Here is a 227,674-nt window from a genome sequence, read left to right as displayed (position 1 = left end):
GGACAACTTCGGTGGACAACTCAGGCGCCCCAAGGGTTCTGGGCTGATAAATCGCCTATCTGTTCGTATATCGGGGCGTGCGGGCGCCCCTTCTCCGTCCTAGCGTGGTGACATGGCCGTACGTACTGAGGGCACCCCCTGCTGGGTGGACGCACAGCTTCCCGACCTCGAAGCGGGCAAGCGCTTCTACGGCGAGCTGTTCGGCTGGACCTTCGACCCCGACCGCGACGAGGCCCTCCTCGACGGGCGACGCGTCGCCGGGCTCCTCCCCAAGCGCGACGGCCGCATGCCCACCACCTGGACCCTCTACCTCGCCACCCGCGATGCGGGCAGCCTCGCCGCCCGGATCAAGGCCGCGGGCGGGCAGATGATCATGGAGCCGTACCCCGTCGGACCCTTCGGCGTCCTGGCGCTGGCCGCGGACCCCGGCGGCGCCGTGATCGGGCTCCGCCAGGCGGGCGACGACGACGGCTTCGAGGTCACGAACGAACCGGGCTCCTTCTGCTGGATGGAGGTGTACACGCGCCGGCCGGAGGCCACCGACACCTTCTACGCCCGCGTCTTCCACTACCTCGGCCGCCAGGTGGACGCCGGGGAGGAGGGCAGGGAAGCCGGCTTCGACTACCGCGTCTGGTCACCGCCCGGCTCCCGCACCGGCGACGACAGCGCCTTCGGCGGGCGCGCCGTCATCACCGACGACTTCCCCGCCGAGATGCCCGGCCACGTCCTCGTCTACTTCGCCGTCCGCGACTGCGACCAGGCCTGCGCGACCACCGTCCGCCTCGGCGGCCGTGTCGCCACCCCCGCCTTCAGTACCCCGCACGGCCGTATCGCCGTCCTCCACGACAACCAGGGCGCCCGCTTCGCCGTCCTCGCCGAACCGACGACGGAACCGACGACGGAACCGACGGTGGAAGCGGTGGCGGAACCGGCCGCAGTACCGGCCGCGGAACCGAAACCGGCCGGTACGGCCTGAGACGTCCCCACCTGTACGGGCCCGGCGCACCCCGCACCGGGCCACCCCGTTATCGCCCGTGACACCCCGATCCGCCCCCGGGTTCGCAACCGGGCCCTCGGACAGGAAGAATCAGGGCCACGGGGCCGTACCCTCATGGCCCGTACGGGGAGGTGGCAGGCAAGTGGAACAGCTGACGCAGCACGACCCGAGACGTATCGGGCCCTTCGAGGTGCTGGGCCGGCTCGGCGCGGGCGGAATGGGCCTGGTCTATCTCGCGCGCTCGGCCTCGGGCCGGCGCGTGGCGATCAAGACCGTGCGCACGGAGCTCGCGGAGGACCAGCTGTTCCGGGTCAGGTTCACCCGGGAGGTGGAGGCCGCGCGGGCGGTCTCCGGCTTCTACACGGCCGCCGTCGTGGACGCCGACCCCCGGGCAGCCGTGCCGTGGCTGGCGACCGCCTACGTCCCCGCGCCCTCGCTCGAAGAGATAGTGAACGAGTGCGGACCGCTCCCGGCCCAGGCCGTGCGCTGGCTGGCCGCCGGTGTCGCCGAGGCCCTGCAGTCCATCCACGGTGCGGGCCTGGTCCACCGTGACCTCAAGCCCTCCAACGTCCTCGTCGTCGAGGACGGCCCCCGGGTGATCGACTTCGGCATCGCGTCGGGCGTGTCCAACACGCGCCTGACCATGACCAATGTCGCCGTCGGCACCCCGGCCTACATGTCGCCCGAGCAGGCCCGCGACTCGCGCAGCGTCACCGGCGCGAGCGACGTCTTCTCGCTGGGCTCCATGCTGGTCTTCGCCGCCACCGGCCACGCGCCCTACCACGGTGCCAACCCGGTCGAGACGGTCTTCATGCTGCTCCGCGAGGGCCCCGACCTGGAGGGGCTGCCCGAGGAGCTGCGCCCGCTCATCGAGTCCTGCATGCAGACGGACGTCAGCCGCCGGCCCTCCCCGGCCGATCTCCAGGCGCAGCTCGCCCCCCATCTCTTCGGCCCCGGCAGCGACGACAGCGGTACGGCCTCGGCCTGGCTGCCGGAGAGCGCCACCGCCATGATCGAGACCCGCCGCGGCGGCCGTCCGGCTCCGGCGCCGACCGCGCCGCCGATGCCGCCGCGCCCGCCCCGGCAGCCCGCCGAGCACGGCGGCGACCCGCGCTTCCCGGAACCCGCGCCCGTCGGTGGCGGGGGCGGCCGGCATGCCGATCCCGCGCCCGTCGGCGGTGGCCGGCACGCCGGGCCCGCCGAGAGCGCGGGCGGGCCCGTACGCCTCGGCGGCGCGACCGTGCCGATCGGGCCCGGCCCCCGGGTCGCCGACACCCGTGCCGCGCTCGCCGTCGGCCGGAGCCCCGACGCAGGCCCGGCGACCGGCTGGATCCGCCCGCCCGGCGGCGGTCCGCACGGCGCCGAGCCCGGACCGTTGCCCGGTGCGCGTCCGGTGAGCGTTCCCTCGCAGGGTTCCGAACCGGCCCCGCCGCCGGAGGCCGGTCCCTGGCGGCCGTGGCGGTTCCGCATGTCGAACGACGTGTGGGGCACCCCGGTCGTGGACGGCGACCTGCTGTACGTCACCTCGTTCGAGGTGCACGCCCTGGACACCGGCAGTGGCCGGCGCCAGTTCAAGACCCGGGACGTGGCCTGGTCCATGGCCGTCGCCTCGGGCCGTATCCACGCCTCCGACGGGCCGACCCTCTACGCCCTCGACGCGACCGACGGCAGCGAGCGCTGGCGGCTGCGGACGGACGCCTGGGTGTACTCCCTCCAGGTGGACCGGGGCACGGTCGTCACCGGTACGCGCGGTGGCGGGGTGCAGGGCTGGGAGGCCTCCAACGGCGCCAAGCTGTGGGAGATCACCGGCGCCCAGACGGACTTCGAGACCCCGGAGGCGGGGCCCGCCGTGCACGGGGACACCGTGTACGTGTGGCGGGACGCCCGGCTCCAGGCCCTCGACGCCCGTACGGGCACCGAGCGCTGGTCGTACCCGGTCGGCGACGCCGCCTCCTGCGCCGGTGTGCCGGTCCGGGTCGCCCCGGCCGAGGACGGCTGCGTGTACGTCTCCGCCGGGACCCGGGTGCTGTCGATCGACATCGCCGCCGGGCACGTCCGCTGGCACTTCGAGGCGCCTGCCGTCTTCCTCTCCCCGCCCGCGTTCGCGCCGGGCCCGGCGGTGACGGGCGGCGGGGTGTACCTCTCGGACCACCTCGGCACGGTGTACGCGATCGACGCGACCACCGGGCAGGACCGCTGGCGTATCGCGACCGAGCCGCGCCAGTCGACCGAGCCGGTGCTCGTCGCCGACGGCAACGTGCACGTCGGCAGCGGCAGCGCGCTCTACACGCTCGACGCGGTCACCGGCACCCCCAGGTGGCGGTTCGCGGCTGGCGGCGAACTGGTCGGCTCGCCGGTCGTCGCCGACGGCCGGGTGCACTTCGGTTCGGCCGACCACGTCCTGTACACCCTTGACGCGACCGGCGGTCAGCTGCGCTGGAAGCTCGCTACCGGCGGCGAGATCACCGGCTCGCCGGTGGCCAAGGGCGGGGTCGTGTACGCGTGCAGCAAGGACCGGTGCGTGTACGCGCTCGACGCGGTCAAGGGCACGGCCACCGGGCGGGGTTCGGGCGGACGGTAGGCAGCCGCGCCGGGAGCCCTGCCCACTGCTTCGGCGGCCTACTGCTTCGGCGGCGGCGGGTTCTCCCGGTCCGGGTCCCAGGTCGGCACGTGGAACGTCCGCGTCGCCGCGTACGGCGCAGAGGCCTGCGGGTGCTGGTCAGGCCCGTGGGTGGTGTCGTCCGGCGGCGGGCCGTCGAGCGTGGGATGGGTGGGCCGGGGTTCCCCGTCCACCCGGTGCCTGCGGGTCCTGCCGGACATGACGAGCGCGCCGAGCAGCAGCAGGACCCCGCCGCCGAGGGCGTTCGCGACCCCGTCGCCGAGCCCGGCGCCGTCGCCGCCGACCGTGAGGCTGCCCTCGGCCTGCCCGACCCGCACCATCCACAGGATCGTGAAGCCGAGGACGACGAGCCCGGCGAGGGCGACGAGCAGCCGGGAGCGGAACACCACCCCGAGGACGGTCAGGAGCGCGGCGAAGAGGAAGGGCGCGAGGATCGAGCCGAGTACGTCCGCCTTGGCGTCGGTGATACCGGTGAACAGCTCGTCGATCGCGTAGTCGCGCCCGTGACGGCCGTCGTACCAGGCACGGAAGGGGCTCCAGACGGCGGCCGTCGCTCCGGCGAGAGCCAAAACCGAGCCGACGATGTTGCGAATCATCGATACGGCCTCCCAACGGTTCCGGCTCTCTCGCTCCCGACGCTACGCCGGGTGAGGGGGGCCCGCCACGCGGCACAGGACGCCCCCTAGAGTGGCGCGGACACGACAGGGAGAACGGGGAACGGCGATGGTACGCACACGCCTGAAGCTCGCGGCGACGCTCACGGTGGTGGTGCTCGCGCTGACCGGTTTCCACACCGGCCACGGCAGCAGCAGCGGCGGCAGCGGCGGCGGCAGCGGGAAGAGCAAGAGCGGCAAGAGCCGCTCGGACGACTCCGGCGGCGGCTGCTCCAGCGACGAGAAGAGCAACGACGACTACAGCGGCTCGGGCAGCGGCTCGGACAGCTCGGGCGGCTCCGGTGGCCAGACCACGTACGCCCCGACGCCGACCGCCACCTCGACGGCGGACGTCCACGTCTCCGTCGTCGACTGCGTGGATCCCGCGCGGAAGAAGCGCAAGGGCAAGCCCGCCCGCAAGGCGGACCTCACGGCGACGGTGAAGGTCACCTCGAACGCCGACACGGAGAAGACGTTCCGGATCGTCGTGGTGTTCAAGGGGGCGAGCGGCGGCGCGGTGGACCAGGTCAGCACCGACGTCACGGTCGAGCGCCGGGGCACGAGGACCGTCGAGGTCGAGATGGCGCGCCCGGAGAACGTCGGCCAGGTGAAGGAGTGCTGGGCGTACGACATGGGTGTGGAACCGGGAGCCACCGCCTCCACCGCGACGCCCTCGCCCACCTCGTCCTGAGCCCCGGGTTCACGTCCTGAACCCCGGGCCTACGTCCTGAGCCCCGGGCCTACCTCGTCCTGAACCCCGCGCCCCGCCGGGTGAACAGCTCCGCCTGCCGGTCGCCCGGCAGGTTGCCCAGCGCGACCAGGTGCGGCGCGTGGGCCAGCGCCTGGGCCCGGGCCGTCTCCTTCACCGACCAGAGCGCCCGGACCGTCCCCTGCACCGCCTCCGTCGGGTACGAGGCGATGACGGCGGCGGCCCCGCGGGCGGCGGCCAGCGCCCCGCCGGGCTCCGTCACCTCGCTGACGAGCCCCGTCTCGTACGCCCGCCGGGCCGAGATCCGTTCCGCGCCGCCCATCAGCGCCATCCGGGCGACCTCCCCGTGGGGCATCCGCTGCGCCATGTGGACGGTCTCGAAGGCGCTGACCATCCCGTAGGTGGTGTGCGGGTCGAAGAAGGTGGCGCCCTCGCCGGCGATCAGGAACTCGGACTCGCCGAGCAGGTAGAAGGCCCCGCCGCAGGCCATGCCCTCGACGGCGGCGATCACCGGTTTCCACAGGTCGTTCGCCTTGGGGCCGATCGTGAGGAGGGGGTCGTCGATCGTGTACGGGGAGGAGGGCTGGGGGACGTTCCCGGCGGCCTCCCGGTCGATCCCGGTGCAGAAGGCCCGCCCCCCGGCCCCGGTGACGACGATCGCGCGGACGTCGTCCTCGTACCGGAACCCCTTCCACACGCCGCCGAGTCCGCGGGCCATGTCCAGGGTGATCGCGTTGTGCTTCTCCGCCCGGTCGAGGGTGACGACCGCGACCCCGGTCTCCCTGTCGCGGTCGACCGTGACGCCGGGGGTGCTCACCCGCGCTCCAGGAGCCAGCGGGGGACGGTGACGCCGTCGACCTCGGTGAAGGCCACCTTCACCGGGGCGCCGATGCGCAGCCGGGCCGGGTCGACCGAGTTCAGGGGGGCGTCGGGGGCCGTGACGACGTTGCCCGCGAGGCGGATGCGGGGGGCGTCGGCGAGCTCGACGAGGACCGCGTTGTAGCCGGGCTGGGCGGCGTAGTCGGGCAGGAGGGGCGGGTGGGGCAGGACGTACGACCAGATCCGGCCGCGTCCGCTCATGAGCCGCCAGGCGCTCGCGAAGGACTGGCAGTGCGGGCAGCAGGGGCGGGGCGGGAAGCGGAGTTCGCCGCAGTCGGCGCAGCTCTGGACGCGCAGTTCGCCCTGGGCGGCGTACTCCCAGAAGGGGGCGCCGTCCTCGTCGGGCACGGGGGTCAGCATGGCGGATCAGCTCCTCAGGCGCGCAGCAGGACGGCCGACGTGGGGACGCCCTCGCCGGCCGTGACGAGGCAGGTGGCGGCGTCGGGGACTTGGGCGGTGGAGGTGCCGCGGAGTTGCTTCACGCCCTCGGTGATGAGGTTGAAGCCGTGGACGTACGCCTCCGAGAGGCCGCCTCCGCCGGTGTTGAGGGGCAGCCGGCCGCCGATCTCCAGGGCCCCGCCCTCGGTGAAGGCGGCGCCCTCGCCGCGCCCGCAGAAGCCGTAGCCCTCCAGGGAGAGCGGGACGAGCGGGGTGAAGGCGTCGTAGATCTGGGCTACGTCGACGTCCTGGGGGCCGAAGTCGGCGTGCTTCCAGAGGTGGCGGGCGGCGGTCCAGGCGGGTCCGGACAGCGGGTCGTCGTTCCAGTAGTTGACCATGCCGTGGTGCTGGGCGGGCAGGCCCTGGGCGGCGGCGTGCACGTACACCGGCTTCCGCCGGCAGTCGCGGGCCCGTTCGGCGGAGACGATCACGCAGGCGAGGGCGCCGTCGGTCTCCAGGCAGTTGTCGAAGAGGCAGAGGGGTTCGCTGATCCAGCGGGAGGTCATGTACATCTCGCGGGTCAGCGGGCGCTCGTACATGATCGCGGCTGGGTTCTGGTTGGCGCGGTTGCGGCAGGCGAGGGCGACGTTGAAGAGGTGGTCGCGGGTGGCGCCGTACTCGTGCATGTAGCGGCGGGCGAGCATGCCGATCTCGTCGGCGGGGCGGAGCAGCCCGAAGGGGCGGGTCCACTGTCCTGGGGTGGGCAGCTGGACGGCGGTGTTCTTCCAGGGGCGGGGTCCGCTGCCCCGCTTCCTGGACCGCCAGGCGACGCCGACGCTCGCCTGGCCGGTGGCGACGGCGGCGGCGAGGTGTCCGACGGTGGCGCAGGAGCCGCCGCCGCCGTAGCCGATCTTGGAGAAGAAGGTGACGTCCCCGGCGCCGATTGCCTTGGCCACCTCGACCTCGTCGGTCTCCTCCATGGTGTACGAGGCGAAGGCGTCGACCTCGGAGGGGGCGATCCCGGCGTCGTCGAGGGCGGCGAGGATCGCCCGGCAGGCGAGGGCCTTCTCGGTCTCGGGGAGCTGTTTCGCGAAGGCGGTCTGGCCTATGCCGACGATGGCGGTGGCGTCCTTGAGCACGGAACCTCCCGATGCGGCAGCGGTGCTGACAGCGCGTCAGGTTACAACTAATCTGACGGATAGTCAGCTACTGGAGGTGGGGTATGCGCGGAGACCTGGAATGGGGCACGATCCCCGGTCTCGTACGGGCGGCGGCCGAGCGGTACGGCGCACGGGAGGCCGTAGCCGACGGCCGTACCCGCGTCGGCTACGCCGAACTCGGCGAGCGCGTCGAACGGGCCGCCGCCGCCTGCCTCGCCACCGGGATACGGGCCGGCGACCGGGTGGCGATCTGGGCCCCCAACACCCTCGACTGGATCGTCGCCGCCCTCGGCGCCGTCACCGCCGGCGCCGTCCTCGTCCCCCTGAACACCCGATTCAAGGGCCCCGAGGCCGCCGACGTCCTCCAGCGCTCCCGGGCCAGGCTGCTCTTCGTCACCGGCACCTTCCTCGGCACCTCGTACGTGGCCTCCCTGCGTCGCTCCCGCGTCGAACTCCCGCACCTGGAGCGGGTCGTGGTCCTCGGCGACACGGCACCCGACGACGCGGCCTGGACCACCTGGAAGGCGTTCCTCGCGGAGGGCGACACCGTCCCGGCCGCCCGCGTCCGCGCCCGGGCCGACGGGATCGACCCCGCCGCCCCCTCCGACATCATCTACACCTCCGGTACCACCGGCCGCCCCAAGGGCGCCGTCATCAGCCACGCCCAGAGCCTGCGCTGCTACGCCATCTGGTCCGAGCTCGCCGGTCTCCGCGAGGGCGACCGCTACCTCGTGGTCAACCCCTTCTTCCACACCTTCGGCTACAAGGCCGGGATCCTGGCCTGCCTGATGCGGGGCGCGGTGATCGTCCCCCAGTCCGTCTTCACCGTCGACACGGTCCTCGCGAACATCGCCGCGGAGCGCGTCACCGTCCTCCCCGGCCCGCCCACCCTCCACCAGTCGCTCCTCGACCACCCCGCCCGCCCGGCCCACGACCTCACGTCCCTCCGCCTCGTCGTGACGGGCGCGGCCGTGGTCCCCCTCCGCCTCGTCGAGCGCCTGCGCACCGAACTCGGCGTCGGCACGGTCCTCACCGCGTACGGCCTCTCCGAGGCGAGCGGCATCGTCACCATGTGCCGGCGCGACGACCCGGACGAGACCGTCGCCACGACGTCGGGCCGCCCGATCCCCGGCACGGAGGTCCGCCTCTCGCCGACCGGGGAGGTCCTGGTCCGGGGCCATCACGTGATGAGCGGCTACTTCGAGGACGAGCGGGCGACGGCGGAGGCGATCGACGCGGACGGCTGGCTCCGCACCGGCGACATCGGCGTCCTGGACGCGGCGGGCAACCTGCGGATCACCGACCGCCTCAAGGACATGTTCATCGTGGGCGGCTTCAACGCCTACCCGGCCGAGATCGAGCAGCTCATCGGCCTCCACCCGGACATCGCGGACGTCGCCGTCATCGGCGTCCCCGACCCGCGCCTCGGCGAGGTCGGCAAGGCGTTCGCGGTACGGAGGGCGGGGGCGCGGGTCACGGCGGACGACCTGATCGCCTGGTCGAGGCGCGAGATGGCGAACTACAAGGTGCCGAGGCAGGTCGAGTTCGTGGAGGAGCTGCCGAGGAACGCGAGCGGGAAGGTGGTGAAGGGGCAGCTGCGGGCGCGGGCGGACGGCTGACGGGCAGGGGGCGGAGAGGCCCGGTGGGACGCCACCGAAGGCCGGCCGCGTCGCAACCAACTCCCCTCGTGTACACGTCATATGGGCAGTCCTTCACCTCCCCCTCTCCAGGAGCAGCCGGTGTCGACGCAAGAGATCCCCCTCACCCTCACCCCGCAGCAGGCAGCCCAGGGCGTGATCATCACCGTCCAGCTGCCGACCGGCCCCGCCCACCTCACCGTCCGCCCCTGCCGCCACGGCGAACTCGTCGCGGCCCGGCTCGGCGACGGCACGGTCCACCTGCGGATCACGGTCGCCGGAGCGCAGCAGGGCAAGAAGTCGGGCGTCCTCGGCTGCCTGATCCCCCTCTTCGTGATCGGCGCGATCATCGGCGGCGTGTCCCTCCTGGCGGAGGACGGGGACGACAACGCCGGCTCCAGGGGCCCGGGCCCGGTCCCGACCTTCTCGTACGAGCCCCCGCCGAGCTTCGACCTCGACCCGGCCCCCACGGCGACGGCCACGGCCACTCCCACGGAGGAGGAGCCCGACCCGTACGAGAAGGGCACCTGCCTCAACGGCGACCTCCCGAACTCGGAGACACCGCAGAGCGTCAGCGGCGTCGACGAGGTCCCCTGCTCGGCGTCCGACGCCCACTACAAGGTGATCCAGACGTTCCCCTTCACCTCGGACATGAACAGGTGCAACGCCAACCCGAAGACCGAGTACGCCTTCTCCCACCGCTACACGATGAACGGCACCACGATCAACGAGTACGTGTACTGCCTGGTGGGCCTGGGCTCCTACGCCCGCTGACCCGGACGTACGAGGACGACGGCCGGGCGCTCGCCCGGCCGGGTGACGTCGGGCGTATCCCCGCCGCCTCGCCCCGGACCCGGCGATACGCTCCGGAACCCGGCCCCCGGATCGCGCGAGGAGCACCCCATGAGGGCGACGGGCCCCGTCACGGTCGCCACCGTTCTGGCCGCCGCCCTTCTGCTCAGCCCGCACGCGGCGGCGGCCCCGGTCGCGCCCGCGCCCTGCGTGCGCGGCGAGTCCGAGGCCCGTGGCGACTCCAGCGTGGACGGCAAGGAGCTGCGCTGGGAGGACGACAGCAAGTACAACGACCCCCTGAAGTGGGCCCACGAGGTCTGGTCCCTCGGCCTGGTGAAGATCGCCCCGGACGGCGCGGGCAGCGTCAACGACCTGGAGTGGCGGGACTACTCCAAGGCCGACGGCCACGCGGGCTACTGGCAGGGCAAACCGGGCGTCGACTACATCTACCTGAACTCCTACTACCTCGACGGCCGCTACAAGGACCGCGCCTCCCGGCGGCACGTCGCCGTCCACGAGCTCGGGCACGCCCTCGGGCTGTGCCACAAGCCGGACACCTGGGCCTCCGTCATGTGGACGAAGGTCGTCGACAACCCGCCGACCGAGCCGACGCACCGCGACGAGGCGAACTACCGGAAGCTGTGGAAATGACCAGGAAGCCCAGGAATCCCAGGAAGCCGATGCGGATCGCCGGTCTCGCCGTCGCCGGCACGCTCGTCCTCGGAGCCGTCGGCTGGGCCGCGACGGACGCCTTCACCACCCGCCGGGCGCCCGTGCACGCCCTCTGTCTCCCGGACCTCTCCCGCGACGAGTACGTCCCGGCCGCCATGAGCCGCCTCGCCTACGCCACCGTCGAGGAGACCGTCGGCTACGACACCGACACCGACGGCGACACCGGCGGCATCCAGCGGGTCCGCCTCCGCGTCCTGCGGCCGCTGAAGGGCGAGGGCCCCACGACCGTCACCCTCGGCCAGGGTGTGGGCAAGGACCCCGAGGGCCACTACACGAGCCACGACCCGCAGTATCCGGTGCTCCGCCCCGGCCACACGTACGTCGTCGGCTACACCCCCGACCCCGCGTACGGCGACGGCTACACCCGCTACGCCAAGGAGGAACCGGACTCCGCCCTCGTCCGCTGGACGAACCACGTGGCCCGCGGCCTGGTGGGCCCGGCGGACCCGGCCTGCGCCGAGGGCGCGTGAGCGCCGGTCGGGCGCGCGCACGAGAGAGGGGCCGGGCAGATGCCCGGCCCCTCCTGTTCGGTGGTCCGATCGCGTCGCGCACGGGCCCTGCCCGGACGGATCCCCCCTGGTTCCGCCGGGCGTCCCCCGAGCCCGTGTGCTCCCCCGTCGACCGGACCTCCCTGGTGGGCCCCGGCGGCTCCCCCGAAGTCGCCGCCGCGGCCGCTCCCCGTCGGGAGTGGTCTACTTGGCCGGCTCCGTCGTCACGTGGAGGTTCTCGGTCGAGGCTCCGCCGCCGAGTACCTTGTCCGCGATGGCGTCGGCCGGCTCTGTGGTGACGTGCAGGTTCTTGGTGCCGATCTGGTCGGTCTCCGTGCCGGTGACGTGCAGGTTCTCCGGCTTGATGATCGGATCCGTGGCGTCGATGTCGCCCATGGTGACCCCTCCTGGTGGATGGCTTCGCGTGCTGGTGGTGGAGCCCGTCCGGCTGTTCCCCCGAGGACGGCCGGACGGGCTCCGCTGGGCCGTTCACCCTAGTGCGCCCGGGTGATGACCTCACCGGCGACCCGTCTGCCCCCCGACGCGACGGATCGATGAGATGAAGTCTGCCGGGGGGCGATAAACGAATGATGAACGCCGGCGGCGACTGCCGGGTCAGGCCGCCGCGAGCGGCGCGAGCAGACCCCTGACTTCGCTCGCCTCCGGAGCGGACAACTCCTCGTAGATGTCCAGCGCTTCCTGCCAGCAGACCTGGGCGCGGCCCGTCTGCCCGATGGCGTGGAGGGCCCGGCCGAGGACGGTGAGGACGTTGCCCCGCCGCCAGTCGCCCCCGATCCCCCGGAGCACGGTCAGCGCCTTCTCGGCGCCCGCCGCCGCCGCCCCGTACCGCTGTGCTCTGATGTCGACCTCCGCGAGGCGGAAGAGGGTCATCCCCTCCCACAGCCGCTGCCGGCTGTCCACGAAGACGTCCAGCGCCTCCCGGAGCCGCTCGGCGGCCGCCATGAGCTGCCCGCTCTCGGTGAGCGCGAGGCCGAGCGCGTACCGGCCGTTGGCGCCCTTGAGCGCGTGCCCCATGTCGTCGTACATGTCGGCGCCCTGCTGGGCCATGCGGACGGCGTCGTCCTGGCGGCCCGCGGCGAGCCGCAGCCGGGACAGGTTGCACAGGGCGGACGCCTCGCCCGCCCGGTCGCCGGCCGCCCTGAACTCGGCGATGGCGAGGGTGAAGTGCCTGTCCCCGTCCTCGTGCCTTCCCTGGTACAGCGCGATGGCGCCCATGGCGTTCATCGCCCAGCAGACGGGCAGCGGATCGTCGACGGACCGCGCCATCCGGGCGACCTCCTCGGCCTCGCGGCCGGCCTGGTCGAAGCGGCCCTGGTAGTGGTGGACGTACGCCAGCGTGTTGGCCGCCCGGCCCTCCGCCCGTACGTCGCCGGCCGCGCCCGCCGCCCCCCGCAGCACCGTCGCCACCGCCTCGTACTCCTTCGAGTTCGCGCCCGACTCCGCCAGGTCCAGGGACGCCCACAGGAGGTCCACCGCCCGGCGGAGGGTGGTGGGGGACGCGGCGGACTGGCGGACCGTGGCCAGGAGGCAGTTGGCCTCGGCGTACAGCCAGTCCTGGGCCTCGTGGCGGTCCGTGAAGGTCAGGCCCTCGTAGCGGGTGGGTTCCAGGTGGTCGACGAGGCGGTCGCCGGGGCGTTCGATCGCGTACACCCGCGCCGCCGTCGACAGGTAGAAGTCCAGGAGGCGGGACATCGCCGACTCCTTCTCCGACGGCGGCTGTTCGTCGCGGTCCGCGCACGCACGCGCGTAGAGCCTGACCAGGTCGTGGTACCGGTAGCGGCCGGGCGCCGCCGACTCCAGGAGGGACGTGTCGACCAGGGCCTCCAGGAGGTCCTCCGTGTCCCAGAGGGGCAGGTCGAGGACCGCCGACGCCGCCGCGAGGGAGATGTCCGGACCGTCTGCCAGGCCCAGGAGGCGGAAGGCGCGGGCCTGGGCCGGTTCCAGCTGGCCGTAGCCGAGTTCGAAGGTGGCCTTGACCGCGAGGTCGCCCGCCTGGAGTTCGTCGAGGCGCCGGCGCTCGTCCGCCAGCTTGGCCGCGAGGACGGAGACCGTCCACGTGCGGCGGGCCGCCAGGCGGGACGCGGCGATGCGGATCGCCAGGGGAAGGAAGCCGCAGGCCGCGACCACGTCCAGGGCCGCTTCCCGTTCCGCCTGGACCCGCTCCTGCCCCACGATCCGCGTGAAGAGCTGCAGGGCCTCGTCCGGGGACATCACGTCCAGGTCCACCAGGTGCGCGCCCGCCAGGTCGACCATGCGGATGCGGCTGGTGACCAGGGCCGCGCAGCCCGCCGTGCCGGGCAGCAGGGGGCGGATCTGGGCGGCGTCCCGCGCGTTGTCCAGGAGGACCAGGACCCGGCGGCCGTCCAGCGTCGAGCGGTAGAGCGCCGCCCGGTCGTCGAGCGAGTCCGGGATCGCCGAGTCGGGCGTGCCGAGGGCCCGCAGGAACGAGCCGAGGACCGTCTCCGGTGCGGCGGCGCGGTTGCCCGCGCCCTGGAGGTCCACGTACAGCTGCCCGTCCGGGAAGTGCGGCCGTGCCTCGTGGGCCACGTGCACGGCGAGCGTCGTCTTTCCCACGCCTCCGATGCCCGCGAGCGCCGATACGGCCATGACGTGGCCCTCGGCCGTCGACAGGCGGGCGCCGAGTTCCCGTACGAACGCGGCCCTGCCCGTGAAGTCCGGTACCGTCGCCGGGAGTTGGGCCGGGCGGGCGATCGGTGCGGCGGCCGGGACCGCCTCCTCCACCGGGCGGGCGAGTTCGGTGTCGCCCTGGAGGATGCGCTGCTGGAGCCGGGACAGTTCGGGTGTCGGGTCGACGCCCAGCTCGTCGGCGAGGAGCCGGCGCGTGTCCGCGTACACCGCGAGCGCCTCGGCCTGCCGCCCGCTGCGGTACAGCGCGAGCATGAGCAGCTCGCGGAGCCGCTCGCGCAGCGGATGCGCGGCGGTGAGCGCGGTCAGCTCGGACACGGCCTCCGCGTGCGCGCCGACCTCCAGGTCGATGTCCAGGCGGGTTTCGAGGAGCGTGAGCCGCCACTCCTCCAGGCGGGCCCGCTGGGTCTCGGCGTACGGGCCGGGTACGGACGCCAGGACCTCGCCGTCCCACAGGTCGAGCGCCTCCGCGAGCCGCGCGCGGGCGGCCGTACGGTCACCGCCCGCCCGCAGCTTCTCCGCCTCGGCGGCCAGCTCCTGCGCGGCGGCCACGTCGAGCGCGTCGGGGGTCGTCCGGAGCGCGTAGCCGCCGGACTCGCTGACCAGGACCTTCGGGTCGAGGGCCTTGCGGAGCCGGGAGGCGTACGTACGGACCGCGGCGAGCGCCTGCGAGGGCGACTCCTCGCCCCAGAGCGCGTCGATCAGCTCGTGCGCGGTGGCGGTACGCCCGCCGCGCAGGAGCAGGGCGGCGAGCAGGGCCCGCTGCTGGGGCGATCCGGTGGGCACGGGTTCGCCGTCGCGCCAGGCCCGTACGGGTCCGAGCACGGCGAAGCGCAGCGAGGCGGCGGCGCGGGGGGATGTGGTGCCGCTTCCGGGTTCCGTGGTGGCGTTTCCGGTGTCCGTGGTGGCGGCCGCGCTGTCGGAGCCCGCGCCCGCGCTGTCGGAGCCCGCGCCCGCGCCCGAGCCCGCGCTCACGCCGAAGCCGGAGCTGGAGCCCCCGCCCGTACCGGACCCGGCACCCTTGCCCACGCCGGAGCCGGCACCCGCGCCCGTCCTCGGAGCCCGCTGTACCGGAACTCGCGCTCCGTCCTCACGGTCCATAGCTCCCCCTGCCCGTACCGCTGGTTTCGCCCAGGACAGTCTGCCTTGTCCGGAGGGAGTCCGTCAGCATCGGGTCGGCCGCAGTGCGACCGGTCGTGAGGCCGTCACAGGGCCTTCACACCGTCGCCCACACCCTCACGCGTACCGCCGATCTGACGCAGAGGAGCTGACGGACCGTCAGATCGGCGCTACCGTGAAAGCCATGGAGAGTGAAGAGATCACGGAGACCTTCCCGAAGATCATCTCGGTGGACGACCACACCGTGGAGCCCCCGCACGTCTGGCAGGACCGGCTCCCGGCCCGGTACCACGGCACCGGCCCCCGGATCGTCCGTGCCCCGCTCAAGGAGATGACCTTCCTCGGCGGGAAGTTCGCCCCGGTCATGGGCGCCAAGGGCGACGACGGGCCCGTGGGTGACTGGTGGGTGTACGAGGACCTGCACCGGCCCCTCACCCGGCTCGACACCGCCGTCGGCTACGACCGGGACGAGATACGGCTCGAGGTCATCACCTTCGAGCAGATGCGCCCGGGGTCCCACTCGGTCCCCGACCGCCTCGCCGACATGGACGTCAACCACGTCCAGTCCGCGCTCTGCTTCCCCACCTTCCCCCGCTTCTGCGGGCAGACCTTCACCGAGGCGAGCGACCGCGAGCTGGGGCTGCTCTGCGTCCGCGCGTACAACGACTGGATGGTCGAGGAGTGGTGCGGGCCCGAGGCGCACGGCCGGCTGATCCCGCTCACCCTGATCCCGCTCTGGGACCCGGAGCTGGCCGCCGCCGAGGTCCGGCGGAACGCCGCGCGCGGGGTCCGGGCCGTCGCCTTCTCCGAGATCCCGCCGCACCTCGGGCTCCCCTCGGTCCACACGGACCACTGGGACCCCTTCTTCCGCGCCTGCGACGAGACGGGCACGGTCATCGCCATGCACATCGGCTCGTCCAGCCGGATGCCGTCCACGTCCGCCGACGCCCCGCCGGCCGTCGGCTCCACCATCACCTTCGCCAACTGCTGCTTCTCGATGGTCGACTGGCTGATGAGCGGCAAGTTCGAGCGCTTCCCGAACCTGAGGATCATGTACGCGGAGGGGCAGATCGGCTGGATCCCGTACATCCTGGAGCGCGCCGACGTCGTGTGGGAGGAGAACCGCGGCTGGGGCGGCGTCGCCGAGAAGGTCTTGCGCCCCCCGTCGGAGCTGTTCGCCGGGCACGTCTTCGGCTGCTTCTTCGACGACGCCTTCGGGCTGCGCAACCTGGACGCCATCGGGGCAGGGAACGTCCTGTACGAGACCGACTACCCGCACTCGGACTCCACCTGGCCCAAGTCGCGGGAGGTCGGCGAGGCGCAGATGGGGCACCTGCCCCCGGACGTCGTCGAGCGGATCGTGCGCGGCAACGCCATCGACCTCCTCGGCCTGACCCCGGACGGCCTCTGGCACCCGTAGGGCGGAGTGCCCGCCCCCGGCCCCGGGTGCGTGCGTCAGGCGTGCGTGTCGGGCGGGCGCGTCAGGCCGGTGCGATGCGGGCGCGCAGGAGGCAGAACTCGTTGCCCTCCGGGTCCGCCAGGACGTGCCAGCTCTCCGTGCCGGTCTGGCCGACGTCGGCCGGTACGGCGCCGAGGGCGAGCAGGCGTTCCAGCTCGGCGGCCTGGTCGCGGTCGGTGGCGCTGACGTCGAGGTGGAGCGGGAGCTTCCCGGCTCGGGGAGCGCTGCTGGGGCTGAGGACGAGGGTGGGCTGCGGGCCTCCGAAGCCGACGCCGGGCGGCCCGATCGCGATGCTTCCGTCTTCCTCGCGCTCGATCTCGACGTATCCGAGGACCTCGCTCCAGAACGCGGCGAGCCGTTCGGGGTCGGCGCAGTCGAGGACGAGCTCGCTGATGCGGCATGCCATGCCCGCGAGTCTACGGATCCGACTCCCGAGGGGAGCGGTCGTGACACCGCCCTGGCCCGGCCCTTGTTTGATTGACCGTCAGGGACGAGCATGGGCCGCTGTCCGTACAGTTGACGGAGCGTCAGATCCGGGAGGATTCCCATGGTCGTCTACGGGATGCAGCTGCCCGTCCAGTCCCAGAGCGTGATCTACGCCGAGCCCTGGGAGGCCGGCGCCGGGCCCGGGGACCTGCTCGCCGTCGCACGTGCCGCCGACGCCCACGGCTTCGACTACATCGCCGGCTGCGACCACGTCGCCATCCCGCGCCGCCTCGCCGGGCCGATGAGCACCGTCTGGTACGACCCGGTCGCCACGCTCTCCTTTCTCGCCGCCGCCACCGAGCGCGTCCGGCTCCTCTCGCACGTCGCCGTCGTCGGGCTGCGGCACCCGCTCGTCACGGCGAAGGCGTACGCCACGCTCGACCACCTCTCCGGCGGCCGGCTGGTCCTCGGCGTCGGCGCCGGGCACGTACGGGAGGAGTTCGAGGCGGTCGGCGCCGACTTCGAGCGGCGCGGCGCCGTGCTCGACGAGACCCTCGACGCGCTGCGGGCCGCCCTCGGGACCGAGGAGTACCCGGAGCACGTGGGGGAACGGTTCGCCTTCAAGGACCTCGGACAGCGGCCCCGGCCCGCACAGGAGCGGGTCCCGCTCTGGGTGGGCGGCTCCTCGCCCGCGGCCGTCCGGCGGGCCGCGCTCAAGGGGGACGGCTGGCTGCCGCAGGGCGACCCGCGCGAGAAGCTGCCCGAGCAGATCCACAGGCTGCTCCGGCTCCGCGCCGAGGCCGGGATCGGGGAGCCGCTGACCGTGGGCGCGATCGTCGAGCCGCTGTACGTCGGATCGCCCGGCTGGGACGTGGGCCGCCGCACCCTGAGCGGCCCGCCCGAGGAGCTCGCCGCCTCCCTGCGCGCGTACGGGGAGATGGGCGTCCATCAGATCCAGGTGCGGTTCCGGTCCCGGAGCCGTACCGAACTCGTCGACCAGATGGCGGCCTTCGGGTCGGAGGTCGCCCCCCATCTGTAGGGATACCGGCCAAGGAGTGCGGACATGGGCAAGCTGGACGGGCGGGTCGTCCTGATCACCGGGGCGGCGCGCGGGCAGGGCGGGCAGGAGGCCCGGCTGTTCGCCGGGGAAGGGGCCCGGGTCGTCCTCGCGGACGTGCTCGACGGCCCCGGCGAGGCGCTCGCGAAGGAGCTGCGGGAGGAGCTCGGCGAGGGGCGGGCCGCGTACGTCCACCTGGACGTGACCAGGGAGGAGGACTGGGCGGCCGCCGTGGCAGCGGCCACGGAACGGTTCGGGAGGATCGACGGCCTCGTCAACAACGCCGGCATCCTCCGCTTCAACGAGCTGCTCTCCACACCCCTGGAGGAGTTCCAGGCGATCGTCTCCGTCAACCAGACCGGCTGCTTCCTCGGCATCAAGGCGGTCGCGCCCGAGATCGCGGCGGCAGGCGGCGGCACGATCGTCAACACCGCCTCGTACACCGGCCTGACGGGCATGGCCGGGGTCGGCGCCTACGCGGCCTCCAAGCACGCCGTCCTCGGACTCACCCGGGTCGCCGCCCTGGAGCTGGCGGCGAAGGGGATCCGGGTGAACGCGGTCTGCCCGGGGGCGATCGACACGCCCATGAGCAACCCGGAGGGGGTGGACCCGGCGGCCACCGGCGCGCTGTACCGCACGCTCGTCCCGCTCGGCCGGATCGGGCGGCCCGAGGAGGTGGCGGCCCTCGCGCTCTTCCTGACCTCGGACGACTCCTCGTACGTCACCGGGCAGCCGTTCGTGGTCGACGGCGGCTGGCTGGCGGGTGTGAGCCTGTTCTGACGGTACGTCAGTTAGTGGTATTGACGCCCCTGCCCCGCGGTGCGAGAGTCGGGCACATCAAGAGATCTGACGATCCGTCAGAAACAGTTGAGGACGGTGAACTCCCTTGGAATTCGGGATCTTCGTACAGGGATACGTCGGCAAGCGCGCCGAGACCGATCCCGAAGCCGAGCACAAGGCCCTCATGGAGGAGACCGAGTACGTCATCCAGGCGGACAGGTCCGGCTTCAAGTACGCCTGGGCCTCCGAGCACCACTTCCTGGAGGAGTACTCGCACCTCTCCGCCAACGACGTCTACCTCGGCTACCTCGCCCACGCCACCGACCGGATCCACCTCGGCTCCGGCATCTTCAACCCCCTCGCCCCCGTGAACCACCCGGTGAAGGTCGCCGAGAAGGTCGCCATGCTCGACCACCTCTCCGCCGGGCGCTTCGAGTTCGGCTCCGGGCGCGGGGCGGGCACCCACGAGATCCTCGGGTTCATGCCGGGCATCACCGACATGTACCACACCAGGGAGATCTGGGAGGAGACGATCGCCGAGTTCCCCAAGATGTGGCTCCAGGACGAGTACGTCGGCTTCCAGGGCAAGCACTGGTCCCTGCCGCCCCGCAAGGTCCTCCCCAAGCCGTACGGGAAGTCCCACCCCGCCATGTGGTACGCGGCCGGGTCCCCCTCCTCGTACGCCATGGCCGGGAAGATGGGCCTCGGCGTCCTCGGCTTCAGCGTCCAGAAGGTCTCCGACATGGAGTGGGTCGTCGAGTCCTACAAGAACGCGGTCAAGGAGGCCAAGGCGGTCGGCGACTTCGTCAACGACAACGTCATGGTGACGTCGACGGCGATCTGCGCCGAGACGCACGAGAAGGCGGTGGAGATCGCGGTCGGCGGGGGCCTGAACTACCTGCAGTCGCTGCTCTTCCGCTACCACGACACGTTCCCAAGGCCCGAGGGCATTCCGGAGTGGCCCGAGCTGCTCCCCGAGTACTCCGCCGAGATCATCGAACTCCTCATCCAGGAGGAGCTGATGATCTGCGGCGACCCCTCGGAGGTCCTCGCCCAGTGCAAGCGGTGGGAGCAGGCCGGAGCGGACCAGCTGTCGTTCGGGCTGCCGATCGGGATCTCGTACGAGGACACGATGAACTCGATCAAGCTGATCGGCGAGCACGTGATCCCGGAGATCGACACGGACCCGGTCCACCGCACGACCCGCTTCCGCCAGGGCGCCGGTTCCTGACGCGGACGCCGGGCCGGGCCGGCCCGTCCCGGCCGTCACGAGAAAGCGCGGGGTGGCGTCTTCCCGGACCGTCGCCCCGTATCCGCCCCGGCCGGAGGCCCCCCGCGGCGGCCCCCGGTCCGGGGCACACCCGTGTCCGCTTACAGACCCGTGTCCGCGTACAGAGCCGTGTCGGCGTACAGACCCGTGTCCGCGTACAGAAAGGGACCGTCATGCTCGACCACCTGATCACGGGCGCCACCGTCGTGGACGGCACCGGCGCCCCCGCCTTCACCGCCGACGTCGGCATACGCGACGGGCGGATCGCCGTCGTCGCCGAGCCCGGCACGACGACCGAGCCCGCCCGCACCACCCAGGACGCCACCGGCCTCGTCCTCGCCCCCGGCTTCGTCGACCCGCACACCCACTACGACGCCCAGCTGTTCTGGGACCCGTACGCCACCCCCTCCATGAACCACGGCGTCACCACCGTCGCCGGCGGCAACTGCGGCTTCACCCTCGCCCCGCTCCACCCGGACCGGCCCGAGGACGCCGACTACACCCGCCGCATGATGTCCAAGGTGGAGGGCATGGCCCTCAAGGCCCTGGAGGAGGGCGTCGAATGGAGCTGGTCGTCCTTCGCCGAATACCTCGACGCCCTCGAAGGACGGATCGCCGTCAACGCCGGGTTCATGGTCGGGCACTGCGCCCTGCGCCGGTACGTGATGGGCGCCGACGCCGTCGGCGGACAGCCGACACCCGAGCAGCTGGCACGGATGGTCGCCCTGCTCAAGGAGGCCATGGAGGCCGGCGCCTGGGGGCTCTCCACCACCCAGTCGTCCACCCACTCCGACGGCGACGGCGCGCCCGTCGCCTCCCGGCACGCGGGACCCGACGAGCTCATCGCCCTCTCCCGGGCCGTCGGCGAGCACGAGGGCACCCAGATCGAGGCGATCCTCGCCGGCTGTCTCGACCAGTTCTCCGACGACGAGATCGAGCTGTTCGTCGAGATGACCGCCGCCGCCGGGCGGCCCCTCAACTGGAACGTCCTCACCATCGACGCCTCCGTCCCCGAGCGCGTCCCGCGCCAGCTCACCGCCTCCGAGCGGGCCCGCAAGTCCGGCGGCAGGATCGTCGCCCTCACCATGCCGATCCTCACCCCGATGAACATGTCCCTCGGCACGTTCTGCGCCCTCAACCTCATCCCCGGCTGGGGCGAGATCCTCGCCCTCCCCGTCCCCGAGCGGATCGCGAAGCTCCGCGACCCGGACGTCAGGGCCGGGATGCTGCGGCGCGCCGACTCCCGGGAGGCCGGGGTCTTCCGGCGCCTCGCCCACTTCGGGCGGTACGTCATCGGCGACACGTACAGCCGGGAGAACGAGGGGCTCACCGGGCGCGTCGTCGGCGACATCGCCGCCGAACGCGGCCAGGACCCCTTCCAGTGCCTCGTCGAGATCTGCGCCAACGACGACCTCAGGACGGTCCTGTGGCCGATGCCCAGCGACAACGACCCGGCCTCCTGGGCGCTGCGCCGCGAGACCTGGGACCACGAGGACGTCCTGCTCGGCGGCTCCGACGCGGGCGCCCACCTGGACCGGATGTGCGGAGCCCCGTACACGACCCGCTTCCTCGGCGACTGTCTGCGCGGCCGGAAGCTGGTGCCCCTGGAGCGGGCCGTGAAGATGCTGACCGACGACCCGGCCCGGCTCTTCGGGCTCCGCGAGCGCGGCAGGATCACCGAGGGCTTCCACGCCGACCTGGTCCTCTTCGACCCGGAGCGGATCGACGCGGGCCCGGCGACCCTCGTGCACGACCTGCCGGGGGACAGCCCGCGCCTGGACTCGCGGGCGGTCGGGATCGTGTCGGTGCGGGTCAACGGGGTCGAGACCGTGCGGGACGACCGGGTGACCGGCGCGATCCCCGGGCGCGTGCTGCGCTCGGGCCGTGACACGAGGACGGTGAGCACGCGATGAGGACCGGGAAGACGAGGACCGAGCGGCAGAGGGCCGAGCGGCAGACGACCGAGCGGCTTTTCATCGGCGGTGAGTGGGTCGAGCCCGACGGCGGCCACTACCCCGTCATCGACCCGGCCACCGAAGAGGTCGTCGGGCTGGCGCCGGAGGCCTCGCGCGCCCAGGTCCACGAGGCCGCCGCCGCGGCCCGCGAGGCCTTCGGCTCCTGGTCCCGTACGAGGCCGGAGGAGCGGGCGGCGATCCTGGACCGGGCCGCGGACCTGATGGCCAGGGACGCCGACGCGAACACGCTGCTCGCCCGCGCCGAGACCGGCGCCACCACCGGCACCGCGCGCGGGATGCAGGTCGCGGTCGGCGCGGCCCGTTTCCGGCGGTACGCGCGCGGTGCCATGGAGCCGGTCGAGCAGGCGCTGCCCCCGCAGATCAACGAGGCGGGCCCGATGGGGAAGGCCGGGGTGTTCGGCGCGGTGGCGGTACGGCGCCCGGTCGGCGTCGTCACCTGCATCACCTCGTACAACAACCCCTGGGCCAATCCGGCGGGCAAGGTCGCCCCGGCCCTCGCCATGGGCAACACGGTCCTCGTGAAGCCGGCCCCGCAGGACCCGCTCTCCGTGTACGCGATGACCCGGGCCCTCGAGGAGGCCGGGGTCCCGGCGGGGGTCGTCAACGTGGTCACCGGCTCGGCGCGGGCGGTCGGCGAGGCGGCCGTGGACTCCCCGGACGTCGACATGGTGTCGTTCACCGGTTCCACGGCGGTCGGCCAGGCGATCGGCGAGGTCTGCGGCCGCTCGCTCAAGCGGCAGCTGATGGAGCTGGGCGGCAAGGGCGCCGCGCTCGTCTTCGACGACGCGGACCTGGACTCCGCCGTCATGGGCATCGGGACGACGTTCGCCTTCTACAGCGGACAGATCTGCACCGCTCCGACCCGGGTGCTCGCGCAGCGCGGGATCTACGAGCGGCTGATCGAGAAGCTGACCGGCTATCTGGCCTTCATGAAGGTGGGGGACCCGGCGGAGCGGGGCACGGTCGTCGGCCCGGTGATCTCGGCGGCGCACCGCGACCGGGTGGAGTCGTACGTGGACCTCGGCCGCAAGGAGGGGGCGCGGGTCGTGGCGGGCGGCGAGCGCCCGGACCTGGCGAAGGGCTTCTACGTGGCGCCGACGCTGCTCGCCGACTGCACCAACGAGATGCGGGTGGTGCGGGAGGAGATCTTCGGTCCGGTCGTCGTGGTCGTTCCCTTCGACGACGAGGAGGAGGGGATCGCCCTCGCGAACGACAGCGACTACGGGCTCATCGACTACGTGTGGTCCGGCGACGTGGCCCGTGCCTTCCGGATCGCGGCCCGGCTGCGGGCCGGCGGGGTGGGGGTGAACACGATCGGCCGCAACATGGAGGCGCCGTTCGGCGGATTCAAGAAGAGCGGGGTCGGACGGGACGTCGGCTCGTACGCGCTGCACGCGTACAGCGAGCTGCAGGCCGTTGTCTGGCCGGGGTGAGCGGGTGGCCGAAAATTTCCTTCGGAAAATTTGAAACCGGACATTTGGGGCGCGGCTGCGGTTCCCGCATATCGGACGGGGCTCGACCGACCTGTCAGTTGGTCGGGCTGTTCAGGTCGTCGATCTTTCAATCATTGGCGGGTGTCCGCTTCGACCCCCGCAAAGTAAGGCAGTGATCGATCAGATCTGCGGAGTTCGATCTTCCGGATGTGGAAACCGCAGCATTTAACGTCCTGTTCATGACTCAGGTGGACGCACGGCCCCAGGCCGGAGACACGGTAAGGGGCGTCAACGCCCCCGGCGACGCCAACGGCGTGCGCAAGAAGGGCCTCGGCGGGAACTCCGTCGGGCTGATGGGCAGTGCCGTCATCGGCATCTCGACCGTCGCCCCCGTCTACTGTCTGACCTCCACGCTCGGCTCCACGGCCGGCGAGGTCGGTCTGCAGATGCCCGCGATCTTCCTCGCCGGCTTCCTCCCGATGCTCCTCGTCGCCTTCGCGTACCGGGAACTCAACAAGGTCATGCCGGACTGCGGCACCTCCTTCACCTGGACCGTGAAGGCCTTCGGCCCCCGGATCGGCTGGATGTGCGGCTGGGGCCTCGTCATCGCGACGATCATCGTGCTCTCCAACCTCGCCGGCGTCGCGACCTCCTACTTCTGGCTCCTCGCGGGCGAGCTCACCGGCAGCGACTCCATCGCCGCCCTGGACGACGACAAGGCCGTCCACATCCTCACCTGCCTCACGCTCATCGCCGTCGCCACCGCGATCAGCTACCGCGGCATGACCGCCACCAAGGGCCTCCAGTACGCCCTCGTCGGCCTCCAGCTCGTCGTCCTCGTCGCCTTCGTGGCGATGGCGCTGTCGAAGGCCGGCGACTTCGAGACCTCGGTCTCCTTCTCCTGGTCCTGGATGAACCCCTTCGCGGTCCAGTCCTTCGCCGCCTTCACCGCCGGCCTCTCGCTCTCGATCTTCATGTACTGGGGCTGGGACGCCTGCATGGCGACCAACGAGGAGACCACCGGCAGCGCGAAGACCCCCGGCCGCGCCGCGCTCATCGCGATGGTCGTGCTCGTCGCCTCGTACCTCGCCACCGGCATCGCCGCGCAGATGGCCGTCGGCTCCGGCGAGGAGGGCCTCGGCCTCGCCAACCCGGAGACCTCCGACAACGTCTTCGCCGCCCTCGCGGGACCCGTCATGGGCCCGACCCTGGGCATCCTGCTCTTCCTCGCCGTCCTCGCCTCCGCCGCCGCCAGCCTCCAGACGACCTTCATCCCGGTGGCCCGCACCGTCCTCGCGATGTCCACGTACGAGGCGCTGCCGAAGTCCTTCACCAAGGTCCACCCGGTCTTCAAGACCCCCGGCAAGGCCACCGTCGTGGCCGGCGTCGCCACCGGCGTCTTCTACACCGTGATGACCCTGGTCAGCGAGAACGTGCTGATCGACACGATCTACGCGCTCGGCCTGATGATCTGCTTCTACTACGCGCTCACGGCCTTCGCCTGCGTCTGGTACTTCCGCGCCGAGCTGTTCCGCTCCGGCCGCGACTTCGCCTACAAGGGCCTCATGCCGCTCCTCGGCGGCCTCATGCTCACGGCCGTCTTCGGCAAGACGCTGTACGACATGTGGGACCCGGCGTACGGTTCCGGCTCCGCCGTTCTCGGAGTCGGCTCGGTCTTCGTGATCGGCGTCGGCCTGCTGCTCCTCGGCGTGGTGATCATGCTGGTCATGCAGCGCAGGAGCCCGGCGTTCTTCCGTGGTGAGGTCCTCACCAAGGAGACCCCGTCGCTGGTGGTCGCCGACTGACCGGTAGCCGTGGCTGAACCCTGAGTCATCCGAAGAACGCGAAAGCGGCGGGCCCGTGGGGGGTCCCGCCGCTTTCGTCTTTCCCGTCGTACGCGTTTCCCGCCGTACGCGCTCAGCGACCGGGCAGCAGGCGCTCCACCGCCGCGTTGGCCGGCGGCAGGTCCGGCGCGGTGGCCGGCTTGGCCTTGGGGGTCAGGACGCCGCTGAGCGGCACGACCGAGGGCAGGTTCACGCCGCCGGTGTCGGCTGCGGCGGTCCCGGCGGTGGCGCCCGCGAGGCCCGCGGCGGCGAAGGCGGTCAGGGCGGCTGCGGTGAGCATCTTCTTCATGCCCGCTCCAACGCGGACCGGGACGATCCGGTTACGAGGCGCTCCGGAGCCGTCCCTAGGATGCGTCCATGTACGGGGAGACGAAGCACGGGAACTGGTCACTGCGCCCCGGCGCCGCCGACGACGTGGAGCCCGCCGCGGAGCTGAGGGCGGCCGTCATGCGCGACGACCTGGTGCGCCTCGGCCGGTACGACGAGCACCGGGTGCGACAGCGGCTGCGGGAGGGCTTCTCGCCCGCGCACACGTCGGTCATCGAGGTCGACGGCGCCTTCGCGGGCTGCGTCACCCTGCGCCCGGCCGGGAACGGCGAGGGGCTCCACCTGGAGCACTTCTACCTGGACCCGGCGGCCCAGGGGCGGGGCCTCGGGACGGCGGTGCTGCGCGGGCTCCTCGCCCGGGCGGACGAGGCCTCGCTCCCGGTCCGCCTCCAGGTGCTCCAGGGCAGCGCGGCCCGCCGCCTCTACGAGCGGGCGGGCTTCACGGTCGAGCACGAGGACCCGGTCGACGTGATGATGGTGCGGGAGGCCCCCGGCGCGGGCTGACGCCCCGCGCACGAGGGCGGTACGCCTACGCCTCCGCGATCAGCGCCGTGGCGACGGTCCGGAAGCCGAGCCGGCCGTACAGCCGGGCCACGTCCGCGTCCGACGCCGACAGGAACACGAGCTCCGCCCCGTGGGCCCGGGCGTCCGCGACCAAGGCGGCGGTCACCGCGAGCCCGAGGCCGCGGCGCCTCGCCGCCGGGACGGTGCCGACGCCGACGACCTCGGAGACGGGCCCGACGGGCTGGTGCTGGCCGGCCGTGAGAGCGTCGCCCGTCCCGTCGAAGGCCGCGGCGAGCCGGGTGAGACCTGCCTCGATCCGGCCGCCGATCCGCTCCGCGGTCCCCGGCTCCGGCGCCATGCCGAACGCGGCGTACGGGGCGGCGACGGCGCTGCCCAGGCCCGGGTCGTCCGCGCCGACCATCCGTACGGTGACGCCCTCGGGCTCCGGTACGGCGAGCCCGTCGCCCTCCAGGACCATCAGCGGATGCTCGTGCACGGTGAGGCCGCTCGCCTCCACGGCCGCCCGCAGCCCCGGGGTGGTCTCCGCGACCCACTCGAAGGCCTCGGGCACGCCGAGCTCGCGCTGCCGGGCCCGTACCTTCTCCACGTCCTCGACCGGGATCTCACCGGTGGCCCCGAGGGCCGGGCGGGCGTAGAACGGCCAGCCCTGCCCCTCCTGCACGAACAGGGTCAGCGGCCCGAACTCCTCCGCGCGGGCGGAGGAACGGGGGACGGCGTCGTAGTACTTCTCGATTCGGTTCAGCACGGGGGCCACGGTAGGCGCGGGGAGCGAGCGGCGCAGGCGGATTTCCGCCCCGCCGGGAACCGCACGTGGCATGATCCCGTCACCCTGTGCAGGACGGGGGACCAGGGGGGAACCATGAGCCGGACGACGCACAGCTGCCCGGGCTGCGACCGGGAGGACCGCGTGCAGGCCGTGCCCGCCGTGTACCTCGCGGGGCGGGACACGGTCAGCAGCCGGGAGCGGGACCGGGACGGCGACCTGCGGACCGTGACCCGGGCGGTGACCACGGGGCTCTCCGGCGCGCTCGCGCCGGTGCCCGAGCCGCCCACGAACACGATCGGCTGCCTCGGTGTCCTCGCCGCCGTCGTCTCCGTCGGCACCTTCCTGGGCGGAGCCCTCGCGGGGAAGTGGTTCGCGGACGCGCCCGTGCACGAGCCGCCGGAGCTCGGCGGCTGGCACATGCCGGCGCAGGACGTGCCCGCCGGCGAGCCGCCGGCCTACGAGTTCCTGGGCTGGATCTCCGCGCTCGCGCTGGTCGCCGCTGTCGCGGTGCTCGCCGTGGTGCTCAGACGCCGGACCACCTTCGCCCGGCTCACTCGGGGCCGCCACCGCGCCGAGGAACTGTGGTCCCACGGCTGGTACTGCCACCGCTGCGGCACCGTCCACTTCGAGGGCGTCCCCGGCGAGGACCGGACCCCGCTAACCCTCCAGCGCTTCCGCGAGAAGGTCTGGGAGCACGGCGGGTACGGGGATCTGGCGGCGGAGCAGCGGGCGGTGGACGCGGCCCGCTCCTGAGGCGGCCCGTTCCCGACGCAGGCGCCCGTGTCGCACCCCTCGGAAATCCGGGCCCCACCCCCTACCGTGCCGCTATGCGGATCTCGACCACGATCTTCCTGACCGACGAGACCATCACGCCCGTGCGGCTCGCGCGCGAACTCGAAGCGCGCGGCTTCGCCGGGCTCTACCTCCCCGAGCACACCCACATCCCCGTCGAACGGGCCACGCCCTACCCGGCGGGCGGCGAGCTGCCCCGGGAGTACGGGCGGACCCTGGACCCCTTCGTGGCGCTCGGCCAGGCCGCCGCCGTCACCGAACGGCTCGGGCTCGGCACCGGCATCACGCTGGTCGCCCAGCACGACCCGATCGCCCTCGCCAAGCAGATCGCGACCCTCGACCACCTCTCCGGGGGCCGCTTCACCCTCGGTGTCGGCTACGGCTGGAACCGCGAGGAGGCCGCCGACCACGGCGTCGACTGGCCGGCCCGCCGTGAGCTCACGTCCGACCGGCTCGACCTGATGCGGGCGCTGTGGGCGCCGGAGCCCACGGCGTACGCGGGGAGGTCGGGCGCCTCGGTGCGCGCCTCGGAAGCCTGGCCCAAGCCCGCCGGCGGGGCGCCTCGCACCCTCCTGGGCGGCGCGGCGGGACCGAAGCTCTTCGCGGAGATCGCGGCGCGGACGGACGGCTGGATGCCGATCGGCGGCCGGGGCCTGACGGAGTCCCTCCCGGTCCTGCGGGAGGTCTGGGAGCAGGCGGGCCGTGACCCGAAGGCCCTCCAGATCGTCCCGTACGCGGTCCTCCCGAACCCCGGCAAGCTCGCCCGCTACGCGGACCTGGGCTGCGAGGAGGTCGTCCTCCAGCTGCCGCCGGGGGGTGAGCGGGAGGTGCTGGGGGTCCTGGGCGCGTACGCCCAGTACCTCTGAGTGTGGTGTACGCCGCGCCCCGGCACCCCGAAGACACAGACTGACCCAGCCAACCTGCGAAGGGCCCGGTCCGCGTGTCCGTAGCCGCTCGTATGCTCGGTCCATGACGGATCACCAGGAAGCCCGGCCCACCGCGAACGCCATGCGCCGCGCCCTCAGGCGGGCCAGGGACGGGGTCGCGCTCGACGTCGCCGAGGCCGCCGTGCTGCTGGCGGCGCGGGGGGACGACCTGACGGACCTGGTCGCCTCCGCCGGGCGGGTGCGGGACGCCGGGCTCGACGCCGCCGGGCGGCCCGGAGTCATCACGTACTCCAAGAGCGTGTTCATACCGCTCACCCGGCTCTGCCGCGACAAGTGCCACTACTGCACCTTCGTCACCGTCCCCGGCAAGCTGCGCAAGGACGGCCACGGGATGTTCATGTCCCCGGACGAGGTGCTGGACATCGCCCGGCGCGGGGCCGAGATGGGCTGCAAGGAGGCCCTGATCACCCTGGGCGACAAGCCCGAGGACCGGTGGCCGGAGGCCCGCGAGTGGCTCGACGCGCACGGGTACGACGACACCATCGCGTACGTACGGGCCATGGCGATCCGCATCCTGGAGGAGACCGGGCTCCTCCCGCACCTCAACCCCGGCGTGCTGTCGTGGACCGACTTCCAGCGCCTCAAGCCGGTCGCCCCCTCCATGGGCATGATGCTGGAGACGACCGCGACCCGGCTCTGGTCCGAGCCCGGCGGCCCCCACTACGGGTCCCCCGACAAGGAACCGGCCGTCCGGCTCAGGGTCCTGGAGGACGCCGGACGCTCCTCCGTCCCCTTCACCTCGGGGCTGCTGCTCGGCATCGGGGAGACCCTGGAGGAGCGGGCCGAGTCCCTCTTCGCGCTGCGGCGCGTGGCGCGCGCGTACCACTCCGTCCAGGAACTGATCATCCAGAACTTCCGCGCCAAGCCGGACACGGCCATGCGCGGCATGCCCGACGCCGAGCTCGACGACCTGGTCGCCACCGTCGCCGTCGCCCGCCTCATCATGGGCCCCTCCGCCTGCCTCCAGGCCCCGCCCAACCTCGTCGACTCCGAGTACGAGCGGCTCATCGCCGCCGGCATCGACGACTGGGGCGGCGTCTCCCCGCTCACCATCGACCACGTCAACCCCGAGCGGCCCTGGCCCCGGATCGAGGAGCTCGCCGAGCGGTCCGCCGCCGCCGGCTTCGAGCTGCGCGAACGGCTCTGCGTCTACCCCGAGTTCGTCCAGCGCGGCGAACCCTGGCTCGACCCCCGGCTCCTCCCGCACGTCCGCGCCCTCGCCGACCCCGAGACCGGCCTCGCGAACCCCGACGCGCCGGTCGTCGGCCTGCCCTGGCAGGAGCCCGACGAGGCGTTCACCGCCGCCGGCCGCACCGACCTGCACCGCACCATCGACACCACGGGCCGCACGCACGACCGGCGCGACGACTTCGACGAGGTGTACGGCGACTGGGAGGCTCTGCGCGAGGCCGCCGCGCCCGGCATGGTCCCGGAGCGGGTCGACGCCGACGTCCGCGAGGCCCTCGCCGTCGCCGCCGACGACCCGACGCGGCTCACCGACGCCCAGGCCCTCGCGCTGCTGCACGCCGACGGCCCGGCGCTCGACGCGCTCACCCGGATCGCCGACGACGTCCGCAAGGCGGTGTCCGGCGACGACGTCACGTACGTCGTCACGCGGAACATCAACTTCACCAACGTCTGCTACACGGGCTGCCGTTTCTGCGCCTTCGCCCAGCGCCGTACCGACGCCGACGCGTACACCCTCTCCCTCGACCAGGTCGCGGACCGCGCCGAGCAGGCCTGGGACGTCGGCGCCGTCGAGGTCTGCATGCAGGGCGGCATCCACCCCGACCTGCCCGGCACCGCCTACTTCGACATCGCGCGCGCGGTGAAGAAGCGCGTTCCCGGCATGCACGTGCACGCCTTCTCGCCGATGGAGGTCGTCAACGGCGCGACCAGGACCGGGCTCTCGATCCGCGAGTGGCTGACGGCCGCGAAGGAGGCCGGGCTCGACTCGATCCCCGGCACGGCCGCCGAGATCCTGGACGACGAGGTCCGCTGGGTCCTCACCAAGGGCAAGCTGCCGACGGCGACGTGGATCGAGGTGATCACCACGGCGCACGACCTCGGCATCCGCTCGTCGTCCACGATGATGTACGGGCACGTGGACCAGCCCCGGCACTGGCTCGGCCACTTCCGGACCCTCTCCCGCATCCAGCAGGAGACCGGTGGTTTTACCGAGTTCGTGACCCTGCCCTTCATCCACACCAACGCACCGGTCTACCTCGCCGGCATCGCCCGCCCCGGCCCGACCGTCCGCGACAACCGCGCGGTCATCGCCATGGCCCGGCTCCTCCTCCACCCCCACATCCCGAACATCCAGACCAGCTGGGTGAAGCTGGGCACGGAGGGCGCCGCCGAGATGCTCCGCTCGGGCGCGAACGACCTGGGCGGCACGCTGATGGAGGAGACCATCTCCCGGATGGCCGGGTCGAGTTACGGCTCGTACCGCTCGATCCGCGACCTGGAGGCCATCGCGGAGGCGGCGGGCCGCCCGGCGAAGCCCCGGACGACCCTGTACGGCGAGGTCCCGGAGGAGCGGCAGCGCACGGCCCGCGCCTCGGACGGCCACCTCCCCGAACTCCTGCCGCTCGTCCAGGAGTGAGGTGCATGATGCGTCCATGACGCAGATCATCAAGGGGGGAAACCTCCCGCTCAGCGGCGAGCCGATGCGGGTCGCCGTCGTACGCCGGTCCGACGGGCCGGGAGCGCCGGAGGTGGACGCGGCGGCGCTGCTCGTCGGCGTGGACGGCAAGGTCAGGGGCCGCGAGGACCTGGTCTTCTACAACCAGTCCGCGCACGCCGGCAGCGGCGTGCGCCTGACGGGGAACGTCCTGGGCGAGGGCGGGGCGGTCGCGGACTGGCTGGAGATCGACCCCGGCCGTGTGGAGCCGGCCGTGGAGCGGATCGTGGTCGCGGCGTCCTGTGACGACGCGACGTTCGGTGAGGTCGAGGACCTGTACCTGCGGGCGGTGAGCGCGATCACCGGGGAGCAGCTGGCGCTGTACGCGGTCGAGGACGCGACGACGGAGACGGCGATCCTGCTGGGCGAGTTCTACCGCAGGGCCGGCGGGTGGAAGTTCCGCGCGGTGGGGCAGGGGTACGACTCCGGGCTGCCGGGCCTGGCCGAGGACTTCGGGTTCGCGGTGCCGGACGCGGCAGTGGAGGCGGCCGAGGAGGCGGAGGCCGAGGAGGCGGAGGTGCCGGAGCGGCCGGAGGTCCCGGCGCAGGTATCTGCTCCCGCGCCGGCGCCTGCTCCCGCGCCGGCCCCCGTGCCCCTCGCCGTCGGGGTCGTCGGCAAGGAGTACGGGCACGGGCCCGCGCCGCTCACCACGCCGCCCCTCGGTGTGCCCCTGGCGCGGTGCAACGACCTGCCCGAGGAGGTGGGCCCGGAGTTCCCGGCCGTCGAGTTCTCCGGGCGCGGGAAGGAGGACGTCGCCCCCGGCCTCACGCTCCCGAAGGGTTTCGTCGTCGTCGACGTCCTGAGGAAGGGCGACGGGTACATCGAGGTCATCACGCTGACCGTGCGCGGCCGCCGATGGCGGGAGGTCCTGGGCAGCGCCCTCCCGGACCTGCGGGGGGTGGGCGTCTTCCACCACGACGGCCGGACGCCGCTGCGGCTGCGGGTCGACGCGCCGGGCATGGCCGCGTGGACGATCCGGCTCCGGCCGGTGTCGACCCTGCGTACCTTCGACGGTCCCGTGGAGGGCCACGGGCCGGACGTCCTGGCCCACACCGGCGACGAGACCGACGTCCGGTTCCGGTTCCGGGGCGACGAGGACAAGGAGGGGTACTTCGGTGTGAACGTCCACCGGCGCGGCGGACACTGGCAGCACTCGTTCAGCAGGCGGGACCGGGGGCGCGGCGGCGGTTCGATCCCCCGGGGCCCTCGCCTGCTGGTGGTCGAGGCCGACGGCGCCTGGTCCATGGAGCCCGGAGCGTCGAGGCTCACGAGCTTCTGGACCCGCCGCTAGGGGGTGTCCGGCGGATCAGGGTCGGACAGGACCTGGAGGGCGTCTCGCGCTACCCGACCAGCAGGTCCTTCCTCAGCTCCTTGAGCTCCCGCTCGTCGACGCCGAGGCCCTTCCGCAGGTACGCGCGGAAGGAGCCGTACTCCTCCGTGACCTCGGCGAAGCTCGCGTCGAGGTACGAGGAGCGGACGTCGAGCAGCGGCTTGTAGACGGCCGCCTGCTGAGCCGGGAGGTGGGAGAGGATCGCCTCGTTGGCGGCGGCGCGGTAGGTGTTGCTGGCGAGGTAGTCCGCCCTGACCGTCTCCTCGGGGACCCCGAGGGCGGTCAGCAGGGCCGCGCTCGACCAGCCGGTGCGGTCCTTGCCCGCGGTGCAGTGGAAGAGGACGCCCCGGCGGTCGTCGTCGGCGATGCCGTCGAGGACGGCGGTGTAGGCGGTACGGGCGGTGGAGCCGCTCACCATGAAGCGGTTGCCTTCGACCATCATCGCCTCGGCCTCGGCGGGGGTCTTCGGCATCGCGGTGAAGGTGCCGCTGCCCGCGAGGACGTCGGCGACGACGTACGAGGCGCCGGCCGGGACGCGGTCGGGGGCGGTGCTCCGCTCGGACTCCATGCGCAGGTCGAAGACGGTCCGGACACCGAGGCGCCGCAGCTTGGCCAGATCGGCGTCGGTGAGCTTCTCCAGGGAGTCGGAGCGGTAGACCTCGCCCATCTTGACCCACCGGCCGTCGCGCGTCCGGTAGCCGCCCGCGTCGCGGAAGTTGACGGTGCCCTCCAGGCGTATCAGCCGGTCCGCGAGGCGCAGCGGCGCGCCCCGGTCGGGGACGAGGTCGAACCAGCGCCGGTCTGCGGTGGCGAGGCCGGAGACGGTGACCGAGCCGGTGGCACCGCCGCGGGCGACGGTACGGCCGTCGGTGCGGACCGTGACGCCGTGGGCGCCGGGGGCGGACCACGTGACGGTGTACGTGCCGTCGGCGTTCTCGGTGACGGTCGCGGCGGTGAAGGGGATCCGCTGCTGGACCTGCGACGCCTGCCCGTGGTGGTGCGGGGCGGGGTGCGCGGTGGCGGCGGGGGCGGTGAGGCCGAGGAGCAGCGAGGCGGCGAGGACCGCGGTGGAGACGGCCTTGACTCGTGTCACGGGGTTCATGCCGAGGATCGTTCGATTCTCAACCGAACCTGGGGTGAACTGCGGTCAAAAGCGGCCTGAAGGGCGTCGGATCACATAACGTTCCGGCCCCCGAACGGACGTACCCGGTCCATTACAGTGCTGCGCAGACCGGTCTACGGGGGGAGGGCACGACGTGGCCACGACAGCCGCGGCCGTGTGGGGCCGTGCCGAACAACAGGACTTCCGCGCCCGCGTACGAGGCTGTCTGCTCGGCGGCGCCCTCGGCGACGCGCTGGGCGCCGGCGCCGACGGACTCAGCCTCGGCGCGATCCGGGACGCCCACGGACCTGACGGGCTCACCGAGCCCGCCCCCGCGTTCGGCCGCCGGGGCGCCGTCACCGCCGCCACCCAGATGAGCCTGTTCACGGTCGACGGCCTGATCCGCGCCCAGATCCGCCGCGACACCGGCGTCTGGCACCCGCCCACCGACGTCCACCGGGCCCATCTGCGCTGGGCCGCCACCCAGCACGACTGGGGCCCCGACGAACGGCGCAAGGACAACGGCTGGCTCGCCCGTGAGGAGTGGCTCTACGCCCGCCGCAACCCGCCCCGCGCCTGCCTCACCGGCCTCGGCGACGACCGCCTCGGCACCCTCGACAAGCCCAAGAACCCCACCGCGGCCGACTCCGGCGCCCTCGTCCGCTCCGCCCCCTTCGGGCTGCTCGTCGGCTGGGAGCCGCAGCTCGTCTGCCAGCTCGCCGTCGAGTGCGCGGCACAGACCCACGGCGCCCCCGCCGCCGGCCTCGCGGCGGGCGCCCTCGCCGTCACCGTCCACGGCCTCGCCCGCGGCGGCTCCCCCGAGGCGGCCGTCGACCGGGCCCTGGAGCAGCTGGCGGCGCGCCCCGGCCACGAGCCGGTCACCGAGGCACTCGGCCGGGCACTCGGAGCCGTACGGGAAGGGGCACCCGACCCGGAGCGGGTGGCCGCCCTCGGCGCGGGCGAGGACCTGGCCGAGGGGCAGCTGGCGGCGGCCGTCTACTGCGCCCTGGTCGGCGAGGACGTACGGCACGGGCTGCGGCTCGCGGTGAACCACGACGGGCCCTCGTCCGTCACCGGTGCGCTCACCGGGGCCCTCCTCGGGGCCCTGCACGGCGAGACGGCCCTCCCGCCGGCCTGGCTGGCCGAACTGGAGGGCCGTGCGACGGTCCTGGAACTCGCGGACGACTTCTCGATGGAGATGACCCAGGGGGCCGCCCTGCACGGCCCCGCCGAGTCCTCGCCGGGCTGGCTTGCCCGCTATCCGAGGGGCTGATCCGAGCGGTCGCCGCCGGAGCGCGGGGTCTGCGCGGGGATCGAGGCCGCCGCTCCGGCCGGGCTGCCGTCGTCCGAGTGCAGCTTGTCGAGGAGCGCGTCCCGGTCCGGGGTGTCCTCGGGCCTGATGAAGCCGATCAGGACGTACAGGACCAGGGAGGTGGCGAGCGGCGAGACGATCTGGATCTGCAGCTCGATGCCGTCGAGGCCGTAGTTGGTCAGCCAGAAGACGAACAGGCCGGACGCCCACGAGACCAGCGCCGCCGTCGGCCCGGACTTCCGGAAGGTCCGCAGCAGGCCGAGCATGAACGGGATCGCGATCGGACCCATCAGACCGGCCACCCACTTGATGACGATGGTGATGATGTCCTTGAAGGCGGGGGAGTTGACCTGGGTGGCGACCGCCATCGACAGGGCCAGGAAGGCGACCGTCGACCAGCGCGCCGCGATCAGTCCGGCCTGCTGCGTCCAGGTCCGCGCCGCCTTGCTCATGACGGGCGCGATGTCCCGGGTGAAGACGGCCGCGATGGCGTTGGCGTCCGAGGAGCACATGGCCATGGTGTGCGAGAAGAAGCCGACGATGACGAGTCCGAGCAGTCCGTGCGGCAGCAGCTGCTCGGTCATCAGGGCGTAGGAGTCGGAGGCGTCGGGCTTCTCGGGGTCGACGAGCAGCGGCGCGACCCACATGGGGAAGAAGAGGACCAGCGGCCAGACGAACCACAGGACGGCGGAGAGACGGCCGGAGCGGGTGGCCTCACGGGCGGTGGGGGTGGCCATGTAGCGCTGGGCCTGGTTCCACATGCCGCCGCTGTACTCGAAGGTCTTGATGAAGAGATACGCGAGCAGGAACGTCATCGTGTACGGGCCGGCGGTCGGCGCGGTGTGACCCTGCAGCTCGGGCCGGTCCCAGACGTCCCACAGGGCGCTGATCCCGCCGAGCTTGGCGAGGACGGCGACGAGCATCGCGATGCCGGCGAAGAACTGGATGATGAACTGCCCCAGCTCGGTGAGCGCGTCGGCCCACAGGCCGCCGACCGTGCAGTAGATGCCCGTGATGACACCGGTGATGAGGATGCCCTGGTTGAGGGAGATGCCGGTGAAGACGGACAGCAGGGTGGCGATGGCGGCCCACTTGGCGCCCACGTCGACGATCTTCAGCAGGACGCCGGACCAGGCGAGGGCCTGCTGGGTGGGCAGGTTGTAGCGGTCCTTGAGGTATTCGAGCGGGGACGCCACCCGGAGGCGGGAGCGCAGCCGGTTCAGGCGGGGCGCGAAGAGGTGGGCGCCGATCGCGATGCCGATGGCGATCGGGAACGACCAGGTGACGTAGGACGTGACGCCGTAGGTGTAGGCGATGCCCGCGTACCCGGTGAACATCACGGCGCTGTAGCCCGACATGTGGTGGGAGATGCCGGAGAGCCACCAGGGCATCCGGCCGCCGGCGGTGAAGAAGTCGGAGACGTCGTCCACGCGCTTGTGGGACCAGACGCCGATCGCGACCATCACGCCGAAATAGCCGATGAGTACGGCCCAGTCGAGACTGTTCATTGCGCCCCTCCATGAGATCCGGTCCGTCTTGTGAACGCGGTTCATGGTGTGGGGAGTTACAGGGCAGGGACAATGCAAGGGAGGGTCAAGGGACAGTAAAATCGTTCTGTTTACTGACCCTGGTTCATGTCTGTGAACTTGTGGTGGGTGGCGCGGGGAGCGGTCAGCGCATCAGCTCACCCGCGTTGACGAGCAGCGACTGCCCCGTGATCGCCCGCGCCCGGTCCGAGGCGAGGAAGGCCGCCGCCTCCGCCACGTCCCGGTCCGTCGCCAGCTCCGGCAGCGCCATCCGCTCGGTGAGCCGGGCCAGCGCCTCCGCCTCCGGCACCCCCTCGCCGTCCGCGGCGAACCGGACGTACGCCTGCACCGGCGGCCCCCACATCCACCCCGGCAGCACGGTGTTGACCCGGATCCGGTGCGGCCCCAGCTCGTGCGCGAGCGAGTACATCGCCGAGGTCAGCGCCCCCTTCGAGGCCGCGTACGCCGCCTGTCGCACCTGCGTGGGCGCGGCGATCGCCGACTGCGTACCGATGAACACCACCGAGCCCCCGCGCTCCTTGAGCGACGGCAGGCAGGCCCGGGTCATCCGCAGCGTGCCGAGCAGATTGACGTCGAGGACGGCCTGCCAGGTCGCGAAGTCGGCGTCCTGGAGGCCGCCGAAGGAGGAGTCCCAGGCGGCCACGTGGACCACCGCGTCGATCCCGCCGAAGCGCTCGACGGCGAGCGCGGCGAGGGCCTCGCACTGCTCCTCGTCGGTGATGTCCGTGGCCCGGTACGCGGTACGGCGCCCCTCCGGGTCGATCCCGGTGGCGGCCTTGGCGAGGTTCGCCTCCGTGCGCGCGCCGAGCACCGCGTTCCCCCCGTCCCGCACCACCGTCTCGGCGACGCGGTGCCCGAGCCCGGCACCGACGCCCGACACGACGACCGTCTTCCCCTGGAGCAGCATCCGGACCCCTCTCGACCCTGGTCAAGTATCTGACGGTCCGTCAGAGTAGGGAGGTCCCGTCGACTTGGGAAGGGGTACGGAAGTGAGCGAGGAGACCCGCCGCACCGCAGGCGCGACGAGCGAGACGTGCAGCGCGACGAGCGAGACGTCCAGCGCGACGAGCGAGACGTACGGCGAGAGGTACGCGGAACTGGCGTCAATCGGCCCGTACGGCGTCCGGCCCGGCCACGCCCTGATCACCATGGTGGAGCCTCACCCGGGCCACGAGTACGCGTACAACCGCTGGTACGAGGACGACCACTACTACGCGGGCGCCATGGCGATGCCCTGGATGTACGCGGGCCGGCGCTGGGTCGCCACCCGGGAGCTCCAGGAACTGCGCCGCCCGGAGAAGTCCGCCGTCGCCCAGCCCGTCACCGCGGGCTGCTACCTCTCCACGTACTGGGTCACCGAAGGCCGCTACGACGAGCACATGAAGTGGACCGTCGGCATCAACAAGCGGCTCAACCGCGACGGTCGCGTCCACCAGGAGCGGACGCACGTCTTCACCTCGTTCCAGGACCACGAGGCGACCGTCTACCGCGACGGCGCGGCCGGCCCGCGCGACTTCCACGCCCTCGACCACCCCTACGCCGGGCTGATCCTCCAGGTCGTCGACGCCGAAGGCCCCGAGGAGCGGGCGGCCCTGCTCGAACGGCTGCGGACCCGGGAGCTGCCCCGGCGGCTCGCCGGCTCACCGGCGGCGATGGTCACCGTCTTCCGGCCGACCCCGCTGCCCGGCGACCGCATGACGTACGTGAAGCAGGTCGAGGGCGTCGACACCCGGCTGACCCTGCTCTGGTTCCTGGAGCGGGACCCCCGGGAGTGCTGGACGGAGCACTTCTCCGACCTGGAGTCGGTGGGGGCCGGAGGGGGGCGGGTGGAGCTGGTGGCGCCGTTCGTCCCGACGGTGCCGGGGACGGACCGGTACGTGGACGAACTGCGCTGAAGAGGAGCGGGAGGAGGGAGCGGGAGAAGGGCGCGGGAGAAAGGAAGCGGGAAAGGGCCGAGCCCCCTCGGCCAGGACGGCGGACCGGACGAGAGGGCTCTTCGGGTACTGCGGGTACCGCGGGTGACGACGGGTGCGCACCGGGGCTCAGAGGGCCCCGTTGCTCACCTCGCCGACGAACGCGTTCCACGAACCCGGTCCGAAGGAGAGGGACGGGCCTTCGGGGGCCTTGGAGTCCCGCACCGCGATCGCGGCGACGACAGGGGACTTCACTTCGACGCAGGCGCCGTTCCCGCCGGAGTACGAAGACTTGGTCCACGCGTCCGTTGCACCCTGAATGATCGCCATTACACTCAACTCCGGTTCTGCCAGTGGGGTGTGTCGCACCGACCTTCTTGGCGGCGTGATCGACGCTACTGGTCGGCACCCTCCGACGGGACCGGCGTTCACACGTCCGAGTGGCATATTCCAACTCGGCTTCCGTGGGAGCGATCATCCGGTGTACCGTGCCTGCCCCGGCCCGGCGGGAGCCTTGGCGTGGCCGGATCTGAGCGCCGGCGGAGCGAGGACGAAGCCCTGGCGCGGGCGGGCCGGAGTCAGCCCTTGGCGTGCTTCTTCGCCATCTCCGCGATGAACTCGCGGGTCTGCTCGACGTTCAGCGCCTGCGCCCTGAGGTGCTCGTACATGACGCTGTACTTGCCGACGTCCTGCGCCTTCTCCAGGTACAGGTCGCTCGTCACGCCCTCGATGTAGACGACGCTGGAGTCCGACGTGTCCGGGAACTCCAGGATCGAGTACTGGCCGCTGATCCCCGGATGCGCGCCCATCTCGAAGGGGATCACCTGCACGGTGACGTGGGGCAGATGGGACTGCTCGAGGAGATGCTCGAGCTGCTCCACCATGAGCTGTCTGCTGCCGACGATCCGGTGCAGCGCGCCCTCGTCGATGACCGCCCACAGCCGCAGCGGACGCTCCTCGTCCCGGATCCGCTCCTGGCGGCGGGTGCGGACCGTGACCCGCTTGTCGATGTCCGCCGGCGTCGACTCCGGCATCGCGCCGGAGATCACCGCCTCCGCGTACGCGGGGGTCTGGAGCAGTCCGGGGATGATCTGCGACTCGTACATCCGCAGGCTCTCGGCGTCCGTCTCCAGGCCGATGTAGACGCTGTACGGGATGTCGCCGAAGGCGTGCCACCAGCCCTGCTGGCGCGAGTCCTTGGCCATCTGCATGAGCGAGTCGACCATCCGGTCGTCCTCGACCTCGTACACGCCGCAGAGGTCGCGGACATCGCGCTGACTGATGGAGCGACGGCCGTTCTCCAGCCGGCTGATCTTGGACTGGGAGACGAGAAGACGCTCGGCGACCTGCTCGGCCGTCATGTTCTTCGCCTCCCGGAGCTTGCGCAGCTCCTGGCCCAATCGGCGTCGCCTGACGGTGGGGTTGACGTTGGACGCCACGGAAACTGCACCTCCGGCTGTCTGCTGCGTAGCTGTGAGTATCTACCGCTTGGCAGACTGCCACCAAAGGCCAGGTGTGCGCTGGAAAATGACCACAACGTATGCGCGGGCCGACGGGTGCGCTATGTGTGGTGCGCCATGTGTGGTGCCCTACGTGTGGGGGTGCGGGCCGACCGCTTGGCAACGCCCGTTCGCGGGCCGACCGCTTGGCGACCGGGTGGGGACGCGCGTGTGCGGGGCGGCCGTCCTGACCGCCCCGCACACCTGTGCGGCTCCCGGGCTGGCTCCTCGGGGTCGTCCTAGTGCGCCGCCGCGCGGGCCATGCTGCCGCGAGGCTGCGCCGGGACACCCGCGGCGCTCCGGCGCGGCTGTGCCGCCGCACCGTTCTGGACGTCCATCACGGCGTGTGCCACGAGTCCGCCCATGGGGTCGTGCCGGATCAGATCGCGCAGCCGGGACCGCGACGACCGTCCTTCGTTGCCGGGGTAGAGGTGCTTCCCGAGACCGACCGCGTGGGCCAGCGCGGCAAGCGCCGCGGTCCGCGGGTCCGGCGGTACGCCGGTGCGGATCGCACTGTCCAGCCGGGAACGGATCTCCCGACTGATCGCCGTCTCCGTCGCCTGGTAGCGCGTCGTCGGCAACACCCCGCACATCTGGGTCTCCACGGCATGCACCATGCCGCATCGCTCCAGATGCGAGAGATACGTCTGGCGGAGCCCCAGTCGGGGCCCGCCGATCCAATGGACGGCCCGAACCGGACTGCCACGCCTGCGCAGCAGTTCCAGTGCGGAGTCCAAGGTCGGATCTCCGGTCGGCCGTGGCATCACCACGGCGATACGATCCCCGTCAGGGGCTATCCGGCCTGCCAATGCCAGCTCCACTAGCTGTGCACCGGCCAGGCCGAGGTCGAGCGACTGCGGCTGCGCTGTGGTACCCGTGGTCGGGTCCAGAGCGAGCAGCAAAAGCTCCTCCGGAATGGTTCTGCGGCTCCTGCCCATCCATGCCTCCCCGCGTGGATGAATGACAGGGTGACCCCTCTCACATTCATCTGTCGAGAGCGCCTGGGTGGTTCATCCGGGAACCAGTAGGTATGTCGTTCTCGTCTAGCACGGGAGCCAAGGGGTTCACACAGGACACTGGTACACGGACCGGTACACAGGTCCGTACGTACGCATGACCATGGAGGAGGCACGGTGGCGGGCGAGTCCCCCGACAGGGCGGAGCAGCAGGGGTCGTCTCAGGAGACGACGCCCCCGGGCGGCGGAAGCCGGGATCCCCGGATCTCCGTGCTCCGTGAGTCAGACGCTCCGTCGTCCTCGTCGGTTCAGGTCGACCAGCCGACGGCCGTCTTCAAGACCCTGGCGCCGCGGACCCCGGAGGACGACGCGCCGGCGGCCAAGCCGGCGGCCACGCCGGAGCCGGAGGAGTCGGAGGACACCGAAGCCGCGACCGAGGCCGAGGCAGCCTCTGAGGCCGCGTCAGAGCCCGCGACGGAGCCGGCGGCCCAGGAGCCGGAGAGCGCGCGCCTGAAGGCGGCTGTGGCGGCGTGGGTGGCGACGGCGGACGAGCCCGAGGGCGCCGTGGCGGCCGAGGAGCCCGAAGAGGCCGTCAGGGCCGAGTCGGACGAACCCGGGGACGAGCCGGAGGACGACGAGCCGGAGGACGACGGGCCGGAGGACGCGGCGTCCGAGGGCGCCGCGTCCGCCGCCGACAGGTCCGAGTCCGGCCCCGAGGCCGGCGCCGACCCCGACCCCGAGCCCGACCCTGAGGCCGATTCCGAGGCCGACGAGGAGACGGGCGAGGCGAAGGCCGAGGCGCCGGCGGTGGCGGCGAAGGCTCCCGTCGACTCCTGGTTCGCCGCGCGGAAGGCGGCGGAGCCCGCCGACTCCGCGCCCGCCGACTCCCCGGACGGGGTCGACGACGCCGAGGACCCGGAACTCGACCCGGAACCTGACCCGGAGCCGGTCGACCAGCCGACGACCATGTTCAAGGCGGTCCGCCTGCCGGCGGCGCCTCCCGTGGACCAGCCCACGACCGCGCTGAAGCTCCCGCCCGGTCTCGGCGCGGACTCCGACAGCGAGCGCCCCAGCACCTTCGTACCGCTGCGTGCGGACATCCCGGCCGAGCAGAAGGTCGAGAGGGCGCGGCAGGCCGCCCAGGCCCCCAAGGCGCCCGCGTCTACGCCCACGCCCGCGTCTACGCCCACGCCCGCGTCTACGCCCACGCCCGCGTCCAGGCCCGCGCCGGAGGCCGCCAGGCCCGCCGCGTCGGGACCGGCCGCCGCTCCCGTGCCGCCCGCGCCGGCGCCCGCCTTCGCGGAGGCGGAGCGGACGCGGCAGCAGCCGTTGCCGCCACTGCCCCCGCTGGACCTGCTCGCCGAGCTGACGAACACCCCGCCGCCGCCCCCGACCCCGCTGCGGACGACGATGCGCCGGGTGCGGATCTGGACCCCGCTGGTGCTGCTCGTACTGATCGTCTTTGCGATCGTGCAGATGGTGCGACCGCTGCCCGCGCCCGTCCTCACGCTCTCCGCCGCGCCGACCTTCACCTTCGAGGGCGGCGAGCTGAAGCTGCCGTTCCCGACCGAGGGGCAGGGCGCCGTCGAGGTCGAGGGCGTCGGTTCCATGGGTACGTACGGGGCGCAGAAGCCGGCACCGATCGCGAGCGTCACCAAGACGATGACGGCGTACGTGATCCTGCGCGACCACCCGATCAAGGGGAGCCAGAAGGGCCCCGAGATCGAGATCGACCAGAAGGCCGAGGATCAGGGCAAGGCCGAGCACGAGTCGACGGCGCCGGTCCAGGCGGGTCAGACGTACACGCAGAAGGAGCTGCTCCAGCTCCTCATGATCCCCTCCGCCAACAACGTGGCGCGGCTGCTCGCGCGCTGGGACGCCGGTTCGGAAGCGGCGTTCGTCGACAAGATGAACGCCGCCGCGAAGGACCTGGGAATGACCCAGTCCACGTACACCGACCCTTCGGGTCTGCTCGACAGCACCGTGTCGACGCCGCAGGACCAGCTGAAGCTGGCGAAGGCGGTCATGCAGTACGACGTGTTCCGGGAGATCGTGAACTCGCCGAACGCGACGATCGAGGGTCTGCCCCGCCGGATCGAGAACAACAACAACATCCTGCTCCAGCCGGGTGTGAGCGGCATCAAGACCGGCTCCTCCACCCCCGCGGGCGGCAACCTGCTCTGGTCGGCGAACACGATCGTCGACGGCCAGAACCGCCGCATCCTCGGCATCGTCATGGGGGCGAAGGACGCCGCGGACCTGGGCAAGAAGCTCCAGCTCGCCATCGACAACAGCCTCAAGGTGATCCAGCAGGCCCAGAAGGACGTCACCTCGGCCGTCGTGGTCCGCAAGGGCCAGGTCCTCGGCCACATCGACGACGGCCTCGGCGGCCGGACGCCGGTCGTGGCCACCAAGGAGCTCAAGGCGATCGGCTGGCCGGGCCTGGAAGTGAAGCTGGAGCTCACCGACGGCGGCAAGCTCCTGCCCCACGTCGGCAGGGCGGGCGACGTCATCGGCCAGGTGTCGATCGGCACCGGCGCCGGCAAGGTCAGCTCTCCGGTCGCCCTCCAGAGGGACCTGGTGGAGCCCGGCTTCGACAAGAAGCTGACGCGCGTGGGCTGAGAAGCCACCCGCTTGGCCGGGCGCCCCGGTTCTCCGGGGCGCCCGGCTGTTAGCGTCTTCGGGGGACGAGGAAACGCGTGTGACCACGTGAGAAGAGAGACGGGCAGCACGGGAAAGGGCCGCAGTGACCACCGTCGAGCCGACGAGCGCCGCCGACCACGCGGGGCCGAAGAGACAGGCCCGCGCCGGGTCCGGTCAGGGAACGGGTTCGGTGTCGAATCCGGCACCCGGCCATGACTCGGCCCGCGACTGCCATTCCGAGACGGGCTCAGGATCCAATTCCGACCGCAATCCCCATCCCGAGTCCGAGTCCGAGTCGGAGTCCGATTCCGATGCGGACTCCGACGCCGATTCCGGCCCGTCTTCCCGTCCGCGAATAGTGCTCCCGGCACAGCGTCCCGCCCCCGCGCCCGATCCCGATCCGGCTCCGGCGCCGAAGGCGGTCCCGGCCGCCCCGCGGCGGAAGCGTCGCTACACGGTCATGGCGGCCACCGGTCTCGCGGCCGTCACCCACATCCTCTGGTTCTTCTTCTTCGCGAACAGCGGCGGGGACCTGGCCGCGCAGGACGCGTGGGCGGAGTTCGTCGGCCGGCACCCCGACTCCGCGTACAACCTGGCCTGGTACGGCGGGATGCACCCGGTCTCGTACAGCGTCGTGTCGCCGTACCTGATGTCGCTGCTGGGCGTGCGCAGCACGATGATGGTCGCGGGGACGCTGTCGGCCGCGCTGACCGCGCTGATCCTGGTGCGGGTGCCGGCCGTCCGCAATCCGCTGGCCTGCTCGATCGCGGGCGTCTTCGCCTTCCTGTGCAACGCGCTGTCGGGGCGGGTGACGTTCGGCCTCGGCATGATGTTCGCGCTCGGCGCGGTGGCCGCCGTGTTCTGCTGGCCCCACCGCTGGCGCCGCAAGCGCTGGGCGAAGGCCGTGGTGGCTGCCCCGCTCGCCGGACTGGCGACGGCGTGCAGCCCGGTGGCGGGCCTGTTCCTCGGGGTGGGGGCGGCGGCGCTGTTCCTGAACAAACGGCGCCCGGGCGCGTACGCCCTCGGCCTGGCGCCGGTGGCGGTGGTCGCCCTCTCGTCCTGGCTGTTCCCGTTCTCCGGCACGCAGCCGATGGCCTTCGGCTCGACCGCGCTGCCGCTGGCCTTCGGGGCGCTCGTCTTCCTGCTCGTGCCGAAGGACTGGCGCACGGTCCGCACGGCGGCGGCGGTGTACACGATCGGGACGCTCCTGACGTGGCTGATCGACTCGCAGATCGGCTCGAACATCTCGCGGCTGCCGATGCTGTTCGCGGGCGTCGTGCTGCTCGCGGCGCTGCCGTACACGGCACCGCGTTCACGCCGCTGGTACGCGCTGCTGCTCGCCTTCGCCGGGCTGAACTTCTGGATCGGCTTCAAGGGCGTCGACGACGTGATCCGCACGGCTCCGGACGCCTCCTGGGCGCGGGAGCTCGCGCCGCTCATCAACCAGCTCCAGGTCCGGGACGCGGGCAAGGCGCGGGTCGAGGTCGTACCGGCGTCGAGCCACCGCGAGTCGTCGGCGCTCAGCCCGTACATCAACCTGGCGCGGGGGTGGAACCGGCAGGCGGACATGGAGCGGAACCCGCTCTTCTACGACGACACGCTGAACGCCGTGAACTACGAGGAGTGGCTGGACCGCTGGGCGGTCCACTACGTGGTCCTGCCCACCGGCGCCCCCGACTCGGGCGCCGAGCAGGAGGCGGAACTGATCGCCGAGGGCCTGCCGTACCTGAAGCAGGTCTGGTCGGACGAGAACTGGCGCCTGTACGCGGTCGAGAACCCGACCCCCCTCGCGGACCCGCCGGCGGAGGTGCGGAGCGCGGAGGAGAACGAGGTCGTGATCGAGGTCGACCAGCCGGGCCGGGTCCTGATCCGCGTCCCGTACTCGCCGTGGCTGGCCCTCGTCGACGAGAACGGCGGCAAGATCGAACCGCCGAAGGAGACGGAGGCGTCGAAGCTGGCGCGCGAGGAGTCGGAGACGGAACTCCCGAAGGTCTTCGCCAACGAGGAGGGCTGCCTGTTCAAGGCGGAGGCGGACACGGAGGGCGACGAGTGGACGGAACTCCTCGCCCCGAAGCCCGGCGTCTACCGCCTGGCGGCCCCGTACAAACTCTCCCGAGGCACAGCCTGCCCAGAAGAACTCCGCTGACCCACCCCCGGAAGCCCCCGGCGAGAATCCCGGGGCCTCCTGTATCGACGAACCACCTTCCCGTGGACGCCGAAGGACCCCTACCGAGATCGGTAGGGGTCCTCGTCCCATGTGCCCCCGGCAGGATTCGAACCTGCGACACCCGCTTTAGGAGAGCGGTGCTCTATCCCCTGAGCTACGAAGGCAGTCTTCTGGTGGTGTGGCCTTGGTGGCTGCACCATCGCGGACAGTGTAGCGGGTGGGCCGGTGGTGGCAGGGGGCTCGTGGTGAGGGGGGTGTCACCATCGCGTCCACGTTGCGGCTGGTCGGGTCCACGGCTGGGTGGACGACCCCGTGGGGGGTGCGCGGTCAGGGTCCGGGCGACGAGTGGGCTGACGCCGTCGACCAGGGGAGTCACGACCATGTCCGGCGCGACGATCGAGGAGAAGCGGCGGGCGTTGCCGGCCCGGCGAGGTGTCCTCTAGTCGGTGATCTCGATGGCGCCGTCGCCGGTCGGTACGGGCGGCTGCGCCGGGCCGGGGACCGGCTTCTTCTGGGTGATGCCCTGGAGCAGGGACGCGAGGTCGACCCCGGTGGTGGAGGAGAGGAGTTCCATGCCCTGGGCGACGTTGTCGGTGACGGTACGGGTCAGCCGACTGGCGCCGTCGGTGGAGATGACGGTCATCTTGTCGATGGCGGACAGCGGTTCGGACGCCTTGGCGACGACCTGCGGAAGGACCTCGACGAGCATCTGGAGGACGGCGGCGTCCCCGTACTGCGCGAAGGCGTCGGCCTTCTTCCGCATCGCCTCGGCCTCGGCGGAGCCCTTGGCGGCGATGGCCGCGGCCTCCGCCTCGCCCTCGATGCGCACGGCGTCGGCGAGTGCGGCCCGGTGGGCCTTCTCGCCCTCACCGGTGAGGCGGGAGCGCTGCGCGTCGGCCTCGGCCTGCTTCACCAGGGCGATACGGCGGGCCTCGGCCTCCTGCTCGGCCTGGTAGCGGGCGGCGTCGGCGGGCTTGCGGACCTGGGTGTCGAGCTGGCGGTCCGTCAGCGCGGCCTGCCGCTCGGCGACCTTCTCCTGCTCGGCGAGGATCTGCTGCTGGCGGTCGGCCTCGGCGAGCGGCCCCGCGGCGTTCGCCTGGGCGGCGGCCTCGTCGGTCTGCGCCTTGATCTCGGCCTGCTTCAGGTAGAGGGTCCGCTGCGCGATGGCGATCTCCTCCTCCGCCTTGAGCCGGGCCTGCTCGGCGGCGCGGCGGGCCACTGCCTCGGCGATGTCGGCCTCCTGCTTGGCGCGGGCGGCTTCGGGACGGCCGAGGTCCTCCAGGTAGGAGCCCTCGGTGGTGATGTCCTGGATCTGGAAGGCGTCGAGGACCAGGCCCTGACCGGACAGGCTGGCCTCGGCCTCCTCGGCGACCTGACCCGCGAACGCGGCGCGGTCCCTGATGATGTCCTCGACCGACATCCGGCCGACGATGGAGCGCAGCGCGCCCGACAGCACTTCCTGGGTGAAGCCGACGATGCCGTCCTGCTGCATCAGGAACCGCTGGGCGGCGGCCCGGATGGAGTCCTCGGTGCCGCCGACCTTGACGATCGCGACGCCCTCCAGGTTGGCCTTCACGCCGCGCAGGGTGACCGCGCCGCGGACGGCGACGGGGATGTGCCGGCTGGACAGGTCGAGCGTGAACTTCTGCTGCACGAAGGGGACGACGAAGACGCCGCCGCCGACCACGACCTTCTGGCCGCTGTTGTCGGTGAACACGCGCCCGGTGGTGGGATCGGTCGCCTGCTTGCCCCGGCGGCCGGTGATGATGAACGCCTCGCTGGGCCCGGCGACCTTGTAGCGGGTGATGACGACGAGGCCGAGCAGCACCAGGAGAACGACGATGCCCACCACGGCGGTGAGGACAGGGCTCATGAGGAAACCCCCTTCGATCAGAAGGAAAAGAGATCAGATGGTGACGCCCGGTCAGGGTTCGCCCGGTCAGAGTTCGACCGGGCAGAGTTCGCCCGGTCAGCGTTCGACCGGGCGGACGGAGACGGACGTCGGGGAGAGCACGGAGTCGACCCACACCTCGGTGCCGCGCGCGACGGGCACGCCGGCCCTCGCCGCGTACTTCACCGGCTGGCCCGCGAGGTACAGCAGCACCTCGCCGTAACCGTCCACGGGGATGGCCGTCACCACCGACCCGCTCGTACCGGCCAGGTCGCCTTCCCGCGGTGCGGACGCGGAGCCGTCGCGCAGGAGCGCCCGGCTGAACCGCCAGGTCCCCCATCCCACGACGCCCCCCGCGACCGCGCCCGCACCGGCGGCGACCCCCGCCCCCGCGCCGGTGGTCCCGAGGACGATCGCCCCCGTGAAGCCGAGCGCCGAGACGAACCCGGCGATCACCGGCAACGACAGGAACCCGTCGAGGCCCCCGCCGATCGAGTCGAGGACCCCCTCCAGCACCCCGTCGAAGACCAGCGAAAGGACGAGCAGCACAAGACCCGCGATGCCGAGACCGAGAAACCAGCCCATGTACGTCACCCGCCCCGTGCCTTGTCTCTCCCGTTGTGCCCTGAGGATGGCACGGATCAGAAGACACGTTCACTGCGTGGTTCCGGCAATCTTTACGCGCTCTTGATGCCGTCCGTGGGCATCGGCGGACCCTGCGGCGGCGCGCCCCCGCCTCGCGGGCGGCCTACGGTGTCGGCGGCGCGGGCGCCGGTAGGGTGACGGCCGTTCTCCGGAAAGGAGCCGTCGGAAACGTGGTCACCGTCGCGCCGCTCCGAGCGCGCTCGTTCTTCTCCGCGCATCCCGCCCGTACCGTCGTCCTCGCCTTCGCGAGCGTCGTGGCGCTGGGCACGGTCCTGCTGATGCTGCCGGCCGCGGCCGAGGACGGCGGCGCCACCGGCGTCCTGACCGCGCTGTTCACCTCGACCTCCGCCGTCTGCGTGACGGGCCTCGCGGTCGTGGACACGGGGACGTACTGGAGCGGCTTCGGTGAGGGCGTCATCCTGGCCCTGATCCAGGTCGGCGGCTTCGGCATCATGGCGATGGCCTCCCTCCTCGCCCTGCTGGTCTCGGGCCGGCTGCGGCTGCGGATGCAGCTGACGGCGCAGGCCGAGACGAAGAGCCTGGGCATCGGGGACGTACGCCGTGTCCTGATCGGCGTCGCCGGCACCACGCTGATGATCGAACTGGCCGTGGGCGCCTTCCTGGCACTGCGGTTCCGCTTCGCGTACGACAACGGCATCGGCGAGGCCGTCTACCTCGGCTACTTCCACGCCGTGTCCGCGTTCAACAACGCCGGCTTCGGCCTCCACGCGGACAACCTCACCCGCTACGCCCAGGACCCGTGGGTCACCCTGCCGATCGCCGTCGCCGTCATCCTCGGCGGCATCGGCTTCCCCGTCCTCCTGGAGATGCTGCGCCACCGCAACCGGGCGCGGACCACCGGCCGGAAGAACTGGACCCTGCACACCAGACTCACCGTCATCACCAGCGCGGTGCTGCTGGTGGTGGGCACGGTGCTCACGGGCCTCATGGAGTGGACCAACCCGAACACGCTCGGTGCGCATGACATCTGGGGCAAGTTCCTCAACAGCTTCTTCCACTCGGCGATGAGCCGCACCGCGGGCTTCAACTCCCTCGACATCGGCGCCATGCAGGCCTCCACCCTCCTGATGACGTGCATGCTGATGTTCATCGGCGGCGGCAGCGCGGGCACCGCGGGCGGCATCAAGGTCACCACCTTCGCCGTCCTGGCCGCCGCGATCCTCGCCGAGGTGCGCGGCGAGCCGAACTCCGTCGTCCTCGGCCGCCGCCTCGCCCCCCACGTCCTGCGCCAGGCCCTGACGGTGGCGCTCCTCGGCGTGGGTCTCGTCATGGCCGCCACGCTCGCGCTGCTCTCGGTGAGCAGGGCGCCCTTCGAGGACGTCCTGTTCGAGGCCGTGTCCGCCTTCGCGACCGTCGGCCTGTCCACCGGCCTCACCGCGGACCTGCCCGCGGTCGGGCAGCTCATCCTCGTCGTCCTGATGTTCATCGGCCGCATCGGCCCCATCACCCTGGTCTCCGCGCTCGCGCTGCGTGAACGCACGCGACGGTACGAACTACCCGAGGAGCGACCCGTCATTGGCTGACTACCTCCACAACCTGCGCAAGCGGCACGCCAAGCGGCTCGGCGAGCACCGCCGGCCCGCCGCGGACCAGCGCGTCGCCGTCATCGGCCTCGGGCGCTTCGGCAGCTCGCTGGCCAACGAGCTGATGCGCCGGGGCTGGGACGTCCTGGGCATCGACACCGACGCCCGCCTGGTCCAGAAGTACAGCGACGGCCTCACCCACGCCGCCGTCGCGGACTCCACCGACCCCGACGTCCTGAACCAGCTCGGCGTCCACGAGTTCTCCAGCGCCGTCGTCGGCATCGGCAGCGACATCGAGGCGAGCATCCTCGTCAGCTCCAACCTCCTCGAAGCCGGCGTGCCCAACATCTGGGCCAAGGCCATCAGCCGCCAGCACGGCAAGATCCTCGAACGCCTCGGGGTGCCGCACGTCGTGCTTCCCGAGCACGAGATGGGCGAGCGCGTCGCCCACCTCGTCACCGGCCGCATGCTCGACTTCATCCAGTTCGACGACGACTACGCCCTCGTCAAGACGGTCGCCCCCCGGGTCGCCACCGGCCGGCCCCTGGGCCTGTCCAGGGTGCGCAGCGAGTACGGCGTCACCGTCGTCGGCATCAAGCGCCCCGGCGAGGACTTCACGTACGCCACCGCGGACACGGTCGTGGAACCCGGCGACATCATCGTCGTCACGGGCAAGACAGGCGCCGTGGAGACCTTCACCGAACTCCCCTGACCCACCGGGACCGCACGTCGCCCCAGGGTTCGCAACCGGCATCAAGGAAGCGTCAAAGACTGCCTGATCACGGCAATGTGCGGCAGCGTCCGCTGGTTCAGGATGGCTCCACCGGGGGCCACGTCCGTGCTCCTGATGCCGGGAGACGGAAACCGGGACGTGCCGGGGGGAGAGCCATGGGGGAGTTCCTGAGCGCCGCCTTCGGCTTTCCCTCCCTGTCCTTCAGTACGGCCGTGGTGGCCGTGGCGGTCTTCTGGCTCCTGGTGCTGTCCGGCGTGGTGGACCGCGAGGGCTTCGACGCCGATGTCGACACGGAGGCGCTGGGCCTGGACCGGGTGTCCGGCTCGGTGGCCGTCACCGTGTTCGTCGTGGCCGGCTGGGTCCTGAGCGTCACCGGATCCGTCCTCCTCGGCATCGCCGGCGTGTCCCGCTCCCTCGCCGCCCTGCTCTCGCTCGCTCTGCTGGTACTCGCTCCCGCCGCCGCGTGGTGGGCGACCCGACGCCTCGTACGGCCGCCGGCGAAGCTCCCTGATCCGGCCTGACCCGGAAGACAGGCCCTGACAGCCTTCGCCGCCCGCGCTCGCGGCTCCCCACTTCCTCCATCGACACGGGGTTTCTCATGGATGCCATCACCGTGGGCATCGGCGTGCTCGTCGCCGTTGTCCTGCTCGTCACCCTCACGCTGCTCTTCGCGGTCAGCCGGCTGTTCCGCAAGGTGGAGCAGGGCAAGGCGCTGATCGTCTCGAAGATGCGGAAGGTCGACGTCACCTTCACCGGGCAGGTCGTCCTGCCCGTCCTGCACAAGGCCGAGGTCATGGACATCTCGGTGAAGACCATTGAGATCTCCCGGACCGGGCGCGACGGCCTGATCTGCCGGGACAACATCCGCGCCGACATCCGGATCTCGTTCTTCGTCCGGGTCAACAAGACGGTCGAGGACGTCATCAAGGTCGCGCAGGCCATCGGGACCGCCCGCGCCAGTGACAAGGAGACGCTGCAGGAGCTGTTCAACGCCAAGTTCTCCGAGGCGCTCAAGACCGTCGGCAAGCAGCTCGACTTCACCGACCTCTACACCAAGCGCGAGGAGCTCCGCTTCCGGATCATCGAGATCATCGGCATCGACCTCAACGGCTACAGCCTGGAGGACGCGGCCATCGACTATCTGGAGCAGACCCCGCTGGCCCAGCTCGACCCCGGCAACATCCTCGACGCCCAGGGCATCCGCAAGATCACCGAGCTGACCGCCGTCGAGAACGTCCGCACGAACGAGTTCCGCCAGCACGAGCAGAAGGAGATCACCCGGCAGAACGTCGACGCCCGCGAAGCCATCCTGGAGCTGGAGCGGCGCCAGGCCGACGCCGAGATCAAGCAGAAGCGGGAGATCGACACCGTACGGGCGCGTGAGGAGGCCGAGACCGCGCGGGTCGTGGAGGAGGAGCGGCTGCGGGCCCAGAGCGCCTTCCTGAAGACGGAGGAGCAGCTCGGCATCCAGCGGGAGAACCAGGCCCGCGAGGTGGCGGTGGCGCAGAAGAACCGCGAGCGGGTCATCGCCGTCGAGAACGAGCGGATCGAGAAGGACCGCCTCCTGGAGGTCATCGCCCGCGACCGGGAGACCGAACTCACCCGCATCTCCGCCGACAAGGAGGTCGAGGCGGAGCGCCGGGACATCGCCGAGGTCATCCGCGAGCGGGTCGCGGTGGACCGTACGGTCGCCGAGCAGGAGGAGTCCATCAAGCGGCTGCGCGTGGTCGAGGAGGCCGAGCGCACCCGGCAGGCCGTCGTCATCGCGGCCGAGGCGGAGGCCCAGGAGAAGCTGGTCAAGGACATCAAGGCGGCCGAGGCCGCCGAACAGGCCGCCGTCCACCGGGCCGCCGAACAGCTCACCCTGGCGGAGGCCCGCAACAAGGCCGCCGACATGGACGCCCGCGCCAAGATCCGGCTCGCCGAGGGCGTCCAGGCCGAAGCCGCCGCCGAGGGCCTCGCCGCCGCGCAGGTACGGGAGAAGGAGGCCGACGCCATCCAGAAGACCGGCCGCGCCGAGGCCGAGGCGACCGAGGCACGGCTGCGTGCCGAGGCCGAGGGGCTGCGGGCCAAGGCGCTCGCGGAGGCCACCGCGATCGGTGAGAAGCTCAAGTCCGAGGCGGAGGGGCTGAACCAGAAGGCGATCGCCGTCGCCGCGTTCGACGAGGCGTCCCGCACGCACGAGGAGTACCGGCTGCGCCTGGAGGCGGAGAAGGAGATCCGGCTCGCCGGCCTCGACGTGCAGCGGCAGGTGGCCGAGGCGCAGGCCACCGTGCTCGCCACCGGTCTGGAGCACGCCGACATCAGCATCGTCGGCGGGGAGTCGGTCTTCCTCGACCGGCTCACGCAGTCGATCGCGCTCGGCAAGTCCGTCGACGGCTTCATGGACCACTCGCGGACCGCGCAGGCGCTCGCCGGTCCGTGGCTGAACGGCGACGGCTCCTTCACCGAGGACCTGACGAAGGTGCTCGGCTCGCTGTCCAGCGCCGACGTGCAGAACCTCAGCGTCTCCGCGCTGCTCGCGAAGGTCATGAAGTCCGGCGTGCTCGACGCGCACGTCCCCGGCCCGGCCGCCACGGCCCCGGCCGACCCCGCCGCCCTGAACGGCGCGGCCACACACTGACCGCCCCGGGGGGAGCGGTCGGAAACGGGTCCGGTGCCGGCACGGGGGAGACCCCGGCACCGGACCCGCACGTCACCACGGCACGAGGGAGCGGGAACGCGATGAGCACCGGAATCGACCAGGACACGTACGCGGTGCTGCGCGAACGCCTGTCGGCGCAGGCGAGGGAGCTGGCGGGGCGCGCGGAGGTGCTCAACACCGCCCGCACCGCCGCCTTCGGCTCCGGTGGGCTCGCCCTCACCGGCACCGACCACGTCCGCACCGAGCGCGCCGGGGTGCTCCTCGACGTCGCCGCCGTCGGGGACGACGTCCTGCTGTTCGGCTGCCACCCGGCCACCGCGGACGGCGCCGAGCCGTCGGTCGCCGACGTCTTCACCCTGTACGACCGGGACCTGAAACCGCTGCCGGAGGACGCGGTGCCCGGCCTCCTCGACGACCCCGGTTTCGTACGGGAGTTCTCGGCGCTGCACCGGTACTTCCGGGGGGCGCGGCTGCTCCGGCTGAGGCGGGTGGAGGGCCGGCTCCTCGCCGTCTTCCGGACCGGGCGGAAGGCCGAGGACATCCGCGTCCTGCGCTGGTCGACAGGACCGTCCGGCGAGACGAGGTTCCTCGACGCCCGGGGGGAACGCGACCACGTCTTCCCGCCCTCACACGACGTCGACTGGGTGGAGACGACCCGCGACGACCACGTCCAGGGCCGGCACCCGCACATCTCACTCGGCGGCCGCCTCTTCGTCTCCACGGTCGGCGGGATGCTCACGGTCAGGACGGAGAACGACGCCGAGACCGCCGAGGGCGTGTACGCCGAACCCGTCGACGAGCCGCTCCAGGCACTGGCCGACGCCGAGGTCGCGTACGCGGTCGTGGGCGCCCTGACCCTGGTGCGCGTCCGCCCGTACAAGGAGGAGGCGAGCCGCCACCTCGTCTTCGACTCCCTGACCGGCAGCGTGGCCAGGGTCGACGGCCTCGCCCAGGCGTGTCTGCGGCTGCCCGAGGACGAGGGGGTCGTGTTCCCCGGCGGCTACTGCCTGGCCTCCGGCGGGGTGAAGACCTTCGACACCGACACCTCGGGGCTTGTCCTCGACCGGGCGGTCCGCTCGCCGAACGGCGAGGACCTCCTCTTCGTCTTCCACAGCGGGCCGGGGCGCCGCGGCCTCCTCCTGCCGTACAACCTGATCCGCAAGGAGGTCACCCACCCGGTCTCCTGCCGCGGACACGCGCTGCTCGGCGACGGCACGATGGTCGTGCTGCGCGACGAGTCCGGCGAGCCCGGCCGGGTCCACCCGGTGCAGATGTGGCGGACGCCGTACGTCTCCGACACCCACACGCGCGCCGGCGGCGACGGTCCGCTGGCCCGCATCGGCAACGCCGACCTCGTCCGGGGGATCGCCGACTGCCTGTCGATCGCCCGTCAGGCCACCGGACCGGCCCCCGCAGGCGAGGCGTACGAGGCGCTCGTCGCCGCCTGCGTGCGCGCGGCCGACGTCCACCACTGGCTGGGCGACCCGGAGACCGGCGACCTGCGCACCCCGCTGACCGAGCTGCGGGCCACCGCCGCGCAGGTCCTCGACGAGTTCGAGACCGTGAGCACGCTCACCCGGCAGGCCGCGGAGGCGCTCGCGGAGTCCGCCCGGCAGATCGCCCGGCTCGTCCGGCGCGTCCGGGGCGAGGCACCCGCCACCGCCGAGGAGTGGATCTCCCGGATCACCGAACTCCGCCGGGCCCAGGGCCACCTGGTCACCCTGAAGGACATGCGGTACGCCGACACGGACGCCATCGACGCCCTCGCGGGGGACGTCGGGTCCGACATCACCGCGACCGCCCGGCGGGCCGTCGCCTTCCTCCGCCGCGAGGACGCCTTCGCCGCCCACCACACCGAGGCGGAACGGCTCGCCGCGCAGGCCGGGGCCGTCACCACCGTCGCCGGCACCGGCCCGGTCCGCGACCTGCTCGACGCGCACACCGCGGGCCTGCGGACCCTCAGCGAGATCGTCGCCGGCCTCGACATCGGCGACGCCACCGTCCGCACCTCGATCCTGGAACGGATCGCCGACGTCCTGGGCGCCCTGAACCGCGCCCGCGCCGTGCTCACCGCCCGCCGCACCGAACTCCTGGACCGGGAGGGCCGGGCGGAGTTCGCCGCCGAGTTCGCGCTCCTCGGCCAGGCCGTCACGGGCGCGCTGGCCGCCGCCGACACCCCGGACCACTGCGACGAGCAGCTCGGCCGGCTGCTGCTCCAGCTGGAGAACCTGGAGTCGCGGTTCGCCGAGCACGACGGCTTCCTCGGCGAGATCGCCGACAAGCGCGCCGAGACGTACGAGGCCTTCACCGCACGCAGGCAGTCCCTCCAGGACGCCCGCGCCCGCCGCGCGGAGCGCCTCGCGGGCTCGGCCGACCGCGTACTGGAGACGATCGCCCGGCGCGCGGCGACCCTGGACGGCCTGGACGAGGTGCACACGTACTTCGCCTCCGACCCCCTGGTCGCCAAGGTTCGCCGTACCGGCGCCGAGCTGCGGGAGCTGGGCGACGAGGCGCGGGCGGAGGAACTGGAGGGACGGCTCGGCGCCGCCCGTCAGGAGGCCGGGCGCGCGCTGCGGGACCGTGCCGAACTGTTCGCCGACGGCGGCGCCACGATCCGGCTCGGCCGGCACCGCTTCGCCGTCAACCGGCAGACCCCCGAACTCACCCTCGTCCCGTACGGGGACACCCTGGCCCTCGCCCTGACGGGAACCGACTACCGGGCGCCGGTCACCGACCCGGAGTTCGCCGGGACCCGCCCGTTCTGGGACCGGACCCTGCCCTCCGAGTCGCCGGAGGTCTACCGCGCCGAACACCTGGCCGCCCGCCTCCTCGCCGAGCACGGTGCGGACGGGCTGGCGGGCCAGGACGTGCCGGACCTCGCGCGGCGGGCCGCCGGCGCCGCGTACGACGAGGGGTACGAGCGCGGCGTCCACGACCACGACGCCGCCGCGATCCTGGCGGCCGTCCTCCGGCTGCACGAGACGGCCGGACTCCTCAGGTACCCGGCCCCGGCGCGGGCGGCCGCCCAGATCTTCTGGGCCCACTCCACCACCGCCGACGCCCGCGAACAGTGGACCCGCCGCGCGCTCGCGCTGACCCGGGCCCGCGACCTCTTCGGCGCGGAGCCGGCCCTCGACCCCCTGCGAAGGGAACTCGCCGAGGAGACCGGCGACCCGACGGCCGCCCGCTACCTGATCGACGAACTCGCCTCGGACCCGCCAGGCTTCGCCGTCTCGGCGGCGGCACGGACCCTGCTCGACACGTTCCGCCGCTCCGCCGGCACCTCCGTGTACGACGACGCCCTCACCACCCTCAAGGAGCCGGGCGCGCGACGCCAGCTCGTCGAGGCCTGGCTCACCTCCTACGCGTCGGCGGCGGGGGAGCGGCCCGACGACGGCGTCCTGGCCGAGGCCGTCGCCGTCGAACTCTGCCCGGACCTCGACCGCTACGAGGTGGACGCCCCGACCACCGAGACGGTCACCGGGCTCCTGGGCAGCCACCCCCGGGTCCGCGGGCGCGCCCTCGACGTGCGCCTCGACGACTTCCTGGCCAGGACACGGGCCTTCGCCGAACTCGACGTCCCCGCGTTCCGCGCCTACCAGCGGCGCCGGGCGGAACTCGTCGCGGCCGAACGCGCCGCGCTCCGGGTGGACGAGTACCGCCCCCGGGTCATGTCCTCGTTCGTCAGGAACCGGCTCGTCGACGACGTCTACCTCCCGCTGGTCGGCGACAACCTCGCCAAGCAGCTCGGCGCGGCCGGAGCCGGCCGGCGGAGCGACACCCAGGGCCTGCTGCTGCTCCTGTCCCCGCCCGGCTACGGCAAGACCACGCTGATCGAGTACGTCGCCGACCGCCTGGGCCTGCTCCTCGTCAAGGTCGACGGACCCTCCGTCGGACACCGGACGACCTCCCTCGACCCCGCCGAGGCCCCCGACGCGACCGCCCGCAGGGAACTGGAGAAGATCGCCTTCGCCCTCGCGGCGGGCAGCAACGTCCTGCTGTACGTGGACGACATCCAGCACACCTCGCCGGAGTTCCTGCAGAAGTTCATCCCCCTCTGCGACGCGACCAGGACCCTGAACGGGCACGACCTGCGGGGCAGGCGGTTCGCCGTCTGCATGGCCGGAAACCCGTACACCGAGTCCGGCCGGGCCTTCCGCGTCCCGGACATGCTCGCCAACCGGGCCGACGTGTGGAACCTCGGCGACGTGCTGACCGGCAAGGAGGACGCCTTCGCGCTCAGCTTCGTCGAGAACGCCCTCACCTCCCATCCGGTCCTCGCCCCGCTGGCGGGCCGCGAGCGCGCCGACCTGGAGCTGCTGGTACGGCTCGCGTCGGACGACCCGGGCGCGCGCCGCGACCGGCTCGCGCACCCCTACGCCCCCGCCGAGCTCGACCAGGTCCTCGCCGTCCTGCGGCACCTCCTCACCGCCCGCGAGACCGTGCTCGCCGTGAACGCGGAGTACATCGCCTCCGCCGCCACCGCCGACGAGGCCCGCACCGAGCCGCCCTTCCGGCTCCAGGGCTCGTACCGGACCATGAACACGATCACGGCCCGTCTCTCGCCCGCGATGAACGACGCCGAACTCGCCGCCGTGATCCTGGACCACTACACCGCCGAGGCCCAGACCCTCGCCACCGAGGCCGAGGCCAACCTCCTCAGGCTCGCCGCGCTCCGCGGCACCCTCACCCCGGAGCAGGCCGCCCGCCGGGCGGAGGTGGCCGCCGCCCACACCCGTACGCGAGCCCTCGGCGGCTCCGCGGACGACCCGGTCGCCCGGGCGGTCGCTGCCCTCGGCCTGCTCGCCGACCGCATCACCGCCGTCGAGTCGGCGATCACGCGTGCGGCGACCGGCGACAGGGGCGTCCGGCAGCAAGCTCCTGACCAGCGGAAATAAGTGCACCGTGAACGGACCGGCCTGTCCGGATAACGGTCATGTCACGGCCCCTGGGATTCTCGAAGATCACCGTGCGTCATGTGATCTGCGTCATGCTGCGGGGGTGGCGGGGTGTGGTAGGAATGCGCAACTCCGCAGGTGGCACCACCCCTCGCCCTCCCTGCGGGATGCCGGGCAGCTCCCGGCAGCACGACCGAGGTGATCACGCTCCGAGTCCACGGAGGCCGATCACCCGGGTCGCCGACCGGACAACGGCGTTCGCTCAAAGACCGCACCCCCACTGGCGCTGCCTCCCGCTCGCCGGTCCTGCGCTTCCGAGGTCCCCCACCGTGTCTCTCGATTCCTTCACCCAGTCCGTCGACAAGGCGGTCAGTGGCTTCTTCGAGCCGATAGCCAAGTGGCTCGGCGACATCGTCTTCTACTCCGTCCCCGTCGGCGGCACCCAGCTCCCGCTGATCGTCGCCTGGCTCGTCGTCGCCGGTCTGGTCTTCTCCGGCTGGTTCGGCCTGGTGCAGCTGCGCAAGTTCCGCCTCGCCGTGAACGTCGTGCGCGGCAAGTACGACGAGAAGGGCTCGGCCGGTGAGGTCAACCACTTCCAGGCCCTGACCGCCGCCGTCTCCGGCACCGTCGGACTCGGCAACATCGCGGGCGTGGCCGTCGCCGTCTCCATCGGCGGCCCGGGCGCCACGTTCTGGATGATCCTCTGCGGCCTGCTCGGCATGGCCACCAAGTTCGTCGAGGTCACGCTCGGTGTGAAGTACCGCGAGGTGCACGCCGACGGCACCGTCTCCGGCGGCCCCATGCACTACCTGCCCAAGGGCCTGGCCGAACGCTTCGGCAAGAACGGCAAGACGCTCGGCAAGGTCCTCGCCGTCCTCGCCTCCTTCATGATCCTGTTCTTCGGCCTCTTCGGCGGAAACCTCTTCCAGGTCAACCAGTCCTACGCGCAGCTCGTCTCCGTCACCGGCGGCGAGGACGGCGCCCTGGGCTCCTCGGCCGGCGCGCTGTTCTTCGGCATCCTGATCGCGGCCCTCGTCGGCATCGTGCTCCTCGGCGGCATCCGCTCCATCGCCTCCGTCACCAGCAAGCTGGTCCCCGCGATGGCCGGCATCTACATCGCCGCCTGCCTCGTCGTCATCGCCGTCAACGCGTCCGCCATCCCCTCCGCGCTCACCACGATCATCGAGGGCGCGTTCAACCCCCAGGGCGTCGCCGGCGGTGTCCTGGGCGCGCTGATCATCGGCTTCAAGCGGGCCGCGTTCTCCAACGAGGCCGGTCTGGGCTCCGCCCCGATCGCCCACTCCGCGGTGAAGACCAAGCACCCCGCGAGCGAGGGCCTGGTCGCCCTCCTGGAGCCGTTCATCGACACGGTCGTCATCTGCACCATGACCGCCCTGACCATCGTCATCGCCAACCCCGCCAGCTATGTCGAGCTCCGTAACGGCGGCGAGTCCATCGGCGGCGTCACCATCACCTCCGACGCCTTCGGCACGGTCATGCCCTGGTTCCCGTACATCCTCACCGTCGCGGTGCTGCTGTTCGCGATCTCCACGGTCCTGACCTGGGGCTACTACTGCATGAAGGCCTGGACCCACCTCTTCGGCCGCAGCAGGGCCAGCGAGCTGATCTTCAAGGTCCTCTACACCGTGTTCGCGGTGGCGGGCTCCCTGCTCACCCTCCAGACGCTGATCGACATGGCCGACGCGGTGCTCTTCATGCTCGCGGTCATCAACATCATCGGCCTCTACCTCCTCGCCCCGGTCGTGAAGCGCGAGCTGAACTCCTTCCTCGCCTACGTGAAGAAGCGCGACGCGGGCCTCGTCACGGACGAGGACGCGGACGAGGACACGGGCCGGGAGCCGGTGAAGGCCACCGTCTGACCGTCCCCGAAGGGCCCTGCTCCCGCCGCGCGCCATGGTGGGAACAGGGCCTTCGCCCGGCCCTCGGCAGCCGTTCCCGCGGCCGTTTCCGCGGCTGTTCCCGCAGTCGTTCCCGCAGCTGAGAGACGCTCTGGCGAGCCCCCCGGACGCCCGATAGGGTGTGAAGAACGCGTCAGGACGACGCTGGTGTGCCGGGAAGTCTGGTCGGCGTCGAGGGGCCGTGCGCCCATTCCGCCGACCCGCCCCGGAGGCATTTCCCCATGACGCAGTCACGCCCGCGCAAGGTGATCCTCGGGCTCCTGCCCTGGCCCGAACGACAGGCCGTCGCCGAGGCCCTGCGCACCGAGACCGTCGGCGGCCTCGTCCTCCTCGCCGCGGCCGTCGTCGCCCTCGTCTGGGCGAACAGCCCGTGGAGCGAGGCGTACGAGCAGATACGCGACTTCCACTTCGGCATACCCGCCCTCGGCCTCGACCTCTCGGTCGGCCACTGGACCGCCGACGGACTGCTGGCCGTCTTCTTCCTGGTCGCGGGCATCGAGCTGAAACGCGAGTTCGTCGTCGGCGAGCTGCGCACCCCGGCCACCGCCGCCCTGCCGGTGGTCGCCGCCATCTGCGGCATGGCGGTCCCCGCCGCCCTCTACGCCCTCACCGTCACCATCGGCGGGGGAAGCCTGGAGGGCTGGGCCGTACCGATGGCCACGGACATCGCCTTCGCGCTCGCGGTCCTCGCCGTCCTCAGCACCCACCTGCCGGCCGCGCTCCGCGCGTTCCTGCTCACCCTCGCGGTCGTGGACGACCTCGGCGCCATCCTCATCATCGCCGTCTTCTTCACCTCCGACCTGAACTTCTGGGCGCTCGGCGGAGCCTTCGCCGGTCTGGCCCTCTTCTACGCGCTCCAGCGCTTCCGGGTCCGAGGCTGGTGGTGGTACGCGCCCCTGGGCATCGCGATCTGGGCTCTGATGTACAACTCCGGCGTCCACGCCACCGTCGCCGGCGTCGCCATGGGCCTCATCCTGCGCACCACCCGCGACAAGGGCGAGGAGACGTCCCCCGCCGCCCGCGTCTCGCACCTGCTGCACCCGGTGTCCGCGGGCGTCGCGGTCCCGCTGTTCGCCCTGTTCGCCGCCGGGGTCGGCGTCTCGGGCGCGGCGCTCGGCCATGTCTTCACCGACCCGGAACCCCTCGGTGTCGTCATCGGCCTCGTCGCCGGCAAGGTCATCGGCATCTTCCTGGGCACCTACCTCGCCGCCCGCTTCACCCGCGCCCAACTCAACCCCGACCTGGCCTGGGCCGACGTCTTCGGCCTAGCCACCCTGGCCGGCATCGGCTTCACCGTCGCCCTCCTCATCGGCGAACTGGCCTTCCCCGACCCGGCCACCACCGAACACATCAAGGCCGCCGTCCTCGTCGGCTCCCTCATCGCCGCCGTCCTCGCAGCCGTCCTGCTGCGCCGCCGCAACCGCGTCTACAAGCAGCTGTGGGAGGACGAGGAACGCGACGACGACGCGGACGGCATCCCGGACATCTACCAGACGGGGTCCGCCAGGAGTTGACCTGGCAGGGGGAGCCGCATAGCGTCGCGGCGCTGTGCGGCCGAGCGTTCAGGGGGTCCTCGTGGTGGTGTCCGGTGGAGTCGAGCGGCTGACGGCCGACGGAGCGCCCTTCGCCGTCGAGGGTGGGGTGTACGTCGGCGGGCCGCGGACCCTGCGGGAGTTCGTCGAGGTGACCTGGGCCTACGGGGATCAGGTGTTCCTCGTCTCCGAGGACGGGTCGATGACCTACCGGGAGTTCTTCGACGCCGCCTGTGGGCTCGCCCGGCGGTTCACCGGGGAGTACGGGCTGCGGCCCGGCGACCGGGCCGTCGTCGCCATGCGGAACCTGCCCGAGTGGCAGATCGCCTTCTGGGCCGCCCAGCTCGCCGGGCTCGTCGCCGTGCCCCTCAACGCCTGGTGGACCGAGGACGAGTTCACGTACGCCCTCGACGACTGCGCGCCGGGCGTGCTGCTCGTGGACGGGGAGCGGGTCGGGCGGGTGCGAAAGTGGGCCTCCCGGAACGGGGTGCCCGGGATCGTCTTCCAGGGGGAGGCCGGGGAAGGGTTCAGCCCTTACACGCCCGACACCGATCCGTTCCTCGGGCCGCCCCTCGTCGACGTCCTCCCCGAGCACGACGCCACCATCATCTACACCTCCGGCACCACCGGCCGCCCCAAGGGCGCCGTCGCCACGCACCTCGCGCAGGTCGGGGCCGCCATGAACCCGCGGTACTTCGCCGCCGCCGCGGCCCTCGCCCGGGGGGACGTGCCCGGGGCCGGGGCCGCGCCCGTCTCGCTGACCACGTTCCCCTTCTTCCACGTCGCCGCCTTCACCTCCTTCTACGGCGTGATGGCCGCCGGCGGGACCCTGGTGATGATGCGGAAGTGGGACGCCCGCCTGGCCCTCGAGCTGATCCGGAAGCACGGCGTCACGCACTACGCCGGCGTGCCCACCACCGCCCTCCAGCTCCTCGAAGCCGCCCGCGGCGCCGGTGACCCGCTGGAGAGCCTCACCCTCCTCAGCACCGGCGGCGCCGCCGCCCCGCCCGGGATCGTCGCCGGGATCACCGAGGGGTACGGGAAGCGGATCGAGCCCCGCAACGGCTACGGGCTCACCGAGACCTGCGGCGGGGTCCTCTCGAACGTCGGCGCCGAGTACCGCGCCCACCCGGGGAGCGTCGGGCGTCCCTCGCCCACCACCGAGGTGCGCGTCGACCGGCCCGACGCCGAGGGCGTCGGGGAGCTGTGGCTGCGCGGTCAGGCGCTGATCCGCGGGTACTGGGGGAACGAGGCCGCCACCCGTGCCGCCTTCACCGACGACGGCTGGTTCAGGACCGGGGACCTCGCCCGCGTGGACGCCGACGGGCGGGTGAGCGTCGTCGACCGGCTCACCGACATGGTCATCCGCGGCGGCGAGAACGTGTACTGCGTCGAGGTCGAGGCCGTTCTGCACGAGCACCCGGACGTCGTCGACGCCGCCGTCCTCGGCGTGCCGCATGCCGTCCTGGGGGAGGAGGTCGTGGCCGTCGTACGGCTGCGCCCGGGAGCGGGGCCCGACGTGGAGGCGCTCCGCACCCACGTGGGCAGTCGGCTGGCCGCCTTCAAGGTGCCCGCCCAGGTCGTCGTACGGGAGGAGGAGCTGCCCCGGAACCCCACGGGGAAGATCCTCAAGAGGGAGCTGAGGGAAGGCTTCACGGGCGCGTGATCCGGACCCGGTAGGTGCCGTTCGCGTCCTCGTCGAGCACATGGATCCTGATGCCGGCGGCGCGGTCCGTGAACGTCTCGCCGGGGCGGTACGGGGCGTCCGACAGTTCCGCGTGGACGTTGGCCCGGCGTGTGCAGCCGCCGCTCGCGCGTTCGCTGTCCGAGACGGTCACCGGGCCGTGGCCGGTGTCCACGTCGGACTCCACCCGGTAGACCAGGACGCCCTGCTCGCAGACCGCCTCGTCGTTGCCGCCCTTGCTGCGGACCTCGACCGCGTACCCGGAGGTGTCGGACAGCGGGACGAAGACGAGCTTCGGGCCGCCGGGTATCGGCAGCGGGGTGAGCGTCCAGTCGCCGGTGCCGGGGCCGGACGCGCAGCCGACCTGGTCGTTGTCGAGCCAGCCGAGCTTCCACTTGTGCCAGGCGAGCAGGTCGTTGTTGGCGCCCCAGTCCTCGGACATGATGTCCCAGTGCCCCACGGTGCCGCCGCCGTCCGAGGTGTACAGGTCGGGCAGGCCGAAGACGTGGCCGTTCTCGTGCGGCAGCACCCGGTAGCCGGTCTCCGCGAAGCTGCCGGAGCCGTCGTCCTGGCGGCTGTAGACGAAGGACGTGTTGGCGAGCGGCACGCCGTCGGCGTAGGGGGCGTCGTCGTTGCCGGAGAAGGTCACGGACAGGACGGTGTCGAGGGCGGAGGGCCCGGCGTTCGGCGTGACCAGGACGTTGACCAGGTCGTAGGCGCTGAAGTCCACCTTCGGGTCGGCCGTCTTCACGATGTCCTCGACGAGGGAGCGGTAGCCCGGTTCGTACGGTGAGCCGCGCTCTATCCCGTACGCGGAGAACGCCTTCGGCATCCGCAGCCAGTCGGGCACCGGGGCCTCGGCCTCGTAGCGCAGCCGCCCGTACGAGCTGGTGCGGAACCAGTCGGCGGTCTGCGGGAAGAACTCGCGGAAGCGGCCCATGGCCGTGCCGTCCCCGGCGGCGTCCGGGAAGTCGATCATCAGGTTGAGAGCCTTGACCACGCCGGTGGAGCGCACGTATCCGGGGGCCGTGGGCAGCCCCTCCGACATCTGCACGCCCATCGTGGTGGCGATGCGGCACGGGCCGAGCTGGGCGCCGCCGGGCGCGGTGGCGACGGGGCCGGCCGAGGCGGGGGCGGGTCCGGGGAGGGTGCTGCTCGCGGAGGCGAGCAGCGTGAGGGAGAGTGCCGTGGTCGCGGCCAGGGCGACGGCTCTGGGTATCCGTCGGCGGGGGTGCTGCATACGGGCGCCTCTCCGGTGGGGGCAGGTCGGCGGCACGACCCCGTTCCGGTCCGGGGGCCGTGCTGTGCGATCAGCCTGTGACGAGCGGTTCGGACGCGCGCGCCGGGTGGCCCGATCGTGGGATCCCGAGCACGGGCCGACGGTTGTGACCCAGGTCACGAGGGGGCGGGAAATAACCGGGGACCGGGTCCCCGTTCAGGACTGTGTCGAACGAAGTGGGGAATCGCTCCCCGGATACCGCACCCGAGACCACCGAGGAGGTCGTGGCGTGACCACCAGTGCCGACACCGCGCCGGCCCGTCGCGTACCCCGCCCGCGCGCGGACGCCCTGCGCAACCGCGAGCGGATCGTGACCGCGGCCCGCGAGATGTTCGTCGAGTTCGGCCCCCAGGTGCCGTACGACGAGGTCGCGCGCCGGGCCGGCGTCGGGAACGCCACCCTCTACCGGAACTTCCCCGAGCGCCCCGACCTCGTCCGCGAGGTCGTCCTCTCGATCATGGGCCGCGTCACCGAGGTCGCCGAACGGGCCGCGGAGGAGGAGGACGACACCTTCGCCGCCCTCCGCCGCTTCACCCACGCCGCCGTCGAGGAGCGCATCGGCGCCCTGTGCCCGATGCTCGACGGCGCCTTCGACAAGGACCACCCCGACCTGATCGCCGAGCGCGACCGCCTGGAGGAGGTCGTCAAGGCGCTCGTCGGCAGCGCCCAGCGGGCCGGCCGGCTCCGCCTCGACGTCGGGGTCGGCGATCTGATGGTCGCCGTGTCCCAGCTGACCCGCCCGCTGCCGGGAACGGTCTCCGGCGCCCACTTCGACCGCTTCGTCCACCGCCATCTGCAGCTGTTCCTCGACGGCCTCGAAGCGCCCGCGCGCTCCGAACTGCCCGGGACGGCCGTGACCCTGGAGGACCTGAGACGCGACTCCTGTCCGTCGTGAGCGTGGCCGGGGCCTCGCCCCGGCCCGTGAGCGGCGCCCAGGCCCCACTCCTTTTTCCGTAACCCTTTACGTCCTTTTTCAGCCAGTACGCGCCAAGAGGTGGCTACCCCCATGCCGAAAGTCCCCGACCACACCGTGACCCACGCAGACCCGGGGCGCTGGAAAGCGCTCGTCTTCATCGCCCTCGCCCAGCTGATGGTCGTGCTCGACGCGACGATCGTGAACATCGCGCTGCCCTCCGCCCAGCAGGACCTCGGGATATCGGACGGCAACCGGCAGTGGGTCATCACCGCCTACGCCCTCGCCTTCGGCGGTCTGCTCCTCTTCGGCGGACGCATCGCCGACCTGTGGGGCCGCAAGCGCACCTTCGTCGTCGGCCTGATCGGCTTCGCCGCCGCCTCCGCCCTCGGCGGGGCCGCGACCGGCGAGGCCATGATGCTCGGTGCCCGCGCGCTCCAGGGCGCCTTCGGCGCGCTCCTCGCGCCCGCCGCGCTCTCGCTGCTCGCCGTCACCTTCACCGACGCCAAGGAGCGCGCCAAGGCCTTCGGCATCTACGGTGCCATCGCCGGTGGTGGCGGCGCCGTGGGTCTGATCCTCGGCGGTTTCCTCACCGAGTACCTGAACTGGCGCTGGACGTTCTTCGTCAACATCCCGTTCGCCGTGGTCGCCGCCGTCGGCGCGTACCTCGTCATCCGTGAGCCGGCGGGCGGCCGCAACCGCTCGACGCTCGACATCCCCGGCGTGATCCTGTCCACCCTGGGTCTGGTCTCGCTCGTGTACGGCTTCACCCGCGCCGAGTCCGAGGGCTGGAGCGACGCCGGCACGATCAGCCTGTTCGCCGGCTCCGCGCTGCTGCTCATCGGTTTCGTGGCCACCGAGGCGCGGGTCAAGTCCCCGCTGCTGCCGCTGCGCGTCCTGACCGACCGCAACCGCGGCGGCGTGTACCTGTCGCTGGGTCTCGCGGTCATCTCGATGTTCGGCCTCTTCCTCTTCCTGACCTACTACCTCCAGGTCGTGAAGGGCTACTCGCCGGTCATGACGGGCTTCGCGTTCCTGCCCATGATCGTGGGCATGATCGTCGGCTCGACCCAGATCGGCACGCGGCTCATGACCCGGGTCCCGCCGCGGCTGCTCATGGCCCCCGGCTTCCTGACCGCCGGCCTCGGCATGCTGCTCCTCACCCAGCTGGAGATCGACACCTCGTACGCCGGTCTGATCCTGCCCGCGCAGCTGCTGCTCGGCCTGGGCATGGGTACGGCGTTCATGCCGGCCATGTCGCTCGCGACGCTCGGCGTGGACCCGCGGGACGCCGGTGTGGCCTCCGCGATGGTCAACACGTCGCAGCAGGTCGGCGGCGCCATCGGTACGGCCCTGCTGAACACGATCGCCGCCTCGGCGACCACCGCCTACCTGGTTGACAACGCGGCGGGCGCGACCACTCCGGACGCGCAGAAGCTGCTCCAGCTCCAGGGCATGGTCGAGGGCTACACCGCGGCCATCTGGTGGGCCGTCGGCATCCTGGTCGTCTCGGCCGCGATCGCCTTCGCGCTCATCAACACCGGCAAGCCGGACATGGGGGCCGTCGCCGGGTCCGGCGAGGGCGCCGAGGACGAGCTGAAGGTGCCCGTCATCGTCCACTGATCCCGTACCACCTCCGGCGCCTCCTGCCCTGGTCCCGCGAGCCGTGTGCTCAGCGGAGCCAGGGCAGGTCCGCGTCCGGGCCGGCCGGTTCGAGGCCCTCGGCCATCACGCGCATGATCGCGCCGAGCTGGGTCAGCTGGCCGGGGGAGAGCCGGTCGAACATCGCCTGGCGCACGGCCGCCACATGGCCGGGCGCGGTCCTGCGCAGCACGTCGAGGCCCTCGTCCGTGAGCAGGGCGAACTGGCCGCGCTTGTCGGAGGGGCAGTTCTCGCGCCGCACCCAGCCGTTCTTCTCCAGGCGGGCGATCGCGTGGGAGAGCCGGGAGCGGGTGATCTTGGCGCCCTTGGCCAGCTCGGTCATCCGGAGGCGACGGCGGGGCGCCTGGGAGAGCTGGACGAGCAGTCCGTAGTAGATGTGCGGCATCCCGGCGTCGCGCTGCAACTGGCGGTCGAGGTGATCCTCCAGGAGCGTGGTGGCGTGCAGGTAGGCGCGCCAGGTGCGCTGTTCCTCGTCGGTGAGCCAGCGCGGTTCGGTGGCCGGGCCGGTGGCCGGGTCGGTCATGTCTCCCATGGGTCCCATCGTACGACTCGTTCTTGAAAGTTGAACTATGTAGGTTTACTCTGCACGTAGAGCTTGAAGTTTCAAGGACTACGAGGTTGCCGGAGGTCGCCACCATGGACGCCACGCTCGAACGGATGCCCGCCCTCTACCTCTCCCACGGCGCCCCACCCCTGGCAGACGACCCGGTCTGGCCCGGCGAACTCGCCGCCTGGTCCGCCGGCCTCCCGCGCCCCGCGGCGATCCTCATCGTCTCCGCCCACTGGGAAGAGGCCCCGCTCGCCCTCGGCGCCACCGAGACCGTCCCCCTCGTGTACGACTTCTGGGGCTTCCCCGAGCACTACTACCGCGTGCGGTACGGGGCCCCCGGCGCTCCCGCGCTCGCCGAGTCCGTCCGCAAGCTGCTCCGCGCGCCCGGCACGCCCGTGCAGGACATCCCCGACCGGGGCCTCGACCACGGTGCCTACGTGCCGCTCGTCGAGATGTTCCCCGGCGCCGACATCCCCGTACTCCAGATCTCCATGCCCACCCTGGACCCGCGCCGGCTCATGGACATCGGGCGCAGGCTGGCCCCCCTCCGCGACGAGGGCGTCCTCATCGTGGGCAGCGGCTTCTTCACCCACAACCTCGCCGCCCTCCGTCACCCCGGCGGCGGCGTGCCGGGCTGGTCCGCCGAGTTCGACGCCTGGGGGCACGAGGCCCTCGCCGCGCACGACGTCGACGCCCTCCTCGACTTCGAGCACAAGTCGCCCGCGGGCCGCCTCGCCCACCCGCGCACGGAGCACTTCGCACCCCTCTTCGTCACCATGGGCGCCGCGGACGCGGCCGGCGACCTCGGCGCGGAGCGGTCGGTGATCGACGGGTTCTGGATGGGGCTCGCGAAGCGGTCCGTGCAGTTCGGGTAGTCACGGGAGCAGGGGCGGGTTCAGCTCGATCGAGCGGACGGCGGCGGTGAGCGCGAGCGGATCGGCCACGTCGAGCGCCGTGTCGGTGAACTTGATCGTGTGGTCGTCGCCGTGCGCCGCCGCCCGCTCGAAGACCTCCTGGGCGGTGAGCGGCGTGGACGGAACCGGTGCCGCCTCCCTCGGGGTGTACGCGGCGGTCACCGCGGCCGCCGCCGCCCACGCCGCCGCCAGGCTCGGCGCCCACAGCTCGCGCGGGAGCGCGGGCAGGGTGCGCAGGACGGCGTTCGGCGCGGTCGCCGCGTGCACCAGCATGATCGGCTCGCCGTGGCCGTGCGTCGCGTACCGGTGCGTCGCCGCCGCCACCAGCTCGACGAGCCGGGCCCTCGCCGTCTCCGGGTCCGCGGCCTCGCCCCACCGCGGGAACGCCGTCAGCTGAACGAGCCGGGCCCGGATCCCGCCGGCCTGCTCCGGAACCGGCGGTACGGCGTCGAGCGCGGCCGCCGCCGTCGGCGCCCCGGCGAGGGGGGTGAGCGTGGGCAGCGCCTGGTGGCGGGCGGCCCAGTAGCCGAGCGCGTGCGCCAGCTCGGCGCGGCGCGGGGCCGACTCCTGACCGTCGGACGCGAGGAGGGTCCGTACGGCGTGACCCGTACGGATCACGGGATGCGTCGCCCCGCCCGCGATCCCGGGCAGCAGCCGGGGCCACCAGGCGGCGAGCACCTCCCGCCAGGGGTGCGCGTCGAGCTCGCGCCCGAAGAAGCGGGTCCAGTCGGTGGTCCGGGCGGGGTCACCGAGGGCCTCGCGCCAGTCGTCCGCCGTGACGGGGCGCGACGGGGGCGGCGGCTCCTCCAGCCTGTCGGCGTAGTGGTCGAGCCAGCGGTGCACGACCGGGGCCTGGCCGTGGCGGACCAGGGCCTCCACGGCCATCGGGGCGTGGTTGCTGAGCCGGCCGTCGCGCTCGGGGCCGGTCGCGTGGAGGCGTTCGAGGGCTTCGTCGAGGGTGCCGGTGGTGTCGCTCATGCCGAGGACGCTAAGGCGGGGAAGGGGTGCGGCGTAACGGTCCGGCGACCTAGGACCTGTCCTAGGACCCGTCGTCCGCCCACCGGCCGGTCCCGATGAGGATCCGTGCGTCCCGGGGGCAACCCCATACGGCATCCGGGCGTCTGAAAGGACGGCGCCGCATGTGATCGCGGTCTCACCGACGGTGTGGTCGGGGGCCCCGCGGGCGGCGCCGCATCACCCTCCGTGCCCGGTCTGACCTGCATCTCCGTGGGTTCCACAGCCATGCCCGCGGGGCCGGCGGCCGCGCAGGATACTGCATGATCGCGAAAATCCATGTGCCGCGTGGGAATTCTGTCCTGATTCCAGTCGTTGTTTCCGTCGGATGCAGGGCACCCGGAAGGGTGTCGCGACCTACTCAGCAAGGGAGCACGCATGGCAACCCGTGCCGTCGCCCGTCGTCAGACCTCCGCCAAGAGCGGGGCCGCACGGGCGAGCAGCGTTCGCGCCGTGGGCGGGGAGATCGCCGACCGCGACCTGGTCGGCATGTACCTCGACGAGATCGCGCGCACGCCTCTGCTCGACGCCGCCAAGGAGGTCGAGCTCTCCCAGACGATCGAGGCGGGCGTCTACGCCCAGCAGATACTCGACTCCACTGTGACATCAGCCGCTGCCGCGGCGGGGTCGAGCGAGGCGGGCGGCGCGTCCCGTGAGGAGCTCGAAGCGCTGGTCGCCGAGGGCGAGCGTGCCAAGGACCTCTTCATCAAGTCCAACCTGCGGCTCGTGGTGGCCGTGGCCCGGCGCTACCCGCGCAGCGGGCTGCCGCTGCTCGACCTGATCCAGGAAGGGAACGCGGGCCTGGTGCGCGCGGTCGAGAAGTTCGACTACGCGAAGGGCTTCAAGTTCTCCACGTACGCCACGTGGTGGATCCGCCAGGCCATCACCCGGTCCATCGCGGACCAGTCCCGCACGATCAGGCTGCCCGTCCACCTGGTGGAGGAGCTGGGCCGGATCCGGCGGGTGCAGCGGGAGTTCAACCGGGAGAACGGGCGGGAGCCCGAGCCCGCGGAGATCGCCGCCGAGCTGGACACGACGCCCGAGCGGGTCGTCGACGTCCTGGACTGGGCGCGTGACCCCGTCTCGCTGAACATGTCGGTGGACGACCAGGGCGAGACCCAGTTCGGCGACCTCCTGGAGGACACGTCGGCGATCTCGCCGGAGCAGTCGGTGCTCACGCTGCTGCGCAGCGAGGAGCTCGACGACCTCATCGCCAAGCTCGACCACCGCACCGCGTCGATCATCCGCATGCGGTACGGGATCGAGGACGGGCGCGAGCGGACACTGACCGAGGTGGGCAAGGAGCACGGCCTCACCAGGGAGCGGATCCGCCAGATCGAGAAGCACGCGCTCCTCGAACTCAAGAAGATGGCCCGCGACACGGGCTTCGACGCGGCGGCCTAGAGCGGCCGGCAGCCACGTCAAGGGGCCCGGGGACACCGTCCCCGAGGCCCCTTCGGCGCGGTGGCGCGCCCCTTCTCAGCCGTTCGTCGCCGTCGCCAGGCGTGCCGACAGGTCGCGTACGTACAGGAGCAGCGGCTCGGGGCCGTGGATCGTGAAGGGGGCGTCCACCAGGGCCAGGCGGAGGGCCAGCCACTCGACGGAGTCCGTCGCGCGGGCGCGCAGGCGGCAACTGGTCGGGCCCGTCTCCGTGGGGACCAGGTGGGACGGGAGGCGGGCGGTGACGAAGTCGGCCGGGGCCTCGAAGGACACGTCCAGGTCGAGTTCGGACTGGGCCCGGGACATGGAGCGCAGCAGGAGCTGGGCCGCGTCGCCCGCCGGAAGCTCGCGCGGGGTGAAGCGGGCCCCGGTGGCGAGCGGATCGCTCACCCGGTCCACCCGGAACGTACGCCAGTCCTCGCGCCCCAGGTCGTACGCCACGAGGTACCACCGGTGTCCGGTGGAGACAAGGCGGTAGGGCTCGACCAGGCGTTTCGTCTCGGCGCCGTCCCCCGCGCGGTAGCCGAAGCGCAGTCTCTCCCGGCCCGTGACCGCGCCCGCGAGGGCGGTGAGCGTGGCGGGGGCGACCGTCGCCCCGTCCCCCCGGGTGAGCGGGATCGTGGCGTTCTGGAGGGTGGAGACCCGGTGCCTGAGCCGCGCGGGCAGCACCTGTTCCAGTTTGGCCAGGGCGCGTACGGACGCCTCGTCGACGCCCTCGATGGCGTGTCCCGCTCCGGCCCGCAGGCCGACCGCGATGGCGACGGCCTCCTCGTCGTCGAGGAGGAGCGGCGGCATGGCCGTACCGGCGACGAGCCGGTAGCCGCCGACCGCGCCGAGGCTCGCCTCGACCGGGTAGCCGAGGTCACGGAGCCGGTCGATGTCCCGTCTGATGGTGCGCGGGGAGACCGAGAGCCGTTCGGCGAGTTCGCTTCCGGGCCACTCGCGCGGGGTCTGGAGGAGCGAGAGCAGATTCAGGAGTCGTGCCGGGGTGTCCGTCATGTCTTCCAGGATGCGGCTCATCTAGGACATGTACTGGCCTAGATGACTTCTATCTTCTTCGTATGAGTTCACACGAAGCCGTCACGGATGCGGCCCCCCAGGACACGAGCGACAAGAGGCGCTGGATCGCCCTCGCCATCGTCATGACCGCGGCCTTCATGGACCTGGTCGACGCGACGATCGTCAACATCGCGATCCCCAGCATCGAGCGGGACCTCGGCGCCTCCTTCGGGGCCATCCAGTGGATCACCGCCGGGTACGCGCTCGCCTTCGCGGCGGGCCTGATCACCGGCGGCCGGCTCGGTGACATCTACGGCCGCAAGCGGCTCTTCCTCCTCGGCACGGCGGGCTTCACCCTCGCCTCCGCGCTCTGCGGCTTCGCGGCGAGCCCGGAGATGCTGGTCGCCTCCCGCCTCCTGCAGGGCGCGGCGGCCGCGATGATGGTGCCGCAGGTCCTCTCGATCATCCACGTCACCTTCCCGGCGCACGAGCGCGGCAAGGTCTTCGGGATGTTCGGCGCCATCATCGGTCTGGGCGCCGTCTCGGGCCCGCTGCTCGGCGCGCTGCTCACGCAGTGGAACATCGCGGGCCTTGAGTGGCGCCCGATCTTCCTCATCAACCTGCCGGTCGGCATCGCGGGCCTGCTCCTGGGCCGGAAGTTCATCACCGAGTCCAAGGCGCCGAAGGCGCTGCGCCTCGACATGGTCGGCGTGCTCCTGGTGACGGGCGCGCTGCTGATGCTGATCTACCCGCTGACGCGCGGCCGCGAGCTGGACTGGCCCCTGTGGGGCCACCTGATGATGGCCGGCAGCGTGCTCGTCTTCGGCGCCCTCACCGCGTACGAGAAGTACAAGACGAAGAAGGACGGCTCGCCGCTCGTCGAGCTGTCGCTGTTCCGGGTGAAGAGCTTCGCGGCGGGCATCGCGGTGCAGCTGACCTTCGGTGTGGTGCTCGGCATCTTCTTCCTGGTGTGGACCCTGTACATGCAGATCGGGCTCGGCTGGACCGCGCTGCGGGCGGGTCTGACCGGCGTCCCGTTCTCGATCGCGGTGTCGGTGGCCGCCGGGCTCTCGGTGCAGAAGCTGGTGCCGCGCTTCGGTCGGAAGGTGCTTCAGGCGGGCGCCCTGACGATGATCGCGGGCGTTCTCCTCTACCTCTTCGAAGCGGGCCGGTACGGGACGGGGATCGAGTCCTGGCAGATGATTCCGCCGCTGGTGGTCATGGGTCTGGGCATGGGCCTGATCGTGGCGCCGCTGACGGACGCGGTGCTCTCGGAGGTGCCGCAGGAGCACGCGGGTTCGGCCTCGGGCCTGATCAACACGACGGGCCAGATGGGCAACGCGCTCGGCCTCGGCCTGGTGTCGGTCGTCTTCTTCGGAACGATCGACGACGAGCGGCTCGCCAAGGCTCCGGCCGAGGTGGGCGCGGCGTTCACGAACGCCTTCCAGAACTCGCTGGGCTGGGCCGCGGGCGTGCTCGCCGTGATCTTCCTGGTGATGTTCGCCCTGCCGGCGAAGCCGAAGCAGCACCTGGAGGGCGGCGGCGAGTCCGACGCCGACGCGGATGGTGATGCCGTGGTGGTCGAGAAGGAGCCGGCGCTGACGAGCTGAGCTCCCCCTCGCAGGGCCCCGGCCCCGGGCATCGTCCCGGGCCGGGGCCCTCCGGCGTACCCGCCCGGAGTCGATGCCCGTTCGTGCCCGTATGAATGCCCGGATCCGTTTACTTTGCGGAAACCCGAGCGTAGTCTGACGCTGAAACCACAGGTTCGGGCATCGAACGGACGTAAACCATGTACGCACCCGAGCGTCAGCAACAGATTCTGCGGCTCGCCCGCGAGGGCGGACGCGTCGACGTCCTCTCCCTCGCCGAGGAGTTCCAGGTCACCGCCGAGACCGTACGGCGCGACCTCAAGGCCCTCGACCGGGCCGGACTCGTCCGCCGGGTGCACGGCGGCGCCATCCCCGCGGGCTCGCTCGACTTCGAGCCCGACCTCGCCGAACGCGAGTTGACCGCCGCCGACGAGAAGGACCGGATCGCCCGGGCCGCCCTCGCCGAACTGCCCGAGGAGGGCAGCGTCGTCCTCGACGCCGGCTCGACCGTCGCCCGCCTCGCCGCCGAGTTCCCCCTCGACCGCGCGCTGACCGTCGTCACCCACGCCCTCCCCGCCGCCGCCCGGCTCGCCGACCACCCCGGCATCGACCTCCACCTCGTCGGCGGACGCGTACGGCACCGCACCCGCGCCGCCGTCGACGCCTGGGCCCTGCGGGCGTACGGGGAGATCCGCGCCGACGTCGCCTTCCTCGGCGCCAACGGCTTCTCGCCCGAGCACGGACTCACCACCCCCGACCTCGCCGAGGCCGCCGTCAAGCGGGCCGTGATCGCCGCCGCCCGCCGGGTCGTCCTCCTCGCCGACTCCGCCAAGCACGGGCAGGAGCACTTCGCCCGCTTCGGCGACCTGACCGACGTCGACCTGCTCATCACCGACAGCGGCCTCAGCCCCGAGGACGCCGCCGCCATCGAGGCGGCGGGAACGGAAGTCGTCCGCGCATGATCCTCACGGTCACCCCCAACCCCTCCCTGGACCGGACGTACGAGGTCCCGGCCCTGGAACGCGGCGAGGTGCTGCGCGCCGGCGCCGAACGCGTCGACCCCGGCGGCAAGGGCGTCAACGTCTCCCGGGCCGTCGCCGCCGCCGGACACCGCACCGTCGCCGTCGTGCCCCTCGGCGGAGCCCCGGGCGCGCTCGTCGCCCAGCTGCTCGCCGCACAGGGCATCGAGGTCGCCCCCGTCCCCGTCGCGGGACACACCCGCTCCAACATCGCGCTCGCCGAACCCGACGGGACCCTCACCAAGGTCAACGCCCCCGGCCCGGACGTGACGGAGGAGGAGTCGGAGACCCTCCTCGCCACCGTCGGCGCGTACTCCACCACCGCCGACTGGATCGCCTGCTGCGGCAGCCTCCCGCGCGGCCTCGCACCCGAGTGGTACGCCCGGCTCGTCACCCGGGCCCACGGCGCCGGTGCCCGGATCGCCCTCGACACCTCGGGGCCGTCCCTGCTCGCGGCCCTCGCGGCACGCCCGGACGTCGTCAAGCCCAACGCCGACGAGCTGGCCGAGGCCGTCGGCCGCCCGCTCCTCACCGTCGGCGACGCGGTCAAGGCCGCGGAGGAACTGCGCGGACTCGGCGCGGGCGCCGTCCTCGCCAGCCTCGGCGCCGACGGCCAGCTCCTCGTCTCGGGGACCGGCACCTGGTACGGCCACGCGCCCGTCGCCGTGATCCGCTCCAACGTCGGCGCGGGCGACGCCTCCCTCGCCGGTTTCCTCGCGGCGGGCGGCGAGGGCCCCGAGGCCCTGGCCGCGGCCGTCGCCCACGGCGCCGCCGCCGTCCAGCTGCCCGGCAGCGAGATGCCCACGCCGGGCGACCTGAACCCGTCGGAGGTCACGGTGACCTCCGACATCCCTCTGGACCTCACCCTCAGCGAGCAAGGGAGCCCGCGATGAGCAGGATGATCACCGCGGACCTGGTCGACCTCGACCTGTCCGCCGACACCAAGGAAGCGGCGGCCCGTTCGCTCGCCGAGCGCATGGTCACCCTCGGCCGGGTGACCGACCTGGACGGCTTCCTCGCCGACGTCGCCGCTCGCGAGGCGCAGATGCCGACCGGCCTCGACGGCGGCATCGGCATCCCGCACTGCCGCAGCGCCCATGTCACCGAGCCGACCCTCGCCTTCGGCCGCTCGGCAGCCGGCGTCGACTTCGGCGCCCCGGACGGCCCGGCGGACCTGATCTTCCTGATCGCCGCCCCGGCGGGCGCGGACGACGCCCACCTGACGATCCTCTCCTCCCTGGCCCGCCACCTGATGGACGAGCAGTTCACCGGCGCCCTGCGCTCGGCGACCTCGCCGGCGGGAGCGGCGGCGCTGATCGCGGGGGAGGAGGAGCCGGCTCCGGCGGTCGCGGAGACCCCCGAGGCTCCCGCGCCGCAGGTCGAGGAGCCGTTCCGGATCGTCGCCGTCACCTCCTGCCCCACCGGCATCGCCCACACCTACATGGCCGCCGAGTCCCTGGAGAAGGCCGGGCAGGCGGCCGGCCTCGAACTCGTCGTGGAGACACAGGGATCCGCCGGCTTCACCCGGCTCGACCCGGCCGTCGTCGCCGCCGCCGACGGCGTGATCTTCGCCCACGACGTGCCCGTACGCGAGAAGGAACGGTTCGCCGGAAAGCCGACCGTCGACGTCGGCGTCAAGGCGGGCATCAGCCGCCCCGCCGAGCTGATCGCCGAGGTCCGCGGCAAGGCCGCACGCGGCGAGGTCTCCGCCCCCGCCACGCCCGGGACCCCCGTCGAGAACGCGGGCACGCCGGACGAGGGGTACGGCACCAGGCTCCGCAAGTGGCTCATGTCCGGCGTCAGTTACATGGTCCCGTTCGTCGCCGCGGGCGGTCTCCTCATCGCCCTCGGCTTCGCCGTCGGCGGCTACGACATCGACAAGGCGCCGTCCGTCGCCGAGCACTTCGCCTGGGGCCAGGCCGACTCCTGGGCCGCCCTGATGTTCCAGGTCGGCGGGCTGGCGTTCGCCTTCCTCGTCCCGGTCCTCGCCGGCTACATCTCGTACGGGATGGCCGACCGTCCCGGTCTCGTCCCCGGCTTCGTGGGCGGCTCGATCGCCCTCACCGTCAACGCCGGCTTCCTGGGCGGCCTCGCCGCCGGTCTGATCGCGGGCGGCACCGTCCTCACCATCCAGAAGGTGAGAGTGCCCGCGGCCTTGCGGGGCATCATGCCCGTGGTCGTGATCCCGCTGCTGTCGTCGGTCGTCGTCGGCTTCATGATGTTCCTCGTGATCGGCAAGCCGATCGCGAGACTCCAGAAGGCGCTGACCGACTGGCTGTCCGGCCTCTCCGGCGCGAACGCGATCATCCTGGGCGTGATCCTCGGCCTGATGATGTGCTTCGACCTCGGAGGCCCGCTCAACAAGGTCGCGTACGCCTTCGCCGTCGGCGGCCTCGCCACCCCCAACGAGGGCTCCCTCAAGGTCATGGCCGCCGTGATGGCCGCCGGCATGGTCCCGCCGCTCGCGATGGCCCTCGCGACGACCGTCCGGGGCAGGCTCTTCACCAGGACGGAACGCGAGAACGGCAAGGCCGCGTGGGTCCTCGGGGCCTCGTTCATCACCGAGGGCGCGATCCCCTTCGCCGCGGCCGACCCGCTGCGGGTCATCCCGGCGGCGATGGCGGGCGGCGCGGTCACCGGTGCCCTCTCGATGGCCTTCGAGTGCACCCTGCGGGCCCCGCACGGGGGCGTGTTCGTGATCCCGCTGATCGGCAACCCGTTCCTCTACCTGCTCGCGATCGCGGCGGGCACGGTGGTCAGCGCGGCGGTCGTCATCCTCCTCAAGGGCATGCGGAAGCAGGCCCCGGAGGCGACCGCGGCGGACGGACAGGCCAAGGCTGACACGGCCACCGCGACGGTGGCCGCGGCAGCCTGACCAGGCCGGCCTCCGGACAGGAGGGGCCGGCCCCGAGGGGCGGTGCGCACCGCGAGCGCACCGCCCCTCGGGCATGTCCCGAACCGATACGGTCCGTCAGCCGTTCTTCACGGAAGCCGGGATGCGGGGCATGCCGCCGCTCTTGCCGGTCTTGTCCTTCAGCCGCCTGAGGTCGCCCGGCGAGGGGCTTTCGAGCAGCACCCACTCTTCACTGCAGACGAGCGCGTCCGGGGCGTTCTGCACGGCGCACACGGTCTCGTACACCTCGCCGCCGGTGGTCAGCACCTGGATCGAGACGTCGTTGGCCTGCGAGGAGACCGATACGGAGCAGGCGTCCGCCGGATAGCTGTCCGGGTCTCCGTCGGTGAGGTCGTACCAGACGAAGGGGGTCACCGTGGGCCTGTTCTGCCTGATCCCGGCATACGTGACCCCGTTGGAGACCACGCCCTTGACCTCGTTGCTCGCGTTGGGCTCATAGGCGTCGACGTCATTGCACGGCCCGGGCGCACCGGTCGCGCCCGTCGCTCCGGTGGCGCCGGTCGCACCCGTGGGGCCGGTGGGACCCGTCGGGCCCGTGGGGCCGGTCGCGCCCGTGGCACCCGTGCCACCGCCGCCAGGACCCGTCGGACCCGTGGGACCGGTGGGACCCGTAGGACCGGTCGCACCCGTCGCACCCGTCGGGCCCGTGCCGCCGCCGCCGGGACCCGTCGGGCCCGTGGGACCGGTGGGGCCGGTAGCGCCGGTCGCGCCCGTGCCGCCGGTAGGACCGGTCGGGCCGGTGGGTCCGGTCGGACCCGTCGGGCCCGTCTGCCCCGGCTTGCACTCGTCGCCGCCGGCCGGCGTCGCCGCCTGCGCGGCGCGGTCCCCGTGCCCCTCGACCAGGGGCTGGACCTGCTGGTCCAGGAACTCCCCGAGGCCGCCGCCCCGCGGGGGCGGGCCGTCCTGGTGGTGCGGGGGCGGGCCGTCCTGGTGGTGCTGCGGCGGGCCGTCCGGGTGGTGCGGAGGCCGCTCCTCGCAGGGGTCACCGGTCGACGGTCCCGCGACCGCCACACCGGGTGCTCCCATCGCGGGTGACTCCACCCGCGTGGCCGCCATCGCGGGCGAGGCGAAGCCGGTGAGCACGAGCGCGACCGAGGCGATGGCACCGCCGCCGACCCATGCGCGACGGCGGGGCAGCGGGCCGAGCGGGGACCTGGTCCTGGCATCAGGACGCATGCAATGCTCCTTCCTCCACCGGCTCTGCGACCGGTGCGAGTGCGATCGAGAGGGAGCGGACCTTCACTCCCGTAATCGGAACATCGGATCGCATCTGCGAAGGCTTTACGGCTTGGTGGCATGGATAACGCCATGGCGTATCGCGACTCTCCCAATGGACGCGTACGCGAAGGCGAACTCCGTTCCGCCTGTCGGCGCGCCGACACCGCGCCTCGGCCCGGCGTACGTAGCGTCGCGCACCCGCCAGCTCCTCCCGCCCCACCGGAAGTGGTGTTGCCGTGCAGCCGTCCATCTGCCTGTGCATGATCGTCAAGAACGAGGCCGCCGTCATCGAGCGCTGCCTCGCCTCCGTCCGCGGTCTCGTGGACACCTGGGTCATCTCGGACACCGGTTCCACCGACGGGACCCAGGACCTGATCAGGACGGCCCTCGCCGGCATCCCCGGCGAGCTGCGCGAGGAGCCGTGGGTGAACTTCGGCCACAACCGGAGCCTGAACATCGCGCACGCCCGTGGCCGCGCCCGTCACCTGCTGCTGCTCGACGCCGACCTCGTCCTCCGGCAGGAGGGCCCCCTTCCGCCGCTCACCGCCGACGCCTACATGATCCGCCACGAGGGCGCCCTGGAGTACCGGATCAAACGGCTGGTCAGGGGAGATCTGCCGTGGCGGTACGAGGGGGTCACCCATGAGTACCTGACGGCCGACCGGGACCACGTCCAGGAGAACCTGGACGCCCTCGTCATCGAGGACTACGCCGACGGAGGCTCGCGCCACGACAAGTTCGAGCGCGACGCCCGGCTCCTGGGCGCCGAACTGGAACGGGACCCCGGCAACCCCCGTACCGTCTTCTATCTCGCCCAGACCCTGCGCGACATGGGCCGGACCGACGAGGCCGTCGCCCTCTACGAACGGCGCGCGACCATGGGCGGCTGGGGCGAGGAGGTCTACTACTCGCTGCTCCAGTCCGGCGTCCTGCGCGCCGAGTCCGGCGACTGGCCCGCCGCGATGGACGCCCTCTCGCGCGCCTGGGAGTCACGCCCGGCACGACTTGAGGCCTGTTACGAGCTGGCGGCCCGGCTGCGGAAGATGAGCCGCCACCAGGCCGCGCACGCCGTCGTCTGCTCGGTCCTGGACCGGGAGCCGCCCGACGACCTGCTCTTCACCCAGCCGTGGGTGTACCGGTGGGGGCTGCTCTTCGAGTACTCGATCACCGCGTACTGGGTCGGGGACCACGCGGCCTCCCTCGCCGCCTGCGACCGGCTGCTCGCCCTGCCCGACCTGCCCCCGGCCCACCGCGAACAGACCCGCACCAACCGGGCCTTCGCGGCCGACCGGCTCGCCGAGGCCGCCGTCCTCGCACCGGTCTGACCTGGGGCCGGCGCGGGAACGGACGAGCACGCGAGCAGCCGGGCACACGAGCCGCCGAGCAGCCGAGCACCCGAGCGTGCGGGGCGTCAGCGGACCCGGGAGCGCGACTCCATCGCCTCGTGGGCCGCGCTCTCGGACTCGTACACCTCGCACATGTGACGGCCGTCCGGCGTCGACGTGTGCTCGACCTCCCAGAGGCTGACCTCGCTCCCGTCGAGCAGCAGGAACTGGTGCTCGTAGAGCGTGAAGCCGGCGTCCCGGCCCCCCTCCACCGGGCAGTGACGTCCGAAGGCCTGCGTGATGTGGTGCGCGAAGGCCAGTCTGAGCCGGCGGGCCGTCCGCTCGCCCGGTCGGTCCGCGTTCTCCGCGCGCCGCAGGACGCGGCGCGCGTGGTCGGCGGAGTTGTCCGGTACGTACATCCGGGGCTGGGCGGGTATCGGGCGGGCGAGGAGGGCGCTCAGCAGGTCCATGTCGTCGTCCTCGTCCTCGTCGAGGGCGCGGCCGTCGGAGCGCTCCGCGCTCCAGCCCGGCAGCGGTCCGATCGGAAGACGGGAGGCGGCGAGCCGGGCCTCCGACTCCTCGGCGTACACCTCGTGCTGCTCGGCGCCGCCCCGGCCGGCGTTGTGCGTGAGCTCCCAGAGGGAGAGCGCGCTGCCGTCGCCGAGCAGATACGTGTGGCGGTAGGTGGAGCGGTGCAGCGACGCGCTGTGGTGCGAGGAGTACAGCGCGCTGGAGTGGGCGAGCGCCGTGCCGAGGCGCTCGACGGTGGAGTCGGGCAGGTCGAAGGAGTTGAGCGCCCGTCCGAGGAGCCGCTCAACGTGCGTCTCGGTCGTCTCGTACGGATCGTGAGGATCCTGCGGATCGTTCAAGAGGGTCTCCAGGCCGTCGCCGCATGTCACTTGGTGCTTGCTTAACGTAGTCCCTGGGTCTGACATCGTGTCCGGGGTTCGGGAAAACGAAGGGCGCCCGGGCGAAGTTCCCGCCGCGCCGGGCCGCCGTCCGCCCAACTCCCCCGGGCCCACGGGCACTACGGGCCCGGCTCCGAGCCGTACAGCTCGCGGTACGAGGGGAAGTCGCCGCCCGGCCCGCGAAGGCCTCCGGGCGCCGCGAGCACCGCCCGCACGATCGCCCGGGTCACCAGGTCGGCGCCCGCCGCCAGGATCTCGTTCAGGGCGAGCGGACCGGGCCCCTCCGGCAGCTCCCGCACCCCGGTGGCGAGGGCGAAGACGGTGTCCCCGTCGTTCATCAGGTGCACCGGGCGCAGGGCCCGCGCGATGCCGTCGTGCGCCGTGCCCGCGACCTTCTGCGCCTGGGCCCGGGTCAGGACCGCGTCCGTCGCGACGACGGCGAGCGTGGTGTTCAGCGGGGGAGGGGCGGCCGAGGCGCGCGCCTCGGCGAGCCGCCGCGCCGCCGCCTCGCGCACCGCGGGCGCGGGGAAGGAGGGCGGGCCGCCGTCGGCGAAGTAACTCCCGTACAGCGCGCCCGTGGCCGGGTCGACGGCCGAGCCCACCGCGTTCACCACCACCAGCGCGCCGACCGTGATCCCCGAGTCGAGCACCGTGCTCGCCGTACCCACCCCGCCCCGCAGGCCGCCGACCACGGCCCCCGTCCCGGCGCCGACCGCGCCGGTCCCCACGCGCGCGTGGTCGCCGCTCGCGTCGGCCGCCTCCACCGCCGCCCGGCCCGTCGCCGCGTCCGGCCGGGCCGAGAAGTCGCCGCCCCTGCCCAGGTCGAAGACGCACGCGGCGGGCACCACCGGCACCACATGGGACGGATCGGGCCCCACGCGCACACCCCGGTGCCGCTCCTCCAGCCAGGCCATCACCCCGGCGGCGGCGTCCAGGCCGTACGCGCTGCCGCCGGTGAGGACGACCGCGTCGAGCCGCTGGACCACGTTCCTCGGGTCGAGCGCGTCCGTCTCCCGCGTACCGGGACCCCCGCCCCGTACGTCCACGGCGGCGACGACCCCGCCCTCGGGCCCCAGCACCACCGTGGTCCCACTGAGCGCCCCGGCCCCGGCCACGCGCGCGTGCCCCACGCGCAGCCCACCGACATCGGTGATCGAGTCCCGGCCGTCCGTACCCTCGGGCTGTGTCATGCCCCCTGCGTACCACGGGAACCCGGGACGGTCACGAAGACGGTGTCGGGCGCCGGGCCGTCAGGGTCACCCCGACCGCCACGGTGGCCGCCGCGACCAGGCCGGCGCACAGGACCGCCCAGTGGCCCGCGAACGAGCACAGCAGGATCAGGAGCGCCGAGACCGGCAGGACGAGTTGCTGCGCCAGGCCCACCTTGAAGTAACGCGCGTGGAGCAGCCATACGGAGAGCAGGAAGATCGCCGCCGGGATCGTCACCGACGCCGAGGCGGCGAGCGTGGAGATGTGCGCCTTGCCCACGGCCTGTTCCACGGCGATCTCAAGGCCCGCGCCCACGGCGGCGGCCGACGCGAAGATCACGTAGTGGCCGTAGCCCCACAGGAAGCCCTGGCGGCTGGAGGTCAGCCGGTCGTGCGCGGGGACGACGAAGTAGATCCACCAGGCGGCGAAGACGAGCAGCAGCCCGCCCGCGGCGATCGGCAACAGCTCGCCGAGGGCGTCGTGCTCGGCGACACCGGACTTCACGGCGACGGTCGCGGCGGCGACTGCCTCGCCGAGCACGATGATGGTGAACAGGCCGTACCGCTCGGCGATGTGGTGCGGGTGCCAGGTGCTGGGCTTCTTCTTCTCCGCGTACAGGGGTACGGCCATCTCGGCCAGCGCCATGACGAGGAAGACCCACGGGCGGGCCCCCTCCGGGGCGAGGACCAGCGCGAGCCAGCCGATCTGCACGGCGACGACCCCGCCCGCGTACCGCCGGCACATCGTCCGCTCGGCGGGGTCGGTGGCGTGGTGGGCGGCGCGCAGCCACTGGGTGGCGAGCGCGAGCCGCATGACGACGTAGCCGAGGTAGACGACGAGGAAGTCGTGCTCCTCGAAGGCCCGGGAGACGCCCGCGGCGAGGATCAGGACACCGGCGATCTGGACGAAGGTGACGACCCGGTAGAGAACGTCGTCATTGTCGTAGGCGGAGGCGAACCATGAGAAGTTCATCCAGGCCCACCAGATGGCGAAAAAGATCATCGCGTAGTTGATGATCCCCTCGCCGGTGTGGTTCTCGGCGACGGCGTGCACGAGTTGCGCGCCCGCCTGGGCGACCGCGACCACGAAACACAGGTCGAAGAAGAGCTCGAGTGGCGTGGCGGCCCGGTGGGACTCCTCGCGGGAGCGTGCGGTGAGCGGCTGGAACGGTTGTGTCATGCACCAAGCAGACCAGAGCGGCCGACCCTCCCGCCCACGTGCCACGCGATCCGCCGCTGACGGGAGGTCTTCCGCGCACACGGCCTGAACGACGTCTGGGCGACGCCCTCACCCCGTCACCTCGCAAAACAGGGCGAAACGGGATGTAGGCCCTTACCGTGGCCGCGTGACCGAGCCACCGAAGACCGCCGAGCCGACCTCCGCACCCGGCCCCACCCAGGGCCCCACCCCCGGAAAGCCGGCCGTCGGGACCTTCCCGCGGTCACCGGCCGCGGTGCGCCGCCGTGCCACCCTCGCCGGCACCGCCGTCTCCGTCCTGCTGATCCTCGCGATCGTCTTCGGCAGCCGCCTGCTCCGCGACTTCGACTCGGCCCTGCTCCCGTACGCCGTCGCCACCGTCTTCCTCGCCTTCGGCGTCGCCTACCGCTACACCGTCTGGATCTCCGCGCCCGGCGCCCGTCGCCTCTTCAAGCAGGGATGGCGGTCCTTCTTCTCCGTCGCGAACTTCCGCAGGGCGCCCACCGCACTGCCGAAGATGATCGCCACCTACCTCGGCTTCCAGAAGTTCCTCGGCGCCCGCTCCCACGCCCGCTGGGCCGCCCACCAGCTCGTCTTCTGGGGCTGTCTGCTCGCTGCCGCGATCACCTTCCCGCTCACCTGGGGCTGGTTCACGTTCACCTCGTCCACCGGCTCCGGCCCCGGCTACGAGATGCGCATCTGGGGCTTCGAGATCATCGGCTTCGACGCCCTCGGCGTCCTCGGCTGGCTCATGTTCCACGGCCTCGACATCGCGGCCGTCCTCGTCATCGCCGGCGCCGCCTACTTCCTCCGGCGCCGCATGAAGGACCGCGGGGCCGTCACCGGTCAGCGCTTCGCCTACGACCTGGTTCCGCTGATCGCCCTCGTCGTCGTCTCCGTGACCGGTCTCCTGCTCACCTTCTCGTCGCTCTTCCTGCACGGCGGCGGCTACGAGTTCCTCGCGATCCTCCACATGGTGGCCGTCGTCTTCACCCTCATCTACATCCCCTTCGGGAAGTTCTTCCACATCGTGCAGCGGCCCGCGGCCGTCGGCATGCAGCTCTTCAAGTACACCTCCCGCCGCAAGGGCGAGGAGGTGCTCGCCTGCCGCCGCTGCCACGAGCCCGTCGACACCGCCCCGTACGTCGAGAACCTCCGGGGCACCATGCGCGACCTCGACCTCGGCTTCGACGAGTGGGCCGAGTACTGCCCCCGCTGCAAGCGCGTCCTCCGCGGCGCCGCCTACCTCGACCACGTGAAGAAGGGCTTCAAATGACGGCGACCGACCCCGCGACCACCCCCGGGCAGCCGGTGCCGCTCGACCCCTCCCTCGCCCCGCCCGGCACCCGCGCGTTCCGCGACGCCGGCGGCATCCCCGCCGACCGCTGGCACGCCGACCAGAACGGCGAGACCCTCGTCCCCACCCACTGCTGCTTCTGCGGCGTCCAGTGCGGCATGTACCTGCGGGTGGACCGCGGCGGCAAGGTCTTCGGTGTCGAACCCCGCAACCACGACATCAATCGGATGCGGCTCTGCCCCAAGGGCATCAACGCCTACCAGCAGGTCAACCACCCCGACCGGCTCACCGCACCCCTCATGCGCCGGAACCGCGACGAGGAGTTCCGCGAGGTCGGCTGGGACGAGGCCCTCGACCACACCGTCGCCGAGATCCGCCGCATCCAGGGCGAGTACGGCAACGACGCCTTCGGCCTCCTCGGCGGCGCGAGCCTCTACTCCGAGAAGACCTACCTCGTCGGCAAGTTCGCCCGGGTCGCCCTCAAGACCCGGCACGTCGACTACAACGGACGCCTCTGCATGGTCTCCGCCGCCGGCGCCAACAAACTCGCCTTCGGCATCGACCGCGCCGGAAACCCCTTCTCCGACATCCTCCTCACCGACTGCCTCCTCATCGCCGGCTCCAACGTCGGCGAATGCTTCCCCGTCATGACCCAGTACCTGTGGGGAGCCCGCGACCGGGGCGCCACCCTCATCGTCGTCGACCCCCGCGAGACCGCCATCGCGCGCACCGCCGACATCCACGTCGCCCTCAAGCCCGGCACCGACTCCGCCTTCTTCAACGCCGTCCTCCACGTCGCCGTCGCCGAAGGCCTCACCGACGAGGCGTACCTCGCCGCCCACGCCACCGGCTGGGAAGAGGTCAGGAAGACCGTCGCCGACTACCCGCCCGCCCGCGCCGCCCGGATCTGCGGCGTCCCCGAGGAGCAGATCGTCCAGGTCGCCCGCATGTTCGCGGGCGCGGGCAAGGCCATGGCCTGGCACGCCCGCGGCGTCGAGCACCACTCCCAGGGCGTCGAGAACTGCCTCAGCATCATCAACCTGTGCGCCGCCACCGGGAACATCGGCAGGCCCGGCGCCGGCTACGGCACCATCACCGGCCAGGGCAACGGTCAGGGCGGCCGCGAACACGGCCAGAAGTCCGACCTCCTCCCCGGCGGCCGCTCCATCACCAACCCCGAGCACCGCCGCCAGATCTGCGAGATCTGGGGCATCGACGAGTCCGAACTCCCGCCCGCGGGCACCTCCATGATGGAGATGGTCTGGCAGATGCAGCGCCAGGAGATCCGCGGCCTGATCGGCATCTGCAACAACCCCTTCGTCTCCCTCCCGAACTACGCGACCGTCAAGGACGGTTACGACACCCTGCAGTTCCACGCCCAGTTCGACTTCTTCCTCTCCGAGACCGCCGCCAACGCGCACGTGGTCTTCCCCGTCACCGTGTGGGCCGAGGACGAAGGCGTCATGGCCAACGCCGAGGCCCGGGTCGTCAAGCACAACAAGGCCCAGGAACCACCGGCCGGAGTACGCACCGACACCTGGGTCATCTGCGAACTCGCCCGCCGGCTCGGCGCCGGGAACAAATTCGACTTCCCCGACTCCCGTTCCGTCTTCGAGGAACTCCGCGTCGCCTCCGCCGGAACCGTCAACGACTACTACGGCATCACCTACGAACGCCTGGAGGAGACCGGCGGCATCGCCTGGCCGTGCCCCAGCACCGACCACCCCGGAACCCCCCGCCTCTTCGAGGACGGCCGCACCTACCACCCCGACGGCACCATCCACCTGCAGGTCGTCGAATGGCACCCGCCGGTGGACCCGTACAGCGAGGAGTACCCCCTCTCGCTGACCACCGGCCGCACCGTCGCCCACTTCCTCTCCGGCAACCAGACCCGCCGCCTCGGCGCCCTCGTCGAACAGACCCCGCGCCCCTGGGTCGAGGTCCACCCCTCCCACGGCTTCCGCAACGGCGACCCCGTCCGGGTCGTCACCCGCCGCGGCAGCGAGGTCTTCCCGGCGCTTGTCACCGAGGCCATCCGCCCCGACACCGTCTTCGTCCCCTACCACTGGCCCGTCCCCACCGCGGCCAACGCCCTCACCATCGACGCCCTCGACCCCCGCTCCAAGATCCCCGAGTACAAGGTCTGCGCCGCCCGCATCGAGGCCGCCCCGCACATCGACGAGGTCCCGGCCCCGCCCACCGCCCCCGGACACCACACCTACCCGGAGACCCAGGTCTCCCGCACCGACCCGCTGCCCCCCACCTCCCCGCAGGGCCGCGGTACCGCGGAGAGGAGCTGACCGCACATGATGGGCCGCACGATCTTCATCGACCCGGGCCGCTGCATCGGCTGCCAGGCCTGCGTCTCCGCCTGCCGCGAATGCGACTCCCACCGCGGCAAGTCGATGATCCACCTCGACTACCCCGACGAAGGGCGCTCCGTCGCCTCCCTCCCCACCGTCTGCATGCACTGCGAGGACCCCGTCGCCCCCTGCGCCGAGGTCTGCCCCGCCGAAGCGATCCTCGTGACCGCCGACGGCGTCGTGCAGCAGGCCGACACCACCCGCTGCATCGGCTGCGCCAACTGTGTCAACGCCTGTCCCTTCGGCGTCCCCAAGATCGACCTCCAGGCGAAGCTCCAGATGAAGTGCAACCTCTGCTACGACCGCACCGCCTACGGCCTCGCTCCGATGTGCGCCACGGTCTGCCCCACCGGCGCCCTCTTCTACGGCACCCTCGAAGAGCTCCAGGCCGAGCGCCCCGGCGTCCAGGTCGCCGACTCCTTCACCTTCGGCGGCACCACCGTCACCACCGGGGTCGCGATGGTCGTCCCCGCGGACAAGGTCCAGTGGCCGGTACCCGGCGGCCTCCCCGTCGTGGAGATCAATGGAAAGGACGTCCGTTGAGCGTGACCGACCCCCAGCCACCCGCCCCGGGCCCCCACTCCGACGCGGCCCGGGAAGCGCTCCACGACCGGATCGCCGCCGACTCCCTCACCACCCGCCGTGACTACCTGCGGATCGTCGCCACCGTCTCCGGCGGTCTCGCCGTCGGCGGCGTCGCCGTCGCCTCCGGCATCCTGCACCGGCACGGCGACAGCGACGGGTCACCCGAGCCGAAGAAGATCGCCGACGGGATCCCGCCCGGCGAGTCCCTCGCCTTCCGCTACCCCGGCGGCGAGGACCGCGCGGTCGCCGTCCGCCTGGAGGACGGCACCCTCGCCGGCTACTCCGCCGTCTGCACCCACCTCGCCTGCGCCGTTCTCTGGCGCAAGGAGCGGGGCAGCGAGGGCGAGCTCTACTGCCCCTGCCACGAAGGCGTCTTCGACGCCCGCACGGGAGAGGTCACCGCGGGCCCGCCGCCGCGCGGCCTGCCCAAGGTGCTCCTGGTGGAGGAGGCCGACGGCAGCGTCTGGGCGGTCGGCACCGCCCGCTCGGGCGAGAGCGCCCGCGAGGGCCTCTGCCGCCGACTGGGCGACGACCGTCCCGACCTCGCCGACCGCCTGGGCTGCCCGGGCTCCGGCGCGGGCGCCCCGGCGGGCAGGACGGCGGAGAGGAGCGCACGGACATGACCGAGCCCCCCTTCCCCCGCGACCCCGCAGCCCCGGAACCGCCCAGGACCCCGGAACACTCCAGGACCCCCGACCCGGCCCTGACCCCGGAATCCCCCGGGACAGGAACGGAGCACACCAGGAGCCCGGAACACGCCAGGCCCCCGGAGGCCCCCCGGCCTCCCGCGTACACCCCGGGCAGCGCCCAGCCGCGGCTGAACCGGCCGGTGCGCGAGCGGTACCCGCAGATCCGCGCCACCAGCGGATACGGCGATCCCCGCGTCCGGCACACCGGGCCGGGCCCGGGAGCGGGTACGGAGCAGGAACCGGAGCGCTCCTCGAAGCTGTCCGCGCGTGTCGCGCTGGCGCTCACGGTCGTCATCGGCCAGCTCTGGGGTCTGACGATCGTGGTGGACGAGTGGATGGCCGGCGACACCGGTACCGCCTGGTGGGGCGCGGGCTTCCTCGTCCTGTCGTTCCTTGTGGTGCTCGGCCTCTGGGCCGTCGACCCCAAGGACCGGTGAGCGGAGATACGCAGATCAGAGAGGTACGGGACGGGGCAGCGGGCGTACCCTGAAGACATGAGCACCGCCCCCGCCCACGGACCGCGAGACGCGAAGCGGCCCGGCCCGCATCCCACGACCGAGACGAAGCCGGTACTCGTCTTCGACGATCCGCTGGACCAGCAGTCCGCGGACGACACGGACCGTGGCTGGGGAGAGCGGCCTCCGGCCGGCGGCGACAGTGCCGCCGACCTCGCGCGCTTCCTCGACGAGAAGCCGCCGCACCACCTCTGACGCCGGCGCGGACCGCCGGTCATGAGGTGGGGTGCGTCCCCGACCCGCCGCCGGTCCCCGACCCGCCGCCCGAGCCCGAGCCCGAACCGGCACCTGTGCCCGAGCCCGTGGACGGGCCGCGCTGGGCGACCAGGTGGTCGCGGATCTCCTTGAGGACCTCCAGCTCGCTGATCTCCATGGTCTCCGCGACGCCCTCCTTCGCCTTGTCGTGCGCGGCGCGCTTGGCGAGGACCTTCGCCATCGGCAGGACCATCAGGAAGTAGACGACGGCCGCCGTGATCACGAAGCTCAGGATCGAGCTGAGGACCGTCCCCCACATGATCGGGATGCCCGAGACCACGTTGCCCGCGTCGTCGACCTCGCAGGGGCCCTTCAGGCAGGACTGGTAGCTCTCCAGGTCCTTCGTGCCGAAGGCACCCACGAGAGGGTTGATGACGCCCTTGACCACCGAGTTCACGATGTTGGTGAACGCCGCACCGATGACGACCGCCACCGCGAGATCGATCACGTTGCCACGCATCAGGAAGGCTTTGAAGCCCGCCATCACGCTTTCCTTCTTCTCGGCCACCAAGGTGCCTTTCGTCGCTTGTGCTGCTGTGTGCGGAGCCATTACGCCGTGGTCGACGCAGAAAGGTCCAATCCGTACACACGGAACGGTGACTTGACAGGGAGTCAGTGCGAATCAGCACACCGTCACCGCCAGTTGGGACGTGACACCGGCACCCGCGAGGGTCGCCGCCGTCGACCGCGGCACGGACAGGACGACGAGCGCTCCTCCGTCCGAACGAGTCTCACCCGGGTGCGGAACTTCGGCCACTCGGGCGCCCTTCGCGACCACCCGGGCCTCACCCGCCGCGCCGAGCGGCGAGTTGGGCGCGGCGATCACGTCGACCCGGTCGCCCGGGCGCAGCAGCCGTACGGTCGCGGCGTCGGCGATCCGGACCGGGGCGGACACGAGACGGACGACGGGCGGCCGCGCGCGAGCGGCGACGGCGGCGGTCGCCGGTTCGCCGGCCGGAGCGCCCGGCGGCGGGGCTCCGGATACGACGGCGAGGGCGACCGCCACCAGGGCAAGCAGCACCGCCGGCGCCCACCGCCCCCGACGCAGCGCCCTGCGGAGCCGCTGCCGGCCCCCTCGTACCCGAAGAGGCTCGAAGTCCGGCACCACGCACGCCGCGGGAAGGGACGCGGGAGCGAAGGAGGAGGAGAGGGGGGTGGGGGAGGAGGAGTGCGAGGAAAGGGCAGAGAAAGGGGTCGTCATCGTGGGGTGCCGCCGTCCTGCTCGGGAGTGGAACGCCCCTCACTCTCCCGGCCGCGCCCTCTCCCCGCTCTGGCCTGGGGATCGCCCGACCGCTGTGGACAACCCCCTCACCCTCCAGGGGGGTTTACGGCAGCTCGATCCCCAGGTCCCAGCCGTCGTGGGCGTGCGTGCACAGGCAGTCCCGGTCCGCGGTCGCGGGCAGCGCGCCCACCGCGTCGAACAGCACCTCCCGCAGCCGTCCCACGTTCTCGCCGAACACCCGCAGCACCTCCGTGTGCGAGACGCCCTCGCCGGTCTCGGCGCCCGCGTCCAGGTCGGTGACGAGCGCGAGCGAGGTGTAGCAGACGCCCAGCTCGCGGGCGAGGACGGCCTCGGGGTGCCCGGTCATGCCGACGACCGACCAGCCGGCCGCCGCGTGCCACCGGGACTCGGCCCGGGTGGAGAAGCGGGGCCCCTCGACCACGACCATCGTGCCGCCGTCGACCGGCTCCCAGTCCCGCCCCCGGGCGGCCTTCACCGCGATCCGCCGCCCGTCGGGGCAGTAGGGGTCGGCGAAGGTCACGTGGACGACGCGGGGCACGACCCCGTCCGCCCGCCGCTCCCCGTCGAAGTAGGACTGCGCCCGGGCCTTCGTACGGTCGACGAGCTGGTCGGGGACGACGAGCGTGCCCGGCCCGTACTCCTCGCGGAGCCCGCCGACGGCGCAGGGCCCGAGGATCTGCCGTACGCCCAGGGAGCGCAGGGCCCAGAGGTTGGCGCGGTAGTTGATGCGGTGCGGCGGGACGCTGTGGGTCCGGCCGTGCCGGGGGAGGAAGGCGACCCGGCGGCCGGCGATCTCGCCGAGGAAGAGGGAGTCGCTGGGACTGCCGTACGGGGTGTCGACGGACACCTCCGTGACGTCCTCCAGGAACGAGTAGAAGCCGGAGCCGCCGATCACACCGATGTCCGCGTACGCGCCGTGGGTCGTCATGCCGGTCAGCCTAGGCGGGGGGGTTCCGCGAACACCGAGGGCCCCCGCCCCGGGAAACACCGAGGGCCCCCGTCGCACACGGCGACGGGGGCCCTCGGCGGAAAAGCCGGAAAGGCTGGAAAAGCGGTCAGGCGGCCGAGCTTCCGGTGCTCGACGAGGATGTCGAGGAGGCGGAAGAGGACGCCGAAGCGGTCGACGCGGCCGGCTTGGCATCCGACGTCGAGGACGACGAAGGGGCCGAGGACGACGGGGTCGAGGACTTCGACGCGGCCGGCGAGCTGCTGGACGACGAGCCGCGGCTGTCGTTCCGGTAGAAGCCGGATCCCTTGAAGACGATGCCGACGGCCGAGAACACCTTCTTCAGGCGTCCGTTGCAGCTGGGGCACTCGGTCAGCGCGTCATCGGTGAACTTCTGCACCGCCTCGAGGCCTTCGCCGCACTCGGTGCACTGGTACTGGTAGGTCGGCACTTGTCTTCCTCCTGGCACTCACACTCATCGAGTGCTAACGACGATCCATAGTGACGTATTCCGCGGGATCAGTCCACCGCCACCCGCACGCGGTGACCGATACCACGTGCCGCGACCCGGCTGGTCTCGCGCGGCCGGAGCCGCGACCGCAGGGCCACGAGCGTGGCGAGGGCGAGCACGGTGCCCGCCATCGGGACCAGGAATCCGGCGCTCGATCCCTGGGCGTCGGCGAGACGCCCGGCGACGGTGACGGCCGCGGCCTGGCCGAGCGCGACGGCGCCGGTGAGCCAGGTGAAGGCCTCGGTACGGGCCGAGGCCGGGATCAGGGTCTCGACGATGGTGTAGCCGGTGATCAGGGCGGGGGCGATGCACAGGCCCACGACCAGGCCCAGGGCGCCGAGGAGCAGCACCGAGTGCGCGGTCCACAGCAGGGACGCGGCGACGGTGAGGCCGGCGTATCCGAGGATTAGGCGGCGGCGGGGGCCGATCTTCCAGGCGACGGTGCCCATGGCGATGCCCGCGAGCATGTTGCCGGCGGCGAAGACCCCGTACAGCAGGCCGTTCGCGCCGGGGTTGCCGATCTCCTCGGTGAAGGCGGTGAGGGAGACCTGCATGCCGCCGAAGACCGAGCCGATGCCGAGGAAGGCGACGATCAGGACGCGGACACCGGGGATGGAGAGCGCCGAGCGGCGGGGTTCGGCGGAGGTCGCCGAGGCGGCGCCGAACGCGGGCTGGGTGGCGCGCTGGGCGGCGAAGAAGAGTCCGCCGACGAGGGTGAGGGCGGCCTCGGTGATCAGGCCCGCGGCCGGGTGGACGCCGGTGCACAGGGCGGTGGCGAGGACGGGTCCGACGACGAAGGTGAACTCGTCGGTGACGGACTCGAAGGCGGCGGCCGTCGGCATCAGCGGGGTGCCGTCCAGCTTGGCGGCCCAGCGGGCCCGGACCATCGGTCCGACCTGGGGCACGGAGGCACCGGCGGGCACGGCGGCCAGGAACAGGGCCCAGAGCGGGGCGCCGGTCAGGGCGAGCACCACGAGCAGGGAGACGGACGCGGTGTGGATCAGGACGCCGGGGACGAGGACGGCGCGCTGGCCGAAGCGGTCGGCGAGCTTGCCGCTCTGCGGCGCGAACAGCGCCATGGAGACGCCGGTGACGGCGGCGACGGCGCCGGCGCTGCCGAAGGAGCCGGTGGTGTGCTGGACGAGCAGGACGATGCCGATGGTCAGCATCGCGAAAGGCTGCCGGGCGGCGAAGCCGGGGAGCAGGAAGGACAGCGCACCGGGTGTGCGCAGAAGCTGCCCGTAGCCGGGTCGCTTGTCGTAGTTGACCGTGGACGCCACGGTCCTGGCCTTTCTGCCGCCTGGTAGCGCGCCCCGGCACGGTGGTGCGGGTGTCGCCGAGAGCTGTCCTCATGCGCGTTACTGCGGTAGATACCGGGCCGGCCCCACTGCGGAGGGGCGCCACGGCCGCCATACGGTCGCGCCAGCTCTGCGTCAGGCAGAGTTGGTTCGATCAGGTGTGCCTTCATGGTACAGGGAGGAGCGTCTTCCTGCCTGGGAAAATGCTCCCTCCCTTGAATTAATGCCTCGGATTAACCGTCTGTTCGCTCACGCGGACGGTTTCTTCTCCTGGTGGCCGTGCCGGTGGAACCGCGGCGCGGCTCCCGAGGGGCGCGAGGCCGCCGTGGCGCCCCCGGTGCCGAGCCAGCCGGCGAGCTTGCCGCCCTGTCCGACCGCGCGCAGTCGCCGCTCGGTGGCGTCCCGTACCGGGTCGGTGGCGACGACGAGGAGTTCGTCGCCGCGCCGCAGGACGGTCGTGGGGCCGGGGACGAAGCTCGCCCCCTCCCGTACGACGAGGGTGACGGCCGCCCCGGCGGGGAGGCGCAGCTCGGCGACCTCGACTCCGTGCATGCGGGAGTTCTCCGGGATGGCGACGGAGAGCAGATGGCCGCGGAGCCGTTCCAGGGGGGCGGACTCGACGCCGAGGTCGGAGGCCTCCGAGGAGTCGCCGAGCTTCAGGGCCTTCGCGAGCCAGGGCAGGGTCGGGCCCTGGACGAGGGTGTAGACGACGACGAGGACGAAGACGATGTTGAAGATCCGTTCGCTGCCCTCGATCTGCGACACCATCGGGATGGTGGCGAGGATGATGGGCACGGCGCCGCGCAGTCCCGCCCAGGACATGAGGGCCTGTTCCTGCCAGGGGATCCGGAAGGGCAGCAGGCTGACCAGGATCTCCAGGGGCCGCGCGACCACCGTCAGGACCAGGCCGATGACGACGGCGGGCCAGAAGTCGTGGACGAGCTCGTGCGGGGTGACGAGCAGGCCGAGCAGGACGAACATGCCGATCTGGGCGATCCAGCCGAGTCCCTCGGCGAAGCCGCGGTTCGCGGGCGCGTGCGGCAGCTTGGCGTTGCCGAGGATCATCGAGGCCAGGTAGACGGCGAGGAAGCCGGAGCCGTGGGCCATGGCGCCGGCGGCGTACGCGACGACGGCGATGGCCATGACGGCGATCGGGTAGAGGCCGGAGGCGGGCAGCGCGACGTGCCGGAGCCCGTAGGCGCCGAGGAAGCCGACGGTGAGGCCGACGGCGACGCCGATGGCGAGTTCGAGGGCGATCGTGCCGACCAGGACGTACCAGTGGTCGACGGGTCCCGCGGTGGAGAAGGCGACGACGAGGATGACGACAGGGGCGTCGTTGAAGCCGGACTCGGCCTCCAGGACGCCGGTGACCCGTGAGGGCAGCGGCACCTTGCGCAGGACGGAGAAGACCGCCGCGGCGTCGGTCGAGGAGACGACGGCGCCGATGATCAGGGCCTGTCGCCAGTCGAGGCCGACGAGGTAGTGGGCGGCGGTGGCGGTGATGCCGACGCTGACCGCGACGCCGAGGGTGGAGAGGACGACCGCGGCGGGGAGCGCCGGCTTGATCTCCTTCCACTTCGTGCCGAGGCCACCCTCAGCGAGGATGACGACAAGGGCTGCGTAGCCGATGACCTGCGTCAGTTCGGCGTTGTCGAAGGCGACGTTGCCGATGCCGTCCTGGCCTATCGCGACGCCGATGCCGAGGTAGAGCAGCAGGCTGGGGAGCCCGCTCCGGGACGAGATCCGTACGGCCGCGACTGCGATCAGCAGCACGAGGGAGCTGATGAGCAGGAGTTCGTTGAGCTGGTGGACAGTCAGTGGCCGTTCCTTCCCCTCACAAGCAGCTGGAGCGTTCCTCCAGCGGCCGACACTTCGTTACCTTACCTAATCTTTAACGTTTTCTTGACGCCTTCCCTGTGGTTCTTCGCTCGCCAGTACGGTTCTCTTCCCGACACCGCGTCCGGGCCGTCCGGACGCTGCGCCTAAGGTTGCTCCCGTACTCCAGGACCACCCTGCCCCTCGAAGGACAGCGATGCCCTCCAACACGACCGCGCCTCCCGCCAAGAAGAAAGGGCGGCGCGCCCGCCTGATCCTCCTCGTCCTGGTCCTCGCCCTGGTCGCGGGCGTCGGATTCGGCGGGTTCTGGGGTGTGAGCACCGTCCGGGCCTCGTTCCCGCAGACCACGGGCGAGATCCGGCTCGACAGGCTCTCCGGCGAGGTCGAGGTCAAGCGCGACGCGAACGGCGTCCCGCAGATCTACGCGGACAACGAGACGGACCTCTTCCGCGCCCAGGGCTACGTCCAGGCGCAGGACCGCTTCTACGAGATGGACGTCCGGCGGCACGTGACCGCGGGCCGGCTCTCCGAGATGTTCGGCGAGGGCCAGGTCGAGACCGACTCCTTCCTGCGCACGCTCGGCTGGCGCCGGGTCGCGCAGCAGGAGTACGACCAGGTCCTGTCGGCCGAGACGAAGAAGTACCTCCAGGCGTACGCGGAGGGCGTCAACGCCTACCTGAAGGACCGGGCCCCCGCCGACGTCTCCGTCGAGTACGCGGCCCTGGCCCTCACCAACGACTACGCGATCGAGCCGTGGACGCCGGTCGACTCGGTGGCCTGGCTCAAGGCGATGGCCTGGGACCTGCGCGGCAACATGCAGGACGAGATCGACCGCTCGCTGATGACGAGCCGGCTGAGCGCGAGCCAGATCAAGCAGCTGTACCCGGAGTACCCGTACGCGATCCACCAGCCGATCGTCCCCAAGGGCGCGGTCGACGAGGACAGCGGGGAGTTCGACCCGAAGGCCGAGGCCGGCGAGGCCGACGGCGCGACCACCGGCGAGACGCCGGGCAACGGCCCCGGCGGCTCGGACGGTTCGGGTCAGGGGATCGAGTCCCAGCTCGGCGCGCTCTCCGAGGTCCTGGACGGCATCCCCGCCCTCCTCGGCCCCAACGGCAACGGCATCGGCTCGAACTCCTGGGTCGTCGCGGGGAAGTACACGACCTCGGGCAAGCCGCTGCTCGCCAACGACCCGCACCTCGCGCCCCAGCTGCCGTCCCTCTGGTACCAGATGGGTCTGCACTGCCGCTCGGTCTCGGCCACCTGCCGCTACGACGTCTCCGGCTACACCTTCTCCGGCATGCCCGGTGTGATCATCGGTCACAACGACAAGATCGCCTGGGGCCTCACCAACCTCGGCGCCGACGTCACCGACCTCTACCTGGAGAGGATCGGCCCGGACGGCTACCTCGTCGACGGCAAGGTCAAGCCCTTCACGGTCCGCGAGGAGACCATCAAGGTCGCCGGCGGCAGCGACCGGACGATCACCGTCCGCTCCACCGAGCGCGGCCCGCTCGTCTCCGACCGCTCCTCCGAACTGGAGAAGGTCGGCCAGCAGGCCCCCGTCGGCAACTCCGCCCCCGATCGCGGCACCGGCTACGGCGTCTCCCTCCAGTGGACCGCCCTCCAGCCGGGCAAGTCGATGGACGCGATCTTCGCGATCGACCGCGCCAAGGACTTCACCACCTTCCGGGCCGCGGCCAAGAACTTCGAGGTCCCGTCCCAGAACCTGATCTACGCCGACACCGAGGGCAACATCGGCTACCAGTCGCCGGGCAAGATCCCGCAGCGCACCAAGGGCGACGGCGCCCTCCCGGCGCCCGGCTGGGACTCCACGTACAAGTGGAAGGGCTACATCCCCTTCGAGCGGCTGCCTTACGAGTTCAACCCCGAGCGCGGCTACATCGTCACCGCCAACCAGGCCGTCATCGACCAGAAGACCTACCCCGACCTGCTCACCAGGGACTGGGGCTACGGCTCGCGCAGCCAGCGGATCAACGACCTCATCGAGTCGAAGACCAAGGACGGCGGCAAGATCTCGCCGGACGACATGCGCACCATGCAGACCGACAACCGCAGCGAGATCGCGACCCTGCTCAACCCGCTCCTGCTGAAGATCGACATCGCCGACCCGTACGTCCGCGAGGCGCAGAAGCTCCTCGAAGGCTGGGACTACACGCAGGAGCCCGACTCGGCCGCCGCCGCCTACTTCAACGCGGTCTGGCGCAACGTCCTCAAGCTCGCCTTCGGCGACAAGCTGCCCAAGGAAGTGCGCGTCGAGGGCGACTGCATCAACGTCCGTCCCGCCGACGCCACCGGCCCGGTCGACGAGCAGAACAAGCTCGTACGGGAATGCGGCCAGCGCGACCCCGACTCGGCGCAGCCGGACGGCGGCGACCGCTGGTACGAGGTGGTCCGCCCGCTCCTCAAGCAGGAGAAGAGCGAGTGGTGGGTCACCCCGGGCAACCGCACCGACCAGGCCACCGAGACCCGTGACCAGCTGCTCGCGCGCGCCATGAAGGACGCCCGCTGGGAGCTGACCGCCAAGCTCGGCAAGGACGTCTCCACCTGGAGCTGGGGCCGGCTGCACCAGCTGACCCTCGAGAACCAGACCCTCGGCACCGCGGGACCCGGCGTCGTGCGGCAGCTCCTCAACCGCGGCCCGTGGAACCTGGGCGGCGGCGAGGCGGCCGTCGACGCCACCGGCTGGAACGCGGCCGGCGGCTACGAGGTGATCTGGGTGCCGTCGATGCGGATGGTGGTCAACGTCGGCGACTGGGACAAGTCCCGGTGGATCAACCTGACCGGGGCCTCCGGTCACGCCTTCCACTCGCACTACACCGACCAGACGGATGCCTGGGCCAGGGGCGACCTGTTCGACTGGGCCTACGGCAAGGCGGCGGTCGACGCGGCGACGAAGGACACGCTGGTCCTCAAGCCGTAGGGCCCGACCGGAAGCGGACGACCCCCTCGGGGGTCACCACCGCGTGCACGGGGTGGTCGTGCGGTTCCTCCGGGACCCGCGCGACCACCTCGTCCGCGTAGAGGAGCACCACGAGGGCCGGGTCGGCGCCCGCGCGCGTGAGCCGGGCGAGCACCCGGTCGTACGAGCCGCCGCCCCGCCCGAGCCTCATCCCGCGCCCGTCGACCGCGAGGCCCGGCAGCAGGACGGCGTCCGCGGAGCACACGGCCTCGGGACCGAGCCGGGGCCCGACGGGTTCGAGGAGCCCCCGGCCCGCCTTCGCGAGCCGCTCGGGGCCCTCGTACGCGGCCCAGTCCAGGTCGTTGTCGGGGAGCAGGACGGGCAGCAGGACCCGGACCCCGCGCGCGTGGAGGGCGTCGAGCAACGCGCGCGTGCCCGGTTCGCGGCCCACCGACACGTAGGCGGCGACCGTGGACGCCCCGGCGAGTTCGGCGAGTTCCAGTCCGTGGCGGGCGAGTGACGCGGCCGTGTGTGCCAGGGAAGGTGCGTCCAGTGCGGCTCGCGCGGCCAGAAGTCGGCCCCGCAGCAGGGTCTTTTCGGACATCTCAGGTGTCATGACGGCCTCGTCTGCATTCACAAAACTCTTGTAACTGGCTCTATGTGGAGGAAGTTAACCGAACCCACATCTTCCTCTCATTCCGAACGGCTAAGGTGCACCGCATGAATCAGTCGCTCCCCAGGCTCGGCCGGATCAGCAAGGCTGTCATCCCGGCCGCCGGCCTCGGCACCCGCTTCCTCCCGGCGACCAAGGCGACGCCGAAGGAGATGCTGCCGGTCGTCGACAAGCCGGCCATCCAGTACGTCGTCGAGGAGGCCGTCGCGGCCGGACTCTCCGACGTCCTGATGATCACCGGACGGAACAAGCGTCCCCTGGAGGACCACTTCGACCGGAACTACGAGCTGGAGGAGGCCCTGAGCCGGAAGGGCGACGCCGAGCGCCTCTCCAAGGTCCAGGAGTCCAGCGACCTCGCCACCATGCACTACGTGCGCCAGGGCGCCCCGCGCGGCCTCGGCCACGCCGTGCTCTGCGCCGCCCCGCACGTCGGCGACCAGCCCTTCGCGGTCCTCCTCGGCGACGACCTGATCGACCCCCGCGACCCGCTGCTCTCCCGGATGGTGGAGGTCCAGGAGCGGGAGGGCGGCAGCGTGATCGCCCTCATGGAGGTCGAGCCCTCGCAGATCCACCTGTACGGCTGCGCCGCGGTCGAGGCGACCGTCGACTCGGACGTCGTGAAGGTGACGGGCCTCGTCGAGAAGCCGGACGCGGACGAGGCGCCCAGCAACTACGCGATCATCGGCCGCTACGTCCTGGATCCGGCCGTCTTCGGGATGCTGCGGGAGACCGGGCCGGGCCGCGGCGGCGAGATCCAGCTGACCGACGCGCTGCAGAAGCTCGCCTCCGACGAGAAGATCGGCGGCCCGGTGCACGGCGTCGTCTTCAAGGGGCGCCGCTATGACACCGGTGACCGCGGTGACTATCTGCGTGCCATTGTCAGACTCGCGTGCGAACGTGAAGATCTGGGACCGGACTTCCGGGCCTGGCTCCGGAGATACGTCAGCGAGGAGATGTAGGACCTTGAGCAGCAGCGCGGCACCGTCGCCGTCCCACGACGACCACGACCACCAGCAGGGTGCGGACCCCTGCGCGGGCCCGGCCCGCGGTCTGTGGTCGGTGGACGAGCACCTGGCCGACATCCTCGCGACCGTCGGCCCGCTCGAACCCATCGAACTGCAACTCCTCGACGCGCAGGGCTGTGTCCTCGTCGAGGACGTGACGGTGCCGGTCGCGCTGCCGCCCTTCGACAACAGCTCCATGGACGGGTACGCGGTCCGGGTCGCCGATGTCGCCGGTGTCACCGAGGAGTTCCCCGCGGTCCTCACCGTCGTCGGCGACGTCGCGGCGGGCGCGGGCGGTCTGCCCGAGGTCGGCCCCGGCCAGGCCGCCCGCATCATGACCGGCGCCCCGCTGCCGCCCGGCGCCGAGGCCGTCGTCCCCGTCGAGTGGACCGACGGCGGTACGGGCGGGGGAGCGGCCACCGGCATGACCGCCGCCAGCGCCGCACCCGAGGGCGCGGCCGGCGAGGTCCGGGTGCACCGGTCCGCCGAGGCGGGCGCTCATGTCCGCAGGGCGGGCAGCGACGTACGGGCCGGGGAGCTGGCCCTCGCGGCGGGCACGGTCCTGGGCCCGCCGCAGATCGGCCTGCTCGCGGCCATCGGCCGGGGCACCGTGAAGGTCCGGCCCCGCCCCCGGGTCGTCGTCATGTCCACCGGCAGCGAGCTGGTCCAGCCCGGCGAGCCGCTGGGCGAGGGCCAGATCCACGATTCCAACAGCTTCGCGCTCGCCGCGGCGGCACGGGACGCGGGCGCCCTCGCCTACCGGGTGGGGGCCGTCGCCGACGACGCGGAGTCGCTGCGCGCCACGATCGAGGACCAGCTCATCCGGGCCGATCTGATCGTGACCACGGGCGGGGTGAGCGTCGGCGCGTACGACGTGGTGAAGGAGGCGCTGACCGCCGACGGGCAGGTCGACTTCCGCAAGCTGGCGATGCAGCCGGGCAAGCCGCAGGGCTTCGGCGCGATCGGCGCCGAGCAGATCCCGCTCCTGGCGCTGCCGGGCAACCCGGTCTCGTCGTACGTCTCCTTCGAGCTGTTCGTCCGCCCCGCGATCCGCGCCCTCATGGGCGTCGAGGACCTGCACCGGCCGCGGGTGCGGGCGGAGCTCGTCGCGGACAAGGCGCTGTCGTCACCCGCCGGGCGCCGCCAGTTCCTCCGGGGGACGTACGACCCGGAGGCGGGCACCGTCACCCCGGTGGGCGGCGCGGGCTCCCACCTGATCGCGGCCCTGGCGCACGCGGACTGCCTGCTCGTGGTCCCGGAGGACACGGAGACGGTGGAGCCGGGCACCGAGCTGGAAGTGGTCCTCCTCGGCTGAGGGAGCGAGGGTGGGGGTACGGTGTCGTCCCCATACAGCGACCGGGAGTGTCACGGCCATGAGCACGCAGCAAGGTCTCACCCACATCGACGAGGCGGGCGCGGCCCGCATGGTCGACGTATCGGCGAAGGACGTCACGTCCCGCACCGCCCGTGCCAGCGGGCGGGTGCTCGTCTCGCCGCGCGTGATCGAGCTGCTGCGCGGCGAGGGCGTCCCGAAGGGCGACGCGCTCGCGACCGCCCGGATCGCCGGGATCATGGGCGCCAAGAAGACCCCGGACCTCATCCCGCTCTGCCACCCGCTGGCCGTCTCGGGCGTGACCCTGGATCTGGCGGTCACGGACGACGCGGTCGAGATCCTGGCGACGGTGAAGACCACGGACCGCACGGGCGTCGAGATGGAGGCCCTGACGGCGGTCTCCGTGGCCGCCCTGACGGTCGTCGACATGATCAAGGCGGTCGACAAGGGCGCGGTCATCTCCGACGTACGGGTGGAGGAGAAGACGGGCGGCAAGTCGGGCCACTGGACGAGGGCCGAGGCGTGACGCGCGCGGGCCGGGTGGCGGGGACCCACGAGCACGAGGAGCCCGCCGGGCCGCCGGAGGAGGTCCCGGCCGCGGCCTACCGCGCGCTGGTCGTCACCGCCTCCAACCGGGCCTCCGCCGGGGTCTACGAGGACAAGGGCGGCCCTCTGATCGCCGAGGGCCTGACCCGGATGCGGTTCGCCGTGGACGGACCGCAGGTCGTCCCGGACGGGGCGCCCGTCGAGGCGGCCCTGCGCGCCGGGGTCGCCGCCGGGTACGACGTCATCGTCACCACCGGCGGTACGGGCATCTCGCCCACCGACGAGACCCCCGAGGTGACCCGGCGGGTCCTGGAGCGGGAGATCCCGGGCATCCCGGAGGCGATCCGCGCGTTCGGCCGGGAGAAGGTGCCGACGTCGGCGCTCTCGCGCGGCCTCGCGGGGGTCGCGGGCGGCACTTTGATCGTGAACCTGCCGGGGTCGTCCGGCGGGGTGCGGGACGGCCTGACCGTCCTGGAACCGATCCTCCGGCACGCCGTCGACCAGATCCGTGGCGGCGACCATCCGAGACCGTCGTGATCCCGTCCTGGCCCGTGGTCCTCGTGGACGACGAGGTGGTGCTCCGCCCGATAAGGATGCGCGACCACGCGGCCTGGCGTGAGGTGAACCGGCGCAACCGCGAGTGGCTGCGGCCCTGGGAGGCGACGGTCCCGCCGCCGGCTCCCGGCGGCCCGGTCGCGCAGCGGCCGACGTACCGTCAGATGGTCCGCCATCTGCGGTCGGAGGCGAACGCGGGCCGGATGCTGCCGTTCGTGATCGAGTACCGGGGGCGGCTGGTCGGCCAGTTGACGGTGGCCGGCATCACCTGGGGTTCGATGTGCTCCGGGCACGTGGGGTACTGGGTGGACAGCGAGGTGGCCGGGCGCGGGGTGATGCCGACGGCGGTCGCGCTCGCCGTCGACCACTGCTTCCGCTCGGTGGGTCTGCACCGGATGGAGGTCTGCATCCGCCCGGAGAACGGCCCTTCGCGCCGGGTCGTGGAGAAACTCGGCTTCCGCGAGGAGGGGATGCGCCCCCGCTATCTCCACATCGACGGCGCGTGGCGGGACCATCTGGTCTTCGCGCTGACGGCGGAGGAAGTGCCGGAGGGGCTGTTGCGCCGCTGGCGCCAGAACAGAATAAAATAGATGTTCGAATTCAATCGGTAGTTGTCAGGCAAACGATCTGAACAATCACAAAAAAGTTCAGTGATATCAGCCAGATCGTGCGACACACCGGGCCAATTGGCCGATGCCGTCACGCGAACCCCTCTACCGTGTGAACCGTGAGCAGCAGCGGCCTCATCTACGCAGTCATCGTCGGGGCCTGGGCCGCCTACTTGGTGCCGATGTGGCTCCGCAGGCAGGACGAGCTGAACGAAGCCCGTCCGACGGAACGCTTCAGCACCGCCATCCGGCTGCTTTCCGGACGGGCGGGCATGGAGCGCCGGTACGCCAAGGAGCTCAAGGAGCGGGACCGTACGGCGGAGGGTCCGACGCCCGACGTGGACCCGGACGCGGAGACCGAGCATCTGAGCTCGGTCGACGTCCGGGCCTTCTCCGCGCCCGCGGCCAGGACGGAAGCGCGCCTGGAGCTCCCGGAACCCGAACCGGAACCCGCGCCTCACCCGGCGCAGGCCCCGCTCCAGGCCCAGGCCCAGGCCCAGGCGCAGGCTTCGGCGCAGGCGCCGGCCCGCCCGGCCACCGGCGCCGCCGCCGAGCGCGCCCGCCGCGGCAAGGTCCTCGCCCGGCGCCGTCGCACCACGACGCTCCTCTTCGCGGGGTTCACCCTCGGCGCGGTCGTCGCCGCCGTCGGTGGCATCGCCTTCCTGTGGGCGCCGGCCGTCCCCGCCCTGCTGCTCAGCGCGTACATCGTCCATCTGCGGGTCCAGGAACGACGCCGCTTCGTGTACGTGATGGACCGCCGGCGCGCCGAGGCCGCCGCGGCCCGGCTCCGCGAGAGCAGGCGCCCGGCCCCCACGCCCGAACCGTCCCCCGAACGCTCGGCGGCCCCCTCCCCGCAGGAGGCGGACCGGCGCGCCCTGGTCGAGCAGACCGACCACGCGGAGTGGGTCGACCAGCAGCGCGACCGCGGCCCGGCCCGCGGCGACAGCTGGGACCCGGTGCCGGTCCCGCTCCCCACGTACGTCACCGCCCCGGTCGCCCCGCGCGCCACGAGCGGCATCGACATCACGGACCCGGAGACCTGGAGCGCGGCCCGCTCCTCGACGGCGGCCGACCCGGCCCCGGCACCGTCCCCGGCGCCCCGCCAGCGCACCACCCAGCCCCGCCGCGGCCGTGACCACGGCCGCACGCCCCTCTTCGACCAGTACGCGGACGACGACCGCCCCAGGGCGGCGAACGAGTGATCGGCCGGGGGACCGGCGACGGCCCCCGGCTGACCTGCGGCGGAAGCGATTTTTGTTCTCGTCGATCGGGATGCTAATGTTTCACACGTCGCAAGGGCCTGTGGCGCAGTCTGGTAGCGCACCTCGTTCGCATCGAGGGGGTCTGGGGTTCAAATCCCCACAGGTCCACAGACACCGGGAATCCCGTCCGATCGTAAGATCGGGCGGGATTTTCGTCGTTCGGTCACGGCGGATCAGGCGTGCGGGGCCTGCCGCTCCACGACGAACCGGTCAGGCGCCCGCCGCCACGGCCGTGAGCCAGGCGTTCCAGTCGCTCTCGTAGTCCAGCGAGGTGAGGAAGGAACGTGCGGCCGTCCAGTTGCCGGTGCGGTAGTGGCCCAGCACGGTGGCGACGTCGGCCGGGTGCCTTTCGAGCATGTAGCGGGCGGCGAGGTAGCCCCAGTTGTACGTGCGGTTGACGTCGCTGTTGGCGTAGGTGGTGTCGAACAGCGTGCGCAGGGCGTACGTGTGCTTGCCGGCCTCGGCTATCGCGTTGGTGTAGGTGAGGCCGCGGTAGGAGTAGGAGACGTACTCCGCGATGCCCTCGCCCCACCACACGGTGGGGGTGGTCTGGCTGTCGCCGAAGTCGCCGTACAGGTCGTAGCGGCCGTCGAGGTAGTGGGTGTACTCGTGGTTCAGGTTCCAGATCTGCCATCCGGGACTCACGTCGGTGCGTTCGTAACATATGAACCGCGGCTGGTTGCCCGGCGCGGAGGGGTCTCCCTCCAGGTACATGCCGCCGTTGTTCGTGTCGATGCCGTAGATCTTCCTCGCGTAGGCCTTGTAGTCGGCGCTCGAGTTGAAGACATCGACCTCCAGGGTGGTGTTGAAGTCGTTCGCGACGGGCCCTGAGTCCTTGACCACGCCGTGGAAGTAGGCGTCCTGGTTCGCCAGGCTCGCGCAGGTGGCCGCCAGTTGGGCGGTGGTCATCTCCTGGGCCCGGATCCGGAGCGACGGGCTGCAGTCGTGGACGATCGGCAGGATCCGCGACTCCAGCCTGCCGCCGGTGGTGCCGGTCGCGCCGGGGACGGCTGTGGCCTTGCCGTGGGCCGGGCGCTGGCCCGGGTCCGCGAAGACGTGGCTCGGCGGGGGCTCGGGCGAGGCCGCCTGGGCGGGGGCGGCCGCGACGGCGGCTGTGAGCAGGGCGGTGACGAGGACCATGGCGCGCAAGGTTCGCTCCTGGGTGGGGGAGGGATCCCGTCCGTGACGGGCTGCGCTGTAAAATGGCACATGTCACATGGCTTTTCAATGTTGCGCGCAAAATGACGGATCGCCAGGCGTTCTCACGCCTGGCGATCCGTCATTTCGTGGTGGTGGCCCGTCAGGTCAGCGGCTTCGCGAAGCAGCGGCTGTTCGGGTAGTCGCGGTAGTGGCCGAACTTCGGGCAGGGTGCGTAGCCGCTGGAGGTGTAGAGGGCTATCGCCTCCGGCTGGGCCGTGCCCGTCTCGAGGACCATGCGGGTGCGGCCGGCCTCGCGGGCGTCGGATTCCAGTGCTGCCAGGATGCGGCGGGCCAGGCCCAGGCCGCGGGCCTCGGGGATCACGTACATGCGCTTGAGTTCGGCGTCGCCGTTCTCGTAGCCCTGGTCGTTCTTGTCCTGGGTGCGCCAGCCGCCGGTGGCGACGGGGCTGCCCTCGGGGTCGTACGCCAGGAGGTAGAGGCCGTGGGGCGGGACGAACATTCCGGCGTCCAGCGGTGTGACATCGCCCTCGTCGTCGTAGCGGACGGCGTACTCCGCCTGGACCGCGTCGTTGAGTTTGACGGCGTCGGGGTGGTCGTAAGGCGTGGGCTGGATGTTCATGCGGAGTATCGTACATGTATGCGATGCGGTGGTGTCGGTATTCTCCCGGGATGCTCACTGTCACCAGCGTGAATGTCAACGGGCTTCGGGCCGCCGCCAAGAAGGGCTTCGTCGAGTGGCTGGCCGGCACCTCCGCCGACGCCGTCTGTCTCCAGGAGGTGCGCGCCGAGGAGACGCAGCTGCCCGTCGAGGTGCGCGCGCCCGAGGGCTGGTTCACCGTCCACGCCCCCGCCGCCGCCAAGGGGCGCGCCGGGGTCTCCCTCTACACGCGGCGCGAGCCCGACCGGGTGCGCGTCGGCTTCGGGTCGAGCGAGTTCGACGGCAGCGGCCGGTACGTCGAGGCCGACCTGCCCGGCGTGACCGTCGCCAGCCTCTACCTGCCCTCCGGCGAGGTCGGCACCGAGCGCCAGGACGAGAAGTACCGGTTCATGGGCGAGTTCCTGCCCTATCTCAAGGAGCTCAGGACCCGGGCCGCCGCCGACGGGCGTGAGGTCGTCGTCTGCGGCGACTGGAACATCGCCCACCGCGAGGCCGACCTCAAGAACTGGCGGGCGAACAAGAAGAACGCCGGCTTCCTGCCCGAGGAGCGGGAGTGGCTCGGCAGGGTCCTCGACGAGGCCGACGGGGGTTACGTCGACGTCGTGCGGGCGCTCCACCCCGAGCAGGAAGGGCCCTACTCCTGGTGGTCCTACCGCGGACGGGCCTTCGACAACGACTCCGGCTGGCGGATCGACTACCAGATCGCCAGCCCTGGTCTCGCAGCCAAGGCCGTGAAGGCCTACGTCGAGCGGGCCGCCACCCATGAGCAGCGGTGGAGCGACCACGCGCCCGTGACCGCCGTCTACGAGCTGTAGCCGATTCGTCCGTCGAGGGGTGGGGGCATCGTTGGGCGCGCGCATTCTGGTCGCCGAGGACGACGCGAAGCAGTCACGGCTCATCCGGATCTACCTGGAGCGGGAAGGCGACACCGTCCAGGTCGTCGCCGACGGGCGCTCCGCGCTGGAGCGGGTCCGTTCCGTGCGGCCGGACCTCGTCGTCCTCGACGTCATGCTGCCCTTCGTCGACGGGCTCGACGTGTGCCGCATCCTGCGCTCCGAGGGATCCGACGTGCCGATCCTGCTTCTCACCGCCCGCAGCACCGAGGAGGACATGCTCCTCGGACTCGACCTCGGCGCCGACGACTACCTCACCAAGCCGTACAGCCCGCGCGAACTGACCGCCCGGGTCCGCGCCCTCCTGCGCAGGTCCCGGGCGGGCGGCGCCGCCGTCCGCGACAGCTGCTGCGGGTGGGCGAGATCGAGCTCGACACCGGCCGGTTCGAGGTGCGGGTCGCGGGCCGCCCGGTCGTCCTGACCTCCAAGGAGTTCTCCCTCCTGGAGTTCCTGGCCCGTGAGCCGGGGCGGGTCCATACGCGGGCGCGGATCATCGAGCGTGTCTTCGGCTTCGACAGCGACGTCCTGGAGCGCACCGTCGACGCCCACGTCCGGAACCTGCGGCTGAAGCCGGAGCCCGATCCGGCCCGGCCCCGCCTGCTGGAGACCGTGTACGGGCGCGGCTACCGCCTCTCGGACGGCGAAGCGGGGCGGGACGCGTGAGTTTCCGGGTCCGGGTCTTCTCGCTCATCCTGATCGTTGCCGTCGCGGCCACCGCCGCCACCGCCTGGCTCACCCTCCGCCAGGCCCCCGGCCAGCTCCGCGAGTCCGCCGCAGCCGACCGGCAGTCCGTCACCCGCATCACCGAGGAGCTGCCATGACCGTGGCCGCCGCGGCGAGCCGTATCCGCTCGGTCCTCATGCGTTCTCCCGTTCCTCGGTGTGTGGAACCGACCGTAGGAGCGGGGTGATGAAGAACTTTCGAAGAACCTGTCAGGCGGTCATGAGGCCGTGTCCCCGGGGGGCGCGGGGCGCAGCCGCCGGTCGAGCGCCATCGACAGTTCGGCCTCCACCACGCTCTTGGCGAGGGGGCGCAGCCGCCACAGGTCGTCCTCGGCGGCGTGGGTGCGCAGCAGGTCGGTGAACAGCTCCGCGAGGGCGTCGGCGTGCTCGCGGACCCGGGCGCCGGCCTTGAGTACCTCCGCGAGGGGGACGCCCTCGCGGACGAGGGCGGCGGAGACGTCGAGCAGGCGGCGGCTGATGTGGACGATCTCCTCGCCGTCGGTGGCGAGGTAGCCGAGGTCGAGGGCCGCGGCGAGGTTCTCCGGGGTGACCTCACCGGCGAAGTGGTCGGCGAGTTCCTCCGGGGTGAGGCGGACGGGCTCCTCCTCGCTGGGGGAGTCGAGCGCGAGGACCTCGCGGACGTTGCGGCCGCTCTCGAAGGCGCTGGTGAGGTCGGCGATGCCGGTGAGGGTGTGGCCGCGCTCCAGGAGGGCGGCGATGGTGCGCAGCCGGGCCAGGTGCTGTTCGTCGTACCAGGCGATCCGGCCTTCGCGGCGGGGCGGTGGGATCAGGCCGCGTTCGCGGTAGAAGCGCAGGGTGCGCACGGTGATGCCGGCGGCGGTGGCCAGCTCTTCCATGCGGTACTCGCGTACGCCGGTCTGTGCGCCTGGGGACGTGCCTGAGGGCGTGCCTGCAGGCGTGCCTGGGGACGTGCTTGAGAGAGCGCTCTTGCCCGCGCCCGCGCGTGCGTCCCTGTCCGATCCTTCTGCCACGCACGCCAGCCTATGTTGTACCGCCGGTAACTTTCCCTTGCCGTACCCCTACCGCTCGGTATGGAGCTGCTCTACAGTCCCGACTGTGCCAGTGATTGCTGGCGTGATTGGCCGGGCGCACGGGAGGCGGCATGGCGAAGCACGAGCACGTACGGGTGGCGGTGATCGGATCGGGATTCGGTGGCCTCGGGGCCGCCGTCCGGCTGCGCCGCGAGGGGATCACCGACTTCGTGGTCCTGGAACGGGCCGACTCCGTGGGCGGCACATGGCGGGACAACAGCTACCCCGGCTGCGCCTGCGACGTCCCCTCCCACCTCTACTCCTTCTCCTTCGCGCCCAACCCCGACTGGCCGCGGACCTTCTCCGGACAGCGCCACATCCGCGCGTACCTGGAGCATGTCACGGACACCTTCGGGATCCGGCCCCACCTCCGCCTCGGCCACGAGGTGCTGCGGATGGAGTGGGACGCCGAGGCGCTCCGCTGGGAGATCGAGACGAGCGAGGGCTCCTTCAGCGCCGAGGTCGTCGTCTCAGCCACCGGGCCGCTCTCCGACCCCAAGATCCCCGACATCCCGGGGCTCGCCGACTTCCCCGGCAAGGTCTTCCACTCCGCCCGCTGGGACCACGACTACGACCTCACCGGCAAGCGCGTCGCCATGATCGGCACCGGCGCCTCCGCCATCCAGATCGTGCCCGCGATCCAGCCCCAGGTCGCGAAGCTGACCCTCTTCCAGCGCACGCCCCCCTGGGTCATGCGCCGCATGGACCGGGCGATCAGCGGCCCCGAGCGCTGGCTCCACCGCGCCGTGCCCGTCACCGGCACCCTGCGCCGCGGTCTGCTCTGGGGCATCCGCGAACTCCAGGTCGGCGCCTTCACCAAGCACCCGAACGAACTCGGGCTCGTCGAGAAGCTCGCCAAGGCCAACATCGCCAAGGCGATCAAGGACCCGGTCCTCCGGGCCAAGCTGACGCCCTCGTACCGCATCGGCTGCAAGCGGATCCTGCTCTCCAGCACGTACTACCCGGCGGTCGCCCAGCCCAACGTCGACGTCGTCGCCTCCGGCCTGCGCGAGGTCCGCGGCTCGACCGTGGTCGCCGCCGACGGCACCGAGACCGAGGTCGACGCGATCGTCTTCGGCACCGGCTTCCACGTCACCGACATGCCGATCGCCGAGCGGGTCGTCGGCGCGGAGGGGAAGACCCTCGCCGAGAGCTGGAAGGGCGGCATGGAGGCGCTGCGCGGCGCCACCGCCGCCGGATTCCCCAACTTCATGACGGTCATCGGCCCCAACACGGGCCTCGGGAACTCCTCGATGATCCTCATGATCGAGTCCCAGCTGAACTACATGGCCGACTACCTGCGTCAGCTGAACGTGCTCGGCGGACGCGCCGCCCTCGCCGTCCGGCCCTCCGCCGTCGGCGCCTGGAACCGCAAGGTGCAGGCCCGGATGGAGCGGACCGTGTGGAAGGCGGGCGGCTGCGAGAGCTGGTACCTCGACGCCAACGGACGCAACACCACGCTGTGGCCGGGCACCACGGGCGAGTTCCGGCGCGAGACCCGGCAGGTCGACCTCTCCGAGTACGAGGTGCTGCGCGCGCCCAAGCCGGTCTCCGTGCCGAAGAAGACCCGCACCGCCGGCCGCAAGCAGGAGGCCGCCCAGTGAACCGGCACCTGACCTCGCTGTCCGCCTCCCGCGAACTCACCGCCGTCTCCGCCGACGGCGCAAGGATCCACGTCGAGGTGTACGGCCCCGAGGGCGCGCCCGCCGTCGTCCTCGCCCACGGCTGGACCTGCTCGACCGCCTTCTGGGCCGAGCAGATACGGGCGCTCGCCGCCGACCACCGGGTCATCGCCTACGACCAGCGCGGCCACGGCAAATCCCCTGCGGCAGCTCCCGGCGGGTACTCCACGACGGCGCTCGCCGACGACCTGGAGGCCGTGCTCGCCGCCACCCTCGGCCCCGGCGAACGGGCCGTCCTGGCCGGCCACTCCATGGGCGGCATGACGATCATGGCGGCTGCCGGGCGGCCGGGATTCCGGCAGCACGCCGCCGCCGTCCTGCTCTGCTCCACCGGGCCCTCCCGGCTGACGGCCGAGGCCACCGTCGTACCACTGCGGCCGGGCGGTCTGCGCAGCCGCCTCACCAAGGCGGTCCTCGGCGCGAAGGCGCCGCTCGGACCGGTCAACGCCGTCTCGAAGAGGATCCTCAAGTACGCGACGATGGGACCGGGCTCCGCGCCCGAGCGGGTCGACGCCTGCGCCCGGATCGTGCACGCCTGTCCGCGCGGGGCGCGGTACGGCTGGTCGCAGGTGCTGGCAGGCCTTGACCTCGGAGCGGGCCTGCGGGAGCTGCGGCTGCCGGTGGCCGTGCTCGTCGGCACCGCCGACCGGCTCACCCCGGCCGTCCACTCCCGCGCGATGGCGGAGGCGCTGCCGCACTGCACGGGGCTCGTCGAACTGGCCGGCATGGGCCACATGACACCGGTGGAGGCCCCGGAGGCCGTCACCGCGCAGATCCGCGAACTGACCCTCACGTACCTGGGAGTGAAGTCCGGGGAGCGGGAGAACGAGGAGGCAGAGGCATGAGCAGGGTGAGCCTGGAAGGGCAGGTCGCGGTCGTCACCGGAGGGGCCCGGGGCGTCGGCGAACTCCTCGCCCGCAAGCTGTCCGCGCGCGGCGCGAAGATCGCGCTCGTCGGCCTGGAGCCGGAGCAGCTCAAGGAGGTCGCCGGCCGGCTGCACACCGAGGCCGACTGGTGGCACGCCGACGTCACGGACCACGAGGCGATGGCGCGGGTCGCGGCCGAGGTGAAGGAACGGTTCGGGAAGGTCGACATCGTCGTGGCCAACGCCGGTGTGGCGGCGGGCGGTCCGTTCGTCGACTCCGACCCCGTCGCCTGGCGGCGGGTCATCGAGGTCAACCTCATCGGCGGCGCGGTGACGGGCCGGGCGTTCCTGCCGGTCCTCATGGAGTCGCGCGGGTACTTCCTCCAGATCGCCTCGCTCGCCGCGCTCACCCCGGCGCCGATGATGACGGCGTACTGCGCCTCGAAGTCGGGCGTCGAGGCCTTCGCGCACAGCCTGCGCGCCGAGGTCGCGTACAAGGGGGTGAAGGTCGGCGTCGGCTACCTCTCCTGGACCGACACGGACATGGTGCGGGGCGCCGACCAGGACGACGTGATGAAGGAGCTGCGGCAGCGGCTGCCGTGGCCGTCGAACCGCACGTACCCGCTCGGCCCGGCCGTCGACCGGATCGTGGCGGGCATCGAGCGGCGCTCCGCCCATGTGTACGCGCAGTGGTGGCTGCGCGGGATGCAGTCGGTACGGGGCTACCTCCCCGGCCTCATCGCCACGGTCGGCCAGCGCGAGATGAAGCGCTTCGAGCCCCGTCTGGGCTCGGTCTCCAAGGGCCTGGTGGGCGCGGGCGGAGCGGCGGACGAACAGGAGCGGACGGAGCGCGCCTGACGGGCTTTCCCCGTGGCCCTCACGGAGCGTCACTGATCGAAATGCGTGGAATGTTTGCCCGTGCAAGGCTGGTCGAGGCCAGGGGGCGAGACGCCCCCTTCCTCTCACAGCCTTCTAGGAGTGAACTTCCATGGGCATGCAGGACCAGTTCAAGGACAAGTCGGAGCAGCTCAAGCAGCAGGCCAAGGAGGCCATGGGCAAGGCGAAGGACGAAGCGTCCGAACGCGCCTCCCAGGGCCGTGAGCGCCCCGAGGAGCAGGCCCGCCGGGCCCGCCAGGAGGCCCAGGACCGCATGGACCGGGACCGCATGGACCAGGACCGCGACGCCTGACGCACCGTTGCGAACCGCAAAGGCGCACCCGCGACACCGGGTGCGCCTTTCGCGCGTGCGGGGGCCTCGGGCTCAGGCCTCCACGACCCGCATCCCGTCCTCCGCCAGGGCGCCGAGTATCGATGCGAAGAGGTCGTACGGCTCGCCCTCCGGCGACAGCAGCCGGGAGAGGTGCGTGCGGGCGACGGCGGAGTTCCGCCAGACCAGGGTGCCCGGCGGGGTGAAGCCGAAGAACCCGCCCAGGCAGTCGTGGAGAGCGCCGAAGTTTCCGCCGAAGTAGCCGCCGGGGCCGTTCACCGCCTCGCCGAGGGCGAGCCAGAGGCCGGGCTCGTCGGTGACGTGCCGGCCGTCGAGTTCGTACGTGGTCCCCGCCGGCCGGTCCTGGAACGTGCGCCGGCCGGCCCGTTCCCTGACGAGGTCGTGCCAGGCGCCGCGCAGCCGGGTGTCGAGCCCGGCCCAGGCGCCGGGCTCCTCGGGCGGTCCCGTCAGCCAGCGCTCCCACACGGGCCGTGCCCACGCGGGGACGGGGTGGTGGAACGTGCCGTCCAGCTCCAGGTCGATCAGGTCGAGCTGGTGCGTCTGGTCGGGCCGGTCGGTCAGCTCGGGCCGGTCGGGCCGGTCGGTCGGATCGGATCCGAGCGCCGAGGGCCTCCACCCGGCGACCCGGCCCCACATCAGCCGGCTGGTCAGCGGCTCGCCCCGCCGGTCCCGCAGCTCCAGCTCGACCTGTTCCAGTTCCAGAGCCCGCCGGGTCCCCTTCTCCAAGGCCTCCCGCAGCTCCTCGCCCGGTACGAGGCCGCGAAGGACGAGCGGGCGACGGGGGCGGGGGGCCGGCTGGACGCGGGTGAACTCCTCGCAGGAGCCGAGCCATCGGCGACCGTCGTGCAACCGGACGGGGCCCCGGTGGCTCTCGGGCGGGCCCACGTGGTCGTCCTCACCGGTGAGGACGAGGTCGCCCGTCACGCGGACGGCCTCCGCGTCCGTCAGGAGCCAGGCGTCGTGCTCCCGGTACTCCGCGTACTCCTCGTACTCCGGGCGCTCCGGGTGCTCCCCGGGCGAGCGGCCGTGTCCGACGTCCGCAGGCACCAGCCACACCGACTCGCCGAGCCATCCCTCCCGCACGCCCGCGTCGTCCGGCACCCAGCCCCTGAGTTCGTACGTCCCGCGCTCGGGATCCCCGTACAGCCCCTCCACCGTGGGGCAGACGCCCCAGACGTGGTCGTCCTCGGTCCTGATCAGCGCGTGCATGCCGAGCATGATGGCGCATAACTCACGCGCGTCACGCGGTGGATCTTCGTACGGTGATCGGCATGGCCGTACTTGAGCGACTGCGATCCGATCACGCGTCCGCCCTGCTCGCCTTCGAGCGGGAGAACCGGGCGTACTTCGCCGCGTCCGTGCCCGATCGGGGGGACGCGTACTTCAGGGACTTCGAGGCGCGGCACCGGGCGCTGCTCGGTGAGCAGGAGGCCGGGGCGGTGCACTTCCATGTGCTCGTGGGGGAGGGCGGGGCGGTCCTCGGGCGGTTCAACCTGGTCGACGTCGTCGACGGGGCGGCCGAGCTGGGGTACCGGGTGGCCGAGCGGGCGGCCGGGCGCGGGGTGGCGACGGCCGGGGTGCGGGAGGTGTGCCGGCTGGCGCGGGACGCGTACCGGCTGAGCCGGCTGACCGCCGTCACGACCCTCGACAACGACGGGTCGAGGGCCGTGCTCGGGCGGGTCGGTTTCGGTGCGGTCGGGAGCGTGACGATCGACGGGCGGGCCGGTACCGCCTACGAGTTGGACCTCGCTGGCCTCTAGGGGGCGTCCCTAGGGGGCAGTTTCGGGCGTGAGCGGTCCGGGAGGTCCTCGTAGCCCGGGGGGCTCGCCGCCGGGGTCTCCGTGAGGAGGGCGAGGGCGATGTGGACCGCGTCGTCGAGCTGGGCGTGCCGGCCCTCGGCCCAGTCGAGGGGGGTGCGCAGGACCGCGAGGTCGGGTTCGACGCCGTGGTTCTCCAGGGACCAGCCGTACTCGGGGAACCAGGCCGCGTTCATCGGGACGGTGATCTGGGTGCCGTCGCCGAGCCGGTGGCGGCCGGTCATGCCGACGACACCGCCCCACGTGCGCTGGCCGACGACCGGGCCGAGGCCGAGGAGCTTGAAGGCGGCGGTGATCATGTCGCCGTCGGAGGAGGTCGCCTCGTCGGCGAGGGCGACCACGGGGCCGCGCGGGGCGTTCGAGGCGTACGCGACGGGCTGGGCGTTGCGGGTGAGGTCCCAGCCGAGGATCCGGCGGGTGAGCTTCTCGATGACGAGCTCGCTGATGTTGCCGCCCGCGTTGCCGCGCACGTCGACGATGAGGGCGGGCCGGGAGACCTCCATGCGCAGGTCGCGGTTGAACTGGGCCCAGCCCGAGCCGCCCATGTCGGGGATGTGGAGGTAGCCGCAGCGGCCGCCGCTGACCTCCCGCACGACCGCCCGGCGTTTGGCGACCCAGTCCTGGTAGCGCAGCGGGCGTTCGTCGACGAGCGGGACGACGGCGACGCGGCGCGCGCGGCCCTCGCCCTCGGCGGGGGTGAAGGTGAGTTCGACGGTGGTGCCGCCGGTGCCGGAGAGCAGCGGGTACGGGCCGGTGACCGGGTCCACGGGCCGGCCGTCGACATGGGTGAGGACGGCGCCCTCGCGGATGCCGGTGCCGGCGAGCGGCGAGCGGGCCTTGGAGTCGGAGGACTCGCCGGGCAGGATCCGCTTCACCGTCCAGCCGGCCTCCCGGGGCACGAGGTTGGCGCCGAGGAGCCCCATGGGCCGCTGGTAGTGCGGCGGGCCCTCGTTGCGGCGGGCTGGGGTGACGTACGCGTGCGAGGTGCCCAGTTCGCCCATCACCTCGCGCAGCAGGTCGGCGAACTCGTCGGGGGACGCGACCCGTTCGACGAGCGGCCGGTACTGGTCGAGTACGGCCGTCCAGTCGACGCCGCCCATGCCGGGCTCCCAGAAGTAGGCGCGGACGATCCGGCCGGCCTCGTCGAAGGCCTGCCGCCATTCGGCGCCCGGGTCGACCTCGTGCAGGATGCGCCGCAGGTCCAGGTAGACGGTGGAGTCGCCGTCCCCGGACTCGGTGGCGGGCACGGCCCGCAGTTCGCCCTCGTCGGCGACGACGAGCCGGGTGCCGTCGCCGCTGACCGAGAACCAGTCGAGGTCCTTGGCGAGTTCGCTCTTGCGGGCCTTGACGATGGAGAAGTGCTCCAGGGTGGGGCGGCCCGAGGTGTCGGCCGGGTTGGCGAAGGTCTCGCCCAGCGCGCCCGAGATGGGCCAGCGCAGCCAGACCAGGCCGCCGCCGCTGACCGGGTGCAGGCCGGAGTACTTGGAGGCGGCGACGGGGAAGGGGGTGACCCGCTCGGGGAGCCCCTCGATCTCGACGGTGACGGTGCCGTCGCCGGTGTCCGTGTCGTCGTCGGCGGGGTCGAGGCCGCCGGCCGCCGGCCGCCCGTCGGGCAGCAGCGCGAACGGGGAGGGCGTGGCGGAGGACAGCGGGACGAGGTAGGGGCGGCAGCCGAGCGGGAACGACAGGTCGCCGGTGTGCACGTCGTACACCGGGTCGAAGCCCCGCCAGGAGAGGAACGCGAGGTAGCGGCCGTCGCGGGTGAAGACCGGGTTCTCGTCCTCGAAGCGGCCGTTGGTGACGTCGACGACGGTCCGGGCGCCGGGGCCCGCGATCCGGGCCATCTTGATGGAGCGCAGGGAGCGGCCGATGCCGGGGTGGGACCAGGTGAGCCAGGCGCCGTCGGGGGAGAACGCGAGGTCGCGGACGGGGCCGTTGACCGAGCGGATCAGCTCCGTCACCTCGCCGTTGGAGTCCTCCGTTGCGTCGAGGAGGAGGAGCCGCCCGTCGTGGGAGGCGATGGCGAGCCGTTCGCCGTCCGGGTCGGCGACGAGTTCCTCGACCCGTCCCAGGTCGCCGGAGGCGAGGCGGCGCGGCGGCCGGTCGCCGCTGGCGCGCGGCAGATAGCCGACCTCGACGGCGTCCTCGCCCTCGGCGTCGGTGACGTACGCGACCTGGCCGCCGCTGCCGAGCATCTCCGGGAGCCTGACCCGGACGCCCGGGGTGTCGACGATGGTGCGGGCCGGGCCGTCGCGGTGTGTCAGCCAGTACAGGCTGCCGCGCACGGAGACGGCGCTGGCGCGGCCGGTCTCGTCGACGGAGAGCGCGTCGATGTGGTGGGCGGCGGGAACCTGGTAGGCGCGCCTGCCGACGCGCTGACCGCCGAGCCGTACGTCCAGCTTCCGCGGCCGGGAGTCGGCGGTGAGGGCGTCGACGATCCACAGGTCGCCGCCGCACTGGTAGACGACCCGGTGTCCGTCGCTGGAGGCGTGCCGGGCGTAGAACTCGGCGTGGTCGGTGTGGCGGCGCAGGTCGGTGCCGTCGGGCAGGCAGGAGTAGAGGTTGCCGACGCCCTCGTGGTCGGAGAGGAACGCGATCCGGCCGTCGACGGCCATGGGCGAGTCGAGGTGTCCGCCGATGTCGGGCAGCAGCCGTTCGCCGTGCAGCCAGAGCCGTCCGGTGGCGCCGCCGAGGTACCGCTTCCAGGCGGCCGGTTCGTGCGGCGGCTTGCCCGTGAGGAGGAGGGTGCGGCGCTCCCCCTCGTGACCGCCGTTGCCGTCGTGACCGCCGTGGCCGTCGATGACGGTGATGTCGGAGACCGGGCCCCAGGGCAGGCGTTTGCCGGGGGAGCCGTCGGTGGGGACGTCGTAGGCCCAGGAGAAGTACGAGAAGGGCTGCCCGTGCGAGGAGACGGCGAGGATGTCGGAGCGGCCGTCCTTGTCGGGGGGCGTCCAGCCGCAGACCCGCGTGTCCGTCGAGCCCCAGTAGGTGAGCCGCCGGGCGGTCCCGCCCTCGACGGGGACGAGGTGGATCTCGGGGTCGAGGCTGCGCCAGTTCGTGTACGCGATCCGGCGCCCGTCCGGGGAGAAGCGGGGGTGGCCGACCCGCGTCCGGTCGACGGTGAGGCGCCAGGCCCGGCCGGGGCGTTCGCCCTCGGGAACGAGCGGGGCGATCCACAGGTCGTCCTCGGCTGCGAAGCACAGCAGGTCGTCGTGGAGGTGCGGAAAACGGAGATACGCGACGTCGTCACTCACCTCCCCATGCTTTCCGCGTGAAGGGGGTCAGGCAACTCGTACGTGTTTGCGGGCGTCTTGTGTCGTGTGAACTGGGGTGTGAACGGCTTCGTGAACCGGCGCGTGAACCGCTGTGTGGTCCAGGACACGTACGAAACGGTTTCGTTTCGCTAGGGGCGGGGGTATCTTCGTACTGTACGAAACCGTTTCGTTCGCTGATATCGATCGGAGGCGCCGGCCATGGCGCGCAGCAGACTCACTCCCGAGCGGGAGTCCGAGCTGTACGCGGCCGTGCTCGAGCTCCTCCGCGAAGTCGGCTACGACGCCCTCACCATGGACGCCGTCGCCGCCCGCACCCACTCCAGCAAGGCCACCCTCTACCGCCAGTGGGGGAGCAAGCCCGAGCTGGTCGCACGGGCGCTGCGGCACAACAAGCCGGCCGATCTCTCCGAGATCGACACCGGCTCGCTGCGCGGCGACTTCCAGGAGCTGATGGCGCGGACCGACGACTGCCAGATGGAGAAGGACTCCGCGCTGATGCGGGGTCTGGCCCATGCCGTCCACACCAACCCCGAACTGCACCGGGCGCTGCGCGAGCTGCTCATCGAACCCGAGATGAACGGCCTCGACGAAGTGCTGCGCCGAGCGGTCCGCAGGGGAGAGGTCGACGCCGCCAACCCGGCGCTGAAGCTCATTCCCCACATGCTGATCGGTGCGTTCGTCGCCAGACCGCTGATCGACGATCAGCCGGTCGACCGCGCGTTCCTCAGCGCCTATGTCGACGCCGTCGTGCTCCCCTCACTCGGCGTCTGAGCCCCAGAAGCACCTGCTCCATCTGCTTCAACTGCTCGATGGACCTGCTCCACCCGCTCCACCCCTCTCCACCTGACGTCGAACCGCTCACGCCGTCGGGCCGGCTCCCCATGTCCTGTCCCACCCCACACTGGGAGTACGCCCCCGTGGCCACGTTCCTGTACAAGCTGGGCCGTTCCGCCTTCCGGCGCCGACGGCTCGTCGCCCTCCTCTGGGTGGCCCTCCTGGCGATAGCCGGGATCGGCGCCGCCACCGCGCCCGCCCCCACCTCCGGCTCCTTCTCGATTCCCGGCACCGAGGCCCAGCGCGCCTTCGACCTGCTCGAAGAGCGGTTCCCCGGCGCCGGCGCCGACGGGGCCACGGCCCGCGTCGTCTTCAAGGCCCCCGAGGGCCAGAAGGTGACCGACCCGGCCCACAAGGCCGTCGTCGAGGAGACCGTCGCCGCGCTGAAGTCCGGCTCGGACCAGATCGTCTCGGTCGCCGACCCGTACACCGCGAAGGCCGTGTCGCAGAACGGCTCGACCGCCTACGTCTCCGTCGCCTACAAGGTCAACGCGATGGAGCTGACCGACGAGACGCGCGAGGCCCTGACCCAGGCCGGCGAGAACGCCCAGGGCAAGGGGCTGACCGTCGAGGTCGGCGGTGACGCCCTCCAGACGATGCCGGCGACCGGCGCGGGCGAGATCGTCGGCGTGATCATCGCCGGCATCGTGCTCGTCATGACCTTCGGCTCGCTCGTCGCCGCGGGGCTTCCGCTGCTCACGGCGATCATCGGCGTCGGCATCGGCGTCTCGTCGATCGCCGCGCTCGCGAACGTCCTCGACCTCGGCAGCACCACCTCGACCCTCGCGATGATGATCGGCCTCGCGGTCGGCATCGACTACGCCCTCTTCATCGTCTCCCGCTACCGCGCGGAGCTGGCCGAGGGCCGCGAGAAGGAGGACGCCGCGGGCCGTGCGGTCGGCACGGCGGGATCCGCCGTCGTCTTCGCCGGACTCACCGTCGTCATCGCCCTGGTCGGCCTGGCCGTCGTCAACATCCCGATGCTGACGAAGATGGGCTTCGCGGCCGCCGCCACGGTCGTCATCGCCGTACTGATCGCGCTCACCCTGATCCCGGCGCTGCTGGGCTTCGCCGGCGACAAGGTCATCGGCCGCAAGCAGCGCAAGGGCCTGAAGAAGGAGGCCGACGACAAGCCGAACGGCGGCACCCGCTGGGCCCGCCTCGTCATCCGCCGCCCCGTGACGGTGCTGCTCATCGGTGTCCTCGGACTGGGTGCGATCGCGCTGCCCGCCGCCTCCCTGGAGATGGGCCTCCCGGACGACGGCGTCAAGCCGACCTCCACCACCGAGCGCCGGGCCTACGACGCGCTCTCCGACGGCTTCGGCCCCGGCTTCAACGGCCCGCTGCTCGTCGTCGTCGACGGCGACAAGGCGGCCGCCGACAAGACGGTCTCCGCGATCAAGGGCCTCGAAGGCTGGGCGGCGGTCACCCCGGCGACCCCGAACAAGGCCGGCGACGCCGCCATGATCACCGTGGTCCCGAAGGACCGGCCGTCCTCGGTCGCCACCGAGACCCTCGTCCACGACATCCGTGACGCGACCGGCGACGACGTCCTCGTCACCGGCGCCACCGCGATGAACATCGACTTCTCGCAGAAGATGAACGACGCCCTGGTGCCGTACCTGGCCCTCGTCGTCGGCCTGGCCTTCCTGCTCCTGACCGTGGTCTTCCGCTCGATCCTCGTCCCCCTGAAGGCGGCCCTCGGCTTCCTGCTCTCGGTGGTCGCGGCCCTCGGCGCGGTCGTGGCGGTCTTCCAGTGGGGCTGGCTCGGCAGCCTCTTCGGGGTCGAGCAGACCGGCCCGATCATGTCGATGATGCCGATCTTCATGGTGGGTGTCGTCTTCGGTCTCGCGATGGACTACGAGGTCTTCCTCGTCACCCGCATGCGTGAGGCGTACGTCCACGGCGAGCGGCCCGGCGAGGCGATCGTGACCGGCTTCCGGCACAGCGCCCGGGTGGTCACCGCCGCCGCGGTGATCATGATCGCGGTCTTCTCCGGCTTCATCGGCATGACCGACCAGATGATCAAGATGATCGGCTTCGGCCTGGCCGTCGCGGTCCTCTTCGACGCCTTCGTGGTCCGGATGGCGATCGTCCCGGCCGTGCTTGCGCTCCTGGGCCACAAGGCCTGGTGGCTGCCGAAGTGGCTGGACCGGATCCTGCCGAACGTGGACGTGGAGGGCGAGGGTCTCGCGAAGCGCGACGAGGAGGCCGCCGGCTCGAAGCCGGACCTCGTCAAGGCCTGATCCCCCGTACCCGGTACCCCGTACGCCGTCAGTGTGTCGTCATCGACGCACCGGCGGCGTACGTGTGCCTGAGGAACCGGAGCAGCGCCGTGGTGTCGAACTGGACGACCGTGACGCCGTCGTTCGTGTGGAGCTCGACGATCGTCTGGACCCGGCCGCAGGGCCAGACCTCGACGTCGCCGCGGCGGGTCGGGGCGCGCAGGCCGGTCTCCAGGAGCGCGCGGGGGAAGGACCACTCGACGGCGCCGGGGAATCCGAGGCGGATCGTCGCGGGGGAGAACGCGGGGTCGTAACGCAGGGACACCGGGACCGGGCGGGAGAGCGGCGCGTCACTGATGATCCGTCCCTTGGCGTGGTCGTCGACTTCGGTTGCGTGCGCGCCGGCCATGGGAAGGCTCCTCACCTTTTGTCCTCTTATCTACTAATGTTCCACTTCTTCCCGGCGGGCGCGCGGCGCATGCCGGGAAGGCCGCGGGTGTGGGCGGGGTCACGTGCGACCGCCGCGCCGCCGTTCTGTGACCCGTGCGCTCTTGCAAGCTCTTCGCAAGAGCGCTCATCATTCGGTACGTGCATGTACCTGACGGATTCATCAACGCCCCCGTATCGGCCGTCGCCGGTGTCGTCGCCGCCGGCGCCGTCGCCGTGAGCCTGCGCGGAGCGCGGCGCGAACTCGGAGGCGCCCCCGGCGCCGAAGGCCACGGCGGAGACCGTACGGCCCCGCTCGCCGGGCTCGTCGCCGCCTTCGTCTTCGCCGTCCAGATGCTGAACTTCCCGGTCGCCGCCGGAACCAGCGGACACCTGCTCGGCGGCGCGCTCGCCGCGATCCTCGTCGGCCCCTGGACCGGCGTCCTGTGCATCGCCGTCGTCCTGCTCATGCAGGGCGTCCTCTTCGCCGACGGAGGCCTCACCGCCCTCGGCGTGAACATCACCGTCATGGGCGTCGTCACCGTCGTCGTCGCCTACGGGCTCTTCCGCGGCCTCGTCCTCGTGCTGCCCCGCACCCGCGCCTCGGTGACCGTGGCCTCCTTCGTCGCCGCGCTCGTCTCCGTACCGGCCGCGGCCGCCGCCTTCACCCTCGTCTACGCCGTCGGCGGCACCACCGACGTACCGCTGCCCAAGGTCCTGACCGCCATGGTCGGCGTGCACGTCCTCATCGGCATCGGCGAGGCCGTCATCACCATGCTGACCGTCGGCGCGGTCATCGCCGTCCGCCCCGACCTCGTGTACGGCGCCCGCGGCCTGACCGCGCCGCTCAAGCTCCGCGTCGACGGCGAACTGGTCGACGCGGCCCCCGCGGCCCCGGCGGCCGCGACCGGCGGCGGATCCCCGAGGAAGTTGTGGATCGGCGGGGTCGTCACCGCCCTCGTCCTCGCCGGCTTCGTCTCCTTCTACGCCTCCGCCAGCCCCGACGGCCTGGAGAAGGTCGCCGCCGACCAGGGCATCGACGCCAAGGCCGAGGAGCACGCCGCCGCCGGCTCACCGCTCGCCGACTACGGCGTCGAGGGCGTCGAGACCGCCCGCCTCTCCGGCGGCCTCGCCGGCGTCATCGGCGTGGGCGCGACCCTCGCCGTCGGCACGGGCGCGTTCTGGGTCGTACGCCGCCGCAGGGCCGCCGCCGCGGAGGCCTGACATGGGCGCAGGCCACGCCCACAGGCTCTACCGGCACGCGCACTCGCCGGTCCACCAGCTGCCCCCGCACACCAAGCTCGCCGCGGTCCTCGGCTTCGTCGTGGTCGTCGTCTCGACGCCCCGCGAGGCCGTCTGGGCCTTCGCCGGCTACGCCCTGCTCCTCGCGGCCGTGGCGGCGAAGGCCCGGATCCCGGCCGGCTTCCTGCTCAAGCGGCTGCTCATCGAGGTGCCGTTCGTCGCCTTCGCGCTGCTCATGCCGTTCGTCGTCCCCGGCGAGCGGACGACCGTCCTCGGGGTGTCCCTGAGCGTCCCCGGCCTCTGGGGCGCCTGGAACGTCCTCGCCAAGGGCACCCTCGGCGTCGCCGCCTCCGTGCTCCTCGCCTCCACCACCGAGCTTCGCGCCCTGCTCCTCGGCCTCCAGCGCCTGAAGCTGCCCCCGCTGCTCGTCCAGATCGCGTCCTTCATGATCCGGTACGGCGACGTCATCACCGACGAGATGCGCCGGATGTCCGTCGCCCGCCGCTCGCGCGGCTTCGAGGCACGGGGCGTCCGCCACTGGGGGGTCCTCGCCAAGTCGGCGGGCGCGCTCTTCATCCGCTCGTACGAACGCGGGGAACGGGTCCACCTCGCCATGCTCAGCCGTGGCTACACGGGCACCATGCCGGTCCTCGACGAGGCGACCGCCACCCGCGCGCAGTGGGCGTACGCCGCCGCGCTGCCGCTCACCGCACTCCTGATCTGCCTCCTGGGATGGACCCTATGACCGCCGCCCCTTCGCTCGAGGTGCACGGCCTCGCCTACGCGTACCCCGACGGCCACCAGGCCCTGTTCGGCGTCGACCTGACCGTCGGGCGCGGCGAACGGGTCGCCCTCCTCGGCCCCAACGGCGCCGGCAAGACCACCCTGGTCCTGCACCTCAACGGCATCCTCACCGGCGGCGCGGGCACGGTCGCCGTCGCCGGCCTCCCCGTCGGCAGGAAGCACCTCGCCGAGATCAGGCGCAAGGTCGGCATCGTCTTCCAGGACCCCGACGACCAGTTGTTCATGCCGACCGTCCGCGAGGACGTGGCCTTCGGCCCCGCGGCGGCGGGCCTGCGGGGCGCCGAACTCGACGCCGCCGTCCGCAGGGCCCTCGAACGCGTCGGGATGGCGGAGTACGCCGACCGGCCGCCGCACCACCTGTCCTTCGGGCAGCGGCGCCGGGTCGCCGTCGCGACCGTCCTCGTCATGGAGCCCGAGATCCTCGTCCTCGACGAACCGTCCTCCAACCTCGACCCGGCCTCGCGCCGCGAACTCGCCGACATCCTCAGGGGGCTCGACGTCACCGTCCTGATGGTCACCCACGACCTGCCGTACGCCCTGGAGCTCTGCCCGCGCGCGGTGATCCTCAGCGAGGGCGTCATCGCCGCCGACGGGCAGACCCGCGAGATCCTCACCGACGAGGAGCTGATGGCACGGCACCGCCTTGAGCTGCCGTTCGGCTTCGTGCCCGGCTCCGTGGCCTGACCGCGTCGCCCGACCCCGGAATCCGGCCCTCACCCGCCGCGTTGCACCATGGGAGCCGGTCGTACGAGAGGTCGTACAAAAGGTCGGACAAAGGGAGAGTGGGTCGGGTGGACGTCCAGGGCACGGTGGCGGCGGGCTGGGAGCCGGTCAGGGACGCGTTCCTGCGCAACTTCGAGCAGCGCGGTGAGCGCGGCGCGGCCGTCGCCGTCCACCGGGACGGCGTCGAGGTCGTCGACCTGTGGGCGGGCAGCCGCGACGTGGACGGCACGGATCCGTGGACGGCGGACACCGCCCAGGTCGTGCGCTCCGCCACCAAGGGCGTCGCCGCCGCCGTACCCCTGCTCCTGCACCAGCGTGGCCTGCTCGACCTGGACGCCCCGGTCGCCGCGTACTGGCCCGACTTCAAGGCGGCGGGCAAGGAGCGGGTGACCGTACGGCAGCTCCTCGCGCACCGTGCCGGCGTCCCCGCCCTCGACCGCCCCCTCACGCTCGCCGAGGCGACCGACCTGCCGACGGCCATCGCCGCCATCGCCGCCCAGGCCCCCTTCTGGGAGCCCGGCACCGGGCACGGCTACCACGCCCACACCTTCAGCTGGCTGCTCTCCGGCCTGGTCCACCAGGTCACCGGCCGCACCATCGGCAGCTGGGTCGCCGAGGAGATCACGGGCCCCCTCGGCCTCGACCTGTGGATCGGACTGCCCGACGCACAGGCCCACCGGGTCGGCCGGCTCGGCCCCGTCGAGGAGATCGACCCGCCCGGCGGCGGCGCCCTCAGGCTCCGCCCCAAGCGCTCCGTCTCCGAGGCGTACGAGAACCCCGACTCCCTCACCCGGCGCGCCTTCGGGGCCATCGCCCCCAAGCCCGACGAGAACGACCCCGCCTACCGGGCCGCCGAACTGCCCGGCTCTGCCGGAGTGGCCACCGCCCGCGCCCTCGCCGGCTTCTACGCGTCCACCCTCGGCCCGGTGAACGGCGCCGCACGCCTCTTCACCCCCGACACCCTCACCCTCGCCGGGACCGAGGAGTCGGCGGGCCCGGACCAGGTGCTGCTCGTCGGCACCCGCTTCGGCCCCGGCCACATGCTGCACGGCCCGGCCTCCCCGCTCCTCGGCCCGTCCTCTTTCGGCCACCCCGGCCGCGGCGGCTCGCTCGGCTTCGCGGACCCCGACTCCGGCATCGCCTTCGGGTACGTCACCAACGGCATGCGCAAGACGGTGACGGCGGACCCCCGCGCCCAGGCCCTGGTGCGGGCGGTGCGGGCCGCGGCCGCCGATTAGTACGGGAGGTCAGGCGGCGGACGGCGTGAACGCGAGGACCATGCCGAGCCCGACGAGCACGCTGCCGATGACCTTGTTGAGCACGGTCTGCTTGCGGAGCAGCCGGGCGCGCAGGCTCTCCTGGGAGAACAGCACCGCGGCGAGGCCGAACCACACCAGGTGCGCGAACGACATGAACAGGCCGTAGCCGACCTGCTGGAGGACGGGCGTCTCGGCGCTGACGACCTGGGTGTACGTGCTCAGCACGAAGAGCATCGTCTTGGGGTTGAGCGCGTTCGTCAGGAACCCGGTCCGCAGCGCCCCCGCCTTCGACAGTCCGGCGTCGCCCGACAGGTCGACGTCCACCTGCGACCTGGTGACGAAGGTCTTGTATCCGATGTAGACGAGGTAGGCGGCGCCGATCAGCTTCATCGCGGTGAACAGCATCGGCGAACCCGACACCAGAAGGCCCACGCCGAGCATCGTGTACGTGACGTGCACGAGCACGCCGAGCGCGATCCCGACGGCCGCGAGGACCCCCGCCGTCCGCCCGTACAGATAGCTGTTGCGGACCGTCATGGCGAAGTCCGCGCCGGGGCTGATGACAGCCAGAACCGTGATGATCGCGACGGCGATCAGCTGAGCCATGTTCCCGTTCCCCCCGCCCGCGCGCGTCCCGCGCCTCAGGACGGCCCCGTGACGCTAGTCGATCAACGGTTGCCGCGCGAGGGGCAGGTGACAGAGTCGCGTGCATGGGCATGGGCGCGGGCGCGCCTTCGATGTTGAGATCACCCCATGGAACTCACCCGACGGTTCGACGGATACACGGCACTGGTCACCGGCGCGGCGCGCGGCATCGGCGCGGCCACCGCCCGGCGCCTGGCGGCGGAGGGCGCCAGGGTCCTTCTCACCGACATCGACGAGGAGGAGGCGGGGAGGACGGCGGCCGGCATCCCGGGGGCGGTGGCCCTGCGCTGCGACGTCGGTGACCGGGCCTCGGTCGAGGCGGCGGTCGCGTACGCGGTGGAGCACCTCGGCGGCCTCGACGTCCTCGTCAACAACGCCTTCGGCCCCGTCGCCCCCGACCGGGACCGCTTCGAGGACGAGCCGGACGAGGTCTGGACCGGCCAGCACGACGTCACCTTCATGGGAGCCGTCCGCTGCTCCCGGGCGGCGCTGCCGCACCTGGCCGCGGCCGGCGGGCGCGGGGCGATCGTCAGCATCGGCTCCGTCAACGCCGAGGCGGACTTCGGCGGCCACGCGTACAGCGCGGCGAAGGCCGGCCTGGCGTCCCTCACCCGCACCCTGGCGGGCGACGCGGCCCCGCGCGGGGTCCGCGTGAACCAGATCAACCCGGGCACGATCGCGACGACCGGGTGGGCGGGCAGGGAACCGGACCTGTCGGCCCTCGCCGACCGGGTCTACCCGCTGGGCCGCGTCGGCACCCCCGAGGACGTGGCCGCGGCCGTCGCCTTCCTCGCCTCCCGGGACGCCTCGTGGATCACGGGTACGGTCCTCCGCGTGGACGGCGGCCTGCTCGCGGTGAACACGCACTTCGCGGAGGTCCTGGGTGGGTGATGCGGCGACGAGGACCCGCGAGGGTGACGAGCGGGTCAGGCCGAGGGCCCGTGGGCGTCCACCGAAGCGTCGGCGGCCTGCTCCCGGACGTCCACCAGGACGCCTCCGGCGTGCGCCACGAGGGACTTCGGGTCCATCGCGAAGACCGTGCGCGGGGTGCCCGCCGCCGCCCACACCACGTCGTGGTCGAGGATGCCCCGGTCGGCGAGGACCCGGGTCCGGGTCCTGTGCCCGAACGGCGGGACGCCCCCGATCGCGTACCCGGTGGTCTCCCGGACCACCCTCGGGTCGGCCCGGGTGACCTTCGCCGCGCACAGTTCCCGCCGTACCCGCTCGACGTCCACCCGCGAGGCGCCGTCCATGAGGACGAGGACGGGCACCCCGTCGGCGGCGAAGATCAGCGACTTCACGATCTCGGCGACCTCGCAGCCGATTGCCTCGGCGGCCTGCTGCGCGGTGCGGGTGTCCTCCGGGAAGCGGCGGACCTCGACGTCGAGGCCCAGCTCCTGGAGCGCGGCGGCGAACTGGGGGTTGGCGGGGGAGTTCTCAGCGGTCATGGCCCGACGCTAGCGGTAGCCGTACGGGCCGGGCGACGGCGTTCCGACGCGTGGTCAGCCCGCCTTCAGAACCGCCGCCACCACCGGACCCGCCGCGTCGCCGCCGTGGCCGCCCTCCTGGACGACCGCCGCCGCCGCGAGGTCGCCGGAGTAGCCGGTGAACCAGCTGTTGGACTTGCCCTGGCTGTCGACCTCGGCGGAGCCGGTCTTGGCGCCCTTGGGGAAGGGGACGCCGGCCATCGCTTCCGTCGCCGTCCCGTCCGCCGCGGTCGCCGCCGCGTTCATCATCTTCTGCAGCCCCAGGGCGACCTCGGAGGAGAGCCGTTCGGCCTTGGCGAACTCCCGGTCGTCGAGCGACTTCGCCACCAGGTACGGCTGGAGGAATCCGCCGTTCTTCACGGTCGCGGAGAGCGAGGCGACGTTCAGGGCGCTCATCGTGATCTTGCCCTGGCCGATGTACGAGGCGGGCGTGTCACTCCCGGCCGACTCGGGGACGCTGCCGTCCGCCGCCGGGACACCCACCTCCCAGACCTGGCCGATGCCGAAGGAGTCGCGGGCCGTGGTGCCGAGGGCGGTGTCCGCGATGTTCTTGTCGGCGAGGGGCGGCACCGCCTTGATGAAGGCGGTGTTGCAGGAGCGGCGGAACGACTCGGTGAGGGTTCCGTCGGTGATGCTGAACTTGTCGAGGTTCTGGAAGGTGCTGCTCCTCGACACGACGGTGGAAGGACACTCGACCTTGGTATTGGGCGTCGCGAGGCCGTTCTGCATCATCATCGCCGCCGTGACGATCTTCATCGTCGAGCCGGGGGCCTGAGCGCCCCGGAACGCGATGTTGTACTCGGTGGCCGGGCTGTTGGCGACCGCGCGTATCGCGCCCGTGGACGGCTCGATCGCGGCCACCGAGGCGTTCCCGTACGTCTTGACCGCCTTCTCGGCCGCCGCCTGCACGTCCGCGTCGATGGTCGTCTTCAGCGTGCCGGGCGTCCCCTTCTGCAGGACGAGGAGGGTGGAGTCGGCGACGGTCTCGCTGCCCGTGTCGATCCACGTCTCGATCCCGGCCGTGCCGCCCGCCTTGGCCCCGTACCGCTCGCGAAGGGTGTCGAGGATCGGTCTCAGCGAGGGGTACTTCTCCGCCGTCAGCTCCTTGCCGTTCCGGTCGACGGCCTTCACGGAGGCCGTCTCCGCCTCGCCCGTGCGCAGCGTGGCCTCTGCGGTGGTCAGCTTCGGGTGGAGCACGGACGGCGCCCACTTCACCAGTGGCCGGCCGGTCGTCGTCCCGCGGACGACGGTCAGTTCGGAGGCGTACGACCAGGGCTTCGACACGCCGTTGTAGGTGACGGTCGCCTTCACCGTGAAGGGGACCTTCTCGCCGACGGGCGCCCCGGGCGTGATGGTGGCCTCCGTGACGCTCGCGCCCTCCCGGTAGGCCGCCACGGCGGGCTCGGCCGTGACCGGGTCGTTCGTCAGCTGGCCCGCCTTCTCCGGTTCCCCGGCGGCCCAGGCGGCCAGGAAGTCCCGCGCGGTGGTCGTGACCTCCTCGGCGGTGACGGGCCCTGTCTTCGGTGCGTCGTTCGACGCGGTGTTCACGGACGAGTCGCCGCCGCCCGTGATCCCGTTCCACAGGTTGTAGCCCCCGTACCCGACGCCGCCCGCCACGACGGCGAACACGCCCCCGACGATCGCGACCTTTGCTCCACTGCGCATGACTGCGTTCCCCTCCCCAGGTGACCGTCCAGTCAAGCAGTGTCGCTATGGTGTGTCGAGCAACTATCGCGATATCTGTCACACCCGCCCCACGGGTGGCGGTCCGCGTGCGCGAAGAGCAAATCTTTCAGCCAGGCACTTAGTGCGAAAATAAGCTGAGTTCTCTCGACGGGAAGACCCCCACTGGACCAAGCTGTCCCCAACAGGCCTTCACTCAGGCCACATTGGCCACTTCTGGACAGCCTCGGGGGGCAACATGTCAGGCATCACCAGGCGTTGGACGGCGCGCATAGCGGGCGTCGCCGCCACGGCGACGCTGATCGTCGGCGGGACGACCAGCACCTCGTTCGCCATCGAGAACCCGCCCAACGTCAACCTCACCGCCAACTTCGCGGTGGTCGCGACCACGCACCCGGACACCACGGGCTGCAACGGCTACAAGGTGACCGGCACGGGCACCGCGACGGGCAACCCGAGCGCCGGAGTCTGGTCGCAGACCGAGGACGCGTGTACCGCGACGATCCCGGGCAAGTACGAGATCAAGGGCACGGCGATGATCACCGAGCCCGACGGTGACAAGTTCAAGATCAGCTACCACCTCACCGCGCCGCTGACGGGGGACACGATGGTCTACCCGACCGGCACGTTCTCGATCCTGCGCGGCGAGGGCCTCTACGAGGACGCGACCGGCAGCGGCACGATGAAGGCCACGGTCAACCTGCTCGACCATGACCACGTCACCGCCAACCTGTCGGGATACCTGCGCTTCTACTGGCAGATCTGATCCCCCGGCCCCCGGCGACGAAGCCGGCTCCCCCGCGACAGGGGAGCCGGCTTCCGCCGTCCCGGGCCGTCTGCCGAGCGCGCCCCGGAGCTGCCCGCGGCTACGGCGCCGGCGGGCGACCCGGGTCGCCCACCCGGACCGATCCACCGATAATTGGCCGTATGACCGAGAAAACCGCAAAAGCGCACGGACCGTCCACGGTGACGGTCAAAGGGCGGGACATGCGGCTGCGCACCATCGGCTTCATCGTTCTGGCAGGCCTGGCCATCTGGTTCATCGCGGCCAACACCGGATCCGTCACCATCAAGCTCTGGGTCCCCACCGTGACGCTCCCCCTGTGGATCGTCCTGACGGTCACCCTGCTCGTCGGGATCCTCCTCGGCCTGATCATCGCCCGACGTCGCGCCGCTCGGCGATAGCCGTTCGATTTCCCCGCTACACCCAGGTGTCCAGCCACATCCGGCCGCGCCACTGGTCTATCGGGATCGGCGTGCCCGTGTAGATCGGCCAGAAGTAGATGAAGTTCCAGACGATCAGCAGGACCAGGCAGCCCGCAGCCACCGCCCCGAACGTGCGCCGTCTCTCCGACGAGCCCGCCGGGCCGATGATCGCGCCCAGCATCATCGCCACCGCCAGACACAGGAACGGCACGAAGACGACCGCGTAGAAGAGGAAGATCGTGCGTTCCTGGTAGATGAACCAGGGGACCCAGCCGGCCGCGATGCCGCAGGCGATGGCCCCCGCGCGCCAGTCGCGGCGGAACGCCCAGCGCCAGAGCACGTACAGGATCGCGAAGCAGGCCGCCCACCACAGGAGCGGGGTGCCGAGGGCCAGGACCTCCTGGGCGCACTTCTCCTTCGTGGTGGCCGGGCAGCCGGCCGTGCCGGGGGCAGGGGACTCGTAGAAGTACGAGACGGGGCGGCCGAGGACGATCCACGACCAGGGGTTCGACTCGTACGTGTGCGGCGACGTCAGGCCGACGTGGAACGTGTACACCTCGGACTCGTAGTGCCACAGGCTGCGCCACCACTCCGGCATCCAGCTCCACGTACCGCCCCCGCCGGGGAGCTTGTCCTGCTTGGCGGCCCAGTCGCGGAAGTAGCCCTTGTCGCTGACGATCCAGCCCGTCCAGGTCGCCAGGTACGTGCCGATCGCCACCGGCACCACCGACACGAACGCCGGCAGCAGGTCCTTCTTCAGCACCGCGAGGTGCGGGCGGACGGCGCCCGCCGTGCGCCGGCCCGCCACGTCCCACAGGACCGTCATCAGGCCGAACGCGGCCATGACGTACAGGCCGTTCCACTTCGTCGCCGCCGCGAGGCCCAGCATCACACCGGCCGCGATCCGCCACGGCCGCCAGCCGAGCCGCAGGGTCTCCGCGATCTCCCCGTCGGGCCGGAGCACCCCCTCCTCGTCCTCGGGGAGCGCGTCCGCGAGCCGCTTCCGGACCCGGTCGCGGTCCACGACGAGGCAGCCGAACGCGGCGAGCACGAAGAACATCAGCACCTGGTCGAGGAGCGCCGTGCGGCTCATCACGAAGTGCAGTCCGTCGACCGCGAGCAGCAGACCCGCCAGACAGCCCAGGAACGTCGAGCGGAACAGCCGCCTGCCGATCCGGCACAGCATCAGGACGGACAGCGTGCCGAGCAGCGCCACCATGAAGCGCCAGCCGAACGGCTCGAAACCGAAGATCTTCTCGCCGACGCCGATGACCCACTTGCCCATCGGGGGATGGACGACGTACCCCGGGTCGGTCGGTACGAGGACCGACCCCGGGTCCTTCAGGATCGTCTTGTCGATGTCCTTCGGCCACGCCCCCTCGTACCCCTGGTTGATCAGGGCCCAGGAGTCCTTGGCGTAGTACGTCTCGTCGAATATCACCGCGTTCGGCTTGCCCAGGTTCCAGAACCTCAGCAGGCCCGCGACGGCCGTGACCAGGAGCGGACCGCCCCAGGCCATCAGCCGCCACAGCCGCTCGGAGGGGCCCGGGCCGAGGCCGAGGAGCGACCACACGCGGGCGGACGGGCGGGTGTACGCGGGGACGAGCCGCTCCCGCAGCCCGATGGGTGCGGCGCTTCCGGCGGGCGGCGAATAGCCGAAACGCCGCAGCCGCTGTTGCCACGAAGAGGGCTCTGCCACGGCGTGCCGGCCCTCCAGGGTCTCGGGTGCGGTACTGGTCACCGCGCCATCGTAGGGAACGCGCCTGTGCACGTCGCCTCTCCGGGCTGGGAGGATGGTCCGTGTGACAGGAACGCTGGTACTCGCAGGGACCCCCATCGGTGACATCGCGGACGCACCGCCACGACTCGCCACCGAACTGGTGAACGCGGACATCGTGGCCGCGGAGGACACCCGGAGGCTGCGCGGGCTCACCCGCGCGCTCGGCATCCACACCACGGGCCGGGTCGTCTCCTACTTCGAGGGCAACGAGTCCGCCCGTACGCCGGAGCTGGTCGAGGCCCTGGTCGGCGGCGCCCGGGTGCTGCTCGTGACCGACGCGGGCATGCCGTCCGTCTCGGACCCCGGCTACCGGCTCGTCGCCGCCGCCGTCGAGCAGGACATCAAGGTGACGGCCGTCCCCGGCCCGTCCGCCGTGCTCACCGCGCTCGCCCTCTCCGGGCTGCCCGTGGACCGCTTCTGCTTCGAGGGCTTCCTGCCGAGGAAGGCGGGCGAGCGCCTCGGACGGCTGCGCGAGGTCGCCGACGAGCGGCGCACCCTCGTCTACTTCGAGGCGCCGCACCGGCTCGACGACACGCTCGCCGCGATGGCCGAGGTCTTCGGCGCCGAGCGGCGCGCCGCCGTCTGCCGCGAGCTGACCAAGACGTACGAGGAGGTCAAGCGCGGCCCGCTGGCCGAGCTCGCCGCCTGGGCGGCCGAGGGCGTACGGGGTGAGATCACCGTCGTCGTCGAGGGCGCCCCGGAGACCGGCCCGGCCGAGCTCGACGCCGAGGAACTGGTGCGCAGGGTGCGGGTGCGCGAGGAGGCGGGCGAGCGGCGCAAGGAGGCCATCGCGGCGGTCGCCGCCGACGCCGGGCTGCCCAAGCGCGAGGTGTTCGACGCGGTGGTCGCGGCGAAGACGGCGGCGGGCGCGGGGCCGGCCGCGAAGGGCTGACGTTCCCCCGCGGAGCCGGTCCGCGACTCCGTACGAAGAATCGAAAGATCTCGTACAACCACTCGACCCGATCATGAGTCTGAACTGGCACGGCACTCCCCGTCGTGTCCGTTCCTTCTCGTGGGGGTTCACCTTGCAGTTCCGCTCGACCCGTCTCGCGCTGGCCGTCACCGCCGTCCTCGCCGCCACGGCACTCGGCGCCGGCACCCTGGCCACGGCCCCTAGCGCTTTCGCCGCGGGCACGGCCGCGGCCTCGACCGAGCAGGCCGCCGCGACGCTGCCCGTCTACCCCGAGGGCTCCACCGCCGGTGGCGTGGGCACCTCCGGCTTCCTCAGCTTCTCGTTCGACGCCGACAGCAACCGGAAGCTGCTCTGGACTTCGTACGAAGGCACCCGCACCTCGCTCGGGTCTCCGACCGGTTGGGCCACGGGGGCCGGTGACGTGGTCGTCCTCGGGGACGAGAACTGGATCTACGAGATGCAGTCGCTCACGCTGCGGAACATGGCCGAACCGTCCGCCCCGGGCGTCGCCATCGACCTGCGCGCGCTGAACGGCAAGTACGTCGCCGTGCTCAGCCCGACCAGCGTGCTCGCGCAGCTGACCACGCAGGCAGGCGTCGAACTGCACGTCGTCAGCAAGGACGGCGGCACGACGACCACCCGCAAGATCGCGGGGCTGCCCGCGGACGCCACCGAATTCTTCGGCTCGACGGCCCAGAACGGTCACGTCCTCGTCGGGTACGAGAAGGGCCCGGCGGACCTGCGGACCGGCGGCCGGGCCCTGGTCGACGTGGCGGCCGGGACGGTGACCGAGACGTACGCCTCCGCCGAGTCCGGGCGCGGCTTCGGCGGCCTGCAGTTCTCCGCTTCGCACGTCGCCTGGTACGAGGTCGAGAGCGGCGTCGGCGGCGTCATCGTCTCCGTCGACCGCAAGACGCGCGAGGCGAAGCGGACCGTCCTGGGCGGCCACACCTCCCTCACCGCGCTCGTGGGTGACTGGGTGGTGTACGGCCACCCCACGACGCCCGTCCGGGCCGTCTCCCTGACCACGGGCGAGAGCCGCGACCTCCTGCAGTACGGCTCGGAAGCGCTGGGCGCGAGCGACGGCACCGTGGTGGTGCACGGAACGCGGTCCGCCGACGACGAGGGCCTGTTCCGGATCGCCGCCGCGGCGGACGGCGCCCCGACGGTCACCAAGGTGGCCGAAGAGGGCCCGCTGCCCGCGCTGACGATCCAGGAGACCCACGTCCCCGACGCGGTGAACCTCGACCAGACCGGCGGCAAGGCGACGCTGGCGTGGACCCTCTCGGACCGAGAGGCCTACGTGGACGTCACGCTCACGCACACCGTCACGGGCAAGGAGTTCCGTACGCGCGTGAACGCCCCCGCCGAGGGCACCCGGTTCTCCTTCACCTGGGACGGCACCATCGGCGGCGTGGACGCCCCGAACGGCACGTACGGGGTGGAGGCCGAGGCGACGTCGCTCGACGGCACCGGGGAGCCCGCCTACCAGGGCTGGCTCATGAACGTGACCCGCACCGCCAACCCGCACGACTACAGCGACAACGGCTCCACGGACCTCCTCGCCCGTGACTCCGCCGGCGACCTGTGGCGCGACGACCTGCGGGACCGGCCGGCCGACGGCAAGACCGTCTCCACCGGGCGCACCAAGGCCGGCAACGGCTGGCAGACGTACAAGCAGATCGAGGCCGTCGGCAACATCGCGGGCAACGGGGTCGGCGACCTGGTCGCCGTCGACGGCGCCGGTGCGCTGTACCACTACCTCGGCAAGGGCGACGGCACGTTCACGGCCCGCCAGAAGGTCGGCACGGGCTGGCAGATCTACAACAAGCTCGCCGGCGGCTCGGACCTCAACGGCGACGGCCGCGCCGACCTCGTGGCCACGGACGCCTCCGGTGTCCTGTGGTTCTACAAGGGCCCGGGTTCCACGACCGCGCCCTACGCGGCCCGCGTGCGCGTCGGCGGCGGCTGGCAGATCTACAACCACATCACCGCCCTCGGCAACATCGCCGGTACGGCCTCCGGTGACCTCGTCGCCCGCGACACGGACGGTGTCCTCTGGCTGTACCAGGGCAACGGCACCGGCGGCTTCGCCCCGCGCGTGCGGATCGGCGGCGGCTGGAACGTCTTCACCCAGCTGGTCGGCGCCGGTGACATCGACAACGACGGCCGCCCGGACATGATCGCGTACGGCTCGGGCGGCACCTCCGTCTACCGCTCGACCGGCTCCGTCACCGCCCCCTTCAGCCGTCAGACGACGACGCTGTACGCGGGCGAAGGGACCAAGTTCAACAGCGTCGTGTAGCGATTTACGCGGTGATTTACGCTGATAGGTAAAGCCGAACCCGGCGCCGGGACATTTTTCCTTGGGCGCTTGGCAAGGGGGAGCCATGGAGGGCCAAGAACCCTCCATGGTTCGGCCCCCGCTGATGCGCTCCGGCCCGAAAAGGCGTCCACTGATCAGTGGAGAGGAGCTGGCATGAGCGAGATCACCGGCACCGGCATATCCGTCGCCCATGAGGCGTACGCCTTCGCCTGTATGCGCTGTGGATACGGCTGGGAGCAGGCGTACGACATCGAGCACCACGTCGACGCCGCCGGCCAGGAATTCGTCGTCTACAAGGCCGAAGGGGAGCGGGTCCCGTCCCCGCTGTCCAGCCCCACCTGCATGAACTGCGGCGGTCACGTCGTGCGGATCATGCGGGCCGGGCAGGTGTCGTCGGTGCTCGACCTGATCGCCGCGACGGAGAAGCACCAGCAGGGCGCGCGGGCGACCAAGCCCGTCTCGATGGCCGGTCCCATCGGGCAGGAGCTCACCGAGGACGACCCCGAGAGTCCCCCGGTACCGCACCACTGGCACCTCTCGGACCTCCTGCATCCTTTCCGCCACCACAAGTAAGGCGCCGACGACGCAGGGCTTCGGCGGCGTAAGCCCTTGGCGACGGCACTCATCGCCCTCGTACGATCGGGGGCATGAGTGCCAAGGACGCCCCGCCGCCGCTGCCCGAACCCCTCCTCGTGGAGGTCGCGGACTCGCACACCCACCTGGACATGCAGTCGGGGACCGTCGAGGAGGCCCTCGTCAAGGCCGCCGCCGTCGGGGTCACCACGGTCGTGCAGGTCGGCTGCGACGTGAAAGGCTCCCAGTGGGCCGCCGAGACCGCCGCCGCCCACGAGCACGTGCACGCGGCCGTCGCCCTGCACCCCAACGAGGCCCCCCGGATCGTCCTCGGCGACCCCGACGGCTGGTCCCGGCAGGGCGCCCGCGAGGGCGGCGGCGACGCGGCCCTCGACGACGCGCTGGCCGAGATCGACCGCCTCGCCGCCCTCCCGTACGTCCGCGGCGTCGGCGAGACCGGCCTCGACTTCTTCCGCACCGGCCCCGAGGGCATCGCCGCGCAGGAGCGTTCCTTCCGCGCCCACATCGAGATCGCCAAGCGGCACGGCAAGGCGCTCGTCATCCACGACCGCGAGGCCCACGCCGACGTCCTGCGCGTACTCGACGAGGAGGGCGCCCCCGAGCGGACCGTCTTCCACTGCTACTCCGGCGACGCCGCCATGGCCGAGATCTGCGCCGCCAAGGGCTACTACATGTCCTTCGCCGGCAACGTCACCTTCAAGAACGCCCAGCACCTGCGGGACGCCCTCGCCGTCGCCCCCCTCGAACTCGTCCTCGTCGAGACGGACGCCCCCTTCCTCACCCCGGCGCCCTACCGCGGCCGCCCCAACGCCCCGTACCTGATCCCGGTCACCGTGCGGGCGATGGCCGAGGTCCGCGGGATCGGGGAGAACGAGCTCGCCGAGGCCCTCGCCGTGAACACGGCCCGCGCCTTCGACTACTGAGCCCCCTGTACCGATCCCCTGACCGACCGCTCCATAACGATTACGTTTCGTGGTCGAGTCGTCCGGCTGCGTGACCGGGGCCGGGGCTAGGGTCCCGGCCTCGTGAGTACTTCCCAGGGCAGTCACCGGGCCGGACGGCGCGGCGCGGCGGTCACCCTCCCCGTCCACGAGCAGCAGACCCTCGCGGCGCCGCTCGTCGTCCCCGGGCAGGGGTCCCGCACCGGGTCCCGGCGCGCCGCACGCCGCCGCAAGGCCGCCGGGTCCGCCGGCTCCGCCGGAGAGGGGCTGCGGCGACTCGTCCCGCAGGCCCTCGTCGTCGCCTTCCTCGCCGGCGGCACCAGCGCGTTCGTCGCCGACGACAAGGCCGTCCGGCTCTCCGTCGACGGCGTCCCGCGCACCCTCCACACCTTCGCCGACGACGTCCACGAACTCCTCGCCGACGAAGGCGTCGCCGTCGGCGCCCACGACATCGTCGCGCCCGCCCCCGCCGAGGCGCTGGCCAACGGGGACGAGATCGTCGTCCGCTACGGCCGCCCGGTCGCCCTCACCCTCGACGGGCGGCGCCGCCAGGTGTGGACCACCGCCCGCACCGTCGAGGGCGCGCTGCGCCAGCTCGGGGTCCGCGCCGAGGGCGCCTACCTCTCGGTCTCCCGAGGAGCCGCCATCTCACGCCAGGGCCTCGCCCTCGACGTGCGCACCGAGCGCACGATCACCTTCCTCGCCGACGGGCGCGAGCGGACCGTCAGGACGAACGCCGCGACCATCCGGGAGGCTCTCGCCGAGGCCGGGATCACCCTCTCCGGGCAGGACGCCACCTCCGTCGCCCCCGGCTCCTTCCCCCGCGACGGCCAGACGGTGAACGTGCTGCGGATCACCGGCTCCAAGCAGGTACGGGAGGAGGCGATCCCGTACGCCGTCGAGCGCACCCGCGACCCCGAGCTGTTCACCGGCACCGAGGTCGTCGAACGGCAGGGCGTGCACGGCGTCCGCCGGGTCACGTACAGCCTGCGCACCGTCAACGGCGTCCGGCAGAAGCCCCGCAGGACCGGCGAGGAGATCGTCCGCGAACCGGTCTCCCGGCAGGTACGCGTCGGGACCCGGCCGCTTCCCACCTCCGTCGCGGGCGCCGACGGCCTCGACTGGGGCGCGCTCGCCGCCTGCGAGTCCGGCGGCCGGCCGAACGCCGTCGACCCTTCGGGGACGTACGGCGGGCTCTACCAGTTCGACCCCGGCACCTGGCGCTCCCTCGGCGGCAGCGGAGTCGCCCAGAACGCGCCCGCCGCCGAGCAGACCTTCCGGGCCAAGAAGCTGTACGTGCAGCGGGGGGCGAGCCCGTGGCCCCACTGCGGCCGGCGGCTGCACGGGTGAGACGGGGTGAGTAGTAGGGCTGCCCCACCCGTGCCCCGTAGGCTGTACCGGTGAGCACCACCACCGGCCCCGAAAGCCCCGACGCCCTCCTCGGCCCCGCCGACATCCGTGAGCTGGCCGCCGCCCTCGGCGTGCGCCCCACGAAGCAGAAGGGCCAGAACTTCGTCATCGACGCCAACACCGTCCGGCGGATCGTCCGCACGGCCGAGGTACGGCCCGACGACGTGGTCGTGGAGGTGGGGCCCGGACTCGGCTCCCTCACCCTGGCCCTCCTGGAGGCCGCGGACCGGGTGACGGCCGTCGAGATCGACGATGTCCTCGCCGCCGCGCTGCCCGCCACGATCCAGGCCCGGATGCCCGCGCGCGCCGACCGCTTCGCGCTGGTCCACTCCGACGCCATGCAGGTCCAGGAGCTGCCGGGCCCGGCGCCGACCGCGCTCGTCGCCAACCTGCCGTACAACGTCGCCGTGCCGGTCCTGCTCCACATGCTGGAGCGGTTCCCGACCATCGAGCGGACCCTAGTCATGGTCCAGGCCGAGGTCGCCGACCGGCTCGCCGCCAAGCCCGGCAACAAGGTCTACGGCGTGCCGTCGGTCAAGGCCAACTGGTACGCGGAGGTCAAGCGCGCCGGATCCATCGGCCGCAACGTCTTCTGGCCCGCGCCGAACGTCGACTCCGGCCTCGTCGCCCTGTTCCGACGCACCGAGCCGCTCGCGACCACCGCCACCCGGCAGGAGGTCTTCGCGGTCGTCGACGCGGCCTTCGCGCAGCGCCGCAAGACCCTGCGCGCGGCCCTCGCCACGTGGGCGGGCTCGCCTGCGGCGGCGGAGGAGGCCCTGGTGAAGGCCGGGATCTCGCCGCAGGCGCGCGGCGAGGCGCTGACGGTGGAGGAGTTCGCGAGGATCGCGGAGGCGAAGGCGTGACCACCCCCGGCGGCGTGACCACCCCCGGCGGCGTCACCGTCCGCGTCCCGGCCAAGGTCAACGTCCAGCTCGCCGTCGGCGCGGCCCGCCCCGACGGCTTCCACGACCTGGCCAACGTCTTCCTCGCGGTCTCCCTGTACGACGAGGTGACCGCCACCCCCGCCGACAAGCTGACGATCACCTGCGAGGGCCCGGACGCCGACAAGGTGCCGCTGGACCGCACCAACCTCGCCGCGCGGGCCGCCGAACTGCTCGCCGCCCGGCACGGCATCTCCCCGGACGTGCACCTGCACATCGCCAAGGACATCCCGGTCGCCGGCGGCATGGCCGGCGGCAGCGCGGACGGGGCGGGCGCGCTGCTCGCGTGCGACGCGCTGTGGGGTCTGGGCTCCTCGCGCGCCGACCTCCTGGAGATCTGCGCCGAACTCGGCTCCGACGTGCCGTTCAGCCTGGTCGGCGGGGCGGCGCTCGGCACGGGCCGCGGCGAGAGGCTGACGGAGCTGCCGGTCGGCGGGAACTTCCACTGGGTGTTCGCCGTAGCCGACGGCGGCCTGTCGACGCCGACGGTGTTCGCCGAGTTCGACCGCCTGGCCGAGGGCGCCGAGATCCCCGGTCCGACCGCGTCCCCGGCCCTCATGGACGCCCTGCGCACCGGCGACACGGTCGCCCTCGCGGGCGCCCTCACGAACGACCTCCAGGCGGCGGCGCTCTCCCTGCGCCCGTCGCTCGCGGCGACCCTGACGGCCGGCACGGACGCGGGGGCACTGGCCGCGCTCGTCTCCGGCTCGGGCCCGACGACGGCGTTCCTGGTGAAGGACGCGGAGACGGCCAGGACGGTCGCCGCGGCCCTGACGGCCTCGGGCACCTGCCGCACGGCCCGCACGGCGACGTCCCCGGCACAGGGCGCCACTCTCCTGCCGACCTGAGACCCCGCCCCCACGGGGGCGTACTCAGGCGGGAGTTGAGTAGGCGCGCCCTGTCGCCCCGCAGGGTGGTCGCGGGACCGTACCCCCATGGGATTCAGCGTTCGTGAACTCGCCGCCGCGACCCCCGCGACCCGGGACCGGTACGTCGACCTGCTCCGGGTCGCCTCGCTCGCCGTCGTGGTGCTCGGGCACTGGCTGATGGCGGCGGTCACCGGCGACGGGCAGGTCGGCAACCTCCTCGCCGTCGTCCCGGAGCTCCAGGTCGTGACCTGGGTCTTCCAGGTGATGCCGGTGTTCTTCTTCGTCGGCGGCTTCTCGCACGCCCTCGCCCACCGCTCACGCCCCGCCTACGCGGCCTTCCTGCGGGCCCGGCTCCAGCGGCTGCTGCGGCCGACGATGGTCTTCGTCGGGGTGTGGGGCGCCGCCGCGCTGGTCCTCCAGCTGTCGGGCGCGGACGGCGGGCTCACCGGGGTCGCGCTGCGCCTGGTGACCCAGCCGCTCTGGTTCATCGGGATCTACCTGGCGATGGTCGCCTTCACCCCGCCGCTGCTGCGGCTGCACGAGCGGTACGGGTGGGGCGCGTTCGCCGGGCTCGTCGGGGCGGCCGTCCTCGTCGACGTGCTGCGGTTCGCGGCGGACGTGCCGTTCGTCGAGTTCCTGAACTTCGCGTTCGTGTGGCTGGCGGTCCACCAGCTCGGCTTCCTGCGCGCCGACGGCATGATCGGCCGCCCGGCCCTGCTGGCGGGCGCCGGCCTCGTCGGCGCGACCGCGCTCGTGGCCCTCGGCCCGTATCCGCTCTCGATGGTGGGTATGCCCGGCGAGAAGGTCTCGAACATGGCCCCGCCGACCCTCGCCCTGCTCTGCCACGGCCTGTGGCTGGTCGGCGCGGTCGAGCTGCTCAAGGGGCCCGGGGCGCGGCTCGTGGCCCGTGCCGGGGTGTGGCGGGCGGTGGTCGCGGCGAACGGGATCGCGATGACGGCGTTCCTGTGGCACCTGACGGCGATGCTCGGGGTGTACGGGGCGATGCTCGGCTTCGGCGCGGGGCTGCCCGCCCCCGCCTCGGGCGCCTGGGGGGCGCAGGTGCCGCTCCGTATCGCGGCGGCAGCCGCCCTCACGGCCGTCCTCGTCGCCGTCTTCCGCCGCTTCGAGGCCCCGGGACCGAACCGTCCGGGAGAGGGCTCAGGCCCGCTGGCCGCCCTCGGAATCACGCTGGCGCTCCTGGGGATCCTCGGCCTCTCGGCGACCGGCCTCGGCGGCCTCCTGGAGGGCCGCACCGCGACCCTGATCGCGTTCGAGGTCACCGCCCCGGCGGCGGTGGCGATGGCCCTCGTGGGCTGGCTGCTCGTCGAGCGCCCTACATCTCGTCGATCGCGGTGAGGTCGATGTCGATGTCGAACGGAACGGTGAGCTTCAGCCGGTCGCGGTGGACGCCGGTGCAGGTGTACTGCTTGGTGACGGGGTCGCGTTCGTAGACCCGTACGACCGCGTGGTCGTCCTCGCCCTCCATCTCCACGAGCCAGAAGTGCTCGACGCCGGCGGCGGCGTACTTGTGCGGCTTGGTGTCGTGGTCCCGGGACTCCGAGTCGGGCGAGACGACCTCGACGGCCAGCAGGACGTCGGCGACCGGGTACGAGGTCTGGGTCCGGCTCCGCACGGCGTCCTCGCGGACGACCAGGACGTCCGGCTCCGGACAGTTGCGGCGGTCGATCACCACGGCCATCTCACTGTCGACCCTCAGATGCGGCGGCACGCTCGCCCGGAGCCCCATCCGGAGCAGGAAGATCATCGCGCTGTGGAATCGGCCATGCGGCCTCGCGAAGACGAGGCTGCCGTCGATCATCTCGGTGTGCGGCGGGAGGTCGGGCAAAGTCTGCAGGTCGTCCACCGTCCAGCCGTCCTGCGGGGGCTGCGGCCATTGCTTTGCTCGGCCTTCGGCCTTGGGCCCGGTCGTCGGCATGGTTTCTCCCATGCGTGGATTCTTCGGCCTGCCAGTCCACGGTAACGGCAGAAAGTCGATCACGTCATCACAAAGAGTGACCAGGTCGCGCAGCGTCTACTCTTGGACGTCGATCGTCCCCCCGTACAGGAGTCAACGTGGCCGTCAACCTCGTCAACGTCGAGGCCGTCAGCAAGGTGTACGGCACCCGTGCCCTTCTCGACGGGGTTTCGCTCGGTGTCTCCGAAGGGGAGCGGATCGGGGTCGTCGGCCGCAACGGCGACGGGAAGACCACTCTCATCCGGATGCTGGCGAAGCTGGAGGAGGCCGACACCGGCCGTGTCACCCACAGCGGCGGGCTGCGCCTCGGGGTGCTCACCCAGCACGACTCGCTCGACCCGAAGGCCACCATCCGGCACGAGGTCATCGGTGTCATGGCCGACCACGAGTGGGCCGGCAGCGCCAAGATCCGCGACGTGCTCACCGGCCTGTTCGGCGGGCTCGACCTGCCCGGCTTCGAGCACGGTCTCGACACCGTCATCGGGCCGCTCTCCGGCGGTGAGCGCCGCCGCATCGCGCTCGCCAAGCTCCTCATCGACGACCAGGACCTGCTCGTCCTCGATGAGCCCACCAACCACCTCGACGTCGAGGGCATCGCCTGGCTCGCCAAGCACCTCCAGGAGCGCCGTTCCGCGCTCGTCTGCGTCACCCACGACCGCTGGTTCCTCGACCAGGTCTGCACCCGCATGTGGGACGTGCAGCGCGGTGCCGTGCACGAGTACGAGGGCGGCTACTCCGACTACGTCTTCGCGCGCGCCGAGCGGGAGCGCATCGCCGCCACGGAGGAGTCCAAGCGGCAGAACCTGATGCGCAAGGAGCTGGCCTGGCTGCGGCGCGGCGCCCCCGCCCGTACGTCCAAGCCGCGCTACCGCATCGAGGCCGCCAACGAGCTGATCGCCGACGTGCCGCCGCCGCGTGACACCTCCGAGCTGATGAAGTTCGCGAACGCCCGGCTCGGCAAGACGGTCTTCGACCTGGAGGACGTGACCGTCACCGCCGGTCCGAAGACGCTCCTCGAGCACCTCACGTGGCAGCTCGGCCCCGGCGACCGCATCGGCCTGGTCGGCGTCAACGGCGCGGGCAAGACCTCACTCCTGCGCGCACTCGCGGATGCCGCCGTCAGCCAGGGCGAGATCCAGCCCGCCGCCGGCAGCGTCACCGTCGGCAAGACCGTCCGGCTCGCCTACCTCTCCCAGGACGTCACCGAACTCCCCGCCACCCTGCGGGTCCTGGAGGCCGTGCAGCAGGTCCGAGACCGGGTGGACCTCGGCAAGGGCCGTGAGATGACGGCGGGGCAGCTTTGCGAGCAGTTCGGCTTCACCAAGGAGAAGCAGTGGACGCCGGTCGGCGACCTCTCCGGCGGTGAGCGCCGCCGCCTGCAGCTGCTGCGCCTGCTGATGGACGAGCCGAACGTCCTCTTCCTCGACGAGCCCACCAACGACCTCGACATCGAGACCCTGACCCAGCTGGAGGACCTCCTCGACGGCTGGCCGGGCTCCATGGTCGTGATCTCCCACGACCGGTTCTTCATCGAGCGGACCACGGACAAGACGCTGGCGCTGCTCGGCGACAGGGCCCTGCGGATGCTGCCGCGCGGCATCGACGAGTACCTGGAGCGGCGCCGGAAGATGATCGAGGCGGCCGTCCCGACGCCCGCCGCCGCGCCCGCGCAGACGAAGCCCGGCGTCTCCGCCGCGGACGCGCGCGCCGCGAAGAAGGAGCTGCAGAAGGTCGAGCGGCAGCTGGACAAGGTCTCCGACAAGGAGGCCAAGCTGCATGCCCGGATCGCCGACAACTCCACCGATTTCGAGCTGGTCGCCAAGCTCGACGCGGAGCTCAGGGAACTCGCCGGGGAGCGCGAGGAATTGGAGATGCGCTGGCTCGAACTGGCCGAGGACGCATAACGAGGGCATCACAGGCCGGTCCTCCCTTGGGTACAAGGGGCGGACCGGTCGCTTTTGCGCCATGGCGTGAGTGGTAGAAAGAAAACCCGTTCACGTCAAGGGGGAACCGCTGATGACCCAGCCGCCCAGCAACCAGCCGCCGGGGGGTTTCGGAGCCCCCCAGGACCCGAACCAGAACCCGCACCAGGGCATGCCGCCCGTCCCGCCCGTACCACCGCAGGCACCGCAGGCGCCGCAGACCCCGCCGCCGGCCGCGCCCGGACCGTACGGGCAGCAGCCGCAGCCCGGTTACGGGTACCCGCAGCAGGCCCCCGGGCCGTACGGGCAGCAGCCTCCGCAGCAGCCGTACGGCTACCCGCAGCAGGGCCAGGGCCAGCCCGGCTACCCGCAGCAGCAGCCGGGGCCGTACGGCCAGCAGCAGGGCCCCTACGGCGGCTACCCGACCCAGCCCCAGCCGGGCTACCCGGGCGCCCCGACCCCGCCGCCCTCCGGCGGCGGTCTCAAGGGCAGGACCGGGATCGTCGCGGCCGTGGCCGCCGGCGCAGTCCTGGTGGCCGCCGTCACCACGTGGGCCGTCGTCGGCGGTGACGACGAGAAGGACCCGGTCGCCAAGCCGACCGCCACCGCCACCTCCGCCGCTCCCAAGCCCACCGAGTCGGTGGACCAGGGCGACGGCTCGGGCGACGGAGGCAACGGCGAGGACGACCTCAACGCGGGCCGTCAGGCCGGCGAGGCCAAGGTCAACTGGCTCCTCAAGAACGACGTCGACCTGCCGCGCAACGGCTCCGACGTCTACGGCCCGTGGATCGTCGGCGACACCGTCGTCAAGGCCATGTACAAGGGCATCAGCGGCTACAGCCTCAGCGACGGCTCCTCGAAGTGGCACATCGACGTGCCGTTCGAGCTGTGCGCGGCACCCGCGAACCCGTCGGCGAACGGCGTCATGGTCTTCGGCTACGCCGAGAGCGCCAAGGACGGCGCCAAGTGCAGCCAGCTGCAGATGGTCGACCTGAAGACCGGCAAGGCGGGCTGGAAGAAGGCCGTGCCCAAGCCCAAGGGCCTGTTCGCCTTCTCGGACAACACCCTGTCCATCAGCGGCGACACGGTGACCGTCGCGGGCACCAGCAGCTCCTACGGCTTCTCGCTCGCCGACGGCCGCCAGCTGTTCACCGGCCCCACCACCGGCTGCAAGCCCTTCGCCTACGCGGGCGGCAGCAAGCTGGTCGCCGCCATGGACTGCCCCTCGGGCAGCACCTCCAAGAAGTCCCAGGCCGTCGGCGTGGTCAACCCGGCCACCGGCAAGCCCGCGTTCACCTTCAAGCTGGAGACCGACTGGGAGGTCGACAGGGTCTACTCGGTCGACCCGCTCGTCGTCTCCGCCACCCAGCGCGAGCAGAAGAAGTGGACGATCTTCGCCCTCGACGCCAAGGGCAAGCTCCGCTCCCAGATCCAGGGCGGCAAGGACAAGTTCGCCCCGTCGTGCGGCGGCAGCTTCGTCGTCTTCGGCAAGAACCTCGAAGGCTGCACCGGTGTCGCGGCCGACGCGAACACCTTCTACATGGCCACCGAGACCTCGTACGGCAAGCCCAACGAGGTCGTCGCCTTCGACCTTGCGAACGGCAAGCCCAAGTGGCGTTCCAAGGCGCCCGGTGAGCAGTCCATGACGCCGCTGCGCATGGAGGGCGGCCAGGTCCTGCTGTACGTCGACGCCGCGTACGACAAGGGCGGCGCCGTCGCGACGCTCGCCCCGACCGGCGGCGCGCCGAAGATCCTGCTCCAGCACCCGGCGGCGACGGCCACGATCGAGAACAGCTTCTACAGCCCGGGCTACGCCTACGGCAGTGGCACGTTCGTGGTGGCAAGCGGGCGTGTGTCCGCCACCAACGACGAGGCCGAGAAGCAGGTCAAGACGATGATGGCCTTCAGCAAGTGAGGTACACGGACCGATGACGCAGCCCCCACCGCCCCCGCCGAACCAGCCCCCTGACCCGCAGGGCGGCTACGGCGCGCCGCCGCCGCAGCAGCCCGACCCGGGCTACGGCTACCCGCAGCAGCAGCCGGGGTACGGCCAGCCGCCGCAGCAGCCCGACCCCGGTTACGGCTACCCGCAGCAGCCGCCCGCGGCTCCGCAGCAGCAGCCGTACGGCTACCCCACCGCGCCCCAGCAGCCGCAGCAGCCCTACGGCGGCTACCAGCAGCCCGTGCAGCCCCCGTACGGCTACCCGACGCAGCCCCAGCAGCCCCAGCAGTCCTACGACACGTACCAGCAGCCCGTACAGGCTCCCGGTGGCGGCAAGAAGCTGTCGGCGCAGATGCAGATCGTCATCGCGGCCGTCGTCGCCGTTGTCCTGATCGTCGGCGCCGGCATCTGGTACGCCGGTTCCAAGGGCGGCGACGAGCCGGCCGAGGAGGCCAAGGGCTCGGCGGGCACCTCGCAGGGCGCGAACGGCACCGGCGGGTCCGGCGGCTCGAACGGCCTGGGCGGCGGGGGCAAGGAGAAGGCCCCGGCGAACACCGGTGCCAAGGAGGTCTTCAAGATCGGCCTGCCGACGGTGCCCGACACCACCGACGTCTCCGGTTCCTGGATCACCGACAAGGCGTTCGTGAAGACCGGCGTGAACTCGATCGTCGGCTACGACCTCGACACGGGCGCCGTCCTGTGGACGCTTCCGCTGACCGGCCAGGTCTGCGGCGCCTCCCGGCACATGACCGCCGACCACAAGGTGCCCATCCTCTTCGAGGCCACCAAGCGCGTGGCGCCGCGCTACTACCAGATGTGCACCGAGGTCGGCATGGTCGACCTCGCCACCGGCAAGCTGCTGTGGTCCACCTCCGTCACCGGCGGGGCCGCCGGTGACGGGAAGGCCCGGTTCAGCGAGGTCACGCTCAGCGGCAACACGGTCGCGGCCGGCGGCACCGACGGCGGCGCCGCCTTCGACGCCGCCAACGGCAACCCGCGCTGGAAGCCGCAGGTCAACGACCAGAACTGCTACGACCTCGGATACGGCGGCGGCGCCGGTCTCGTCGCGGTCCGCAAGTGCGGCCCGTACAGCAGCCAGTACGTGATGATCCAGAACCTCGACCCGATGACGGGCGCGCCGCTCTCGCAGTACAAGATGCCGACCGGTGTGAAGTACGCGTCGGTGGTCTCCACCAAGCCGCTGGTCGTCGCGGCCGACGTCGGCGACAGCGCCGGCGACGGCAGCGGCATCTCGGACTTCTTCTCGCTCGACGAGAAGACCGGGAAGCTGAAGGCGAAGATCACGGCGGACGCCGACCAGTACGCGGCCCGCTGCCGTTCGACCAAGGTCGAGGCGTGCACGCAGGTGCTCGTCGGCAACGGCCGGCTCTACGTGCCGACCGAGGAGCACGAGGGCTCGACCGGCGAGTACGGCGACGAGACGAACGAGATCATCGCCTTCGACCTGGCCTCCGGGAAGATGGTGCCGGAGAAGGCGGACGCGGGCGACAAGTACACGTTCGTCCCGCTGCGCATGGACGGGGGCGACCTGATCGCGTACAAGGTGCCCCCGTACGACAAGGGCGGCCGGGTCGTGTCCGTCAACGGCGGCACGATGAAGGAGACCCTCCTCCTGGAGAACCCGTCGGCGAAGCCGCTGCGGGAGACCGAGCGGAGCTTCGGCGTGACCGGCAGCGAGTACCTCTTCGGCGACGGCCGGTTCTTCGTCTCGAAGACGTACGTGAGCAAGACGAGTGACAGCGGCTTCTCGAACAAGGAGTACCTCGCCGTCTCGTACAGCGCCAAGGGCTGAGCCCCGGGCAGGATCAGGCAGCGGGCCCCTCCGGAAATCCGGAGGGGCCCGCTCCTGTCTGCCACGGGTCCACTCGTGCGGGTGATGTGACGGCGGGTGAGGTGACGATTCGTCGACATGGCGACGCGATTGGGGCGATGCGGGGCCGGGGAGCGTGTACCTTGCCGGGTCAGGCGTGCCGGGGGACGGGGCGCGGAGAATGGGGGAAGACCGGGATGGGCGTACGCCTCGTGGTCGTGGACGACCACCGCCTGCTCGCGGAGGCGCTCGCCTCGGCGCTGAAGCTGCGCGGGCACCGGGTGCTCGCGGCGGCCGCGCCGGTGGCGGGGGCGGCGGAGCTGGTGGTGAGCCGGGCGCCGGAGGTCTGTCTGCTCGGGACGGCGGCTCCGGCCGAGCCGGGGGCCTTCGACGTGGTCGTGCGGATCAAGCGGGAGCGCCCGCAGGTGGCCGTGGTGGTGCTGGGTCCCGTGCCCTCGCCGCGCGGGATCGCGGCGGCGTTCGCGGCCGGCGCCTCGGGATACGTCCGGCAGGACGAGCGCATCGAGGGCGTGGAGCGCGCCCTGGTGAAGGCGAGGGCGGGGGAGTCGGCGGTGGCGCCGCAGCTGCTCCAGGCGGCCTTCGCGGAGCTGCTGCACCCCTCGGCGCAGCCGGACGACGAGGGGCAGCGGCTGCTGCGGCTGCTCACGCAGCGGGAGGTGGAGGTCCTCGTCCGGGTCGCGGAGGGGGAGGACACCCGGCTGATCGCGGCGGGGATGGGGATCGCGTCGAGCACGGCGCGGACGCATGTGCAGCGGGTCCTGATGAAGCTGGGGGTCGGGTCGCGCCTGGAGGCGGCGGCCCTCGCGGCCCGTACGGGGCTGCTGGACCGGGCGGTGCCGCAGCAGCGGGGAGCCCGCTGAGACCTCAGGTCTGCGGGGCGGGGCTCCGGCGTTGACGCTCATGTTGGAATGTGATTCCTTGTGCGTGGTTCTGTTTGATCCCGCCGGAGGGCACCCCCGTGAAGAAGACCGTCGCCACGCTCGCCGACGGGCGCGAGCTGATCTACTACGACAGCGGCGACGGCACCGTCCGCACCGCCGTCGACCCGCGCCCCCTCACCCCCGTCGTCTCCCGGTCCGAGATCCGGCGCGACGCCCTCACCGGCGACGACGTCGCCGTCGCCTCGCACCGGCAGGCCCGCACCTACCTCCCGCCGGCCGACGCCTGCCCGCTCTGCCCCTCCCGGGACGGACGCGAGAGCGAGGTACCCGAGGAGAGCTACGAGGTGGTGGTCTTCGAGAACCGCTTCCCGTCCCTCTCCGGCGGCGTCGGCCGCTGCGAGGTCGTCTGCTTCACCGACGACCACACCGCCTCCTTCGCCGACCTCACCGAGGAGCGCGCCGCCCTCGTCCTCGACGCCTGGACCGACCGCACCGCCACCCTCTCCGCCCTCCCGGGCGTCGAACAGGTCTACTGCTTCGAGAACCGGGGCCAGGAGATCGGCGTCACCCTGCCGCACGCGCACGGCCAGATCTACGCCTTCCCGTACGTCGCCCCCCGCACGGCCGCCATGCGCCGCCGCATCGACGAGCACCGCGCCGAGACCGGCCGGAACCTCTTCGACGACGTCGTCGCCCGTGAACGCGCCGACGGCGAGCGGGTGGTCCTGGAGACCGAGCACTGGATCGCCTTCGTCCCGTACGCCGCCCACTGGCCGTACGAGGTGCACCTCCACCCCAAGCGGCGGGTGCCCGACCTCCTCGCCCTCGACGGCGCGGCGCGCACAGAGTTCGCACAGGTCTACCTGGAACTCTTGAAGCGCTTCGACCGGATCTTCGGCCCTGACGAGCCGCCGACGCCCTACATCGCCGCCTGGCACCAGGCGCCGTTCACGGACGGGCGGCGGGAGGACTTCGGACTGCACCTGGAGCTCTTCACCGTCCGACGGGCCCCCGGCAAGCTGAAGTACCTCGCGGGCACCGAGTCCGGCATGGGCGCGTTCATGAACGACGTACGGCCGGAGGACGCGGCCCGACGACTCCGAGAGGTGGCAAGCGCATGACACAGAGGTACCTGGTGACCGGCGGAGCCGGATACGTGGGCAGCGTCGTCGCCGCCCACCTCCTGGAACGGGGCGACCGCGTCACCGTCCTCGACGACCTCTCCACCGGCTTCGCCGAAGCCGTCCCCGAGGGCGCCGAGTTCATCGAGGGCCGCGTCCAGGACGCCGCGAAGTGGCTGGACGGCTCCTACGACGGCGTCCTGCACTTCGCCGCCTTCTCCCAGGTCGGCGAATCCGTCGCCAAGCCCGAGAAGTACTGGGACAACAACGTCGGCGGCACCATGGCCCTGCTCGCCGCCCTGCGCGCCGCGGGCGTGCGCAAGCTGGTGTTCTCCTCCACCGCCGCCACCTACGGCGAGCCGGAGACCGTGCCGATCACCGAGTCCGCGCCGACCGCTCCCACCAGCCCCTACGGGGCGAGCAAACTGGCCGTCGACCACATGATCGGCGGGGAGTGCGCCGCCCACGGCCTGGCCGCCGTGTCGCTGCGCTACTTCAACGTGGCCGGGGCGTACGGCTCGCTCGGCGAGCGCCACGAGCCCGAGTCGCACCTGATCCCGCTCGTCCTCCAGGTCGCCCAGGGCCGCCGCGAGGCGATCTCCGTGTATGGCGAGGACTACCCGACCCCGGACGGCACCTGCGTCCGCGACTACATCCACGTCGCCGACCTCGCCGAGGCCCATCTGCTCGCGCTCGACGCCATGAGCCGGGACGCCGTGCCGGCCGGCGAGCACCTCGTCTGCAACCTGGGCAACGGCAGCGGCTTCTCCGTCCGCGAGGTCGTCGAGACCGTACGGCAGGTCACCGGCCACCCCGTCCCGGAGATCACCGCGGCCCGCCGCCCCGGCGACCCGGCCGTCCTGGTCGCCTCCGCCGACGCAGCCCGCGAGCGGCTCGGCTGGACGCCGTCCCGTCCCGACCTGGCGGCCGTCGTCGCCGACGCCTGGGCCTTCGCCCGTCTCCGTCAGGAGGAAGGCGCATGAGCGTCGCCGCCGACTTCGAGGCGCTGTACGGCGCCGCCCCCGACGGTGTCTGGGCCGCCCCCGGGCGGGTCAACCTGATCGGCGAGTACACCGACTTCAACGACGGCTTCGTCCTGCCGCTCGCCCTGCCGCACACGACCGTCGCCGCCGTCTCCCGCCGCGACGACAACGTGCTGCGCCTGCACTCCGCCGACATCGACGGCGGCATCGTCCAGCTGGCGGCCGACACCCTCGAACCGCTCTCCGGCGGCGGCTGGGCGGCCTACCCCGCCGGGGTCGTCTGGGCCCTGCGGGAGGCAGGCCACCCGGTGACCGGCGCGGACGTCCACCTCACCTCGACCGTGCCGACCGGCGCCGGGCTCTCCTCCTCGGCGGCCCTCGAAGTCGTCACGGCCCTCGCCCTGAACGAGCTGTTCGGCCTCGGACTCACCCGGCCCGAACTCGCCAGGATCGCCCAGCGCGCCGAGAACGACTTCGTCGGCGTCCCCTGCGGGGTCATGGACCAGATGGCCTCCGCCTGCGCCGAGGAGGGCCATGCCCTCCATCTGGACACCCGGGACCTCTCGTACCGTCAGGTCCCCTTCGACCTGGCCGCCGAGGGGCTGCGGCTCCTCGTCGTCGACACCCGCGTGAAGCACGCGCTCGGGGACGGCGCGTACGCCGAGCGGCGCGCCGGGTGTGAAGCCGGTGCGCGGGCGCTCGGGGTGAAGGCCCTGCGCGAGGTGAGTGCCGTGCATCTTCCCGAAACGCTCGCACGCCTGGGCGACGAGACGATTCTGCGCTACGTCCGGCACGTCGTCACCGACAACGCGCGCGTGGAGCGGACCATCGCCCTGCTCGACGCCGGGGACACCCGGGCCGTCGGCCCGGTCCTCACCGAGGGCCACGCCTCCCTCCGTGACGACCTGCGGGTCTCCTGCCCCGAACTGGACCTCGTGGTGGAGGCAGCGAACGCCGCAGGGGCGCTCGGAGCCCGGATGACCGGCGGCGGCTTCGGCGGCTCGGCCGTCGTCCTCGTCGACAGCGACCGGGCGGACGCGGTCGCCGCCGCCGTCGGCAAGGCCTTCGCCGAGGCCGGGTACGCGGCCCCGGGGGTCTTCCCCGCCGTGCCCTCGGCGGGTGCGCGCCGGGTCTGAGCGCCGCCTTCACGCCCCCACAGGCCCGGACGACTTCGGACAGTTCCGCGAATCGGCCCCCACCGCGCTGCCCCGCCCCTACTGTGTGGGGCAGCGCCGGTGGGGGCCGGTGCTGTTCAGGGTGCGAGACCCGGTCGGGTACGGCGCCGGAAGCGGGGTAGCAGTCAACGCACGGCGGCGGTCGTGCGCGTGACGGACCCGCCCCCCGGCGCCGTGCCCGCGTCGGTCCGTTCCTCGACACTTGGGGGTGTCCGTGGCACGTATCCGTGTCCTGGTGGTGGACGACCACCGCGTCTTCGCCGAATCGCTCGCCGCCGCGCTCGCGGCCGAGCCCGACGTCGACGTCGCGGCCGCGGGAAGCGGCCCGGCCGCCCTGCGCTGCCTGGAACGCGGTGCGGCGGAGGGCCGCAGGTTCGACGTGATGCTCGTCGACGCCGAACTGGGCGCGGGTCCCCCCGGAGCGGCCGTGGCCCGCGCGGTGCCGGACGACGCGGACGCGGCCGTCGACGGGATCTCCCTGGTGGCGGGGGTGCGCAGGGCGCAGCCCGCGGTCCGTACCGTCGTCCTCGCGGAGAAGGACGACCCGCGGCGGGCCGCGCTCGCCCTCCAGGCCGGGGCGGCCGGCTGGGTGGCGAAGGACTGCTCGCTCCAGCGGCTCCTCGCGGTGGTCCGCGGGGTGCTGCGGGACGAGACGCACCTGCCGCCCGCGCTGCTCACCGGCGTCCTGCGGGAGCTGACGGCGGCCCGCAAGCACCGGACGGACAGCGAGCGGCTCGTGGAGTCGCTGACCCCGCGCGAGCGGGAGGTGCTGCGCTGCATGGTCGCGGGCCTGGGCCGCAAGGCGGTGGCCGAGCGTCTCTTCCTGTCCCCGCACACCGTCCGTACGCACATGCAGAACGTGCTGGGGAAGCTGGGCGTGCACTCGACCCTGGCGGCGGTGGCACTGGCCCGGCGCGCGGGCGTGGGTCCCGCGGAGCCGGTGACCGGCCTCCCGCCGGCCCGGGAGCTAGCCCGGGAGGTTGTCGAACGGGGCGGTCAGCCGGCGTAGCAGGGCGGCCAGTTCGCCGCGCTGACCGCGGGAGAGCTGGGCCAGGATGGCGCGCTCCTGGGCGAGGAGTCCCGCGAGTGCCTCGTCGGCGCGGTCGCGGCCCTCGGGGGTGAGCCGGACGAGGACGCCGCGCCGGTCGCTGGGGTCGGGGAGCCGCTCGACGAGGCCCTTCTTGGTGAGCCGGTCGATGCGGTTGGTCATGGTGCCGGAGGTGACCAGGGTCTGCGTCAGGAGCTGGCCGGGGGAGAGCTGGTAGGGCGCTCCGGCCCGGCGCAGGGACGTGAGGACGTCGAACTCCCAGGGCTCCAGCTGGTGCTCGGAGAAGGCGAGCCGGCGGGCGCGGTCGAGGTGACGGGCGAGCCGTGAGACGCGGCTGAGCACCTCGAGTGGTTCCACGTCGAGGTCGGGGCGCTCGCGGCGCCATGCTGCGACCAGTCGGTCGACCTCGTCCTCCATGACGATCAGTGTAGAGGGTCTGTTGACATAAAGTCTCTTGTGTTCAAGTATCTTGATCTCAAGCTTCTTGACCTCAAGATATATTCCGCTGGACTATGGGGAAGGGACCCGGCCGGAACTCGTTCCGTTTCGGCCATTCAGTCCAGCAAGGGGCTTCGAACATGCATTCCGTTGAATCCGCCGCACCCACGTGGGACCCGCAGCAGTACCTCCGGCACTCCGGCCACCGCACCCGCCCGTTCCTCGACCTGCTCGCCCGAATACCGCGCCTGCCCGCCCAGGGCCGGCCCGCCCGCATCGCCGACCTCGGCTGCGGTCCCGGCAACGTGACGGCCCTTCTCGCCGACCGCTGGCCCGACGCCCACATCACCGGCTTCGATCTCTCGCCCGACATGCTGGAGCACGCCGAGAAGGACTGGTCGGGCACCACCAGGGGCGGCGGATGGCTCGATTTCAGGGCCGCCGACGCCGCCCACTGGACCCCCACCGAGCCCTACGACCTGATCGTCTCCAACGCGGCCCTCCAATGGGTGCCCAACCACCCCGAGTCCTTCGCCCGCTGGATCGACGGACTCCATCCGGGCGGCACCCTGGCCTTCCAGGTCCCCGGCAACTTCACCTCGCCCAGCCACGCCCTGCTCGGCCAACTCTGCGAGACCCCCGAATGGCGCGCCCGCGTCGGCGACCAGGGCCGCCGCTTCGTCCACATCCTCGACGCCGCCGACTACCTCACCCGCCTCACCGACCTGGGCTGCGAGACGGACGTCTGGGAGACCACGTACTGCCAGCTGCTCCAGGGCGAGGACCCCGTCCTCGACTGGGTCAAGGGCACCGCCCTGCGGCCCGTCCTCACCACCCTGGGCGACGACCAGGAGGCCGTCGACGCCTTCCTGGGCCAGTACCGCGCCCTCCTCCGCGAGGCCTATCCACCGGGCCCGCACGGCACGGTGTTCCCCTTCCGCCGCGTCTTCGCCCTCGCCCGCAAAAGCGCCTGAAACGCGCGGACGCCCCGCACCGGAGATCCGGTGCGGGGCGCCCTGTGTACTGCGCGGTACGACTAGTACAGGCCGTTGTAGGTCTGGTAGCCGGTGCCGATGGAGGCGCGGGGCTTGAAGACCCAGCCCGACTCGCCGCGGCCCGTGTAGCGGAACAGCTCGCCGCCCGAGTTCACCGCGAGGAGGTCGGCCTTGCCGTCACCCGTGACGTCACCGGGGGCGACGATCTTCGGGTACGCGTTCCAGCCGCCGCCGATCTTGACGCGGGTCTTGAACGGGTAACCCGCCTGGCCGGTGCCCTGGTACAGGTACAGGTTGCCGTCCTTGGCGCGCGCCACCAGGTCGTTCAGACCGTCGCCGCTGAGGTCGCCGGAACCGACGATCCGGTCGTACGCGCCCCAGCCGCCGCCGATCTTGACGCGAGAGTGCAGCGACGTGCCGTTGTAGTTGGTCCGGTACAGCCACAGCACGCCCGAGCGGTCACGGGCGACGAAGTCGCCGGTGCCGTCGCCGTTGAGGTCACCCGGCCCCGCGATCAGGTTGATGCCGCTCCAGCCACCGCCGAAGTCGACTTCGCCGTGGTAGAGGCGACCGTTGTAGATCTCCAGGGTGTCGGAGATCCCGTCAGGGCCGAGGGAGTTGACCTCGAAGATGGTGGAGCCGGCCCAGCCGCCGTCACTGCTGATCTGCTGGCGGGGGTACAGCTTGCCCGTCCCCGTCGGGGTGTACCAGAAGAGCGTGCCGGCCTTGTCGCGGGCGAGCAGGCCCTCCTTGCCGTGCGCCGGGACGTTGCCCGCGCCGCCCAGCTGGGGCGTGCCGGCCCAGCCGCCGCCGGAGCTGGCCTGCTGGCGAGCCGTGAAGAGGCCGTTGCCCTTGCCGTAGTAGATCCACAGCGTGCCGTCGGCACCACGCGCGACGACATCGCCGATGCCGTTGCCGTTGTCGTCGTCGATGCCGACGATCTGGTTGTAGAGGTCCCAGCCGTGGCCGACCTCCTTACGGGGCTTCACCGAGTACGGGCTGCCGGTGCTGCCGTAGTAGAAGAGGACTCCGCCGTTCGTACGGGCGAGGAAGTCGCCCTTGCCGTCGCCGTCGCTGTCGCCCAGGCCGATGAGCTGGTCGTAGGCCTGCCAGCCGTTGCCGACCTTCTGACGGGCGTGGAACGGCGCGTTGTACGTGCCGGTGGAGACGTAGACGAACAGCTCGCCGCCGGGCGTACGGGCGAGCACGTCCGGACGGCCGTCACCGCTGATGTCGCCGGGCGAGAAGACCTTGTTGTAGATCTGCCAGCCGGAGGCGCCCCAGCGGAAGTCGCCGTAGGACTCGGTGGTGTTCCCGTACAGGGTGATGTCACCGTCGGTGGACAGCGTCAGGACCTCGGGACGGCTGCCGTCCTTGTCCTGGTCGCCGATCGGGACGATGTCCTTGACGAAGGCGGTCGAGCCGTCACCGCGGTACACCTCGGAACCTTCGATGCCGCTCGTCAGAGCGGAGTAGACCTGGCCGTCGTAGCCGCGCCACAGGATGTCGCTGTGGCCGTCACCGTCGACGTCGGAGCGCGGCGCGCTGCCGGCCTCCGCGGCTTCGGCGATCCCGGCAGAACGGGAGCCGTCCACCTTCGGCAGGGCCAGCTTGGGAAGTGCGGTACCGGCCGGAGCCGGCTTCTCCACGGACGGGCGCGGCGCCGGCGAGTCGGCGGACGCCGGGCCGGCGAGGAGCATGCCCGCGGAGAGGGCGAGAGCGGTGCACGCGGCGATGCGACGGGCACGCTTGGACTGCATGAAGAACAAAAAGATCCCCCCCAGGGAATCAGAGGTTCGACGGAACCAAACAGGGGGGTTCGTACAGGCATCGAACGGCGTCAGCGCGCGGCGGAAAGCGCACGGAGACGACCTCGTTCGACGGTCGGACACCCCCCCGGATGTTGAACATGATTCTACTCAGCGGGAAGGTTTACGCCAGAGCTTTACCCAGCGAATCCGACCGTCCGGTCAGTTATTGTAACGCTCTGTCGTCGGGCGATCGCCAGTCGTGAACGCATGGGTGCCCCGCACCGGATGTCCGGTGCGGGGCACCCATGAAGGCCGAAGCCGTTACGACATGCTGTTGTAGGCCTGGTAGCCGTAGCCGATCTTGGTGCGGGCCGTGAACTTGCCCGGGGTGGTGTTCAGGTAGCGGTACAGATCGCCGCCCGAGGTCACACCGAGCAGGTCGGCCTTGCCGTCGGCGTTCAGGTCGCCGGGGGCGGCCAGCTGCTTGTACGTCTGCCAGCCGGTGCCGATCTTCACGCGGGGCTTGAACGGCGTGGTGGCCGAGCCGGTGCCCGCGTACAGGTACAGGTCACCGGCCGTGGTGCGGGCCACCAGGTCCGTGCGCCCGTCACCGGTGTAGTCGCCGGCGCCGAGGATCTTGTTGTACACGCCCCAGCCGGTGCCGACCTGCTGGCGGGCGGCGACGGCGGTGCCGTTGCCGTTGCCCTTGTACAGGTAGAGGATGCCGGAACGGTCCCGGGCCAGCAGGTCGCCCTTGCCGTCGCCGCTCAGGTCGCCGGGGCCGACGAGGGTGTTGTAGATGCCCCAACCGCCCCCGATGCGGGCGTAGTCGATCCAGAGGCTGCCGTCGCTCCAGACCTCGGCGATGTCGGAGTAGCTGTCCGAGTTGAACGAGGAGGTGTTCGTGAAGCTGGTGCCCGCGTACTCGCCCGGGTCGCTCACGTCACCGGCGGGGATCAGCCCGCCGGTCGTGTCGGCGAAGTACCCCTTGAGCGTGCCGGCGCTGGTCCGCCCGATGAGGGTGTCCTTGCCCGTGTACGGGTTGCCGCCGCCGCCGGCGAACTGGACGATGCCGACGCCGTCGCCCGCCTCGCCGAGCTGCTGGCGCGCGCTCAGGCTGCCGTTGGCGTTCTCGGCGAAGTACCGGTAGAACGTGCCCGCGTTCGTCCGGGCGAGGAGAGTGGCTTCGCCGAAGTTCGTGATCTGGTTGTAGGCGCCCCAGCCGCCGCCGATGAGCCTCCTGCCGGCGAACGGAGCGGACGTGTCGCCCGTGCCGGAGTAGAAGTAGAGGTTCCCGGCGGTGTCGCGGGCGTACAGGTCGGCACGTCCGTCGCCGGTCACGTCGCCCGAGCCGATGAGCTGGTCGTAGATGTTCCAGCCGCCGCCGACGAGGATTCGGGTGCCGAGCGGCCTGCTCAGGTCGCCGGTGGCCAGGTACAGGTAGAGCTGGCCGTCCTTGGTGCGGGCGACGACGTCGGCGAGGCCGTCGTCGTTCACGTCACCGGGCGACACGATCTTGTTGTAGACCTGCCAGCCGCCGCCCACCGTGCTCTCGTACGGCGTGCCGGTCGCGCTGACGTCGGTGTACAGCTTCAGCGTGCCGTTCTCGGAGAGGATGAGCAGCTCGGGGTGGGTCGTCTCACCGCCCTGGTCGCCGATCGGGATGATCTCCTTCGCGACGTCCTCGAAGCGGTAGAGGTCGAAGGTCTCGCCCTCTCCCAGCTGCGCGGTCGTGTAGATCTCCCCGTCGATGGCACGGTAGATGAGGTCGTCGTAGAAGTCGCCGTCCAGGTCCGAGAGCGGCAGCGACGACGCGGTCTCGGCGGCGGCCGCGCCCGCGCGGGCCGAGTCCTGCTTCGGGTGCGCCAGCTGCGGCGGCGTGAAGGAACGCTCCACCTTCTGGGCCGTCGGCGTCGGCTCGTCCGCCGAAGCCGGGCCCGCGAGGAGCATGCCCGCGGAGAGGGCGAGAGCGGTGCAGGCGGCGATGCGGCCCGCACGCTTGGAGTTCGTGAAACGCAAGAGATCCCCCCCAGGGAATCAGAGGTTCAAGAGGAACCAAACAGGGGGGCTCGATCAGGCGTCGAACGGCGTCAGCGCAGGCCACTGGGCACGCGGAGACGACTTCGCTCGACGGTCGGGACACCCCCCCGGATGTTGAACGTGATTCTACCCAGGGGCGCGCCCTACGCCACTGCCTTACTCAGACGAATTGTCGGAATCCGACCGTCCGGTCAGTTCTTGCGGTGCCCTATCAGCCGCGGCTTCTGCTCAAGGCCGTCGAGCCCGTGCCACGCCAGGTTCACCAGATGTGCCGCGACCTCGGCCTTCTTCGGTTTCCGGACGTCCAGCCACCACTGGCCCGTCAGCGCCACACTGCCCACGAGGGCCTGTGCGTACAGCGGAGCCAGCTTCGGATCAAACCCCCGGGTCTTGAACTCCAGGCCCAGGATGTCCTCCACCTGCGTGGCGATGTCACTGATCAGCGACGCGAACGTACCCGTCGACTGGGCCACCGGGGAGTCCCGTACGAGGATCCGGAAACCGTCCGTGTAGTTCTCGATGTAGTCGAGCAGCGCGAACGCCGCCTGCTCCAGGAGCTCCCGCGGATGCCCCGCCGTCAGCGCGCCCGTCACCCCGTCGAGGAGCTGGCGCATCTCCCGGTCGACCACGACCGCGTACAGCCCCTCCTTGCCCCCGAAGTGCTCGTACACCACCGGCTTCGACACCCCGGCCTTCGCCGCGATCTCCTCCACCGACGTGCCCTCGAAGCCCTTCTCGGCGAAGAGCGTGCGACCGATGTCGAGAAGCTGCTCCCGGCGCTCCGCGCCCGTCATCCGCACCCGGCGCCCGCGCCGGGGCTTCTGCTCGTCGCCGCTGCCGGTCCCGCTGGTCCTGCCGTCGATCGCCACGTCTTCCATCATGCCGCGTCTGCGGAGGCGCTCTGGCGGCGGGCTTCGATGCGCTCCTTCGCCGGCCAGCGCACGTCGGACGCCCAGCCCAGCTGCTCGAACCAGCGGATGAGCCGCGCGCTGGAGTCGACCTGGCCGCGCAGCACCCCGTGCCGCGCCGACGTGGGGTCCGCGTGGTGCAGGTTGTGCCAGGACTCGCCGCACGACAGCACCGCCAGCCACCACACGTTGCCCGAACGGTCCCGCGACTTGAAGGGACGCTTGCCCACCGCGTGACAGATCGAGTTGATCGACCACGTCACGTGGTGCAGCAGCGCCACCCGCACCAGCGAGCCCCAGAAGAACGCCGTGAACGCGCCCCACCACGACCACGTCACCAGACCGCCGATCAGCGGCGGGATCGCGAGCGACAGGATCGTGAAGGAGAGGAAGTGGCGGGAGATCCCGCGCAGCACCGGGTCCTTGATCAGGTCGGGCGCGTACTTGTGCTGCGGGGTCCGCTCCTCGTCGAACATCCAGCCGATGTGCGCCCACCACAGGCCCTTCATCAGCGCCGGGACCGTCTCCCCGAAGCGCCACGGCGAGTGCGGGTCGCCCTCCGCGTCCGAGAACTTGTGGTGCTTGCGGTGGTCCGCCACCCAGCGCACGAGGGGCCCCTCCACCGCGAGCGAGCCCATGATCGCCAGCGCGATCCGCAGCGGCCGCTTCGCCTTGAAGGAACCGTGCGTGAAGTAGCGGTGGAAGCCGATCGTGATCCCGTGGCAGCCGATGTAGTACATCGCCACCATCAGCCCGACATCCAGCCAGCTCACCCCCCAGCCCCAGGCCAGCGGAACCGCCGCGAGCAGGGCCACGAAGGGCACCGTGATGAACAGTCCCAGGGTGATCTGCTCGATCGAACCCTTGCTGTCGCCGCCCAGCGTGGCGGAGGGCAGTGCCGTGGCGCCGGCGGGCGCTTGCGGCGCCTCCGGCGCCGAGGTCACCTGTGGGCTAGTGGTCATGGGTGTCCCCTGGGGGTGAAGGTGAGGGTGTGGGGGGGGCGTCGGAGAGAAATCCGAGGAATGTGCGAGAAAATACCGCAAAACGCGACCTAGGCTACGCCTCCGTAACCTACGGCATCGTAAGTATGGCAGCGCCGGGGCGCGCGGCAAGAGGGCACGAGAGGGGCAGGGCCATCGCCGGACGGACGGACACCTATCCTGGGTGCGTCGGACAGCGCGGTCCGCAAGCCTCCAGTACCCCTCCAGACGTGCTCAAACACTGCAAGGAGCCGCACCTGTGAGCAGTGCCGACCAGACCCCCACCGCCAGCGCCGAGCTGCGCGCCGACATCCGCCGCCTGGGCGATCTCCTCGGCGAGACCCTCGTCCGCCAGGAAGGTCACGAACTCCTCGACCTCGTCGAGCGGGTCCGCAGCCTCACCCGCGAGAACGGCGACGACGCCGCCGAACTGCTCCGTGGCGTCGAACTGGAGACGGCCGCCAAGCTCGTGCGCGCCTTCTCCACCTACTTCCACCTCGCGAACGTCACCGAGCAGGTTCACCGCGGTCGCGAGATGCGCGAGAAGCGCGCCGCCGAGGGCGGCCTCCTCGCCCGTACGGCCGACATGCTCAAGGACGGCGACCCCGAGCACGTCCGCGAGACGGTCAAGAACCTCAACGTCCGGCCCGTCTTCACCGCGCACCCCACCGAGGCGGCCCGCCGCTCGGTCCTCAACAAGCTGCGCCGGATCGCCGCCCTCCTGGAGACCCCGGTCATCGAGGCCGACCGGCGCCGCCACGACCTGCGGCTCGCCGAGAACATCGACCTCATCTGGCAGACCGACGAACTCCGTGTCGTCCGGCCCGAGCCCGCCGACGAGGCCCGCAACGCCATCTACTACCTCGACGAGCTGCACGCCGGCGCCGTCGGCGACGTCCTGGAGGACCTCGCCGCCGAACTGGAGCGCGTCGGCGTCGAACTGCCCGCGGGCACCCGCCCGCTCACCTTCGGCACCTGGATCGGTGGCGACCGCGACGGCAACCCCAACGTCACCCCCCAGGTGACCAGGGACGTCCTGATCCTCCAGCACGAGCACGGCATCACCGACGCCCTCGAACTCGTCGACTACCTCCGCGGCCTGCTCTCCAACTCCATCCGCTACACCGGAGCCACCCAGGAACTCCTGGACTCCCTCCAGCGCGACCTGGAACTCCTCCCGGAGATCAGCCCCCGCTACAAGCGGCTCAACGCCGAGGAGCCGTACCGCCTCAAGGCGACCTGCATCCGGCAGAAGCTCCTCAACACCCGCGAGCGCCTCGCCCAGGGCACCCCCCACCAGGACGGCCGCGACTACCTCGGCACCGCCGAGCTGGTCCAGGACCTCACCCTCATCCAGACCTCCCTGCGCGAGCACCGCGGCGGCCTCTTCGCCGACGGCCGGATGGACCGCACCATCCGCACCCTCTCCGCCTTCGGCCTCCAGCTCGCCACCATGGACGTCCGCGAGCACGCCGACGCCCACCACCACGCGCTCGGCCAGCTCTTCGACCGCCTCGGCGAGGAGTCCTGGCGGTACGCCGACATGCCGCGCGACTACCGGCAGAAGCTCCTCGCCAAGGAGCTGCGCTCGCGCCGGCCGCTCGCGCCGACGCCCGCCCCGCTCGACGCGGCGGGACAGAAGACCCTCGGCGTCTTCCACACCGTCAAGGAGGCCTTCGAGCGCTTCGGCCCCGAGGTCATCGAGTCGTACATCATCTCGATGTGCCAGGGCGCCGACGACGTCTTCGCCGCCGCCGTCCTCGCCCGCGAGGCCGGCCTGATCGACCTGCACGGTGGCTGGGCCAAGATCGGCATCGTGCCGCTCCTTGAGACCACCGACGAACTCAAGGCCGCCGACGTCATCCTCGACGGCATGCTCGCCGACCCCTCCTACCGGCGCCTCGTCTCGCTCCGCGGCGACGTCCAGGAGGTCATGCTCGGCTACTCGGACTCCTCCAAGTTCGGCGGCATCACCACCAGCCAGTGGGAGATCCACCGCGCCCAGCGCCGCCTGCGCGACGTCGCCCACCGCTACGGCGTACGGCTCCGCCTCTTCCACGGCCGCGGCGGCACCGTCGGCCGCGGTGGCGGCCCCTCGCACGACGCGATCCTCGCCCAGCCCTGGGGCACCCTGGAGGGCGAGATCAAGGTGACCGAGCAGGGCGAGGTCATCTCCGACAAGTACCTGATCCCGTCGCTCGCCCGCGAGAACCTCGAACTGACCGTCGCGGCCACCCTGCAGGCCTCCGCCCTGCACACCGCGCCCCGCCAGTCCGACGAGGCCCTCGCCCGCTGGGACGCGGCCATGGACACCGTCTCCGACGCCGCCCACACCGCGTACCGCGAGCTCGTCGAGGACCCCGGCCTGCCGGCGTACTTCCTCGCCTCCACCCCCGTCGACCAGCTCGCCGACCTGCACCTGGGCTCACGGCCCTCCCGCCGCCCCGGCTCAGGCGTCTCCCTCGACGGACTCCGCGCCATCCCCTGGGTGTTCGGCTGGACCCAGTCCCGCCAGATCGTCCCCGGCTGGTTCGGCGTCGGCTCCGGCCTCAAGGCCCTGCGCGAGGCCGGACTCGACCCGGTCCTCGGCGAGATGTACGACCAGTGGCACTTCTTCCGCAACTTCCTCTCCAACGTCGAGATGACGCTCGCGAAGACCGACCTGCGGATCGCCCGCCACTACGTCGACACCCTGGTCCCCGACGACCTCAAGCACGTCTTCGACACCATCGAGGCCGAGCACGCGCTGACCGTCGCCGAGGTCCTCAAGGTCACCGGCGGCGAGAAGCTCCTCGACTCCAACCCGGTCCTCCAGCAGACCTTCGCCATCCGCGACGCCTACCTGGACCCGATCTCCTACCTCCAGGTCGCCCTGCTCGACCGTCAGCGCACCGCCGCCGAGCGCGGCGAGGAGCCGGACCCGCTGCTCGCGCGGGCCCTGCTCCTCACCGTGAACGGCGTGGCCGCCGGCCTCCGCAACACCGGCTGACACCCTGCCCGTACGTACGACAGAGCCCCCGCCGGGGAATCCGGCGGGGGCTCCGTCATGACGGGGTACGTCAGGCCTGCTGGCCGGCCTTGCGGCGACGGGTCACCAGGAACGCGCCGGCGCCCGCGAGGGCCACGGCCACGGCGGCGATGATGCCGACGGGGGCGCTGGAGCCGGTCTCGGCCAGGTCGCCGTCGGTGCCACCGGTGCCGCCCGTGCCACCGGTCTCACCCGCAGGGGTGGACGCGGTGGGGGAGGCGGTGCCGCCCGGGGTCTCGGAGACGCTGGGGGACCCGGTCGGGGACACGGACTCGCTCGGCGTCACCGAGGGGGTGCCGGACGGGGTGCCGGTCGGCGTACCGGTCGGGGTACCGGTCGTCGGGGTGTCCGTCGGCGTCGGCGCGGTGGTGGTCGGCGTGCCGGTCGGGGTGGTGCTCGCGAGGCAGGCGTGGGACAGGTTGAACCAGCCCTGCTCTACCACACCGTTGACCTCGGCGACGGCCGAGGTCAGCTTGGCACCCGGCTCGGACGCCACGTACGCGTGGTCGTCCTTCGGCGGACCGAAGTCGGTGACGACGATCGGGGCGCCGTTGTCGAAGGTCACCGTCAGCTTGGTGAACTCAACACCGTTGCCGGGGATGATGAAGTGCCAGCCGTCCTTGTCGGAGGGAATGCCGGGGCAGTCCTCCCCCTCCTTCACGAACTCGGAGGCGCTGATCGGGGGGTTGGTCGGCTGGTGCAGCGGGAGTTCGTACGTCTTGCCCTCCGAAGCCGAAGCCGCCGGGGCCAAAACGAGAGAGCCCGCAACGGCCGCGACCAGCGCGCCGGCGGAAATCAGGGAGCGTCGCATGTGCAGTCGTCCATCTGTGGGATGAGGGATGCCGTGGGAGGTGGCGGGGGGCAGCCTATCCGTCGCTTTAATCAGCTCTTAAGGCCGAGGTCCATAACGATTGCGCCGGTTTACGGCGCAATCCAGACAGACCGTCAGGAAGCGCTGGCGCCAACCGGGTCACAGCGCCAGGAACGCCGCCACAAGGAGCGCCCCACCGGCACCCGCCGCCGACCACGCCGTCCGCGGCAACCGCAGACCGCCCCCGACCAGCGGCGCCGCGAGCAACAGCGCCCCGCCCAGCGGCAGCCACGCGTGCAGCCCGCCGCCCCAGCCCGTCCGCACGCCCTCGTCCGTCCCCGGCTTCACCACCACGGGGATCGTCAGGCCCTTCTCCGCGGCCACCGACTTCTCGATCGTCAGCGTCCGCCGCGTCGACGAGGCGTCCTCGGGGGCGTAGCGCCCGGTGCACGTCTTCTCCGTGCAGCCGGTCACCGTCAGCGTGCCGTGCTCCCGCCCCTTCGCGAGCAGGACGTGCTGGGCCGAGCCCCAGGAGGCCCAGGCTCCCGCGACGAGCAGCAGAAGGGCGACCAGGGCCATGGCGGCGTTACGGACGTGCGTCATGACCCGCGATCGTACAGTCGTACGTTCTCCCCGCCGCGCGCCCTACGCGTTGTACGCGGACTGCGCCCGCTCCAGACCCTCCGCCACCAGGCACTCCACCGAGTCCGCCGCCCGGTCCACGAACCAGTCCAGGTCCTTGCGCTCCGCCGACGAGAAGTCCTTCAGGACGAAGTCCGCGACCTGCATCCGCCCCGGCGGACGCCCGATCCCGCACCGCACCCGGTGGTACTCCGGGCCCATCGACTTCGTCATCGACTTCAGACCGTTGTGCCCGTTGTCGCCGCCGCCGATCTTCAGCCGCAGCACCCCGTAGTCGATGTCCAGCTCGTCGTGGATCGCCACGATCCGCGCCGTCGGCACCTTGTAGAAGTCCCGCAGCGCCGTCACCGGCCCGCCGGACAGGTTCATGTACGACATCGGCTTCGCGAGGACGACCCGGCGGCTCGAAGGTCCCGGCGGCCCCATCCGGCCCTCCACGACCTGCGCCTGCGCCTTCTGCGCCCGCTTGAACGAACCCCGCATCCGGTCCGCGAGCAGATCCACCACCATGAAGCCGATGTTGTGGCGGTTGGCCGCGTACTCCGGTCCCGGATTGCCGAGACCGACGATCAGCCAGGGGGCGTTCGCGTCGTCGTCCGTCATGTGCGTCAGGTCTCCTCGTATCCGTCCGTACAAGAGAATCCGTACAAGAGAAACGGGGTGACGGGCCGATCGGCCCGTCACCCCGTCACGTCAGGCAGAGCCTACGGCTCAGGCCTCGGCACCCTCGGCGGCGGCGTCGGCGGCCGGCTCCTCGGCCTGGGCGGCCAGGATCTGGATGACGACGGCGTCGGGGTCGGTCACCAGGGTGGTGCCGGCCGGCAGCTCGATGTCCTTGGCGAGGATGGAGTTACCGGCCTCCAGGCCCTCGATGGAGACGGTGACGGAGGTCGGGATGTGCGTGGCCTCGGTCTCGACGGAGAGCGTGTTCAGCACGTTCTCGACGAGGAAGCTGCCGGGGGCCAGGTCGCCCTCGGTCTCGACGACGACCTCGACGGTGACCTTCTCGCCACGACGCACGAGGAGCAGGTCGACGTGGACCAGGAAGCCCTTGATGGCGTCACGCTGGACGGCCTTCGGGATCGCCAGCTCGTTCTTGCCGTCGACGTCGAGGGAGAGCAGGACGTTCGGCGTACGCAGCGCGAGCGCCAGGTCGTGGGCCGGGAGGGTCACGTGCGCCGGCTCGGCACCGTGGCCGTAGACGACGGCGGGAACCTGGCCGTCACGGCGGATCGCACGGGCGGCGCCCTTGCCGAACTCGGTACGGACGGAAGCGGCGAGCTTGACCTCGGACATGATGCACTCCTCGTAGAAAGGTGACGAAAAAACCGGGTCACCCGGCCACGACTGGCGATGGCCTGCTACGAAGAGCGCGTCGATAACGGACCGCCGTGACCCTGTACGGACGTACGGGTACGGCCTCCCTCGCCGAGCAACTACGGCAGTCTACCGGCCACCCGCCCTACCACCCAATTCGATCACCGGGGACCTCCCCGGGCACACGACGGAGGGCCGCTCCCCGAACGGGGAACGGCCCTCGCGGTCACGTACTCGGAGACTCAGTGCTCCTCGAAGAGGCTCGTCACCGAACCGTCCTCGAACACCTCACGCACCGCGCGCGCGATCGTCGGCGCGATCGACAGCACCGTGATCTTGTCCAGTTCGAGCGCACCCGGCACCGGCAGCGTGTCCGTGAACACGAACTCGCTCACCTTGGAGTTCTTCAGGCGATCGGCGGCCGGCCCCGACAGGATGCCGTGCGTCGCCGTCACGATGACGTCCTCCGCACCGTGCGCGAACAGCGCGTCCGCGGCGGCGCAGATCGTGCCACCGGTGTCGACCATGTCGTCCACCAGGACACAGACGCGGCCCTTCACGTCACCGACGACCTCGTGCACGGTGACCTGGTTGGCGACGTCCTTGTCACGACGCTTGTGCACGATCGCCAGCGGCGCGTCCAGACGGTCGCACCAGCGGTCGGCGACCCGCACGCGGCCCGCGTCCGGGGAGACGATCGTCAGCTTCGCGCGGTCGACCTTCGCACCCACGTAGTCCGCGAGCACCGGCAGCGCCGACAGGTGGTCCACCGGGCCGTCGAAGAAGCCCTGGATCTGGTCCGTGTGCAGGTCGACGGTGAGGATGCGGTCCGCACCCGCCGTCTTCAGCAGGTCCGCCACCAGACGCGCCGAGATCGGCTCACGGCCGCGGTGCTTCTTGTCCTGACGGGCGTAGCCGTACGACGGGACGATCACGGTGATGCTCCGGGCGGAGGCCCGCTTCAGAGCGTCGACCATGATGAGCTGCTCCATGATCCACTTGTTGATCGGAGCCGTGTGGCTCTGGATCAGGAAGCAGTCCGCGCCACGGGCCGACTCCTGGAAGCGGACGTAGATCTCACCGTTGGCGAAGTCGAACGCCTTGGTCGGAACGAGGCCGACACCCAGCTGGTGCGCGACCTCCTCGGCCAGCTCGGGGTGGGCGCGGCCGGAGAAGAGCATCAGCTTCTTCTCGCCGGTCGTCTTGATCCCGGTCACAGCACTGTCTCCTCAGACGTGTTGTCTGGTCGCCAACCACGAGCTGTCGTGCGCGTGTGCGAGCCAGCCGAATTTGTGTGCACGTATCACGGTACGCCGAGTTCGACGCACCTGTTTCCGGTCAGCTTTCGCCGGCGGAGTCCTCGGTCGAGGCCTGAGCGGCCTGCGCGGCAGCGCTTCCGGGCCGCTTCCGGGCCACCCAGCCCTCGATATTCCGCTGCTGGCCCCGGGCGACGGCGAGCGAACCCGCCGGCACGTCCTTCGTGATCACGGACCCGGCGGCGGTGTACGCGCCGTCCCCGATCGTGATGGGAGCCACAAACATGTTGTCCGAGCCGGTGCGGCAGTGTGAGCCGATCGTGGTGTGGTGCTTCGCCTCGCCGTCGTAGTTCACGAAGACGCTCGCCGCGCCGATGTTCGTGTACTCGCCGATCGTCGCGTCGCCCACGTACGACAGGTGGGGGACCTTGGTGCCCTCGCCGATCGTCGCGTTCTTCATCTCGACGTACGTACCGGCCTTGGCCTTCTTGCCGAGGCTCGTCCCCGGACGCAGGTACGCGAACGGGCCCACCGAGGCGCTCTCGCCGATCACGGCGGAGTCCGCGACCGTGTTGTCCACCCGGGCGCCCTTGCCGACGGTGGTGTCCTTGAGGCGCGTGTTCGGGCCGACCTCGGCGTCCTCGCCGATGTGCGTGGCGCCGAGCAGCTGCGTACCCGGGTGGATCACGGCGTCCGGCTCGAAGGTCACCGTCACGTCCACGAACGTGGAGGACGGGTCGACGACGGTCACGCCGGCCAGCATGGCCCGCTCGACCAGCCGCTGGTTCAGCAGGGCGCGGGCCTCGGCGAGCTGCACCCGGTTGTTGATGCCGAGGATCTCGCGGTGGTCGGCCGCCACGGAGGCGCCGACCCGGTGACCGGCCTCGCGCAGGATCGAGAGGACGTCGGTGAGGTACTCCTCGCCCTGGCTGTTGTCCGTCCGCACCTTGCCGAGCGCGTCGGCGAGCAGCTGCCCGTCGAACGCGAACACGCCGGAGTTGATCTCACGGATGGCGAGCTGGGCGGGGGAGGCGTCCTTGTGCTCGACGATCTCGGTGACGGCGCCGGTGGAGTCGCGCACGATCCGGCCGTAGCCGGTGGAGTCCGGCACCTCGGCGCTCAGCACGGTGACGGCGTTGCCGTCGGCGGCGTGGGTGTCGGCGAGCGCCCGCAGGGTCTCGCCGGAGAGCAGCGGGGTGTCGCCGCAGACGACGACGACGGTGCCGTCGGGCGCCTTCCCCAGCTCTTCGAGGGCCATCCGCACGGCGTGCCCGGTGCCGTTCTGCTCCTCCTGGACGGCGGTACGGGTCCCGGCGTAGTGCTCCTCCAGGTGACCCCTCACCTGCTCACGGGCGTGCCCGACGACCACGACGAGGTGCTCGGGCTCCAGCTCGCGGGCGGCCGAGACGACGTGCCCGACGAGGGACCGCCCGGCGATCTCGTGCAGGACCTTGGGGGTCTTCGACTTCATGCGGGTGCCCTCACCCGCTGCGAGGACGACGACGGCTGCCGGGCGATTGGCGCTCACGGGAATGCCCTTCGGCTTTGGGTGGTGGACGCACGAAGGATACCGGGGCGAAGGGTGGCGGACATGAGTGCGGGTCCCGACCTTGGAGGTCAGGACCCGAACTGAGGTCTTGCGCACCGTGGCTCCCCCGCAAGGATTCGAACCCTGTCCTACCAAGACCAAAACTTGGTGTGCTGCCAGTTACACCACGGGGGATTGGTGCGTCAGACCATACCGGAGTCCCGCCTCACCGCGGCATTGATCCCTGCCCACCATCCTTCGATGCGTTGATAGAGATCGGATCCCTGACGGACGTTCACCGCCAGGCACCCTCGGTAGCCCTCCCCGACGTTCTTGCGCACCGTCTTGGGGTTGTGCTTCTTCAGCGAGGTCTTGCCCAACGCGGCCACGTCCACCTGGACGAGATCGGCCCAGTACTGCTCTGCGCCTGCGACGTCGGCGTTCTCGTGGATCATGACGTGGTAGCGCATCCGATCGGGCTCGATGCCGAGAAGATCGAGCCAGGCCAGGTAGAGCGTGATCATGTCCGGGTCGCTGTTGACGAAGATGACCTTCTCGCGGCGCTCATAGGGCTTGCTCTTTGATCCCTCCGCCCAGTACAGGCCGACGCCGATGAGGAACAGCTCCCTCTCCGTGAGGGATCCGATCTCATCCCGGGCCAGACCTTTGCGACTTCGGCGCTCCTCCTCGCGGCGACGCAGAGTAACTTCCCAGCCTCGCCGCGCGATCTCCGACGCCTCCTCCCGGGTCCGCTTCCGTTCCGGCTTCGGCAGGTCGCGGACCCACAGTGAGATCGAGCTCTTCGAGCAGCCCAGTTCCAGCTGGATCTGGTCGTACGTCTTGCCTTCCAGGCGCAGTTCGCGGGCGCGGGCGCGGATGTCGTCCTTCGCGTTCGGGCGTTTCGTCCATTCCGGGGGCGGCTCGCCTTCGAGGAGGCGGTTGAGGATGTCGTTGTTGTGGACGTGGAGGCGGTCTCGGATCTGGCGGCGGCTGAGACCCTCGCGGCGGAGGGTGACGGCCTGCTCGCGTAGGTCTTCGAAGGCCGCGTACTTGTCGGTGGTGGATGTCATACGAGCACCCTCGTCCGGAATGCGGACGTCCGGGTCGAAAGCTCTGGCGATTCAACTGTTCGAGGGACTGGTGTGCGCAGGGTTGACGTTGCGTGTCTCCGTGAAGGGCTCGCCCGTAGGGTGGGTGGCATGACCGTAACGGGGGCAGACCGGGACGCCGGGGGCGTCCGGAGTTGGTTGTGGTGGGGGAGACGGCGGAGCGCCGTTCTCGATGTCGGGCTCGCTTTCGTGTCCGCGCTGGAGTGCGCGGTCGAAGGCGTCGGGTTCGCCGAGAAGGCCGGGCTTCCCGTGCCCGTGGGGGTGCTGTTCGGGCTGGTCGTCGGGTCCGTGCTCGTCTTCCGGCGGCGGTGGCCCATCGGCGTCGTGCTCGTGTCGATCGCCGTCGCGCCCGCCGAGATGGGCTTCCTGATGGGGATCGTCGGGCTGTACACGCTCGCCGCCTCCGAGGTGCCCCGCCGGATCACCGCCGTGCTCGCGGGGATGTCGACGGTCGCCGTGTTCGTCGTGACCGTGGTCCGGATGAGGCAGGACATCGCCCAGGCCGACGTCGGAGAGCCGGACATCGACCCGAGCGGCTGGTACGTGCCGGTCGTCTCGGTGTTCATGACCCTCGGGCTCAACGCGCCGCCGCTGCTCTTCGGCCTCTACATAGGGGCGCGCCGCCGGCTCATGGAGAGTCTCCGGGAGCGCGCGGACAGCCTGGAGCAGGAGCTGTCACTGCTCGCGGACCGGGCGGAGCAGCGCGCGCAGTGGGCGCGGCAGGAGGAGCGGACGCGGATCGCGCGGGAGATGCACGACGTGGTGGCGCACCGGGTGTCGCTGATGGTGGTGCACGCCGCCGCGCTCCAGGCGGTGGCCCTGAAGGATCCGCAGAAGGCCGTGCGGAACGCCGCGCTCGTGGGGGACATGGGGCGGCAGGCGTTGACCGAGCTGCGGGAGATGCTCGGGGTGCTCCGGGAGGGGACCGCTCCGGCGGGTCCGGCCCCGGTGCCGTTGGCCGCCGTCGGCCGTGCGGCCGCCGCGGCCGCGGAGGCCGCCGCCGAGGACGGGCCGTGCCTGGACGCCCTGGAGGCCTTGTGCGAGCAGTCGCGGCTCGCGGGGGCGGCGGTGGAGTTCGTGGTGGTGGGTGAGCCGCGGGCGTACGCGCCGGAGGTGGAGCGGACGGCGTACCGGGTGGTGCAGGAGGCGCTCACGAACGTCCACAAGCACGCGGCGGGCGCGAAGGTCGTGGTCCGGCTCGCGCACCGGGAGGCCGAGGTCGCGACGCAGGTGGAGAACGGTCCGTGTCCTTCGGACGCGGGTGGCGCGGACGTACGGCTGCCGAGCGGCGGGAACGGGCTCGTCGGCATGCGGGAGCGGGTGCTGCGGCTCGGGGGCGTGTTCGTCTCGGGGGAGACGGACGCCGGCGGGTTCAAGGTGTCCGCGGTGCTGCCCGACAAGACACCCCCCGGGTCCTAGCCGGCGGTGAGGCGGGGCGGCTGCGCGCCGGTGACGAGGGTCGAGAGGGCCGCGTCGATGTCCTTGCCCAGGTACCAGTCGCCCGCGTGGTCGAGGCTGTAGACGCGGCCTTCGGCGTCCATCGCGAGGAGGGCCTGGTGGTCGCCCTCCTCGCCGAGCGGTGCGATCTCCGTGTCCAGGGCGCGGCCGAGGTCGGCGAGGGTGCGGGAGAGGTGGAGCCCGGCGAGCGGGTCGAAGCGGACGGCGGCGGGCGCTATCTGCCGGCCGTGGCCGGGGGCGGTGATCCGCAGGCCGCCGAATTCGGCCCAGGCCTCGACGGCGGCGGGGAAGACGCTGTGCCGGTGGCCGGCGGGGGAGACGTGGGCGCGCAGGGTGTCGGCCCATTCTTCGGCGAGCTTGATGTCCCAGCGGCCGGGCTGCCAGCCGGCCTCGCGGAGGGCGGCGTCGACGTTGACCGGGAAGCGGGTGGTGCTGAGGTGGTCGGGCATGGGTGTGCGGTCAGCCGTTCTCGACAGGCGTGGTGGGGTCGACGGTGCGGACGCCGAAGTGGGCGAGCATCGCCGTACAGGAGCGGCAGGGTGCGGCGTAGCTGCCGTGCAGCGGGTCGCCGTCCTCGCGGATGCGGCGGGCGGTGATCTTGGCGTGCTTGAGGGAGCGGCGGGCCTCGCCGTGGGTCAGGGGCTTGCGCTGCGCGCGCTTGGAGCGGCTCGTCTCCGTGGCCGTGAGGTGCCGGGAGAGCAGGATCGCCTCGGGGCAGCGCCCTGTGAAGCGTTCCCGCTGGCTGCTGGTGAGGGTGTCCAGGAAGTCCTGGACGAGGGCGTGCAGGGCCGGCGGGCGGTCGCCCCGGCCGGCGGTGCACGTGAGGGTTTCGCCGCGCACGGAGAGAGCGGCCCCGACGGTGGGAAGGATTCCGTCGCGGCGGTGACGCAGTAAGGGTGCCCGGGTGGCCTCGGCGCTGCTGCTCCAGTTGAGGCGTGGGTCACCCTGAGTGGGTGTCGTTGCTGTCTGCATGGTGCTGGTCTTCCCCTCCTGCAATCCCCCGAGTTGCGTGCACAGCCTGCCAAATAGGAAGCCACATGGGGAAGCTGGGGCGGGGAAACGTGGCTTCGGTGTGTCGGAATCATGGTCCACCTGTCATGGGCTCGTGACACTTGGTGACCGTCGGATCGGGCCGGTTCGGGCTCTTGTGGCAGCGCATAGGCTGTGCGGCATCAGTCAGCAGCAGCCAGCGGCTGCGGGTAGTAGCAGTCAGCGACGCCAGCAGGGGGCAACCGCCATGACGACAGGTCGGCTCGGGCAGGACACCGCGCCACCGAACGCGGCCTACGCCGGGCAGGTCGTGCACTTCCCGGACCCGGTCCGTGCCTCCCGGCATCCGCGAGGGGTGCGGGTGGACGAGTTCGGTCATCCGGATTTCTCGCCGTACGCGCGTGCGGCGGCGGAGATCGCCGACCCACCGGAGGGTTTCGGGGTCGACGAGCTGCGCCTCACGGACTACGTGTCGGCGAACGCGGCGATGGCGGCGACCGGCCATGAGCTGTGGGACACGATTCCCCCGGTGGCGACGCCGCACGGCTGGACGTGGCACCACGTGGCGCGCAGTCGCCGGATGGAGCTGGTCCCGGTCGAGGTGAAGGCCCTCCTTCGGCATCACGGCGGGGTGGCGACGGCTGCCGTCGACCACGCGAAGCGGGGTACGCGTCCGCTGCAGGAGACCCGGCCGGTGCACTTCGGGCTGCCGAAGGGCGTGGTGTCGGTGTCCGAGCAGCAGTTGCAGGGTGTCGAGGAGGACCTCGGCTACCGGCTGCCGGGGGCGTACCGCTCGTTCCTGAAGGCGGCGGGTGGCTGTGCCCCGGTGGGCGCGGCGCTGGACGCGGAGCTGGGGCTCCTGGTGGACCAGCCGTTCTTCACGGTGCGGGAGGAGGCGGGCGTCAACGACCTGGTGTACGTCAACAAGTGCCTCCGTGACCATCTGACCAAGGACTATCTGGGCGTGGCGTTCGTCCAGGGCGGTCTGATCGCGCTGAAGGTGCGGGGTGAGGGGGTCGGGTCGGTGTATTTCTGCGCCTACGACGACGCCCGGGACTCCGGCGAGGTGGCGGCCGGCTGGTCGGTGGGTGAGCGGGTGGAGCGTCTGCTGCTGCCCTGTGGTGCGGACTTCGACGTGTTTCTGCAGCGTCTCGCGGGCAATCCGCCGGAGCTGGAGACGGTGGCGAACCTGATGGTGGACGGTGGCTTCGCGCGTGCGGTGCCCGTGGTCCCGGTGGGGGAGTGAGTGGGCTGTGGTGACCTTCGCGCAGGCGCAGGAGCGCGCCGAGGAGTGGATCAACGGCGAGCTGCCGTCGTACCAGCACCGTGAGGTGCGGGTCCGGGAGTTCGAGCTGGGGTTCGTGGTGTGGGCGGAGGACCGCGAGGGCGGTCCGACGTCGGACGGCGGTCGTCAGCGGCTCGTGATCGCCCGGGACAGTGGCGAGGCGACGCTGTGGCCGGGGCTGCCGGTGGGTGAGGTGATCCGGCGGTACGAGGAGGAGTACGGGGCGGCGGAGGAGGTTCCGGCGCAGGCGGCCGTTCCCGCGGCCCGGATCGATCTGAACCAGACGTCCTTCCTGCTGACTCCGCCGGAGTGGTTGCAGGACGCGGCGGACAAGGTGGGCCTGCCGCAGCGGCCGAACGTGTCGCAGGAAAACGGGAGTTCGTCGGCGCCGGCGGATGACGCGTCCGATCCGGTGAGCGCGGCGGGGGCGGGGCCCTCGGCTTCGGTGGCTTCCTCCGCTTCTTCTGCTTCCTCTGTTTCGTCGGCTTCGTCGGCTTCGTCGGCTTCGGATTCGGTGGGCGGGGGCGTCGCGTACGAGCCCACGGCGATGGACGGGGTTCCGGCGGAGACGCCGGCCGCGCCCGTATCCACGCCCGCGCCCGTACCCGCGCCTGCCCCGGCGGCTCCGCCCGCGCCCGCGGCCGGCCCGTGGGTCGACGCCAACGCGAGCGCCGGTGGGGCGGACGGGGCGGTGCCGTTGCCCGCGACCGTCTTCGCGCCGGCACTGTCCGGGGCGGACGACGAGGACGCCCCGCCTCCGCAGGTCGGCGCCGACGCGCCGACCGCCCTGATGCACGGCGGCAGCGCGCTGCCCCCGACCGCCGTGGCGCCCCGGCTCGACCCGGCCGCGCCGAGGCCGGGCGGTGCTCCGGCGACCCCGCCCGGGCCGCCCGCCCCTTCGGCGCCCGGTCCCTCGCCGCTGCCTCCGCAGGCCGGCCCCGTCGGCCCGGGTGGGCCCGGGGTTCCGCCGCCGCCCGCTCCCGCGCCCTCGGCGCCCGGCGGCGGGGACATCGCGGACGCCGCGACCAGCAAGGCCACCCTGCCGCCGAAGGCCGGGCGCGGTCCCGCGTCGCCGCCTCCGCCGCCCGGAGCCCCGGGTGTGCCGGGTGCCTCGTCGGGTTCCAACGCGTACATCCCCACCCAGTTGGTGTCGCAGCTCGGGCCCGAGGGGCTCCAGCCGCCGGCGCCGCCCGCTCAGCCGGGGCCGCCCGGTGCGCCGCCCGCTCCGGCTCCGCCCGGTCCGCCGACGCCGCCGCAGCCCGTGCACCACGCGGCGACGATGCTGGCGCACCCGAGCCAGGGCGGTCAGGCCGCGCCCCCGCCGCCTCCGCCGCCGCCGGGCATGCCCGGTGCGCCCGGTACGCCGGCGGGCGGCATCGCGCATGCCGCGACGATGCTGGCGCACCCGGGTCCCGCCGGTCCTTCGGCGCCGCAGCCTCCGGGCCCGCCGGCTCCGCCGCCGCCGGTGCACGGTCACACGCCGCCCCCGGTGCACGGTGGTCACGCGCCGCCGCCCGGGCCGGGGCCCGTCCCCGGTCCCGTACCGCCGGCGTACGGATATCCGCAGCCGGCGGGTCAGCCGACGGTCGGCCCCGGCTACCAGGCGGTGCTGCGCTATCGGGCGCCCGACGGTTCCGAGGCGCAGATCATCCGGCGTTCGGCGCCGGGCACCCCGCATCCGGAGTGGCAGATCCTGCACGAGCTGCGCGCGATGAACGTGCCGCCGCAGCAGGTGCTCGAACTGCACACGGAGCTGGAGTCCTGTGAGCTGCCGGGTGGTTACTGCGCGCGGATGATCCGGGAGACGTGGCCGCAGGCGCGGATCACGAGCATCGCCCCGTACGGTCGCGATCACCACGGCCGTCAGCAGGGCATGCGGCAACTCCTGACCCATCAGGGTGAGTTGCACCAGGTCGCGGACGGTCCCGCGCGGCCCGCGCCGGTGCGGGCGCCGCTGCCGCAGGTGCAGCCGGCACCGCCGGTTCCGCCGGAGGCGATCGCGCAGGAGCTGGCCGGTGCGTTCGGTCCCGGCATCCTCCGCTTCGACCAGCGCGCGGTGTCCCGTCAGGGGGTGCCCGAGCTGGTGGCGCGGACGCTGGTGTGGGCGGGTCTGCCGGCCGACTTCGGGCCGTTCTTCTGGGCGCAGCCCGCCGTGCCGGTGGTGCCGACGCTGGCCGAGCTGGCGGCGCAGCGGCAGGTGCAGGCCGCGCCGGACGCGAGCTCGTACCTGGTGCTCGGTTCGGACTTCGGGCGGGCGCTGTGCGTCCAGTACGGGACCGCGCACATCGTGGCGGTGCCGGTGGAGGCCGGTCCCGGCGGGCAGTCGGTGCCGCCCCAGTTCGTGAACACCGGGCTGCCGGAGTTCGCCCGCTCGATGGCGCTCCTCGGCCGGATGTGGCGGCTGCGGTTCGGGCTCAACCCGGAGCAGGCCGGTCGCTGGACGGTCGACTTCCAGGCGCAGTTGGCGATGCTGGACCCGGCGGCGCTGTCGTCGCCGGAGAACTGGTGGTCGGTGCTCCTGGAGCAGATGTGGGACGGCCTGTTGTAGGAGAGGGCGGTCCAGGTTTCCCGCTGACGCGGATGGACAGGGATGCGCTGAACGGAATGTGATGAAGGGCGCTCGACGTGTATGCACGTTGAGCGCCTTTTGTCCGTTCTGATGGAGCATCCTGGACGTTCGGGACAGAGGGAAGGGGAGCCAGGAGATGAGTTTCGCTGTCGGACGGGGGCGCGGGTACCGGCCCGAACAGGTCGACCGCTATCTCGCCGCGCTCTCCGAGGACCGTGACGGAGCCCGGGAACGGGCGGCCCGGCTGACGGTCCTGGCGGAGGAGATGGAGACCGAGGCGGTCCGGCTGCGCGAGGCCGTCGAGGCGCTGCCGCCGCAGCGGTACGAGTCGCTGAGCGCCCGCGCCCGGAAGATCCTGGAGCTGGCCGAGCTGGAGGACGAGACGCTCGTACGGGAGGCGGAGGCGGAGGCGCAGTCCCTCGCGGAGGCGGCGGAGACGGCGGCCCGGGAGGCGGCGGAGGTGGCGCGGGCGTACGCGGAAGGGGTACGGGCGGCGGCGGATGCGGCGGCCCGCGCGACCCTGGAGGCGGCGCGGGGACGGGCCGAGGAGCTGACGACGGAGGCGGACCGCGAGGCGGAGGAGCTGCGGTCGGCGGCTCGCGAGGTCTTCGAGGAGACGGAGCGGCGCGCGGCGGAACTCCTGGAGCAACAGCACGCGGAGCAGACGGCCGTACGGGACGAGGCCGACCGTGCGGCGGAGGGCCGCGCGGCCGCCCTGGACGCCCGCCACGAGGAGCGGCTCACCCGCGCGGAGGCCCGGCTCGCGGAGGCGCAGAAGGCGCTGGCGAAGACGGAGGAGCAGGCCAGGCACGGCCAGGAGGACGCGGAGGCGCGGGCGGGAGAGCTGCTCGCGGAGGCCAGGCTGAAGGCCGAGCGGACCGAACGCGAGACGGAGCGGGTGCTGCGGGAGCACGAGGAGGCGCGGGACGAGATGCACGCGCACATGAACCACATCCGCAACGCGCTCGCGGCCCTGACGGGGCGTCCGGCGGGGCCCTCGGAACCGGAGACCGGCTCGGATCCCGTGACGGACCCGGACGGGAACCCCCGCGCGGACGAGGAGGACTGAAGCCCGGGGCCGGACGGGCACGTCCTGCCCCGGAAGCGGCCGGGCCGTGTGACGGAAACGGCCGGCCCGTGTGACGGAGGCGGCCGGCCGGCCCTACCCGAAGCCGGTGGCAACCGGAAGCCGCCCGTCCGATACCCTCCCCTTTCCCAGGGGAGGGAACACGTATATGAACCACGCACGCTCGCGCGCCCGCCGGCTCGCGGCCACGGCCGTCACCATCGTCCTCGCCGCCACGGGAGGCACGCTCACCACGCTCCCGGCCACGGCCGCGCCGGCCACCACGCGGGAGGACCAGCAGGCCGCCGTGGCGTTCCCGCTCGACGCGGACGTCGTCGGTGCGGGACCGAGTGGCTTCCTGTCGAAGACGCGGGGCACCACGCCCGAGTACCGCTGGACCCGGTACGCCGACGGCTCCTCGACAGTCCTGACGGGCGCGTCCGCCGCCGGTGGCGGTTCCGACCTCGTCGTCACCGGTGACCGGACCCTGCTGACCGTCAGTTCGGTGCTGCGGGTCTACGACATGTCGAAGCCCGCCGCGACGCCGGTGGAGATCGACTTCGACGCCCTCGGCGACTACAGCTACTCGGGGCTGGCCGGCGACACCCTCCTCCTTGAGCGGTACGAGAACGGCTACGGGGTGCAGTACGCCACCACGCTCGACGCCGCCACGCTCGCCGGAGGCACGCCGACGATCCGCAAGCTGGTCGGAGGGATCCAGATCGACTGCCAGGACGGCGACGGGGGCTGGACCGACACCGGCTCCGCACTCTACGACTGTGCGATCGGGGACTGGCGGGGCTCCGCCAAGATCCTCGTCGATCTCGCCACGGGAGAGCAGTCCTGGTTCCCCCAGGGACCGGACGAGTGGGCGTGGGACGGAGCCGTGTCCGCCACGCATGTGGCCTGGCGCGAGGCGCGGTTGGGGGGCGACGGGATCGTCGTTGTCCGACGCGGCGGCGGGGCAGCGCGTCAGTGGTTCCCGGAAGCCCACGTGGAGGACCCGCTGTACCTGGTCGGCGGCTGGCTGGCGTACGGACAGAAGGCCCACATCGACGCGTCCGCGACCGGCGCGGGCACGGCGAACCCGACGGTGCGGCCGTTCACCCTCCAGTCGATCGAGACCGGCGAGAAGGCCGTTCTCCTCACCGCGTTCTCGTCAGCCGTCGCCGGTCCCGGAGGCTCCCTCCTGGTGCGCGGTGGCACCCCCGAGCACGGCGAGGGCCTCTACCGGGTCTCACCGCGCGCCGACGGCGCCCGGCCGGACGTCGAACTGGTCGCTTCGACGGGGCAGTCGACCGTCGTCGCGCTCACCGGCTCCACCGCCCCGCAGACGCTCACCGGCGACCAGCTCGCGAACGGGGTCGACTTCGGCTGGGACCTGTCGCGGGGAGACGCGCACGTCGAGGTCAGCCTGACGCACGTCCGCAGCGGGAAGTCGCTCTCGCGGGAGTGGCCGGCCGACGGCGCCGCCGCCGACGGGGCCGCCCGCCGCGTCGCCTGGCGCTGGGACGGCAAGGACGTGGAACGGCCGGGCGGACTGCTGAGCCCCGCCCGCGCGGGCGCGTACGAGTGGAAGATCGTCGCCCGCCCGGACGAGGGGATCGGCCCGGAGCTGGTCGCCACCGGCCGGTTCACCGTGAACCGGGCCCCGGCGCCACACGACTTCGACGGCGACGGCACGGCCGACCTGCTGACCCGGGCGTCCGACGGCGGCCTGTGGTCGTTCCGGACGCAGCCCGCCGCCACGGGCGGTCCGGTCACGTCCGCGGGCGGGACGCGGGTCGGTCACGGCTGGCAGGTCTACGACCGGATCGAGACCGCCGGGAACCTCGCGGGCACGACCGCGCCCGACGTCGTCGCCCGGGACCGCTCCGGCGTCCTCTGGCTCTACCAGGGCACCGGGGACCGGGCCGCGCCCCTCGCCGCCCGGACGCGGATCGGCGGCGGCTGGCAGGTGTACGACCGGATCGCGGCCGGCAGCGACGTCACCGGCGACGGCCGCCCCGACCTCGTCGCCACCGACACGTCCGGCATCCTCTGGCTCTACGCCGGCACCGGCAACGCGAACGTGCCTTTCTCCGCCCGCAAGCGGATCGGTCACGGCTGGGGCGTCTACAACGAGATCACCGCCGTCGGCAACCTCGCCGGAGGCCCGGCCGGTGACCTCCTCGCCCGGGACAAGGACGGTGTGCTGTGGCTGTACCTGGGCAAGGGCGACGGCACCTTCGCCGCCCGCACGCCGATCGGCCGGGGTTGGGGCGCCTTCACCGACCTCGTCGGCGTCGGCGACGCGAACGGCGACGGGTACGCCGACCTGATCGCCTCGGCCGGCGGAGCCACCTTCTACGCGGGAACGGGCTACTGGAAGGCGCCCTTCAAGCCGGGCGTGAAGACGGACGTCACGAACGGGCTGCGGTACGACACCGCCTTCTGACCCGGCCCCCTCACCGGGCGCGGGCCGCCGGTGACCGTTCGGTCAGCGCTCTCTCGACGAATCTTTGATGCGACTGTCATACCGGACCCGTAGAGTCCGCCTGTTCACAGGGGAGGGGCAGGAGTTCGATGAAGATCAGCAGAACGGTCCGGGCGGCAGCCGTCGCGGTGGGTCTCGTAGGAGCCGTGGCGGGATGCGCACTGGGCGGGACCAGGGCGGGGGACGTCGCGCCGGACGGGCAGGAGTCGGGGGGCGCCCGCCCGGCGGCACGCACCGCGACGGTGACCTACGCGTCCGGCGAGCGGCTGCCGGAGCGAACGGCCCAGGACGGTACGACGATCGTCGTCGGCAATCCCGCGGCCCGTTCCACGGTGCACGTGTACGAGGACCCGCGCTGTCCCGTCGTGGAGGAGTTCGAGCGGACGACCGGTGAGGCACTCCGGAAACTGCTGCTCGGTGGGGAGATCAAGGCCGAGTACACCTTGGCCTCCTTCAGGGATGTCCGGCTCGGCGGCGACGGCTCGAAGCGGGCCGTCAACGCGCTGCGCGCGGCGCTGGAGAAGGGGAAGTTCGTCGAGTACCACGCGGTCCTCTTCGAGAACCAGGCCGCCGTCGAGGGCAGCAGCGGGTTCACCACCGAGCGCCTCCTGAAGCTGGCGGAGAAGGTTCCGGGACTTCGGGGCGAGGCCTTCGACCAGGCCGTCAGGACGATGAAGTACAGCTCGTTCGTCACCGCCTCCCAGAAGGCGTACCAGCAGACCGGCGACGATCCGATCGGCCCGGGCACGCCCACGGTCGTCGTCAACGGGCACCACATCGACGGCGGTCTGTACGGGGTCAACTTCGACGCGAACCTGTTCTCCCTCCTGGTGGAGGACCTTCACAAGCACCCCGGCAACTGGGACCTGGTCTACAAGGACCTCAATGTGGTCGCGGAGGCCGGCGAGTCCTGATGCGGGAGGGCGCACTCCGCCCAGACCGTCTTGCCCGGGGCGCCGGGCCTCGGGCACCAGCCCCAGCGCTCGGCGAGTGCCTCGACGAGCAGCAATCCCCGCCCGCCGTCGGCGGTTTCCTCTCCCGGGCCGGGGGGCTTCCCCGGGCGGGGCGGTACGCGCTCGGCCCGGGTGTCGCTCACCTCGATCCGTGCGACGCGGCCGGGCCCGTCCGTGACCCGGAGGAGCAGCCGGAAGTCCCGCCCCGGCACGTGCCCGTGCCGCACCGCGTTCGCGGCCAGCTCGGCGGCGACCAGGACGACGGTCTCGTGGGGGCCGGTCCCGTACGGGACGCCCCACTCGTCGAGCCGCACGCCGACCAGCCGGCGGGCGAGCCGGGCGCCCCGGGGCGTCGAGGTGAACCGCAGGGAGAAGACGCCGCTGCCCAAGTAAGGCGAGCGCGAGCCGAGTTGGGTGGGGCCGGTGAGGCTCAGGTTGTTGCTTTTCATGCCTCCCAACCTCCTCTTGGTGGCGTAGCGTGACCAGTGGTGACGCACCGACGCGATCACCCTGTACGTGGTCTGTCGGTGCGCGTACGAGAGGCGGGGTGCGATGGCGGAAGAGCAGGCGGAGCCGGAGGCCGACGAGGCGGAGGGCGCCCAGAGGGCCGACAAGTCCGGGCGTGGTGTGGTGGCCGCGTTCGGGCAGAGCCTGAAGACGCTGCGGACGAGGGCGGGCATGGAACGGGAGGAGTTCGGCAAGCGGCTGGGCTACTCGGCGTCCACCATCGCCTCGTTCGAGCAGGGCCGGAGGATCCCGCCGCCGCGCGCGATCGACCGGTCGGACGAGGTGCTCGACGCGGGCGGACTCCTGACGGTCTGGAAGGACCAGCTGGAGAGGGCGCAGTACCCGGCGTTCTTCCAGGGGATGGCGCAGCTGGAGAAGCAGGCGATAGAGCTGCTGTCGTACGACACGTTGGTGGTCAATGGCCTGCTCCAGACCGAGGAGTACATGCGGGCCCTGGTGGGCAACCATTGCCCGCCGGTCGACGCGGAGACCATCGAGCAACGCGTGACCGCCCGACTGGCCCGTCAGGCGATCTTCGAGCGAAGGCCCGAGCCGCTCCTGAGCTTCGTCATGTGCGAGTCGGTGCTGCGGAGGAAGGTCGGCGGTGGAGACGTGCTGCGCGGACAGCTCGAAGAGCTTCTTCTCATCGGTCAGCGGAGGAACGTCGAGATCCAGGTCATGCCGCTGGCCAGTGAGGACAACGCCGGTCTGGAAGGGCCGTTCACCTTCATCACCCGTGACGATGGCAAGAGGTTCGTCTACGTTGAGGCCCAGGGCACCAGCACTCTGGAGACTGACCACAAGCAGGCCGTTCTCGCCGCAGCTCGCTATGGGATCATCCGGTCACAGGCTTTCACGCCGCGAGAGTCGCTGCAGTTCATCGAGAAGTTGCTGGGAGAGCTATGAACACCACAGATTCCCTCGCCTGGTTCAAGAGCAGCTACAGCGGTGGTGACGGCGGCCAGTGCGTCGAGGTCGCGACCGGCGTCGACGCCGTGCACGTCCGTGACTCCAAGGATGTGGCCCGGCCGGCCCTCCGGGTGTCGCCCGAGGCGTGGGCCGGGTTCGTCGGGCTCGCCTCGGCGGAGTAGTACATCTGCCGCTTGTACGAGAGAGAGCCCTGCCCGTCCGAGTCGGGCCGGCAGGGCTCTCGGGCTCACCTCGGCGGGTCCTCGCCCGTCAGGCCGTCGACGGATTCGCGGATGAGGTCGGCGTGGCCCGCGTGGCGGGCGTACTCCTCGACGAGGTCCAGGAGGATGCGGCGGAGGTTGGGGCGCTCGCCGCTGCGGGTGGTGTAGGCGCCGAGTTGGTCGAGGCCGCCCGCGTCGAGTGCCTCGTCGACGATGGCGCGGGAGCGCGCGACCGATTCCTGCCACAGGGCGAGCAGTTGCTCGGGGGTGTCGTCGGCGGCGGACCGGTAGGCCCAGTCAGGAGTGCTCTCCCAGTCGACGGCGTCCCAGGGGGCGCCGACCGCAGTGTCGAGCCACAGCCGGGCGAAGTGGCTGTCCTCCACGTGCGCCAGGTGCTTGAGCAGGCCGCCCAGGGTGATCGTGGATGCGCCGACCGTGGCTCGCATGCCGGGGGAGTCCAGGCCCGAGCACTTCCAGGCCAGCGTGGCCCGCTGGCGTTCGAGGGCGCCGAGGACGGCTTCCGCCTCGGTACCGGCGAGGGGAGGTTCCGGCCATGTGTCGGCTGTCGCTTCAGTCATGATCCAGACCCTAGGCCGCCCAGATCACGAGGCCGAGCGCGATCGCGCACATCGCGAGACCGGTGACGAGGGCGCGGGCCGGTACGGACAGGCGGCGGACGGCGGGCGTGCGGAGCAGCGCGACCGGTACGGCCACTACGGCGAGGCCGATCGGCGCCCAGCCGAGCGGGATCCCGTCGGTCGCCCCCGTGTCCGCCGCCGCCCACAGCGCCAGGAACCCCGCGCCCGAGAGCAGCAGGAGGGCGACCGCCCACAGGAGGGCCGCCACCACGGCGATGCCGGTCCCGCGACGGGACCGCGCCGGGCGGGCGGGGCCGTAGAGCCTCGCGTACGTGTCGGGGTGCAAGGCCGGCTCCTTCGGGCGGGTTCACCACAATCGTCCGGTCCGGGGCGCCGCCCCGACATGGGCGCGCGTGCTCATCTCCGGGCGGGCGCGTACTCAGGGCCGAACTGCATGCGCTAATCCGCTTCCTTCAGGACCGGGAAGCGGCGGGGGGCCAGGGTGAGCAGAGCCAGGAGGGCGAGGGCTGCCGCGCCCGCCGCGCCCAGGTAGACGTAGTCCACGGCCGCGTCGACGGCCCGGCGGGTGGCGTCGGTGGTGTGGAGGGCGCCCGCCAGGCTGTCGAGGTCGGTGTCGGCGCCGAGGCGGGAGGCCAGGACCGCGTTCGCTACCGCGCCGAAGAGGGCGGCGCCGATGCTCTGGCCGACCTGGCGGCAGAAGAGGACCGAGGCGGTGGTCGTGCCGCGTTCCTCGTACGGGACGGTCGACTGGACGCCGACGATCAGCGGCAGTTGGAAGAGGCCGAGGGCGCCGCCGAGCAGCAGCATCAGGAGCGTGGGCTGCCAGGGTTCGCCGGGGAACGGAAGGAACGGGAACGCAAGCAGCAGGATCAGGGCGAGGGAGATGCCCAGGATCGCGGTGAGGCGGAAGCCGATGCGGGTGTAGAGCCGGTTCGAGAGCGCCGCCGCGATGGGCCAGCTCAGGGTCCAGGAGGACAGGACGAAGCCGGCGGCTATCGGGCCGAGGCCCAGGACGGACTGGGCGTACGTCGGCAGGAAGACGGCCGGGGCGACCATGAGCAGGCCGAGGGCGCCCAGGGAGAGGTTGACGGCGGCGATCGTGCGGCGGCGCCAGACCCAGCCGGGGACGATGGGTTCGGCGGCGCGGCGCTCGACGACGACGGTGACGGCGCCGAGGACGGCCGCTCCGGCGAGGAGGCCGAGGGAGGGCGCGGAGAGCCAGGGCCAGGCGACGCCGCCCTGGACGAGCGCGGTGATGAGCACCGCCCCGGTGGCGAAGATGCCGAGGGCTCCGGCCCAGTCGATCCGTACGGGCGCGCGGGGTGCGGTGCGGGCGGGTTCCACCAGGTGGCGCCAGATCAGCCAGAGGGCGACGAGTCCGACGGGCACGTTGATCAGGAAGATCCAGCGCCAGTCGGCGTAGCCGGCGAGGAGTCCGCCGGCGGCGGGTCCCGCGACCGAGGAGGCGGCCCACACGGAGGACAGCCGGGCCTGGATCTTCGGGCGTTCCTTCAGGGGGTAGAGGTCGGCGGCGATGGTCTGGACGGTGCCTTGGAGGGCGCCGCCGCCGAGGCCCTGCACGATGCGGAAGGCGATGAGGGAGGCCATGCTCCAGGCCGCCGCGCAGAGCAGGGAGCCGATGAGGAAGAGGACGACCCCGGCGATGAGGACGGGCTTGCGGCCGAAGGTGTCGCTGAGCTTGCCGTACACGGGCAGGGTGACGGTCACGGCGAGCAGGTAGCCGGCGAAGAGCCAGGAGAAGACGGCGAGTCCGCCGAGGTCGCCGACGATCTGGGGGACGGCGGTGGCGACGATCGTGCCGTCGAGGGCGGCGAGGCCCATGCCGAGCATGAGCGCGAGGACCACGGGGCGGCGGTGTGCGGGGGCGGGCGCCGGGGCAGGGTCGGCTTCCGCGCGGGTGGTCGACGGCTCCGTCACCGGGACACCTTTCCTTTCTTCATACACCTAAATGCTCGCGGACAGCGTGCCACTCGGACCGGGGGTGGAGGAACCCCTAGGGGCTTCTCCCCCATACGGCCCAGGGGCCGTTCGTCCCGGCGGAGGACGAGAAGGGGCGCTCCGGCTTCTTAACTTGAACTTACAAACCCACCCAACGCTCCACTCCACCCCTAGGAGAAGACCGTGACCACGGCTGTGACCACCCCCAAGCACGGGGGCACCGGAGGGCGGACGGCCGTCGTCGCGCGGGCCCGTCAGGTCGTCAAGGCGTACGGCTCCGGGGAGACCCGGGTCGTCGCGCTCGACTCCGTCGACGTCGACATCGCCCGTGGACAGTTCACCGCGATCATGGGCCCCTCGGGGTCCGGCAAGTCGACCCTGATGCACTGCCTCGCCGGGCTCGACACCGTCACGAGCGGTGAGATCTTCCTCGACGACACCGAGATCACCCGGCTCAAGGACAAGAAGCTCACGCAGCTCCGCCGGGACCGGATCGGCTTCATCTTCCAGGCGTTCAACCTGCTGCCCACCCTGAACGCCATCGAGAACATCACGCTCCCCATGGACATCGCGGGGCGCAAGCCGGACGCCGAATGGCTGCGCCGGGTCGTCGACACCGTCGGCCTCTCCGACCGCCTCAAGCACCGGCCGAACCAGCTCTCCGGCGGTCAGCAGCAGCGCGTCGCCGTTGCCCGCGCGCTCGCCGCCCGGCCCGAGATCATCTTCGGTGACGAGCCCACCGGCAACCTCGACTCCCGGGCCGGCGCCGAGGTCCTCGGCTTCCTCCGCACCTCCGTCGACGAACTGGGCCAGACGATCGTCATGGTCACCCACGACCCGGTCGCCGCCTCCTACGCGGACCGGGTCCTCTACCTCGCCGACGGGCGGATCGTCGACGAGATGGAGCGGCCCACCGCCGACGCCGTCCTCGACCGCATGAAGGACTTCGACGCGCGCGGGCGGACGTCATGAGCGTCCTGAAGACCTCCCTGCGCAACTTCCTCGCCCACAAGGGCCGGATGGCGCTCTCCGCCGTCGCCGTGCTCCTCTCCGTCGCCTTCGTCTCCGGGACCCTCGTGTTCACGGACACGATGAACACGACCTTCGACAAGCTCTTCGCCGTCACCGCCTCCGACGTCACCGTCAGCCCGAAGAACGGCTCGGTGGGCGACGAGGCCCCGCAGACCGGCCGCCCCGAAGCGCTCCCCGCCTCGCTCGTCGAGCAGGTGCGGAAGGCCGAGGGCGTCCAGGCCGCCGACGGCGACGTCACCTCCCTCAGCGTCACGGTCGTCGACGCCGAGAACAAGAACGTCGGGCCCACCGGCGGCGCCCCGACGATCGCCGGCAACTGGAGCCCCGAGGACCTCCGCTCGGTGGAGCTCGTCTCCGGCCACGAGCCGCGCGGCCCCACCGACGTCGTCGTCGACGGCGCCACCGCCGACAAGCACGGCCTGAAGCTCGGCGACGAGCTGCGGACGATCTCCGTCGCCGGTGACTTCACCGCGAAGATCTCCGGCATCGTCGAGTTCAAGGTCACCAACCCCGGCGCCACTGTCGTCTACTTCGAGACCGCCACCGCGCAGCGTGAACTCCTCGGCAAGGAAGGCCTGTTCACGCAGGTCCTCGCCGAGGCGAAGCCCGGTGTCCCGGACGACGCCCTCAAGAGGAACATCGCCGCCTCGATCGGCGGCGACTACAAGCTCCAGACCGCCGCCGAGGCCGCCGACGCGGGCCGCGAGGACGTCGCCGGCTTCCTCGACGTCATGAAGTACGCGATGCTCGGCTTCGCCGGACTCGCCTTCCTCGTCGGCATCTTCCTCATCGTCAACACCTTCTCCATGCTGGTCGCCCAGCGGACCCGCGAGATCGGCCTCATGCGGGCCATCGGCTCCAGCCGCAAGCAGGTCAACCGTTCCGTCCTCGTCGAGGCCGTACTCCTCGGCGTCGTCGGCTCCGTCGCCGGAGTCGCGGCCGGCGTCGGCCTCGCCGTCGGGCTCATGGAACTCATGTCCTCCATGGGCATGGAACTGTCCACCCGCGACCTCACCGTGAAGTGGACGACCCCCGTCGTCGGCCTCGCCCTCGGCGTCGTCGTCACCGTCCTCGCCGCCTACGTCCCGGCCCGCCGCGCCGGGAAGATCTCCCCGATGGCCGCCCTCCGCGACGCGGGCACCCCCGCCGACGGCAAGGCCGGCCGGGTACGGGGCGCGATCGGCCTCGGCCTCACCGCCGCCGGAGCGGCCGCCCTCGTGACGGCGGCCCGCGCCGACGAAGCAGGCCCCGGCTCCCTCTGGCTCGGCGTCGGCGTCGTCCTCACCCTCCTCGGCTTCGTCGTCATCGGCCCGATCCTCGCGGGCGGCATCGTCCGCGCCCTCGGCGCCGTCGTCCTGCGGGTCTTCGGCCCCGTCGGCCGGATGGCCGAGCGCAACGCGCTCCGCAACCCGCGCCGCACCGGCGCCACCGGCGCCGCCCTCATGATCGGCCTCGCACTCGTCGCCAGCCTCTCGGTCGTCGGCTCCTCGATGGTCGCCTCGGCCACCGACGAACTCGACAAGTCCGTCGGCGCCGACTTCATCGTGCAGTCCGGCACCGGGCAGCCGATCGTGCCGCAGGCCCAGGCCGCCCTGGAGAAGGCGCCCGGCCTCGACCACGTCACCGAGTACAAATGGGTCGACGCCACCGTCACCGACCCCCGCGGAAAGACCACGACGGCCGACCTGGCCGCCACCGAGCCGACGTACGTGAAGGACCTGCGCCGCGAGGTCACCGCCGGCACCCTCACCGAGGCGTACGGTCCCGGCGCGATGTCCGTCGGCAGCGACTACGCGTCGGAGCACGGCGTGAAGGTCGGCGACGTGCTGACCCTCGCCTTCAAGGGCGGCGAGAAGGCGAAGCTCAAGGTCGCCGCGATCACCGCCGACACCGGCAACGTCGACAACGGGGCGATGTACGTCAACATCACCACCCTCGCCGAGTACGTCCCCGCCGACCGCGTCCCGCAGAGCCTGCTCCTCCTCGCCAGCGCGAAGGACGGCCAGGAGACCCAGGCCTACCAGGCCCTCAAGGACGCGCTCGCGCCCTACCCGCAGTACAAGGTGAGCAACCAGGCCGACTACAAGGAAGAGCTGAAGAACCAGGTCGGCCAGCTGCTCAACATCGTGTACGGGCTCCTCGCCCTCGCGATCGTCGTCGCCATCCTCGGTGTCGTGAACACCCTGGCCCTCTCGGTCGTCGAGCGCACCCGCGAGATCGGCCTCATGCGGGCCATCGGCCTCTCCCGCCGTCAGCTGCGCCGCATGATCCGCCTGGAGTCCGTGGTCATCGCCCTCTTCGGCGCCCTGCTCGGCCTCGGCCTGGGCATGGGCTGGGGCACGGCCGCCCAGAAGCTCCTGGCCCTGGAGGGCCTCGGCGTCCTGGAGATCCCGTGGCCGACGATCCTGACGGTCTTCGTCGGGTCGGCGTTCGTGGGCCTGTTCGCGGCGCTGGTCCCGGCGTTCCGGGCGGGCCGGATGAACGTACTGAACGCGATCGCAAGCGAGTAGCCGCGGCCGCGATGCGACCCGGGTGCCGGCCCCCTGCCAGGGGCCGGCACCCGACCCGTTTCCGGGCGGCCCCGTCGGGGGCCGTATCCCCCGGGTGGCCGGGGTCGTGGGCCGGGGGCGGGCAGGTGGACCGTGTTTCGGAAGCGGGTGTCCGTGGGTCGTCGTAGGCTGGGGCGGACCGGGCCGTACGCGTCCGGGACCACCCCGGCCCGTGACACGTGTCGGGCTGTTCGCGTTGTCCGCCCCCGTAGTCCGAACCCGGGATGGAAGTCCATGAGTCTGCACGGTCTGCTCGACGTCGTCGTCAAGGACGCCGCCCTCGCCGAGGCGGTGAAGGCCGCCGCCGACGGGAACCGGCCCCACGTCGACCTGGTCGGGCCCGCGGCCGCGCGGCCCTTCGCCGTCGCCGCGCTAGCCCGGGACTCGGGGCGGCCGGTGCTCGCGGTGACCGCGACCGGGCGGGAGGCCGAGGACCTCGCCGCCGCGCTGCGCTCACTGCTCGACCCGGACCGGGTCGTCGAGTACCCCTCCTGGGAGACACTGCCGCACGAGCGGCTCTCACCCCGCTCCGACACCGTCGGCCGACGCCTCGCCGTGCTGCGCCGACTGGCCCATCCCCGGGACGACGACCCGGCCGCCGGACCCGTCAACGTGGTCGTCGCGCCGATCCGGTCCGTGCTCCAGCCGCAGGTCAAGGGGCTCGGAGACCTTGAGCCTGTGAGCCTGCGCAGTGGGCAGACCGCCGATCTCAACGGCATCGTCGAGGGGCTCGCCGCCGCCGCGTACTCCCGCGTCGAGCTCGTCGAGAAGCGCGGCGAGTTCGCCGTGCGCGGCGGCATCCTGGACGTCTTCCCGCCGACCGAGGAGCACCCCCTCCGGATCGAGTTCTGGGGCGACGACGTCGAGGAGATCCGCTACTTCAAGGTCGCCGACCAGCGGTCCCTCGAAGTCGCCGAGCACGGCCTGTGGGCGCCGCCCTGCCGTGAGCTGCTCCTCACCGAGGACGTGCGGCAGCGGGCGGCGGCGCTCGCCGAGGAGCACCCGGAGCTGGGCGAGCTGCTCAACAAGATCGCCGAGGGCATCGCCGTCGAGGGCATGGAGTCCCTCGCGCCGGTCCTCGTCGACGACATGGAGCTGCTGCTCGACGTACTCCCCAAGGGCTCCATGGCCGTCGTCTGCGACCCGGAGCGGGTGCGGACCCGGGCCGCCGACCTCGTCGCCACGAGCCAGGAGTTCCTGCAGGCCTCGTGGGCGGCTACCGCCGGCGGCGGCGAGGCCCCGATCGACGTCGGCGCGGCCTCCCTGTGGGGGATCGCGGACGTACGGGACCGGGCGCGCGAGCTCGGCATGGCGTGGTGGTCGGTGTCGCCGTTCGCGGCCGACGAGTCCGTGCCGGGCGACGGGGACACCCTCACCCTCGGCATGCGCGCCCCCGAGTCGTACCGGGGCGACACCGCCCGCGCGCTCGCGGACACCAAGGGCTGGCTGGCCGACGGCTGGCGCACGGTGTACGTGACGGAGGCCCACGGGCCCGCGACCCGTACGGTCGAGGTCCTCGGTGGCGAGGGCATCGCCGCCCGCCTCGACGCGGACCTGGCGGAGATCTCGCCGTCCGTCGTGCACGTGTCGACCGGTTCCATCGACTACGGCTTCGTCGACCCGGCGCTGAGGCTCGCCGTGCTCACCGAGACCGACCTGTCCGGCCAGAAGGCGGCCGGCAAGGACGGCCAGCGGATGCCGGCCAAGCGCCGGAAGACGATCGACCCGCTGACCCTGGAGGTCGGCGACTACATCGTGCACGAGCAGCACGGTGTCGGCAGGTACGTGGAGATGGTCCAGCGGACCGTGCAGGGCGCGACCCGCGAGTACCTCCTCGTCGAGTACGCCCCCGCGAAGCGCGGCCAGCCCGGTGACCGGCTGTACATCCCGACCGACCAGCTGGAGCAGGTCACCAAGTACGTGGGCGGCGAGGCGCCGACCCTGCACCGGCTCGGCGGCGCGGACTGGACGAAGACGAAGGCGCGCGCGAAGAAGGCCGTCAAGGAGATCGCCGCCGACCTGATCAAGCTCTACTCGGCGCGGATGGCGGCACCCGGTCACGCCTTCGGCCCGGACACCCCCTGGCAGCGCGAGCTGGAGGACGCCTTCCCGTACGCGGAGACCCCCGACCAGCTGTCCACCATCGCCGAGGTGAAGGAGGACATGGAGAAGACGGTCCCGATGGACCGGCTGATCTGCGGCGACGTCGGCTACGGCAAGACGGAGATCGCCGTGCGGGCGGCCTTCAAGGCCGTCCAGGACGGCAAGCAGGTCGCGGTGCTCGTCCCCACGACGCTGCTCGTGCAGCAGCACTTCGGCACCTTCAGCGAGCGGTACTCGCAGTTCCCCGTGAAGGTGCGGGCGCTGTCCCGCTTCCAGTCGGACACCGAGTCCAAGGCGACCCTGGAGGGGCTGCGGGAGGGCTCGGTCGACATCGTCATCGGCACCCACCGCCTCTTCTCCTCCGAGACGAAGTTCAAGGACCTCGGCCTCGTCATCGTCGACGAGGAGCAGCGGTTCGGCGTCGAGCACAAGGAGCAGCTGAAGAAGCTCCGGGCCAACGTCGACGTGCTGACCATGTCGGCCACCCCGATCCCGCGAACTCTGGAGATGGCGGTGACGGGCATCCGCGAGATGTCGACGATCACCACTCCGCCGGAGGAGCGGCACCCGGTCCTCACCTTCGTCGGGCCGTACGAGGAGAAGCAGATCGGCGCCGCCGTCCGGCGTGAACTCCTGCGCGAGGGCCAGGTCTTCTACATCCACAACCGGGTCGACTCGATCGACCGGGCGGCGGCGCGGCTGCGCGAGATCGTGCCCGAGGCGCGGATCGCGACGGCCCACGGCCAGATGGGCGAGAGCGCCCTGGAGCAGGTGGTCGTCGACTTCTGGGAGAAGAAGTTCGACGTGCTCGTCTCGACGACGATCGTCGAGTCCGGCATCGACATCTCCAACGCCAACACCCTGATCGTGGAGCGCGGCGACAACTTCGGCCTCTCGCAGCTCCACCAGCTGCGCGGCCGGGTCGGACGAGGACGGGAGAGGGGCTACGCCTACTTCCTCTACCCGCCGGAGAAGCCGCTGACGGAGACCGCGCACGAGCGGCTCGCGACGATCGCCCAGCACACCGAGATGGGCGCCGGCATGTACGTGGCGATGAAGGACCTGGAGATCCGGGGCGCGGGCAACCTGCTCGGCGGCGAGCAGTCCGGCCACATCGCGGGCGTCGGCTTCGACCTGTACGTACGGATGGTCGGCGAGGCGGTCGCGGACTACCGGACGCAGATGGAGGGCGGCGCGGAGGAGGAGGCTCCTCTCGAGGTGAAGATCGAGCTGCCGGTCGACGCCCACATGCCGCACGACTACGCGCCGGGGGAGCGGCTGCGGCTCCAGGCCTACCGTTCGATCGCCTCCGCGAACTCGGAGGAGGACATCAGGGCCGTACGCGAGGAGCTGACCGACCGCTACGGCAAGCTGCCGGAGCCCGTCGAGAACCTGCTCCTGGTGGCGGGCCTGCGGATGCTGGCGCGTGCGTGCGGGGTCGGCGAGATCGTCCTGCAGGGGCCCAACATCCGTTTCGCGCCCGTGGAGTTGCGCGAGTCGCAGGAGCTGCGCCTGAAGCGCCTTTACCCGCGCACGGTGATCAAGCCGGCGGTCCACCAGATCCTGGTGCCGCGCCCGACATCGGGCAAGATCGGCGGCAAGCCGGTGGTCGGTCGCGAACTCCTCGCGTGGACGGGTGAGTTCCTGACGACGATCCTCGGGTCGTAGGTCCTGCTCGGGGGTGCGTGGGGCTTCTTCCACGCACCCCCTCCCGCTCAGAGCTCGTCGAGGTCCAGCGCCTCGGCCATCGCGGTGTAGCCCGCGTCGTTCGGGTGGAGGCCGTCGCCCGAGTCGTACGCGGGAAGGATGCGGTCCGGGTCGGCCGGGTCCGCGACGGCGCGGTCGAAGTCGACGATCGCGTCGTACGCGCCCGAGGTGCGGACCCAGGTGTTGAAGGCGTCCCGCTTGGCCTCGTTGGCCGGAGTGCTGTAGGAGGAGCCCTTGACCGGGGTCAGGGTCGCGCCGATGACCTTGAGGCCCTTGGCGTGGGCTTCGCGGATCAGGGTGCGGTGGCCCGCGATCAGCCGGTCGACGGGGACGTCGGGGGTCGCGGCGGCGGGGAAGTCCACCGTGCTGCCGCCGATGTCGTTGATGCCTTCCAGGATGACGACGGTCCGCACGCCGGGCTCGGTGAGGACGTCCTGCCGGAAGCGGGTCAGGGCCTTCTCGCCCGCCCAGGTGGTGTCGTTGACGACCTGGTTGCCGGCGATGCCGTGGTTGAGGACGGCGCGGGGGCGGCCGGCCGCGGCGAGGCGTTCGGCGAGCTCGTCGGGGTAGCGGTGGTCGGTGTCCTGTGTGGAGCCCACGCCGTCGGTGATGGAGTCCCCGAAGGTGACGACGCCGTTGCGGCGCGCGGTGTCCCGGCCGCCGGTGACCTCGACGCCGGAGAGGAAGTACCAGGAGGCGCTGGTCTCCTCGAATGCCGTGCCCGAGAGATCGGCGCGGTGGTCGCCGGTGGCGCGGTAGCTGGTGGCCGAGGAGAAGTGGTGGAAGGTCGCCGGGCCGGTCTCCTCCGCCAGGTAGAGGGTGACGGTCAGGGATCCGAAGGCGTCGACGGGGAGGGACGCGGAGTCGCTGAGGAGGGTGCCGCCGGCCGGGATCGTGACGGACGGCCGACCGTCGAAGCGGAGGTGGCGTACGGAGCCGGTGCGCACGGCGCCGCCTTCCGCCGTGCGGGCGACGGTGGCCCCCGTGATCCGCAGGGGGCTGGTGCCGTAACGGTTCGTCAGCTCGATCCGGGCCCGGGTGCCGCCGGTGGTGACGCGGACGACCTGGCGGACCGTGTGGTTGTCGAAGCCCTGCTGTGACCAGTTGGCGCCGAAGGGCGCGGTCGGCGACTGCGGTGAGGCGGCCCAGGCGCCCCGCCAGTCGGGGCCGTGGTGGCCGGTGTCGGCGAGGGCGGTAGGTGCCAGCGCCAGGGCGGCGGTGGTGACGAGGGCCAGGGCGGTGCGACGGAGGGTGTTCGACGTGTACATGCCTTCGTCAATGGCCGGAGGGTGCCTCCTATTCCTCGTTCGTCAGGGGGAGTTGGCCGGTGAAGAGCAGGCCGGTGAGGGAGCGGAAGTACTCCTCCGGGTCGCGGTCACCGAGTGCGTCCCGCACGTTGTGGGTGAGCAGCAGGGTCGCGAAGCCGTGGGCGAGGGACCAGGCGGCGATGCCCGCCGTACGGGCGTCGGGGAGCTCCGTCAGGCCGGCGACGCCCGCGCGGAGTTCGGCCGAGGCGCGTTCCTTGGCGGCCAGGAGGTCCGGGTCGTCGGCGCGCAGCAGGTCCGGCTGGAACATGACCTGGAAGTGGGCGGGGTGCTCCACGGCGAAGCGCACGTACCGCACCCCGCGCTCGCGCAGGTCGGACGCGGCGGCCAGGGTCTCGGCGAGGAGCCCGTACCCCTGGGCGGCGAGGGCTGTGAGGAGTCCGGTGCGGTCCTTGAAGTGGTGGGCGGGTGCGGCGTGCGAGACGCCCGCGCGGCGCGCGAGGTCGCGCAGGCTGAGTGCCCCGGGGCCGTCGGCGGCGATGACGTCGAGGGCGGCGTCGAGGACGGCCTGCCGCAGGTCGCCGTGGTGGTAGGTGTTCCGGCTCGTCATGGCTGCAGCGTATCCCGCATCTAGTCATTGACAAGTTCCGGCGGGTCCACGCATTATCTAGTCAGTGACAAGATGATGGGTGGGTCCGTTCGCGAGGAGGACGCTGTGGAAGCCGTGGAAGCTGTGGAGACCGGCCGCGTACGTCAGATGTGGCACCTGCTCGAACCCCTGCACGCCCTGCTCTACTACTCCCCCGAGGCCTTCGGCGAGGCCGCCGCCCTCGGCTACGACACCACCGAACGCTGGCCCGCCTACTTCGCCTGGCGCGCCGCGCCCCTCGGCGCCGCCGGCCCCGACCGGGTCGCCGCCGCCTTCCACAGCTTCAGCCCCGCCATGGTCGCCCGGTACGTCCCCGCCGCCTGGGAGACCGCCGAACCGGCCGAGGTCCTCGCCGGCCGGCTCCGGGCCGTCGACCGCACCTACCGGGCGCTCCTCGGCGACCTCGTCGACCGCCCCGAGTTCGCCGGGGCCGCCGCGCTCGCCCGCCGCGCCGCCGACGCGGCGGTGGCCTCCTCTGGTCCGGTGACGTCCGGCCTGGTGAGGGCCGATGTGGCCGTGGCCCCCGGCTCAGGCTCAGTGTCCCCCGGTTCGGTGGGGCGCCCGCTCGCCGCCGCCAACGCCGGACTGCCCTGGCCCGAGGCACCGCACCTGGTCCTCTGGCAGGCCGCGACGATCCTGCGCGAGCACCGGGGCGACGGGCACGTCGCCGCCCTCGTCGCCGCCTCCCTCGACCCGGTCGAGGCGCTCGTCTCCTTCGCGGCCGTGGGCGCCGCCCCCGAGCCCGTCTTCGCCGGCCGGGGCTGGAGCCCGGCCGAGTGGACCGCCGCGCGGGAACGGCTGGGCGCCCGGGGACTCGTGGACCCCGAAGGGGCGGCCACGGAGGCCGGCCGCGCGCTGCGCGCCGAGGTCGAGCGGCGTACCGACGAGCTGGCCGCCGCCCCCTGGGCCGCCCTCGGCCCCGACGACACCGCCCGCCTCGCCGACCTGCTCGGCGGCCCCTGGCTGGCCGCGATCGGCTCCGGCCTGCTGCCCTCGGAGAACACCCTCGGCATCGGGAAGGTGTGAGACCCGGGCCGCGACGGCGCCCCGCCTAGGATTCCGGGGTGCTGACGTATCGAAGGACCCTGGCCGCCTCGGCGCTCGCCGCCGCCACCCTCGTGACCACCGCCTGCTCCACGGAAGCCGGTGCCCCGGGCTCGGGCTCCGGCTCCGGTACGGGCGGCAAGCCCACCGCCCGTGGTACGGCGCTCGCCGCCGTGGACGCGCTCACCGTCAAGGGCCGGGCGCCGAAGACCGGTTACGAGCGGGAGAAGTTCGGCCGCGCCTGGACGGACGTCGACGGCAACGGCTGCGGCACCCGTGACGACATACTCAAGCGCGACCTGGACCGCGTCCGCTTCTCGGACGGCCATTGCAAGGTCGCATCCGGCACCCTCGTCGACGACCCGTACACCGGCACCTCCGTCACCTTCGTCCGGGGCCGCAGCAAGGTCGACATCGACCATGTCGTCGCGCTCTCCGACGCCTGGCAGAAGGGCGCGCAGAAGTGGGACCCGGACACCCGGCGCCGCTTCGCCAACGACCCGCTCAACCTGCTTGCCGTCGACTCGGCCACGAACCGCCGCAAGTCCGACGGCGACGCGGCGACCTGGCTGCCGCCGAACAAGACCTACCGCTGCCCGTACGTGGCCCGGCAGATCGCGGTGAAGCAGAAGTACGGCGTGTGGGTGACGCGCGGCGAGCGGGACGCGATGAAGCGGGTCCTCGGCACCTGCCCCCAGCAGAAACTGCCGTAGGGATGGCCCGCTTCGGGAAAATTCGGTTGGGTGCCCCGTAAACGATCTTTACCCTGCGGGTATGGACATCAACATATCGACCCTTGCCGAGCGCCCCGAACTGGAAGGGCCGATGTGGGGCATGCGCGACCTCTGGCCCGAGTTCATGATGTACGACCCGGTGGGCTGGGCGAACATCGGACAGATCGTCCGGCAGCTGCCGGAGTACGTCCTCGTCGCCACCGACGCCGAGGGCAAGGTCGTCGCCCGGGGCTTCAGCGTCCCCTTCCGCCTCGACACGGACGGCCGCCGCGAGCTGCCCGCCCGGGGCTGGGACGAGGTGCTGCTCTGGGCGTTCTCCGACCTGAAGCACGGCCGCGAGGCCGACACCGTCAGCGCCATCGAGATCACGGTCGACACGAGCGCCCTCGGCCAGGGCCTCTCGCACCGGATGCTCGCCGCCATGCGGGCGAACGTGGCCGAGCGGGGCTTCTCCGAACTCGTCGCCCCGGTCCGCCCCAACGGCAAGCACCTGGAGGCCGAGGCATCCATCCACGAGTACGCCTTCCGCACCCGCGAGGCCGACGGGCTGCCGCACGACCCGTGGCTCCGGGTCCACGTGCGCGCGGGCGGTGTCATCGAGGCCGTGGCCCCTGCCTCGATGACGGTCGCCGGCTCCGTAGAGCAGTGGCGCAAGTGGACCGGCCTCCCCTTCGACACCGACGGTCCCGTCGAGGTCGAGGGAGCGCTCGTCCCCGTCCACTGCGAGGCCACGCGGGGCTACGCGGTCTACGTCGAGCCCAACGTGTGGGTGCGGCACCGCGTCTGACGCACACGCGAGCGAGAGGGCCGTCCCTGGTGGGGGCCCTCTCGCTCGCGTACTGGGTGGTCAGCCGTCGACTTCGACGACGTCCTTGGCCGCCGGGACCTTCGCCGCGACCGGCTTCCCGTACTGCGAGAAGGTGAGCGCCCCCGGCTCCTCGCCGCCCGTCGTGACGATCCGCAGGACGTACGGCGTGCCCTTCGTGGCCACGTAGACCGTGCTCGTCTCGCCGCCCGTGCCCGGCTCCGTCAGGGCCAGCGCGGGCTGCCCGTCGATGGTCGTCTCCTTGCCCTTCGCGATGCTGCTCGCGCCCTGCTCGAACCCGCTGAGCAGCCCGTCCAGATCGCAGAGCGCCAGCATGTCCTCGGAGTCCGGGTCGGAGGTGGGCGTCTTCACCCAGCGGCCCCTGAGCTCCTTGACCGTGGCGTCCTGCACCTCCTGGCTCTCGCCCTTGACCTGCTCGCGCAGGAAGGCTTCGTCGAAGCGCAGGTAGACGTTCGTGGCGTCCGCCTTGATCAGCTCGGTCGTGCGGTCGACGCCCATGGTCAGCGTGCCCGCGCAACGCCCCTGGCTGTCGAGCGAGAGGTAGGCCTTGGTCGGGTCGTCGGCGGTCTTCAGGTCGACGTCGACCGTCAGGGACTTCGCCGACTTCGTCGCCACGAAGGCCTTGTCGACGATCTGCGACCCCGTCAGATCTCCGAAGGGCCCCGCGGGCTTCGCCGGCTTCGTCGCCTGCGTCGGCTTGGCGTCCTCCGAGGTCGGGCCGCAGGCCGTGGCACCGAGGGCGAGGGCGGCACAGACGACGGCGGCGACGGCGGCGGGGCGGGTGCGGGGGTGAGCGGGCACGGTGGTGTCTCTCCGAGGGGGGTCGTACGGGGGAGGGGGCCCCGTAGGGCCCCGGTCCTGTGGTGTCGGTGTCGGTGTCGGTGTCGGTGTCGGTGGCGCGGCGCTGCGGGGCCGCCGGGGGTCGGCCGGGCCGGCCGGGTCAGCCGATCTTCAGCTCCCACTGCGAGGCGTCGTACTCCCAGCCCGGGTTGACCTCGACGGTCAGGTTCTTGGCGTCCTTCGGGGCGTCGAAGGCGTAGGTGACGGTGGCCTTCTTGCCGGGCATGACGGTGCCTTCGAAGCCCGCGCCGATCTTGTCGTCGAGGATGTCCTCGGCCGTGACGCTGTTCGCACCGGCCCGCGCGCTCAGCTGGACGGAGGTGGCGTCGAACTTCTCCTTGCCGGCGTTCTCGATCACCACGGTGACCTGGTAGGCCTTGTTGCCCTTGGTGTGGCCGATCGCGAACTCGCCCGGCGTGTACGGCTTCGGGTCGGAGACCGTGATCTCGAGGTCGTCCTCGTAGACCTGGGTGTCGCCGTCCTCAAGGGCCGCGTCCTTGTCGGCGGGCGCGGGCTTGGACGCGGAGCCCGAGGGCGCCTTGGTCGACGGGGCGTTCGAGGCCGCGTCCTTGATGCCCTTGTCGAGCTCGTCGACCGCGTTGCTGACGGCCGTGAACGTGATGACAGCGCCGACCACCGACAGGACCAGGGACACGAGGCCGAGGATCGCGCCGGTGAGCGCCACACCCTTGTTGTTCGCCTCGCCGCGCTTCACGCGGCCCTTCCCGGTGAGGCCCAGGATCAGGGCGATCAGGCCGAGGATGCCGGCCATCCAGAAGAGGAACGGGATCAGGCCGGAGAGCGTGCCGATGATGCCGAGGATCAGGGCCGCGGTGCCGAGCCCGTTGCGCAGCGTGTGCGGGGCGACGGGCGGTACCTGGGTGTCGTACGACATGAGTGTGTCCTCCCGGACAGAGAAGATGTCTGGCGCGATGGGTCAATCAGACCAGAGCCTGTGAACCGAGTCAACACGGTTCACGAAGAATGGATCGGCTCACGCTGTGAAGTGGTGCGGCGGGTGTTCCTCGGTAAGATCGGAGTCACACGAGGACGCGTCAGAGGTGAGCCAGGGGAGATGGGTCAAGTGCCGGAGAGCTCAGAAGAGGCAGCCGGAGCGGCAGCGGACGCGACCGACGCCGGTGCCGCAGAGGTGACCGCCGCCGGGATCGCCCGGCTCGCCGGGGTCGGCAGGGCCGCCGTCAGCAACTGGCGCCGCCGCCACGCCGACTTCCCCAAGCCCGTGGGCGGCACGGAGACCAGCCCGTCCTTCGCCCTCGCCGACGTCGAGCGGTGGCTCCGCGAGCAGGGCAAGCTGGCCGAGGTCCCGCTCCGCGAGCGCGTCTGGCAGCAGATCGCGGGCCATCCGGCCGGCGCGGTCACCGCCCTCGTGCACGCGGGCTGCGCGCTCCTCCTCGTACGGGACAGGTCGGCGGCCTGGCCCTCGCTCGCCGAGCTGCCGGACCGGCGGCTCGTGGACCTGCTGCCGCTCGCCCTTGAGGAGACGCTCACCGAGCGCCTCGGCCCGGAGCGGGCCGTCCGCACCCCCACCTCCTCCGCGCTCTCGGGCTCCGTCGCGCTGCTCAGGGGGGCCGCCGAACTCGCGGCGGAGACAGGGGCGCGGCAGACCTTCGAGTTCCTGCTCGGCCGTCACCTCGACGCGAACCCGCGCCAGTACACCCTGACCCCGCCCGGCCCGGCCGCCCTCATGGCGGCCCTCGCCGGAGCCACGGCCCCCACGGAGACCGGGACTCCGGGAGACACCGAGAACGACCCGGCCCCCCTCACCCCCCTCACCGTCCTCGACCCCGCCTGCGGCACCGGAAGCCTGCTGAGCGCGGTCGAGCGCCCCGGCGCCGTCTGCGGACAGGACGCCGACCCCGATCTGGCCGCGCTCACGGCCCTGCGCCTGGCCCTCGCCTCGGACGGCGACATCCGGGTCAGGTCCGGTGACAGCCTGCGCGCCGACGCCTTCCCGGCGCTCGCCGCCGACGCCGTCCTCTGCCACCCGCCGTTCAACGAGCGCAACTGGGGCCACGACGAGCTGGCCTACGACCCGCGCTGGGAGTACGGCTTCCCGGCGCGCACAGAGTCCGAACTCGCCTGGGTGCAGCACGCCCTGGCCCGGCTCCGCCCCGGCGGGACCGCCGTCCTCCTGATGCCGCCGGCCGCCGCGTCCCGCCGCTCGGGCCGCCGGATCCGGGCCGATCTGCTGCGCCGGGGCGCCCTGCGCGCGGTCGTCGCCCTGCCGGCCGGTGCCGCGCCCCCGTACGGCGTCCCGCTGCACCTGTGGGTGCTGCGCAGGCCCGTCCACGGGGAGCGTCCCCCCGCCGAACTCCTCTTCGTCGACACCGCGTCCGAGCACACGGGCCAGGGCAGGGACGGCCAGGGCAGGGACGGTCAGGGACGTGACCGGCTCGACTGGGCGGCCGTCCACACCGCCGTACTGGAGGCCTGGACGCTCTTCGACCGGGACGGAACCCTCGTCGGGGCGCCGGGCGCGAGCCGTTCCGTTCCCGTCATCGAGCTCCTCGACGACGATGTCGACCTGGCCCCGGCCCGTCATCTGCCGCCGCAGGCCGCGGCCGAGGGCGCGGCCCAGCTCGCGGGGGTGCGCGAACGCCTCACGGAGACCCTGCGCCGTACGCGGGAGCTGACCCCGCCGCCCGTGACCGACCCGACGGGCGCCGAGGGCATCGGCCGGCTCACGACGACCGTCGGGGAACTCGCGCGCGCCGGCGCCCTGGTGCTCCGCGCCGGCGGCGGGGGCACGACCCCGGCCGACGCCCCGGTCGCCGTGCTGACGGAGCACGACGTCCTGGCCGGGCAGCCGCCGTCCGGCGCCCTGCCCGACGGCCCGCCCGAGGAGCCGGTCCTCCTGGCCTCCGGTGACGTGGTCGTCCCGGTCCTCGGCGGCGGCGCGGCCGTCCGGGTCGTCGACGCCACGGCGGCGGGCGCCGCGCTCGGCCGCAACCTCCAGCTCCTCCGCCCCGACCCGGCGGCGCTCGACCCCTGGTTCCTGGCGGGCTTCCTGCGGGCCACCGCCAACAACCGGCAGGCCAGCAGCTACGCCTCCACCGCGACCCGCCTCGACGTGCGCCGCCTCCAGCTGCCGCGCCTGCCCCTTGCCGAACAGCGCCGGTTCGGGGAGCGGTTCCGCGCCCTCGCCGCGTTCGAGGACGCGCTGCGCCAGACGTCCCGGCTCGGCGACCAGCTGGTCCAGGGGCTGTACGACGGTCTCGCCGACGGCACGGTGGCGCCCTGAGCCGCGGTTCCTGACCGGTCCCGGGATCCGTCCGGCAACGGTTCCGCACATCCTGCGGCCGTTGTCGGCGGACGTGTATACGCTCGTCTCCGCACCCGATCCGTTCGAGCAGGAGCAGCAGGATGTACGGCCCTCCGCAGGCCCCGCAGTCGCCGCATGTCCCGCCGCCGAAGAGCCCCGCCTCCGGCGGACTCGTCGCCCTGCGCGTGCTGTTCTGCGCGCTGTCGCTGCTCAGCTGCGGCTTCCTCGCCTGGGCGCCGCTGCTGCGGCTCGCGGTCGTCACCCGCGAGCGGCGGGACTGGGTCCTGTTCGGCCTCGCCCTCCTCGGCTCGGCGGGCCTCTTCACGTACATCGTGGTCACCGGTGAGGAGACGAGCAGCGACCTGGAGGCCTTCCTCGGGATCGGTACGATCGTGCTCCTGGCGGCGGGCTCGATCACGTACTACCTGGTGGCGGAGATCCGCCACTTCGAGCGCCTCCGCGTCCAGCCGCCGTCCCAGCCCCCGTACCGGCCGATGGGGTACGCGTACGGCGCCGACGGCACCGCCGTCACGGCGCCGAGCGCGCCCGGCGCCCCGAACCCGTACATCTGCGCCCCGCCCCCGGTCCCGCCCGTCCCCGCACCGCGCATCGACCAGGTGCGCGCCGAGCTCGACGAGCTGAGCGACCTCCTCCGTACCCGCGGCGAAGACGACGGCCGGGCGTGAACGGACGTGTCATCGGCGGGCGCTACGAGCTCGCCACCGTCATCGGGCAGGGCGGCATGGGCCAGGTCTGGACGGCGTACGACGGCAGGCTGGACCGCCGGGTCGCGGTGAAGCTGCTCCGGCCGGCCACCATGACGGGTCCCGCGACCGCCGCCGAGGAGCTGCGGCGCCGTTTCGTGCGCGAGTGCCGCGTGACCGCGCGCGTCGACCACCCCGGTCTCGTCACCGTCCACGACGCGGGCAGCGAGGGCGACGACCTCTATCTCGTCATGCAGTACGTGGAGGGCGCCGACCTCGCCGACCACCTCGCCGAGCACGACCCGTACCCGTGGGAGTGGGCGGTCTGTGTCGCCGCGCAGCTCTGCGCCGTCCTCGCCGCCGTGCACGCCGTCCCGATCGTGCACCGCGACCTCAAGCCGCGGAACGTGATGGTCCGCCCCGACGGATCGCTCGTCGTCCTCGACCTGGGCGTCGCCTCCGTCCTGGACACCGACACCACCCGCCTCACCCAGACCGGTTCCCCCATCGGCAGCCCTGCGTACATGGCGCCCGAGCAGGCCATGGGCGGCGCCGTGGGCCCGTCCACCGACCTCTACGCGCTCGGGGTCCTGCTCCACGAACTCCTCAGCGGCAACGTTCCTTTCGCCGGGTCCACCGCGCTCGGGGTCCTCCACCGCCACCTGCACGAGCCTCCCGCGCCGCTCCGGCAGCTGCGGCCCGAGGTCCCCGAGGCCCTGGAGGCGCTGGTCCTCCGGCTGCTCGCCAAGGACCCGCGCGAGCGCCCGTCCGGCGCGCACGAGGTGTACGAGCACCTGCTGCCGCTGCTGCCCGCGCGCGGCGTCCCGACGGGGCCGATGGACCCGACCCGGCCGTTCCTCCGCCCGCACGCGCCCTGGCCCGACCGGGCGCCGGCGGCCAGGCCGCCGGGGGCAGCGCCCGGTCCGGCGGCGGTCCCGGGGCCCGACCCGCGCACCAGCGCACCCGGCGCACCCGGCGCACTCCACGCCCCCGCGCCGCTCAACGCCCACGGCGCACCCCACACCCACGGCCCGCTCCACACATCCGGCCCGTTCCCCTTCCCGGGCGCGCCCGCCGACCCCCGTACGGGTCTCCCCTCCGTCGTCCTCACGGACCCGAGGGCGGTCCCGCCGCCCGCGCGTCCCGACATCGCCGCGGCCGTCGACGAGGTCAAGCGGCTGCTGGGGGAGGGGCAGCTCACCCGGGCCGTGGACATCCTCGGCGGCATCCTGCCCGCCGCCGCGGCCGAGCACGGGGAGCGTTCGCCGGTCGTCCGCATCCTGCGCAAGCAGTACGCGTCGACGCTGATGGACGACGGCCGGTACCGGCAGGCCCTGCCCGAGCTGCGCCGCCTGGCGGCGGACCGCGACGCGGAGGCGGGCCCCGCGGACCCGCAGGCCGTGCAGTTCCGTTACGACGCGGCCGTGTGCCTGGAGCAGCTCGGGGAGACGGCCGCCGCGCTCACGGAGTTCCGCGCGGTACTGCCGTACTACGAGCGGGATCTCGCCCGCGCCTTCGACATCCGGCAGCGGATCGGGCTGTTGCTGGTGGCGACGGGCGCGCACGCGGCGGGCCAGGAGCAGCTGCAGCGGCTGCTGTTCGACGCCGAGCGGGCGTACGGCCCGTATCACCCGCTTCCGGTGGAGTTGCGGCGCGTGCTCGACCATCAGCGGCAGTTGGGGCCGTGACGCTGACGCGACGCCAGCATCACGACTCGACAACTGATCCGGAAGTGGATCTTCATGATCCTTTTTGCCTGTTTTGGCGCATGTAACGTTCGCGTCTGATCATGTCCGCGCTCACAAGGAACTCCACATGACGACGCCGTCCGCGCCCCTCACCCCCGAGCAGCAGCCCGCCGCCCCCGAGGGCCAGTCCGCCGCGCCCGCGAAGAAGGGCAGCAGCATCCTCAAGAAGGTCGGTGGAGTCGTCGTCGCGATCGCGATCGCCCTCGCCGTCAAGTTCGGCCTCCCGTACCTCACCGGCGAGGCCCCGGTGCACGCCAAGGCCGGCGAGTGCGTCACCGTGACGGGCCCCGACAACGACCCCAAGGTCGACACCGTGGACTGCTCGGCCGGCAAGGCCGACACGTTCAAGGTCGTCAAGGTCGTCGAGGACACCTTCGACGTGAACAAGTGCGGCACGGAGCTGTCGGCGCTCGCGCAGCAGCTGGAGTCGGACAAGTTCGTCCTCTGCCTCGAAGAGGTCGCCGCGAAGTAACGCGCGCCGCGCGTCCGCGCGTCCGCGCGTCCGCGCGTCCGCGCGCCGGAAGCGCCGGAAGGGCCGGAACCCGCCTGGGGTTCCGGCCCTTCGCCGTGCGCTCAGTGACCGACCGACCGTGGCACTGCCTCTGGTTCGGCTCCTGGTTCGGCCCCCGGTTCTGCCCGCGGCCCGGACCCGGGAGGGGCCACGGTCGGGGCGACCGGGTGCGGAGTCCGCGAGGGCTGCGGTGTGGCGGGTGGGGCCGGTGCCGTCGGCTCGCTCACCCCCGGCGTACGAGCGGGGGGCGCCGGATCCGGACCGGCCGGGCCGCCGGGCAGCAGGACGAGCAGGTACGCGGCCGCCAGCGCGGCGGCGGCGCCGAGCCCGGCCAGGGCGAACCCGCGCACCCGGCGCGTTCCCCAACGGCGCTCCCCCGGGGGCGCGTCCCGGCGCAGATCCCGGTACGTGACGAGGGCGGCGCGGCCGGCCGCTCATGGCCGGCCGCTCGGCTCCCCACGCCGCCCCCGCGCCCCCACCCGCAGGGACACGCCCAGAAGCACGAGACCCGCCGCGCCCGCCGCGAGGCCCGCCCCGAGGCCCGGCGGGCGGAAGGCGCAGTCCAGCGTCGCGGTGCCGGGGCCGATGCCGGCCGCGAGCAGGCCGCCGTACGACGTGGTCCGCGCGTTCCCGCAGCGCCAGCCCGGGATCCCCGGGGCCGCCACCACCGCCGTACCCGTCGTGCCGGGCGGCAGCTCGGCCCGTATCCCGTCCGAGGTGGCGTGGACCGTGACGGCCGCACGCGCGCGCAGGGCCGTGACCGCCGCGCGCAGACGGTCGTGGTCCAGGCAGCCGACTTCGCCGGGGCCCGGCAGGACCGGCCTCAGACCGGGGGTCCGCTGGACGCCGAGGGACGTCATCGCCGCCCGCCGTTTCGGCTGCCCGCCGAGGAGCCGGGCCTCGCGGTCGCCCAGGCGCGCCGTGCCCGTCGCGTCGGGGGCCCACAGGAACACCTCGGTGCCGACAGGGCAGGCGCCCGCGCGCGGAGCCCCGTACACCCGCGCGCCGAGCAGGAGTTCCTGGTTGCGGAAGGGCGACGGGCCGTAGACGGGCGCAGGACCCGGCGGCCGTACCGTCACCAGCGGCAGATACGTCCCCGTACGCACCACCGCGCCGTCCCGCCACCGCGCCCCCACCCCGAACAGCGCGTCCGTCACCGGGTTGTCCAGGCTCAGCAGGTTCCGGCCCCGCGAGGTCCAGCCGCCGCCGAGCGCGGTCAGCGTCTCCGTGAGGACCGCCGGGGTGTGGCTGGAGTAGTACGCGGCGCCCTGGCCGCCGAACAACAGCGGATCGTTGCCCGCGAACCGGGGCAGACCGGCGTCCGTGCGGTACGCGGGCCAGCCGTCGGCCGCCGCGAGGGCCGCCGCCCGCCGCTCCTGCTCCGCGCCGAGCGGCGGATAGTCGTCGAGCCGGCCGAGCCGCTCCCGGTCCGCGTACGCCGTCGTTGCCGCAGACTGGCCGAGCAGGGTCCCGACGACCAGGAGCGCGGCGAGCACCCCGTACCGGCCCCGCCCAGGAAGCAGCAGCGCACCCGCCACCGCCACCAGGCCCACGCCCGCCAGGAGCAGCGCCCAGCCGGTGAGGAACGGGCTGGGCAGCGCCCCCGCCGCCAGGACCACGACGACCGCCGCCCCGCCGAGCAGCGCCCTGCGGTCCGGCCCGCCGCGGCCGAGACCCGTCCAGGCGGCGATGACGAGAACCCCGGAGAGGACGAAGGTCTGCCGGTACGGGCTGCCGTTCGGGGTCGCGAACGCATGCCACAGCAGGTGCGTCGGGCCCCACTGCATCGAGGCGACGACCGCCCCGCACAGACCGGGCCACAGCCACCGCTCACGCCCCGGCACGTCCCGGCGGAACAGCAGCGCGCCCGTGAGCAGCAGGACCGCCGTGGAGACGTAGGCCGCCGGGGTCGAGAAGCTGTACGTCACCGGGAGCAGCCGGGCCAGGAGGTCGGTGAGGGGCGCCGGGTCGAAATCCCGCACCAGGCCGGGGTGGGCGTGTCGGGAGCCGAGGAAGACGGGCACGAGGACGGGCGCCGAGAGGGCGATCCCGACGCCGGCCGTCAGGGCGGCCCGCAGCAGCGTCCGTACCCGGAAGCCGTCCGTCACCGTGAGACGGACGAGGAGGACGAGGGCGGCGCCGAGGGTCGCCATGTACGCGGTGTAGAAGTTGGCCGTCCAGCAGACCGCCACCACCAGCGGCCCGAGGAGCGGCCTGCGGCCCTCCCGTACCCACTCGCCCACCAGGCATAGCAGCGGGAAGGCGATCAGGCCGTCCAGCCACATCGGGTTGTACGTGCCCTCCGCGAGCGACCAGCCGCACAGCGCGTACGACGCGCCCAGGACCGCCGCCCACCACCACGCCCCGGGGCCGAGGCGGCGCAGCAGGAACGTCATCGCCGCCGCCGCGACCGCCGTCTTCAGGACGGTCACCCCGTACACCGCGTACTCGATGTCCCCCCGCGGGAGGAGCGCGACCAGCGGGGCGAAGGGACTCGACAGATAGGTGCCGTAGTCGGGGAGGAAGCTCGTGCCCCAGCCCGCCCGCCAGTCGAGCAGCAGACCGCCGTCCGCCCGGCCGTGCAGCAGGTCCCACAGGTGCGCGTGGAACGGCACGAACTGGTTCGCGAGGTCGTTCACCGCCCGGTGGCGCGGCCCGAAGGGGAAGACCCGGGCGACGGCGTCCCCGCCGCAGACGGCGGCCACGGCGAGGAGGGCGGCCAGGAGGGGTGAGCGTCCGGTGTTCGGCATGACGGCTCGAATATGCCAGCGCCCGACCGGGAAATCCCGGGCCCCGAAACCCAGTTCATTCAATGGTCGCCTGAAGGCCATCCACGCGGACCGGCCGGGTCACCGCGCTCCGTTGTCGTGGTCCGTGTGCTGCTCTCGATCGTCGTCCCGTGCTTCAACGAGGAGGACGTCCTCGCCCGCTTCCACGACCACGTGAGCCTCGAACTCGCCAAGCTCGACGGCGCGTACGAGATCGTCTACGTGGACGACGGAAGCCGGGACGGGACCCTCCCGCTCCTCCAGGAGCTCGCCGCGCGCGACCCCCGCCACGTCCGCTACGTCTCCTTCAGCCGCAACTTCGGCAAGGAGGCGGCGATGCTGGCCGGGCTCCGCGACGCCGCCGGCGACGCCGTCGTGATCATGGACGCCGACCTCCAGCACCCGCCCGAGCTGGTGCACCGCATGGTCGCCCTGCACGCCGAGGGCTACGACCAGGTCGTCGCCCGCCGCACCCGCGAGGGCGACCGCGTCACCCGCACCCTGACCGCCCGCCTCTACTACCGGGCGATCAACCGGCTCGTCGACGTCGAGCTCGTCGACGGCGTCGGCGACTTCCGGCTGCTCTCCCGTCGCACCGTCGACGCCGTCCTCGGACTCGGCGAGTACAACCGCTTCTCCAAGGGCCTCTTCTCCTGGGTCGGCTTCCGCACCACGACGTTCTCCTACGAGAACGCCGTCCGCGAGCAGGGCCGCTCCAAGTGGACCTTCGGCAAGCTCCTCAACTACGGCCTCGACGGCCTGCTCTCCTTCAACAACAAGCCCCTCAGGGCCGCCGTCCACCTCGGGTTCCTCCTCGTCCTCCTCGCCCTCGGCTACGCGGCCTGGATCGTCGGCGACGCCCTCGTCAACGGCGTCGACACGCCCGGATACGTCACCCTCCTCGTCGCCGTCACCGCCCTCGCCGGCGTCCAGATGGTCATGGTCGGACTCATCGGCGAATACGTCGGCCGCATCTACTACGAGGTCAAGCGACGCCCCCATTACCTGGTGCAGGAGACACACGAGGGACCCGAGACGGGTGTGATGCGGGCCGACACCCGGCATGCAGGTGAGTCGTTGTGGGAAACAGTCGCACCGAAGTAGTGGCTCCGGCCCCGGCGACTCCCTAACATCGATCACCGCAAGGTCGTTCAACTGACGCACGACCAGCCCGGGAGGCTCCTTTGCACCGCCGCACTGCGCTCACCGTCTCCGCCGCGCTCCTCGCCGCGGCCCCGCTGCTCACCGCCTGCGGCAGTGACGCCCACCCAGGAGCGGCAGCCGTCGTCGGCGGCGAACGGATCGACGTCTCCAGCCTCCAGGCCCAGGTGGAGGACGTACGGACCGCCCAGGAACGCTCCCCGCAGGCCGCCCAGCTCGTCCAGGCCAGCGGCGACCTGTCCCGGCGCAAGCTCAACGTCATGATCTTCGACCGGGTCGTCGACAAGGTCGCCGCGGACAACGGCGTCACCGCCACCCGCGCCGAACTCCAGCAGACCAGGACCGCCTTCGTCCGCGAGAGCGGCGGCGAGGAGCGGCTCGCCACCGCCCTCCTCCAGGAGCAGGGCGTGGCCCCGGGACAGATCGACGACGTCGTCCGCCGCAACGTCCTCATGAACAAGATCGCCGCCAAGCTCGGCGTCACGGACACCCCCGACGGCCAGAAGAAGATGACGGACGTCTTCTCCGCCGCCTCCAAGGCCCTCGCCATCGACGTGAACCCGCGCTACGGCGCCTGGGACGACGCCCAGGTCCGGCTCTCCGCCACCACCGCGCCCTGGCTCCGCCAGATCAGCCAGGACCCGGCCGCCGTCCCGGCCGGTGCCTGAGGCGAGGTAGTTTCGAGGGGTGACATCTGAGAGCCCCGGCCGCATCGTCCTGCTCACCGCCAGCCACCGCGTGGCACCCGGACTCCTGTCCTGGCCCGCCTGGCAGGCGCTGGGCGCCGCGGACCGGGTGCTCTGCCCCGACGAGCACCACCCCCAGCTGCCGTACCTGCGGGACGCCGGGATCGCCGTCGAGCACCTCAGGCCCACCGCCGAGGAACTCGTCGAGGCCTGCGCCGGAGGCCGGACCGTCCTGCTGCTGCCCTCCGGCGAGGGCGACCGGGCGCTGACCGACGGCCTCGCCCGGCTCGCCGGCTCCGGCCGCCACTCCATGCCCGACCTGGAGCTGCTGCCCGGCTCGTACGACCTGCCCGGCGCCCGGCTCCTCGACCTCGTGCAGATCATGGACCGCATCCGGCGCGAGTGCCCCTGGTCCTCGCGGCAGACGCACAAGGGACTCGCCAAGTACGGCATCGAGGAAGCGTACGAACTCGTCGAGGCGATCGAGGAGGGCGACCGGGAGGAGCTCCGCGAGGAGCTCGGGGACGTCCTGCTCCAGGTCGTCTTCCACGCCCGGATCGCCGAGGAGGACCCGGAGGAGCCGTTCTCCGTGGACGACGTCGCCGGCACGATCGTCGAGAAGCTGATCCACCGGCACCCCCACGTCTTCGGCGACGCGACCGCCGAGACGCCGGAGGAGGTCAAGGCCCACTGGCTGCGGACGAAGGCCGTCGAGAAGCAGCGGGAGTCCGTGACCGACGGCGTGCCGCTCGGACAGCCGGGGCTCGCGCTCGCCGCGAAGCTCGCCGCCCGGGTGCGGACGGCCGGCCTCGACGTACCGCTGCCGGAGGGCGAGGGCATCGGGTACGAACTGCTCGGCCTCGCCGCACGGGCGGAGGCGGCCGGCGTCGACCCGGAGGCGGCCCTGCGCGCGGCGGCCCGCACCTACCGGGACGCGATCCGCGCCGCGGAGGGCGTGAAGTCCGCCTGAGGGATCAGGCCTCGCGCGGGACGCGGGCGGACGGGTTGTGCCAGAGCGGGGCCGGCGGGCCCAGGATGTGTTCGGCCGCGGAGTTCGGACGGACCGTGAAACGGCCCACCGGCGGCAGCGTGTCGTGGTGGATCCGCGCCGGGTCCGTGCCCAGGTCCACGAGCGCCTCCGCGACCTCCGTCAGGAAGGCCGGGGGCCCCGCGAGGTAGACGTCGTGCGCGGCCCAGTGGACGCAGGCCCGCAGCGACTGCAGAAGCCGCTCCGTCGCCTGGTCCTTGCGGTGACCGGGCGCCGAGGTGATGTAGGTGACGCTGAGACCGGGCAACAGCTCCTTCAGCCGCTCCGCGTCCCGCCGCCCGTACAGGTACTCCTTCGCGCGCGCCACGACGAACAGCCGGCCCTTCAGATCCGGCTCGGCCTCCGCCGCCTGCCTCAGCAGCGCCCGCACCGGGGCCCAGCCCGTGCCCGCGCATATATAGGTGCGGAGCCCGCCCGGCCCCGTCCGCGCGGTGAGGGCGCCGCCGGGCGCGCTCAGCCGCAGGATCTCGCCGGGAGCCGTCTCCTCGACGAGCGCCGTGCTCATCGCGCCGCCCGGGATCCGGCTCACGTGCAGCTCCACCGTGCCGTCGGGGCGGGGCGCGTCCGCGAGGGAGTAGGTGCGCCAGACGCGCGGCACGCGCAGCGAACTGACGCTGACGTACTGGCCGGGGAGGTACGGCAGGGGCTGACGGGGCCGCAGGGTGAGGACGGCCAGGTCCGCGCCGAACCGTTCGTGCCGCACGACGTCCGCGTCCCACCAGGCCGGCTCCCCGGCCCCGGCCGCCTCGGCGGCGCCCGCCAGCATCAGATCGGCGACGTGCCCGTACGCCTCCGTCCAGGCCTTCTCGGCCTCCGGGGTCCAGGCGGATCCGGCGGCGTGCGCGAAGGCGGCGAGCAGGCTCGACCCGACGGCGGAGTAGAGCGCGGGGGAGGCGAGGAACTTGCGGTGGTCGCGGCCCAGCTGCCCCAGGTAGGCGGCGAGCCCGGGGGACTCCAGGTGGGTCACCACGTGCGTCAGCGCGGCGAAGAGACGGTCCCGCTGGGGAAGCATGTCCTCGGGGAACAGCTCGCGCACGGCGGGGTTGTTCCAGAAAAGATGCGAATAGAAGAAGGCGACGGCGTGTTCGGCCCGTCTCTCGACGACCGCGAACGTGCTTCTGAGCATCTGAGGATCCACTGACAAGAATCTAAGGCACGCCTCCCCTCCTTGATCACAGGATCTCCACACACCTCACCTTCCGGACCGCCCTGTACGGTCGGGGGGTGAGCACCACCCCCGCCTCCGAGCCCGCCCCCGACCTCTTCACCTGGGAGTTCGCGAGCGACCCCTACCCCGCCTACGCCTGGCTGCGTGAGCACGCGCCCGTGCACCGGACGACGCTTCCGAGCGGCGTGGAGGCCTGGCTCGTGACCCGGTACGCGGACGCCCGACAGGCCCTCGCGGACCAACGGCTCTCGAAGAACCCGGCGCACCACGCGGAGTCCCCGCACGCGAAGGGGAAGACGGGCATCCCGGGTGAGCGCAAGGCCGAGCTGATGACCCATCTGCTCAACATCGACCCGCCCGACCACACCCGGCTGCGGCGCCTGGTCTCGAAGGCCTTCACTCCACGCCGGGTCGCCGAGTTCACCCCGCGGGTGCAGGAGCTGACCGACCGGCTCATCGACTCCTTCGTCGAGAAGGGGAGCGCCGACCTCATCCACGAGTTCGCCTTCCCGCTGCCCATCTACGCCGTCTGCGACCTGCTCGGCGTGCCCGAGGAGGACCAGGACGACTTCCGGGACTGGGCCGGGATGATGATCCGGCACGGCGGCGGTCCTCGGGGCGGGGTCGCCCGATCGGTGAAGAAGATGCGCGGCTACCTCGCCGAACTGATCCACAGGAAGCGCCTCGATCCGGGCGACGACCTGATCTCCGGGCTCATCAAGGCGTCCGACCACGGCGAGCACCTCACGGAGAACGAGGCCGCCGCGATGGCCTTCATCCTCCTGTTCGCCGGGTTCGAGACCACCGTGAACCTCATCGGCAACGGCGTGTACCAGCTGCTGCGCCACCCCGAGCAGCGCGAACGGCTCCAGGCCTCGATCGCGGCGGGGGAGACCGGTCTCCTGGAGACGGGCGTGGAGGAACTGCTGCGCTACGACGGACCCGTGGAGATGGCCACCTGGCGGTACGCGACGGAGTCGCTGACCATCGGGGGGCAGGAGATCCCGGCGGGTGACCCGGTGCTCGTGGTGCTCGCCGCCGCCGACCGGGATCCCGAGCGGTTCGACGGGCCGGACACGCTCGACCTCGCACGGCGCGACAACCAGCACCTCGGGTACGGGCACGGCATCCACTACTGCCTCGGCGCACCGCTCGCCCGCCTTGAGGGACAGACCGCGCTCGCCACCCTGCTGACCCGCCTGCCGGACCTGCGGCTTGCCGCGGAGCCGGGTGAACTGCGGTGGCGCGGGGGGCTCATCATGCGTGGATTGCGGACGCTTCCGGTGGAGTTCTCCCCTTCCGTACGGGTCCAGAAGCCTGACAGCGTGTCAGAAATGTGATCTTCGCGTGATCGTGAGGCCATCGACTTGTGACGAGCGTTCGAATACCGCTACGTTCGCCGCTGTCTCAGCCGTCACGCGAAAGGCCCCTCCTATGCGTTCCGGGAACGGACGACACCGTCGCCCCCGTCAGGCCCCCGCCCTCGTCGTCGCCGCGGGCGTGACCGGATCCGCCATGGCGCTGCCGCTGCTCGCCACCGGATCCGCCTCCGCCGCCGACGCGGCCACCTGGGACCGGGTCGCCGAGTGCGAGTCCGGCGGCCAGTGGAGCGCCAACTTCGGCAACGGCATGTACGGCGGGCTCCAGTTCACCCAGGACAGCTGGGAGCGGCACGGCGGCCTCGTCTACGCGCCCAGCCCCGACCTGGCCAGCCGCGCCCAGCAGATCGCGGTGGCCGAGAAGGCGCTCGCCCAGGGCAGTACCGAATGGGCCACCTGCGCGCCGATCGCCGGCCTGACGAACGACGGCAGGTCCACCGGCGTGGACCCCGGCCCGACCGCCGTCCCGAAGGTGCCCACGGGGCCGGTCGCCGAGTCGAACAGGACCTCGGGACTGCCGGAGGGCTCCACCGGCTCCGTCGCCACCGAGGACGCCGCGAAGAAGAGCGCGAAGAAGGTCACGCCTTCCGCCCCCGTCACGCCTTCCGCTCCCGTCACGCCCGTCTCGCCGACGGCGCCCGGTTCCACCGCGCCGACCACCCCGGTGAGCCCGTCCGCGCCGGCCGACCCGAGCGCGCCGACCACTCCGGTCGCGCCCGATTCCTCCGTCAAGCCCGGTACGCCGGTCACGCCCGGCGCGCCGACGGATGACGTGTCGTCGGCCACGCCGGGAACCGGGAAGCACCGGGGCGATGCGGCACCGGAGGAAGTCGCCAAGTCGGACACTTCATCCGAAACGGGTCGACATGCCTCATCTGTCAACGAGCTGACCGAAAAGCCCGTCGCCGCGACTCCGGTTGGCGACGCGAAGGATTCGGACGCAACGGACACTCAGGGCACTTCGGACGCGTACACCGTCCAGCCCGGCGACAGCCTGTCCGACATCGCGCGGCAGAACGAACTCGCCGGAGGCTGGACCGCCCTCTATGACGCCAACCGCCAGACGGTGGGCCTCGATCCGGACCTCATCCTCCCTGGTCAGAGCCTCGACCTGACGGACGGTTCGGCCGCGAAGGCCGAGTGATTCGGGGGCGTATGTCCGGTTCTGGGCAAGTGAGACATGGGTCTCTTCGCCCCAACTGGCGTGTCCTGCCCGTGACCTCCGCCCCCGTCACCTCTCACCTGCGTAAACGCCCCCCACCGGAGGGCAAGTAGGGGCGATATTTCCGCAATACGCCTCTTTGAACTTTCGGTGGGTCTGTGTCTACGGTCTTAACCGCTCGCCACCGCGGGCCCCGTCGACCGAAACGCCGAATCCTGCCGTCGGCCGATGGGAACAGTCGTCGCGCAAGCGCCGAAGGCAGGAGTGGGGGACCCAAGGTAAGTGCCGGTCCCGGCCGTTGAGAAAGACGGCCGATGACCGGCTTGGGGTGAAGCCGCGTGCTAGGACACGCGGCCGGGCAACTTTCCGGCCCGAACCCGACAGCTCACCTCACAGGCGTCGGTGAGGAGAATTTCCATGCTGTTTTCCGGTAAGGGCAAACACCGCCGCCCCTCCAAGGCCACCCAGGTCGCCACGCTCGTCGGCGTCACCGGTGTCGCCGTCGCCGCCCCGCTGATGACCGCGGGCACCGCCTCGGCCGCCACGGCCTCCGAGTGGGACCGCGTCGCCCAGTGCGAGTCCGGCGGCAACTGGTCCATCAACACCGGCAACGGCTACTACGGCGGCCTGCAGTTCTCCGCCTCCACCTGGGCCGCGTACGGCGGCACCGCCTACGCCTCGACCGCCAACCAGGCGTCGAAGTCCCAGCAGATCACCATCGCCGAGAAGGTCCTCGCGGGCCAGGGCAAGGGTGCCTGGCCGAGCTGTGGCGTGGGCCTCTCCAACGCCCCCTACGGCGGCGGCACCGCCGAGCAGAGCCCCGCCCCGGTGCGGCCGGCCGAGCGCCCCACCCGCAGCGAGCCGCGCCAGGCCGCCAAGAAGGTCGTGCCGCAGCAGGCCGCCAAGAAGGTCACGCCGCAGCAGACCGCCAAGAAGACCGTCACCACCCCGACCGGCAAGAAGGTCAAGAAGGGTGACGGCGAGTACAAGGTCACGGCCGGCGACACCCTCAGCACCATCGCCCAGAAGCAGGGCGTCGACGGTGGCTGGGCCGAGCTCTTCGACCTGAACAAGGACGTCGTCGAGAACGCCGACCTGATCTACCCGGGCCAGCAGCTCCACCTGAGCTGAACCCGGCGGTTCGCGTGAGTCCGGCGGCTCACGCGATCCCCACGACCCTCCCGCGGTGACCACCCCGGTCCGGCGCGCCTCTCCCCCCGTGCGCGCCGGACCGGGGTTCCGCCGTTCCCGGCCCGGCCGTTTCGCGGTCCTTCTCTTTCTTCGCGGTCCTTCTCTCTTCCGGATCGGTCCGTTTTCGCGTCCGGCCGTGTCCGTCGAGGGTTACCGTCCAGTAGATCTGGGGCCCTTCGTCCCGACATGCGTGCCCTTGGGTCCTTTTTCGTCCCAGGGGGCGGGCGCCCGGCTGGCCGGAGCCTCCGAGCCGGTTAGGCTCTTGTCGCAAGGCCGAGCGACCCTGCACCGGCCATGCGTCACATCCAGCGTCACATCCCAAAAAGGAGATGCTCGTGCCGTCCATCGACGTCGTCGTAGCCCGGGAAATCCTGGACTCCCGAGGCAACCCCACGGTCGAGGTCGAGGTCGGCCTCGACGACGGCAGCACCGGCCGTGCTGCTGTTCCGTCCGGCGCCTCCACCGGTGCGTTCGAGGCCATCGAGCTTCGCGACGGTGACCCGAACCGCTACCTGGGCAAGGGTGTCGAGAAGGCCGTCCTCGCCGTCATCGAGCAGATCGGCCCGGAGCTCGTCGGCTACGACGCCACCGAGCAGCGCCTGATCGACCAGGCCATGTTCGACCTGGACGCCACCGAGAACAAGGGCTCCCTCGGCGCCAACGCCATCCTCGGCGTCTCGCTCGCCGTGGCCCACGCCGCGTCCGAGGCCTCGGACCTCCCGCTCTTCCGCTACCTCGGCGGCCCGAACGCGCACCTGCTGCCCGTTCCGATGATGAACATCCTCAACGGTGGGTCGCACGCCGACTCCAACGTGGACATCCAGGAGTTCATGATCGCCCCGATCGGCGCGGAGTCCTTCTCCGAGGCCCTTCGCTGGGGTGCGGAGATCTACCACACCCTCAAGGCCGTCCTGAAGCGCAAGGGCCTCTCCACCGGCCTCGGTGACGAGGGCGGCTTCGCCCCGAACCTGGAGTCGAACCGCGCCGCCCTGGACCTCATCATCGAGGCCATCAAGGAGGCCGGTTACGCGCCGGGCACCGACGTCGCGCTCGCGCTCGACGTCGCCGCGTCCGAGTTCTACAAGGACGGCTCGTACGAGTTCGAGGGCAAGTCCCGCTCGGCCGCCGAGATGACCGAGTACTACGAGGAGCTCGTCTCCGCGTACCCGATGGTCTCCATCGAGGACCCGCTGTACGAGGACGACTGGGCGGGCTGGAAGGTCCTCACCGACAAGCTGGGCGCCAAGGTCCAGATCGTCGGCGACGACCTCTTCGTCACCAACCCGGAGCGCCTCGCCCGCGGCATCGAGGAGGGCACCGCGAACGCCCTCCTGGTCAAGGTCAACCAGATCGGCTCGCTGACCGAGACCCTCGACGCCGTCGAGATGGCCCAGCGCAACGGCTTCAAGTGCATGATGTCCCACCGCTCCGGCGAGACGGAGGACGTCACCATCGCCGACCTCGCGGTCGCCGTGAACTGCGGCCAGATCAAGACCGGCGCCCCGGCCCGCTCGGACCGCGTCGCCAAGTACAACCAGCTGCTGCGCATCGAGGAGATCCTCGACGACGCCGCGGTCTACGCCGGCCGCAGCGCCTTCCCGCGCTTCAAGGCCTGAGGCACCGCTGAGAGCTGACACCTCTCTGTAGTGCAGCTTCCGGACGTCCCCGTACTCGGTCCCGTACCGTGTGCGGGGACGTACGCGTGAACAGGGGAGGCGACACGACATGGCCGCGAAGGACCGGGACCGGTTCTCGACCGCGACCCGGATCAGGCTGCTCGGCGAGCAGACCGCCGCCCGTGTCTACCGCTCCCAGACCCGCCGCCAGGCGCGCCGCTCGCGGCTCACCGGCCGCGCGGCCTTCCTCGCCCTGGTCGTCTGCTCCCTCGTCGTGGCGCTCGCCTATCCCATGCGGAGCTACGTCTCCCAGCAGGGCGAGATCGCCGAGCAGGAGCGCAGGGCCGCCGAGGCCGCCCGGCGGGTCGAGGAACTGAAGGACGAGAAGGCCCGTCTCCAGGACCCGGCCTACGTCCGCCGCCTCGCCCGCGAGCACCTGCACTACGTGCTGCCCGGCGAGTCCGGCTTCACCGTGAACGACCCCGACGCGGAGCAGCGGCCCCGCGGCGAACAGGGCGCGGCGGACCGCCCCTGGTACGACAACCTCTGGGACGGCGTCGACCACGCCGACCGTCCGTAAGCCCGTAACGAACTGACGAGCAAGGCAGACATGGAAACGCCCCCTCCGCAGACCGAACGCACCGAGCCCACCGAGGCGGACATCGCGGCCTTCGAGCAGCAGCTCGGCCGGCCGCCCCGCGGCCTGCGCGCCATCGCGCACCGCTGCCCGTGCGGCAACCCGGACGTCGTCGAGACCGCGCCGCGGCTGCCCGACGGCACCCCGTTCCCGACCACGTACTACCTGACCTGTCCCCGGGCGGCCTCGGCCATCGGCACCCTGGAGGCCAACGGGGTCATGAAGGAGATGCAGGGCCGGCTCGCCACCGACCCGGAGCTCGCCGCCGCCTACCGGGCCGCGCACGAGGACTACATCGCCCGCCGTGACGCCATCGAGGTCCTGGAGGGCTTCCCGAGCGCCGGCGGCATGCCGGACCGGGTCAAGTGCCTGCACGTCCTCGTCGGCCACTCGCTCGCGGCCGGTCCCGGCGTGAACCCGTTCGGCGACGAGGCCCTCGCGATGCTGCCGGAGTGGTGGGCGAAGGGCCCGTGCGTCACGCCGTGCGCGGACAAGGACAAGGACAAGGACAAGGACAAGGAAGAGGAGGCGAAGTGACCCGGGTCGCCGGAATCGACTGCGGTACGAACTCCATCCGCCTCCTCGTCGCCGACGTCCACCCGGACACGGGCGAGCTCGTCGAGCTGGACCGGCGGATGACGATCGTCCGGCTCGGCCAGGGCGTCGACAAGACGGGCCGGCTCGCTCCCGAGGCCCTGGAGCGCACGTTCGCGGCCTGCCGCGAGTACGCCGGGGTCATCAGGGAGCTGGGCGCCGAGCGGCTGCGCTTCGTCGCCACCTCCGCCTCCCGCGACGCCGAGAACCGCGCGGACTTCGTGAGCGGGGTCGTGGAGATCCTGGGCGTCGAGCCCGAGGTCATCACCGGCGACCAGGAGGCCGAGTTCTCCTTCACCGGGGCAACGGGCGAGCTGCACGGCACGGAGACGTACCTCGTCGTGGACATCGGCGGCGGCTCCACCGAGTTCGTCACCGGCAACAGGCACGTCGAGGCGGCCCGCTCCGTCGACATCGGCTGCGTCCGGCTGACCGAGCGGCACGTCCGGCACGACCCGCCGACGGCCGAGGAGGCCGAGGCGATCCGCGCCGACGTGCGGGCCGCGCTCGACCTGGCCGCGGAGACCGTGCCGCTCACCACCGCCGGGACCCTCGTCGGCCTCGCCGGCTCGGTCACCACCGTCGCGGCCATCGCCCTCGGGCTCCCCGAGTACGACTCCGAGAAGATCCACCACGCCCGGATCTCCGCCGCCCAGGTCGCCGAGGTCACCGACCGGCTGCTCGCCTCGACGCACGCCGAGCGGGCCGCTATCCCGGTCATACACCCGGGCCGGGTGGACGTGATCATCGCCGGAGCGCTCGTCCTGCGGGAGATCGTGGAGCGGGTCGGAGCCTCCGAGGTCGTCGTCAGCGAGCACGACATCCTCGATGGGATCGCCCTATCCGTCGCATAGTGGGCGCCTATCGGGCCTCCCGGCGACGCCCCGTCGGGAAAGTTCGTGAAGTTCTTCACAAGGAAAAGCGCCCTGATGGCACCCGAAGGGGGCTTGAGGGGGGTCTTCAGCCCCTCCGAGGGGCGCCGCGGGGCCCTTTCGCAGGCGCGGGGCCGATTCGCTCGATGTTTCCATCGTGTGAACGGGCCCCGCGGTTCAGCGTTACCGAGGGCTCTCCTGGCCAGTTCACAAGGGGTGAACAACGTTCGCCCTTGCATCCCGGTTCCTTTGCAGCACCATGACATGGATCACGTGGGCGGCGGAGTGTAGCAGAGGTGTCCGAAGACCTTGTGAAGGGGCGCACGAGCACCCCCCTCTGGAGGGGTGGATACTCGATCTCATGAGCACCACGGAGCGTCCCAGGATCCTCGTAGTAGGCGGCGGGTACGTAGGCCTGTACGCAGCTCGGCGCATCCTCAAGAAGATGCGCTACGCGGAGGCGACCGTCACGGTCGTCGACCCGCGGTCGTACATGACCTACCAGCCCTTCCTCCCCGAAGCCGCCGCCGGCAGCATCTCGCCGCGCCACGTCGTCGTCCCGCTGCGACGCGTCGTGCGCGGAGCCGAGGTGCTCACCGGCCGGGTCACCACCATCGACCAGGACCGCAAGGTCGCCACGATCTCGCCGCTCGTCGGCGAGGCGTACGAGCTGCCTTTCGACTACCTGGTCATCGCGATGGGCGCCGTCTCCCGCACCTTCCCGATCCCCGGCCTCGCCGAGCAGGGCATCGGCATGAAGGGCATCGAGGAGGCCATCGGCCTGCGCAACCACGTCCTGGAGCAGCTGGACAAGGCTGACTCCACCACGGACGAGGAGGTCCGCCGCAAGGCGCTGACCTTCGTCTTCGTCGGCGGCGGCTTCGCCGGCGCGGAGACCATCGGCGAGGTCGAGGACCTGGCCCGTGACGCCGCGAAGTACTACCAGAACGTGTCGCGCGAGGACATGCGCTTCGTCCTGGTCGACGCGGCCGACAAGATCCTCCCCGAGGTGGGCCCCAAGCTCGGCCAGTACGGCAAGGAGCACCTCGAGGGCCGTGGCATCGAGATCTACCTCGAGACGTCCATGGACTCCTGCGTCGACGGCCACGTCGTGCTGAAGAACGGCCTCGAGGTCGACTCCAACACGATCGTCTGGACCGCCGGCGTGAAGCCGAACCCGGCGCTCTCCCGCTTCGGTCTGCCGCTCGGCCCCCGCGGCCACGTGGACTGCAACGAGAAGCTCCAGATCAACGGTCTCGACTACGCGTGGGCCGCCGGCGACAACGCCCAGGTCCCGGACATGGTCGGCCGCAAGGCCGGCAACCCGAACGCCTGGTGCCCGCCGAACGCCCAGCACGCGCTGCGCCAGGCCAAGGTCCTCGGCGACAACGTGGTGGCCGGTATGCGCGGCTTCCCGCAGAAGGAGTACAGCCACGCCAACAAGGGCGCGGTGGCCGGACTCGGTCTGCACAAGGGCGTCGCGATGATCGTCATGGGCAAGGTGAAGATCAAGCTCAAGGGCCGTCTCGCCTGGTACATGCACCGTGGCTACCACGGCATGGCGATGCCGACCTGGAACCGCAAGATCCGCGTCTTCGCCGACTGGACCCTCGCGATGTTCCTCAAGCGCGAGGTCGTCTCCCTGGGTGCCATGGAGACCCCGCGCGAGGAGTTCTACGAGGCGGCCAAGCCCGCCCCCGCGCCGGCCGTCCCGGCGCAGGAGAAGGCCAAGGCCTCCTAGCGCGCCCGCAGCACCCGCAGTACACGCAAGGCCGTAAAAGGGCCGTCCGCCATCCGTGGTGCGGACGGCCCTTCGCGTGTTTTGCCGACTGATTGCGCTGCGGCGGGAGTGGAAACACCTACGGACGGTGTTCCCTTGGTGACGAGCATGTCTGGGGCACGACATCACGGAGGTGTGCACCATGGCCGACGCCGCGTCGCGGCTGACGACTCTCGCCGAGGAACTGCTCGGCGGACCGCTCCCGGTCCGGCTGCGGGCCTGGGACGGCAGCGAGGCCGGACCAGTGGGCGGGCCCGTCCTGATCGTCCGCGACCGCCGCGCCCTGCGGAGGATGATCTGGAAGCCCGGCGAACTGGGCCTGGCCCGCGCCTGGGTGGCCGGGGAGCTCGACGTCGAGGGAGACCTCTACCAGCTCCTGGACAGCCTGTCCGGCCTCCTGTGGGAGCGCACCGAGGACACCAGGGGCCTGCTGGAGTCCGTACGCGATCCGGCGCTGCGGGCCGCCGCCCGCTCCCTGCTGCGACTCGCCGGGCCGCTGCCGCCGCCGGCGCCGCCGGCCGAGGAGATCCGGGGCCGGAGCGGCAGCCGGCACAGCAAGCGCCGGGACAAGCAGGCGATCAGTCACCACTACGACGTGGGCAACGACTTCTACCGGCTCGTCCTCGGCCCCTCGATGGTCTACAGCTGCGCCTACTGGGCCTCGTACGGTGCCGACGCGACCCTGGAGGACGCCCAGCGGGACAAGCTGGACCTCATCGCCCGCAAGCTGAACCTCAAGGAGGGCGACCGGCTCCTCGACGTGGGCTGCGGCTGGGGTTCCATGGCCGTCCACGCCGCCCGCGAGTACGGCGCCAGGGTCGTCGGCGTCACCCTCTCCCGCGAGCAGGCCGCCTACGCCCGCAAGCGGATCGCCGAGGAGGGCCTGACCGACCTGGTCGAGATCCGGGTCCAGGACTACCGGGACGTCGACGACGGCCCGTACGACGCGATCTCCTCGATCGGCATGGCCGAGCACGTGGGGGCCGTGAAGTACCGGGAGTACGCCGACACGCTGTACGGGCTCCTCAGGCCCGGCGGACGGCTCCTCAACCACCAGATCTCCCGCCGCCCCGAACCCGACGAGGAGGCGTACGAGGTCGATCCCTTCATCGACGCGTACGTCTTCCCCGACGGCGAACTCGCCCCCATGGGGCGCACGTTGAGCACCCTGGAGGACGCCGGGTTCGAGGTGAGGGACGTGGAGGCGATCCGCGAGCACTACGCGCTCACCCTGCGCCGCTGGGTCGCCAACCTGGAGGCGGACTGGGAGCGGGCGGTCCGGCTGACCTCGCCCGGACGGGCGCGGATCTGGCGCCTCTACATGGCGGCGTCCGCCGTCTCCTTCGAGCGCAACCGGATCGGCGTCAACCAGTTCCTCGCCGTGAAGACCCCGGTGTCGGGGAAGAGCGGGACGGCGCTGCGGCCGCGCGTCTGGAACGAGCGGCCCTGACATACGCCCGAGGGCCGGGTTCCCGCAGGAACCCGGCCCTCGTCGCTCTTCGCCGGTCGTCACTCGGCCTTGATGGCGGCCAGCATGTTCAGCTTCGCCGCGCTGCGGGCCGGCCACAGGGAGGCGAGGACGCCGACCAGTCCGGCCAGGACCAGGAAGATCCCGATCCGGTCCCAGGGCAGGACCAGGGTGTAGCCCGGGAGGCTGCTCTTGAAGGTCTCGCCGATCGCCCAGCCGAGGAACGAGCCGAGGCCGATGCCGACGATCGCGCCGAACACCGAGATGACGACGGCCTCCAGACGGACCATCCGCTTCACCCGGCGCCGGTCGAGACCGATCGCCCGCAGCATGCCGATCTCCTGCTGACGCTCGAAGACGGACATCGCGAGGGTGTTGACGACACCGAGGACGGCGATGATCAGGGCCATGCCGAGCAGGCCGTACATGATGTTGAGCATCAGGTTGATCTGGCCGCCGAACTCGTCACGGATGTCCTTCTTGTCGAGTACCGTGATCGCCGGGTTGTCGCCCATGGCCTTGGCGAGGGCCTTCTCGTTGGCCGTGGTGGGGCCGCCGTCGGTCGAGACGAAGATCTGGCCGATGTACGCCTGCTGCTCGTGCGCGTCGAGGAGCTTCTTGTCGATGAGCACCGGCGAGACGAACTCGCTCTGCTCGTAGATCGCGCCGACGGTCAGGGTGGCCTTCTGCTTGTCCATGTAGGCGACGGGGACCGTGGCGCCGACCTTCAGGCCGCGCTTCGCCGCGGTCTTGTCGTCGACGGCGATCTGCCCCTTGCCGAGGGAGCCGAGGGAGCCGTTCACGACGTTCAGGCTGAGGACCTGCTCGATGTCGCCGGGGGTGACGCCGGAGGCGGAGACGTACGAGTCCTTGATCTCCAGGGCGCCGGCCTGCTGCGGGGAGACGGCGGTGACGCCGGGCGCCTTCCGCAGGGCGGCGAGCGCGTCGTTGCTGAGGCCCTGGCCGCCGCCCGCCATGGTCACCATGTAGTCGGCCTTGATCTGGTCGACCGTCATCTTGTCGAGGGCCGTGCCCGCGCTCACGCCGAGTACGGAGAGGCCGGTGACCAGGGTGAGGCCGATGGCCAGCGCGGAGGCCGTGGCGCCGGTGCGGCGCGGGTTGCGGACCGCGTTCAGGCCGGCGAGCCTGCCGGAGACGCCGAAGGCCTTCACGAAGAACGGCCGGATCACGGCGATCACGGGCCGGGACAGGAACGGGATCAGGACGATCACGCCGATGAGGGTGACGAAGGCACCGCCCGCGATGAGCAGCCGGCCGTCGTCGCCGCCCTGACCCGCGCCGAGCACGATGAGCACGGCGCCGATCGCGGTGAGGGCCGCGCCGATCGAGTTCCGTACGACGAGGGACTTGGTGTCGGGGGTCGCGTGGACGCTGTTCATGGCCGCGACCGGCGGGATCTTCGCGGCGCGGCGGCCGGGCAGCCAGGCGGCGAGCATGGTGATCAGGACGCCGACGCCGAAGGCCGAGAGGACCGGGGTGGCTTCGAGGACCAGCGGGCCGTCCGGCACCTTCAGCTCGAAGGCGGCCATCGTGGAGCGGAGACCGACCGCGAGGCCGATGCCGAGCAGGTAGCCGACGGCGGAGGCGACCAGGCCGACCAGGGCGGCCTCGGCGAGGACGGAACGGGTGATCTGCCTGCGCGAGGCGCCGACCGCGCGCATCAGGGCCAGTTCCTTCGTGCGCTGGGCGACCAGCATCGTGAAGGTGTTGGAGATCAGGAAGACGCCGACGAAGAGCGCGATGCCGGCGAAGCCGAGCAGCATCTGGTTGAAGGCGCCGAGTCCGCTCTCGATGTCCTTGGCCTGCTGGTCGGCGAGGGCCTGGCCGGTCTGGGCGGTGGCGGCCTTCGGGACGACCTTCAGGACCTCGTCGAGGAGCTTGTCCGCGTCGGTGCCGGGGGCGGTGACGGTCAGGTTCTGGAAGTACCCGGGCTTCAGGTAGAGCTTCTGGGCGACCGGGGTGTCGAAGAGGACGAGGCTGCCGCCCGCGCTGACGGCGCCGTCCTCGGTCGTGAAGACACCGGAGAGGGTGTACTCCGCGACCGGGCCGTTGGTGGCCACGCGGACGGTGTCGCCGACCTTGTAGCCGCCCTTGTCGGCGGTGTCCTTGTCCAGGGCGATCTGGCCGGCCGCCGCGGGGCCGGTGCCCGTGGTGAAGGCGTACGCGCCGTCCTTGCCGTCCTTGCCGGGGGCGAAGTTGGTGCCCTTGTTGGCCCAGCCGAGGCCGATCAGCCTGCCGTCCTTGTCGGGCACGCCGGCGAAGCCGTCGACGCGGGCGGAGACGGAGGTGACTCCGTCGAGTGCGGCGACCTTGCCGACGACGGCCTCGGAGAGACCGGGCGTCTTGCGGGCCTCCTCGGGGTCCGGGTGCATCTCGACGGCGACGGCGACGTCGTCGTAGCTCTTCGCGGACTGGCCGCGCAGGGCCTGGGAGAGGGTGTCGGTGAAGACGAGGGTGCCGGAGACGAAGGCCACGCCGAGCATCACGGCGAGGACGGTCATCAGCAGTCTCGCCTTGTGCGCGAGGACGTTGCGCAGGGCGGTACGGAACATGGGTGTGTCCTGGAGGAGGGTGGGGCGGGACGGAGGGTCGGGGGTCGCGCGCGGGGGTGTCGTGTCGGTGCACCCCCTCCGGCGTCAGCTCGTACGGCCCTTGGCGTCGAAGGCCTTCATGCGGTCGAGCACGCCGTCCGCCGTCGGGTGCAGCATCTCGTCGACGATCCGGCCGTCGGCGAGGAAGATCACGCGGTCCGCGTAGGAGGCGGCCACCGGGTCGTGGGTGACCATGACGACGGTCTGGCCCAGCTCCCGTACCGAGTTGCGCAGGAAGCCGAGGACCTCGGCGCCCGAGCGGGAGTCCAGGTTTCCGGTCGGCTCGTCACCGAAGATGATCTCCGGGCGCGAGGCGAGGGCGCGGGCCACGGCCACACGCTGCTGCTGGCCGCCGGAGAGCTCGGTCGGGCGGTGGCTGAGCCGGGCGGAGAGACCGAGCATGTCGATGACCTGCTGGACCCACTGCTTGTCGGCCTTGCGGCCCGCGATGTCCATGGGGAGCGTGATGTTCTCCAGGGCCGTCAGCGTCGGCAGCAGGTTGAAGGCCTGGAAGATGAAGCCGATCTTGTCCCGGCGGAGCTGGGTGAGCTGCTTGTCCTTCAGGGTGGACAGTTCCGTCTCGCCGATCCGGACGGAGCCGGAGGAGAAGGAGTCCAGGCCGGCGACGCAGTGCATGAGCGTCGACTTGCCGGAGCCCGAGGGGCCCATGATCGCGGTGAACTCGCCCTGGCGGAAGTCCACGCTGACCCGGTCGAGGGCGACCACCTGGGTCTCGCCCTGTCCGTAGATCTTCGACAGATCCGAGGCGCGGGCGGCCACCGCGGTGGCACGGGACACGGTGGGGGTGGTGGTCACGAGGGACTCCTGTCACTGCGGGGCTGTTGCGGGAACCCCTCCATCGTGTCGAGCGTTCCGGCCCGGGACGTCCGTCCACGTGCCCGTTCCCGGGGCAGTCTCGAGTCTGACCGGAGGGCCGCTCCGTCCTCCTGAGGTATGACGGGGGCCCTGAGAGCGGCTTCGCGCCGACCTGACACTCGTGCGACGACTTTTCGTCATTCCAGGGGGTGCGGCTTTGCGCCTGCGACCCCTGTCACAGTTCGGCGAAAACGCCCCCACCTGCACTGACGCACCCTCAGGCGTCAATAAAATAAGACAACATCGGGACGATGTTCCGCTGAACGAGGGACGCGCCCCGATAGGCTCATGTGCCAACGCGGAGCTTCGCGACGCCCGGATGGTGGAATGCAGACACGGCGAGCTTAAACCTCGCTGGCCTTCGGGCCGTACCGGTTCGAGTCCGGTTCCGGGCACCACCCGGGCCCCAGGCGAGAGCCTGCGGCCCGGCGAAGCCGTCCCCTCCTCCCCCTCCCTCCTCCGCAGCAGGTCGGAAAAGATCCTCCCCGAGCACTAGAGAGTTTCTTTTGCCTACCCATTACTCTTGACGAGAGGCCGCGCACATGCGGCCGCCATGGAGGAGTGAGATGAGGAGCAGCAACCCGGTCTTCTCGCGACGGGGGTTCAGCCGCGACAACGGCACCGCGGGCTTCAACGGCCAGCAGCCGCAGGCCGGGGGCCCCGCCGTAGGAACCGCCAACCCGTACGCCACCGGCAACCCGTACGCCGAGGGCGCGACGAACCCGTACGCGACCAACCCGTACGCCCCGCAGGACACGCAGCAGGCCGCCCCCCAGCAGGCCCGCGGCAACGTGATGACGATCGACGACGTCGTGAGCCGTACGGCCATGACGCTCGGCACGGTCGTGCTCACCGCCACCCTGTCCTGGTTCCTGCTGCCGGTCGACCCGGCCAACCTGGGCAAGTCCTACGGCATCGCCATCGGCGCCGCCCTGGTCGCCCTCGTGCTGGCGCTCGTGCAGTCCTTCAAGCGCAAGGCCTCGCCCGCGCTGATCCTGGGCTACGCGGCCTTCGAGGGTGTCTTCCTCGGAGTGATCTCGGCCGCCGTCTCGACGTACATCGCCGACGGCGTGGTCATTCAGGCGGTCCTGGGCACGATGGCGGTCTTCGCCGGTGTCCTGATCGCCTACAAGCTCGGCTGGATCCGCGTCAACCGACGCTTCTACGGCTTCGTGATGGCCGCCGCGATGGGCTTCATGCTCCTCATGGTCGCCAACCTGCTGTTCTCCGTCTTCGCGGGCGGCGACGGCCTCGGCTTCCGCAGCGGCGGTCTCGGCATCGTCTTCGGTGTCGTCGGCGTCATCCTGGGCGCCTGCTTCCTCGCCCTCGACTTCAAGCAGGTCGAGGACGGCGTGACCTACGGCGCGCCGCGCGAGGAGGCCTGGCTGGCCGCCTTCGGTCTCACCATGACCCTGGTGTGGATCTACCTGGAGATGCTGCGTCTGCTGTCGATCCTGCAGGGCGACGACTGACGCGTCACCGCGTGAAGGAGGGCCCGTCCGGCTTCGTGCCGGGCGGGCCCTTCCGCGTGTGCGGCGCGCGGCTCAGAGCAGTCTGCGGGCCGCCCGCCGCAGGTCGTACTCGTGGAGGATGGCCTTCGCGTGGCCGTACGTGAGGTCGTGCGCCCCGCGGAGCCAGTTCACCCGCTCCTCGAAGCGGAGGAGGGACGGGCCCTCCTCGACGGTGCGCATCCAGTCGCCGATCTCACGACCGGTGCGGCGTGGGATCCGGGCCAGCATGTTGCGGTGGGTCTCTTCGGAGAATGTGTGGGACATCGGCGCCTCCGGACGCGTCGTACCGTGTGCTCCTCGTACTCGTCCCGCCACCGTGCCCAAGGCGCGGGCCGTTGGCAAGGGGCCGGGGACGGCGCGTAGGGTCACAGGGTGCGCGATACGAGTGAACTGACCGCCGCCGTCGAGCGCCTCGCCGACCGGCTGCGGGCCGCCCCGCAGAGCCGCCTCCAGCGTGGCGCGGCGGCCGAGGGCCTCGGCCTCGCCCGGGAGCTCGCGGTCCGCGCGCAGCGCGCCGAGGACCCGGAACGGGAGCCGGTGGTCATGCCGGACGCCGGGGTCTTCACCGTGGCCGACCAGCTGGTCGTCGCCGGGAACGATCTGGCCGAAATCCTGCGAACGGCCCCCTCGGACTCCCACGGAGGGGAACTGAGTGAGGCCGTGAGGCTGGTACGCGAGGCGACGGAGCGCGCGGGTCTCTAGCCGCGCGTCGTCGGTCGCCTCTCGGGCGTCTGCCAGGCGTCTGTCGGTCGTCTGGCGGGGCCCGGGGGCCCGTCGCCGCCCCGTCGGGGCAGCCCGGGGCTACAGGGAGGCGATGACGCGGTCCGCCAGGATGTAGACGTTCTCCTCGTCGGACTCGCCGTACGAGAAGGTGAGGGCGAAGGCGCCCGAGACGCCCGAGCCGCCGAGCAGCACCGGCGTACGACCGGCGCGCAGGGCCTCCGCGAGGCGCTCCGCGGTCTCGCGGTGCCCCGGGGTCATGCAGAGCGTCGTGCCGTCCGCGAAGACGTACACGTCGAGCGTGCCGAGCGGGCCCGGGCGGACGTCGGTCAGCTCCGTGCGGGTGTCCGCCAGCTCCTCGAGGCGGGCCACCGTCCGCTCGTGGTCGGTGACGACGGGCGTCTGCACCGGCACGAAGTCCGGGTGCGAGGGGTGCCGGCGGCGGGCCGCCGCCAGCTCCGCCGAGTCCTCCGGGTACTCGTCGAGGGCGTCGAACGAGTTGAGGGCGTCGAGCGGGTCGGGACCGTCGAGCGAGACCGCCTCCGCCTCCATGGCCTCCAGGGCCATCGCCTCGAGGCCCGCGAAGTCGGCCTGGCGGGGCACGAAGAAGGTGCCGTCGTCGGCCGGGCCGCCGAGGCCGCCGAGCAGGGAGGGGGCGTCGGCCGCGTCCCTGGCCTCCTGCGCGGCCCAGAAGGCCCGCGCCTCGGCGAGCTCGCGCTCGCGCTCCTCGGCCAGCGCCTCCGCGACCGCGGCCCGTATCTCTGCGGCGGGCGTGGCGCGGGCTGCGGGAACGGTGACGCCGTGTCCGGCCGCCAGTTCGTTCCGCAGGGCTGTGACCTGCTTGCGGAGACCGTGGACGGCGTGCAGGGCGGCAGCGCCCACGGCCGTGGCAGCGGCCGTGGTCAGCAGCAGGGCAAGAGGCATGGTGCTCACTGACGTACTCCCGATTCCGAGTCGATCCCCCGACTTCCTACATCAGCTTGTCCTGAGCCGGGGCCCGCTGTCAGTGCATTACGTCACGAATTGGACAGGTATTTCTGCCAGGTGTTTAGTCCCAAAACGGCTCTGACCTGGGAAAACAATCTCCCCCGGGATGTAGGTCACATCCTGGGGGAGATTCGGTCACGGCTCGGACGCGGGACGGTTGACGCCGGGGGCGCCAGGAGAGGCGCCCGATCGGCTCAGCCGCCGGCTCGGCCCGGCCCGTGGTTCAGCTCAGGCGCTCGCATCTTCTGGTCGCGCTGAGCTTCGCCACCGCTGCGGGCAGGTGCCGCCTTCGTGCCTCAGGCGGCCCCTACCCTCCGCTCCGGCTCAGCTCAGGCGCTCGCATCTTCTGGTCGCGCTGAGCTTCGCCACCGCTGCGGGCAGGTGCCGCCTTCGTGCCTCAGGCGGCCCCTACCCTCCGCTC

General features: G+C 72.1%; 189 protein-coding genes, 4 tRNA genes, 2 pseudogenes and 1 riboswitch. Of the genes and pseudogenes, 122 read left to right on the top strand and 73 right to left on the bottom strand.

The genetic code is table 11. The features are described 5' to 3' along the window. The first annotated feature begins 112 nt into the window (after positions 1–112). Both ACIA8N_RS26325 and ACIA8N_RS26320 read left to right on the top strand, forming a co-directional pair. Positions 113–976 (top strand): VOC family protein, encoded by an 864-nt coding sequence (locus ACIA8N_RS26325; protein ID WP_365778347.1) that lies wholly within the window; start codon positions 113–115, stop codon positions 974–976. A gap of 163 nt (positions 977–1,139) precedes the next feature. Further along, positions 1,140–3,578, top strand: coding sequence for a PQQ-binding-like beta-propeller repeat protein (locus ACIA8N_RS26320; protein WP_365778349.1), 2,439 nt, complete (start codon positions 1,140–1,142; stop codon positions 3,576–3,578). 38 nt (positions 3,579–3,616) lie between these two features. Here the strand turns inward: ACIA8N_RS26320 and ACIA8N_RS26315 are convergent, their stop codons facing one another. Then, on the bottom strand, positions 3,617–4,213 hold the full coding sequence (locus ACIA8N_RS26315) for a hypothetical protein (RefSeq protein WP_365778351.1): 597 nt from the start codon (positions 4,211–4,213) through the stop codon (positions 3,617–3,619). 127 nt (positions 4,214–4,340) lie between these two features. Here ACIA8N_RS26315 and ACIA8N_RS26310 point away from each other — a divergent pair, with 127 nt between their 5' ends. Then, positions 4,341–4,961, top strand: a complete 621-nt coding sequence (locus ACIA8N_RS26310) for a hypothetical protein (protein ID WP_365778353.1) — start codon at positions 4,341–4,343, stop codon at positions 4,959–4,961. Between the two features lie 49 nt (positions 4,962–5,010). Here the strand turns inward: ACIA8N_RS26310 and ACIA8N_RS26305 are convergent, their stop codons facing one another. The 3 genes from ACIA8N_RS26305 to ACIA8N_RS26295 are packed head-to-tail and all read right to left on the bottom strand — an operon-like array spanning position 5,011 to position 7,375. Continuing rightward, complete coding sequence (locus tag ACIA8N_RS26305; protein ID WP_365778355.1) at positions 5,011–5,796, bottom strand: enoyl-CoA hydratase/isomerase family protein; 786 nt, start codon at positions 5,794–5,796, stop codon at positions 5,011–5,013. Then, positions 5,793–6,218, bottom strand: a complete 426-nt coding sequence (locus tag ACIA8N_RS26300; protein WP_365778357.1) for a zinc ribbon domain-containing protein — start codon at positions 6,216–6,218, stop codon at positions 5,793–5,795. Before ACIA8N_RS26300 ends, ACIA8N_RS26305 begins: the two co-directional genes overlap by 4 nt. Before the next feature lie 14 nt (positions 6,219–6,232). Further along, complete coding sequence (locus tag ACIA8N_RS26295; protein WP_365778359.1) at positions 6,233–7,375, bottom strand: lipid-transfer protein; 1,143 nt, start codon at positions 7,373–7,375, stop codon at positions 6,233–6,235. Between the two features lie 83 nt (positions 7,376–7,458). Here ACIA8N_RS26295 and ACIA8N_RS26290 point away from each other — a divergent pair, with 83 nt between their 5' ends. The 4 genes from ACIA8N_RS26290 (at position 7,459) to ACIA8N_RS26275 (ending at position 11,027) form a co-directional block, all read left to right on the top strand. After that, the gene (locus tag ACIA8N_RS26290; RefSeq protein ID WP_365778361.1) at positions 7,459–9,015 is read left to right on the top strand and encodes a FadD3 family acyl-CoA ligase; all 1,557 of its coding nucleotides are present in this window, start codon (positions 7,459–7,461) and stop codon (positions 9,013–9,015) included. A 120-nt stretch (positions 9,016–9,135) separates the two neighbouring features. Then, positions 9,136–9,807 carry a hypothetical protein gene (locus ACIA8N_RS26285; protein ID WP_365778363.1) on the top strand — a complete coding sequence of 224 codons (672 nt, stop codon included), beginning with the start codon at positions 9,136–9,138 and terminating at the stop codon, positions 9,805–9,807. A 129-nt stretch (positions 9,808–9,936) separates the two neighbouring features. After that, positions 9,937–10,476, top strand: a complete 540-nt coding sequence (locus ACIA8N_RS26280) for a matrixin family metalloprotease (RefSeq protein ID WP_365778365.1) — start codon at positions 9,937–9,939, stop codon at positions 10,474–10,476. Beyond that, the gene (locus tag ACIA8N_RS26275) at positions 10,473–11,027 is read left to right on the top strand and encodes a hypothetical protein (protein ID WP_365778367.1); all 555 of its coding nucleotides are present in this window, start codon (positions 10,473–10,475) and stop codon (positions 11,025–11,027) included. Before ACIA8N_RS26280 ends, ACIA8N_RS26275 begins: the two co-directional genes overlap by 4 nt. 222 nt (positions 11,028–11,249) lie before the next feature. Here the strand turns inward: ACIA8N_RS26275 and ACIA8N_RS26270 are convergent, their stop codons facing one another. Next, the gene (locus tag ACIA8N_RS26270) at positions 11,250–11,441 is read right to left on the bottom strand and encodes a hypothetical protein (protein ID WP_365778369.1); all 192 of its coding nucleotides are present in this window, start codon (positions 11,439–11,441) and stop codon (positions 11,250–11,252) included. 219 nt (positions 11,442–11,660) lie between these two features. Continuing rightward, the gene (locus tag ACIA8N_RS26265) at positions 11,661–14,813 is read right to left on the bottom strand and encodes a BTAD domain-containing putative transcriptional regulator (RefSeq protein ID WP_365778371.1); all 3,153 of its coding nucleotides are present in this window, start codon (positions 14,811–14,813) and stop codon (positions 11,661–11,663) included. Between the two features lie 202 nt (positions 14,814–15,015). On the opposite strand from ACIA8N_RS26265, the gene ACIA8N_RS26260 reads away from it, so the two are divergent. Beyond that, positions 15,016–16,251 (top strand): amidohydrolase family protein, encoded by a 1,236-nt coding sequence (locus tag ACIA8N_RS26260; protein ID WP_365778373.1) that lies wholly within the window; start codon positions 15,016–15,018, stop codon positions 16,249–16,251. Positions 16,252–16,312: 61 nt separating this feature from the next. Here ACIA8N_RS26260 and ACIA8N_RS26255 read toward each other — a convergent pair whose 3' ends face one another. Further along, positions 16,313–16,696 (bottom strand): VOC family protein, encoded by a 384-nt coding sequence (locus ACIA8N_RS26255; RefSeq protein WP_365778375.1) that lies wholly within the window; start codon positions 16,694–16,696, stop codon positions 16,313–16,315. Positions 16,697–16,837: 141 nt separating this feature from the next. Here ACIA8N_RS26255 and ACIA8N_RS26250 point away from each other — a divergent pair, with 141 nt between their 5' ends. The 6 genes from ACIA8N_RS26250 to ACIA8N_RS26225 all read left to right on the top strand — a co-directional run bounded on the left by ACIA8N_RS26250 (position 16,838) and on the right by ACIA8N_RS26225 (position 25,037). Further along, positions 16,838–17,755, top strand: a complete 918-nt coding sequence (locus ACIA8N_RS26250) for an LLM class F420-dependent oxidoreductase (protein ID WP_365778377.1) — start codon at positions 16,838–16,840, stop codon at positions 17,753–17,755. 24 nt (positions 17,756–17,779) lie between these two features. Then, the gene (locus tag ACIA8N_RS26245) at positions 17,780–18,553 is read left to right on the top strand and encodes an SDR family NAD(P)-dependent oxidoreductase (protein WP_365778379.1); all 774 of its coding nucleotides are present in this window, start codon (positions 17,780–17,782) and stop codon (positions 18,551–18,553) included. 106 nt (positions 18,554–18,659) lie between these two features. Next, a complete protein-coding gene (locus ACIA8N_RS26240; RefSeq protein ID WP_365778380.1) occupies positions 18,660–19,784 on the top strand; it encodes an LLM class flavin-dependent oxidoreductase in 1,125 nt (374 codons plus the stop codon). 212 nt (positions 19,785–19,996) lie between these two features. Next, positions 19,997–21,736 (top strand): D-aminoacylase, encoded by a 1,740-nt coding sequence (locus tag ACIA8N_RS26235; protein ID WP_365778382.1) that lies wholly within the window; start codon positions 19,997–19,999, stop codon positions 21,734–21,736. Beyond that, complete coding sequence (locus ACIA8N_RS26230; RefSeq protein ID WP_365778384.1) at positions 21,733–23,232, top strand: aldehyde dehydrogenase family protein; 1,500 nt, start codon at positions 21,733–21,735, stop codon at positions 23,230–23,232. The genes ACIA8N_RS26235 and ACIA8N_RS26230 overlap by 4 nt, the downstream gene beginning before the upstream one ends. 239 nt (positions 23,233–23,471) lie before the next feature. Continuing rightward, positions 23,472–25,037, top strand: a complete 1,566-nt coding sequence (locus ACIA8N_RS26225; protein ID WP_365778386.1) for an APC family permease — start codon at positions 23,472–23,474, stop codon at positions 25,035–25,037. 112 nt (positions 25,038–25,149) lie between these two features. Here ACIA8N_RS26225 and ACIA8N_RS26220 read toward each other — a convergent pair whose 3' ends face one another. Further along, the gene (locus ACIA8N_RS26220; protein ID WP_365778388.1) at positions 25,150–25,365 is read right to left on the bottom strand and encodes a hypothetical protein; all 216 of its coding nucleotides are present in this window, start codon (positions 25,363–25,365) and stop codon (positions 25,150–25,152) included. A gap of 68 nt (positions 25,366–25,433) precedes the next feature. Here ACIA8N_RS26220 and ACIA8N_RS26215 point away from each other — a divergent pair, with 68 nt between their 5' ends. Then, complete coding sequence (locus ACIA8N_RS26215; protein ID WP_365778390.1) at positions 25,434–25,907, top strand: GNAT family N-acetyltransferase; 474 nt, start codon at positions 25,434–25,436, stop codon at positions 25,905–25,907. Positions 25,908–25,932: 25 nt separating this feature from the next. Here the strand turns inward: ACIA8N_RS26215 and ACIA8N_RS26210 are convergent, their stop codons facing one another. Next, the gene (locus ACIA8N_RS26210; protein WP_365778761.1) at positions 25,933–26,682 is read right to left on the bottom strand and encodes a GNAT family N-acetyltransferase; all 750 of its coding nucleotides are present in this window, start codon (positions 26,680–26,682) and stop codon (positions 25,933–25,935) included. 105 nt (positions 26,683–26,787) lie between these two features. Here ACIA8N_RS26210 and ACIA8N_RS26205 point away from each other — a divergent pair, with 105 nt between their 5' ends. The 4 genes from ACIA8N_RS26205 (at position 26,788) to ACIA8N_RS26190 (ending at position 32,407) form a co-directional block, all read left to right on the top strand. Continuing rightward, complete coding sequence (locus ACIA8N_RS26205) at positions 26,788–27,447, top strand: hypothetical protein (protein ID WP_365778392.1); 660 nt, start codon at positions 26,788–26,790, stop codon at positions 27,445–27,447. 74 nt (positions 27,448–27,521) lie between these two features. Next, positions 27,522–28,352 carry a TIGR03619 family F420-dependent LLM class oxidoreductase gene (locus ACIA8N_RS26200; protein ID WP_365778394.1) on the top strand — a complete coding sequence of 277 codons (831 nt, stop codon included), beginning with the start codon at positions 27,522–27,524 and terminating at the stop codon, positions 28,350–28,352. A 103-nt stretch (positions 28,353–28,455) separates the two neighbouring features. After that, entirely contained in the window at positions 28,456–31,038 is a 2,583-nt protein-coding gene (locus ACIA8N_RS26195; RefSeq protein ID WP_365778396.1) for a bifunctional FO biosynthesis protein CofGH, read from the top strand. 16 nt (positions 31,039–31,054) lie between these two features. After that, positions 31,055–32,407 carry a TerD family protein gene (locus ACIA8N_RS26190; RefSeq protein ID WP_365778398.1) on the top strand — a complete coding sequence of 451 codons (1,353 nt, stop codon included), beginning with the start codon at positions 31,055–31,057 and terminating at the stop codon, positions 32,405–32,407. 49 nt (positions 32,408–32,456) lie between these two features. Here the strand turns inward: ACIA8N_RS26190 and ACIA8N_RS26185 are convergent, their stop codons facing one another. After that, on the bottom strand, positions 32,457–33,548 hold the full coding sequence (locus ACIA8N_RS26185) for a tyrosine-protein phosphatase (RefSeq protein ID WP_365778400.1): 1,092 nt from the start codon (positions 33,546–33,548) through the stop codon (positions 32,457–32,459). Between the two features lie 154 nt (positions 33,549–33,702). Between ACIA8N_RS26185 and ACIA8N_RS26180 the strand changes: the two genes are divergently transcribed. Beyond that, on the top strand, positions 33,703–34,821 hold the full coding sequence (locus tag ACIA8N_RS26180) for an ADP-ribosylglycohydrolase family protein (RefSeq protein WP_365778402.1): 1,119 nt from the start codon (positions 33,703–33,705) through the stop codon (positions 34,819–34,821). Here the strand turns inward: ACIA8N_RS26180 and ACIA8N_RS26175 are convergent. Further along, positions 34,806–36,368: a sodium:solute symporter family protein gene (locus ACIA8N_RS26175; protein WP_365778404.1), complete on the bottom strand. Its 1,563-nt coding sequence runs from the start codon at positions 36,366–36,368 to the stop codon at positions 34,806–34,808. The genes ACIA8N_RS26180 and ACIA8N_RS26175 overlap by 16 nt on opposite strands. Before the next feature lie 163 nt (positions 36,369–36,531). Next, positions 36,532–37,314, bottom strand: coding sequence for an SDR family oxidoreductase (locus ACIA8N_RS26170; RefSeq protein ID WP_365778406.1), 783 nt, complete (start codon positions 37,312–37,314; stop codon positions 36,532–36,534). Between the two features lie 190 nt (positions 37,315–37,504). Between ACIA8N_RS26170 and ACIA8N_RS26165 the strand changes: the two genes are divergently transcribed. Further along, entirely contained in the window at positions 37,505–38,302 is a 798-nt protein-coding gene (locus ACIA8N_RS26165; RefSeq protein WP_365778763.1) for a hypothetical protein, read from the top strand. 147 nt (positions 38,303–38,449) lie between these two features. Here the strand turns inward: ACIA8N_RS26165 and ACIA8N_RS26160 are convergent, their stop codons facing one another. The 3 genes from ACIA8N_RS26160 to ACIA8N_RS26150 all read right to left on the bottom strand — a co-directional run bounded on the left by ACIA8N_RS26160 (position 38,450) and on the right by ACIA8N_RS26150 (position 40,757). Further along, on the bottom strand, positions 38,450–38,650 hold the full coding sequence (locus ACIA8N_RS26160) for a DUF397 domain-containing protein (protein WP_030212109.1): 201 nt from the start codon (positions 38,648–38,650) through the stop codon (positions 38,450–38,452). 248 nt (positions 38,651–38,898) lie between these two features. Next, positions 38,899–39,759: a helix-turn-helix transcriptional regulator gene (locus tag ACIA8N_RS26155; RefSeq protein ID WP_365778408.1), complete on the bottom strand. Its 861-nt coding sequence runs from the start codon at positions 39,757–39,759 to the stop codon at positions 38,899–38,901. A 299-nt stretch (positions 39,760–40,058) separates the two neighbouring features. After that, positions 40,059–40,757, bottom strand: a complete 699-nt coding sequence (locus tag ACIA8N_RS26150) for a GPP34 family phosphoprotein (RefSeq protein WP_030212103.1) — start codon at positions 40,755–40,757, stop codon at positions 40,059–40,061. 195 nt (positions 40,758–40,952) lie between these two features. On the opposite strand from ACIA8N_RS26150, the gene ACIA8N_RS26145 reads away from it, so the two are divergent. Next, positions 40,953–43,397, top strand: a complete 2,445-nt coding sequence (locus ACIA8N_RS26145) for a D-alanyl-D-alanine carboxypeptidase (RefSeq protein ID WP_365778411.1) — start codon at positions 40,953–40,955, stop codon at positions 43,395–43,397. Positions 43,398–43,878: 481 nt separating this feature from the next. Further along, entirely contained in the window at positions 43,879–45,564 is a 1,686-nt protein-coding gene (locus ACIA8N_RS26140; RefSeq protein WP_365778413.1) for an MFS transporter, read from the top strand. A 112-nt stretch (positions 45,565–45,676) separates the two neighbouring features. Here ACIA8N_RS26140 and ACIA8N_RS26135 read toward each other — a convergent pair. The 3 genes from ACIA8N_RS26135 to ACIA8N_RS26125 form a co-directional block, all read right to left on the bottom strand. Then, positions 45,677–45,749: transfer RNA gene (locus tag ACIA8N_RS26135), tRNA-Arg, on the bottom strand. Between the two features lie 275 nt (positions 45,750–46,024). Then, positions 46,025–47,458, bottom strand: a complete 1,434-nt coding sequence (locus ACIA8N_RS26130) for an SPFH domain-containing protein (protein ID WP_365778415.1) — start codon at positions 47,456–47,458, stop codon at positions 46,025–46,027. A gap of 96 nt (positions 47,459–47,554) precedes the next feature. Further along, positions 47,555–48,061 carry a hypothetical protein gene (locus ACIA8N_RS26125; RefSeq protein WP_365778417.1) on the bottom strand — a complete coding sequence of 169 codons (507 nt, stop codon included), beginning with the start codon at positions 48,059–48,061 and terminating at the stop codon, positions 47,555–47,557. Between the two features lie 230 nt (positions 48,062–48,291). On the opposite strand from ACIA8N_RS26125, the gene ACIA8N_RS26120 reads away from it, so the two are divergent. From ACIA8N_RS26120 to ACIA8N_RS26085, 8 genes are all read left to right on the top strand, one after another. Beyond that, positions 48,292–49,665: a potassium transporter TrkG gene (locus ACIA8N_RS26120; RefSeq protein WP_365778419.1), complete on the top strand. Its 1,374-nt coding sequence runs from the start codon at positions 48,292–48,294 to the stop codon at positions 49,663–49,665. Then, positions 49,658–50,377, top strand: coding sequence for a TrkA family potassium uptake protein (locus ACIA8N_RS26115; protein WP_365778421.1), 720 nt, complete (start codon positions 49,658–49,660; stop codon positions 50,375–50,377). Before ACIA8N_RS26120 ends, ACIA8N_RS26115 begins: the two co-directional genes overlap by 8 nt. Positions 50,378–50,553: 176 nt before the next feature. Next, entirely contained in the window at positions 50,554–50,919 is a 366-nt protein-coding gene (locus tag ACIA8N_RS26110) for a hypothetical protein (protein WP_365778423.1), read from the top strand. Between the two features lie 77 nt (positions 50,920–50,996). Further along, positions 50,997–53,021, top strand: a complete 2,025-nt coding sequence (locus tag ACIA8N_RS26105) for a flotillin family protein (protein ID WP_365778425.1) — start codon at positions 50,997–50,999, stop codon at positions 53,019–53,021. A 101-nt stretch (positions 53,022–53,122) separates the two neighbouring features. After that, the gene (locus tag ACIA8N_RS26100) at positions 53,123–57,940 is read left to right on the top strand and encodes a DNA repair ATPase (RefSeq protein ID WP_365778427.1); all 4,818 of its coding nucleotides are present in this window, start codon (positions 53,123–53,125) and stop codon (positions 57,938–57,940) included. Between the two features lie 329 nt (positions 57,941–58,269). Further along, complete coding sequence (locus ACIA8N_RS26095; RefSeq protein ID WP_365778429.1) at positions 58,270–59,820, top strand: alanine/glycine:cation symporter family protein; 1,551 nt, start codon at positions 58,270–58,272, stop codon at positions 59,818–59,820. A 260-nt stretch (positions 59,821–60,080) separates the two neighbouring features. Beyond that, positions 60,081–61,373, top strand: coding sequence for a Na+/H+ antiporter NhaA (gene nhaA / locus ACIA8N_RS26090; RefSeq protein ID WP_365778431.1), 1,293 nt, complete (start codon positions 60,081–60,083; stop codon positions 61,371–61,373). Between the two features lie 61 nt (positions 61,374–61,434). After that, the gene (locus tag ACIA8N_RS26085; RefSeq protein ID WP_365778433.1) at positions 61,435–63,057 is read left to right on the top strand and encodes a class I adenylate-forming enzyme family protein; all 1,623 of its coding nucleotides are present in this window, start codon (positions 61,435–61,437) and stop codon (positions 63,055–63,057) included. On the opposite strand, the gene ACIA8N_RS26080 is transcribed toward ACIA8N_RS26085, so the two are convergent. Next, complete coding sequence (locus ACIA8N_RS26080; RefSeq protein ID WP_365778435.1) at positions 63,044–64,315, bottom strand: M6 family metalloprotease domain-containing protein; 1,272 nt, start codon at positions 64,313–64,315, stop codon at positions 63,044–63,046. The genes ACIA8N_RS26085 and ACIA8N_RS26080 overlap by 14 nt on opposite strands. A gap of 268 nt (positions 64,316–64,583) precedes the next feature. Between ACIA8N_RS26080 and ACIA8N_RS26075 the strand changes: the two genes are divergently transcribed. Further along, positions 64,584–65,249, top strand: coding sequence for a TetR/AcrR family transcriptional regulator (locus ACIA8N_RS26075; protein ID WP_365778437.1), 666 nt, complete (start codon positions 64,584–64,586; stop codon positions 65,247–65,249). A 111-nt stretch (positions 65,250–65,360) separates the two neighbouring features. Next, positions 65,361–66,890: an MFS transporter gene (locus tag ACIA8N_RS26070; protein WP_365778439.1), complete on the top strand. Its 1,530-nt coding sequence runs from the start codon at positions 65,361–65,363 to the stop codon at positions 66,888–66,890. A gap of 49 nt (positions 66,891–66,939) precedes the next feature. Here the strand turns inward: ACIA8N_RS26070 and ACIA8N_RS26065 are convergent, their stop codons facing one another. After that, positions 66,940–67,452, bottom strand: a complete 513-nt coding sequence (locus tag ACIA8N_RS26065) for a MarR family transcriptional regulator (protein ID WP_365778765.1) — start codon at positions 67,450–67,452, stop codon at positions 66,940–66,942. A gap of 113 nt (positions 67,453–67,565) precedes the next feature. Here ACIA8N_RS26065 and ACIA8N_RS26060 point away from each other — a divergent pair, with 113 nt between their 5' ends. Further along, positions 67,566–68,354: a class III extradiol ring-cleavage dioxygenase gene (locus ACIA8N_RS26060; RefSeq protein WP_365778767.1), complete on the top strand. Its 789-nt coding sequence runs from the start codon at positions 67,566–67,568 to the stop codon at positions 68,352–68,354. Here the strand turns inward: ACIA8N_RS26060 and ACIA8N_RS26055 are convergent, their stop codons facing one another. Further along, positions 68,355–69,371 carry a questin oxidase family protein gene (locus tag ACIA8N_RS26055; protein ID WP_365778441.1) on the bottom strand — a complete coding sequence of 339 codons (1,017 nt, stop codon included), beginning with the start codon at positions 69,369–69,371 and terminating at the stop codon, positions 68,355–68,357. A gap of 414 nt (positions 69,372–69,785) precedes the next feature. On the opposite strand from ACIA8N_RS26055, the gene ACIA8N_RS26050 reads away from it, so the two are divergent. Further along, positions 69,786–70,811, top strand: a complete 1,026-nt coding sequence (locus tag ACIA8N_RS26050; RefSeq protein ID WP_365778443.1) for a sigma-70 family RNA polymerase sigma factor — start codon at positions 69,786–69,788, stop codon at positions 70,809–70,811. Positions 70,812–70,886: 75 nt separating this feature from the next. Here ACIA8N_RS26050 and ACIA8N_RS26045 read toward each other — a convergent pair whose 3' ends face one another. Further along, positions 70,887–71,846, bottom strand: a complete 960-nt coding sequence (locus tag ACIA8N_RS26045) for a transcriptional regulator (protein ID WP_365778445.1) — start codon at positions 71,844–71,846, stop codon at positions 70,887–70,889. A gap of 62 nt (positions 71,847–71,908) precedes the next feature. Between ACIA8N_RS26045 and ACIA8N_RS26040 the strand changes: the two genes are divergently transcribed. The 4 genes from ACIA8N_RS26040 to ACIA8N_RS26025 all read left to right on the top strand — a co-directional run bounded on the left by ACIA8N_RS26040 (position 71,909) and on the right by ACIA8N_RS26025 (position 77,329). Then, on the top strand, positions 71,909–73,456 hold the full coding sequence (locus ACIA8N_RS26040) for an MFS transporter (RefSeq protein ID WP_365778447.1): 1,548 nt from the start codon (positions 71,909–71,911) through the stop codon (positions 73,454–73,456). Between the two features lie 179 nt (positions 73,457–73,635). Further along, complete coding sequence (locus ACIA8N_RS26035) at positions 73,636–74,397, top strand: DeoR/GlpR family DNA-binding transcription regulator (RefSeq protein WP_365778449.1); 762 nt, start codon at positions 73,636–73,638, stop codon at positions 74,395–74,397. Next, the gene (gene pfkB / locus ACIA8N_RS26030; protein ID WP_365778451.1) at positions 74,394–75,347 is read left to right on the top strand and encodes a 1-phosphofructokinase; all 954 of its coding nucleotides are present in this window, start codon (positions 74,394–74,396) and stop codon (positions 75,345–75,347) included. Before ACIA8N_RS26035 ends, pfkB begins: the two co-directional genes overlap by 4 nt. Further along, positions 75,344–77,329, top strand: a complete 1,986-nt coding sequence (locus ACIA8N_RS26025) for a fructose-specific PTS transporter subunit EIIC (RefSeq protein ID WP_365778453.1) — start codon at positions 75,344–75,346, stop codon at positions 77,327–77,329. The genes pfkB and ACIA8N_RS26025 overlap by 4 nt, the downstream gene beginning before the upstream one ends. 96 nt (positions 77,330–77,425) lie before the next feature. Here the strand turns inward: ACIA8N_RS26025 and ACIA8N_RS26020 are convergent, their stop codons facing one another. Beyond that, positions 77,426–78,544 carry a hypothetical protein gene (locus tag ACIA8N_RS26020; RefSeq protein WP_365778455.1) on the bottom strand — a complete coding sequence of 373 codons (1,119 nt, stop codon included), beginning with the start codon at positions 78,542–78,544 and terminating at the stop codon, positions 77,426–77,428. A 278-nt stretch (positions 78,545–78,822) separates the two neighbouring features. On the opposite strand from ACIA8N_RS26020, the gene ACIA8N_RS26015 reads away from it, so the two are divergent. Continuing rightward, on the top strand, positions 78,823–79,911 hold the full coding sequence (locus tag ACIA8N_RS26015) for a glycosyltransferase (RefSeq protein ID WP_365778457.1): 1,089 nt from the start codon (positions 78,823–78,825) through the stop codon (positions 79,909–79,911). Between the two features lie 86 nt (positions 79,912–79,997). On the opposite strand, the gene ACIA8N_RS26010 is transcribed toward ACIA8N_RS26015, so the two are convergent. The 3 genes from ACIA8N_RS26010 to ACIA8N_RS26000 all read right to left on the bottom strand — a co-directional run bounded on the left by ACIA8N_RS26010 (position 79,998) and on the right by ACIA8N_RS26000 (position 83,207). Further along, positions 79,998–80,846: a DUF6227 family protein gene (locus ACIA8N_RS26010; RefSeq protein WP_365778459.1), complete on the bottom strand. Its 849-nt coding sequence runs from the start codon at positions 80,844–80,846 to the stop codon at positions 79,998–80,000. A 92-nt stretch (positions 80,847–80,938) separates the two neighbouring features. Next, the gene (locus tag ACIA8N_RS26005; RefSeq protein WP_365778461.1) at positions 80,939–82,009 is read right to left on the bottom strand and encodes a P1 family peptidase; all 1,071 of its coding nucleotides are present in this window, start codon (positions 82,007–82,009) and stop codon (positions 80,939–80,941) included. Between the two features lie 31 nt (positions 82,010–82,040). Then, entirely contained in the window at positions 82,041–83,207 is a 1,167-nt protein-coding gene (locus tag ACIA8N_RS26000; protein WP_365778463.1) for a low temperature requirement protein A, read from the bottom strand. Between the two features lie 166 nt (positions 83,208–83,373). On the opposite strand from ACIA8N_RS26000, the gene ACIA8N_RS25995 reads away from it, so the two are divergent. The 6 genes from ACIA8N_RS25995 (at position 83,374) to ACIA8N_RS25970 (ending at position 88,869) form a co-directional block, all read left to right on the top strand. After that, positions 83,374–84,501: an MFS transporter gene (locus tag ACIA8N_RS25995; RefSeq protein ID WP_399416797.1), complete on the top strand. Its 1,128-nt coding sequence runs from the start codon at positions 83,374–83,376 to the stop codon at positions 84,499–84,501. Beyond that, on the top strand, positions 84,498–86,822 hold the full coding sequence (locus ACIA8N_RS25990) for a molybdopterin oxidoreductase family protein (RefSeq protein ID WP_365778465.1): 2,325 nt from the start codon (positions 84,498–84,500) through the stop codon (positions 86,820–86,822). Before ACIA8N_RS25995 ends, ACIA8N_RS25990 begins: the two co-directional genes overlap by 4 nt. 6 nt (positions 86,823–86,828) lie before the next feature. After that, positions 86,829–87,428 carry a 4Fe-4S dicluster domain-containing protein gene (locus ACIA8N_RS25985; RefSeq protein WP_365778467.1) on the top strand — a complete coding sequence of 200 codons (600 nt, stop codon included), beginning with the start codon at positions 86,829–86,831 and terminating at the stop codon, positions 87,426–87,428. Next, complete coding sequence (locus ACIA8N_RS25980; RefSeq protein WP_365778469.1) at positions 87,425–88,093, top strand: Rieske (2Fe-2S) protein; 669 nt, start codon at positions 87,425–87,427, stop codon at positions 88,091–88,093. Before ACIA8N_RS25985 ends, ACIA8N_RS25980 begins: the two co-directional genes overlap by 4 nt. An 80-nt stretch (positions 88,094–88,173) precedes the next feature. Then, positions 88,174–88,596, top strand: coding sequence for a hypothetical protein (locus ACIA8N_RS25975; RefSeq protein WP_365778771.1), 423 nt, complete (start codon positions 88,174–88,176; stop codon positions 88,594–88,596). Between the two features lie 57 nt (positions 88,597–88,653). Then, positions 88,654–88,869, top strand: a complete 216-nt coding sequence (locus ACIA8N_RS25970) for a hypothetical protein (RefSeq protein ID WP_030211884.1) — start codon at positions 88,654–88,656, stop codon at positions 88,867–88,869. Between the two features lie 19 nt (positions 88,870–88,888). Here ACIA8N_RS25970 and mscL read toward each other — a convergent pair whose 3' ends face one another. From mscL to ACIA8N_RS25940, 6 genes are all read right to left on the bottom strand, one after another. Further along, on the bottom strand, positions 88,889–89,437 hold the full coding sequence (gene mscL / locus ACIA8N_RS25965) for a large conductance mechanosensitive channel protein MscL (RefSeq protein WP_365778471.1): 549 nt from the start codon (positions 89,435–89,437) through the stop codon (positions 88,889–88,891). A 114-nt stretch (positions 89,438–89,551) separates the two neighbouring features. Continuing rightward, the gene (locus ACIA8N_RS25960) at positions 89,552–89,950 is read right to left on the bottom strand and encodes a hypothetical protein (RefSeq protein ID WP_365778473.1); all 399 of its coding nucleotides are present in this window, start codon (positions 89,948–89,950) and stop codon (positions 89,552–89,554) included. A 304-nt stretch (positions 89,951–90,254) separates the two neighbouring features. After that, positions 90,255–91,100, bottom strand: a complete 846-nt coding sequence (locus ACIA8N_RS25955) for an S-methyl-5'-thioadenosine phosphorylase (RefSeq protein WP_365778475.1) — start codon at positions 91,098–91,100, stop codon at positions 90,255–90,257. A gap of 127 nt (positions 91,101–91,227) precedes the next feature. Then, a complete protein-coding gene (locus ACIA8N_RS25950; RefSeq protein ID WP_078945851.1) occupies positions 91,228–91,569 on the bottom strand; it encodes an FmdB family zinc ribbon protein in 342 nt (113 codons plus the stop codon). A 68-nt stretch (positions 91,570–91,637) separates the two neighbouring features. Then, positions 91,638–92,909: an MFS transporter gene (locus tag ACIA8N_RS25945; RefSeq protein WP_365778477.1), complete on the bottom strand. Its 1,272-nt coding sequence runs from the start codon at positions 92,907–92,909 to the stop codon at positions 91,638–91,640. Positions 92,910–93,176: 267 nt separating this feature from the next. After that, positions 93,177–94,700 carry a potassium/proton antiporter gene (locus tag ACIA8N_RS25940; protein ID WP_365778479.1) on the bottom strand — a complete coding sequence of 508 codons (1,524 nt, stop codon included), beginning with the start codon at positions 94,698–94,700 and terminating at the stop codon, positions 93,177–93,179. 259 nt (positions 94,701–94,959) lie between these two features. Between ACIA8N_RS25940 and ACIA8N_RS25935 the strand changes: the two genes are divergently transcribed. After that, a complete protein-coding gene (locus ACIA8N_RS25935; protein WP_365778481.1) occupies positions 94,960–97,707 on the top strand; it encodes a penicillin acylase family protein in 2,748 nt (915 codons plus the stop codon). Here ACIA8N_RS25935 and ACIA8N_RS25930 read toward each other — a convergent pair. Then, on the bottom strand, positions 97,697–98,302 hold the full coding sequence (locus ACIA8N_RS25930) for a 5-formyltetrahydrofolate cyclo-ligase (RefSeq protein ID WP_365778483.1): 606 nt from the start codon (positions 98,300–98,302) through the stop codon (positions 97,697–97,699). The genes ACIA8N_RS25935 and ACIA8N_RS25930 overlap by 11 nt on opposite strands. 104 nt (positions 98,303–98,406) lie before the next feature. On the opposite strand from ACIA8N_RS25930, the gene galU reads away from it, so the two are divergent. The 7 genes from galU to ACIA8N_RS25895 all read left to right on the top strand — a co-directional run bounded on the left by galU (position 98,407) and on the right by ACIA8N_RS25895 (position 103,775). After that, a complete protein-coding gene (gene galU, locus ACIA8N_RS25925; RefSeq protein WP_365778485.1) occupies positions 98,407–99,318 on the top strand; it encodes a UTP--glucose-1-phosphate uridylyltransferase GalU in 912 nt (303 codons plus the stop codon). A gap of 4 nt (positions 99,319–99,322) precedes the next feature. Beyond that, positions 99,323–100,678: a gephyrin-like molybdotransferase Glp gene (gene glp / locus ACIA8N_RS25920; protein WP_399416795.1), complete on the top strand. Its 1,356-nt coding sequence runs from the start codon at positions 99,323–99,325 to the stop codon at positions 100,676–100,678. 58 nt (positions 100,679–100,736) lie between these two features. Continuing rightward, entirely contained in the window at positions 100,737–101,222 is a 486-nt protein-coding gene (gene moaC / locus ACIA8N_RS25915; protein ID WP_030546596.1) for a cyclic pyranopterin monophosphate synthase MoaC, read from the top strand. A gap of 14 nt (positions 101,223–101,236) precedes the next feature. After that, positions 101,237–101,779: a MogA/MoaB family molybdenum cofactor biosynthesis protein gene (locus ACIA8N_RS25910; protein WP_365778775.1), complete on the top strand. Its 543-nt coding sequence runs from the start codon at positions 101,237–101,239 to the stop codon at positions 101,777–101,779. Beyond that, positions 101,776–102,387 carry a GNAT family N-acetyltransferase gene (locus tag ACIA8N_RS25905; RefSeq protein WP_030224059.1) on the top strand — a complete coding sequence of 204 codons (612 nt, stop codon included), beginning with the start codon at positions 101,776–101,778 and terminating at the stop codon, positions 102,385–102,387. The genes ACIA8N_RS25910 and ACIA8N_RS25905 overlap by 4 nt, the downstream gene beginning before the upstream one ends. A 137-nt stretch (positions 102,388–102,524) precedes the next feature. After that, on the top strand, positions 102,525–103,607 hold the full coding sequence (gene glpR, locus ACIA8N_RS25900; protein ID WP_365778488.1) for a gephyrin-like molybdotransferase receptor GlpR: 1,083 nt from the start codon (positions 102,525–102,527) through the stop codon (positions 103,605–103,607). Positions 103,608–103,701: 94 nt separating this feature from the next. Further along, positions 103,702–103,775, top strand: a tRNA-Ala gene (locus ACIA8N_RS25895). Positions 103,776–103,883: 108 nt separating this feature from the next. Here the strand turns inward: ACIA8N_RS25895 and ACIA8N_RS25890 are convergent. Both ACIA8N_RS25890 and ACIA8N_RS25885 read right to left on the bottom strand, forming a co-directional pair. Next, positions 103,884–104,645 (bottom strand): annotated as a pseudogene (locus ACIA8N_RS25890) (collagenase); the annotation flags it as partial. A 322-nt stretch (positions 104,646–104,967) separates the two neighbouring features. Beyond that, the gene (locus ACIA8N_RS25885) at positions 104,968–105,447 is read right to left on the bottom strand and encodes a GNAT family N-acetyltransferase (RefSeq protein WP_365778490.1); all 480 of its coding nucleotides are present in this window, start codon (positions 105,445–105,447) and stop codon (positions 104,968–104,970) included. Between the two features lie 50 nt (positions 105,448–105,497). Between ACIA8N_RS25885 and ACIA8N_RS25880 the strand changes: the two genes are divergently transcribed. From ACIA8N_RS25880 to ACIA8N_RS25870, 3 genes and pseudogenes are all read left to right on the top strand, one after another. After that, the gene (locus tag ACIA8N_RS25880; RefSeq protein WP_365778492.1) at positions 105,498–106,301 is read left to right on the top strand and encodes an exodeoxyribonuclease III; all 804 of its coding nucleotides are present in this window, start codon (positions 105,498–105,500) and stop codon (positions 106,299–106,301) included. 31 nt (positions 106,302–106,332) lie between these two features. Then, positions 106,333–107,042, top strand: a pseudogene (locus ACIA8N_RS25875) (response regulator transcription factor). Further along, positions 107,039–107,200 carry a hypothetical protein gene (locus ACIA8N_RS25870; protein WP_365778494.1) on the top strand — a complete coding sequence of 54 codons (162 nt, stop codon included), beginning with the start codon at positions 107,039–107,041 and terminating at the stop codon, positions 107,198–107,200. The pseudogene ACIA8N_RS25875 and the gene ACIA8N_RS25870 overlap by 4 nt, the downstream one beginning before the upstream one ends. Positions 107,201–107,319: 119 nt before the next feature. Here ACIA8N_RS25870 and ACIA8N_RS25865 read toward each other — a convergent pair whose 3' ends face one another. After that, positions 107,320–107,958, bottom strand: a complete 639-nt coding sequence (locus ACIA8N_RS25865) for a MerR family transcriptional regulator (protein ID WP_365778496.1) — start codon at positions 107,956–107,958, stop codon at positions 107,320–107,322. A 266-nt stretch (positions 107,959–108,224) separates the two neighbouring features. On the opposite strand from ACIA8N_RS25865, the gene ACIA8N_RS25860 reads away from it, so the two are divergent. The 4 genes from ACIA8N_RS25860 to ACIA8N_RS25845 all read left to right on the top strand — a co-directional run bounded on the left by ACIA8N_RS25860 (position 108,225) and on the right by ACIA8N_RS25845 (position 111,889). Beyond that, entirely contained in the window at positions 108,225–109,757 is a 1,533-nt protein-coding gene (locus tag ACIA8N_RS25860; RefSeq protein WP_365778498.1) for an NAD(P)/FAD-dependent oxidoreductase, read from the top strand. After that, positions 109,754–110,680 carry an alpha/beta hydrolase gene (locus tag ACIA8N_RS25855; protein WP_365778500.1) on the top strand — a complete coding sequence of 309 codons (927 nt, stop codon included), beginning with the start codon at positions 109,754–109,756 and terminating at the stop codon, positions 110,678–110,680. Before ACIA8N_RS25860 ends, ACIA8N_RS25855 begins: the two co-directional genes overlap by 4 nt. Continuing rightward, positions 110,677–111,558, top strand: coding sequence for an SDR family oxidoreductase (locus tag ACIA8N_RS25850; RefSeq protein ID WP_030546581.1), 882 nt, complete (start codon positions 110,677–110,679; stop codon positions 111,556–111,558). Before ACIA8N_RS25855 ends, ACIA8N_RS25850 begins: the two co-directional genes overlap by 4 nt. 130 nt (positions 111,559–111,688) lie before the next feature. Next, positions 111,689–111,889 (top strand): hypothetical protein, encoded by a 201-nt coding sequence (locus ACIA8N_RS25845; RefSeq protein ID WP_365778502.1) that lies wholly within the window; start codon positions 111,689–111,691, stop codon positions 111,887–111,889. 72 nt (positions 111,890–111,961) lie between these two features. Here the strand turns inward: ACIA8N_RS25845 and ACIA8N_RS25840 are convergent, their stop codons facing one another. Then, positions 111,962–113,137, bottom strand: a complete 1,176-nt coding sequence (locus tag ACIA8N_RS25840; RefSeq protein ID WP_365778504.1) for a barstar family protein — start codon at positions 113,135–113,137, stop codon at positions 111,962–111,964. A 62-nt stretch (positions 113,138–113,199) separates the two neighbouring features. Here ACIA8N_RS25840 and ACIA8N_RS25835 point away from each other — a divergent pair, with 62 nt between their 5' ends. Continuing rightward, positions 113,200–113,688: a GNAT family N-acetyltransferase gene (locus ACIA8N_RS25835; protein ID WP_365778506.1), complete on the top strand. Its 489-nt coding sequence runs from the start codon at positions 113,200–113,202 to the stop codon at positions 113,686–113,688. Here ACIA8N_RS25835 and ACIA8N_RS25830 read toward each other — a convergent pair. Further along, the gene (locus ACIA8N_RS25830) at positions 113,685–116,999 is read right to left on the bottom strand and encodes a S41 family peptidase (protein WP_365778508.1); all 3,315 of its coding nucleotides are present in this window, start codon (positions 116,997–116,999) and stop codon (positions 113,685–113,687) included. The genes ACIA8N_RS25835 and ACIA8N_RS25830 overlap by 4 nt on opposite strands. 219 nt (positions 117,000–117,218) lie before the next feature. Between ACIA8N_RS25830 and ACIA8N_RS25825 the strand changes: the two genes are divergently transcribed. Together ACIA8N_RS25825 and ACIA8N_RS25820 are read left to right on the top strand one after the other, a co-directional pair. Beyond that, entirely contained in the window at positions 117,219–117,791 is a 573-nt protein-coding gene (locus ACIA8N_RS25825; protein ID WP_365778510.1) for a TetR/AcrR family transcriptional regulator, read from the top strand. Positions 117,792–117,937: 146 nt separating this feature from the next. After that, positions 117,938–120,100, top strand: a complete 2,163-nt coding sequence (locus ACIA8N_RS25820; protein ID WP_365778512.1) for an MMPL family transporter — start codon at positions 117,938–117,940, stop codon at positions 120,098–120,100. A gap of 28 nt (positions 120,101–120,128) precedes the next feature. Here the strand turns inward: ACIA8N_RS25820 and ACIA8N_RS25815 are convergent, their stop codons facing one another. After that, positions 120,129–120,488: an SsgA family sporulation/cell division regulator gene (locus tag ACIA8N_RS25815; RefSeq protein ID WP_365778514.1), complete on the bottom strand. Its 360-nt coding sequence runs from the start codon at positions 120,486–120,488 to the stop codon at positions 120,129–120,131. A 179-nt stretch (positions 120,489–120,667) separates the two neighbouring features. Here ACIA8N_RS25815 and ACIA8N_RS25810 point away from each other — a divergent pair, with 179 nt between their 5' ends. The 4 genes from ACIA8N_RS25810 (at position 120,668) to ACIA8N_RS25795 (ending at position 124,512) form a co-directional block, all read left to right on the top strand. Further along, on the top strand, positions 120,668–121,729 hold the full coding sequence (locus ACIA8N_RS25810) for an energy-coupling factor ABC transporter permease (protein WP_365778516.1): 1,062 nt from the start codon (positions 120,668–120,670) through the stop codon (positions 121,727–121,729). Between the two features lies 1 nt (position 121,730). Further along, entirely contained in the window at positions 121,731–122,492 is a 762-nt protein-coding gene (gene cbiQ / locus ACIA8N_RS25805) for a cobalt ECF transporter T component CbiQ (protein WP_365778518.1), read from the top strand. Beyond that, positions 122,489–123,235, top strand: a complete 747-nt coding sequence (locus ACIA8N_RS25800) for an ABC transporter ATP-binding protein (protein ID WP_365778520.1) — start codon at positions 122,489–122,491, stop codon at positions 123,233–123,235. Before cbiQ ends, ACIA8N_RS25800 begins: the two co-directional genes overlap by 4 nt. A 107-nt stretch (positions 123,236–123,342) precedes the next feature. Beyond that, entirely contained in the window at positions 123,343–124,512 is a 1,170-nt protein-coding gene (locus tag ACIA8N_RS25795) for a serine hydrolase domain-containing protein (protein WP_365778522.1), read from the top strand. A 9-nt stretch (positions 124,513–124,521) separates the two neighbouring features. Here ACIA8N_RS25795 and ACIA8N_RS25790 read toward each other — a convergent pair whose 3' ends face one another. Continuing rightward, on the bottom strand, positions 124,522–125,139 hold the full coding sequence (locus tag ACIA8N_RS25790) for a LysE family transporter (RefSeq protein WP_365778524.1): 618 nt from the start codon (positions 125,137–125,139) through the stop codon (positions 124,522–124,524). A gap of 147 nt (positions 125,140–125,286) precedes the next feature. On the opposite strand from ACIA8N_RS25790, the gene ACIA8N_RS25785 reads away from it, so the two are divergent. Continuing rightward, a complete protein-coding gene (locus tag ACIA8N_RS25785) occupies positions 125,287–126,069 on the top strand; it encodes an SDR family NAD(P)-dependent oxidoreductase (protein WP_365778526.1) in 783 nt (260 codons plus the stop codon). Between the two features lie 35 nt (positions 126,070–126,104). Here ACIA8N_RS25785 and ACIA8N_RS25780 read toward each other — a convergent pair whose 3' ends face one another. Then, the gene (locus ACIA8N_RS25780) at positions 126,105–126,626 is read right to left on the bottom strand and encodes a YbaK/EbsC family protein (protein ID WP_365778528.1); all 522 of its coding nucleotides are present in this window, start codon (positions 126,624–126,626) and stop codon (positions 126,105–126,107) included. A gap of 54 nt (positions 126,627–126,680) precedes the next feature. Beyond that, a complete protein-coding gene (locus ACIA8N_RS25775; RefSeq protein ID WP_365778530.1) occupies positions 126,681–128,330 on the bottom strand; it encodes a penicillin-binding transpeptidase domain-containing protein in 1,650 nt (549 codons plus the stop codon). A gap of 256 nt (positions 128,331–128,586) precedes the next feature. Between ACIA8N_RS25775 and ACIA8N_RS25770 the strand changes: the two genes are divergently transcribed. Together ACIA8N_RS25770 and ACIA8N_RS25765 are read left to right on the top strand one after the other, a co-directional pair. Beyond that, a complete protein-coding gene (locus ACIA8N_RS25770) occupies positions 128,587–129,114 on the top strand; it encodes a hypothetical protein (protein WP_365778532.1) in 528 nt (175 codons plus the stop codon). 161 nt (positions 129,115–129,275) lie between these two features. Continuing rightward, on the top strand, positions 129,276–129,533 hold the full coding sequence (locus ACIA8N_RS25765) for a lipopolysaccharide assembly protein LapA domain-containing protein (protein WP_365778534.1): 258 nt from the start codon (positions 129,276–129,278) through the stop codon (positions 129,531–129,533). A gap of 16 nt (positions 129,534–129,549) precedes the next feature. Here ACIA8N_RS25765 and ACIA8N_RS25760 read toward each other — a convergent pair whose 3' ends face one another. Further along, a complete protein-coding gene (locus ACIA8N_RS25760) occupies positions 129,550–131,295 on the bottom strand; it encodes a phospholipid carrier-dependent glycosyltransferase (RefSeq protein WP_365778536.1) in 1,746 nt (581 codons plus the stop codon). A 52-nt stretch (positions 131,296–131,347) separates the two neighbouring features. Between ACIA8N_RS25760 and rsmI the strand changes: the two genes are divergently transcribed. The 8 genes from rsmI to ACIA8N_RS25720 all read left to right on the top strand — a co-directional run bounded on the left by rsmI (position 131,348) and on the right by ACIA8N_RS25720 (position 140,684). After that, a complete protein-coding gene (rsmI, locus tag ACIA8N_RS25755) occupies positions 131,348–132,226 on the top strand; it encodes a 16S rRNA (cytidine(1402)-2'-O)-methyltransferase (RefSeq protein ID WP_365778538.1) in 879 nt (292 codons plus the stop codon). 73 nt (positions 132,227–132,299) lie between these two features. Then, on the top strand, positions 132,300–134,552 hold the full coding sequence (locus ACIA8N_RS25750) for a VCBS repeat-containing protein (protein WP_365778540.1): 2,253 nt from the start codon (positions 132,300–132,302) through the stop codon (positions 134,550–134,552). Positions 134,553–134,726: 174 nt separating this feature from the next. After that, positions 134,727–135,146: a hypothetical protein gene (locus ACIA8N_RS25745; protein WP_359204389.1), complete on the top strand. Its 420-nt coding sequence runs from the start codon at positions 134,727–134,729 to the stop codon at positions 135,144–135,146. 74 nt (positions 135,147–135,220) lie between these two features. Next, a complete protein-coding gene (locus ACIA8N_RS25740; RefSeq protein ID WP_365778542.1) occupies positions 135,221–136,090 on the top strand; it encodes a TatD family hydrolase in 870 nt (289 codons plus the stop codon). Positions 136,091–136,192: 102 nt separating this feature from the next. Next, positions 136,193–137,458, top strand: coding sequence for a ubiquitin-like domain-containing protein (locus ACIA8N_RS25735; RefSeq protein ID WP_365778544.1), 1,266 nt, complete (start codon positions 136,193–136,195; stop codon positions 137,456–137,458). Positions 137,459–137,508: 50 nt separating this feature from the next. Beyond that, on the top strand, positions 137,509–138,381 hold the full coding sequence (gene rsmA, locus ACIA8N_RS25730; protein ID WP_030210895.1) for a 16S rRNA (adenine(1518)-N(6)/adenine(1519)-N(6))-dimethyltransferase RsmA: 873 nt from the start codon (positions 137,509–137,511) through the stop codon (positions 138,379–138,381). Continuing rightward, a complete protein-coding gene (locus ACIA8N_RS25725) occupies positions 138,378–139,307 on the top strand; it encodes a 4-(cytidine 5'-diphospho)-2-C-methyl-D-erythritol kinase (RefSeq protein ID WP_399416794.1) in 930 nt (309 codons plus the stop codon). Before rsmA ends, ACIA8N_RS25725 begins: the two co-directional genes overlap by 4 nt. Positions 139,308–139,394: 87 nt before the next feature. Further along, positions 139,395–140,684 carry an acyltransferase gene (locus tag ACIA8N_RS25720; RefSeq protein ID WP_365778547.1) on the top strand — a complete coding sequence of 430 codons (1,290 nt, stop codon included), beginning with the start codon at positions 139,395–139,397 and terminating at the stop codon, positions 140,682–140,684. Here the strand turns inward: ACIA8N_RS25720 and ACIA8N_RS25715 are convergent. After that, a complete protein-coding gene (locus tag ACIA8N_RS25715; protein ID WP_365778549.1) occupies positions 140,662–141,276 on the bottom strand; it encodes a Uma2 family endonuclease in 615 nt (204 codons plus the stop codon). The genes ACIA8N_RS25720 and ACIA8N_RS25715 overlap by 23 nt on opposite strands. Positions 141,277–141,401: 125 nt before the next feature. Here ACIA8N_RS25715 and ACIA8N_RS25710 point away from each other — a divergent pair, with 125 nt between their 5' ends. The 8 genes from ACIA8N_RS25710 to ACIA8N_RS25675 all read left to right on the top strand — a co-directional run bounded on the left by ACIA8N_RS25710 (position 141,402) and on the right by ACIA8N_RS25675 (position 152,188). Then, positions 141,402–143,207: an ABC-F family ATP-binding cassette domain-containing protein gene (locus ACIA8N_RS25710; RefSeq protein ID WP_365778551.1), complete on the top strand. Its 1,806-nt coding sequence runs from the start codon at positions 141,402–141,404 to the stop codon at positions 143,205–143,207. A 112-nt stretch (positions 143,208–143,319) separates the two neighbouring features. Further along, positions 143,320–145,140, top strand: coding sequence for a PQQ-binding-like beta-propeller repeat protein (locus ACIA8N_RS25705; protein ID WP_365778553.1), 1,821 nt, complete (start codon positions 143,320–143,322; stop codon positions 145,138–145,140). A 13-nt stretch (positions 145,141–145,153) separates the two neighbouring features. Next, positions 145,154–146,980: a PQQ-binding-like beta-propeller repeat protein gene (locus ACIA8N_RS25700; protein WP_365778555.1), complete on the top strand. Its 1,827-nt coding sequence runs from the start codon at positions 145,154–145,156 to the stop codon at positions 146,978–146,980. 215 nt (positions 146,981–147,195) lie between these two features. After that, entirely contained in the window at positions 147,196–147,879 is a 684-nt protein-coding gene (locus ACIA8N_RS25695) for a LuxR C-terminal-related transcriptional regulator (RefSeq protein ID WP_030210877.1), read from the top strand. Between the two features lie 98 nt (positions 147,880–147,977). After that, positions 147,978–149,021: a galactose-1-phosphate uridylyltransferase gene (gene galT, locus ACIA8N_RS25690; RefSeq protein WP_365778557.1), complete on the top strand. Its 1,044-nt coding sequence runs from the start codon at positions 147,978–147,980 to the stop codon at positions 149,019–149,021. Then, entirely contained in the window at positions 149,018–150,004 is a 987-nt protein-coding gene (gene galE / locus ACIA8N_RS25685) for a UDP-glucose 4-epimerase GalE (protein WP_365778559.1), read from the top strand. The genes galT and galE overlap by 4 nt, the downstream gene beginning before the upstream one ends. Further along, positions 150,001–151,140 carry a galactokinase gene (gene galK / locus ACIA8N_RS25680; RefSeq protein WP_365778561.1) on the top strand — a complete coding sequence of 380 codons (1,140 nt, stop codon included), beginning with the start codon at positions 150,001–150,003 and terminating at the stop codon, positions 151,138–151,140. Before galE ends, galK begins: the two co-directional genes overlap by 4 nt. Positions 151,141–151,393: 253 nt before the next feature. Next, entirely contained in the window at positions 151,394–152,188 is a 795-nt protein-coding gene (locus ACIA8N_RS25675; protein ID WP_365778563.1) for a response regulator transcription factor, read from the top strand. On the opposite strand, the gene ACIA8N_RS25670 is transcribed toward ACIA8N_RS25675, so the two are convergent. Further along, positions 152,147–152,644, bottom strand: coding sequence for a MarR family winged helix-turn-helix transcriptional regulator (locus ACIA8N_RS25670; RefSeq protein WP_030210863.1), 498 nt, complete (start codon positions 152,642–152,644; stop codon positions 152,147–152,149). The genes ACIA8N_RS25675 and ACIA8N_RS25670 overlap by 42 nt on opposite strands. A gap of 161 nt (positions 152,645–152,805) precedes the next feature. Between ACIA8N_RS25670 and ACIA8N_RS25665 the strand changes: the two genes are divergently transcribed. After that, a complete protein-coding gene (locus tag ACIA8N_RS25665) occupies positions 152,806–153,639 on the top strand; it encodes a trans-aconitate 2-methyltransferase (RefSeq protein WP_365778565.1) in 834 nt (277 codons plus the stop codon). 62 nt (positions 153,640–153,701) lie between these two features. On the opposite strand, the gene ACIA8N_RS25660 is transcribed toward ACIA8N_RS25665, so the two are convergent. From ACIA8N_RS25660 to ACIA8N_RS25645, 4 genes are all read right to left on the bottom strand, one after another. Next, positions 153,702–155,420 (bottom strand): VCBS repeat-containing protein, encoded by a 1,719-nt coding sequence (locus ACIA8N_RS25660; protein ID WP_365778567.1) that lies wholly within the window; start codon positions 155,418–155,420, stop codon positions 153,702–153,704. 312 nt (positions 155,421–155,732) lie between these two features. Beyond that, positions 155,733–157,430, bottom strand: a complete 1,698-nt coding sequence (locus ACIA8N_RS25655; RefSeq protein WP_365778569.1) for a VCBS repeat-containing protein — start codon at positions 157,428–157,430, stop codon at positions 155,733–155,735. 212 nt (positions 157,431–157,642) lie between these two features. Further along, entirely contained in the window at positions 157,643–158,329 is a 687-nt protein-coding gene (locus ACIA8N_RS25650; RefSeq protein ID WP_365778779.1) for a TetR/AcrR family transcriptional regulator, read from the bottom strand. Next, complete coding sequence (locus ACIA8N_RS25645; protein ID WP_365778571.1) at positions 158,329–159,321, bottom strand: fatty acid desaturase; 993 nt, start codon at positions 159,319–159,321, stop codon at positions 158,329–158,331. The genes ACIA8N_RS25650 and ACIA8N_RS25645 overlap by 1 nt, the downstream gene beginning before the upstream one ends. Positions 159,322–159,598: 277 nt before the next feature. Between ACIA8N_RS25645 and ppc the strand changes: the two genes are divergently transcribed. Next, positions 159,599–162,328, top strand: a complete 2,730-nt coding sequence (ppc, locus tag ACIA8N_RS25640; RefSeq protein ID WP_365778573.1) for a phosphoenolpyruvate carboxylase — start codon at positions 159,599–159,601, stop codon at positions 162,326–162,328. Between the two features lie 70 nt (positions 162,329–162,398). Here the strand turns inward: ppc and ACIA8N_RS25635 are convergent, their stop codons facing one another. The 8 genes from ACIA8N_RS25635 to ACIA8N_RS25600 all read right to left on the bottom strand — a co-directional run bounded on the left by ACIA8N_RS25635 (position 162,399) and on the right by ACIA8N_RS25600 (position 168,991). Then, entirely contained in the window at positions 162,399–163,178 is a 780-nt protein-coding gene (locus ACIA8N_RS25635; protein ID WP_365778575.1) for an LPXTG cell wall anchor domain-containing protein, read from the bottom strand. Positions 163,179–163,337: 159 nt separating this feature from the next. Next, positions 163,338–163,781, bottom strand: a complete 444-nt coding sequence (locus tag ACIA8N_RS25630; protein WP_365778577.1) for a hypothetical protein — start codon at positions 163,779–163,781, stop codon at positions 163,338–163,340. Between the two features lie 42 nt (positions 163,782–163,823). Further along, positions 163,824–164,423 carry an aminoacyl-tRNA hydrolase gene (gene pth / locus ACIA8N_RS25625; protein ID WP_365778579.1) on the bottom strand — a complete coding sequence of 200 codons (600 nt, stop codon included), beginning with the start codon at positions 164,421–164,423 and terminating at the stop codon, positions 163,824–163,826. Between the two features lie 108 nt (positions 164,424–164,531). Then, a complete protein-coding gene (locus ACIA8N_RS25620; protein ID WP_365778581.1) occupies positions 164,532–165,116 on the bottom strand; it encodes a 50S ribosomal protein L25/general stress protein Ctc in 585 nt (194 codons plus the stop codon). A gap of 263 nt (positions 165,117–165,379) precedes the next feature. Then, on the bottom strand, positions 165,380–166,354 hold the full coding sequence (locus ACIA8N_RS25615) for a ribose-phosphate diphosphokinase (RefSeq protein WP_365778583.1): 975 nt from the start codon (positions 166,352–166,354) through the stop codon (positions 165,380–165,382). Positions 166,355–166,475: 121 nt separating this feature from the next. After that, the gene (gene glmU / locus ACIA8N_RS25610) at positions 166,476–167,921 is read right to left on the bottom strand and encodes a bifunctional UDP-N-acetylglucosamine diphosphorylase/glucosamine-1-phosphate N-acetyltransferase GlmU (RefSeq protein ID WP_365778585.1); all 1,446 of its coding nucleotides are present in this window, start codon (positions 167,919–167,921) and stop codon (positions 166,476–166,478) included. A 119-nt stretch (positions 167,922–168,040) separates the two neighbouring features. After that, positions 168,041–168,116: transfer RNA gene (locus tag ACIA8N_RS25605), tRNA-Gln, on the bottom strand. An 8-nt stretch (positions 168,117–168,124) separates the two neighbouring features. Beyond that, positions 168,125–168,991, bottom strand: a complete 867-nt coding sequence (locus tag ACIA8N_RS25600; RefSeq protein WP_365778587.1) for a hypothetical protein — start codon at positions 168,989–168,991, stop codon at positions 168,125–168,127. A gap of 129 nt (positions 168,992–169,120) precedes the next feature. On the opposite strand from ACIA8N_RS25600, the gene ACIA8N_RS25595 reads away from it, so the two are divergent. Continuing rightward, positions 169,121–170,449: a histidine kinase gene (locus ACIA8N_RS25595; RefSeq protein ID WP_365778589.1), complete on the top strand. Its 1,329-nt coding sequence runs from the start codon at positions 169,121–169,123 to the stop codon at positions 170,447–170,449. Here the strand turns inward: ACIA8N_RS25595 and ACIA8N_RS25590 are convergent. Beyond that, the gene (locus ACIA8N_RS25590) at positions 170,446–170,937 is read right to left on the bottom strand and encodes an SUKH-3 domain-containing protein (RefSeq protein ID WP_365778591.1); all 492 of its coding nucleotides are present in this window, start codon (positions 170,935–170,937) and stop codon (positions 170,446–170,448) included. The genes ACIA8N_RS25595 and ACIA8N_RS25590 overlap by 4 nt on opposite strands. A 10-nt stretch (positions 170,938–170,947) precedes the next feature. Then, complete coding sequence (locus ACIA8N_RS25585) at positions 170,948–171,460, bottom strand: YwqJ-related putative deaminase (RefSeq protein WP_365778593.1); 513 nt, start codon at positions 171,458–171,460, stop codon at positions 170,948–170,950. A gap of 265 nt (positions 171,461–171,725) precedes the next feature. Here ACIA8N_RS25585 and ACIA8N_RS25580 point away from each other — a divergent pair, with 265 nt between their 5' ends. The 5 genes from ACIA8N_RS25580 (at position 171,726) to ACIA8N_RS25560 (ending at position 179,788) form a co-directional block, all read left to right on the top strand. Continuing rightward, the gene (locus ACIA8N_RS25580; protein WP_365778595.1) at positions 171,726–172,724 is read left to right on the top strand and encodes an SMI1/KNR4 family protein; all 999 of its coding nucleotides are present in this window, start codon (positions 171,726–171,728) and stop codon (positions 172,722–172,724) included. Positions 172,725–172,731: 7 nt separating this feature from the next. Further along, positions 172,732–175,311, top strand: coding sequence for an SUKH-4 family immunity protein (locus ACIA8N_RS25575; RefSeq protein ID WP_365778597.1), 2,580 nt, complete (start codon positions 172,732–172,734; stop codon positions 175,309–175,311). A 157-nt stretch (positions 175,312–175,468) separates the two neighbouring features. After that, positions 175,469–176,401: a cellulose-binding protein gene (locus tag ACIA8N_RS25570; protein ID WP_365778599.1), complete on the top strand. Its 933-nt coding sequence runs from the start codon at positions 175,469–175,471 to the stop codon at positions 176,399–176,401. A gap of 166 nt (positions 176,402–176,567) precedes the next feature. Next, positions 176,568–178,835, top strand: coding sequence for a VCBS repeat-containing protein (locus ACIA8N_RS25565; protein WP_365778601.1), 2,268 nt, complete (start codon positions 176,568–176,570; stop codon positions 178,833–178,835). A gap of 128 nt (positions 178,836–178,963) precedes the next feature. Next, a complete protein-coding gene (locus ACIA8N_RS25560; RefSeq protein WP_365778603.1) occupies positions 178,964–179,788 on the top strand; it encodes a thioredoxin domain-containing protein in 825 nt (274 codons plus the stop codon). Here ACIA8N_RS25560 and ACIA8N_RS25555 read toward each other — a convergent pair. Then, positions 179,746–180,276, bottom strand: a complete 531-nt coding sequence (locus ACIA8N_RS25555; RefSeq protein ID WP_365778605.1) for an ATP-binding protein — start codon at positions 180,274–180,276, stop codon at positions 179,746–179,748. The two genes, ACIA8N_RS25560 and ACIA8N_RS25555, sit on opposite strands and share 43 nt — an antisense overlap. Positions 180,277–180,379: 103 nt before the next feature. Here ACIA8N_RS25555 and ACIA8N_RS25550 point away from each other — a divergent pair, with 103 nt between their 5' ends. After that, positions 180,380–181,240 carry a helix-turn-helix transcriptional regulator gene (locus tag ACIA8N_RS25550; protein ID WP_365778607.1) on the top strand — a complete coding sequence of 287 codons (861 nt, stop codon included), beginning with the start codon at positions 180,380–180,382 and terminating at the stop codon, positions 181,238–181,240. Beyond that, the gene (locus tag ACIA8N_RS25545) at positions 181,237–181,425 is read left to right on the top strand and encodes a DUF397 domain-containing protein (RefSeq protein ID WP_365778609.1); all 189 of its coding nucleotides are present in this window, start codon (positions 181,237–181,239) and stop codon (positions 181,423–181,425) included. The genes ACIA8N_RS25550 and ACIA8N_RS25545 overlap by 4 nt, the downstream gene beginning before the upstream one ends. 65 nt (positions 181,426–181,490) lie before the next feature. On the opposite strand, the gene ACIA8N_RS25540 is transcribed toward ACIA8N_RS25545, so the two are convergent. From ACIA8N_RS25540 to ACIA8N_RS25530, 3 genes are all read right to left on the bottom strand, one after another. Beyond that, positions 181,491–182,042 carry a DinB family protein gene (locus ACIA8N_RS25540; RefSeq protein WP_365778611.1) on the bottom strand — a complete coding sequence of 184 codons (552 nt, stop codon included), beginning with the start codon at positions 182,040–182,042 and terminating at the stop codon, positions 181,491–181,493. A gap of 10 nt (positions 182,043–182,052) precedes the next feature. Continuing rightward, a complete protein-coding gene (locus ACIA8N_RS25535) occupies positions 182,053–182,388 on the bottom strand; it encodes a hypothetical protein (RefSeq protein WP_365778613.1) in 336 nt (111 codons plus the stop codon). 113 nt (positions 182,389–182,501) lie between these two features. Continuing rightward, positions 182,502–184,001, bottom strand: a complete 1,500-nt coding sequence (locus tag ACIA8N_RS25530) for an MFS transporter (protein ID WP_365778615.1) — start codon at positions 183,999–184,001, stop codon at positions 182,502–182,504. 204 nt (positions 184,002–184,205) lie between these two features. On the opposite strand from ACIA8N_RS25530, the gene ACIA8N_RS25525 reads away from it, so the two are divergent. The 3 genes from ACIA8N_RS25525 (at position 184,206) to mfd (ending at position 191,374) form a co-directional block, all read left to right on the top strand. After that, positions 184,206–184,994, top strand: a complete 789-nt coding sequence (locus ACIA8N_RS25525) for an ABC transporter ATP-binding protein (protein ID WP_365778617.1) — start codon at positions 184,206–184,208, stop codon at positions 184,992–184,994. Then, entirely contained in the window at positions 184,991–187,564 is a 2,574-nt protein-coding gene (locus ACIA8N_RS25520) for an FtsX-like permease family protein (protein ID WP_365778619.1), read from the top strand. The genes ACIA8N_RS25525 and ACIA8N_RS25520 overlap by 4 nt, the downstream gene beginning before the upstream one ends. A gap of 273 nt (positions 187,565–187,837) precedes the next feature. Beyond that, positions 187,838–191,374, top strand: a complete 3,537-nt coding sequence (gene mfd / locus ACIA8N_RS25515) for a transcription-repair coupling factor (protein WP_365778621.1) — start codon at positions 187,838–187,840, stop codon at positions 191,372–191,374. Between the two features lie 47 nt (positions 191,375–191,421). On the opposite strand, the gene ACIA8N_RS25510 is transcribed toward mfd, so the two are convergent. Next, positions 191,422–192,681 carry an SGNH/GDSL hydrolase family protein gene (locus tag ACIA8N_RS25510; protein ID WP_365778623.1) on the bottom strand — a complete coding sequence of 420 codons (1,260 nt, stop codon included), beginning with the start codon at positions 192,679–192,681 and terminating at the stop codon, positions 191,422–191,424. Positions 192,682–192,709: 28 nt separating this feature from the next. Next, entirely contained in the window at positions 192,710–193,288 is a 579-nt protein-coding gene (locus ACIA8N_RS25505; protein WP_365778625.1) for a TetR/AcrR family transcriptional regulator, read from the bottom strand. 75 nt (positions 193,289–193,363) lie between these two features. Between ACIA8N_RS25505 and ACIA8N_RS25500 the strand changes: the two genes are divergently transcribed. The 3 genes from ACIA8N_RS25500 to ACIA8N_RS25490 all read left to right on the top strand — a co-directional run bounded on the left by ACIA8N_RS25500 (position 193,364) and on the right by ACIA8N_RS25490 (position 195,892). Beyond that, positions 193,364–194,353 carry a hypothetical protein gene (locus ACIA8N_RS25500; RefSeq protein ID WP_399416793.1) on the top strand — a complete coding sequence of 330 codons (990 nt, stop codon included), beginning with the start codon at positions 193,364–193,366 and terminating at the stop codon, positions 194,351–194,353. A gap of 38 nt (positions 194,354–194,391) precedes the next feature. Next, positions 194,392–195,084, top strand: coding sequence for an HNH endonuclease family protein (locus ACIA8N_RS25495; protein ID WP_365778627.1), 693 nt, complete (start codon positions 194,392–194,394; stop codon positions 195,082–195,084). Positions 195,085–195,145: 61 nt separating this feature from the next. Next, on the top strand, positions 195,146–195,892 hold the full coding sequence (locus ACIA8N_RS25490; protein WP_365778629.1) for an N-acetyltransferase: 747 nt from the start codon (positions 195,146–195,148) through the stop codon (positions 195,890–195,892). A gap of 60 nt (positions 195,893–195,952) precedes the next feature. Here ACIA8N_RS25490 and ACIA8N_RS25485 read toward each other — a convergent pair whose 3' ends face one another. Both ACIA8N_RS25485 and ACIA8N_RS25480 read right to left on the bottom strand, forming a co-directional pair. Beyond that, complete coding sequence (locus tag ACIA8N_RS25485; RefSeq protein WP_365778631.1) at positions 195,953–196,732, bottom strand: hypothetical protein; 780 nt, start codon at positions 196,730–196,732, stop codon at positions 195,953–195,955. A 139-nt stretch (positions 196,733–196,871) separates the two neighbouring features. After that, positions 196,872–197,666: a DUF4190 domain-containing protein gene (locus ACIA8N_RS25480; protein WP_365778633.1), complete on the bottom strand. Its 795-nt coding sequence runs from the start codon at positions 197,664–197,666 to the stop codon at positions 196,872–196,874. A gap of 255 nt (positions 197,667–197,921) precedes the next feature. On the opposite strand from ACIA8N_RS25480, the gene ACIA8N_RS25475 reads away from it, so the two are divergent. The 4 genes from ACIA8N_RS25475 to ACIA8N_RS25460 all read left to right on the top strand — a co-directional run bounded on the left by ACIA8N_RS25475 (position 197,922) and on the right by ACIA8N_RS25460 (position 202,978). Continuing rightward, positions 197,922–200,033, top strand: a complete 2,112-nt coding sequence (locus ACIA8N_RS25475) for an N-6 DNA methylase (RefSeq protein WP_365778783.1) — start codon at positions 197,922–197,924, stop codon at positions 200,031–200,033. A 122-nt stretch (positions 200,034–200,155) separates the two neighbouring features. After that, the gene (locus ACIA8N_RS25470) at positions 200,156–200,740 is read left to right on the top strand and encodes a hypothetical protein (protein WP_365778635.1); all 585 of its coding nucleotides are present in this window, start codon (positions 200,156–200,158) and stop codon (positions 200,738–200,740) included. Beyond that, complete coding sequence (locus tag ACIA8N_RS25465) at positions 200,737–202,446, top strand: serine/threonine-protein kinase (RefSeq protein ID WP_365778637.1); 1,710 nt, start codon at positions 200,737–200,739, stop codon at positions 202,444–202,446. The genes ACIA8N_RS25470 and ACIA8N_RS25465 overlap by 4 nt, the downstream gene beginning before the upstream one ends. A gap of 127 nt (positions 202,447–202,573) precedes the next feature. Next, positions 202,574–202,978 (top strand): hypothetical protein, encoded by a 405-nt coding sequence (locus ACIA8N_RS25460; protein WP_365778639.1) that lies wholly within the window; start codon positions 202,574–202,576, stop codon positions 202,976–202,978. Between the two features lie 473 nt (positions 202,979–203,451). Here ACIA8N_RS25460 and ACIA8N_RS25455 read toward each other — a convergent pair whose 3' ends face one another. Further along, positions 203,452–205,767, bottom strand: a complete 2,316-nt coding sequence (locus tag ACIA8N_RS25455; RefSeq protein ID WP_365778641.1) for a YfhO family protein — start codon at positions 205,765–205,767, stop codon at positions 203,452–203,454. A gap of 126 nt (positions 205,768–205,893) precedes the next feature. Between ACIA8N_RS25455 and ACIA8N_RS25450 the strand changes: the two genes are divergently transcribed. The 3 genes from ACIA8N_RS25450 to ACIA8N_RS25440 all read left to right on the top strand — a co-directional run bounded on the left by ACIA8N_RS25450 (position 205,894) and on the right by ACIA8N_RS25440 (position 208,602). Further along, on the top strand, positions 205,894–206,889 hold the full coding sequence (locus tag ACIA8N_RS25450; protein WP_365778643.1) for a glycosyltransferase family 2 protein: 996 nt from the start codon (positions 205,894–205,896) through the stop codon (positions 206,887–206,889). An 80-nt stretch (positions 206,890–206,969) separates the two neighbouring features. After that, positions 206,970–207,614, top strand: coding sequence for a SurA N-terminal domain-containing protein (locus ACIA8N_RS25445; protein WP_365778645.1), 645 nt, complete (start codon positions 206,970–206,972; stop codon positions 207,612–207,614). Positions 207,615–207,633: 19 nt separating this feature from the next. Beyond that, complete coding sequence (locus ACIA8N_RS25440; protein ID WP_365778647.1) at positions 207,634–208,602, top strand: nucleoside triphosphate pyrophosphohydrolase; 969 nt, start codon at positions 207,634–207,636, stop codon at positions 208,600–208,602. 4 nt (positions 208,603–208,606) lie between these two features. Here the strand turns inward: ACIA8N_RS25440 and ACIA8N_RS25435 are convergent, their stop codons facing one another. Next, on the bottom strand, positions 208,607–209,806 hold the full coding sequence (locus ACIA8N_RS25435; protein WP_365778649.1) for a globin domain-containing protein: 1,200 nt from the start codon (positions 209,804–209,806) through the stop codon (positions 208,607–208,609). A 98-nt stretch (positions 209,807–209,904) separates the two neighbouring features. Between ACIA8N_RS25435 and ACIA8N_RS25430 the strand changes: the two genes are divergently transcribed. The 9 genes from ACIA8N_RS25430 to ACIA8N_RS25390 all read left to right on the top strand — a co-directional run bounded on the left by ACIA8N_RS25430 (position 209,905) and on the right by ACIA8N_RS25390 (position 220,529). Then, a complete protein-coding gene (locus tag ACIA8N_RS25430; protein WP_365778651.1) occupies positions 209,905–211,188 on the top strand; it encodes a cytochrome P450 in 1,284 nt (427 codons plus the stop codon). A 94-nt stretch (positions 211,189–211,282) separates the two neighbouring features. Then, positions 211,283–212,371, top strand: a complete 1,089-nt coding sequence (locus ACIA8N_RS25425; RefSeq protein WP_365778653.1) for a transglycosylase family protein — start codon at positions 211,283–211,285, stop codon at positions 212,369–212,371. 258 nt (positions 212,372–212,629) lie between these two features. After that, a riboswitch (cyclic di-AMP (ydaO/yuaA leader) is annotated at positions 212,630–212,803 on the top strand. A 3-nt stretch (positions 212,804–212,806) separates the two neighbouring features. Then, positions 212,807–213,520: a transglycosylase family protein gene (locus ACIA8N_RS25420; protein ID WP_365778655.1), complete on the top strand. Its 714-nt coding sequence runs from the start codon at positions 212,807–212,809 to the stop codon at positions 213,518–213,520. Between the two features lie 389 nt (positions 213,521–213,909). Beyond that, positions 213,910–215,196, top strand: a complete 1,287-nt coding sequence (gene eno / locus ACIA8N_RS25415; RefSeq protein WP_365778657.1) for a phosphopyruvate hydratase — start codon at positions 213,910–213,912, stop codon at positions 215,194–215,196. A 109-nt stretch (positions 215,197–215,305) separates the two neighbouring features. Then, positions 215,306–215,776: a septum formation initiator family protein gene (locus tag ACIA8N_RS25410; protein WP_365778659.1), complete on the top strand. Its 471-nt coding sequence runs from the start codon at positions 215,306–215,308 to the stop codon at positions 215,774–215,776. Between the two features lie 30 nt (positions 215,777–215,806). Continuing rightward, positions 215,807–216,370, top strand: coding sequence for a DUF501 domain-containing protein (locus ACIA8N_RS25405; protein WP_365778661.1), 564 nt, complete (start codon positions 215,807–215,809; stop codon positions 216,368–216,370). After that, a complete protein-coding gene (locus ACIA8N_RS25400) occupies positions 216,367–217,281 on the top strand; it encodes a Ppx/GppA phosphatase family protein (RefSeq protein ID WP_365778663.1) in 915 nt (304 codons plus the stop codon). Before ACIA8N_RS25405 ends, ACIA8N_RS25400 begins: the two co-directional genes overlap by 4 nt. 379 nt (positions 217,282–217,660) lie before the next feature. Continuing rightward, positions 217,661–219,040 carry an NAD(P)/FAD-dependent oxidoreductase gene (locus tag ACIA8N_RS25395; RefSeq protein ID WP_365778665.1) on the top strand — a complete coding sequence of 460 codons (1,380 nt, stop codon included), beginning with the start codon at positions 217,661–217,663 and terminating at the stop codon, positions 219,038–219,040. A 181-nt stretch (positions 219,041–219,221) separates the two neighbouring features. Beyond that, positions 219,222–220,529 carry a cyclopropane-fatty-acyl-phospholipid synthase family protein gene (locus ACIA8N_RS25390; RefSeq protein WP_365778667.1) on the top strand — a complete coding sequence of 436 codons (1,308 nt, stop codon included), beginning with the start codon at positions 219,222–219,224 and terminating at the stop codon, positions 220,527–220,529. Positions 220,530–220,588: 59 nt separating this feature from the next. On the opposite strand, the gene ACIA8N_RS25385 is transcribed toward ACIA8N_RS25390, so the two are convergent. Then, positions 220,589–223,120, bottom strand: a complete 2,532-nt coding sequence (locus tag ACIA8N_RS25385; protein ID WP_365778669.1) for an FtsX-like permease family protein — start codon at positions 223,118–223,120, stop codon at positions 220,589–220,591. Between the two features lie 84 nt (positions 223,121–223,204). Beyond that, the gene (locus ACIA8N_RS25380) at positions 223,205–223,975 is read right to left on the bottom strand and encodes an ABC transporter ATP-binding protein (RefSeq protein WP_030546408.1); all 771 of its coding nucleotides are present in this window, start codon (positions 223,973–223,975) and stop codon (positions 223,205–223,207) included. A 373-nt stretch (positions 223,976–224,348) separates the two neighbouring features. Between ACIA8N_RS25380 and ACIA8N_RS25375 the strand changes: the two genes are divergently transcribed. Together ACIA8N_RS25375 and ACIA8N_RS25370 are read left to right on the top strand one after the other, a co-directional pair. Continuing rightward, a tRNA-Leu gene (locus tag ACIA8N_RS25375) sits at positions 224,349–224,433 on the top strand. Positions 224,434–224,601: 168 nt separating this feature from the next. Then, positions 224,602–225,507: a Bax inhibitor-1/YccA family protein gene (locus tag ACIA8N_RS25370; RefSeq protein WP_365778671.1), complete on the top strand. Its 906-nt coding sequence runs from the start codon at positions 224,602–224,604 to the stop codon at positions 225,505–225,507. 72 nt (positions 225,508–225,579) lie between these two features. On the opposite strand, the gene ACIA8N_RS25365 is transcribed toward ACIA8N_RS25370, so the two are convergent. Then, positions 225,580–225,810: a DUF4287 domain-containing protein gene (locus ACIA8N_RS25365; protein ID WP_365778673.1), complete on the bottom strand. Its 231-nt coding sequence runs from the start codon at positions 225,808–225,810 to the stop codon at positions 225,580–225,582. Positions 225,811–225,918: 108 nt separating this feature from the next. On the opposite strand from ACIA8N_RS25365, the gene ACIA8N_RS25360 reads away from it, so the two are divergent. Then, positions 225,919–226,248, top strand: coding sequence for a hypothetical protein (locus tag ACIA8N_RS25360; protein WP_365778675.1), 330 nt, complete (start codon positions 225,919–225,921; stop codon positions 226,246–226,248). 99 nt (positions 226,249–226,347) lie between these two features. On the opposite strand, the gene ACIA8N_RS25355 is transcribed toward ACIA8N_RS25360, so the two are convergent. Beyond that, positions 226,348–227,190, bottom strand: coding sequence for a hypothetical protein (locus ACIA8N_RS25355; RefSeq protein WP_365778785.1), 843 nt, complete (start codon positions 227,188–227,190; stop codon positions 226,348–226,350). Positions 227,191–227,674: the final 484 nt, after the last annotated feature.

Origin of the sequence: Streptomyces sp. NPDC051822 (assembly GCF_044452745.1) — a bacterium.
In the GTDB taxonomy this organism is placed as follows: domain Bacteria; phylum Actinomycetota; class Actinomycetes; order Streptomycetales; family Streptomycetaceae; genus Streptomyces.
The sequence above is the reverse complement of the archived record's forward strand: the minus strand, read 5'-3'. Positions and strand labels throughout refer to the sequence as shown.

What these genes read in the sequence shown, in the direction of transcription:
- ACIA8N_RS26325 (WP_365778347.1), top strand. Translation starts at nt 113, where the DNA reads ATGGCCGTACGTACTGAGGGCACCCCCTGCTGGGTGGACGCACAGCTT.
- ACIA8N_RS26315 (WP_365778351.1), bottom strand. Translation starts at nt 4,213, where the DNA reads ATGATTCGCAACATCGTCGGCTCGGTTTTGGCTCTCGCCGGAGCGACG.
- ACIA8N_RS26310 (WP_365778353.1), top strand. Translation starts at nt 4,341, where the DNA reads ATGGTACGCACACGCCTGAAGCTCGCGGCGACGCTCACGGTGGTGGTG.
- ACIA8N_RS26300 (WP_365778357.1), bottom strand. Translation starts at nt 6,218, where the DNA reads ATGCTGACCCCCGTGCCCGACGAGGACGGCGCCCCCTTCTGGGAGTAC.
- ACIA8N_RS26290 (WP_365778361.1), top strand. Translation starts at nt 7,459, where the DNA reads ATGCGCGGAGACCTGGAATGGGGCACGATCCCCGGTCTCGTACGGGCG.
- ACIA8N_RS26280 (WP_365778365.1), top strand. Translation starts at nt 9,937, where the DNA reads ATGAGGGCGACGGGCCCCGTCACGGTCGCCACCGTTCTGGCCGCCGCC.
- ACIA8N_RS26275 (WP_365778367.1), top strand. Translation starts at nt 10,473, where the DNA reads ATGACCAGGAAGCCCAGGAATCCCAGGAAGCCGATGCGGATCGCCGGT.
- ACIA8N_RS26270 (WP_365778369.1), bottom strand. Translation starts at nt 11,441, where the DNA reads ATGGGCGACATCGACGCCACGGATCCGATCATCAAGCCGGAGAACCTG.
- ACIA8N_RS26265 (WP_365778371.1), bottom strand. Translation starts at nt 14,813, where the DNA reads ATGGACCGTGAGGACGGAGCGCGAGTTCCGGTACAGCGGGCTCCGAGG.
- ACIA8N_RS26260 (WP_365778373.1), top strand. Translation starts at nt 15,016, where the DNA reads ATGGAGAGTGAAGAGATCACGGAGACCTTCCCGAAGATCATCTCGGTG.
- ACIA8N_RS26255 (WP_365778375.1), bottom strand. Translation starts at nt 16,696, where the DNA reads ATGGCATGCCGCATCAGCGAGCTCGTCCTCGACTGCGCCGACCCCGAA.
- ACIA8N_RS26250 (WP_365778377.1), top strand. Translation starts at nt 16,838, where the DNA reads ATGGTCGTCTACGGGATGCAGCTGCCCGTCCAGTCCCAGAGCGTGATC.
- ACIA8N_RS26245 (WP_365778379.1), top strand. Translation starts at nt 17,780, where the DNA reads ATGGGCAAGCTGGACGGGCGGGTCGTCCTGATCACCGGGGCGGCGCGC.
- ACIA8N_RS26235 (WP_365778382.1), top strand. Translation starts at nt 19,997, where the DNA reads ATGCTCGACCACCTGATCACGGGCGCCACCGTCGTGGACGGCACCGGC.
- ACIA8N_RS26230 (WP_365778384.1), top strand. Translation starts at nt 21,733, where the DNA reads ATGAGGACCGGGAAGACGAGGACCGAGCGGCAGAGGGCCGAGCGGCAG.
- ACIA8N_RS26225 (WP_365778386.1), top strand. Translation starts at nt 23,472, where the DNA reads ATGACTCAGGTGGACGCACGGCCCCAGGCCGGAGACACGGTAAGGGGC.
- ACIA8N_RS26220 (WP_365778388.1), bottom strand. Translation starts at nt 25,365, where the DNA reads ATGAAGAAGATGCTCACCGCAGCCGCCCTGACCGCCTTCGCCGCCGCG.
- ACIA8N_RS26215 (WP_365778390.1), top strand. Translation starts at nt 25,434, where the DNA reads ATGTACGGGGAGACGAAGCACGGGAACTGGTCACTGCGCCCCGGCGCC.
- ACIA8N_RS26205 (WP_365778392.1), top strand. Translation starts at nt 26,788, where the DNA reads ATGAGCCGGACGACGCACAGCTGCCCGGGCTGCGACCGGGAGGACCGC.
- ACIA8N_RS26200 (WP_365778394.1), top strand. Translation starts at nt 27,522, where the DNA reads ATGCGGATCTCGACCACGATCTTCCTGACCGACGAGACCATCACGCCC.
- ACIA8N_RS26195 (WP_365778396.1), top strand. Translation starts at nt 28,456, where the DNA reads ATGACGGATCACCAGGAAGCCCGGCCCACCGCGAACGCCATGCGCCGC.
- ACIA8N_RS26190 (WP_365778398.1), top strand. Translation starts at nt 31,055, where the DNA reads ATGACGCAGATCATCAAGGGGGGAAACCTCCCGCTCAGCGGCGAGCCG.
- ACIA8N_RS26185 (WP_365778400.1), bottom strand. Translation starts at nt 33,548, where the DNA reads ATGAACCCCGTGACACGAGTCAAGGCCGTCTCCACCGCGGTCCTCGCC.
- ACIA8N_RS26175 (WP_365778404.1), bottom strand. Translation starts at nt 36,368, where the DNA reads ATGAACAGTCTCGACTGGGCCGTACTCATCGGCTATTTCGGCGTGATG.
- ACIA8N_RS26170 (WP_365778406.1), bottom strand. Translation starts at nt 37,314, where the DNA reads ATGCTGCTCCAGGGGAAGACGGTCGTCGTGTCGGGCGTCGGTGCCGGG.
- ACIA8N_RS26160 (WP_030212109.1), bottom strand. Translation starts at nt 38,650, where the DNA reads ATGGCGATCATTCAGGGTGCAACGGACGCGTGGACCAAGTCTTCGTAC.
- ACIA8N_RS26150 (WP_030212103.1), bottom strand. Translation starts at nt 40,757, where the DNA reads ATGGGCAGGAGCCGCAGAACCATTCCGGAGGAGCTTTTGCTGCTCGCT.
- ACIA8N_RS26140 (WP_365778413.1), top strand. Translation starts at nt 43,879, where the DNA reads ATGGCGGCCACCGGTCTCGCGGCCGTCACCCACATCCTCTGGTTCTTC.
- ACIA8N_RS26130 (WP_365778415.1), bottom strand. Translation starts at nt 47,458, where the DNA reads ATGAGCCCTGTCCTCACCGCCGTGGTGGGCATCGTCGTTCTCCTGGTG.
- ACIA8N_RS26125 (WP_365778417.1), bottom strand. Translation starts at nt 48,061, where the DNA reads ATGGGCTGGTTTCTCGGTCTCGGCATCGCGGGTCTTGTGCTGCTCGTC.
- ACIA8N_RS26110 (WP_365778423.1), top strand. Translation starts at nt 50,554, where the DNA reads ATGGGGGAGTTCCTGAGCGCCGCCTTCGGCTTTCCCTCCCTGTCCTTC.
- ACIA8N_RS26105 (WP_365778425.1), top strand. Translation starts at nt 50,997, where the DNA reads ATGGATGCCATCACCGTGGGCATCGGCGTGCTCGTCGCCGTTGTCCTG.
- ACIA8N_RS26100 (WP_365778427.1), top strand. Translation starts at nt 53,123, where the DNA reads ATGAGCACCGGAATCGACCAGGACACGTACGCGGTGCTGCGCGAACGC.
- nhaA (WP_365778431.1), top strand. Translation starts at nt 60,081, where the DNA reads ATGACGCAGTCACGCCCGCGCAAGGTGATCCTCGGGCTCCTGCCCTGG.
- ACIA8N_RS26080 (WP_365778435.1), bottom strand. Translation starts at nt 64,315, where the DNA reads ATGCAGCACCCCCGCCGACGGATACCCAGAGCCGTCGCCCTGGCCGCG.
- ACIA8N_RS26070 (WP_365778439.1), top strand. Translation starts at nt 65,361, where the DNA reads ATGCCGAAAGTCCCCGACCACACCGTGACCCACGCAGACCCGGGGCGC.
- ACIA8N_RS26065 (WP_365778765.1), bottom strand. Translation starts at nt 67,452, where the DNA reads ATGACCGACCCGGCCACCGGCCCGGCCACCGAACCGCGCTGGCTCACC.
- ACIA8N_RS26060 (WP_365778767.1), top strand. Translation starts at nt 67,566, where the DNA reads ATGGACGCCACGCTCGAACGGATGCCCGCCCTCTACCTCTCCCACGGC.
- ACIA8N_RS26055 (WP_365778441.1), bottom strand. Translation starts at nt 69,371, where the DNA reads ATGAGCGACACCACCGGCACCCTCGACGAAGCCCTCGAACGCCTCCAC.
- ACIA8N_RS26050 (WP_365778443.1), top strand. Translation starts at nt 69,786, where the DNA reads ATGGCAACCCGTGCCGTCGCCCGTCGTCAGACCTCCGCCAAGAGCGGG.
- ACIA8N_RS26045 (WP_365778445.1), bottom strand. Translation starts at nt 71,846, where the DNA reads ATGACGGACACCCCGGCACGACTCCTGAATCTGCTCTCGCTCCTCCAG.
- ACIA8N_RS26040 (WP_365778447.1), top strand. Translation starts at nt 71,909, where the DNA reads ATGAGTTCACACGAAGCCGTCACGGATGCGGCCCCCCAGGACACGAGC.
- ACIA8N_RS26035 (WP_365778449.1), top strand. Translation starts at nt 73,636, where the DNA reads ATGTACGCACCCGAGCGTCAGCAACAGATTCTGCGGCTCGCCCGCGAG.
- pfkB (WP_365778451.1), top strand. Translation starts at nt 74,394, where the DNA reads ATGATCCTCACGGTCACCCCCAACCCCTCCCTGGACCGGACGTACGAG.
- ACIA8N_RS26025 (WP_365778453.1), top strand. Translation starts at nt 75,344, where the DNA reads ATGAGCAGGATGATCACCGCGGACCTGGTCGACCTCGACCTGTCCGCC.
- ACIA8N_RS26020 (WP_365778455.1), bottom strand. Translation starts at nt 78,544, where the DNA reads ATGCGTCCTGATGCCAGGACCAGGTCCCCGCTCGGCCCGCTGCCCCGC.
- ACIA8N_RS26010 (WP_365778459.1), bottom strand. Translation starts at nt 80,846, where the DNA reads ATGTCAGACCCAGGGACTACGTTAAGCAAGCACCAAGTGACATGCGGC.
- ACIA8N_RS26005 (WP_365778461.1), bottom strand. Translation starts at nt 82,009, where the DNA reads ATGACACAGCCCGAGGGTACGGACGGCCGGGACTCGATCACCGATGTC.
- ACIA8N_RS26000 (WP_365778463.1), bottom strand. Translation starts at nt 83,207, where the DNA reads ATGACACAACCGTTCCAGCCGCTCACCGCACGCTCCCGCGAGGAGTCC.
- ACIA8N_RS25990 (WP_365778465.1), top strand. Translation starts at nt 84,498, where the DNA reads ATGACGGCGACCGACCCCGCGACCACCCCCGGGCAGCCGGTGCCGCTC.
- ACIA8N_RS25985 (WP_365778467.1), top strand. Translation starts at nt 86,829, where the DNA reads ATGATGGGCCGCACGATCTTCATCGACCCGGGCCGCTGCATCGGCTGC.
- ACIA8N_RS25970 (WP_030211884.1), top strand. Translation starts at nt 88,654, where the DNA reads ATGAGCACCGCCCCCGCCCACGGACCGCGAGACGCGAAGCGGCCCGGC.
- ACIA8N_RS25955 (WP_365778475.1), bottom strand. Translation starts at nt 91,100, where the DNA reads ATGACGACCCACGGCGCGTACGCGGACATCGGTGTGATCGGCGGCTCC.
- ACIA8N_RS25935 (WP_365778481.1), top strand. Translation starts at nt 94,960, where the DNA reads ATGCCCTCCAACACGACCGCGCCTCCCGCCAAGAAGAAAGGGCGGCGC.
- ACIA8N_RS25930 (WP_365778483.1), bottom strand. Translation starts at nt 98,302, where the DNA reads ATGACACCTGAGATGTCCGAAAAGACCCTGCTGCGGGGCCGACTTCTG.
- galU (WP_365778485.1), top strand. Translation starts at nt 98,407, where the DNA reads ATGAATCAGTCGCTCCCCAGGCTCGGCCGGATCAGCAAGGCTGTCATC.
- moaC (WP_030546596.1), top strand. Translation starts at nt 100,737, where the DNA reads ATGAGCACGCAGCAAGGTCTCACCCACATCGACGAGGCGGGCGCGGCC.
- ACIA8N_RS25885 (WP_365778490.1), bottom strand. Translation starts at nt 105,447, where the DNA reads ATGAACATCCAGCCCACGCCTTACGACCACCCCGACGCCGTCAAACTC.
- ACIA8N_RS25880 (WP_365778492.1), top strand. Translation starts at nt 105,498, where the DNA reads ATGCTCACTGTCACCAGCGTGAATGTCAACGGGCTTCGGGCCGCCGCC.
- ACIA8N_RS25865 (WP_365778496.1), bottom strand. Translation starts at nt 107,958, where the DNA reads ATGGAAGAGCTGGCCACCGCCGCCGGCATCACCGTGCGCACCCTGCGC.
- ACIA8N_RS25860 (WP_365778498.1), top strand. Translation starts at nt 108,225, where the DNA reads ATGGCGAAGCACGAGCACGTACGGGTGGCGGTGATCGGATCGGGATTC.
- ACIA8N_RS25850 (WP_030546581.1), top strand. Translation starts at nt 110,677, where the DNA reads ATGAGCAGGGTGAGCCTGGAAGGGCAGGTCGCGGTCGTCACCGGAGGG.
- ACIA8N_RS25845 (WP_365778502.1), top strand. Translation starts at nt 111,689, where the DNA reads ATGGGCATGCAGGACCAGTTCAAGGACAAGTCGGAGCAGCTCAAGCAG.
- ACIA8N_RS25840 (WP_365778504.1), bottom strand. Translation starts at nt 113,137, where the DNA reads ATGCACGCGCTGATCAGGACCGAGGACGACCACGTCTGGGGCGTCTGC.
- ACIA8N_RS25835 (WP_365778506.1), top strand. Translation starts at nt 113,200, where the DNA reads ATGGCCGTACTTGAGCGACTGCGATCCGATCACGCGTCCGCCCTGCTC.
- ACIA8N_RS25825 (WP_365778510.1), top strand. Translation starts at nt 117,219, where the DNA reads ATGGCGCGCAGCAGACTCACTCCCGAGCGGGAGTCCGAGCTGTACGCG.
- ACIA8N_RS25815 (WP_365778514.1), bottom strand. Translation starts at nt 120,488, where the DNA reads ATGGCCGGCGCGCACGCAACCGAAGTCGACGACCACGCCAAGGGACGG.
- cbiQ (WP_365778518.1), top strand. Translation starts at nt 121,731, where the DNA reads ATGGGCGCAGGCCACGCCCACAGGCTCTACCGGCACGCGCACTCGCCG.
- ACIA8N_RS25800 (WP_365778520.1), top strand. Translation starts at nt 122,489, where the DNA reads ATGACCGCCGCCCCTTCGCTCGAGGTGCACGGCCTCGCCTACGCGTAC.
- ACIA8N_RS25790 (WP_365778524.1), bottom strand. Translation starts at nt 125,139, where the DNA reads ATGGCTCAGCTGATCGCCGTCGCGATCATCACGGTTCTGGCTGTCATC.
- ACIA8N_RS25785 (WP_365778526.1), top strand. Translation starts at nt 125,287, where the DNA reads ATGGAACTCACCCGACGGTTCGACGGATACACGGCACTGGTCACCGGC.
- ACIA8N_RS25780 (WP_365778528.1), bottom strand. Translation starts at nt 126,626, where the DNA reads ATGACCGCTGAGAACTCCCCCGCCAACCCCCAGTTCGCCGCCGCGCTC.
- ACIA8N_RS25775 (WP_365778530.1), bottom strand. Translation starts at nt 128,330, where the DNA reads ATGCGCAGTGGAGCAAAGGTCGCGATCGTCGGGGGCGTGTTCGCCGTC.
- ACIA8N_RS25770 (WP_365778532.1), top strand. Translation starts at nt 128,587, where the DNA reads ATGTCAGGCATCACCAGGCGTTGGACGGCGCGCATAGCGGGCGTCGCC.
- ACIA8N_RS25765 (WP_365778534.1), top strand. Translation starts at nt 129,276, where the DNA reads ATGACCGAGAAAACCGCAAAAGCGCACGGACCGTCCACGGTGACGGTC.
- rsmI (WP_365778538.1), top strand. Translation starts at nt 131,348, where the DNA reads ATGGTCCGTGTGACAGGAACGCTGGTACTCGCAGGGACCCCCATCGGT.
- ACIA8N_RS25750 (WP_365778540.1), top strand. Translation starts at nt 132,300, where the DNA reads ATGAGTCTGAACTGGCACGGCACTCCCCGTCGTGTCCGTTCCTTCTCG.
- ACIA8N_RS25745 (WP_359204389.1), top strand. Translation starts at nt 134,727, where the DNA reads ATGAGCGAGATCACCGGCACCGGCATATCCGTCGCCCATGAGGCGTAC.
- ACIA8N_RS25740 (WP_365778542.1), top strand. Translation starts at nt 135,221, where the DNA reads ATGAGTGCCAAGGACGCCCCGCCGCCGCTGCCCGAACCCCTCCTCGTG.
- ACIA8N_RS25720 (WP_365778547.1), top strand. Translation starts at nt 139,395, where the DNA reads ATGGGATTCAGCGTTCGTGAACTCGCCGCCGCGACCCCCGCGACCCGG.
- ACIA8N_RS25715 (WP_365778549.1), bottom strand. Translation starts at nt 141,276, where the DNA reads ATGGGAGAAACCATGCCGACGACCGGGCCCAAGGCCGAAGGCCGAGCA.
- ACIA8N_RS25705 (WP_365778553.1), top strand. Translation starts at nt 143,320, where the DNA reads ATGACCCAGCCGCCCAGCAACCAGCCGCCGGGGGGTTTCGGAGCCCCC.
- ACIA8N_RS25700 (WP_365778555.1), top strand. Translation starts at nt 145,154, where the DNA reads ATGACGCAGCCCCCACCGCCCCCGCCGAACCAGCCCCCTGACCCGCAG.
- ACIA8N_RS25695 (WP_030210877.1), top strand. Translation starts at nt 147,196, where the DNA reads ATGGGCGTACGCCTCGTGGTCGTGGACGACCACCGCCTGCTCGCGGAG.
- galE (WP_365778559.1), top strand. Translation starts at nt 149,018, where the DNA reads ATGACACAGAGGTACCTGGTGACCGGCGGAGCCGGATACGTGGGCAGC.
- galK (WP_365778561.1), top strand. Translation starts at nt 150,001, where the DNA reads ATGAGCGTCGCCGCCGACTTCGAGGCGCTGTACGGCGCCGCCCCCGAC.
- ACIA8N_RS25670 (WP_030210863.1), bottom strand. Translation starts at nt 152,644, where the DNA reads ATGGAGGACGAGGTCGACCGACTGGTCGCAGCATGGCGCCGCGAGCGC.
- ACIA8N_RS25665 (WP_365778565.1), top strand. Translation starts at nt 152,806, where the DNA reads ATGCATTCCGTTGAATCCGCCGCACCCACGTGGGACCCGCAGCAGTAC.
- ACIA8N_RS25660 (WP_365778567.1), bottom strand. Translation starts at nt 155,420, where the DNA reads ATGCAGTCCAAGCGTGCCCGTCGCATCGCCGCGTGCACCGCTCTCGCC.
- ACIA8N_RS25650 (WP_365778779.1), bottom strand. Translation starts at nt 158,329, where the DNA reads ATGGAAGACGTGGCGATCGACGGCAGGACCAGCGGGACCGGCAGCGGC.
- ACIA8N_RS25645 (WP_365778571.1), bottom strand. Translation starts at nt 159,321, where the DNA reads ATGACCACTAGCCCACAGGTGACCTCGGCGCCGGAGGCGCCGCAAGCG.
- ACIA8N_RS25635 (WP_365778575.1), bottom strand. Translation starts at nt 163,178, where the DNA reads ATGCGACGCTCCCTGATTTCCGCCGGCGCGCTGGTCGCGGCCGTTGCG.
- ACIA8N_RS25630 (WP_365778577.1), bottom strand. Translation starts at nt 163,781, where the DNA reads ATGACGCACGTCCGTAACGCCGCCATGGCCCTGGTCGCCCTTCTGCTG.
- pth (WP_365778579.1), bottom strand. Translation starts at nt 164,423, where the DNA reads ATGACGGACGACGACGCGAACGCCCCCTGGCTGATCGTCGGTCTCGGC.
- ACIA8N_RS25620 (WP_365778581.1), bottom strand. Translation starts at nt 165,116, where the DNA reads ATGTCCGAGGTCAAGCTCGCCGCTTCCGTCCGTACCGAGTTCGGCAAG.
- ACIA8N_RS25600 (WP_365778587.1), bottom strand. Translation starts at nt 168,991, where the DNA reads ATGACATCCACCACCGACAAGTACGCGGCCTTCGAAGACCTACGCGAG.
- ACIA8N_RS25595 (WP_365778589.1), top strand. Translation starts at nt 169,121, where the DNA reads ATGACCGTAACGGGGGCAGACCGGGACGCCGGGGGCGTCCGGAGTTGG.
- ACIA8N_RS25590 (WP_365778591.1), bottom strand. Translation starts at nt 170,937, where the DNA reads ATGCCCGACCACCTCAGCACCACCCGCTTCCCGGTCAACGTCGACGCC.
- ACIA8N_RS25585 (WP_365778593.1), bottom strand. Translation starts at nt 171,460, where the DNA reads ATGCAGACAGCAACGACACCCACTCAGGGTGACCCACGCCTCAACTGG.
- ACIA8N_RS25580 (WP_365778595.1), top strand. Translation starts at nt 171,726, where the DNA reads ATGACGACAGGTCGGCTCGGGCAGGACACCGCGCCACCGAACGCGGCC.
- ACIA8N_RS25570 (WP_365778599.1), top strand. Translation starts at nt 175,469, where the DNA reads ATGAGTTTCGCTGTCGGACGGGGGCGCGGGTACCGGCCCGAACAGGTC.
- ACIA8N_RS25565 (WP_365778601.1), top strand. Translation starts at nt 176,568, where the DNA reads ATGAACCACGCACGCTCGCGCGCCCGCCGGCTCGCGGCCACGGCCGTC.
- ACIA8N_RS25560 (WP_365778603.1), top strand. Translation starts at nt 178,964, where the DNA reads ATGAAGATCAGCAGAACGGTCCGGGCGGCAGCCGTCGCGGTGGGTCTC.
- ACIA8N_RS25555 (WP_365778605.1), bottom strand. Translation starts at nt 180,276, where the DNA reads ATGAAAAGCAACAACCTGAGCCTCACCGGCCCCACCCAACTCGGCTCG.
- ACIA8N_RS25550 (WP_365778607.1), top strand. Translation starts at nt 180,380, where the DNA reads ATGGCGGAAGAGCAGGCGGAGCCGGAGGCCGACGAGGCGGAGGGCGCC.
- ACIA8N_RS25545 (WP_365778609.1), top strand. Translation starts at nt 181,237, where the DNA reads ATGAACACCACAGATTCCCTCGCCTGGTTCAAGAGCAGCTACAGCGGT.
- ACIA8N_RS25540 (WP_365778611.1), bottom strand. Translation starts at nt 182,042, where the DNA reads ATGACTGAAGCGACAGCCGACACATGGCCGGAACCTCCCCTCGCCGGT.
- ACIA8N_RS25520 (WP_365778619.1), top strand. Translation starts at nt 184,991, where the DNA reads ATGAGCGTCCTGAAGACCTCCCTGCGCAACTTCCTCGCCCACAAGGGC.
- mfd (WP_365778621.1), top strand. Translation starts at nt 187,838, where the DNA reads ATGAGTCTGCACGGTCTGCTCGACGTCGTCGTCAAGGACGCCGCCCTC.
- ACIA8N_RS25510 (WP_365778623.1), bottom strand. Translation starts at nt 192,681, where the DNA reads ATGTACACGTCGAACACCCTCCGTCGCACCGCCCTGGCCCTCGTCACC.
- ACIA8N_RS25505 (WP_365778625.1), bottom strand. Translation starts at nt 193,288, where the DNA reads ATGACGAGCCGGAACACCTACCACCACGGCGACCTGCGGCAGGCCGTC.
- ACIA8N_RS25500 (WP_399416793.1), top strand. Translation starts at nt 193,364, where the DNA reads ATGGGTGGGTCCGTTCGCGAGGAGGACGCTGTGGAAGCCGTGGAAGCT.
- ACIA8N_RS25490 (WP_365778629.1), top strand. Translation starts at nt 195,146, where the DNA reads ATGGACATCAACATATCGACCCTTGCCGAGCGCCCCGAACTGGAAGGG.
- ACIA8N_RS25480 (WP_365778633.1), bottom strand. Translation starts at nt 197,666, where the DNA reads ATGTCGTACGACACCCAGGTACCGCCCGTCGCCCCGCACACGCTGCGC.
- ACIA8N_RS25470 (WP_365778635.1), top strand. Translation starts at nt 200,156, where the DNA reads ATGTACGGCCCTCCGCAGGCCCCGCAGTCGCCGCATGTCCCGCCGCCG.
- ACIA8N_RS25460 (WP_365778639.1), top strand. Translation starts at nt 202,574, where the DNA reads ATGACGACGCCGTCCGCGCCCCTCACCCCCGAGCAGCAGCCCGCCGCC.
- ACIA8N_RS25455 (WP_365778641.1), bottom strand. Translation starts at nt 205,767, where the DNA reads ATGCCGAACACCGGACGCTCACCCCTCCTGGCCGCCCTCCTCGCCGTG.
- ACIA8N_RS25435 (WP_365778649.1), bottom strand. Translation starts at nt 209,806, where the DNA reads ATGCTCAGAAGCACGTTCGCGGTCGTCGAGAGACGGGCCGAACACGCC.
- ACIA8N_RS25425 (WP_365778653.1), top strand. Translation starts at nt 211,283, where the DNA reads ATGCGTTCCGGGAACGGACGACACCGTCGCCCCCGTCAGGCCCCCGCC.
- ACIA8N_RS25420 (WP_365778655.1), top strand. Translation starts at nt 212,807, where the DNA reads ATGCTGTTTTCCGGTAAGGGCAAACACCGCCGCCCCTCCAAGGCCACC.
- eno (WP_365778657.1), top strand. Translation starts at nt 213,910, where the DNA reads ATGCTCGTGCCGTCCATCGACGTCGTCGTAGCCCGGGAAATCCTGGAC.
- ACIA8N_RS25410 (WP_365778659.1), top strand. Translation starts at nt 215,306, where the DNA reads ATGGCCGCGAAGGACCGGGACCGGTTCTCGACCGCGACCCGGATCAGG.
- ACIA8N_RS25405 (WP_365778661.1), top strand. Translation starts at nt 215,807, where the DNA reads ATGGAAACGCCCCCTCCGCAGACCGAACGCACCGAGCCCACCGAGGCG.
- ACIA8N_RS25395 (WP_365778665.1), top strand. Translation starts at nt 217,661, where the DNA reads ATGAGCACCACGGAGCGTCCCAGGATCCTCGTAGTAGGCGGCGGGTAC.
- ACIA8N_RS25390 (WP_365778667.1), top strand. Translation starts at nt 219,222, where the DNA reads ATGGCCGACGCCGCGTCGCGGCTGACGACTCTCGCCGAGGAACTGCTC.
- ACIA8N_RS25385 (WP_365778669.1), bottom strand. Translation starts at nt 223,120, where the DNA reads ATGTTCCGTACCGCCCTGCGCAACGTCCTCGCGCACAAGGCGAGACTG.
- ACIA8N_RS25370 (WP_365778671.1), top strand. Translation starts at nt 224,602, where the DNA reads ATGAGGAGCAGCAACCCGGTCTTCTCGCGACGGGGGTTCAGCCGCGAC.
- ACIA8N_RS25365 (WP_365778673.1), bottom strand. Translation starts at nt 225,810, where the DNA reads ATGTCCCACACATTCTCCGAAGAGACCCACCGCAACATGCTGGCCCGG.
- ACIA8N_RS25355 (WP_365778785.1), bottom strand. Translation starts at nt 227,190, where the DNA reads ATGCCTCTTGCCCTGCTGCTGACCACGGCCGCTGCCACGGCCGTGGGC.